At 62.5% G+C, this 178,551-nt stretch carries 159 protein-coding genes and 4 tRNA genes (1 of these 163 cut by a window edge); 66 read left to right on the top strand and 97 right to left on the bottom strand.

The window, feature by feature from the left end; all coding sequences use genetic code 11:
• Positions 1-298 precede the first annotated feature (298 nt).
• Positions 299-1,519: an HNH endonuclease gene (locus AC3WQS_RS06030; protein ID WP_492712985.1), complete on the top strand. Its 1,221-nt coding sequence runs from the start codon at positions 299-301 to the stop codon at positions 1,517-1,519.
• Between the two features lie 15 nt (positions 1,520-1,534).
• Here AC3WQS_RS06030 and AC3WQS_RS06025 read toward each other — a convergent pair whose 3' ends face one another.
• The 8 genes from AC3WQS_RS06025 to AC3WQS_RS05990 all read right to left on the bottom strand — a co-directional run bounded on the left by AC3WQS_RS06025 (position 1,535) and on the right by AC3WQS_RS05990 (position 10,722).
• The gene (locus AC3WQS_RS06025) at positions 1,535-3,136 is read right to left on the bottom strand and encodes a substrate-binding and VWA domain-containing protein (RefSeq protein WP_029536790.1); all 1,602 of its coding nucleotides are present in this window, start codon (positions 3,134-3,136) and stop codon (positions 1,535-1,537) included.
• A gap of 213 nt (positions 3,137-3,349) precedes the next feature.
• The gene (locus AC3WQS_RS06020; RefSeq protein WP_492712986.1) at positions 3,350-4,762 is read right to left on the bottom strand and encodes an acyl-CoA synthetase; all 1,413 of its coding nucleotides are present in this window, start codon (positions 4,760-4,762) and stop codon (positions 3,350-3,352) included.
• Positions 4,763-4,774: 12 nt separating this feature from the next.
• Positions 4,775-5,455 (bottom strand): rhomboid family intramembrane serine protease, encoded by a 681-nt coding sequence (locus AC3WQS_RS06015; protein ID WP_322742164.1) that lies wholly within the window; start codon positions 5,453-5,455, stop codon positions 4,775-4,777.
• A 64-nt stretch (positions 5,456-5,519) separates the two neighbouring features.
• Positions 5,520-6,623: a succinyldiaminopimelate transaminase gene (dapC, locus tag AC3WQS_RS06010; protein ID WP_021332787.1), complete on the bottom strand. Its 1,104-nt coding sequence runs from the start codon at positions 6,621-6,623 to the stop codon at positions 5,520-5,522.
• A 5-nt stretch (positions 6,624-6,628) separates the two neighbouring features.
• Complete coding sequence (gene fdxA / locus AC3WQS_RS06005; RefSeq protein ID WP_003945248.1) at positions 6,629-6,952, bottom strand: ferredoxin; 324 nt, start codon at positions 6,950-6,952, stop codon at positions 6,629-6,631.
• A 146-nt stretch (positions 6,953-7,098) separates the two neighbouring features.
• Positions 7,099-7,857, bottom strand: coding sequence for a hypothetical protein (locus AC3WQS_RS06000; RefSeq protein WP_020908480.1), 759 nt, complete (start codon positions 7,855-7,857; stop codon positions 7,099-7,101).
• Positions 7,857-10,415, bottom strand: coding sequence for a bifunctional FO biosynthesis protein CofGH (locus AC3WQS_RS05995; protein ID WP_003945208.1), 2,559 nt, complete (start codon positions 10,413-10,415; stop codon positions 7,857-7,859). The genes AC3WQS_RS06000 and AC3WQS_RS05995 overlap by 1 nt, the downstream gene beginning before the upstream one ends.
• A 118-nt stretch (positions 10,416-10,533) precedes the next feature.
• Positions 10,534-10,722, bottom strand: a complete 189-nt coding sequence (locus AC3WQS_RS05990) for an Rv3202a family protein (protein ID WP_003945217.1) — start codon at positions 10,720-10,722, stop codon at positions 10,534-10,536.
• Positions 10,723-10,804: 82 nt separating this feature from the next.
• Here AC3WQS_RS05990 and AC3WQS_RS05985 point away from each other — a divergent pair, with 82 nt between their 5' ends.
• Both AC3WQS_RS05985 and AC3WQS_RS05980 read left to right on the top strand, forming a co-directional pair.
• Complete coding sequence (locus AC3WQS_RS05985; protein WP_007726268.1) at positions 10,805-11,308, top strand: PH domain-containing protein; 504 nt, start codon at positions 10,805-10,807, stop codon at positions 11,306-11,308.
• Positions 11,305-12,876: a PH domain-containing protein gene (locus AC3WQS_RS05980; protein ID WP_492712984.1), complete on the top strand. Its 1,572-nt coding sequence runs from the start codon at positions 11,305-11,307 to the stop codon at positions 12,874-12,876. Before AC3WQS_RS05985 ends, AC3WQS_RS05980 begins: the two co-directional genes overlap by 4 nt.
• Here AC3WQS_RS05980 and AC3WQS_RS05975 read toward each other — a convergent pair.
• The 5 genes from AC3WQS_RS05975 to typA form a co-directional block, all read right to left on the bottom strand.
• Positions 12,836-13,681, bottom strand: coding sequence for a uroporphyrinogen-III synthase (locus AC3WQS_RS05975; RefSeq protein WP_003945251.1), 846 nt, complete (start codon positions 13,679-13,681; stop codon positions 12,836-12,838). The two genes, AC3WQS_RS05980 and AC3WQS_RS05975, sit on opposite strands and share 41 nt — an antisense overlap.
• A 51-nt stretch (positions 13,682-13,732) precedes the next feature.
• Positions 13,733-14,149: a hypothetical protein gene (locus tag AC3WQS_RS05970; protein WP_030536224.1), complete on the bottom strand. Its 417-nt coding sequence runs from the start codon at positions 14,147-14,149 to the stop codon at positions 13,733-13,735.
• 358 nt (positions 14,150-14,507) lie between these two features.
• Positions 14,508-15,392 (bottom strand): N-acetyl-1-D-myo-inositol-2-amino-2-deoxy-alpha-D-glucopyranoside deacetylase, encoded by an 885-nt coding sequence (mshB, locus tag AC3WQS_RS05965; protein ID WP_007726273.1) that lies wholly within the window; start codon positions 15,390-15,392, stop codon positions 14,508-14,510.
• Positions 15,389-17,173 carry an ABC transporter family substrate-binding protein gene (locus AC3WQS_RS05960; RefSeq protein WP_030536226.1) on the bottom strand — a complete coding sequence of 595 codons (1,785 nt, stop codon included), beginning with the start codon at positions 17,171-17,173 and terminating at the stop codon, positions 15,389-15,391. Before AC3WQS_RS05960 ends, mshB begins: the two co-directional genes overlap by 4 nt.
• 151 nt (positions 17,174-17,324) lie before the next feature.
• Positions 17,325-19,232, bottom strand: coding sequence for a translational GTPase TypA (gene typA, locus AC3WQS_RS05955; RefSeq protein ID WP_007726276.1), 1,908 nt, complete (start codon positions 19,230-19,232; stop codon positions 17,325-17,327).
• A 324-nt stretch (positions 19,233-19,556) separates the two neighbouring features.
• Between typA and AC3WQS_RS05950 the strand changes: the two genes are divergently transcribed.
• Positions 19,557-19,733 (top strand): hypothetical protein, encoded by a 177-nt coding sequence (locus AC3WQS_RS05950; protein ID WP_003945207.1) that lies wholly within the window; start codon positions 19,557-19,559, stop codon positions 19,731-19,733.
• Here the strand turns inward: AC3WQS_RS05950 and AC3WQS_RS05945 are convergent.
• Positions 19,711-20,136 carry a (deoxy)nucleoside triphosphate pyrophosphohydrolase gene (locus AC3WQS_RS05945; protein WP_007726279.1) on the bottom strand — a complete coding sequence of 142 codons (426 nt, stop codon included), beginning with the start codon at positions 20,134-20,136 and terminating at the stop codon, positions 19,711-19,713. The genes AC3WQS_RS05950 and AC3WQS_RS05945 overlap by 23 nt on opposite strands.
• Positions 20,137-20,152: 16 nt before the next feature.
• Here AC3WQS_RS05945 and AC3WQS_RS05940 point away from each other — a divergent pair, with 16 nt between their 5' ends.
• The 3 genes from AC3WQS_RS05940 to AC3WQS_RS05930 all read left to right on the top strand — a co-directional run bounded on the left by AC3WQS_RS05940 (position 20,153) and on the right by AC3WQS_RS05930 (position 21,947).
• On the top strand, positions 20,153-20,455 hold the full coding sequence (locus AC3WQS_RS05940; protein WP_003945236.1) for a 4a-hydroxytetrahydrobiopterin dehydratase: 303 nt from the start codon (positions 20,153-20,155) through the stop codon (positions 20,453-20,455).
• A gap of 271 nt (positions 20,456-20,726) precedes the next feature.
• Entirely contained in the window at positions 20,727-21,470 is a 744-nt protein-coding gene (locus tag AC3WQS_RS05935) for an Rv1157c family protein (protein WP_003945233.1), read from the top strand.
• 78 nt (positions 21,471-21,548) lie between these two features.
• Positions 21,549-21,947, top strand: a complete 399-nt coding sequence (locus AC3WQS_RS05930) for a hypothetical protein (RefSeq protein ID WP_042448789.1) — start codon at positions 21,549-21,551, stop codon at positions 21,945-21,947.
• Here AC3WQS_RS05930 and AC3WQS_RS05925 read toward each other — a convergent pair.
• On the bottom strand, positions 21,938-22,396 hold the full coding sequence (locus tag AC3WQS_RS05925) for a MarR family winged helix-turn-helix transcriptional regulator (protein WP_003945257.1): 459 nt from the start codon (positions 22,394-22,396) through the stop codon (positions 21,938-21,940). The genes AC3WQS_RS05930 and AC3WQS_RS05925 overlap by 10 nt on opposite strands.
• An 86-nt stretch (positions 22,397-22,482) precedes the next feature.
• Between AC3WQS_RS05925 and AC3WQS_RS05920 the strand changes: the two genes are divergently transcribed.
• Complete coding sequence (locus AC3WQS_RS05920) at positions 22,483-23,928, top strand: MFS transporter (protein ID WP_492712983.1); 1,446 nt, start codon at positions 22,483-22,485, stop codon at positions 23,926-23,928.
• Between the two features lie 235 nt (positions 23,929-24,163).
• Complete coding sequence (locus AC3WQS_RS05915; protein WP_007726289.1) at positions 24,164-24,664, top strand: nuclear transport factor 2 family protein; 501 nt, start codon at positions 24,164-24,166, stop codon at positions 24,662-24,664.
• On the opposite strand, the gene AC3WQS_RS05910 is transcribed toward AC3WQS_RS05915, so the two are convergent.
• Positions 24,651-25,433: a DUF1906 domain-containing protein gene (locus AC3WQS_RS05910; protein WP_069146332.1), complete on the bottom strand. Its 783-nt coding sequence runs from the start codon at positions 25,431-25,433 to the stop codon at positions 24,651-24,653. The genes AC3WQS_RS05915 and AC3WQS_RS05910 overlap by 14 nt on opposite strands.
• An 888-nt stretch (positions 25,434-26,321) precedes the next feature.
• Here AC3WQS_RS05910 and AC3WQS_RS05905 point away from each other — a divergent pair.
• A complete protein-coding gene (locus AC3WQS_RS05905; protein WP_031331074.1) occupies positions 26,322-26,552 on the top strand; it encodes a PLD nuclease N-terminal domain-containing protein in 231 nt (76 codons plus the stop codon).
• On the opposite strand, the gene AC3WQS_RS05900 is transcribed toward AC3WQS_RS05905, so the two are convergent.
• The 8 genes from AC3WQS_RS05900 to AC3WQS_RS05865 all read right to left on the bottom strand — a co-directional run bounded on the left by AC3WQS_RS05900 (position 26,540) and on the right by AC3WQS_RS05865 (position 33,886).
• Positions 26,540-27,481, bottom strand: coding sequence for an antibiotic biosynthesis monooxygenase (locus tag AC3WQS_RS05900; protein WP_428689244.1), 942 nt, complete (start codon positions 27,479-27,481; stop codon positions 26,540-26,542). The two genes, AC3WQS_RS05905 and AC3WQS_RS05900, sit on opposite strands and share 13 nt — an antisense overlap.
• Before the next feature lies 1 nt (position 27,482).
• The gene (locus tag AC3WQS_RS05895) at positions 27,483-28,883 is read right to left on the bottom strand and encodes an amidohydrolase family protein (RefSeq protein WP_020908493.1); all 1,401 of its coding nucleotides are present in this window, start codon (positions 28,881-28,883) and stop codon (positions 27,483-27,485) included.
• A 69-nt stretch (positions 28,884-28,952) separates the two neighbouring features.
• Positions 28,953-29,651, bottom strand: coding sequence for a CPBP family intramembrane glutamic endopeptidase (locus AC3WQS_RS05890; RefSeq protein ID WP_051720844.1), 699 nt, complete (start codon positions 29,649-29,651; stop codon positions 28,953-28,955).
• Positions 29,652-29,819: 168 nt separating this feature from the next.
• Positions 29,820-30,782 (bottom strand): ABC transporter substrate-binding protein, encoded by a 963-nt coding sequence (locus tag AC3WQS_RS05885; protein ID WP_223257893.1) that lies wholly within the window; start codon positions 30,780-30,782, stop codon positions 29,820-29,822.
• Between the two features lie 110 nt (positions 30,783-30,892).
• The gene (locus tag AC3WQS_RS05880; RefSeq protein WP_492712982.1) at positions 30,893-31,372 is read right to left on the bottom strand and encodes a VOC family protein; all 480 of its coding nucleotides are present in this window, start codon (positions 31,370-31,372) and stop codon (positions 30,893-30,895) included.
• Positions 31,373-31,457: 85 nt separating this feature from the next.
• Positions 31,458-32,390 carry an alpha/beta hydrolase gene (locus tag AC3WQS_RS05875; RefSeq protein WP_492712981.1) on the bottom strand — a complete coding sequence of 311 codons (933 nt, stop codon included), beginning with the start codon at positions 32,388-32,390 and terminating at the stop codon, positions 31,458-31,460.
• Positions 32,391-32,440: 50 nt separating this feature from the next.
• Positions 32,441-33,445 (bottom strand): alpha/beta hydrolase, encoded by a 1,005-nt coding sequence (locus AC3WQS_RS05870; RefSeq protein ID WP_492712980.1) that lies wholly within the window; start codon positions 33,443-33,445, stop codon positions 32,441-32,443.
• A gap of 315 nt (positions 33,446-33,760) precedes the next feature.
• A complete protein-coding gene (locus AC3WQS_RS05865; RefSeq protein WP_019744544.1) occupies positions 33,761-33,886 on the bottom strand; it encodes a hypothetical protein in 126 nt (41 codons plus the stop codon).
• Between the two features lie 271 nt (positions 33,887-34,157).
• Between AC3WQS_RS05865 and AC3WQS_RS05860 the strand changes: the two genes are divergently transcribed.
• Both AC3WQS_RS05860 and AC3WQS_RS05855 read left to right on the top strand, forming a co-directional pair.
• Positions 34,158-35,279 carry a winged helix DNA-binding domain-containing protein gene (locus tag AC3WQS_RS05860; protein WP_116058067.1) on the top strand — a complete coding sequence of 374 codons (1,122 nt, stop codon included), beginning with the start codon at positions 34,158-34,160 and terminating at the stop codon, positions 35,277-35,279.
• Positions 35,280-35,393: 114 nt separating this feature from the next.
• Positions 35,394-37,091, top strand: a complete 1,698-nt coding sequence (locus tag AC3WQS_RS05855) for a fumarate hydratase (protein ID WP_492712979.1) — start codon at positions 35,394-35,396, stop codon at positions 37,089-37,091.
• Positions 37,092-37,151: 60 nt separating this feature from the next.
• Here the strand turns inward: AC3WQS_RS05855 and AC3WQS_RS05850 are convergent, their stop codons facing one another.
• From AC3WQS_RS05850 to AC3WQS_RS05820, 7 genes are all read right to left on the bottom strand, one after another.
• Complete coding sequence (locus tag AC3WQS_RS05850; protein WP_003945214.1) at positions 37,152-37,502, bottom strand: hypothetical protein; 351 nt, start codon at positions 37,500-37,502, stop codon at positions 37,152-37,154.
• 52 nt (positions 37,503-37,554) lie between these two features.
• On the bottom strand, positions 37,555-38,118 hold the full coding sequence (locus AC3WQS_RS05845; RefSeq protein WP_003945221.1) for a mismatch-specific DNA-glycosylase: 564 nt from the start codon (positions 38,116-38,118) through the stop codon (positions 37,555-37,557).
• 20 nt (positions 38,119-38,138) lie between these two features.
• Positions 38,139-39,467 (bottom strand): WS/DGAT domain-containing protein, encoded by a 1,329-nt coding sequence (locus tag AC3WQS_RS05840; RefSeq protein WP_054188757.1) that lies wholly within the window; start codon positions 39,465-39,467, stop codon positions 38,139-38,141.
• A 32-nt stretch (positions 39,468-39,499) separates the two neighbouring features.
• The gene (locus AC3WQS_RS05835; protein WP_030536240.1) at positions 39,500-39,976 is read right to left on the bottom strand and encodes an SRPBCC family protein; all 477 of its coding nucleotides are present in this window, start codon (positions 39,974-39,976) and stop codon (positions 39,500-39,502) included.
• A 75-nt stretch (positions 39,977-40,051) separates the two neighbouring features.
• Positions 40,052-40,417, bottom strand: a complete 366-nt coding sequence (locus AC3WQS_RS05830; RefSeq protein ID WP_007726323.1) for a VOC family protein — start codon at positions 40,415-40,417, stop codon at positions 40,052-40,054.
• Positions 40,414-40,800 carry a phage holin family protein gene (locus tag AC3WQS_RS05825; RefSeq protein ID WP_003945275.1) on the bottom strand — a complete coding sequence of 129 codons (387 nt, stop codon included), beginning with the start codon at positions 40,798-40,800 and terminating at the stop codon, positions 40,414-40,416. Before AC3WQS_RS05825 ends, AC3WQS_RS05830 begins: the two co-directional genes overlap by 4 nt.
• Before the next feature lie 40 nt (positions 40,801-40,840).
• Positions 40,841-41,806, bottom strand: a complete 966-nt coding sequence (locus AC3WQS_RS05820; RefSeq protein ID WP_492712978.1) for an L-lactate dehydrogenase — start codon at positions 41,804-41,806, stop codon at positions 40,841-40,843.
• 107 nt (positions 41,807-41,913) lie between these two features.
• Between AC3WQS_RS05820 and AC3WQS_RS05815 the strand changes: the two genes are divergently transcribed.
• A complete protein-coding gene (locus AC3WQS_RS05815; protein WP_054188948.1) occupies positions 41,914-42,756 on the top strand; it encodes a PE-PPE domain-containing protein in 843 nt (280 codons plus the stop codon).
• A gap of 62 nt (positions 42,757-42,818) precedes the next feature.
• The gene (locus tag AC3WQS_RS05810; protein WP_179090764.1) at positions 42,819-43,916 is read left to right on the top strand and encodes a glycerophosphodiester phosphodiesterase family protein; all 1,098 of its coding nucleotides are present in this window, start codon (positions 42,819-42,821) and stop codon (positions 43,914-43,916) included.
• 296 nt (positions 43,917-44,212) lie between these two features.
• On the opposite strand, the gene AC3WQS_RS05805 is transcribed toward AC3WQS_RS05810, so the two are convergent.
• Positions 44,213-44,288, bottom strand: a tRNA-His gene (locus AC3WQS_RS05805).
• A 188-nt stretch (positions 44,289-44,476) separates the two neighbouring features.
• On the opposite strand from AC3WQS_RS05805, the gene AC3WQS_RS05800 reads away from it, so the two are divergent.
• On the top strand, positions 44,477-45,544 hold the full coding sequence (locus AC3WQS_RS05800) for a pseudouridine synthase (RefSeq protein WP_492712977.1): 1,068 nt from the start codon (positions 44,477-44,479) through the stop codon (positions 45,542-45,544).
• A gap of 584 nt (positions 45,545-46,128) precedes the next feature.
• On the top strand, positions 46,129-48,030 hold the full coding sequence (locus AC3WQS_RS05795) for a hypothetical protein (RefSeq protein WP_492712976.1): 1,902 nt from the start codon (positions 46,129-46,131) through the stop codon (positions 48,028-48,030).
• A gap of 716 nt (positions 48,031-48,746) precedes the next feature.
• Here AC3WQS_RS05795 and ychF read toward each other — a convergent pair.
• Entirely contained in the window at positions 48,747-49,826 is a 1,080-nt protein-coding gene (ychF, locus tag AC3WQS_RS05790; RefSeq protein ID WP_019744568.1) for a redox-regulated ATPase YchF, read from the bottom strand.
• Between the two features lie 70 nt (positions 49,827-49,896).
• A complete protein-coding gene (locus AC3WQS_RS05785; RefSeq protein ID WP_020970247.1) occupies positions 49,897-50,415 on the bottom strand; it encodes a CD225/dispanin family protein in 519 nt (172 codons plus the stop codon).
• 92 nt (positions 50,416-50,507) lie between these two features.
• Between AC3WQS_RS05785 and AC3WQS_RS05780 the strand changes: the two genes are divergently transcribed.
• The 3 genes from AC3WQS_RS05780 to AC3WQS_RS05770 all read left to right on the top strand — a co-directional run bounded on the left by AC3WQS_RS05780 (position 50,508) and on the right by AC3WQS_RS05770 (position 54,682).
• On the top strand, positions 50,508-52,085 hold the full coding sequence (locus AC3WQS_RS05780; protein WP_472795394.1) for an FMN-binding glutamate synthase family protein: 1,578 nt from the start codon (positions 50,508-50,510) through the stop codon (positions 52,083-52,085).
• 111 nt (positions 52,086-52,196) lie between these two features.
• Positions 52,197-54,479 (top strand): carbon starvation CstA family protein, encoded by a 2,283-nt coding sequence (locus AC3WQS_RS05775; protein ID WP_019744571.1) that lies wholly within the window; start codon positions 52,197-52,199, stop codon positions 54,477-54,479.
• A 2-nt stretch (positions 54,480-54,481) separates the two neighbouring features.
• Entirely contained in the window at positions 54,482-54,682 is a 201-nt protein-coding gene (locus tag AC3WQS_RS05770) for a YbdD/YjiX family protein (protein WP_019744572.1), read from the top strand.
• A 6-nt stretch (positions 54,683-54,688) separates the two neighbouring features.
• Here the strand turns inward: AC3WQS_RS05770 and AC3WQS_RS05765 are convergent, their stop codons facing one another.
• Positions 54,689-55,093, bottom strand: coding sequence for a hypothetical protein (locus AC3WQS_RS05765; protein WP_019744573.1), 405 nt, complete (start codon positions 55,091-55,093; stop codon positions 54,689-54,691).
• 152 nt (positions 55,094-55,245) lie between these two features.
• Here AC3WQS_RS05765 and AC3WQS_RS05760 point away from each other — a divergent pair, with 152 nt between their 5' ends.
• Positions 55,246-56,439 (top strand): AI-2E family transporter, encoded by a 1,194-nt coding sequence (locus AC3WQS_RS05760; protein WP_003945249.1) that lies wholly within the window; start codon positions 55,246-55,248, stop codon positions 56,437-56,439.
• On the opposite strand, the gene AC3WQS_RS05755 is transcribed toward AC3WQS_RS05760, so the two are convergent.
• On the bottom strand, positions 56,440-59,418 hold the full coding sequence (locus AC3WQS_RS05755) for an AAA family ATPase (protein WP_195790666.1): 2,979 nt from the start codon (positions 59,416-59,418) through the stop codon (positions 56,440-56,442).
• Positions 59,415-60,590, bottom strand: coding sequence for an exonuclease SbcCD subunit D (locus AC3WQS_RS05750; protein ID WP_020908513.1), 1,176 nt, complete (start codon positions 60,588-60,590; stop codon positions 59,415-59,417). The genes AC3WQS_RS05755 and AC3WQS_RS05750 overlap by 4 nt, the downstream gene beginning before the upstream one ends.
• Positions 60,591-60,807: 217 nt before the next feature.
• On the opposite strand from AC3WQS_RS05750, the gene AC3WQS_RS05745 reads away from it, so the two are divergent.
• A complete protein-coding gene (locus AC3WQS_RS05745; protein ID WP_020970252.1) occupies positions 60,808-61,764 on the top strand; it encodes a DUF6542 domain-containing protein in 957 nt (318 codons plus the stop codon).
• A gap of 67 nt (positions 61,765-61,831) precedes the next feature.
• Here AC3WQS_RS05745 and AC3WQS_RS05740 read toward each other — a convergent pair whose 3' ends face one another.
• The gene (locus AC3WQS_RS05740) at positions 61,832-62,845 is read right to left on the bottom strand and encodes a 4-hydroxy-3-methylbut-2-enyl diphosphate reductase (protein WP_003945273.1); all 1,014 of its coding nucleotides are present in this window, start codon (positions 62,843-62,845) and stop codon (positions 61,832-61,834) included.
• A 153-nt stretch (positions 62,846-62,998) separates the two neighbouring features.
• Between AC3WQS_RS05740 and AC3WQS_RS05735 the strand changes: the two genes are divergently transcribed.
• Genes AC3WQS_RS05735 through AC3WQS_RS05725 form a run of 3 tightly spaced genes read left to right on the top strand, consistent with a single transcriptional unit; the run spans position 62,999 to position 65,075 of the window.
• Positions 62,999-63,598, top strand: a complete 600-nt coding sequence (locus AC3WQS_RS05735; protein ID WP_030244398.1) for a lipid droplet-associated protein — start codon at positions 62,999-63,001, stop codon at positions 63,596-63,598.
• The gene (xseA, locus tag AC3WQS_RS05730; protein WP_003945258.1) at positions 63,595-64,860 is read left to right on the top strand and encodes an exodeoxyribonuclease VII large subunit; all 1,266 of its coding nucleotides are present in this window, start codon (positions 63,595-63,597) and stop codon (positions 64,858-64,860) included. The genes AC3WQS_RS05735 and xseA overlap by 4 nt, the downstream gene beginning before the upstream one ends.
• Positions 64,857-65,075, top strand: coding sequence for an exodeoxyribonuclease VII small subunit (locus tag AC3WQS_RS05725; RefSeq protein WP_003945276.1), 219 nt, complete (start codon positions 64,857-64,859; stop codon positions 65,073-65,075). Before xseA ends, AC3WQS_RS05725 begins: the two co-directional genes overlap by 4 nt.
• A 21-nt stretch (positions 65,076-65,096) precedes the next feature.
• Here AC3WQS_RS05725 and AC3WQS_RS05720 read toward each other — a convergent pair whose 3' ends face one another.
• A complete protein-coding gene (locus tag AC3WQS_RS05720) occupies positions 65,097-65,666 on the bottom strand; it encodes a DUF4245 domain-containing protein (RefSeq protein WP_029255848.1) in 570 nt (189 codons plus the stop codon).
• 180 nt (positions 65,667-65,846) lie between these two features.
• Here AC3WQS_RS05720 and glpX point away from each other — a divergent pair, with 180 nt between their 5' ends.
• Entirely contained in the window at positions 65,847-66,881 is a 1,035-nt protein-coding gene (gene glpX / locus AC3WQS_RS05715; protein ID WP_019744581.1) for a class II fructose-bisphosphatase, read from the top strand.
• 101 nt (positions 66,882-66,982) lie between these two features.
• The gene (locus tag AC3WQS_RS05710) at positions 66,983-68,386 is read left to right on the top strand and encodes a class II fumarate hydratase (protein WP_492712975.1); all 1,404 of its coding nucleotides are present in this window, start codon (positions 66,983-66,985) and stop codon (positions 68,384-68,386) included.
• A 49-nt stretch (positions 68,387-68,435) separates the two neighbouring features.
• On the opposite strand, the gene AC3WQS_RS05705 is transcribed toward AC3WQS_RS05710, so the two are convergent.
• Together AC3WQS_RS05705 and AC3WQS_RS05700 are read right to left on the bottom strand one after the other, a co-directional pair.
• The gene (locus AC3WQS_RS05705) at positions 68,436-69,155 is read right to left on the bottom strand and encodes an NADPH-dependent F420 reductase (protein WP_019744583.1); all 720 of its coding nucleotides are present in this window, start codon (positions 69,153-69,155) and stop codon (positions 68,436-68,438) included.
• Between the two features lie 59 nt (positions 69,156-69,214).
• Positions 69,215-69,670 carry a nitroreductase family deazaflavin-dependent oxidoreductase gene (locus AC3WQS_RS05700; RefSeq protein WP_020908518.1) on the bottom strand — a complete coding sequence of 152 codons (456 nt, stop codon included), beginning with the start codon at positions 69,668-69,670 and terminating at the stop codon, positions 69,215-69,217.
• A 340-nt stretch (positions 69,671-70,010) separates the two neighbouring features.
• On the opposite strand from AC3WQS_RS05700, the gene AC3WQS_RS05695 reads away from it, so the two are divergent.
• The 5 genes from AC3WQS_RS05695 to AC3WQS_RS05675 all read left to right on the top strand — a co-directional run bounded on the left by AC3WQS_RS05695 (position 70,011) and on the right by AC3WQS_RS05675 (position 74,835).
• Positions 70,011-70,577 (top strand): TetR/AcrR family transcriptional regulator, encoded by a 567-nt coding sequence (locus AC3WQS_RS05695; RefSeq protein ID WP_003945239.1) that lies wholly within the window; start codon positions 70,011-70,013, stop codon positions 70,575-70,577.
• Positions 70,578-70,674: 97 nt separating this feature from the next.
• Positions 70,675-72,246: an MFS transporter gene (locus AC3WQS_RS05690; RefSeq protein ID WP_020970254.1), complete on the top strand. Its 1,572-nt coding sequence runs from the start codon at positions 70,675-70,677 to the stop codon at positions 72,244-72,246.
• A 97-nt stretch (positions 72,247-72,343) separates the two neighbouring features.
• Positions 72,344-73,957 carry a serine hydrolase domain-containing protein gene (locus AC3WQS_RS05685; RefSeq protein ID WP_492712974.1) on the top strand — a complete coding sequence of 538 codons (1,614 nt, stop codon included), beginning with the start codon at positions 72,344-72,346 and terminating at the stop codon, positions 73,955-73,957.
• A gap of 17 nt (positions 73,958-73,974) precedes the next feature.
• Positions 73,975-74,400, top strand: coding sequence for a limonene-1,2-epoxide hydrolase family protein (locus tag AC3WQS_RS05680; RefSeq protein ID WP_019744587.1), 426 nt, complete (start codon positions 73,975-73,977; stop codon positions 74,398-74,400).
• A 30-nt stretch (positions 74,401-74,430) separates the two neighbouring features.
• A complete protein-coding gene (locus tag AC3WQS_RS05675; protein WP_019744588.1) occupies positions 74,431-74,835 on the top strand; it encodes a carboxymuconolactone decarboxylase family protein in 405 nt (134 codons plus the stop codon).
• Positions 74,836-74,895: 60 nt separating this feature from the next.
• On the opposite strand, the gene phoH2 is transcribed toward AC3WQS_RS05675, so the two are convergent.
• The 5 genes from phoH2 to AC3WQS_RS05650 all read right to left on the bottom strand — a co-directional run bounded on the left by phoH2 (position 74,896) and on the right by AC3WQS_RS05650 (position 81,449).
• Positions 74,896-76,263, bottom strand: coding sequence for an RNA 5'-3' helicase PhoH2 (phoH2, locus tag AC3WQS_RS05670; RefSeq protein ID WP_003945274.1), 1,368 nt, complete (start codon positions 76,261-76,263; stop codon positions 74,896-74,898).
• Between the two features lie 275 nt (positions 76,264-76,538).
• Complete coding sequence (locus AC3WQS_RS05665) at positions 76,539-77,255, bottom strand: helix-turn-helix transcriptional regulator (RefSeq protein WP_007726367.1); 717 nt, start codon at positions 77,253-77,255, stop codon at positions 76,539-76,541.
• 26 nt (positions 77,256-77,281) lie between these two features.
• Positions 77,282-78,715, bottom strand: a complete 1,434-nt coding sequence (locus tag AC3WQS_RS05660) for an amidase (RefSeq protein WP_019744590.1) — start codon at positions 78,713-78,715, stop codon at positions 77,282-77,284.
• Between the two features lie 153 nt (positions 78,716-78,868).
• The gene (gene glyA, locus AC3WQS_RS05655; protein WP_003945195.1) at positions 78,869-80,176 is read right to left on the bottom strand and encodes a serine hydroxymethyltransferase; all 1,308 of its coding nucleotides are present in this window, start codon (positions 80,174-80,176) and stop codon (positions 78,869-78,871) included.
• A gap of 76 nt (positions 80,177-80,252) precedes the next feature.
• Positions 80,253-81,449: a hypothetical protein gene (locus AC3WQS_RS05650; RefSeq protein WP_020970259.1), complete on the bottom strand. Its 1,197-nt coding sequence runs from the start codon at positions 81,447-81,449 to the stop codon at positions 80,253-80,255.
• Between the two features lie 172 nt (positions 81,450-81,621).
• Here AC3WQS_RS05650 and coaA point away from each other — a divergent pair, with 172 nt between their 5' ends.
• Entirely contained in the window at positions 81,622-82,554 is a 933-nt protein-coding gene (coaA, locus tag AC3WQS_RS05645) for a type I pantothenate kinase (RefSeq protein ID WP_003945270.1), read from the top strand.
• 6 nt (positions 82,555-82,560) lie between these two features.
• On the opposite strand, the gene AC3WQS_RS05640 is transcribed toward coaA, so the two are convergent.
• A complete protein-coding gene (locus tag AC3WQS_RS05640) occupies positions 82,561-83,328 on the bottom strand; it encodes an isoprenyl transferase (RefSeq protein WP_003945211.1) in 768 nt (255 codons plus the stop codon).
• A 172-nt stretch (positions 83,329-83,500) separates the two neighbouring features.
• Here AC3WQS_RS05640 and trhA point away from each other — a divergent pair, with 172 nt between their 5' ends.
• Positions 83,501-84,169: a PAQR family membrane homeostasis protein TrhA gene (gene trhA / locus AC3WQS_RS05635; protein ID WP_020970260.1), complete on the top strand. Its 669-nt coding sequence runs from the start codon at positions 83,501-83,503 to the stop codon at positions 84,167-84,169.
• Here trhA and AC3WQS_RS05630 read toward each other — a convergent pair.
• From AC3WQS_RS05630 to mca, 3 genes are read right to left on the bottom strand one after another with little or no spacing between them, the layout of a single operon-like run.
• Positions 84,136-86,163 carry a thioredoxin domain-containing protein gene (locus AC3WQS_RS05630; RefSeq protein ID WP_153211882.1) on the bottom strand — a complete coding sequence of 676 codons (2,028 nt, stop codon included), beginning with the start codon at positions 86,161-86,163 and terminating at the stop codon, positions 84,136-84,138. The genes trhA and AC3WQS_RS05630 overlap by 34 nt on opposite strands.
• Positions 86,164-86,182: 19 nt before the next feature.
• Complete coding sequence (locus AC3WQS_RS05625) at positions 86,183-86,497, bottom strand: hypothetical protein (protein ID WP_007726381.1); 315 nt, start codon at positions 86,495-86,497, stop codon at positions 86,183-86,185.
• The gene (gene mca / locus AC3WQS_RS05620) at positions 86,494-87,372 is read right to left on the bottom strand and encodes a mycothiol conjugate amidase Mca (RefSeq protein ID WP_020908526.1); all 879 of its coding nucleotides are present in this window, start codon (positions 87,370-87,372) and stop codon (positions 86,494-86,496) included. Before mca ends, AC3WQS_RS05625 begins: the two co-directional genes overlap by 4 nt.
• 279 nt (positions 87,373-87,651) lie before the next feature.
• On the opposite strand from mca, the gene AC3WQS_RS05615 reads away from it, so the two are divergent.
• Together AC3WQS_RS05615 and greA are read left to right on the top strand one after the other, a co-directional pair.
• Positions 87,652-88,077: a DUF4307 domain-containing protein gene (locus AC3WQS_RS05615; RefSeq protein WP_021345049.1), complete on the top strand. Its 426-nt coding sequence runs from the start codon at positions 87,652-87,654 to the stop codon at positions 88,075-88,077.
• 227 nt (positions 88,078-88,304) lie between these two features.
• Complete coding sequence (greA, locus tag AC3WQS_RS05610; RefSeq protein WP_007726385.1) at positions 88,305-88,799, top strand: transcription elongation factor GreA; 495 nt, start codon at positions 88,305-88,307, stop codon at positions 88,797-88,799.
• A gap of 86 nt (positions 88,800-88,885) precedes the next feature.
• Here the strand turns inward: greA and AC3WQS_RS05605 are convergent, their stop codons facing one another.
• A complete protein-coding gene (locus AC3WQS_RS05605; RefSeq protein WP_051636488.1) occupies positions 88,886-89,986 on the bottom strand; it encodes a C40 family peptidase in 1,101 nt (366 codons plus the stop codon).
• A gap of 205 nt (positions 89,987-90,191) precedes the next feature.
• Here AC3WQS_RS05605 and AC3WQS_RS05600 point away from each other — a divergent pair, with 205 nt between their 5' ends.
• The gene (locus tag AC3WQS_RS05600) at positions 90,192-90,437 is read left to right on the top strand and encodes a hypothetical protein (protein WP_153211881.1); all 246 of its coding nucleotides are present in this window, start codon (positions 90,192-90,194) and stop codon (positions 90,435-90,437) included.
• A complete protein-coding gene (locus tag AC3WQS_RS05595; RefSeq protein WP_060939517.1) occupies positions 90,434-91,228 on the top strand; it encodes an FAD:protein FMN transferase in 795 nt (264 codons plus the stop codon). The genes AC3WQS_RS05600 and AC3WQS_RS05595 overlap by 4 nt, the downstream gene beginning before the upstream one ends.
• A 6-nt stretch (positions 91,229-91,234) precedes the next feature.
• Here the strand turns inward: AC3WQS_RS05595 and ilvA are convergent, their stop codons facing one another.
• The 3 genes from ilvA to AC3WQS_RS05580 form a co-directional block, all read right to left on the bottom strand.
• Positions 91,235-92,398, bottom strand: coding sequence for a threonine ammonia-lyase (ilvA, locus tag AC3WQS_RS05590; protein WP_223257899.1), 1,164 nt, complete (start codon positions 92,396-92,398; stop codon positions 91,235-91,237).
• A 135-nt stretch (positions 92,399-92,533) separates the two neighbouring features.
• Positions 92,534-93,706: a cystathionine gamma-synthase gene (locus AC3WQS_RS05585; protein ID WP_007728802.1), complete on the bottom strand. Its 1,173-nt coding sequence runs from the start codon at positions 93,704-93,706 to the stop codon at positions 92,534-92,536.
• A gap of 44 nt (positions 93,707-93,750) precedes the next feature.
• Positions 93,751-95,136 carry a cystathionine beta-synthase gene (locus tag AC3WQS_RS05580; protein WP_003943292.1) on the bottom strand — a complete coding sequence of 462 codons (1,386 nt, stop codon included), beginning with the start codon at positions 95,134-95,136 and terminating at the stop codon, positions 93,751-93,753.
• 71 nt (positions 95,137-95,207) lie between these two features.
• Here AC3WQS_RS05580 and AC3WQS_RS05575 point away from each other — a divergent pair, with 71 nt between their 5' ends.
• Together AC3WQS_RS05575 and AC3WQS_RS05570 are read left to right on the top strand one after the other, a co-directional pair.
• Complete coding sequence (locus AC3WQS_RS05575; RefSeq protein WP_047888880.1) at positions 95,208-96,179, top strand: SGNH/GDSL hydrolase family protein; 972 nt, start codon at positions 95,208-95,210, stop codon at positions 96,177-96,179.
• Positions 96,180-96,300: 121 nt separating this feature from the next.
• Entirely contained in the window at positions 96,301-97,518 is a 1,218-nt protein-coding gene (locus tag AC3WQS_RS05570) for an acetyl-CoA C-acetyltransferase (RefSeq protein ID WP_019744600.1), read from the top strand.
• A 65-nt stretch (positions 97,519-97,583) separates the two neighbouring features.
• Here AC3WQS_RS05570 and AC3WQS_RS05565 read toward each other — a convergent pair whose 3' ends face one another.
• The 8 genes from AC3WQS_RS05565 to AC3WQS_RS05530 all read right to left on the bottom strand — a co-directional run bounded on the left by AC3WQS_RS05565 (position 97,584) and on the right by AC3WQS_RS05530 (position 107,944).
• Entirely contained in the window at positions 97,584-98,336 is a 753-nt protein-coding gene (locus AC3WQS_RS05565; RefSeq protein WP_492712973.1) for an enoyl-CoA hydratase/isomerase family protein, read from the bottom strand.
• 120 nt (positions 98,337-98,456) lie between these two features.
• Positions 98,457-99,308 carry a Bax inhibitor-1/YccA family protein gene (locus AC3WQS_RS05560; protein WP_007728810.1) on the bottom strand — a complete coding sequence of 284 codons (852 nt, stop codon included), beginning with the start codon at positions 99,306-99,308 and terminating at the stop codon, positions 98,457-98,459.
• A 177-nt stretch (positions 99,309-99,485) separates the two neighbouring features.
• On the bottom strand, positions 99,486-100,622 hold the full coding sequence (locus AC3WQS_RS05555; RefSeq protein WP_492712972.1) for a class I SAM-dependent methyltransferase: 1,137 nt from the start codon (positions 100,620-100,622) through the stop codon (positions 99,486-99,488).
• Positions 100,623-100,695: 73 nt separating this feature from the next.
• Complete coding sequence (locus AC3WQS_RS05550) at positions 100,696-101,382, bottom strand: nitroreductase (protein WP_020908534.1); 687 nt, start codon at positions 101,380-101,382, stop codon at positions 100,696-100,698.
• Between the two features lie 68 nt (positions 101,383-101,450).
• On the bottom strand, positions 101,451-102,356 hold the full coding sequence (locus AC3WQS_RS05545) for a TIGR03619 family F420-dependent LLM class oxidoreductase (RefSeq protein WP_046378941.1): 906 nt from the start codon (positions 102,354-102,356) through the stop codon (positions 101,451-101,453).
• A 3-nt stretch (positions 102,357-102,359) separates the two neighbouring features.
• The gene (locus tag AC3WQS_RS05540; protein WP_133727846.1) at positions 102,360-103,211 is read right to left on the bottom strand and encodes an SDR family NAD(P)-dependent oxidoreductase; all 852 of its coding nucleotides are present in this window, start codon (positions 103,209-103,211) and stop codon (positions 102,360-102,362) included.
• A gap of 46 nt (positions 103,212-103,257) precedes the next feature.
• Positions 103,258-105,648: a putative bifunctional diguanylate cyclase/phosphodiesterase gene (locus AC3WQS_RS05535; RefSeq protein ID WP_492712971.1), complete on the bottom strand. Its 2,391-nt coding sequence runs from the start codon at positions 105,646-105,648 to the stop codon at positions 103,258-103,260.
• Positions 105,641-107,944, bottom strand: coding sequence for a putative bifunctional diguanylate cyclase/phosphodiesterase (locus AC3WQS_RS05530; RefSeq protein ID WP_232816893.1), 2,304 nt, complete (start codon positions 107,942-107,944; stop codon positions 105,641-105,643). The genes AC3WQS_RS05535 and AC3WQS_RS05530 overlap by 8 nt, the downstream gene beginning before the upstream one ends.
• A gap of 297 nt (positions 107,945-108,241) precedes the next feature.
• On the opposite strand from AC3WQS_RS05530, the gene AC3WQS_RS05525 reads away from it, so the two are divergent.
• The 4 genes from AC3WQS_RS05525 to AC3WQS_RS05510 all read left to right on the top strand — a co-directional run bounded on the left by AC3WQS_RS05525 (position 108,242) and on the right by AC3WQS_RS05510 (position 112,087).
• Positions 108,242-108,919, top strand: coding sequence for a TerD family protein (locus AC3WQS_RS05525; protein WP_007728823.1), 678 nt, complete (start codon positions 108,242-108,244; stop codon positions 108,917-108,919).
• A 290-nt stretch (positions 108,920-109,209) separates the two neighbouring features.
• Positions 109,210-109,404: a hypothetical protein gene (locus AC3WQS_RS05520; RefSeq protein WP_029255862.1), complete on the top strand. Its 195-nt coding sequence runs from the start codon at positions 109,210-109,212 to the stop codon at positions 109,402-109,404.
• 547 nt (positions 109,405-109,951) lie between these two features.
• Positions 109,952-110,638 (top strand): DUF8020 domain-containing protein, encoded by a 687-nt coding sequence (locus AC3WQS_RS05515; protein WP_492712970.1) that lies wholly within the window; start codon positions 109,952-109,954, stop codon positions 110,636-110,638.
• A gap of 507 nt (positions 110,639-111,145) precedes the next feature.
• A complete protein-coding gene (locus tag AC3WQS_RS05510) occupies positions 111,146-112,087 on the top strand; it encodes a hypothetical protein (protein ID WP_492712969.1) in 942 nt (313 codons plus the stop codon).
• Positions 112,088-112,142: 55 nt separating this feature from the next.
• Here AC3WQS_RS05510 and AC3WQS_RS05505 read toward each other — a convergent pair.
• From AC3WQS_RS05505 to AC3WQS_RS05475, 7 genes are all read right to left on the bottom strand, one after another.
• Positions 112,143-112,215 (bottom strand) — tRNA-Phe (locus tag AC3WQS_RS05505).
• 147 nt (positions 112,216-112,362) lie between these two features.
• Positions 112,363-112,439, bottom strand: a tRNA-Leu gene (locus tag AC3WQS_RS05500).
• A gap of 34 nt (positions 112,440-112,473) precedes the next feature.
• Positions 112,474-113,439 (bottom strand): Ppx/GppA phosphatase family protein, encoded by a 966-nt coding sequence (locus AC3WQS_RS05495; protein ID WP_492712968.1) that lies wholly within the window; start codon positions 113,437-113,439, stop codon positions 112,474-112,476.
• Complete coding sequence (locus AC3WQS_RS05490) at positions 113,436-113,981, bottom strand: DUF501 domain-containing protein (protein WP_020908542.1); 546 nt, start codon at positions 113,979-113,981, stop codon at positions 113,436-113,438. The genes AC3WQS_RS05495 and AC3WQS_RS05490 overlap by 4 nt, the downstream gene beginning before the upstream one ends.
• The gene (locus tag AC3WQS_RS05485) at positions 113,978-114,709 is read right to left on the bottom strand and encodes an FtsB family cell division protein (protein WP_029536829.1); all 732 of its coding nucleotides are present in this window, start codon (positions 114,707-114,709) and stop codon (positions 113,978-113,980) included. Before AC3WQS_RS05485 ends, AC3WQS_RS05490 begins: the two co-directional genes overlap by 4 nt.
• A gap of 20 nt (positions 114,710-114,729) precedes the next feature.
• On the bottom strand, positions 114,730-116,016 hold the full coding sequence (eno, locus tag AC3WQS_RS05480; RefSeq protein ID WP_019744628.1) for a phosphopyruvate hydratase: 1,287 nt from the start codon (positions 116,014-116,016) through the stop codon (positions 114,730-114,732).
• 214 nt (positions 116,017-116,230) lie between these two features.
• Positions 116,231-117,043, bottom strand: a complete 813-nt coding sequence (locus tag AC3WQS_RS05475) for a lytic transglycosylase domain-containing protein (RefSeq protein WP_029255866.1) — start codon at positions 117,041-117,043, stop codon at positions 116,231-116,233.
• A gap of 140 nt (positions 117,044-117,183) precedes the next feature.
• Here AC3WQS_RS05475 and efeU point away from each other — a divergent pair, with 140 nt between their 5' ends.
• From efeU to efeB, 3 genes are read left to right on the top strand one after another with little or no spacing between them, the layout of a single operon-like run.
• Entirely contained in the window at positions 117,184-118,086 is a 903-nt protein-coding gene (gene efeU, locus AC3WQS_RS05470; RefSeq protein WP_021345071.1) for an iron uptake transporter permease EfeU, read from the top strand.
• A gap of 14 nt (positions 118,087-118,100) precedes the next feature.
• Positions 118,101-119,231 (top strand): iron uptake system protein EfeO, encoded by a 1,131-nt coding sequence (gene efeO, locus AC3WQS_RS05465; RefSeq protein ID WP_492711554.1) that lies wholly within the window; start codon positions 118,101-118,103, stop codon positions 119,229-119,231.
• Positions 119,232-120,512, top strand: coding sequence for an iron uptake transporter deferrochelatase/peroxidase subunit (efeB, locus tag AC3WQS_RS05460; RefSeq protein WP_029255867.1), 1,281 nt, complete (start codon positions 119,232-119,234; stop codon positions 120,510-120,512).
• A 15-nt stretch (positions 120,513-120,527) separates the two neighbouring features.
• Here efeB and AC3WQS_RS05455 read toward each other — a convergent pair whose 3' ends face one another.
• Complete coding sequence (locus tag AC3WQS_RS05455) at positions 120,528-121,805, bottom strand: DUF7159 family protein (RefSeq protein WP_492711557.1); 1,278 nt, start codon at positions 121,803-121,805, stop codon at positions 120,528-120,530.
• Positions 121,806-122,135: 330 nt separating this feature from the next.
• On the opposite strand from AC3WQS_RS05455, the gene AC3WQS_RS05450 reads away from it, so the two are divergent.
• Together AC3WQS_RS05450 and AC3WQS_RS05445 are read left to right on the top strand one after the other, a co-directional pair.
• A complete protein-coding gene (locus AC3WQS_RS05450) occupies positions 122,136-123,779 on the top strand; it encodes a serine aminopeptidase domain-containing protein (protein WP_269577098.1) in 1,644 nt (547 codons plus the stop codon).
• Positions 123,776-125,008, top strand: a complete 1,233-nt coding sequence (locus tag AC3WQS_RS05445) for a lipase family protein (protein ID WP_269577097.1) — start codon at positions 123,776-123,778, stop codon at positions 125,006-125,008. The genes AC3WQS_RS05450 and AC3WQS_RS05445 overlap by 4 nt, the downstream gene beginning before the upstream one ends.
• Here the strand turns inward: AC3WQS_RS05445 and AC3WQS_RS05440 are convergent, their stop codons facing one another.
• The 7 genes from AC3WQS_RS05440 to AC3WQS_RS05410 all read right to left on the bottom strand — a co-directional run bounded on the left by AC3WQS_RS05440 (position 125,009) and on the right by AC3WQS_RS05410 (position 134,829).
• On the bottom strand, positions 125,009-126,394 hold the full coding sequence (locus tag AC3WQS_RS05440; protein ID WP_492711559.1) for a glycoside hydrolase family 71 protein: 1,386 nt from the start codon (positions 126,392-126,394) through the stop codon (positions 125,009-125,011).
• A gap of 338 nt (positions 126,395-126,732) precedes the next feature.
• A complete protein-coding gene (locus AC3WQS_RS05435; protein WP_492711560.1) occupies positions 126,733-128,430 on the bottom strand; it encodes a tyrosine-protein kinase domain-containing protein in 1,698 nt (565 codons plus the stop codon).
• Positions 128,427-129,842, bottom strand: coding sequence for a hypothetical protein (locus AC3WQS_RS05430; protein ID WP_492711562.1), 1,416 nt, complete (start codon positions 129,840-129,842; stop codon positions 128,427-128,429). Before AC3WQS_RS05430 ends, AC3WQS_RS05435 begins: the two co-directional genes overlap by 4 nt.
• A complete protein-coding gene (locus tag AC3WQS_RS05425; RefSeq protein ID WP_024488192.1) occupies positions 129,839-130,642 on the bottom strand; it encodes an SGNH/GDSL hydrolase family protein in 804 nt (267 codons plus the stop codon). The genes AC3WQS_RS05430 and AC3WQS_RS05425 overlap by 4 nt, the downstream gene beginning before the upstream one ends.
• Positions 130,639-132,075, bottom strand: coding sequence for an oligosaccharide repeat unit polymerase (locus AC3WQS_RS05420; protein ID WP_492711563.1), 1,437 nt, complete (start codon positions 132,073-132,075; stop codon positions 130,639-130,641). The genes AC3WQS_RS05425 and AC3WQS_RS05420 overlap by 4 nt, the downstream gene beginning before the upstream one ends.
• The gene (locus AC3WQS_RS05415) at positions 132,072-133,376 is read right to left on the bottom strand and encodes an MATE family efflux transporter (RefSeq protein WP_133727853.1); all 1,305 of its coding nucleotides are present in this window, start codon (positions 133,374-133,376) and stop codon (positions 132,072-132,074) included. The genes AC3WQS_RS05420 and AC3WQS_RS05415 overlap by 4 nt, the downstream gene beginning before the upstream one ends.
• Positions 133,377-133,569: 193 nt before the next feature.
• Positions 133,570-134,829 (bottom strand): hypothetical protein, encoded by a 1,260-nt coding sequence (locus tag AC3WQS_RS05410; RefSeq protein WP_139182780.1) that lies wholly within the window; start codon positions 134,827-134,829, stop codon positions 133,570-133,572.
• Between the two features lie 382 nt (positions 134,830-135,211).
• Between AC3WQS_RS05410 and AC3WQS_RS05405 the strand changes: the two genes are divergently transcribed.
• The 6 genes from AC3WQS_RS05405 to AC3WQS_RS05380 are packed head-to-tail and all read left to right on the top strand — an operon-like array spanning position 135,212 to position 140,853.
• Entirely contained in the window at positions 135,212-136,603 is a 1,392-nt protein-coding gene (locus AC3WQS_RS05405; protein ID WP_258955497.1) for a glycosyltransferase family 4 protein, read from the top strand.
• A complete protein-coding gene (gene gmd, locus AC3WQS_RS05400; protein WP_060939758.1) occupies positions 136,600-137,637 on the top strand; it encodes a GDP-mannose 4,6-dehydratase in 1,038 nt (345 codons plus the stop codon). The genes AC3WQS_RS05405 and gmd overlap by 4 nt, the downstream gene beginning before the upstream one ends.
• The gene (locus AC3WQS_RS05395) at positions 137,634-138,614 is read left to right on the top strand and encodes a GDP-L-fucose synthase family protein (RefSeq protein ID WP_092763279.1); all 981 of its coding nucleotides are present in this window, start codon (positions 137,634-137,636) and stop codon (positions 138,612-138,614) included. The genes gmd and AC3WQS_RS05395 overlap by 4 nt, the downstream gene beginning before the upstream one ends.
• Positions 138,611-139,147, top strand: a complete 537-nt coding sequence (locus AC3WQS_RS05390) for a DapH/DapD/GlmU-related protein (RefSeq protein ID WP_492711566.1) — start codon at positions 138,611-138,613, stop codon at positions 139,145-139,147. The genes AC3WQS_RS05395 and AC3WQS_RS05390 overlap by 4 nt, the downstream gene beginning before the upstream one ends.
• Complete coding sequence (locus AC3WQS_RS05385; RefSeq protein ID WP_092763185.1) at positions 139,144-140,265, top strand: glycosyltransferase; 1,122 nt, start codon at positions 139,144-139,146, stop codon at positions 140,263-140,265. The genes AC3WQS_RS05390 and AC3WQS_RS05385 overlap by 4 nt, the downstream gene beginning before the upstream one ends.
• A gap of 33 nt (positions 140,266-140,298) precedes the next feature.
• Complete coding sequence (locus AC3WQS_RS05380) at positions 140,299-140,853, top strand: YdcF family protein (protein ID WP_029255883.1); 555 nt, start codon at positions 140,299-140,301, stop codon at positions 140,851-140,853.
• Between the two features lie 14 nt (positions 140,854-140,867).
• Here the strand turns inward: AC3WQS_RS05380 and AC3WQS_RS05375 are convergent, their stop codons facing one another.
• The 11 genes from AC3WQS_RS05375 to AC3WQS_RS05325 form a co-directional block, all read right to left on the bottom strand.
• Complete coding sequence (locus AC3WQS_RS05375; RefSeq protein WP_092763183.1) at positions 140,868-142,349, bottom strand: sugar transferase; 1,482 nt, start codon at positions 142,347-142,349, stop codon at positions 140,868-140,870.
• Positions 142,350-142,669: 320 nt separating this feature from the next.
• Entirely contained in the window at positions 142,670-143,506 is an 837-nt protein-coding gene (locus tag AC3WQS_RS05370) for a nucleoside triphosphate pyrophosphohydrolase (protein WP_020970287.1), read from the bottom strand.
• Positions 143,507-143,513: 7 nt separating this feature from the next.
• Positions 143,514-147,140 carry a transcription-repair coupling factor gene (gene mfd, locus AC3WQS_RS05365; RefSeq protein ID WP_031331022.1) on the bottom strand — a complete coding sequence of 1,209 codons (3,627 nt, stop codon included), beginning with the start codon at positions 147,138-147,140 and terminating at the stop codon, positions 143,514-143,516.
• 128 nt (positions 147,141-147,268) lie between these two features.
• Positions 147,269-149,872, bottom strand: a complete 2,604-nt coding sequence (locus tag AC3WQS_RS05360; RefSeq protein WP_492711569.1) for a glycosyl hydrolase 2 galactose-binding domain-containing protein — start codon at positions 149,870-149,872, stop codon at positions 147,269-147,271.
• A 2-nt stretch (positions 149,873-149,874) separates the two neighbouring features.
• Positions 149,875-150,861: a DUF1839 family protein gene (locus AC3WQS_RS05355; protein ID WP_019744648.1), complete on the bottom strand. Its 987-nt coding sequence runs from the start codon at positions 150,859-150,861 to the stop codon at positions 149,875-149,877.
• Positions 150,861-151,817 (bottom strand): amino acid--[acyl-carrier-protein] ligase, encoded by a 957-nt coding sequence (locus AC3WQS_RS05350; RefSeq protein WP_047888906.1) that lies wholly within the window; start codon positions 151,815-151,817, stop codon positions 150,861-150,863. The genes AC3WQS_RS05355 and AC3WQS_RS05350 overlap by 1 nt, the downstream gene beginning before the upstream one ends.
• Positions 151,814-153,004: an acyl-CoA dehydrogenase family protein gene (locus AC3WQS_RS05345; RefSeq protein ID WP_042952515.1), complete on the bottom strand. Its 1,191-nt coding sequence runs from the start codon at positions 153,002-153,004 to the stop codon at positions 151,814-151,816. The genes AC3WQS_RS05350 and AC3WQS_RS05345 overlap by 4 nt, the downstream gene beginning before the upstream one ends.
• Complete coding sequence (locus AC3WQS_RS05340) at positions 153,001-153,243, bottom strand: acyl carrier protein (RefSeq protein WP_003946296.1); 243 nt, start codon at positions 153,241-153,243, stop codon at positions 153,001-153,003. Before AC3WQS_RS05340 ends, AC3WQS_RS05345 begins: the two co-directional genes overlap by 4 nt.
• Complete coding sequence (locus AC3WQS_RS05335) at positions 153,236-153,682, bottom strand: holo-ACP synthase (protein ID WP_020970291.1); 447 nt, start codon at positions 153,680-153,682, stop codon at positions 153,236-153,238. Before AC3WQS_RS05335 ends, AC3WQS_RS05340 begins: the two co-directional genes overlap by 8 nt.
• Positions 153,683-153,967: 285 nt before the next feature.
• Entirely contained in the window at positions 153,968-154,609 is a 642-nt protein-coding gene (locus AC3WQS_RS05330; RefSeq protein ID WP_003946317.1) for a ScbR family autoregulator-binding transcription factor, read from the bottom strand.
• Positions 154,610-154,798: 189 nt separating this feature from the next.
• On the bottom strand, positions 154,799-155,452 hold the full coding sequence (locus AC3WQS_RS05325) for a TetR/AcrR family transcriptional regulator (protein ID WP_019744652.1): 654 nt from the start codon (positions 155,450-155,452) through the stop codon (positions 154,799-154,801).
• A 154-nt stretch (positions 155,453-155,606) separates the two neighbouring features.
• On the opposite strand from AC3WQS_RS05325, the gene AC3WQS_RS05320 reads away from it, so the two are divergent.
• The 6 genes from AC3WQS_RS05320 (at position 155,607) to AC3WQS_RS05295 (ending at position 161,714) form a co-directional block, all read left to right on the top strand.
• Positions 155,607-155,677: transfer RNA gene (locus tag AC3WQS_RS05320), tRNA-Gln, on the top strand.
• Positions 155,678-155,767: 90 nt separating this feature from the next.
• A complete protein-coding gene (glmU, locus tag AC3WQS_RS05315) occupies positions 155,768-157,219 on the top strand; it encodes a bifunctional UDP-N-acetylglucosamine diphosphorylase/glucosamine-1-phosphate N-acetyltransferase GlmU (RefSeq protein ID WP_019744653.1) in 1,452 nt (483 codons plus the stop codon).
• 72 nt (positions 157,220-157,291) lie between these two features.
• Positions 157,292-158,272 carry a ribose-phosphate diphosphokinase gene (locus AC3WQS_RS05310; protein WP_020970292.1) on the top strand — a complete coding sequence of 327 codons (981 nt, stop codon included), beginning with the start codon at positions 157,292-157,294 and terminating at the stop codon, positions 158,270-158,272.
• A 239-nt stretch (positions 158,273-158,511) separates the two neighbouring features.
• A complete protein-coding gene (locus AC3WQS_RS05305; RefSeq protein WP_024487329.1) occupies positions 158,512-159,168 on the top strand; it encodes a hypothetical protein in 657 nt (218 codons plus the stop codon).
• A gap of 78 nt (positions 159,169-159,246) precedes the next feature.
• Positions 159,247-160,827: an SLC13 family permease gene (locus AC3WQS_RS05300; protein WP_492711572.1), complete on the top strand. Its 1,581-nt coding sequence runs from the start codon at positions 159,247-159,249 to the stop codon at positions 160,825-160,827.
• Positions 160,827-161,714, top strand: a complete 888-nt coding sequence (locus AC3WQS_RS05295; protein ID WP_492711574.1) for a cyclase family protein — start codon at positions 160,827-160,829, stop codon at positions 161,712-161,714. The genes AC3WQS_RS05300 and AC3WQS_RS05295 overlap by 1 nt, the downstream gene beginning before the upstream one ends.
• 3 nt (positions 161,715-161,717) lie before the next feature.
• Here AC3WQS_RS05295 and AC3WQS_RS05290 read toward each other — a convergent pair whose 3' ends face one another.
• From AC3WQS_RS05290 to AC3WQS_RS05265, 6 genes are all read right to left on the bottom strand, one after another.
• Entirely contained in the window at positions 161,718-162,923 is a 1,206-nt protein-coding gene (locus tag AC3WQS_RS05290) for a PQQ-dependent sugar dehydrogenase (RefSeq protein ID WP_020908570.1), read from the bottom strand.
• Between the two features lie 132 nt (positions 162,924-163,055).
• Positions 163,056-164,027, bottom strand: coding sequence for an L-histidine N(alpha)-methyltransferase (gene egtD / locus AC3WQS_RS05285; RefSeq protein ID WP_134999512.1), 972 nt, complete (start codon positions 164,025-164,027; stop codon positions 163,056-163,058).
• On the bottom strand, positions 164,024-164,770 hold the full coding sequence (egtC, locus tag AC3WQS_RS05280) for an ergothioneine biosynthesis protein EgtC (RefSeq protein ID WP_029255893.1): 747 nt from the start codon (positions 164,768-164,770) through the stop codon (positions 164,024-164,026). Before egtC ends, egtD begins: the two co-directional genes overlap by 4 nt.
• Position 164,771: 1 nt before the next feature.
• Positions 164,772-166,079 carry an ergothioneine biosynthesis protein EgtB gene (gene egtB, locus AC3WQS_RS05275; protein ID WP_029255894.1) on the bottom strand — a complete coding sequence of 436 codons (1,308 nt, stop codon included), beginning with the start codon at positions 166,077-166,079 and terminating at the stop codon, positions 164,772-164,774.
• A complete protein-coding gene (gene egtA, locus AC3WQS_RS05270) occupies positions 166,076-167,299 on the bottom strand; it encodes an ergothioneine biosynthesis glutamate--cysteine ligase EgtA (RefSeq protein ID WP_019744662.1) in 1,224 nt (407 codons plus the stop codon). The genes egtB and egtA overlap by 4 nt, the downstream gene beginning before the upstream one ends.
• 78 nt (positions 167,300-167,377) lie before the next feature.
• A complete protein-coding gene (locus tag AC3WQS_RS05265) occupies positions 167,378-168,652 on the bottom strand; it encodes an APC family permease (protein ID WP_060939773.1) in 1,275 nt (424 codons plus the stop codon).
• Between the two features lie 14 nt (positions 168,653-168,666).
• Between AC3WQS_RS05265 and AC3WQS_RS05260 the strand changes: the two genes are divergently transcribed.
• Positions 168,667-169,848, top strand: a complete 1,182-nt coding sequence (locus AC3WQS_RS05260; protein WP_060939774.1) for an aminotransferase class V-fold PLP-dependent enzyme — start codon at positions 168,667-168,669, stop codon at positions 169,846-169,848.
• Between the two features lie 82 nt (positions 169,849-169,930).
• Positions 169,931-171,391, top strand: a complete 1,461-nt coding sequence (locus AC3WQS_RS05255) for an FAD-dependent oxidoreductase (protein ID WP_492711579.1) — start codon at positions 169,931-169,933, stop codon at positions 171,389-171,391.
• On the opposite strand, the gene AC3WQS_RS05250 is transcribed toward AC3WQS_RS05255, so the two are convergent.
• Positions 171,388-172,593 (bottom strand): GAF domain-containing protein, encoded by a 1,206-nt coding sequence (locus tag AC3WQS_RS05250; RefSeq protein ID WP_019744666.1) that lies wholly within the window; start codon positions 172,591-172,593, stop codon positions 171,388-171,390. The two genes, AC3WQS_RS05255 and AC3WQS_RS05250, sit on opposite strands and share 4 nt — an antisense overlap.
• A gap of 290 nt (positions 172,594-172,883) precedes the next feature.
• On the opposite strand from AC3WQS_RS05250, the gene AC3WQS_RS05245 reads away from it, so the two are divergent.
• Both AC3WQS_RS05245 and pth read left to right on the top strand, forming a co-directional pair.
• On the top strand, positions 172,884-173,492 hold the full coding sequence (locus AC3WQS_RS05245; RefSeq protein WP_020908579.1) for a 50S ribosomal protein L25/general stress protein Ctc: 609 nt from the start codon (positions 172,884-172,886) through the stop codon (positions 173,490-173,492).
• A 105-nt stretch (positions 173,493-173,597) separates the two neighbouring features.
• Positions 173,598-174,170 (top strand): aminoacyl-tRNA hydrolase, encoded by a 573-nt coding sequence (gene pth / locus AC3WQS_RS05240; protein ID WP_003946229.1) that lies wholly within the window; start codon positions 173,598-173,600, stop codon positions 174,168-174,170.
• A gap of 3 nt (positions 174,171-174,173) precedes the next feature.
• Here the strand turns inward: pth and AC3WQS_RS05235 are convergent, their stop codons facing one another.
• Entirely contained in the window at positions 174,174-175,808 is a 1,635-nt protein-coding gene (locus AC3WQS_RS05235; RefSeq protein ID WP_029255898.1) for a fatty acyl-AMP ligase, read from the bottom strand.
• Between the two features lie 354 nt (positions 175,809-176,162).
• Here AC3WQS_RS05235 and AC3WQS_RS05230 point away from each other — a divergent pair, with 354 nt between their 5' ends.
• Both AC3WQS_RS05230 and pnuC read left to right on the top strand, forming a co-directional pair.
• Positions 176,163-177,767, top strand: coding sequence for a peptide chain release factor 3 (locus AC3WQS_RS05230; RefSeq protein WP_135000451.1), 1,605 nt, complete (start codon positions 176,163-176,165; stop codon positions 177,765-177,767).
• Positions 177,767-178,417, top strand: a complete 651-nt coding sequence (gene pnuC, locus AC3WQS_RS05225; RefSeq protein ID WP_019744670.1) for a nicotinamide riboside transporter PnuC — start codon at positions 177,767-177,769, stop codon at positions 178,415-178,417. Before AC3WQS_RS05230 ends, pnuC begins: the two co-directional genes overlap by 1 nt.
• A gap of 92 nt (positions 178,418-178,509) precedes the next feature.
• Here the strand turns inward: pnuC and AC3WQS_RS05220 are convergent, their stop codons facing one another.
• A protein-coding gene (locus AC3WQS_RS05220; RefSeq protein ID WP_306490524.1) for a hypothetical protein crosses the window boundary here: on the bottom strand, positions 178,510-178,551 show its 3' portion. Its footprint extends 150 nt past the window's final position; the window shows 42 of its 192 coding nt (coding positions 151-192); its start codon lies off the right edge, out of view; it ends in the stop codon at positions 178,510-178,512.

Genomic DNA, 178,551 nt, shown 5'->3' with positions numbered 1-178,551 from the left:
CACGATGCCCGGCTTGACCGTGAACGACAAATCGTCCACCGCTTTCGTCGGTCCGTAAACCTTGGTCAATCCCCTCAACTCGATCATGAGGACCAGTCAACCATGAAAACCGAACTGTCGGAACTTTCGGACGCCAACAGAGAAAGCCGTTGCGTGCGTTCACCGTCGGCGCTAGTATCGAATGTATGTTCGACACTACTGGGGGGTAAAAGTGACGACGAAAGTATCTGAACAGGCGATATCCAAACAGACGATATCCGAAGAGACGATCGGACAATTCCGAGCGTCACTCGTCAGCATGGATCGTTCCATCGACAACGCAGCTCGCGTGGATCTACTACGCGCACTGGAAGAGCTGAAGGCCAGTTGCGCTGGGGCCCAGGCATTGCTGGCTGCCGATCTCGACACGGTAACCCGCAAGGACCGCGGCGAACGGGGAGTTCCGCGCTCGTACCAGGGCCGTGGAATCAACGCACAGATTGCCCTCGCACGGCGAGAGTCGGCATGGTTCGGAACTCAGCATCTCAACCTGGCCCGCGCACTGAACGACGAGATGCCGCACACACTTCGACTACTCGTCCGTGGCTCCATCAGTGAGCATCAAGCGACAATTCTCATGCGTGAAACTGCGTGTCTCACAGTCCAGGATCGCGCTGCATTGGATCGCGAGTTCTGCTGCGACGCTGCGATCTTGGACGGATGTGGCACCCACCAACTGACAGAAAGAATCCGCGCACGCACTGCGGAAATAGACGCCGACAGTGTTGCCAGACGAGCACGCAAAGCCGTACGAGACAGACGTGTGACGTCTCGGCCTGCGCCCGACACGATGTGCTGGCTCAATGTCCTACTTCCCGCTGCCGCGGGTACCGTCGTATATGCCACGCTCGGCCGCGATGCAGATTCCGTACTTGCCGGCGGGGACGAGCGCACGCGAGCTCAGATCATGGCTGATCTCCTGGTGGAGCGGGTCACCGGAATCGGCCGCGCCACACCGACACCCGTCACGGTGAATCTGATTGTCTCCGACCAGTCACTACTCGGCGACGGTTCCGACCCTGCCCACGTCCACGGGTACGGACCTGTTCCAGCAGCCATCGCACGTGAATGGATCACCTTGTCCGGCGAGGACTCCGAAACCATGACAACGGTTCGAAAGCTCTACGCACGCCCCGATACGGGCGCACTGACCGCAATGGAATCCACCGCGAGAACCTTCCCGAAGGGGTTGGCACGATTGATCGAACTTCGTGATCGAAGCTGCCGCACTCCGTGGTGCGACGCGCCGGTTCGTCACCGCGACCACATCCGCGATCACTCCAGGGGTGGCCTCACCAGCGCAGCCAACGGTGCCGGGTTGTGCGCGGCATGCAACTACGCGAAACAGGGCTCGGGCTGGTCTGCCGAACCTGTACCAGGTACCCGGCACACCTTCACCACGACGACGCCTACCGGGCACCGATATTCGTCTGAGGCTCCGCCACTTCCGACCCCCTGGGCCGGTCCCGACGCGGCCTGAGTTCCTCGGTGTCGCTCACGATCCTCGGTGAGCCAGTGCGTTCACAAACACCTCGGAAATCTCCGAGGGGTCACGAGCGATGTACGTCGAACCGCCCGTCACGCGGGAGATATCGGCGAGCGCCGCCGCATCGGCGTCATCGGTGATGCCGATGGTGACGATGATGACCGGACGCGCCGGATCCTGCTCGCGTGCAAGAACATCGAGCAGCTGTTCACGGCTGATGCTGTCGGGATCTTCGTTGGCACCGTCGGTCAAGATGATGACGCTGTTGACCGCTCGCGGATCGTACGATTCCTGCACCTTACGGAAGGCGGCCAGCGTCGTGTCGTACAAACCGGTGGCGCCACGCTTGAGTTCGGTGAGCCGGTTCGCCTGATCAGCCATCAACTTTCGCTGAGTCACGCCGTCGACGATGGTGTCGTAGCGCCTGATCGGCACCAATTCCTGAAAGTCCTGGGTTCCGTTCATACCTTGGGAGAACGCCCAGAGACCGGCAGCGACACTGTCCGGGAAGACCTGATTGCCGGCGAGAGCGGCAGCAGTGGTCAACTGCATGCGCGTCTTGCCGCCTGCTGCCGGGTAGTCCATCGACGCAGACACGTCGATCGCAACGAGTGTCCGGATCGGCTTGGCCATCAGAGCCCAAGCGCCCAGCGTTTGATCGGCCACCGACTGTTCGGAGACCGTCAAGGCCGTCACGTCACCAACTCCACCTTCGACAGCTCCACCCCCGGAAGTACGGAAACCGCTGCGTGTCAGCACTTCCTGAGCAGATTCACTGTGCAACAGGTCGGCTATGGCGTCACTCTTCTTCGCTGCCGCGTAGTGCCGATCCGGCGCCGAGGCACTGACAACCAGGGGGTAATCCATGATCATGGTTCCAGTCGCCGGTACTGTCGCGGAAATCTTCGACTCGGCTTTCGTGAACTCGACGACCTGTTGCTCGGTCGAAACACCGACCTTCCCGGAGCTGACCAATTCGGTGAGCATCTTCTGCCCTACCGGCTGATCTTCGGTACGAACGCTCTCTGCTTGGGCATGGGGTACCAGGGCCGCTCGAACCGATTCGGAGGTGGCCCCTGTCTCCGCGAGGGCTCCGAGAATGGGCGCCGACGCAACCCCGGTGAACAACGGATTGCCCAGCGCGAGATCGGGAACCTGAAGCGCCGTGAGCCAACTGGCAAACTGCTCGCCACCGCCGGAGGCGAGGACGACAGGCGAGGTGGCGATCGAACCGCCGGCGGCAGCAACCGGTCCCTTGGCCGTCAGTGCAGCTTTGCCGACCCACGCTGTCGAATCCGGTATCCACATGTCCGGTGCGTCCACGCCCTTGCCCAGGGTTCCCGCTACGTCGCCTGGCAACGCAGAGGTGACCGTGATCCGCGAACAGCCTGTCTGCTCCGGCGACGATTCTGCGAGGATCTCCGTGACTGCAGGCGCGATCGCAGGATCTGCTGCCAGCGAGTACTCGTCGACGCTCTCGCAGGAATCGGACTGTGTTGCCTTGAAGACCACCACCCCGGTAGCGACTACCGCGACGGCAACCAACCCACCCACTGCGTAGAACCCGATCGATCGCCCGCTGTCAGGACTCGAATGCCGTCCGCCCGCCATGAAATCTGCCCTTCCGAGGCCACTCGCACTAGGACATACCGACGGCATGCGTGCGACTGAAGCTATCCCTACCGGGCGGTAGTGTAGCCAAGAACACAGAAATTCCAACTAGCGCTGAATCGTCGGAGAACCGACGAGCCCATATTCCGGGACAGTCCGACCGAAGTCACGAACCTTCAAGCGTCACAGCGACTTTTCAGCAAACCGCTCTTCTCAGAAGAGCTCGCGCTTCTGGACCTTGCCCATCGCGTTACGCGGCAGAGTCTCGGCGAAGCGAACCTCACGGGGACGCTTGTGCGCCGACAACTCAGCCCCGACCAACTCGACCAATTCAGCTTCGGTGACCTCGGGGCTCCCGGGCTTACGGACTACGACGGCGATGATCCGCTGACCCAGATCGGCGTCGGGGACACCGATCACCGCAACTTCGGACACCGAAGGGTGCCCGAGGATGGCGGTCTCGATCTCGCCGGCGCCGACTCTGAATCCACCGGTTTTGATCAAGTCGATGGATTCGCGGCCGACGATTCGGTGGAACCCACCCTCGTCGATGACGGCGACATCACCGGTCTTGAAGTAGCCGTCCTCCGTCCAGGACTCGGCGGTTGCGTCTGGACGGTTCAAGTAGCCGTCGAAAAGCATCGGCCCACGTACCTGTAGACCGCCGATACTCTCGCCGTCGTGTGGCACGTCGTTGCCCTTCTCGTCACGAAGACGAGTCTCGACTCCGCGCAGCGGCACGCCGACCCACCCTGGGCGTTGCTCGCCGTCGAAACGTGTGCTCAGAGTCAGCATCGTCTCACTCATGCCGTATCGCTCGATGGGCGTCAATCCTGTTCGGTCCCGTAGCTTTTCGAAGACAGGCACAGGAAGCGGCGCACTACCGGAAACCAGAAGTCGGGCACCGGACAACGCGCGGGCAGCTTCTTCGTCCTCGGCGATACGCGACCAGACGGTGGGAACACCGAAGTAGAGGGAGCCTTTCGCCCGGGCGTAATTTTCCGGCGTCGGCTTGACGGTGTGGATCACCCGGCTGCCGATCCGGAGGGGGCCGAGGATTCCGAGGATCAGTCCGTGCACGTGGAAGAGCGGAAGCCCGTGCACGAGCGTGTCTCGCCACGTCCAGTCCCAGGCCTCGGCAAGCGCGTCGATCCCGGCTGCGATGGCCGAGCGACTGAGCAGAACGCCCTTCGGTGGGCCAGTGGTTCCGGACGTGTACAGGACGAATGCTGTGGACTGCGGTGCCGGTTCCGGATAGCTGTGCCACGAGCGAGCGTGCAACCGGACGGGAACTACCGGCAGAGTGTCGCAGTGGTCGTCCGTTTCACCGAGCCACGCTTGAGCACCCGAGTCACGCAGAATGTGCTCCCGCTCAGCCTTCCCCGAGTCCGGCGGGACCGGCACAACGGTGACACCGGCAATCAATGCCCCGACGACGGCGAGGATCGTTTTTGCTGTGGGAGTTGCCAATACGGCAACCCGATCGGCCTGCGCCACTCGTTCCGCGACCGAGGTCGCGGCACCGAGAATGGCACTCCGCGAGAGAACCGTGTCACCGATCGCCACGGCGTCGTCGAGGTCGTCACCGCGGGCGACAGCAAGGGGGTTCAGTGATCTCAGCAGCACCACGACAGCATCTCACAGGGCCGATGGTCGCAAACTTTCTCCCGCCCGACGCGCGTCTATCGAGTGCGGAGGGAACAGCGTCACCAGCGCCGCCCCCAAAAGCGCCCCGGAAAGAACGGCGAATCCGTGCGCATCGTCGACCGTCACCAGGGTTGCGCCGCCGACGACAATCACGGCCGTCAGAACAATCTCAGGCATTCGCGGGCGCACCAGAACACCGATTCCGGCGGCCGCCGCTGCCAGAGCAAGTGTGGCACCGGAGTTACCTGCGCCGGTCGACGGAAAGACTGCGGTGGTGAGCAAACCGAACAACAGTTGACCGAGCAGGAAGAGAGCCCAGCCGCGTGCGGCGCCCCAGAGCCGAAACGCAGGCGGTGCAACCACGGCCAGCGTCACGAGATTGGTGACGGTTCCTGCGACCCCTCCGTCCTGGACGAGCACGGAGGTCAGAATGCGCCACCATTGACCGTCGCGAATCAACGCGGGATCACGACGAAACATCTCGAGTAGTCCTGGTATCAGCGACTGCAGGATGGACGGCACCGCAACCATCAGCCAGAGGAGAGCTGCCGAGCGTGGGAATTCTCCGAAAACTCGACGACTTTTCAACCACACGAGCATCAGTGCAACCGAGGCGACAACGACAGCAAAAATCAGTACCGCGTCCAAGCCGCCGGTCCCTGAGGTGGTCACAGCGCGACCTTACATCGGACCGATACCGACATCAGGGAACCTGACACCTGGGAAAGCACGCAGTTCAGGCGGAGAGGCGCTTTGCTGCCGCGGCGATTCGTTCGTCTGTTGCAGTGAGCGCGATCCGCACGTGCTTGCTACCGCTCGGTCCGTAGAACTCACCGGGGGCAACGAGGATCCCACGATCGGCGAACCAACTGACCGTCGCTCGACATTCCTCGCCGCGCGTCGCCCAGAGGTACAGACCCGCCTCGGAGTTGTCGACGGTGAATCCGGCGCCTCGAACAGCTTCGATCAACACACTGCGACGCTCGCGGTACCGCTCGCGCTGGATGTTCTCGTGTTGGTCGTCGCCCAAAGCTGCGGTCATCGCCGCCTGGATCGGCAGCGGCAGGATCATGCCCGCGTGCTTTCGCACCTCGAGCAGTTCCGACACCAGAGCCGGATCACCGGTGACGAACCCGGCGCGATAGCTCGCGAGATTGGACGTCTTCGAAAGCGAGTGGACCGCAAGCAAACCGGTCAGATCGCCGTCGTTGACCCGGGGATCGAGAATGGAGAGCGCATCCGCTTCCCACGTCAATCCGAGGTAGCACTCGTCGGAGACGACGATCGCGCCCCGCTCGCGCGCCCAGGCCACGACCTTCTGCAAGTGCTCGAGGCCGAGCACTTTGCCGGTGGGGTTCGACGGCGAGTTCACGAAGATCATCGCCGCCGACTCGGGACCGAGCTTGTTCAAGCCGTCGGCGCGCAGGACGCGAGCGCCTGCCAGCTTCGCCGCGACCTCGTACGTCGGGTATGCCAACTCCGGAATGACCACCAGATCGTCGGCTCCGAGACCTAGCAATGTCGGCAGCCACGCGATCATTTCCTTCGTGCCGATCGCCGGCAGGACCGCTGCCGGATCGACGTCGGGAATGTTGTAACGGCGATCGAGTGACTCCGCTACGGCCTCGCGAAGTGCGAGCGTGCCGTGCGTCGTCGGATATCCGGGTATCTCGGCAACAGAGGACAAAGCCTCCTGGATCACCGGATCAACGGGATCAACCGGCGTTCCCACGGACAGGTTCACGATGCCGTCGGGATGAGAGTGCGCCTTCGCCGTGACGTCGGCGAGCGAATCCCACGGAAAATCAGGAAGCCCAGCGGCCACCGGAGTACGAGACAAGATCTCTATTCCTCACCCATGGGAGGCAGCGCCTTGATGAACGGCGTGTCGTAGTCGACCTTGCCGAGCTTGGCCGCTCCACCCGGCGAACCGAGATCGTCGAAGAAATCGACGTTGGTGCTGATGTACGCGTTCCACTGGTCCGGGACGTCGTCTTCGTAGAAGATGGCTTCGACGGGACAGACAGGCTCACACGCGCCGCAGTCGACACACTCGTCGGGGTGGATGTAAAGCATGCGTCCACCCTCGTAGATGCAGTCGACAGGGCATTCTTCGATGCACGCCTTGTCCATCACATCTACACACGGTTCAGCAATCGTGTAGGTCACTGCCGATCTCCCTGCCTTCCTGTCGTGCATCGCCGCCGCAACACGCAGTTGCAAGGGGCCGAAAATCCGATACGACTCTCACGTACCGCGGGAACAGCCTATTATCCCCCTGCCAACCGACTCTGAGCAGGCGGGGGTAACACATTTCAGCCTACTGCGGTGATGTTCCTCGACCGAATCGCGATCCACTTCTCCCCCGCAGCAGCAGCGCGGACCAAAGCGCCGCGCTCACCGAGATAATCCGCCACGACGCCGACCACCGGAATCTTGCCGAAAATCTCGTACGGTTTTGTCCGCGACGGCCGCTTGTGCAGCTCGTCCGTGATGGCACGAAAAGTCTTGGACGTGCGCCACAAGGTGCCGATGAGCGCGAACGGGCGCCAGGTCTCGTCGGCACCGCTGACCGACTTTTCGGCGAAATCCTCACCGGCGAGCAGATCTCGGGACTTGGTCTCACGCCGGCACAGCACCGACGCCAGGAGGTCCACCTGCTGATCCCGCTCCGTCACTCCGTGTTCACGGGCAACCGCAACGAGCACAACGGCCTGATTCGCGAATGCCAAAAGGTCCTGGATCGGCAGCCGATTGAGGAGGACGCCGAAGATGCCGGGGAACGCGACGGCAACGGTGTTGAGTGCACCCAACCGGGTCGTCCACCACTTCGAGCGCTGCTCGTCGGTCATCACCGACCACGCCGCCGTCCCGGGGAACTTGACGACGTCGAGGACCCAGGCCGCCGCGTCCAACACCATCGCTGCGGCATTTCGCTCGGGATCGGTCGGCTCGAAGGTCCGACGCTTGATACCGAGCGGATCGCTGTAGGCGAGATCGAGAACCGGGTTGATCCCCCATACCGCTCGATCGAGAACCTCGACGACCTTGCGGTCCCCCAGAACATCGGCCATCAGGCAATCGCTCCTTCGCGTCGTGCATGTGTGGTGGTTCGTTCGCGCGCCGGGCGTCCGATTCCCTCGGCGATGGCGCGCAGTTCCGCGACGGTCTTCTCGGACCCGTGTTCGGAGCCTGCCATCCGCGAGATCGTCTCCTCCATCAGCGTCCCACCGAGGTCGTTGGCTCCGCCGTTGAGCATCATCTGCGTTCCGGTGATCCCGAGCTTGACCCAGCTGGTCTGGATGTTGGGGATGCGACCGTGCAGCATGATGCGTGCCAGTGCGTGCGCAGCGCGGTTGTCCCGGTTGGTCGGCCCTGGCCGTGAAGCGCCCGCCAGGTACAGCGGCGCGCTCTGGTGAACGAACGGCAGCAGCACGAACTCCGTGAATCCACCTGTACGGTCCTGAATTCCGCGAAGAACATTCAGGTGCCCGACCCAGTGGTGCGGCTGATCGACATGCCCGTACATCATCGTCGAACTCGATCGCAGCCCCACCTCGTGGGCCGTGGTGACCACTTCGATCCACTCTGCCGTCGGCAGTTTGCCCTTGGTGAGGATCCAACGCACCTCGTCGTCGAGGATCTCCGCTGCCGTACCGGGAATGGTGTCCAGGCCCGCCTCACGCAGCGCAGTCAGCCAATCCCTGATGCTTTCACCGCTGCGCGATGCACCGTTGACGATCTCCATCGGCGAGAACGCGTGGACGTGCATCGACGGCACGCGCTTCTTGACGGCCCGGACCAGGTCGGCGTAACCGGTGACGGGAAGTTCCGGATCGATACCGCCCTGCATGCACACCTCGGTCGCGCCGGCGACGTGCGCTTCCCACGCACGGTCGGCGACCTGCTCTGCCGACAGCGTGAAGGCGTCGGCGTCGCCCTTGCGCTGCGCGAATGCACAGAACCGGCAGCCCGTGTAGCAAATGTTGGTGAAGTTGATGTTCCGGTTCACCACGTAGGTGACGTCCTCGCCGACGGCATCCTTGCGTAGCGCATCCGCCAGTGCCACAACAGCTTCCAGGCCCGGGCCCTCCGCCGTGGCAAGGGCAAGGTACTCGTCGTCGGAGCATCCGGCCGGGTCGCGTTCGGCACTGCGGAGCGCAGCCAGCAGATCGGTGTCGACGCGAATCGGAGCACTGAGTTCGAGGACCTGTTCGCGCACGGTCTCCCAGTCGCCGAACGCACTGCCCAGGTCACTGCGGGTCTCGGTGTTGCGCCCGTCCGTGTCGATCTCGGTATTGAGATCGACGCGTCCGCTCGATTCCCACGACTCGTCCGGTTCCTGCCACGGCCGGCCCACCGGCTTGGTGTCGGGCAAGGCGAGACCGGTCTTGGGATCCGCCAGCGCCTGCACGTGACCCGCAATACGCGGATCGATCCACGGAGCCCCGGCCAGGACATATGCCGGCTGAGCCGCAGTGCGTTCGGTCAGCGTGAAGCCGCCCTCGGCGCTGATCTCGGCCAAGGTCTCGAGATTCGGCCAGGGACGCTCGGGGTTGACGTGATCGGGGGTCAACGGTGACACCCCGCCCCAGTCGTCCACGCCTGCGCCGAGCAGCGCGAGGCACTCGCTGTTCGAGACGAGATTCGGCGGACTCTGAATCCGCATCGTCGGCCCGAGCAGCAGGCGTGCGACGGCGATGGCCGCGAGAAACTCGTCGAGTCCAGCATCAGGCGTATTGCGCATCGCGGTATCGGGCTTGGCCAGGAAATTCTGAATGATCACTTCCTGGATGTGGCCGAACGCCTTCTGCGACTTGCGTATCGCCATGATCGACTCGGCACGTTCGAGGAAGTTCTCCCCGATGCCCACAAGAATTCCCGTGGTGAAGGGGATGTTCAGTCGGCCTGCGTCGGTCAGGGTGCGTAGCCGAACCGCCGGGTCCTTGTCCGGGCTGCCGTAGTGGCACTCACCCTTGTCGGTGAACAGCCGGGTAGCGGTCGTCTCGAGCATCATGCCCATCGACGGCGCAACGGGCTTGAGCCGCGAGAGTTCCTGCCAGCTCATCACACCGGGATTGAGGTGTGGGAGCAGGCCTGTCTCCTCGAGTACCCGGATCGACATCGCTCGCACGTAGTCGAGGGTGGAGTCGTAGCCGCGTTCGTCCAGCCATTGCTTGGCTTCCGGCCAGCGAGCCTCGGGGCGATCCCCCAGCGTGAACAACGCTTCCTTGCAGCCCAATTCGGCGCCTGCCCGGGCAATGTCCAAAACCTCGTCCGGTTCCAGGAACATGCCGTGCCCAGCGGCACGCAGCTTCCCCGGCACCGTGACGAATGTGCAGTAGTGGCACTTGTCCTGGCACAGACGGGTCAGCGGAATGAAAACTTTCCGCGAATACGTCACGGTGTTCGGCCGACCCGCTGCCAGCAGACCGGCATCGCGAACCTTGGCCGCCGAAGAACACAGATCGGTCAGATCGGTTCCCCGTGCCTGCAGCAGCGTTGCCGCCTCGTCGACGTTCAGGGTCGCTCCGTCGCGTGCACGACGGAGAACTCGCCGCATCGCCGACGCTGACGGGCCGGGCGACGGACTGGACGAGGCGGACGCGGAAATACCTGGCATCGGAAGCATGGTGGGTTTGCCGGAGTCATCACCAGTTCGGTTCACCTAGCGATCATGCGCCATGTGGGACGACTAGTGCCACCCGGTGCCAGAAGTAGGCGGCCTCACCGCCCCGACACCGCCTCGATCACGACGGCCGGTAGTCGTCGTCGACCGCAACCTCGACTCGTTGATCCACCACGTCAGCCACTGGCGCGTCGAGCGGAATGTCGGTCAGATCGGGTTCTTCAGGGGCGTTCGGATCTACGGGTGTCGATTGTTCGAGCGCATCTGATTCCGGAGCCTCCGGGTCGAATGTCGCATCTTGTTCGGTCATCACGTGCTCCCTTCGCGGTCGCCACACTCCACGATAGGGCCGATGTCGACAGATCGCCCCTCACTCGACCAAAGTAGTGCCCATGACTGCGCCGCAACCGCTGACCATGGCCGACCCCTTATGGCGACCCAGCACCAAAGCCCCGAGGCTGTGGGCAATCACTGCCTCACTGTTCTGGGTACCCGTCATCGTCGCCGAAATCGTCTGTGCCGTCTTGATACCCGGAATCCCGTCCTGGGTGGTCGGCACCGTATTCGCAGTCACCGTGCTCTTCGCTGCCACCTACATTCTGATGGTCCCGGCGTGGCGGTATCGCGTCCACCGATGGGAGATCAGTGACACCGCGGTGTACACCCGCACCGGCTGGTTCACCCAGGAGCGACGCATCGCACCGATCTCGCGCGTGCAGACCGTGGACACCGAGCGCGGACCGATCGACCGCATGTTGGGTCTGGCAACCGTCACGGTCACGACAGCGTCGTCGGCCGGGGCCGTGAAGATCTCCGCACTCGACCAGGAAGTCGCCGACCGCACGGTGGCTCAACTGACGGAGATCGCGGGTACCAACGTGGGAGACGCGACGTGAACGAGAAACAGTTGGGCGACCCGACCGCGATCGAGATCCCGGTAGAGGCGGAAACGGCAGCTGCCGAGGCCGCGGAAGAGGAACAGCCCTGGCTCCGCCTCGACCGACGCATGCTTCTGGTCCACCCCGTCAACGAAGTCGTCAAACTGCTCCCGGTCCTACTCGTCTCAGTAGTTCTCGGCAGCCAATCCGGAAACCACTGGTGGGGACTCGGCGTCGTCACTCTGCTCGTCATCTTCGGTTTGTTGCGGTATTTCACCACCACGTACCGAATCGGACCCGTCCACGTTCAACTGCGCACCGGGGTCTTCCAGAAAAAGCTGCTCTCCGTCCCGCGTAGCCGCATCCGATCCGTCGACGTCGAGGCCGGGGTCATGCACCGGTTGCTCGGACTGTCGATCGTGCGCATCGGTACCGGCCAGCGCGCCGGGAGCGGCCACGATTCGAACAAGTTCGAGCTCAACGCCCTGTCGACCGCCCTGGTTCCGGACCTACGCGCCGCACTGTTGGCCGGCGCCCAGCAAGCACGGCGACTGGAAACCCCGGGCACGCCGGTCGAAAGCATCACCGAACCGGTCGACACCGAAATCGGTCACTGGGAACCGAGTTGGGTTCGCTACGCCCCCTTTTCGTTCACCGGAATCGCCATCATCGCAGCGATCATCGGCATCTCGTTCCAATACGGCATCGGCACTGCCGTCGCGAAATCCTCGGCAGTGAGCGACAGCTTCGACTCACTCGAGAGCCTCGGCATCGCACTGATGGTCGTCATCGCACTCGTCGTGCTGCTGGTGCTGTCGAGTGCACTCGCCTGCGTCCAGTACCTGATCGCGTTCGGCAACATGAAACTCACCGACAACGGCCGCATCCTGCATGTCAGTCACGGCCTGTTGAAGACTCGGCAAACCACACTCGACCGCGCCCGCCTCCGTGGCACGACGCTCAAGGAACCGCTCCTGCTGCGATTGGCCCGCGGCGCGCGTCTCGACGCCATCATGACCGGGGTCAGCGCCGAGAAGAAGGAATCTTCGCTACTACTCCCACAGGGACCACGCAGGGAAGCCGAGCGAGTGATGGCCACCGTGATCGGTGACTCACGCCAGGCGTCCGCCCCGCTGATCCCGCACGGCCCGGCCGCGCGGCGTCGCCGGTACACCCGAGCACTGTTCCTCGCCGCGGTGGCGTTCCTGGTCTGTGTGGCGTGCGCGGCTTCTGGACTCGATGTACCGATCTACGCGTGGTTCGGGGTCGCCGTACTCGCCATCGGTGGCACTGTCCTCGCCTTCGACCGATACAACGGCCTCGGCCACGCAGTACTACCCGGATGGTTGATCACCCGAAACGGCTCGCTCGATCGCCAGCGTCACAGTCTCGAATCCGAAGGTGTCATCGGATGGACGGTGCGCGAGACGTTCTTCCAACGACGCGCGGGAGTGGCAACCGTCGTCGCCGCGACGCCCGCCGGCACCGGAAGCTACGAGGTGATCGATCTCCCCGCCGAGAACGCGTGGGCATTGATCGAAGCCGTCACTCCGGGCGGTGGCGACGTGTGGGCAGGTCGTCGATGATGAGCCGCGCCAGCGAACCGAGACGCGATCGCTCCGGCTGGATGGTCGGAACACCGAGGAGTTCCAGCGGGGCGGCCGTCACCGGTCCGACGCAGTAGGTCGGTACCGGTCCGCGCATCGCTGCGACGAACCGCTCCAGCTCGCCCATTTCTTTTGCCGTGCTGAGCATCGAGGAGACCGCGGGGGCACTGGTGAAGGTCAGCGCGTCGATCGCACCGGAACGAACTGCAGCGACCAACGCGCGGACCGGCGACTGATCCGGCGGCCGGATCCACCGATAGACCGATACCGGAGTGACAACCGCGCCGATGTCGGCGAGGGAGGCGCTCAGGTCCGTCAACGGCTCCCATTCGGTGATGGTGCCGTGCAACTGGACTGCGATGCGCAAGCCTGCCACTCCCTCGCTTCCGAGATGTGCCAGAACTTCCTCGGACGACTCACCCGAAGGCGACCATTCCTCGCGCAGTCCGGCGCCTCGGATGGCACCCGTCGCCTTGGGGCCGCGGGCGATGATGCGCGTGTGGGCGAGAGCCCCGAGGAACTCCTCGGTCAAACCCCACGAGGCGACGGCGTCGAGCCAACCCCTGAAGCCGATCCCGGTACTGATCACGACCAATTCCGGAGGATCGGCAATCAAAGCGGACGTCTGAGTCCTCAGGTCTCGATCGTCCACCAACGGCAGCACATGGATCACCGGTGTCCGCACGATCTCCGCGCCTCGACGTTCGAGGAGCGTCGCAAATTCTTCGACACGCCGTTCTGCGGTCAAGGCGATAGTCGCACCCGCCAAATCATGTTCAGCCACAGGCTGAGTGTCCCTTATGCACGGGTCAGTTTCCTACGCGCGCGCCGAGAACTATTGCGAGCTGAGGGTGGCGAGTCTGTTGATCGCCACCTTGAAGAGGAAAACGGCGGCCGGAGCGATCGCACCGACCAGCAGCAGGAAGGTCAGAGGGGACGAAAGCACGAGCACGTCGCCGCCGGGGCCGCCCACCATGCACACCAAGAACCCGACGATCCAACCGGCGAGCGGCAATGCGGCCCTACCCGGCGTCGTAACCGTGCGGGCGGCGATCACCAATACGAGGTTCGCGGTCGCGGCTACGAGAATGCTGATGGGAAATGCCGTCGTACCGAGATGAGTCGGCAAGAACAGGACGGACAACACCGCGCACAGAAATCCGTCGAAAATCAGGACGCCGAGGATGACAGGGTCGAGCCACGACAGCGACGTTCCTGTCGAGGCGTCCGTGTTGTTCTCGACGGTCGTCATGGTTTTGATAGTGGTCTATCGGTCGTCATCGCGCGAGCGCGGGGTCCCTCCCGACAAGCACCCCGGCTCGCGCCCGAAAAGCACGAAGCTGATCAGGGAACCGGCGGGAACCCGAGCAGAGTCAGCAAATGACTCTGCTGATCTGCGAATGCGTATAGCGACCCGTAATACAAGTCGTGGTAATAACCAGCCATCGGACGCAACGAATCGACGAAGGCGACGATCTGGTTCTGCAGGTCCCAGTTGTACATTTCTTCAGCCCCCAGGCTTTGCTGTTACCGAAAGGACCACCCATCCGGTGACACGCATCACACACCACTACGGCGTCGATCGCAATGCCTGTGAGCCGACGCCCAGGTCAGCTGTGCAGCCCGCCGAACAGATCGCGCTCGCGGCCGTCCTCACCCACCGGACCGAGCGCGCCGGCGGCCAATACGAAATGCTCGACCGTCAGGATCGGTTGGACCACGTTGTTCGACAATGCGAACTCGGCTCGGCTCGGGGCTACCGTCACCTGAGTGGCGTGGGCGCTCAATGCCCTCGCCTTCGCATCGATGACGCCTCGAACGTCGATTGCCGTCGTCACGTCTGTGTCCTCGACGCTCGGCAATTCCCCGGGCTCGGGCAGACGCCAGTTCTCCGGGAACTCGGAAATCGCCGCGATGCCGCGTTCGAGTCCGCTGCGCTCGGTCACGGTCCAGTAGAACTTCGGAGTCGACCACGGCTCGCCGGTCTCGGGATACGCGGTCGTTCCTGCAGCTTCGACGGCCGCTGTCGTGATCGCGTGCGCCTGGATGTGGTCCGGGTGCCCGTAGCCGCCGTTGGGGTCGTACGTGATCACGACGTGCGGCCGAATCTCACGAATGACGGCGACCACCGCGCCGACTGCTTCGTCGAGTCGAGCATTGACAAAAGCACGGGGATTGGCGGCCGAAGGTGTGCCGATCATTCCGGAGTCGCGATACCGACCGGCACCGGCGAGGAAGCGAGGAGCGGCACTGCCCAAAGCCGACAAAGCAGCGCTCAGTTCCGCGATCCGGTAGCCACCGAGTTGATCGGCCTCGGAAGCCACGAGCCCGGCCCACGCATCACCGATCACTTCGCCTTCCTCCCCCAACGTGCAGGTGAGGACTGTGACCTCGACGCCTTCGGACGCGTATCGCGCGATGGTGCCACCGGTGGTGATCGTTTCGTCGTCCGGATGTGCGTGTACCAACAGAAGTCGCTTCGCCGACGCGGTCACTTTTCCACCCTCACCCAGTCCGTAGCGTTTCCGAATATCCCCACCTGCACCGGCCCGTCGAGGACCACGCCCTCGACTCCGGTCCCGACCGCGACCAGCGCTCGGCTCTGCACGATCGGCAAAACCGCCGCAAGATCCCACAGCTTGGGTTCCGCATCGGCGATCAACGACCCGAGATCCCCGATGCCACTGAGCGCTTCGTCGATCCGACCTTGCAACGCCGGATCACACAGCCCGGACAGGTTGCTCGGAGCCTCGACGCTTGTCGTTCGGATGGGCTCCGGTGTCTGCGACGGCGTCGGTGCGGGCACTGCCGAACTTGTTGCCGGAGTGGAAGGTGCGCTCGGGCAACTGAACCGCGAGGCCAGCGAAGTGGCCGTGTCGGCGCCTGCCCGGCTCCAACCGACGATCATGTCGACGCGTCCTGTCGTCAGGTCCTCGCCGTAGAGTTCCTCCGGCGCCACCGATTCGACGGTCGCCAGGATTCCCACGTCACGCAATTCGTCGGCAGCGGTGTTTGCCACGGCGATCGCGATGTCGTCGTTTTCGGGAGCGCCGATCAGCAGTGTCAACTGGGCGCCGTCACGGACGATCGATCCGACCGTTCCAGTGCCCGTGACGATTCCGGTGGGCGGTGCCGTCAGGTAGCCGGCTGCGGTCAGCTCGCCCAGTGCTTGCTCCCTGGTCGGTTTCGGCGGCGCGGTGGGCGCATATCCCGGATCCGACGGAGCGAGAATCTGAGCTTTCACCGGGGCCGACGCCGATTCACTCCCTGCCGCCACCACGGCGAGCAGGTCCGGATCGAGCAGTCCCAGAACACCTTTACGCACCCGAACATCCGCGAAGTTCTTGCTTCGCCCGTTCACGTTGATGTCGAGAGTGCGCGGAACGTAGGAGAATGCCGTCCTGACACCCGGGATTGCAGACAGCTGAATATCCGTGGCACTACCCGAATGAACCTGCGCCACTTGGGCATCGTCGGTACGCAGCGCATCCGCCAACTGCGCAGCCGTTCCTCCGCGTCGCAGAACTATCTGATCCGGGTCTGAAGGCTTGCCCCAGAATCGGTCGTTGCGTTCGAGCACGATTTCGTCCCGGCCGCGGTCGACCGAGCGCACGTGAAAGTGGGCTCCCGACACCGGAATCCCCTCACTCAGGCCGGTGCTGAAACCGCCGGGAGTGTCCTTGATCAGGTGGGACGGAAGAATATCGGTGAACAACTCTCGCCATGCCGGATACGGCGCACGCATCACGACGTTGACCGTTTTGCCGCCGCCGGACGAGTTCACGTCGTCGATCATCTGATAGCCCGCGGGATTGACCACACCGGGAACCGAGATCATCTGCTGCCACAGGTAGCGAAAGTCTTCTGCCGCAATGGGAGCGCCGTCCGACCATTGGGCTTCGTTGCGCAGTTGGTAGCGAATCGTGAACGGGGCCTCCGACGTCACTTCAGCGGAAACGAGGAAAGAATCGTCGATCGCCCACTCCGTCGCGCCAGGTTGTGTGGGCGAATTGATCGGGCGAAACGCACTGGGCAGTACGAGGTTGCCGACTGCGGAGTTGACCGGCGACTGATCCGCGAGCAGGTGCGGGTTGAATCCGCCTCCCACCTCGTCGATTGCCACAGTGACCTGCTTCATCGCCGGAACGACCGGAGTCGGTGTGGGCTTGACGGTTTCGGTGCTCTCGACCGGAGGCGGCGGATCGGCTGTACATGCAGTCAGTGACAACGCCGTCACTGCCACTGCCAACGCCAGGTAGCGACGTCCTGAGGCCACAGACAATTCCTTCCGTACGGGGCCGCGTCGCCCCTTTGCACTCGATTCCCTGGCAGATCTTTCGCCTGGAAACCATGAAGGCGAATGTACCTTTCCGCCGAAAACTCGGCTGAAAGGCACATCCGCCTGTCAGGTTGTAACCGACGAAAGACTACAGAGCAGCCTTGTCGCGTGCCTTGCTACGTGAACGCTCGCGAGCGCGCTCGGTTGCGTTGAGGTGCACCTTGCGGACGCGGACGTCCTCCGGGGTGACCTCGACGCACTCGTCGCTGGAGCAGAACTCCATCGCTGCTTCGAGTTCGAGCTTGATCGGCTTTGCGAGGGTCTCCATCACGTCTGCGGACGACTGACGCATGTTGGTCAGCTTCTTCTCGCGAGTGACGTTGATGTCGAGGTCTTCCTGACGCGGGTTGATACCGACGACGTGTCCCTCGTAGGTGTCTGCGCCGGGCTCGACGAAGAAGGTTCCACGGTCGGCCAACTGGATCATGGCGAACGGCGTCACCGTGCCGGAGCGGTCCGAGACGAGCGAGCCGGTGTGGCGCGCACGGATCTCGCCGGCCCACGGACCGTATCCGTCGAACACGGCGTTGGCGATACCGGTTCCGCGGGTTTCCGTGAGGAAGTCCGTGCGGAAGCCGATGAGGCCACGCGAAGGAACGATGAACTCCATGCGAACCCAGCCTGCGCCGTGGTTCGACATCTGGACCATCTTGCCCTTGCGGTTGGCCAGGAGCTGCGTGATGGCGCCGAGGTACTCCTCGGGGCTGTCGATGGTCAGCTCTTCGAAAGGCTCGTGAACCTTGCCGTCGACGAGCTGCGTGACAACCTGCGGCTTACCGACGGTGAGTTCGAAGCCCTCACGACGCATCTGCTCGACGAGGATGGCGAGCGCGAGCTCTCCACGACCCTGGACCTCCCACGCATCGGGGCGACCGATGTCGAGGACCTTGAGCGAGACGTTACCGACGAGCTCCTGGTCCAGGCGGGACTTGACCATGCGTGCAGTCAGCTTGTGACCCTTGACGCGACCGACGAGCGGTGACGTGTTGGTGCCGATCGTGACCGAGATTGCCGGCTGGTCGACGGTGATGCGGGGCAGTGCGACCGGGTTCTCCAGATCGGCGAGGGTGTCGCCGATCATGATGTCCGGGAATCCTGCGACGGCGCAGATGTCACCGGCGACGGCGACCTCACCGGGAACGCGCTCGACACCGATGGTCGTGAGGAGTTCGGTGATCTTGGTCTTCGTGACGACGGGCTCGCCGTCGACCTCGCGGCACCAGGACACGGTCTGGCCCTTGCGCAGCTCGCCGTTGTGGATGCGAACGAGTGCGAGGCGACCGAGGAATGCGGATGCGTCGAGGTTGGTGACGTGAGCCTGCAGCGGTGCGTCGACCGAGCCCTTCGGCGCGGGGACGTACTCCATCAGCACCTGGAAGAGTGCGGTGAGGTCCTCGGCGTCGGGAGCCTTGCCGTTCTCGGGCTGCACGGTCGATGCCTTGCCTTCGCGACCGGACGCGTAGAGGACGGGAAGTTCGAGTGCGAGCTCAGCGGCTTCGGCGGCCTCGTCGGACAGGTCCGATGCGAGGTCGAGGAGCAGGTCCTGAGCCTCGGTGACAACCTCTTCGATGCGGGCGTCGGGGCGGTCCGTCTTGTTGACGACCAGGATGACGGGCAGCGAAGCGGCGAGTGCCTTGCGCAGCACGAAACGCGTCTGCGGCAGGGGTCCCTCGGAAGCATCGACGAGCAGGACGACGCCGTCGACCATGGACAGGCCGCGCTCGACCTCGCCACCGAAGTCGGCGTGGCCGGGGGTGTCGATGACGTTGATGACGGTGATGGAACCGTCTTCGTTGACCTTATGTACTGCGGTGTTCTTCGCGAGAATGGTGATGCCCTTCTCGCGTTCGAGGTCGCCGGAGTCCATAACGCGATCGACCAGCTCGGCGCGCTCCTCGAACGCGCCGGACTGACGAAGCATGGCGTCGACGAGGGTGGTCTTGCCGTGGTCGACGTGTGCGACGATGGCAACGTTACGGAAGCTGGTGATGGTCACGCGATGGCTCTCCTGGCTGAGTTGATTCGGCCACGCGAAAGTCAAGTCGCACGGCTCTTCTGGTGGCCGCTGCACGAGTGTGTGATCCGAATCAGGGCACGAATCGCCTGAGAAGGCACCGCGGCCTAGTAAATACTACTCGCTCCGGGCTGATACTCCTGCATTGTGCGGCCTCTATCACCGCCCCCACCAGCGAATAGTGATCTGCACCACGCCGATGCGCGTAGGATTACGACCTGGAGAAACAGGTCATTTAAGGGTACGCTAACCTCGTTCCAAGAGCGGGCTCTCCGCCGTAGTGAAACAGGAAAGCCGCAGCGTCACATGGGAAAAGTCAAGGCAAGCAAGGTCTCGCAGCTCAAGCCGAAGAAGAAGTGCTGCCGCAAGAAGACGCGGTGCATCAAGTGTCCCGTCGTCATCATGCGGATGAAGAAGCTCGAGAACGAGGGCGCATCCAAGAAGGAACTGAAAGCGGGTCTCAAGAAGGCTCGTGCGGCGTAAGCGCGCTCAATTCCGCGAGTAACTCGGGGATCCAGGCTCGATCGTTGTCCACCAGATCCATCGACAACAGTTCTTCGGCGTCGACCCATGTCAATTGAGCATGGTCGAGCGCGACCGGTTCTCCCGACACCAACTCCGCCCGGTAGGCCCGCAGGACCAACCCAGGCGACAGTGGCACGTCGACGCCGATTCTGGCGCCGCATCTCACCTCGACCGCCAGTTCCTCGAGCAGCTCCCGCGCCAACGCGTTCTGTGGCGATTCGAATTCTTCGACCTTCCCGCCCGGCAGCTCCCAACGACCGGCCAAAGCCGGCGGACTCGTCCGCTGCGCGAGGAGCAGCCTTCCCTCGCGGAAGATCGCACCGGCGACAACTTCCCGATCCCTTGCAGGTGCATCACTCATCGCACCATGATGGAGTATGGCCACTTTGTTGTCCGACTCCGCGATCCAAAACGCTCTCGACGAACTGCCCGCCTGGCAACTGTCGCCCGGGTCGATCACTCGCACGGTCGACTCCGCGACATTCCCGGACGCCATCGCGCTTCTTCAACGCATCGCGGCAGTCGCCGAGGCCGCGGATCATCATCCCGACATCGACGTTCGCTGGCGAAAGGTCACGTACACGCTTTCGACACACTCGGCGGGCGGTCTCACGGAACTGGACTTCGACCTTGCCCGTCGAATTGACGTACTCGTCGACGATTCGGTCCGTTTCGACTGATCTTCGAGTGAACAAACCTCGCAATCTGACGTAACAGTTGCATCAACTTTCACATAGATCACTTCAGTCACAGGTATGGTCGCCGTAAATCACGATCGAGGCCGGTCATGCCATAGACTCCCTCCGGTGCGTAGCTGCTCAGCAACTGAACAGCTGTACAACCCGGGGGCTCTGTACATAGAGTGACCCCTCGAGCCGTCAAACGCGGAGCTCGCCTAGGCGCCCGCGCGGTATGACTAAGGATGGGGAAACAGTGCTTCGAACCCGAGGTATGCGAAAGGCGTTCACCGCCGTCGCTATTGCCGCAGTAGCAGGACTGGCATTGCCGGCACAGGCAATGGCCGATCCGGCAGCACCGCCCGCACCCGAAAGTGTGCCGATCGAGTTCCTCGCATCGTTTGCGCCCGCCATCATCGGCGCCGCCGCAGGTCCGGCCGATGTTGCAGGCGGACCGCAGCAAGCGTTGCTCGACCAGGCTCGCGCGATCCTGAACTCCCCAGGCATTCCGCCCGAGATCAAGGCCACCCTCGAGAAGGTCATCACCTTCCTCGACGGCAGCGGCGGCGGCGGACCGGCGATCCCGGACGAGAACGCCCCCGTCATCGCGCAGTTCCTCTACCCGACGCTTGGCAAGGGCTGCATCTCGGCCACCGCCGATTCGGTCGGAACCGCACTTGCCGTTCCCGGCCCGGCTCACCTGCCTCCTCCCGGTCCCGCTGCCGGTCAGGCCGGATTCGTCTTCACCGCTCTCGGTACGGCTCCCGCCGTCGACGACCAGCCGGTGCCGATGACCGTCACCTGGGTCAACATCGACAACCAGCGCAGCGCCACCCAGAACTTGACCAACGCCGCACGCATCAACCCGGACGGCCCAGCCACTCTGTCGGCTATCGCCGATACCGGCCCCGGACGCGTTCTCTCGGTGATCAGCGGTTCGCTGACCACCCAGCCGGAAGGCGCAGATCGCATCACCTGCAGCTTCCTTCCGACCGTGGGCATGTTCGCGGTAGCTTGATCGAAGTCTTGTGAAAGGGACCCACCGAATTTCGGTGGGTCCCTTTTGCATCTCCGATCACCGTGATAGACCCGATAGATGGGACATCTACGAGTGGACATCACGCACGGTCGTCCAGAGAAGAAATCCGGCCCAGACCAGTCGATACGGTCACACAAGTCGACGCGATCGATACTGTCCATCCGATCCGAGGGGTCCATTCTCTCGATCGGATCGGCGTACTCGATCCTGTCGATCGGTAGCGTCGGCTCTTTTCTTTCGATCGGAAGCATCGGGTCTACGGCGTCGGTCCTGAGTTCGGGCTCGTTCGCCAGTCTCGGGTCCGCGCTGTCCGGTCTCTCACGTTGGTCACTGCTCTCCTGGCGTGGAAATCATGCAGCCCCCGAAGAACACCCGAAACTTGTTGTCATTGCGCCGGAATCGGATTCGAGCGATCCGGACCGCTCACTACGATCCGTCTCGCACTCTCAGACCTGATTCGGTCGCGGCCATTCGCGGCCTTCCAGCGCTTCGACCGAGGTATTGAATTGCCGCAGTAGGTCACCGAGCGCGAGACGCTGCTCCGGCGTCCACTCGCGGAGGACCTTTTCGACACCGGCTGTCGAATGTTCGCGATCAGCACGAAGTTTCGACAGCCCCTGCGCCGTCGGCCGGACCTTTCGCGCGAGCCCTCCGTCCGGATCCTCCACTCGCTCCACCAAGCCCTGACGCCTCAGCGCGCCGATCTGCCGGTTGATGGTGGAGATGTCGAGCGAGAAAGCGCAGGAGAGTTCCTTGAGGCTCATGGGATGTTGCAATTCCAGTCGACCGAGCAGTAGATACGCCGACCGGTCCAGATGAAGTTCGGCCCGTTGTGCGAGCGCGTGGTAACGCGAGAGCAGAGTCAACTCGTACTCGATATTCACCAGATCAGGGTCCCGGTCCATCCTCATATTGTGCAGACTACACACGATGTGTAGCGTGCACACTGGGGCGAACGCACCGAAACCGAACACGCCATGGCGGGAGCCGAATGTCCGTTCACGCAGATTCGTCGAGCGTCGACGAGAAATCCCCGGACAAGAAAACCACGGCCACGAACTACGCCCCTTCTGGTCCCGTACTCACTGTCCTCGGGCTGTGCGGAATCGTCGTCGCCTTGATGCAGACGCTGGTAGTCCCCATCATTCCGCAGTTGCCTCACCTGCTGAACTCCACTCCCGCCGACACCTCGTGGGCGGTCACCGCAACGCTCCTCGCCGCCGCGGTGATCACGCCGATCAGCGGGCGCCTCGGCGACATGTTCGGCAAGAAACGAATGCTGCTCGTCAGTCTCGGGATGGTCGTTTTGGGCTCGGCCATCTGTGCGATCGCACCTTCACTGATCGTGCTCGTTGTCGGCCGCGCTCTTCAAGGAGCATCGGTCGGGGCAATTCCATTGGGCATAGCCATCATTCGTGATGTTCTTCCACCGAAGAAAGTGGCCGGAGCCATGGCGGTCATGAGCGCCACCCTCGGCGTCGGCGGTGCGATCGGACTGCCGATCGCTGCGGTGATCGCTCAGAATGCCAACTGGCACTTCCTCTTCGTCACTTCGGCAGCGTTCGGGCTGATCTGCATCGCACTGGTTGCGTTCGTGATTCCCGAATCGACGGTACGACGCCCGGGACGCTTCGACTTCGTCGGAGCGTTCGGCCTCACCGTTGGTCTGATAACTCTGTTACTCCCCATCACCAAAGGCGGAACCTGGGGATGGGGCGACCCGAAAACCCTGGGCCTCCTGGCAGTTTCCGCTCTCAGTTTCCTCGTCTGGGGATGGTGGGAACTTCGACGCAGCGCACCGCTGGTAGACCTCCGCGTATCGGCCCGGCCTCAGGTTTTCTTCACCAACTTCGCCTCGATCGCCGTCGGTTTTGCCATGTACGGCAATTCCTTGACGCTCCCCCAACTCCTCATGGCACCGACGTCCACCGGCTACGGACTCGGACTGTCCATGGTCGCAGCGGGACTCGCACTGGCCCCCGGTGGACTCGTCATGATGGCGCTCTCACCCGTCTCCGCTCGCATTTCGGCGTGGCGTGGCCCACGAATCACGCTGATGCTCGGCGCCCTCGTCATCGGATTGGGTTATGCCTTTGCATATTTCACGGTGTCGAGCGTCTGGCAGGTCGCCGTGGCCGGAATGTTCATCGGCGCGGGCGTCGGGCTCTCTTACTCGGCCATGCCCGCCCTGATCATGGGAGCAGTCCCCATCACGGAATCTGCAGCCGCGAACGGACTGAACTCTTTGATGCGATCGATCGGCACGTCGACGTCTGCCGCGATCGTGAGCGTCGTTCTGGCCGGAATGACCATCACCGTCGGCACCGCAGTGATCCCCTCGTTCGAGGCGTTTCGTGCCACGTTCCTGATTTCCATCGCCGCCGCCGCTGTGACGATGGTGTTCGCCGGGTTGATTCCCAAACAGAAAGTCACGTAAGGGAATCAACCCGGCAGAGGACTCACTTCTCCGAAGAGCCTTCGATGCTGCCAGTCTGCAACTTCGACAAAAGTGTGTAGATGAAATTGATGATGATCTCCACGTGGTGCCCTCTCACATAATGGGTCCCCGACCCGTCAACGACGGTACCGCAGAACTCTTCTGCATCGAATCACCGACAATCAATTCTGCAACGTGTTCTAATCTGAAGCGACGACAAACCGAGGAGCCCTTCATGACCTGGACGCGTACCGAACTCGAAGACGCCTTCGCGGGGTACCAGAACACCGTTGTCGAGTGCACTCGTTCCGGCGATTGGAACGCCTTCGCGGACATGTTCACCGAGGACGTCGTCTACGTGGAACACGCTTTCGGAACCCTCAATGGCCGAGAAGCTGTACGCAAGTGGGTCACTCGCACGATGACAGAGTTCCCGGGGCACCGCATGACCGAATTCCCGGCCAACTGGTTCGTCGTCGACGAGCAGCGCGGATGGATCGTGTGCGAGATCGACAACCCGATGGAGGATCCGGGCGACGGATCCAAGCACGGAGCCGCCAACATCACGATCCTGCATTACGCCGGCAACGGATTGTGGTCTCGCGAAGAAGACGCCTACAACCCGATGAACTTCCTGTCGATGGCAAAAGCATGGTGCCTCGCCGCCGAAGCGGCGGGCACCCTCCCCGATGACGCCAAGGCCTGGCTCGCCAAATTCGGCGCTATGGTGCGATAGATCCTGTCGGTAACGAGGAACCAACCGGTTGGGCCGGCCCGACCGAGCCGGCCAACGACCACTGCCCGTAGTCGCGAGTGAGGATCGAGTTCAGATCCACGCCGACGCCGTCGACCTTGCGCTTGTCGATCTCGAACTGGTGCAGGTTTGCCCTCGGGTGCACATATCCTGCGGGTGAACCCCAATTGTGCTGCCAGAACCAGGTTCCGACGCCGGCGCTGATCATTGCGTCGATCACGCGCGTGTTTCCGTAGATACCGAGTGCTCCGTTGCCGACGACCGAGGCCCACCCCTCGAGGTACGGCGAGATCAGTGTAGTGATTTCGGTACTGGTCGGGTTGTCGTCGATCGACGCGTAAATCGGCCGACCGGACGGCCCACCAGCCGCAGCGTGTAGTTCGAGGCCACGGGAAGCATGACGCTTGCCTGCCTCGCGAGCCCCGCGCCAGTCCGCCGTTCCGCCCTTGCCGAATTGATAGCAGGAAACGACTTGGAGTCCGGCCGCCGTCAACGCGTCAGTTTCCCGCGCCAGTACGGGCTTGCCGACCATCCAATCGGCTCCCGGGCGCCTATCCGAGACATATCGAATGGCGCCTGCATACCCGGCGGCCTTGATTGCCTGAGCGGACGGCACACCGGCGGCGTAATCGAGCAGGGTCCCCAGCGAACCGGCATTGGCCACCGACGTCGTACCGCTCAATGCAGCGAGTCCGGCAGCTGCCGATCCAGCCGCTGCGTACTTGAAGAGGTTTCTTCGCGAGACGTGCACAAAGCTCCGATCATCGGCGTGTCCCGCTGGAAGTGGCGGGCAGGCAAGCTATCTTCTTTCGCTCGCATTCCACCACAGTCACATCAACCCCGCCATGCACTTGGCCAACAATGCTCACATTGTCACCAAATTGGACGCTAGACAGATAGTCAGACAGACAACAGTGGCCCCCGAAGACATCGTCTTCGGGGGCCACTGAGTCGGCCTAGCGGCCGGAAGCTATCAGCTGAGCGAGGTGAAGAAGCTCAGAGCGCTGAAGAGATCAGACGCGTTGCTGAAGAAGTCGTTGAGGAAGGTGAAGGCATCCGAGAATTCTGCGCTGCTCATGCGATGTGCTCCTGTCGAAGATACGGTCCAGAGGATTGCCGCCACGTGAGTGGCTGCTGGCGATAAGAGTAGAGGTCTTCCGTTACTTCCGCGACACCAAATGTGTCCGGGACGTTACATTTCGACCCCTTCGGGACACGGACATACACACAGGTGACGCCCACCGGCAGTGATCAAACTGTCACCTACGGACGATTTATTGACGTATTCCGAACATCGTTCCCGATAACAGCTATCTCGCAGCATCAAACCTGTAGGCGGACCACAAGATTGGCAAGCCTTACTTAACAGAGGGGGCGTTGCTCCCGCTAGAGCGCGTACCAGCAGATTGGCCAAATCCCTCGCGGCAATGTGGCCACGCGAGCTTAGTCCGGGCGCAAACATTCAGCCACAGTTCGAGTTAGCGAGATCTTTACGCCGAAAACGACCATCCCGACTGACCGCGGGACCGTACCTAGCGGTCATCATGGTGACGCTATTCACACCGATTTGCGGAACTCCAGGCTCCGATAGCAGCCCTATCTCGCCACCAATCGGACGTTCGAGGGCACAGTGGAGTTCATGAACCTCACAAAAAAGAAATCCTGGAGTGAGCTGTCACCCGCGCAGCGCCGCGTCGTCTCCCTGCTCGCAACGATTCAGTCCCTGTTGGCGATCGCAGCGTGGACCGACCTGGCGCGACGCCCTGCCGATACGGTCAACGGCAGCAAGAAGAAGTGGGCGGCGATCATCTTCGTCAACTTCTTCGGACCGCTCACCTACTTCCGCCGAGGCCGGATTCAGTCGAAGTAGTCCCAGAACTGCAGCCACTTCACGGAGGCGAAGAGCGTCAGAGTCACGACGTACACCGCAATTACCGCTGCGCCACCGCGCCAGTTGGTGCGGGGAACGGCGCCGTCGACCGGGTCGAGCCAGTGGCGGAACCACCTGGTGACCGTCGGCATCAGGAACCACGTCATGGCGCCGACGCTGACTATCTGGCTCAACCACATCGACAGCCATGGAGGCGCTCCGATCCCGTCGAGCAGCGGACCGAGAAATCGCGACAGCGTCATCACTGTCGGATAGAGAACGAGCAGGATGATCATCGCCGTTTTCCAATTCGGCGTCGCACGGGTCTGCCCGTTCTCCGTGCGCAGAATCGTGCCGAACGGTGTCGACCGCGTGGTCTCGGTGAAGTCCTCGGCCAACTCGGCTCGCAATTTCGGCAGTGCCGCGGCCCTTTCGGGCGACGCCATCCACTCCGCCAATTGCTGCTCAGTCCGGAACCGAAGGACGGACTTCCACTGGGTGGAGTCGGTGACCGACCGCAACAACATCACCGACTCGTAGCCGGAGAATCGCGAACTGAGATCGATGAGATGGCGTTGCGTTCGCAGAAACTCGTTCTCCTTACCCACGACGACGACGTGGTCGTACACGCCGATACCGGGCGGCGGCAGAACTCCGTCGACGAGGACCAGATCACTCGTCTGTGCCAGAATTCCCGTTGCCGCAGCAGCTCTTTCGAGATCGCGGCGATCACTCGACTCCAGCCAACGGTGAAGATCGTCGGCACTGTCGAATGTGACAGACATGCCGTGCGACACCGGTTCCGGTTGATCACTGATGCCACAGCTCAGGTAGCCGTCGAATCGACCGGCGGTCTCGGCCGCACGCTCGACCCACGCCCGGAATCCCGAACTCGTTCGGTGATACCCGGTGATGGCGGTTGCGGACACGTCAGCCCGACACCCGGCGCCCTTGCACGTATACGTGCGCAATCGCGGGCTCGCGCATCGCCATCAGGAGGCCGAAGAGCGTCTGGTCGCGGGCGAGTATCGGATCATCCGAACGCGTTCCGTGGTTGACGAGCCCGGCGAGCGGCGGCCACCCGGAGGGATCGATCACCAGGAAGTCGGCCTCTTTGCCCTCGTCGAAGTTGCCGATCCGGTTCTCCATGTCCAGCGCGCGAGCACCGGCGAGTGTTCCGGTGAACAGCAGTTCGGCGGGGTGCATCGACACTCCGTCGTCGCCGGCTTCGGAGATATGAACCTTGAAGGCGTCGCCGAGGACTCGGGTGAGCAGGCACTCGTCGCCGCCGCCGAAGTCCGATCCGATCGCGATGTTGACCCCTGACGCAACGGTTCGTTTCCACGGCATGGTGCCTGAGCCGAGAAACTGCTGGGACGTCGGGCAATGTGCGATCGAGGTTCCGGTCTCGGCCATGCGTGCGAGTTCGGAGTCCTGGCAGTGCACCGAGTGCGCGAGTATCGCGCGCGGACCCAGAAAGCTCTTTCCGCCGACCTGTGAGCCGGGGAGGAACTTGCCGTCGTACGTGTCGAGATAGGTCTCGACCTCGTACTCGGCGAGTGTGGTTGCCACCTCGCCGGTTCCCGGCCGATTGTTCTCGTTGAGGTGACTGTGGAAGTAGACGCCTCGGTCACGGACCGAGTCGTACAACTCCCCCAAGTCTTTCAGCGTCCGTGTTGTCACCGCGAGGGAGAAGCGAGGAACCACTGCAACGTGAATGAGTGCGGTGTTCACGTCGCCGGTGTCGGCCGCGTGCCACTTGTCGATCTCCTCGCGGGTGAGTCTGATCGCGTCCTCTTCCGAGGTGATCAGCGCGGCAGCGGACGCCGGGCCGGTGGTCTGAATCCCGCGGCCGCTGACCACTCGAAGGCCGCGATTCAGAGTTTCACTGAACAATGCGTCCTGTGCGTGCGGGAAGGCCGATCCGAACACCATCGCGGCCGTCGTTCCCGTGGCGATTCGGCGAGCGCAGAAGGCCTCGGCAGCGTGCTGGGCGAACTCCGGATCAGCGAATCTCGATTCGGAGGGAAAGACGCACAGGTCGAGCCACTCGAGGAGTTGGCCGCCGCCGTACGCATCGCCGGCGTAGGTCTGCGGGAAATGAATGTGGGCATCGACGAATCCGGGCAGCAGGAAACCCGGTCGATGATCGTGAATTTCGCCGCCCGCGAGGTCTCCGGGGAGCGATTCGAATTCTCCGCAGTAGACGATCGTTCCGGCATCGTCGATCGCCAAGACGCCGTCGGGGATCGAGACGAGCGACTGCGCCGCATCCTCAACCGTCGGACGACCGGAAATGTGGAAGACATGGCCTCGATGAAGGTGCGTCACTTACTGAGCAAAGCACAAAACTACCCGGCGCCGCGCGGCGAATGCTGTCCTTTTTGTCAGATATTGGGATCAAGCAAGAGTTGCATGCCAAACAAGAGCCGCAGCCAGCGCACCTGCACCGTTCAACGACCAATGCAGAGCAATCGGCGCAATGAGACTGCCGCTGCGATGACGAAGCCAGGTGAATACGAGACCGGCCGCAGCGGTGGCGAGAACGGCTCCGAGGATGCCGGCGACCTGGCCGACCACTCCGGTACCGAGAAAGCCGGACAGCCCCTCGTTACCACTGGTCAAACCCATCGACGACGCGATGTGCCACAGTCCGAACATCAGAGAACCGGCAGCGGCGACGCCGCGGAATCCACTGACCCGGTTCAACGTGCCGTGCAGGACCCCACGGAAAGCCAACTCTTCGGGAATGACGGTCTGCAGCGGGATCACGATCATCGACGCGACGATCGCGCCGGAAATAGTGGCGTAGCGATCCGCCATGAAGAAAGGACGTGTGAGCGGAAGCAGAGCGCCGACGGCGACAACCGTCAGTACCAGGCCGACGGCGGCAAGCGCGTACTTCGAACCTCGCCGCAGGTCACGAGGGGACAGCCCCAATTCCGCCCACCCCATTCCCCGGCGCTTGGTGAGCGCCAACAGGACGAGAGCAGAGATGGGTACCGTCGCGATGCTTGCCCAGGCGGTGGTGAAATGCGCGATCAGATTGGTTCCCACCAGCACCACGATCACAACAGCGATATCCACGTATGCATGCATCCGCGGAAAACGAGGAGCGGTCGCTTCGATCTCCACTGGAGCGATCTCCACTGGGCCGCCGCTCGTTAGCTGAAAGTTCACTTTTTCCAGTGTACTGACGCACGAGAACTGCCCGCCACTGTTTGCGAACACGCTCACAGTGACGGGCAGGTCCCGAAACACCTCTGATCAGGCGCCGAGCGTGCTCGCAAACTTCGGAACGGCGTTGTCGATTGCGTAGGTCAACCCCGGTACCGAGCCACTCGAGAACGCATTGACGAGTGCCGGGTCATCGAGGATCAACAGATGTCCCTCCTGGGCCGACGGGATTGCGCGCAGCAGCGGATCGTTCGCAAACGCACTGCTGTCGAGGAAGATCGGAAACAGAACCGTGAGATCCGCGTCGAACAAGTTCAGGTTCTCGTTGGCGACCGGGATGTAGAAGTTTCCGGTGGCTTTTTCGGTGATCGCCGTCGGGATCGTGAAGCCGAGGCGCGTCATGAAGTCTGCGCGTGCGTCGCCTGGTACGTACGCGCCGTAACCATCGGAACTGTAGGCGCCGACGGCCGCTGTCTTACCCGCAAAGCTCGGATTGGCGGCAATTGCAGCGTCGAACTTGGCGTCCAGGCCGGACAGTAGCGCCTTTCCTTCTGCTTCCTTGCCGAGAGCCTTCGCGACGAGTTCGGTCTGCTGCTCGACCGTCGTCCCGTACGCAGTGGCCAGACCCGGGGGCGGCCCGACCGTCGGCGCGATGGCGCTGAGCTTGTCGTAGGTGGCCTGCGTGTTGTCGCTTCTCGTCCACAAAATCAGGTCCGGGTCGAGAGCAATGACGTCCTCGATGCTCAGGTCCATCGTTCCGAGGATCTTCGGGTCCGTGGTGAACTCGTCCGCAATCCAGGGTCCGACACCCTTGCCACCGAACGCCATCCAGTCCGCGACACCGACCGGCTGTGTTCCGAGGGCAAGTGCTGTCTCGGCGTCCGACCAACCGAGCGCGACGACGCGCTGCGGGTTGGCCGGGACCTCGACGTCGCCGAACATGGTCGAGACGGTTGCTCCCGCCTCCGCGGGTGCGTCAGCGCTGTCGCTGCTGCAGCCGGCAAGCCCGGCGACGGCGAGCGAGGCCGCCAAGGCGGTGACTGCAATCTTCATTCGAGAGACTTTGATTCGCATGGTTACCAGCACTCCTCCAACGCTCCAGCGAGAATTAGGGAAGGCTAGCATCAGCTAACGAAGACTGTCGCCCATCGGCCAGATCGTATTCAGGATGCGTCTGCGGCCCGTTCGAGCTCCGCGATGTCGATCTTCTTCATCTTCATCATCGCGTCCGTGGCGCGTTGTGCCTTGGCCCGATCCGGATCCTTCATCAGTTCGAGAAGACGATTCGGGACTACCTGCCAGGACAATCCGAACTTGTCCTTGGCCCATCCGCACGGGCCGTCTTCCCCACCTTCGGTCAGCCTGGACCAGTAGTGATCGACCTCAGCCTGATCGACGCACGGAATCTCGAATGACACTGCTTCCGAGAACGTGAACATCGGTCCGCCGTTCAATCCGGTGAATCGCTGACCGCCGAGCTCGAAGCTGACGGTCATCACCGATCCCGCCGGCATTCCGGAAGGCGATCCCTCGACGTATCTTTCGATTCCCAGGATCTGCCCGGAACCGAACACCGAGATGTAGAAGTTTGCTGCTTCTTCTGCTTGGTTGTCGAACCACAAACAGGGAGTGATGGAAGGCATGTTCTGTCCTTGTCGATGAGGTTACGAATCAGGTGTACAGGGTTATAGACCCGGCCCGAAGCGGAAACTCATCGCAAGGAATTACTCAAGCCGACAACGCAGAGTCGAGCATCGGCCAGGAGCGAACGAGTTCGTCGCGCCAGTACGGCCAACCGTGCGTCCCCACCGGTTGAGCGCTGCGGGTGACATCGACTCCGCGATCGCGCAACACCTGCGTGATCTGGTCGGTGCACAGGTTCGATCCCAGTTCCATGACCCCGCCAACGACCAGTACCCGGCCCAGGGCAGGAGTATCGAGAGTTTCGTGCGGGCCTGGTAGTCCCGATCCCGAGGCGAGATACACCTTGGTGCCGCGCAGCTTGTCGGCATTGGCGAAAATGTCGTGCTCTTGCCAAGCCTCACTGCCGGCCGGACCCCACATCTGCTCCGAACGGGCATTTCCGTTGATGACCACAAGATCGGTCAACGCCTTGCCGAATCCTCCGACGGTTGTGTAGCAGCCGCTGTAGCCCGCGACCGCGTCGTACAACCCGGCCGAGCGTTGGGCCAGGATCAGCGCGGCCTCTGCACCCATCGAGATCCCGCCGATTGCGTTGTGCCCGTTGGTTGCGAACCTCGTGTCGATCAGTGAGGGAAGCTCTTTCGTCAGGAACGTCTCCCATTTCAGACGACCGAATTTCGGGTGGTCTTCCTGCCAATCGGTGTACATGGTGCCGGTTCCACCGATGGGGAGTACGACGTTCACATTCTTGTCGGCAAAGAACGGGACGATATCGCCGTTAGCCGGGGCCAACCAGTTGTTCTCCTCGATCTGCCCGGAATTGCCGTCCAGGAGATACAGCGTCCCGCGCGGTTCCGAGCGGTCGGCAGGAAGCAGCACTTTCACCTGCATGGTGCGCCCCATGGCGGGACTCGCGACGTCGAGAATCACCAAGCGCGAAGACAGTTCGGTGGCGCTCGTTATCCGGGGAGTCTCGTCGGCGAGCGCGGCCGAAGGCGGCGCCAGTACTGAAATCAAGGCGAGCGCGCCTACGAGAACGACGCTTCGAAGACTTGCTCGTTGGGGCCTCACACGCCGAGCGACGCGGCGATCATCGGCCACGAGTCGTGTAAGTCGTCTTCCCAGTATCCCCATGAATGCGTTCCTGCCGGCTTGAAGTTGTAGCGAATCTTGTTCATACCCAATGCGTTCGTCCTGTCCGCAAGCTGGGTGGTGCAGTAGTTAGTTGCCGCCTCGATTCCGCCACCGAGAACAAGCTGCAACGCCAAATCTGTGACGTCGTTGCCGATCCGCGGATCGGCAAGTGTGTCGTACGGACCCGGAATTCCGGTTGCGGTTGTGATGTACATCGGGATTCGAGGTAGCTTGTCCGCGTTGACAACCGGATCGTGAGCCGGCCAACCCGGACCATCGTACGGACCCCACATGTTTTCCGCGTCACCCCCACCGACGGCGACCACGAGTTTCACGAAGTCCTGCCCGATGCCCGGACTCGTCATCGCGCACCCGCTGAAGGACCCGACACTCTTGTACAGCGCGGGCGCCGCCATAGCCAGATCCAGTACCGACGTGCCTGCCATCGACAGGCCTGCCAGTGCGTTCTCGCCGGTCGTCCCGAACGTCGAATCAATGACTGGCGGTAGTTCTTCCGTCAGGAACGTGGTCCACATGTTGACCCCGTTGTTGTTGCCGGATTTCGCGAGGCCGGGGTCCGGCCGCTCCCAATCGGTGTAATAGCTGAATGCTCCACCGAGAGGCGTGACCACGTTGACGTGCTTGTCCGCGAAGAACTTCGGTGCGTCGGTCCGCACCGACCACGTCGCGTCGTCTTTTCCTCCGTCTACTCCGTTGAGTAGGTAGAGCGTCGGAGCAGGCGTCGAAGTATCAGCCGGCCGCAAGACCTGCAACGGAATGTCGCGCCCCATCGACTGTGAGTACACCGAGATGTCGACCAGCCTGCTGTCCGCCGACTGAGCGTGACCCGGTGCGGTGAGGAGCTGGAGCCCACACACTGCCGTGGCCAACGCCACGAAGACACGGAAAACCGTTCGTAACGCACGAGTCTCGATCATCCGGGTCACTCTCTTCCGCAGCGGAACCTTTCGAACGGTACCGCCTGAAACAGGCAAACCCGACGTGATCGGAAATACTCGATCCGGTCGACACGGAAAGGCTCACGCACCGAGTGCGTGAGCCTTTCTCGTCAGACGACGCTTACTTGGGCGTAACCGTGCCGCCGCTGAGCGTGGTCAGTGCGTCGACGAGACGCTGACCGAGGTTGTTGACGCTTCCGATGGCTTCACCGAGAGATCCCATGAGTTTCCTCCTGCAGTTTGTCGAAATTGAAGTAACTACACCCGGAGCGGGCGTGGCAATGTCGCGCTGAATTAGGGGGTGGGGTCCTTGGAGATGGTCTCTACCGATCCCATGAAGGTCTTGAGCAGACCGTCAGCACTGAACAGTGATCCCAGGCCCTGAACAACAGCGCCGAGAATTCCTTCCATTGAACCCATGTGAATCTCCTTGAGAGGTCAGAGGTCAGCTGCCAAAAGCACCCGACAGTGCTGTGACAGCTGCGTCACATCTGTAATGTATCCGTGACGTGGGTAACAGTAATCATACGAACGACCAGTTGGCAAAGGATTCCGACAATGGGGTCATTATTTCGACTAATAAGGTCTGCTACTGAAAAAATTCCGGCCAATCGGTCGAATTTGACCAATTCTGTCGCCGCATTGATCAACCGCCCCAAATCCTGCGGTTACCCACCAGTAAACTGAAATCATGTCTAGCGCAACCTCACTCACGCAGGTAGCTAATTTCCGGTGGCACCGCCATCAACTCGACCGAGCGGTTGCCGGTGACGCCAATCACAGCGATTGCAGCATTCTCGATCTCGGGATTCAGAACACCGGACCTGACGGAGCCGCCTGGGCCCTGCGGATCCGCGGCGTCCGCGTCGACGCCACTGAGCTCGCTCTTGCCTGGACGTTGCGCGGAGCCCCCCACTATTACCGTCGGGGCGACCTGCCTGCCGTCGCCGCCGCCACGTCGCCGTTCAGCGAAGCCGATGCAGCCAAGCGCATTTACGACGCCAATCGGCCCCTGAAGGCCGCCGGCATCCCGACGCTGACTGCCCTGCAAACAGTTGCTGCTGCGATGCGGGACATCGTCTCGAAACCAACCGTCAAGGGCGAGATGTCCGCGCAATTGACCACGCGGGTCACCGAGCCCTATCTGAGATTCTGCCGCCCGTGCAATGCCACTCATCTGTACGAGATGCCGTTCCGGCTCGCGGCACTCCAGGCAGGCCTCGAGCTACAGCCGAACACATCTCCCCCAGTGCTCGAACGCATTCCGGGTTGGCGCCGACGCCCATTCAGCGCCACGGGCGCAGACGCAGATTCCCGCTTCGACGTGATCCGGGGTTATCTGCGGTTCTACGGCCCCGCGACTCCTGCTCACGTCGCGTCGTTTCTCGATGCTCCGGTCAGGGACGTCAAAGCCCACTGGCCAGTCGATGCCGAGGAGATCGAGGTGAACGGCGAGAAGCGGTGGATTCTCGAACAGGACCGCGAAGACTTGTTCGGCTCCCCCACCGATTCGAGAACGCGCTTGCTCGGGCCTTTCGATCCGTATGTACAGCTCAAGGATCGGGAGACCCTGGTTCCCGATCCGACCGCCCAGAAGACGGTGTGGCCGACCCTCGGGCGACCGGGCACGGTGGTGGTCGGTGGCACGATCACCGGATTGTGGCGACCACGAGCAGCCGGAAAGAAGCTGAAGGTCGCGATCACCCCGTGGGGACCGTGGTCACGATCGGCCCGCGCAGCAGTGGCCCAGCAGGCCGAAATACTTGCCGAATTTCGCGGCGTCGAGCTCTCCGAACTGGTCGAAGTATCTTGATCGAGCCAGTGGCATCCGGATAATTCCAGCTCACACCCGCCCCGATTCGGAGAAGGAAACCCCCAACGATAACCTGAATGCGACCTTCGCACGCACCCTTGTTCAGGAGAGATGATGGCCGACTTCCTCTATGAGGACCTGTTGCCGATCGGTGATGACACCACCGAGTACCGATTGCTCACCACCGAAGGGGTGTCAGCAGTCGAGGGACCGGACGGCCGCACCTTCCTGCAGGTCGAGCCGGAAGCGATGCGCTTGCTGACCGAAACGGCGCTGCACGACATCTCTCATTACCTGCGCACGGATCACCTGACGCAGCTCGCGAGCATCCTCGACGATCCCGAAGCGTCGAACAACGACAAGTTCGTCGCGCTCGATCTGCTCAAGAACGCCAATATCGCCGCTGCCGGCGTTCTGCCGATGTGCCAGGACACCGGAACCGCCATCGTCATGGGCAAGCGTGGACAGCATGTGCTCACCCCCGGCGACGACGAGAAGTCCATTGCCCGCGGTGTCTACGACGCCTACACGCGTCTGAACCTGCGCTACTCGCAGAACGCCCCCATCACGATGTGGGACGAGAAGAACACCGGCAACAACTTGCCCGCGCAGATCGAGCTGTACGCCGATACTGCTGCCGGACATGAGAACTCGTACAAGTTCCTCTTCATGGCCAAGGGCGGCGGAAGCGCCAACAAGTCCTACCTGTACCAGGAAACCAAAGCGATCCTCAATCCCGACTCGATGATGCAGTTCCTCGAGGCGAAGATCCGCTCACTCGGCACCGCAGCCTGCCCGCCCTACCACCTTGCAATCGTCGTCGGCGGTACTTCGGCCGAGTTCGCGATGAAGACGGCGAAGTACGCGTCGGCGCACTATCTCGACGAATTGCCCACCGAAGGCGCCATCACGGGTCGCGGCTTCCGCGATCACGAGCTCGAGAAGAAGGTTTTCGAGCTGACGCAGAAGATCGGTATCGGAGCACAGTTCGGCGGCAAGTACTTCTGCCACGACGTCCGCGTCGTCCGACTCCCCCGCCACGGCGCTTCGTTGCCCGTCGCCATTGCGGTGTCCTGCTCGGCAGATCGACAGGCGAAGGCCAAGATCACCCCGGAGGGCGTGTTCCTGGAACAGCTCGAATTCAACCCGGGCCGTTTCCTGCCCGAGGTCACGGACGCTCAGCTCGACGAAGAGACGGATGGCATTTCGGGTACCGGCAAGGGCGCTGCGGTCAAGATCGATCTGACCAAGCCGATGGCCGAGATCCTCGCCGAGCTCTCCAAGCACCCGGTGAAGACTCGTCTCTCCTTGACCGGTCCGCTCGTCGTGGCACGCGACATCGCGCACGCCAAGATCAAGGAACGCCTCGACGCAGGCGAAGAGATGCCGCAGTACCTCAAGGATCACCCGGTGTACTACGCCGGCCCCGCCAAGACGCCCGACGGTATGGCGTCCGGTTCGTTCGGCCCGACCACGGCCGGCCGTATGGACTCGTACGTCGAGCAGTTCCAGGCCGCCGGTGGCTCGATGATCATGCTGGCCAAGGGAAACCGCTCCAAGCAGGTCACCGACGCCTGCAACTCGCACGGCGGTTTCTACCTCGGGTCGATCGGTGGACCGGCCGCTCGCCTGGCGCTCGACTGCATCAAGAAGGTCGACATCCTCGAGTACGCCGAACTGGGAATGGAAGCCGTCTGGAAGATCGACGTCGAGGACTTCCCCGCGTTCATCGTCGTCGACGACAAGGGCAACGACTTCTTTGCGCACACCGGTGAAGTGACCCTGACGATCGGCAAGCGTCCGGGTCTGTAGACACGTCAACAGCAAAGAGCCCCGGCGAGTTTCGATCGCCGGGGCTCTTTTGTGTCTTTGTCAGGTCCAGAGCGCGGCCACGAATACGGTCACGATCGACAAACCGCCGACGACGTGTACCAGATTCGGATTGGGCTGGCCCTTCTTCTGCTTCGCCCGGGTGATCTCGGCAAGCGCCACGATGACCAGCGAAAGCACCAGCTTCACAGCGATCTTCGCGTGAATGTAGTTCTTGTCCAGGGCGCCTTCGCCCAACCCGACGATGATCAGGCCGGACACGAACTGCATCCTGGCACCCCACACCATGACCTCGGTGATCGAAGGAGCCTTGAGGACGGTGAAGTAGCTACCGACCAGGGCAGCCATGCCGAGTAGGTGAATCACTACAAAGACGTTGTATAGAACAGACATACAAGCACTTTAACTTGTACCTTGTTCTGGCCGAACGGAACTGCGACTTCTCTCAGAGAATTCCGGCTTCGGATGCGGCGGAACGATATTTCGCTGCCAAGGTGTCCACCGTCTCGTGTGCGTTGAGACCACTGGGATTGGGCACGATCCACAGTTTTGCCCCCTCGAAATCACGGTCCTGACGCCCGGCCTTCGCCTTCTTGTCACCGAAAGCTGTTCGATAGGCGGTGATCCCGGCGAAGGCAACGACTACTGGATTGGTTGCGCGCACGATGTTTCGGACCCGAACTCCGCCAGTTGCGAGTTCCTCCGACGTCAATTCATCGGCGCGCGCAGTTGCCCGCACCGCCAAATTGGTGATGCCCACTCCCCGATCGATCAGATGCTGTGTGTCAGCGTCCGACATACCCGCGGAAGGATCGATCGCATGCTCGATTATGCCTGCCCGCAGCAGTGCCGGATAGAACCGATTACCCGGTCTGGCGAAATGCGCGCCGGTCGCCGCCGTCCACAGTCCCGGATTGATACCGACGAACAACAGCCGGCAATCCGGCCCGATCAGATCCTCGATCTCGGCGTCTCGGAACGATTCCAGTTCGGCGCGCGTGAATCCCATGCAGCCAGTACATCAGGCCGTCACGACAGCGCTTCGCGCACCTCGTCGATCGCGTCGTGCATCATCTGCTCGTACACATCGATGTCCGGAATCGAGGCCGGACTGCTGGTGATGCTGATCGTCACAGTGTCCCCGATCCCGTGTACGCCGTGGGTCAACGACATGACCGGCGACAAACTCGGGAAGCCCGCTGTGAACCGAACGACGCCGCCTCCGAGCACCAGATCCGCGTCACCGCGCGCGACACTCGACACCACGGTGTTTCCAGTGACCTCGTCGGGTACTGCCGTGAAATCGTATTGCTGCACGCCCCAACGGACCAGCGGGCCGGGAACCGCGTTCAGCGCGAGATCCGACGCTGCGCTGGATGGATGGGACGCACGTGCGCGACGCTCGTCCATCGACTCCCTGATCAATTGGGCTCGCTCACGAAGATCATCGACTTCCGGGAACAGCCCGACACCTGCATTGCGGAAGTGATTGCGCGCCGTGGGTGTACCTGCCTTGGCGATGGTCACCTCAGCTCCCAATTCGGGCGGTACCGAGCCGTCTCGCTCGGTGAGGTAGTTCGCCATCGCTACCGAGATGGCTGTCATCGCTCCGACTGTGACGGATACGCCGTCGCCACGGAAATCTGCGCTGTCCCGCACGACCATGCGCACCAGTCGGTGCGGTCCGGGAGGGATGTTCGAGCGCACCTTGGGACGGCTCGCCGCCTGCGGCGCAACAACTCCCGATTCGGTGTCCGCCTGCAGCTGTAACTGCGCGCGGTGCCCCGCCCGGCCGTCGCGGAACAGCGAAACAAGTTGGCCCGGAAGGCGCAGGGCGGCGCGGCCCAGAATCTCGGCTGATCCGCTACGCCGCACGTCCGTCTTCTGCTTCGCGGGCGGTTGCGGCGAGAACAGCTGGCGAGCAATCGCCGACGCGCGTTTGCCGTCCGCCAGAGAATGAGCGACCTGCAGAACTGCGATCAGCGCCGGGCCACTGCAGCGCGGCACGCCGGTGACGCCGTGAAACAGGTGCAGCGTCCACGGGGACTCGCGCGGGTCGACGTGGTTCTCGAGTAGTTTCTCGATTCCGTGAATGCACGAGAGCCACGAGTTTTCGGGCAGCTCATGCACTCTCACCAAGGAGGCGTCGACCGGCATGGGCTCCCACACCGGATAGTCGAGGTGCCACGGTGATTCACGAATCCGAACATTGAGATCCGGAACGAGCGACGCTCTTTCCACCACCGAGCGTCGTAGCTCGTCCATGTGCTGGCTCTGCCCGTCGAAACAGTAGAGCAGCAACTGATCGTTCGGGATCTTCTCCGAAATCCAGAAGGTTTGGGCATCGGTGGGCGTCATCCGTAACACCGGGAGACGGTACCACCGGCTTGTCAGCTCTTTTCTGCAGCAGCTTTCAGCTGGGACAGGCCCTTCTCGAAATCCTTTCCGACAAGCTTGTCCATGCTGAAGATGAAACCGAAGATCTTGAAGAACAGATTCTTCTTTCCGGTCATCTTCCACGTCACCTGAACTTCACCGGAATTCGGCGAGATGAGAAACGTGGTGACGTTCTGCGCCTTGAACGGCTTGAGGAAGGCCAGGTCCAAAACTACTCGTTCATTCGGGACGGATTCGGTGATCACCATCGAACCGGAGCCCGCCTTCTTGTTTCCCGCCCAGGCGTACGAAGCCCCGACGCCCGCGTCAGGCCCCGCGTACGTACGCTGCATCGCCGGGTCGAGACCTTCCCACGGCGACCACTGAGTCCACTGATGGAAATCGTTGATCAACGCGAAGACGACCGGTGCTTCTGCCTTGACGATCTTCGTACGTTCTACCAGGAATTCGTTGGAATTCTGCGAAGCCATCGTCGATCTCCAATTCTCGGGCGTGACAAGTGTTCGGAATTATCCACGGTCGACGAGATCGGAGCGAGTCGACACTCAGTCCCGCAGGCACAGGCAGAAATAGTGACCGACCGGGTCGCGGTACACGCGGAAAGTCTGATGCTCCGGAATGTCGGTCACCCGCTGCGCTCCAAGGTTCGTCACCCAAGCCTCGGCGGGGTCGAGAGAATCCACGAACAGATCCAGATGGATCCCGACACCGGAGGTCGGCCAGTCCACCGGAACAAAATCCGGAGCGAGCTGAAACGCGAGCCGCTCCCCGCCGGGCCCTTCGATCACGTGCCAATCATCCTCGTCGCGAACACTTTTCCACTCGAGGACCTGGACGTAGAAGTTGGCCAATGCAGCCGGATCCGGGCAGTCCAGGACTGCGTAGTCCATACCGATGTTCGGGCGCGTCACTGTGCCTTCTTCTCCTGAACTTTCTTACGCACGAACAACAACGGAAGAACCAACGTCGCAACGGCGGTTACCAGCCACACGACGACGGTTCCCAGAATCCACGTCGAGACACCGGAGATCGACAGATTGGAGAAGAGCGACGCCACCAACAGCGCGACAAATGTCGACACCAATCCGATTCCGCCGAGAAATGCCGGTGCATGGCGCTTTGCCACCGTGGCGATGAACGGCGCCAGGACCGACTGCGCAATCGCAAAGATCACGACCGCAACGATGAATCCGGATGTGGGCGCCGAGAAGCCCGAAAGAATCAACGACGCAACTAGAAGCCCGACAGCGGCAGAACCCAGGAAGATCGCGGCGCGAATCAGGAAGCTGATCATTTGTTGATCCTATATGTCGGATATCGAGGAGAACAGATATTCACAATCCCAGAGATTCCTGCACCTCTCGCAATGTCCGGGCAGAAGATCGGAGCCCCGAAGCCTCTCTTTCCGATAGCGGTACTTCGAGGACTCGGCCGGCACCAGCACGACCAACCATCGTGGGAAGGGACAGGCAAACGTGCTCGAGTCCGTGGACGCCGCTCTGCAAAGTCGACACCGGCAGAACCCGTTGTTTGTCCCGCAACACGACTTCCGCGATGAATGCGCTCGACAATCCGATGGCGAGGTTGGTCGCACCCTTACCCTCGATGATCTCGTAAGCACTCTCGACTACAGACTTCGCTACTTTCGCGCGTAGGTCGGGGCCGAGGACGCCAGCCGACGGTCCCACGAACGAGGTTGCCGGCACTCCGCCGATGGTTGCGCTCGACCAGAGTGGAATCTCGGAATCCCCGTGCTCGCCCACGATGAAGGCATGAACGTTCTCCACCGCGACTCCGAGTTCGGTAGCCAGCAGGAATCGCAATCGGGCCGTGTCCAGCACGGTCCCAGATCCGAAAATTCGGCCGCGGTACGACGGTCCCGCGGCCTGGATCGCTGCGTAGGTCGCCACGTCGACCGGGTTGGTGACGAAGAGAAGGACCGCGTCCGGTGACACCGCAAACAGTTGTTCGGTCAGTGTCTGCGCGATCTTGACGTTCACCGCGGCAAGTTCGAGCCGCGACTGACCGGGATGCTGTTTGGCGCCCGCGGTGACGACGACCAAGTCGGATCCCGCGGTGACCGAGATGTCATCGCCTCCGTCGACAGTGCACGGCGGTGTGAACTGGGTGCCGTGGTTGAGATCGAGAACTTCGGCCCGGACCTTTGCGCTGTTGGTGTCGTAGAGGGCGAGCGCGTCGGCCGATCCGCGTATCAGGCACGCATACGCAATTGCGGTGCCGACGCTTCCCGCACCGACAACGGACAATTTTCGTCTGGATGAACGATTCGGCGTCGTCATGGGTAAATGGTGCTCGCTCGATAACGATTTCGCAGTACAACGGATTGCCAGTCTCTTCTCAGGGTTTGGATGCAGACCTCTCAGAATCGACGTGGATGATCGCTGACATGGCTGAGGTAACCGTTCTTGCAGTTGGCGGCACCGGCGAATCCCACGTCGGCGACCACGGCGCCCGTGTGCGCGGACTCCTCAGTGCCGTCACCGACGAACTCGACAGTCGATTCGATTCTCGCTGGGTCGCTTATCCCGCATCGTACGGTCCGGTCGCCGACGGCGGCCTGAGCTTTCGGCACAGCACCGCGATGGGTGTGAAAGCCCTCACCGCCGAAATCGCACAGACAGACGGCCCGGTCATGCTGATCGGATACTCACAGGGATGCACCGTGATCCGCTCGGCACTTCCGACGCTGAACAGCGCCAACGTCATCGGAGTCGGACTGATCTCCGATCCTCAACAACCGGCGGGCGTGATCGTAGGTTGTGAGGGACACGGAGTTGCCGGCGACGGACCCGAGATCCAGCCGTGGATTCCGGTCAAGTGGATCGGGCACCCGCAGGACATGATCTGTAATGCCAGCGACGACAGCTACATTCGCGATATCGCAGACTTGACGCGCTGGATGTCCTTCTCGCAGGCACGCGTGTGGGCAGGAAAGGTTTGGGAACTACTTCGTAGCAATGCTTTCCAGAATGCGCAGAAGACTCGTTTCAGTCCCAAACAGTGGCGTACCGATCTACGACGTATTCGCACCGCGTTCCTCGAAGTACTTGGTTACCTGCCGACGAAGTTGAACCTGAACCGATTTCAGCTCAAGAACCCTCGCGGCGGTAGACACATCAGCTACGCGATCGAACCTCTCGACGAGAGCGGACTGACCGGGTGTGAGCTTCTGGCGTCGTGGATGAAGGTCCACGCGAGCGGCGTCGGGCAGCGCATTCACGCGGCCTGACCTTTACCGTTAGTTTACCTAACGAACCCCGGCGAGCCATTCGACGCCTCTACGTTCCTTTCATGCAACTGAGCAGAATATTGTCGTGCGCCGCCGTGACCGTCGCACTCCCCCTCACCGCCCTGGCGGCCCCGGCCGCCGCATCGCCAACCGGCAGTCTCGACTGGTCCGGTTCGTTCGGTAGTTCAGCGCCCCAGCCGGTTTCGACGTTCGACGTCCAAGCCCACCGCGGCGGGCTCGGCCTGTACACGGAAAGCAGCCTGGCCGCGTTCGCGAATGCCCTCGAAATGGGCGTCAGCACACTGGAACTCGATACCCAGATCACCGAGGACGGGATCGCTGTCGTCACGCACGATCGTAAGATCTCGAACAAGAAATGCCTCGACACCGAGCCCGCAACTGCGGGTGACCCGGAGTTCCCGTACGTCGGCAAATTCGTCAACACGCTGAGCCTGCAGCAGATCAAGACCATGGACTGCGGCACTCTCCCCCTTGCCGGATACCCTGAGCAGCAGAATGTTCCGGGAGCGAAAATGCAGACGCTCGAAGAAGTGCTTGCCCTGGTGAAGTCGTACAACGCACCCGGAATCAAGCTCAACATCGAGACCAAGGTGGAAGCGGGAGCGCCTCACGAGACCGCCCCGCGTGAGCAGTTCGTCTCTGTAGTCCTCGATACGATCCGGGCAGCCGGATTGTTGGACAGCGTCACCATTCAGAGCTTCGACTGGGGCTCGCTCATGCTCACCCGTCAACTCGCGCCGAGTGTCCCCGTCGTTGCGCTCACAAACGGCGACTTTCTCCAGGTAGGCAAGGACGGAGCGTCACCGTGGCTCGGCGGTCTGGACATCGATGATTTCGGTGGCGACGGCATCGCGGCGGTAGCAACCTTTGGTGCCTCCGCCTACTCCCCCGTCCAAGGAACTCCGCAGGGCGGAAAGGTCGGGGATCCCGGTTTCACCCTCTATCCGACAGCCGACATGATCGCGAGCGCACATGCGCGTGGCATGAAGGTCATCCCGTGGACCGTCGATGATCCCGCCACCATGCACGCCCTGATCGACCTCGGTGTCGACGGGATCATCACCGACTACCCCGATCGTCTCCGAGCCGTTCTGGCCGAGCGAGGCATGCCACTACCTGCACCTGCGGTCAAGAAGTAGCCTCCACCGCGCACCGAAGCAGGTACCTGAACAGGTACTACGGCCGATGTCCCCGGGGTCCCGTCGGCCGCATCCTGGACAGGTACTTGCTCGGGTGATCGGAGGTGAATTCTGATGATGTCTTTGAAGGATCAGTTGGACAACTGCGAATACCTACTTGCCGACGCGGAAATGGCCGGCGACTGGAATGCTGTCCGGCGATTCAGGGAATACCGGCTCAGGCTCGTTCGACAACTGTGCAGGCAAAGGGCCGCCGGCCTCTGCGCCTAGAGGCCCGACCTCAACCGTATCTGAGCTGGTCCCTCTGGGCGGTTACGATCCGCCGTCGCCCGAGTCACAGTCGGGTGCTCTCACCAATTGAGCTACAGAAGGTATGGCCCGCAGTGCTTTTCGACTGCGATCTTTCTCTGCCGAACCATACGGGCCCGCATCTCGTCCGCGCTACTGATTTTCGAGTAGACGATCTACACCGACCACCGCTGTGAGTTCGGTTTCCGCGTCCCCGCGGGGACGTCCCCGTCGAGGCCACACCGAATCACCGCTGACCAGTAGTCGATGGGATGATGACCCGCGTGTCCATGTCCCCACCGCTGCCCGTCAAGAACGGGGTTGGCCCGACGCGCCTACGCATCCCGCTCTCTGGGCCGTGGGCGACGATCGCCGAGTACGTCGTAGCCAAGTTCGACCATCTGGACGCCGAGAACCTGTATCGGCGGTTCGACGACGGCGAGTTCGTAGATACCGACGGCCACTCGATCTGCCGGAGCACAGAACTCAGCGCGCACCGGTTCGTCTGGTACTACCGTGAGTTGCCGGCGGAGGACCCGGTGCCGTTCCACGAGGAGATCCTGCACACCGACGACGATCTCGTCGTCATCGACAAGCCACATTTTCTCCCGACCACTCCGAGCGGGCGATACCTGCGTGAGTCGGCGCTCATCCGCCTGCGGGTTCGTCTCGACAACCCAGATCTGACCCCGATCCATCGACTCGACCGCGGCACCGCAGGGGTGGTGATGTTCTCGGCCCGCCCCGCGACGCGCGGCGCGTACCAGTCACTGTTCGAGAAGCGGCAGGTCACGAAGGTCTACGAGGCGGTGTCGGCGCGACCCACCCGGCGGGGCCAGGATTCACCAGCGCTCGACGTCCCTCTCGTTTACCGCAACCACATCGAAGCTCGACGCGGCGAGTTGCGAGTCGTCGTCGACGACAGCCGTGAACCCAACTCCGAGACCATGATCGAGGCGCGAGGGATGGGCGTGAGCGCCTCCGGACGTACAGTGCTGCATACGGTTCTGCGTCCGCGGTCCGGACGGATGCACCAGTTGCGGGTGCATTTGGCAGCTCTCGGCGCCGGGATCCTGGGCGACCGGCGATACCCCGACCTACTTCCCGACGCGCCGGACGATCATTCTCTCCCACTCCAATTGCTCGCGAGGGAACTCGAATTCACCGACCCGTTGTCGGGGAGAGCGCGGCGGTTCGTCACCCGTCGGACGCTCAGCGAGAGTCTGACGGCTAAAGCGTCCGTCTGCCGCCTGTGCCCTCAGGCACCTGGAGACCGTCACTGGCCTGGCACCAGGCGAAGTCACGGTGGTGGACCGGCGGCGACCACACCGTCCTCGTGAAAGACGCTGGGAGATCCCGCGACGGCCGGACTGCTCGAGATTCTCTCGGAGCATGCGGGGGCGATCATCGCCCCGATTAATCAAACGGCGTGGTTGTTCCTGGTGTGAACGTGCACCTCAGCCTCTCCCGACGCCGACGGCAAACCCCGCAGAGCCGCAGAACCCGCGGAACCGCGGAACCGCGGATGACTTGTTCCGGACTCTGCGGGTACTGCTGCGGACGGACGATGAATAGGCCGCTGACCAGTGTCCTTAAATATTGAATCGGAACGCCAGTACGTTCCGGCACACATAGGCATCTGCCGGCGACGAATCACGTGGACGCGGCTCATGAGGCACTCCAGGGGTGATCAGTTCGACGTCGGCGCACACGGAGAAATCTTTGTTGTTGCGGGAAGTGCACCGTTGTTGCGGGAAGTGCACGCAACCCGAGCGGTCTGGTCGGGCCAGCCTTCGCAGGCCCTGTTCTGTCGCACCAACCCGTCATAATGACGTTGTTCGGGCTGCGCGAGGTGAAGTGAGGTCAGCAGGTGAGCGAAGTGGACGCAACCGCGCGTCGGGTTCGGTTCTATGGCGTACATGACATGGCAGCAGCTTGGCACGTCCCGCGCGTCGCAGAGCTTGCTGAGGGGTTCGACCCTAAGAGTGTCCCCACGAGCACTGAGGACATGCTTGAGCTCCACAACGTTCAGCAGTATCTCGAACATGGTTTCTTGCCGAACGCCTACTCCGAGGAACAGCGCAACCAAGCTAAGGCACTGATTCCTCAGATCCACAGTGCGGTGGCGCGGTACTTTTCGTCGGTCGACAACACGAACTTCGCAGCCACAGTGGCTGGTGTCGGCCACGACTATCACGGGGATCTTCTGCACTTGCTCGGCCGGAACAAGGCCTTCGAACGTTGCGACAGCGCGACGGTCCTTCCCGCGCTCTCCGCGGCAGGTGTGCACCTAGGGGAATTGCTCGCGAGCAAGAAGCTTGTGCAGGCCTATGACGCCGAGATACGGGATGAGTTGCGTGCTTCCTCTCGTGGTGCTGAGCATTTGGTTCGAAAGTACCTGCAGGACGATGTGAAAGGAGAGATACATCTTCCACCGAGCTTCACTCAAGTCGACGCTCGCGAACTGCTGGAGGGCTACGTCGACAGCGAGGACGCTAACCCCAACTACGTTGGGCTGATTGCGACTGCCAAGGAGTGTTCTCTGTCCGGAATCGACGCCAAGCTCAAGCTGCGTGCGAAGCGACGCTCCGACGAGATAAGCGCGAACTTCTTCAACGAGAACCAGGGCTTCAAGACTGGATGTGAGGTGGGCATCTCCGAAACCCAAGATGATCCAGTTGTGTTCGAATTGGACACCTCGGAGGAGTTGGTCTGCCGGTACATATACAGCGGTCGGTGGCTGGAAGAAAGCAGCGACAACCCCGGTATCCTCAACAACTTTCTGCACCTCTTCGAGTTCGCTGACCTTCAAGCGCTGCTGCTCCTTCCGTCCTACCCGGCGTATTTAGGCGTCATGGAACGGTTCATGGGGGCCACAGGAAAGAACGAGTACAAGATCGGCGCAGCCTTTCGAGCCATCGACATGAGCACCCTGCTCCAGACGCGCCTCTACCACTGCTTCCTAGAGTCGAAGGACATCGACCTGGAGCAGGTCATCTCTTGGTTCTTCGAGGAGTACCTCGTTAAGGAATTCGGCGCCTCAAACTTCTCGTTCACCCCGTCAGACAGGGGGTCGTCATACCTCCAGAAGGTGAGGCACCTTTTCGCCGAGATGGAAAGCGTCGCAAATCAATTCACCCTGTTCGCCAGAGACGGCGAACTCGACCGCGATCTGCTCGCCATGGGATCTGAGCAGGTCAAATACAAGGAGATACCAAGCCTCCTCGACGGTAAGTACGTCTGCTCATCCGAAAGTGAGGAAATTGCTGGCATCCTCCACCACCTGTTCTCCGACCAATCGAGGCTCCACTACATCAATGAGTCCCTGAACGCGGACAACGCAGCAACGCTTCTTCTGGAGAACCAGATTGCGTACGACGACTTCGAGGACTACCAGAAGCCAACCGTCGACCACCTGATCAAACTGGGAGTTCTTGAAGATACTGGAGCGCGAGTTCAGCTCGCGAACTCGGAGCAGTACCTCATCCTCAAAGCACTGTTCGCCACTCAAGCAGCTAGCTACTATCACCTCTCAGATGCCGGGCGGGCGACGGCAGACGACATGGTGACGAAGGGCTGGACAACGCGCTCCTCCTCGTTGCTGACAGATGCGGAAGGGAAGTACTTCAACTACTTCCTCAACGGGGTGGACTTCAGCAACGGACCTCAGCTGCGAAACAAGTACCTTCACGGGGCACAAGCCGGTATGGATGGCGACGATGCCCACTTCAGGACTTACATCACCGCGCTACGACTGACCGTGGCACTGGTCATCAAGATAAACGACGACTTCTGTCTCGCAGCGCCCGAGGATGACGATGGCTAAGAATCACTGCTCTCACGTCCTGGCTCTGCGTACATTCGCATGGCTTCGCAATGTCGCAGCAGGCAACGAGGTGGGAGCTAGCAGCAAAGCCGAACCGCATGATCTCCCAGACCTTGTGCCCTGCGTTCCAACTATCTGGACCCCTGGAACGAACTAGATACCCCGCGAAAGTCAGTCCCCAGCGCGTCAACGATTCTAGCCACGTCCGCTGCGGGCGCTGCGCGATGGAAGTGAATGCTCCCGGCAGCGCTTTCGCGACTCGGAGCCTGCGAGTGCGAAGAGCCCAAGCGCCCGCTCGGAGCTCAGAAGTACGCTGGCTGACAGACCCCGTCAGCCCGAGCCTGTGTAGATGGCGCGAAAGGACTGACTACGCGGAGCTTTCGCCTCTTTCGCTCCCCACGAATTCGACTGTGAGAGCTGCGAACTCACGCGCGGAGGAGTCGATGCCTCGGAAGTAGTCGACATTCTCACGGGCGCCGCTTCGTTGACGCTCGCGAAGAGAAAGTTTAGGAACAGAAACCTGCTCCGTGTGTGAGGAACAGAGCGGCCTCGTATCGCTGCCACAGGGGCCACGCCACCAAAGCAGCACCTCAGACCAATGAAGCACTAGATCGCCTTCGCCTGAAAGCTCGGGTGAGACGCCGGAGGGCAATTGTGCAGCCGCGAGGACAGTTCTCCCTGCGGCTGCACAATTGCCCTGCAGCAGTACCGCGGATTTAGACGTTGAAGCGGAACTCCACCACATCGCCGTCGGCCATGACGTATTCCTTGCCCTCCATGCGGACCTTGCCGGCAGCCTTGGCTGCGGCCATGGAACCCGCCTCGACGAGGTCGTCGAAGGACACGATTTCAGCCTTGATGAAGCCACGCTCGAAGTCGGTGTGAATGACGCCGGCAGCCTGGGGCGCGGTGTCACCCTTGTGGATCGTCCAGGCGCGAGCTTCCTTCGGACCAGCCGTCAGGTAGGTCTGCAGTCCGAGGGTGTGGAAGCCGGTGCGCGCGAGAGCGTGCAGGCCCGGCTCGGTCTGACCGATCGAGTCGAGCATTTCCTGGCGGTCTTCCTCGTCGAGCTCGAGGAGTTCCTGCTCGACCTTCGCGTCGAGGAACACAGCGTCGGCCGGTGCGACGGATGCGCGCAATTCCGCAACCTTCGCTGCGTCGGTGAGCACAGACTCGTCGGCGTTGAAGACGTACAGGAAGGGCTTGGTGGTGAGCAGGCTCAGTTCACGCAGCAGCGAGAAGTCGAGCTTGTCCTTGACGCTGAACAGCGTCGTGCCCTCGTTGAGGAAGGCCTGGGCCTTGAGTGCCTCGTCGTGGGCCGGCTTGAGCTCCTTGTTCTTGCGAGCTTCCTTGTCCAGACGCGGGAGAGCCTTCTCCAAGGTCTGCATGTCCGCGATCACGAGCTCGGTCTCGATGACCTCGATATCGGAGGCCGGGTCGACCTTGCCGTCGACGTGGATGACGTCGTCGTCGGCGAAGACGCGAACTACCTGGCAGATGGCGTCCGCTTCACGGATGTTGGCCAGGAACTTGTTGCCAAGGCCTGCGCCCTCGGACGCGCCCTTCACGATTCCCGCGATGTCGACGAACGACACGGTCGCGGGGAGGATGCGCTCGGAGCCGAAGATCTCGGCGAGCTTCTGCAGCCGCGGATCGGGCAGCTCGACCAGGCCGACGTTGGGTTCGATGGTCGCGAACGGGTAGTTCGCTGCCAACACGTCGTTGTTGGTCAGTGCATTGAAAAGGGTGGACTTGCCGACGTTGGGCAGTCCGACGATTCCGAGGGTAAGGCTCACGGTCTGTGGATTCTACGGCCTCGCAGCGACGTGACGGGTACTCGCCCCACCGTCACGTCGCGGCAGGTGATCAGTTGTAGGTATACGAATCGACGGACGACACGATCGCAACCAGGAAGATGACGTAGAACGCGATGAACAGCACCCAGCAGATGACGGCTATGAGGAGCGAGATCTGCCCGAGCTTCTTCACGCGCTCGGACGCGTACTGCGCGCCCTGGTGATCGCCCATCGCCCACTTCGGGTAGATGTCGTGGAGATGGTTGAACGCGGCGAACGCGATAGGCCAGAAGAAGATGATCGACGCGACGGCCCATCCCGCGTTGGACTTCGGCGGACCGTACTGAGGCGCCGCGTACGTGGGTGCGGCGCTGTACTGCTGGGTCGCGCTGTACTGCTGACCGGTCGGATACTGCTGTCCGGCTGAGTACTGCGGGTCGGTCGGGTACTGCTGGCCCGTCGGATACTCCTGGCCGGCTGAATATTGCTGACCGGCTGAATACTGCTGGCCCGCCGGATACTGCTGTTCCTTCGGATACTGCTGCTCTTTCGGATCCTGCGGGTCGGTCGGATATTGCGGTTCGGTCATCATTCCCCCAAAGAGTCGGATTCGGTTCTCTATCGCAGAACCTAGTGGAGACTTACCGCTGCCGTGTCACAGTGGGCGCCTACGCTCTCGAGGTGACTCGGATGCTGATCGTGCTCTTGATATGGATGGTGGGTCTCGGCACCGCCGCGCTCGCAATTGTCGCCTCGCCCGGATGGTGGGTGATCGCTGTCGTCACTCTCGCGCTGGCGGCGATGGGCACCTACGACCTCACTCAGAAGTCCCACAGCATCCTCCGCAACTATCCGGTCCTGGGGCACGCGCGATTCCTCCTCGAGAAGATTCGACCGGAGATCCAGCAGTACTTCGTCGAATCATCCACCGATGGAATGCCATTCGATCGCGAAACGCGGGATCTGGTTTACGAGCGGGCAAAGGGAACACTGGCGGAAGAGCCCTTCGGGACCGAGCGCGACGTCAATGCGATCGGCTACGAGTTCATGACGCATTCGATTCGCGCACGGACCGCCCCCGACACCGTTCCGCGAGTTCGCCTCGGCGGACGCGATTGCACGAAGCCGTACGACATCGCTCTCTTGAACGTCTCCGCGATGAGCTTCGGGTCGTTGTCCGCCAACGCAATCGAGGCCCTCAACGCCGGCGCCGCCAAAGGCGGCTTCGCCCACGACACCGGCGAAGGCGCGATCAGTCCGTATCACCGCAAACACGGCGGCGATCTGATCTGGGAAATTGCCTCGGGATATTTCGGATGCCGAACCGAGGACGGCCGATTCGATCCTGACCGTTTTGCCGAGCGTGCCGGCCTCGATCAGGTGAAGGCCATTTCGATCAAGCTCTCGCAAGGTGCGAAACCCGGGTTGGGTGGCGTGCTTCCCGGAGTCAAGGTCTCCCCCGAGATCGCTGAAACCCGCGGGGTACCCGTCGGCCAGACCGTGATTTCGCCACCCGCGCACACCGCGTTCAGCACCCCGGTCGAACTGGTCGATTTCATCGCGACCCTGCGCAAACTGTCGGGCGGCAAGCCGGTCGGGATGAAACTGTGCGTCGGCTCGCGTCGTGAATTCCTCGGAATCTGCAAGGCGATGATCGAACGCGGCATCACGCCCGACTTCATCATCGTGGACGGTTCCGAAGGCGGCACCGGCGCTGGTCCGGTGGAATTCGAGGACCACATGGGAATGCCGTTGACCGAAGGCCTGATGCTCGTGCACAACGCCTTGGTGGGAACCGGTCTGCGCGCTCTCGTGAAAGTCGGCGCTTCCGGAAAGGTGGCGAGCGGTTCCGACATCGTCAAACGCATCATCCAAGGCGCAGACTTCACGATGGCTGCCCGCGCAATGATGTTCGCAGTGGGCTGTATTCAGGCCCAGATGTGCCACACAAACCGCTGCCCGGTCGGCGTTGCCACTCAGGATCCGGCGCGCACCCGCGCACTCGACATCCCCGACAAGAGCGAGCGCGTCTACCGCTTCCAGAAGGCAACTGTCGCCAGCGCACAACAGATGATCGCGTCGATGGGCATCGATTCGTTCGACCAACTGCAACCGGGAATGCTCAACCGCCGCGTCGACGGTCTCACCACGCGTACCTATGCCGACCTGTTCGACTGGCTGATGCCGGGCGAACTGCTCGACTCCCCGCCGCAGAGCTGGCTCACCGATTGGATCGACGCCGACGCTCACCGATTCTGACGCCGGTCGACTCCCGCGCCACAGATCGCGCGGATTCACCCGTCTGGTCCTACAGTGACAGATGGCCCGCTGTGACGGCGGCCACACTGCACTAGTGGACGGAGTTCGACGATGAGCTTGACGACTGCGCCGGAACCAAATGTCGAGTACCTGAAAACCGATCCTGACCTGCCACCTGTCGGCGTCATCGACAAAACACCCATTTCCACCACTGCGCGCGTCGTCTTCCTCGTTCTCGGACTGGTCGGCGCGGGCTCCTGGTACATGATTGCGATCGTCCGCGGTGAACACATCAGCGCCGTGTGGTTCGTGTTGGCCGCAATCTGTACCTATCTGATCGCCTACCGCTTCTATGCGCGGTTGATCGAACGCAAGATCGTCAAGCCCCGCGACGACGTCGCAACTCCCGCCGAGATCATGGAGAACGGCGCCGACTACATGCCGACCGACCGTCGGGTGCTGTTCGGTCACCACTTCGCGGCAATCGCCGGTGCCGGTCCCCTGGTCGGACCCGTCCTGGCGGCGCAGATGGGATATCTTCCGGGAACGATCTGGATCATCGTCGGCGTGGTGTTCGCCGGGGCGGTGCAGGACTTCATGGTCCTGTGGATCTCGTCGAAGCGCCGCGGGCGCAGCCTCGGTCAGATGGCCCGCGAAGAACTCGGCCTCGTCGGCGGCGTCGCCGCATTGATCGGCGTGTTCGTCATCATGATCATCCTCATCGCGGTGCTCGGACTTGTGGTCGTCAATGCGCTCGCCGAGTCCCCGTGGGGTGTGTTCTCGATCGCGATGACCATCCCCATCGCCCTGTTCATGGGCGTGTACCTGCGGTATCTGCGGCCGGGCAAGGTTTCCGAAGTCTCCCTGATCGGCGTCGTCCTGCTTCTCCTGGCCATCGTCTCCGGTGGTTGGGTAGCCGATACCGGTTGGGGCGCAGACTGGTTCACACTCTCGAAGGTCACCATTGCGTGGCTGATGATCGCGTACGGATTCGCCGCTTCGGTGCTGCCCGTCTGGCTGCTCCTGGCACCGCGCGACTACTTGTCGACGTTCATGAAGGTCGGCACCATCGCGCTGCTGGCCATCGGAATTCTGGTCGCACGACCCGCGCTGAACATGCCTGCAGTGACGCCGTTCGCCTCCAACGGCGAAGGCCCGGCCTTTGCCGGTTCACTGTTCCCGTTTCTGTTCATCACCATTGCTTGTGGCGCACTCTCGGGCTTCCACGCGCTGATCGCGTCCGGCACGACGCCGAAGCTGCTCGAGAAGGAAAGCCAGACCAAGATGATCGGGTACGGCGGCATGCTGACCGAATCGTTTGTCGCGATCATGGCTCTGGTCACCGCCTGCATCCTCGATCAGCACCTGTACTTCGCACTCAACGCTCCCGCGGCGCTGACCGGTGGAACACCGGAAACCGCAGCCGAATACGTCAACAATCTGCCCCTCGGTACCGCCCCCATCACACCGGACGTGCTGACTCAGGCAGCCGAGGCCGTCGGGGAAGAATCGATCATCTCGAGAACCGGCGGCGCCCCGACCCTCGCGTTCGGCATGTCCGAAGTGCTCAGCGACGTCTTCGGCGGTGACTCGCTGAAATCGTTCTGGTACCACTTCGCGATCATGTTCGAGGCTCTCTTCATCCTCACCACGATCGATGCCGGCACTCGCGTCGCTCGATTCATGCTCTCGGACTCGCTCGGCAACTTCGGCGGTCCGGCAAAGAAGTTCAAGGACCCGTCGTGGCGCATCGGCGCGTGGCTGTGCTCGCTGATCGTGGTCGCTGCGTGGGGCGCGATCCTGCTCATGGGTGTCACCGATCCACTCGGCGGAATCAACACGCTCTTCCCGCTCTTCGGCATCGCCAACCAACTTCTGGCCGCGATCGCACTGACGGTGGTCATGACGATCGTCATGAAGAAGGGCCTGTTCAAATGGGCCTGGATCCCCGGCGTGCCATTGGTGTGGGACCTGGTCGTGACCATGACCGCGTCGTACCAGAAGATCTTCTCCGACAACCCCGCCATCGGTTACTGGGCTCAGCACAACGTGTTCAAGGATGCGAAGGCCGCAGGTGAGACGGCGCACGGTTCTGCGAAGACTCCGGAGGCCATCGATGCCGTCATTCGCAACACCTTCATTCAGGGCACGCTCTCGATCATCTTCGCGTCACTGGTGATTGTCGTGGTCATCGCCGGGATCATCGTATGTGCCAAGGCAATCCGAGCGGGCGGGCTGCCGACCACCGAGTCCCCGGAGGAACCGTCGAAGATCTTCGGTCCCGCAAGCTTCATTCCGACGCCCGCGGAGAAGGAAATCCAGAAGGAATGGGACGAGCTCATCAAAGCCGGGAAAGTCCGGGCACCCGGCGCCGCGCACGGAGGTGGGCACTGACCATGACCATGACGGCAAAACTCACCACAGCGTTCCGCGGAACGCTGTGGTGGGTTCGCTCGGTGATGGGTGATCTCGACTATCAGCGCTACGTCGAGCACACCCGACGCCACCACGCCGACTCACCGGTGATCAGCGAACGAGAGTTCTGGCGCCGCCGGCATGCAGCAGCCGACGCCAACCCGGGCGCCCGCTGCTGCTGAATCCGGTCAGGGGCAGGTGGCCTTCGCGAGTTCGTAAATGTGGCCGGCCTGCTCGTCGGTGGGTTTGTTGCCGTTGTTCTCGGCCAGGTCGGTGATCTTGGACTTGACCTCCGCCTCGTCCGTGCCGTTGGCGACCTCGGTGCACGTGGTCGTCAAGATCTCCTCGATGTCTGCGTCGTCGCGGTTCTCCGCCAATGGTGCGTAAGCCCCACGGAAGGTGGCGACGAACAACGCCGTCTTGCCCTGGTCGATGGCGTTGCCCGCTGACTGCTTCGCCGTCTCGAGCGCCTGTTGCCCGCTCGTGACTGCCTCGCTGATCTTGTTCTGCGCGTTGTCCTGATCCTCGGTGCTACACGCGGTGAGCCCGAGAACGACGATTGCTGCTGCCCCGACTGCTGCTGCGATTCTCATGACGGAAATGTTAGTCCGCCTGGCATGCTTCAAAACACAGTATTGAAGCGCAACACACGAGTTATCGCATGCAGTCGTTACGATCAGCTCAGCTAGATCACCGGATTCTCACATCGGCGAGGAGATCCCTGCGCCGACGGAAAGGACGATCAGTGAGCGAGCAAGACAAGGGGACGTCCGCAGGGGTGCGAAAGCGCGACCGCGGCGAGATCATCGGGCAAGGGGGTATGTGGCTCGCAAAGTGGTCGTTGGTGTTGGCGTCGATTTCGCTGGGCGCCTGGATTTTCGGTTGGCTGATCGAAAAGCTCTGGGTCATCATCCTGCCGGTGGCTCTGGCTATCGTCGTTGCGACAGTCATGTGGCCGCCGACCCGCGGAATGATCAAGCGCGGTATGCCACCGGCCGCGGCAGCCGGCATCACCCTGGTCCTCTCGATCGGAATCTTGGCCGGTGTGATCGCAGGCATCGTTCCGTCAGTGGTCAGCCAGGCCCCCGAGCTCGCGAACAAGACCACCGAGGGCATCAATCAGGTTCAGGACTGGCTCCAGGGTCCGCCACTGAATCTGAAGGACGACCAGATCGACAACGCAGTCCATGCCGTCATCACGAAGGTGCAGGAAAGTGGAACCGCCATCGCTTCAGGCGTTTTCAGCGGTGTGAGCACGGCGAGCTCGTTGTTAGTCACGCTCGGTTTGGTCCTGATTCTCGCCTTCTTCTTCATCAAGGACGGACCGAGGTTCATCCCCTGGCTGCACGCTGTCGGCGGCGGCCGCGCCGGTCGGCATCTCGAAGAGGTCCTCACCCGCATGTGGGACACGCTCGGCGGATTCATCAGGACTCAAGCACTGGTGAGCCTGATCGACGCGGTCTTCATCGGCGCCGGACTGCTGATACTCGGGGTCCCGCTGGCACCGGTGCTGGCAATTCTGACGTTCATCGGTGGATTCATCCCGATCGTCGGTGCGTTTGTCGCCGGCGCCCTGGCCGTGTTGGTTGCGCTGGTGGCAAACGGCCTCACCACCGCCATCATCGTGCTGATCATCATCCTGGCCGTTCAGCAGATCGAAGGAAACGTCCTTCAGCCTGTGCTGCAGAGCAAGTCGATGAAACTCCACGCCGTCATCGTGCTGCTTGCCGTGGCCGCCGGTAGCTCGCTGTACGGCATCGTCGGCGCCTTCCTCGCAGTGCCCGTCGCCGCGGTGGCAGCAGTTGTCATCCGCTACATCGGAGAGCAGATCGACGAACGCGCAAGCGACAACGAGCCGATGCCCGCCGGCGATGCCTCGGACATCCTCGAAGATCAGGACGACGACGCCGAGTCAGAGGTAGAGAACAAAAAGGCCTGATCAGCCCGCGATCACCTTCACCGAGGAGCCTGCACGTCCGCGAATGACGTGCAGGCGACTCGGGATTCGCTGCCTCATCTCGTCCACGTGACTGACGATGCCCACCACTCGTCCTCCGTCGCGAAGCTCGTCCAACACAGCCATCACCGAGTCGAGGGTGTCGGCGTCGAGGGTGCCGAATCCTTCGTCGATGAACATCGTGTCGAGAACGATTCCGCCGGACTCCGCCGCAACCACATCGGCGAGTCCGAGCGCCAAAGACAATGACGCCAAGAACGATTCACCGCCCGAGAGCGTCTTCGCCGAGCGAACGACGCCAGTGAAGTCGTCCCGGATGTCGAGTCCCAGACCGCCGCGGCGACCCCGAGATCCTGCCTCGTCACTGTGCACGAACTCGTACCGTCCCCCGGACATCCGCTGCAGACGAACCGATGCCGACACGGCGATCTCTTCCAACCGCGAAGCGAGCACATACGCTCGCAGCGACATCTTGCGACTGTTCTGACCTTTGCCGGCGATCACGTCTGCGAGGGCAGCGAGTTCGTCGTGCAGTTCACGCTCAGGTGCAACCGCCTCGTAGGCCTTCTCGAGTTGTGCGCTGAACCGTTCGAGATCCGACACACGGTTCTCGGCCAGGGAAGCGGCCGCAACAGCGGAGTTCACTACCTCGGCGCACTGAAGCGCGAGGCCGCGAGGGCCGTCCACGTCGACGGTCTCGACTTCACCCACCGCAACAACCTCGGGGTCGTCGAGGACAGTCCGGGCGGCAACCTCGAGGTCACGCGCCTTGGCGAGTTCCGTTTCGATCGCCGCGATTCGGGCAGGCGATCTCACCCCTCCGATCGCAGCCTCGACCGAATCGAATCCGGCAGCGGCCGCAGCAGCGGACAGTTTGGCCGACAGTTCCGCCGATCGGGCCTGCGCACGAACGGCGTCGTCGCGCATTTCGGACGCCGCCGTGGCAGCGGATGCAAGGCCTTCGAACCGCGAGCGCCGAGCAGCGATGGTCGAATCTTCTCCCACCGCAGCAACGATCGCCGCTCGAATCTGCTCGACCGTCGCTGACAGAGTCGTCCTACGCTCGGCAAGTGCCGCCAATTCGGCTGTCAGAGAAGCAGATTCCTGTTGTAGTTCGGTGTCACGCCCATTGAGTTGCGCAAGTTTTTGTGCCAGCACTCCAACCTGACCGGCAGAGTGTGTCGCCTCGTCGACGGCGTTCCGTGCCTCGGCGCGGAGCCTGTCGAGTTCTTCGGAATCGCCGTCTCCGCCGCGCGCGATCACCCGGTCGATGTCACGTTCGACGGTTACCTGGCGATCGGCCACCTTGCTGAGGGCTTTCTCGGCCGCACGCTCGGCCGCTGACGCGGCTTCCAGATCGGGCTCGGTGACCGTGACGACATCCGACTGAGCCAGCGCAGGGTGTTCACGCGAACCACACACCTGGCATGGGTCACCAGGCGCGAGTGAACTCGCCAACTCCGCCGCCATGCCCTCGATACGCTTTTGCACGAGGTCGAGCCAGCGCCCGCGAGCACTCTGATGGGCGTCGCGCGCATCCAACACCTGCACACGAATCTTCTCGGCTTGTGCACGCAGAGAAACGATTTCATGGGCCGCTGTCGCGGCATCCGACGCTTTTACGAGTGCAGCCTCGAGGCCAGGCAGAGCCGCGTGAGCGCGTTGCGCATCCTCCAGTCGTTGGCCGGCCGAGCGCACCAGTTCTGGCAGTTGTGTGCGTTCAACCGCGATGGCATCGATGCGCTCGGACAGGGAGTCTCGCCGAACTCCGAGTTTCTCGATCTCGGCTTCTGCCGCATCGGCTCGTCGAGCGTCCTCCGCCATTGCGTCCAGGCGAACGATCTCGTCACGCCAGGTCCGGATCCGAGCTACGACGCGTTGACGCTCATCGTCGGTGGGTGGCCACACCTCCGGCACGAAAATCTCCGGACCGTCGAGTGCGGAGTAGGTCGACATCGCTGTGGTCATCGATTCGAGTGCGGCAGCGAGGTGCAAGCCGGCAGCGTCCACATCGCCGGCGACAGCGGCCACCGGCAGTGCGCGCTTGGCGGTCTCGAGTTCAGCGCCGATCACAGCTCTTTGGGCGGCGCCCGTATTGAATGCTGCGAGCTCAGCGGTCGCACGATTACGGCGAGCTACCAGATCTGCGGTTCGCTGCGCCGCCGACAGAACCCGATTAGCCTCGGCTGCTGCATCTTTCGCGGTCACCAGCTCCGCGAGACTTGCATCGCGGGTGTCCTGAGCCTCGGCGAGGAGTTTGCGCGACCATTCCAGTGGGTGTGCCTCGGCGCCTACCTCGAGTCCCGCAGCTGTCTCGACCTTCGCGAGCAGCAGCCGCACGGATTGCTCCCTGGCCGCGAGCGCGGTCGCACTTGCCTTTCGCTTGGCGTCGAACCATGCCTCGACGGAGACAAACCGCTTGGTGTCGAACAGACGCTCGAGCAGTTTGCCTCGCTCGTCGCTCTCGGCACGCAAGAATTTGGCGAACTCACCCTGCGGCAAGAGCACCACCTGGAAGAACTGATCAGCGCTCATGCCCATGAGGCGGTTGATCTCGTCACCGATGTCAGGGATGCGCGAAAGGTTTTCGCCGCGGCCGTCCAACCACGTCAGTGTGGCCTTTGCGTTCTCCGTGATCGAACCGGTGCCACGCTTCTTCGGGCGCGAATACTCTGGACTACGAACAAGTTTGATTCTGCGACCACTGATGGTCGCTTCGAGTTCCACGCGCGGCACCGAACCGGCAGGCGCATGATCGGACAGCAATCGCTTGCCCTCGTTGCGTGCACCCGGAACCCGCCCGTACAGGGCAAAGGAAACCGCGTCGAGGATCGTGGTCTTGCCTGCACCGGTGTCGCCGTGCAGAAGGAACAGCCCGTCAGCACCCAATCGGTCGAAGTCGACCTCGACGGTGTCGGCAAAGGGCCCGAAAGAGCTGACTTCGAGTTTGTGAAGCCTCACGCGGTTTCACTCAGTTCTACCGTGGACTCCTCGGCGCGCGCGGCAGCGCTGAGCGCTTCGGCCATCAACGTCACCTCTCGCTCGGATGGGTCACTACGCACGGCCGAGACAAAGCCACGGGCGATCTCCATGTCGGTTCGACCCCGTACCGCGTCGCGATACTTGAGATCCGATTGTCCTTCCGGCCTTTGCCATTCGAGATGAACGGCAAAGGGGAAACGTGCCTGGAGCTGCCTCATGGCATCGACGGGACGAACCGGATCAGTGAGCAAAGCGGAGACGTAGCACTGCTCGGAATCGGCGTACTTCGACTCGGTGAGAAGTTCTTCGAGAGTTCCCGTCACCTGGCTCAGCCCTCGAATCACCGGAAGATCGAGGCGCTGCACCGACGACAGACCGGCTGCGTCGAGTTCGATCAAAAGCGCAGCCTTGCGGTGGCTGCGCTCACCGAACGAATACGGCAACGGTGAACCTGAGTAGCGAACGCTCTCCGAGAGCATCTGGGGCGAATGCAGATGCCCCAGCGCAACGTAGTCGACACCGGCAAACTCGCCCACTGCGACAGTCTCCACTCCGCCGACCGAAATGGAGCGTTCCGATTCAGACGCCTCACCGCCCACGACAAAGGCATGCGCGAGCAGTACCGACCGAGTCGACGGATCGGTAGCTGTTCGTTCGGCGAGGTCTCGCCGAACACGCGACATCGCCGCACCGAGGATGTCGGAATGAGTACGAGCCCGGGGCACGTCCAACTCGACGCGCGTGATCTCCGGCTCGAGATACGGAATCCCGTAAAACGCGACAGGTCCGAACTGATCACTGAGCATCACCGGAGTACCGATCTGGCCGACTCGGGTGATCAAGTGCAATCCGCCGGCAGCTGCAAAGGACGCCCCGGCACCGAGCCGCACCGCGGAATCGTGGTTGCCGGACGTGGCGACGATGACCGCTCCGGCCGCCCGGATTGCCTCGAAGCCTCGATTGCACACCGTGACCGCGTCGGAACTGGGAATTGAGCGGTCGTAGATGTCACCGGGCACGACCACGACGTCAACACCGTGTTCGCGGACGGAATCCGCGATGGAACCGAGCACACTAGCCTGATCGGCCAACAGATCGACGCCGTGAAACGTGCGACCTATGTGCCAATCGGAGGTGTGCAGAATCTTCATGAATCCGACGGTAGAGCAGCCCACCGACACTGCCGATCTCCCACGCTGACGGCTTCGACGGTGTGCCCCAACCCACGAACGTCCGGTGACCCTGCACACAATCCGTCCGGTTCGTTTGGCGAAGAACCCGAAACCATCGCGCCATCGCGCCGATAAATGCGCCAGCCACGACCCGCACAAACACGGCCGACAACGCAAGAACCGCTAATGTCGTTATGTGTCTGCAACCCAACGTGCTCGCTCCGGGGTACCGCTGGACAAGCGATCGCTCATCGTGACCGTCCCCGGCCTGCCCTGGTGGGGAGTGATCCTGCTTGCTGCCGGTGTCACCGCCGTCGGCGTACTGATCGATGCAACCGGAGGCGGCGGCGAGCTCACCGCGGTGTTCTCGACGTTCTACTTCCTGGGCTGTCTCTTCGCTGTGGTTGCCGCTTCGAACAAGGCTCTTTTCACCGCGATGGCCCAACCTCCGTTGCTGCTCTTCGCTGCGGTGCCGATCGGGCACACGCTCATCGGCAAGGACAACAGCACCGCACTGCGCGACATCGCGATCAACATCGCGTACCCGTTGGTCAACCGCTTTCCGATCATGTTGGCCGCAACCGTCGTCGTGCTGATAATCGGCGGTTTCCGGTACTTCCTGCTCAATCAGCGTCCCACCGGGCCTGCGCGCTCGACCCGCTCCCGCCGCTCGGCGACCGCCACTCGAGACTCCTCTGCGGCTGCCACGCGAGAACAATCCGCACCCGAGACCGGGCGTCGCCGCAGAGTCTCGGACGCGCCCGTCCCCGGGCCCCCGCGTCGCCGCGCCCCCGAGGTGGACGAACAGCCCGCTTACCGAAGCGCTCCCCGGCGCGAACCGATCGAAGACGATCGCCCGCTGCCGCCCCGGAGAAGCCCACTGCCACCCAGAGTCGATCGCACGCACCAACCGCCTACGCGTCGCCCTCAGCCGGACAGCAGACCGACAGCAGACGACGACTACCCGTCGTACGGTCGCCGCCGGGCGCCCGAGCCCAGTCCGTCGCCCAGGCGTGAGGAGCGGATGGAGCCCTTCTTCGCTTCGGGTGACGACGTATCGCCGCCGCTGCCCCCTCGCCGCCGCCCACCCGGAGTCGATCTTCCCGCGTATCCGCCGCCGCGAGTTCGGTACCGCGATCGCGAAGAGCCCTGACAGACGAGCCCAGTAGCAAAAAATGCGGGGCACCTTCCAGATGGAAGGTGCCCCGCATTTTCTTGTTCTAGGACGTGCGCGCTGCTCGCAATTCACGGGGAAGAGCGAACACCAAGGTCTCGTTGGCTGTGGTGACGGGCTGAACGTCGTTGTATCCGTGCTCGGCAAGAAGTTCGATCACGCCGCGCACGAGCACCTCGGGCACTGATGCGCCCGATGTGATGCCAACGGTCTGGACACCCTCGAGCCACGCGAGATCGACCTCACGGGCGTAGTCGACCAGGTACGAAGCGGCAGCGCCCGCCCCGAGTGCGACCTCGACGAGGCGAACCGAGTTGGACGAGTTCCGTGAACCCACCACGATCACGAGATCGCACTCGGGAGCCATCGCCTTGACCGCGACCTGACGGTTCTGCGTGGCGTAGCAGATGTCGTCGGACGGCGGGTCCTGCAGATTGGGGAAACGCTCACGCAGGCGCGCGACGGTCTGCATCGTCTCGTCGACGCTCAGTGTGGTCTGGGAAAGCCAGATGACCTTCGACTCGTCACGAACCGTGACCGCGTCGACCGAATCCGGGCCGTCGACGATCGTGACGTGATCGGGAGCCTCACCTGCGGTGCCCTCGACCTCCTCGTGGCCTTCGTGGCCGATGAGGAGAATGTCGTAATCGTCGCGAGCGAATCGCTTTGCTTCCTGGTGCACCTTCGTGACCAGGGGGCACGTAGCGTCGATCGTGCGCAGGTTCCGCTCGGCAGCCGAGTCGTGGACGGCCGGAGACACACCGTGCGCTGAGAACACGAGGAGTGATCCTTCCGGAACCTCGTCGGTTTCGTCGACGAAGATCACGCCTTGATCTTCGAGCGTCTCGACGACGTGGCGATTGTGGACGATCTCCTTACGCACGTAGATGGGTGCGCCGTGCTTCTCGAGCGCCTTCTCGACGGTCTCGACCGCGCGGTCGACGCCGGCGCAGTAGCCGCGAGGCTCGGCGAGGAGCACGCGCTTGGCGCTGCCCTTGCGGGTGGACGGCGAATCAGCCGAGTGCGCGATACCGAGATTGAGAGGAACAGCCGAAGACATGTGACCAGCCTACTGGCACCTCGAACGTGAGACACTCCGGCAAACGTGAACACCTCGGTTTCGGGCTCCGATCGAAGGTTCCGAAGTAAACGAGTACGGCCGTCACAGGCAAGTCGGCTACCGATTGTCGGAGCTTTGCGGCAAGCTGTGGGAATGATCCGACCACCGTTCGTGGCGCGCGTTGCCGCGGGACTCGCCGTCACCGCGATGGAAGAGGCAAAGAAGTTGCCCACCACCGCTGTCGCCCTGCCGATGACCGCCGTGAGCCAGATGCTGCAGACAAGCATGCGCGTGCAGCAGTCGATCACCTCGTTGGCGATCAAGGGCGATCAGGCATTTGCACTGATCAACTGGTCTTCCGAGGACGAACAGCCCGAGTGGGCGGTCTTCGACGAGGACGCCGACGCTCCCGCGGACTCGGCGTCGACCACCGGCGCGACCACCGCTGACACCCCGACCAACGCCGGGCGCTTCGCGCTCTACTCGCTCGAGCCGACTGCCCCCATCGAGGAGCCCGCACCCGGCGCCGAGTCCGAATCCGCGGCAGCTACGACGGACGGACCTGCCGAAGAGCCCGAGATCGTCACCGAACTCGACTACCCCAACCTCACACTCGCACAGCTCCGTGCGCGTATCCGGACGCTCAGCATCGACGAGCTGACCGCCGTCCTGGACTACGAGAATGCGACGCTCGCCCGCGCACCGTTCCAGACCATGCTCACCAACCGCATCACCACAGCCAAGGCAAAGTGACTTCCGCAACGCCCCCCGCTTCATCGCAGCGATCGTCCGGCGCCAGCAGCGCTGAGCAGCCGTGGCCGGTCCGCACGGTTTCCGCCAAGGTCGCCGGCTGGATCGATCGACTCGGCAGCATCTGGGTCGAAGGTCAGATCACACAGATCAATGCACGCCCCGGTACCCGGACGGCCTTTCTCGTTCTGCGTGATCCGTCGGCAGACATGTCGCTGTCGATCACATGCTCACCACAGTTGTTGCACAACTCTCCGGTGCCGTTGACCGAGGGCTCGCGTGTGGTGATGTTCGGCAAGCTCTCGTTCTACACCGGACGCGGAACGGTGTCGTTGCGTGTCACCGAGATTCGCGCCGTGGGTATCGGTGAGCTGCTGGCCCGCATCGAGAGACTGCGCGCCTTGCTCGCCGCGGAGGGCTTGTTCGATCCGAGACTCAAACGGCCTCTTCCGTTTCTGCCCGGCACGATCGGCCTGATCACGGGCCGAGCCAGCGCGGCCGAAAAGGACGTCGTCTCGGTCGCCCACCGTCGCTGGCCCGCAGTGGCTATCGCGGTTCGTAACACCGCGGTGCAGGGCCCCACTGCTGTTCCCCAGATCATCGAAGCGCTGAAGGAACTCGACGCCAACCCGGTAGTCGACGTCATCATCCTCGCTCGCGGCGGCGGTAGCGTCGAGGATCTCCTGCCGTTCTCCGACGAGGCGCTGTGCCGCGCCATCGTGGCCTGCACGACGCCGATCGTCAGTGCCATCGGCCACGAGCCGGACAGCCCGCTCAGTGACCACGTCGCCGACCTGCGCGCAGCCACACCCACCGACGCGGCCAAGCGCGTCGTACCCGATGCGGTTGCGGAAGCTGCTCTGGTTGCCGATCTTCGTGACCGCAGCGCTGCGGCACTGCGCAGCTGGGTCAAGCGTGAGTCTCATCTGATCGAACAGTTGCGCACTCGACCGGTCATGGCATCACCGCTGCTCGCGGTGGACCGTCGCGCCGAAGAGGTCGAAAGGCTCCAGGCCGCCGGGCGACGCGATGTAACTCGGTTGATCGACTCCGAGTCCCGAACGATCGAGCATCTGCGCGCCCGGCTCACCACTCTCGGCCCCGCCGCGACGCTGGCCCGCGGGTACGCAGTCGTGCAACGTGTTGTCGCCGACGGCGATCCGGAGGTTCTGCGCTCGGTCGAGGACGCGCCACCCGGAACCCAGATTCGAGTTCGACTTGCAGACGGCGCCGTTCGCGCCGCAGTGATGGGAAGAGAAAAATGAGCAACGCCACCGACACCGACATCAACGAACTCGGCTACGAAGCAGCCCGCGACGAATTGGTGAGCGTCGTGAAGATTCTCGAACAGGGCGGCCTGGACCTCGACGCGTCACTCTCACTGTGGGAGCGAGGCGAAGCGTTGGCCAAGCGCTGTGAAGAGCATTTGGCCGGCGCCAGGGCTCGCGTCGAAAAGGCTCTGGCCGAAGCGGACGAGTAACGTCCGCTCCGACCGGAAATCCTATGGCGTGATCGGCTGCGCTGCGCCGACCTTCTCGGCAAGAATCCGGAACTCGTCCGGCGTCGCCGCGCCCGTGAGCAACAGGCGAACATCCCCGACGTCCGTGACCCAGATCGACTCGACACCCTCGCCGCCGAAGACGTTCCACGTGTCGGCGCCGACGGTCTCGACTCCGGTCGCGAATCGCTGTCCACCGGCAACGTGTGACACCAACGGGAATTCCTCGGCGTTGCTCTGTGTCAGCTGAATGTAGCGACCGCTGGTCGTGATGAATCCCACAGTGCTCGAATCTCCGCCACCGTCGCCGGAGATGATTTTGCGACTGCCGGAGTTCGGGGTCCACCCGTCCGGAACACCGGGATTACGGATGGGAAATCCAAGTTCCTTCGCGTCGTAGTTCAGAGCTGCGTCCACGTCGACGCTCGGGATAGGCCCCTGCGTCGGGCCGCCAGGACTGAATGTGCACTGGCTGGCGATGCCCGCAATGATGATGCAGAACAGCACCAACGGTACGAGAGACCAGACCATGTCTTTGTTGTCTTCGAGAATGCGGGGTTTCTTCGATGCCACACCCCCAGTATCCAGGTACTGCGCAGTAGATACGATTCCCGGTCCCCTTCGAGCGAGACAAAACGTCGCAGCAGCGACCCGACAGCGCACGTAGCCGCTCCCATCTGGGACAATGACGCCTGAAGAAACCACTGCGTCGACACACCCCGTCGACCGCGACCGCGCCAGGAGGCACCGCACATGACGGCCAGCAGCACTCATCGTGAGACCCCGGACCGTAACCTCGCACTCGAATTGGTCCGAGTCACCGAAGCCGGTGCTATGGCTGCCGGCCGCTGGGTAGGCCGCGGCGACAAGGAAGGCGGCGACGGAGCAGCCGTCGACGCTATGCGTCAGCTCGTCTCCTCCGTCTCGATGCGCGGCATCGTCGTCATCGGTGAGGGCGAGAAGGACGAAGCGCCGATGCTGTTCAACGGCGAAGAGGTCGGAAACGGCGACGGCCCCGACTGTGACTTCGCCGTCGACCCGGTCGACGGCACCACCTTGATGTCCAAGGGCATGCCCAACGCGATCTCCGTTCTGGCTGTTGCCGAGCGCGGCGCGATGTTCGATCCGTCGGCCGTGTTCTACATGGAGAAGATCGCTGTCGGACCGGATGCTGCAGATGTCATCGACATCAGCGCACCGATCGCCGAGAACATCAAGCGCGTCGCCAAGGTCAAGAAGGCGTCGGTCTCCGACATCACGATCTGCATCCTGGACCGCCCGCGTCACAACCAGCTGATCCAGGACGTGCGCGACACCGGCGCTCGTATCCGTCTGATCTCCGACGGTGACGTTGCCGGCGCCATCGCCGCAGCGCGTCCCGAGTCCGGCACCGACATGCTCGTCGGCATCGGCGGAACGCCTGAGGGCATCATCGCCGCAGCAGCCATGCGCTGCATGGGTGGATCGCTGCAGGGCAAGCTCGCACCCACCGACGACGAAGAGCGCCAGAAGGCCATCGACGCCGGTCATGATCTCGATCGGATCCTGACCACCGAAGATCTCGTCTCCGGCGAGAACGTCTTCTTCTGCGCCACGGGCGTCACCGATGGTGACCTGCTGCGCGGTGTCCGCTACTACGGCGGCGGCGCCAGCACGCAGTCCATCGTGATGCGTAGCAAGTCCGGCACCGTTCGCATGATCGACGCGTACCACCGTCTCGAGAAGCTGCGTGAGTACAGCTCCGTCGACTTCGACGGCGAAGAGGGCGCGGTTCCCCCGACGTTCTGATCGGCTCCGCCCCGTGAGCGGTTAGGGAGTCCCTGCACTCCTTAACCGCTCACGGGGGACGTAGTCCCCTACCCGCCCTCCAAAAGTGGCAATGTGGAGCCATGACGGAGAGCAACGATCAACAGTTCCGAATCGAACACGACACCATGGGCGAAGTTCGGGTGCCCATCGACGCGCTGTGGCGGGCACAGACCCAGCGTGCAGTCGAGAACTTCCCGATCAGCGGGCGCCCACTCGAGCGCACCCAGATCCGCGCAATGGGCTTGCTGAAAGCAGCGTGTGCGCAGGTCAACAAGGACCTCGGACTGCTCGACGCGGACAAGGCCGACGCAATCATCGCCGCCGCGAACGAGATCGCCGAAGGCAAGCACGACGATCAGTTCCCCATCGACGTCTTCCAGACCGGCTCGGGAACCAGCTCGAACATGAACGCCAACGAGGTCATCGCGTCCATCGCGAAGGCCGCCGGCGTGGACGTACACCCCAATGATCACGTCAACATGTCGCAGTCCTCCAACGACACCTTCCCCACCGCCACGCACGTCGCAGCTACCGAAGCAGCGGTCACCGATCTTGTTCCGGCACTGGAACATCTGCATGCTGCGCTTGCCACGAAGGGGTCCGAGTGGAAGACCGTCGTCAAATCCGGACGCACCCACCTGATGGACGCTGTGCCGGTCACGCTCGGTCAGGAGTTCGGCGGTTACGCACGTCAGATCGAGGCCGGCATCGAGCGCGTCAACGCAACACTCCCCCGCCTCGGCGAGTTGCCGATCGGCGGAACAGCAGTCGGCACCGGTCTCAATGCTCCGGATGGATTCGGCCCCAAAGTTGTTGCCGAGCTGGTCAAGTCGACAGGCGTCGACGCGCTGACTCCGGCGAAGAACAGCTTCGAAGCGCAAGCCGCGCGCGACGGACTGGTCGAAGCATCGGGCGCGCTGCGGACCATCGCCGTCTCACTGACAAAGATTGCCAACGACATTCGGTGGATGGGATCGGGTCCGCTGACCGGACTCGGCGAGATCGCACTCCCCGATCTGCAGCCGGGTAGCTCGATCATGCCCGGCAAGGTGAACCCGGTCCTGCCCGAGGCAACCACTCAGGTTGCGGCTCAGGTGATCGGAAACGACGCCGCCATCGCGTGGGGTGGCGCTGCCGGAGCTTTCGAACTCAACGTGTACATCCCGGTCATGGCACGCAACCTGCTGGAGTCGTTCACCTTGCTGGCCAACGTCTCTCGACTGTTCGCCGACAAGTGCGTCAGCGGACTGGTCGCGCACGAGGAGCACCTCAAGACACTCGCCGAATCTTCGCCGTCGATCGTAACGCCCCTCAACTCGGCGATCGGTTACGAGGAAGCCGCGGCCGTCGCGAAGCAGGCGCTCAAAGAGAAGAAGACGATCCGTCAGGTCGTCATCGAGCGCGGACTCGTCCCGGACAAGCTGAGCGAGGAAGAACTCGACAAGCGTCTCGACGTTCTGGCGATGGCGAAGGTCAAGGACTGAACAAACAACAGAGTGGCGGTTTCCACTTCGGAAACCGCCACTCTTTTCCCTACACCGTAGTGGTTGCGCGCCACTCGTCGGTGCGATCGGGGCTCGCCTCGGCCAATGCCTTCAACGTCGCTTCTCGATCGAAGTCCTTGCCGTACACCGGAGTTCCCGGCTGCTGACGCCAGGAATCGTCGATCGTTCCCGCATCGACAGGATCGAAGCCCAACTGATTGATCAGATCGAACACGACCTGCTTGTTCGCGTCGTCGTCGCCGGCGATGGGTAGCGCAATGCGCCCCTCTGCACCTTCGGGAAGCCCCTTCTCGAGGAGATGCTTCCACCAGATTCCGTTGAACGCCTTGAATACCGGTACACCCAGGCGCTCCTGCACCCATCCGCTTTCGGTCTGTCCGTCCTCGATGGCCGAGATCAGACCGTCACGCTGTTGCGGGTAGTAGTTGTTGGTCTCGATGACCGGGGCACCGGCGACCGCACCGCTGAGGATCCCCGCCGGTAGATCGACCACGTTCTTCTGCGGAATGCTCACGATGACCAACTCGGCGCCCTCGGCGGCCTCGGTGCTGCGGACTGCCTTCGCGCCCGTCTCCGCTTCCAGTTCTGCAAGGGTGTCCGGTGTCCGCGAATTCGAGACGCGCACGTCGTGACCGAGCGCAGCGAGCCTACGTGTGAGCGTGCCACCGATCTGACCGGCTCCGATGATTCCGATGCGCATGACCCTGCTCCTTCGTCGTGTGCAGTGGCGATCGCGCCACCGCTGCATTCGTCAACGACGAGAACGCACCGGGTCATTCCGTACCGACTACTTCAACTCCCGTTGATTCAATCGGTTGACGGATCGAGTTCGAGCCTGATGCGAACACTGACCGGATCGGTCTGCAATCCGCGAAAGGCAGAGGCCGTCAGCGCCGATCTGAACTTCCCCGACGTGAATGTCTTCACCCGCGCCGGGACGTCGTCGTCCGGCATGATCTGGGCCTGTCCGTCCACCCACTCGCCGCGGCGACGGATCCGAACCTTCGGCGTCGCAGAGATATTGGCGCCCCAACCCCTGTCGATGCCGTGCTGCGCGATGACCCACGCCTCGTCGCCGTCGTAGGTGATCGCAACGGGCACTCGGCGGGTCAGACCGGTTCGGCGTCCAACCGTCTCGATCTCGGTCATCAACGACGGCATCAAACCGATCCGATTCAATCCGGTGACCAGCGGATTGGCGAAATACTTCCCGACTGCGACTTCGATTCTTCGTTTTCGTGCAACTGACGTCGGTACCGGCATGCCGTTTCCTCTCCTCCGGAGCTGGCGCTCGAAGCAACAGCTCTATACCGAACGATATAACCACTGATCCGGGAGTTTTGCCACCATGAATATCGATCAATACCCACTACCTGCACACAACACTTGACTGTGTCTGTCGGTTACATCTAGTCTCAGATTCGTTCCTATACCGATCGACATACTGGGAGGCAGTGATGAACACACCTCGAGACACCTCGTTGCCATGACCGGCCCGCAGACGCGTTGTCCGATCGCCGCAGCGCGTCGCAAGTGGGGAGTACCAAGAGAATCAGCGGCACCAGATGAATCGAACAGCTCTGCGATTGCATACGATGGCGGGATGGCCGACTCCGATTCCCGCACTCTGATGCTGGTCGGCGCCATCAACGCCTTCCGTGAACACGGGATCGCGACGACCTCGCTCACCGAGATCGTCGAACGCTCGGGAGCTCCCCGCGGGTCGGTGTACCACTACTTCCCCGAAGGCAAAGGACAGCTGGCCGGCGAAGCAGTTGCCTACTTCGGCCGAGGCGTCAGCGCCGCCATCAGTTCGATGATCGCTCAGTCTTCCCCACCGGAGATCATCGACGCGGTTGTCACAATATTTCGAAACAGCTTGGTAGAGAGCGATTTCACCTCCTCCTGTCCGGTCGCAGCCGCTGCAGTGGAGGGCGCGTCGACGCCGGCGGCATTAACTGCTGCGGGCGAATCCTTCACCTCGTGGGAATCGCTTCTCACATCGTTCTTCTGGCAGCAGGGACAGCCGTCCGAGACTGCAGCACAGTGGGCAACCGTCGTGATCGCGTCGATCGAAGGCGCGACTCTGATGGCAAAAGCTCAGCACACCACCGCGCCTCTCGATCGGATCGGCGCGCACCTCAAGGCTCTGGTCTCGGCCCCGAGCTGACCAACCCCTCTACTTCCAACCGCTGCTGCCGTCCGCGCAGGAGCAGAGATGGCGTACCAACATGTCTCACACACTTGCACCGGCGCCCTCGGCGCCCATGATGACCAAGTCCCGTCGATTCACTGCGCTGATCTTCATCTGCCTCGCCGAACTCCTTGTCGTGCTGGACAACACAGTGGTCAACGTCGCACTGCCGACGATGAGCGTCGACCTGTTCGCCAGCGTCAGTGACCTGCAATGGATCGTCGACGCGTACACGTTGACCTTCGCCGGGTTCCTACTCACTTTCGGCCACCTGGGTGACCGCTTCGGACGCCGCCGAGTGATGATCATCGGTCTGATCGGCGTCGGCGCGATGTCGCTCGTCGGCGCTTTGGCTTCCAACCTCGAACAGGTGATCATGGCGCGCGCTGCCATGGGTGTCTTTGCCGCAGCGGTCTTTCCTGCCACCCTGGCCATGATCACGAACATCTTCACCGACGCCAGAGAACGAGCCATCGCCATCGCTGCCTGGACCGCAATGGCCGGCTTCGCGATTGCCATCGGCCCGACGGCAGGCGGTTGGCTTCTCGAGCACTTCTCCTGGCACTCGGTGTTCTGGATGAACGTTCCGGCTGCGTTGCTGGTCATCGTCGGTGTGCTGCTGGTTGTTCCGGAATCGAAGGCGCTTCACGTCGGCCGATTCGATTTCGTCGGAACAATCTTGTCGCTCCTCGGCATCGTCATTCTGGTGTGGACCATCATCGACGCACCACATCGCGGATGGGTGTCGCCATTCAGCATCACGGGATACCTCTCCGCAACAGTGTTGTTGGCGGCATTCGTCGCATGGGAACTGCGCACCGATGCGCCGATCCTGAACATGAATCTCTTCCGAATCCGGCGGTTTTCATTCCCCGCCTTGGCTATTGCGGTCAGCTACTTCAGCATGTTCGGGTTCTTGTTCCTGATCACGCAGTACTTCCAGGGCGTTCGCGAATACTCGCCACTCGAATTCGGCATCCACTCTTTGCCTTTCGCCGCCGCTGTTGCGGTGGGCGCCCCAGTTGCCACCTTGGCGGCACAGAAACTCGGCACGACCGCAGTGATGGTGTTCGGCCTCCTCGTCCTCAGCGGCGGCATGTTCCTGGCCGGCCAGACGACCGTCGAGACGCCCTACCTCGGACCCGTCGTGATCTCGATGGTTCTCATGGGCTTGGGCCTCGCAATTGTCCAGGGACCGGCTACCGACTCCATCATGTCCTCGGTGCCCCTCGACGAAGCCGGCGCAGGCTCGGCAGTCAACGACACGACGCGTGAACTCGGTGGGACCCTGGGCGTCGCCGTCATCGGCTCGATCGTCGCCTCGTATTACACGTCCAAGGTGGCTCCGATCGTCGACGCCATTCCCGACGCCGTGATGTCGGCACAGGAGAAGGGCTTCGCTCGTGAGTCGGTGCTCAGCGTCATCGAGATCCGCTCGCGCGACATCAGTCCGCTCTTCGAGCAGCAGAAGGACAGTCTGATCTACACGATGAAGACCGCGTGCCTGGAAGGCTTCGCCATCGCGTCGTACTTCACGGTCGGCGCAGCACTGATCACCGCGCTGCTGGTCGCGTTGTTGCTCCCCTGGAAGCCGGTCACAGAAGGCTCCATTCTCGGCAGTCTGGCGACCAAGACCCCGAAGTAGCTACAAGGTTTCCCGATTTGTCCGTATCTCAGCCCGCCGTTCCCCGATACTGGATTGACCGAGTGGTACCGACGACAGCCCTGCTAGGGAGAATCTCGTGTCCATCACCAGTAGAAACAGCTCGCGACTGTCGGCTGCGGCGGTTCCGGTAGTACTGACGGTCGCCCTGCTCGCCGGATGCTCGTCCGATTCAGACACCACCTCAGCGCCCGGGCCGGTCGTCAGCGACGCCAGCCCCGGTCTCGACGCCGGGGTGCCGATCCCGGACGGGCAAATCGACGACGCGGTCGGGAAGCTCGACGGCCTCGCGAACGATCTCATGGCAAGTTCGGGCGTCCCCGGCATGGCTGTGGCCGTGGTGCACGGCGGTAAGACTGTGTATGCAAAGGGATTCGGGGTTCGCGAGTTGGGTAAGAGCGCCACCGTCGATGCCGACACCGTGTTCCAACTGGCATCGGTGTCGAAATCGGTAGGAGCCACGGTGGTCGCCCACGAAGTCGGAATCGGGACCGTCGACTGGGACACTCCGGTGATCTCGAAACTGCCGGGGTTTGCGCTTGGCGATCCGTGGGTGACCGACCACCTCACGATCTCCGATCTCTACACGCATCGGTCGGGATTACCGGACCACGCCGGCGACGGGCTGGAGGACCTGGGCTACAACCGGGCCCAGGTGCTCGAGAAGCTTCGCCAACTACCGCTCAATCCATTCCGAATCACATACGAGTACACGAACTTCGGCGTCACAGCCGGCGCTGAGGCCGTTGCAGCTGCGGCGGGCACCGATTGGGAAACGCTGTCGCAGAACACGATCTACGGCCCGCTCGGTATGACATCGACGTCTTCGCGGTTCGCCGATTACCAGGCCCGAGAAAATCGAACAGTGGGCCACATCCTCGAAGACGGAAAGTACAAGGTAGGGCCGGTTCGGGACGCCGACGCCCAATCCCCCGCCGGTGGAGTCAGCTCCTCCGCGAACGACTTGGCCAAGTGGTTGGACATGGTGCTGTCCGGCGGTCAGTATCAGGGGCAGCAGGTCGTTCAGACGGATGCGCTCGTGCCCGCAGTGAACCCGGAGATCGTCTCGCGCCACGCGCAGGAAATCGGGGAACGCTCCGGCTTCTACGGCTACGGGTTCAACGTTTCCGACAGCGCCGCAGGCCGTGTCACCGCCAGCCACTCCGGCGCCTTCCTGGTCGGAGCCGGGACAAATTTCGTGACGATTCCCTCCGCTGACGTCGGCATCGTCGTTCTGACCAACGGCACGCCCACCGGCGTCGCGGAGACCTTGACCGCCGAGTTCGCCGATCTGGTGCAGTTCGGGAAGATCACCCGCGAGTGGCGCCCGCTGTACGAAGCAGCGTTTGCCTCACAAGCCGATCCCGAGGGCGAACTTGCCGGGAAGACACCGCCGGCCACTCCCGCTCCTGCCCCACCGACAAACCAATTGACCGGCGACTACGGCAACCCGTACTGGGGTCCCGCACTCGTGACGCAGCAGAACGGTGCGCTGACCTTGACGATGGGTCCCGCGGCGGTGACGTATCCGCTGACCCACTGGGACGGAAACACCTTCACGTTCCCGCTCAGCGGCGAGAACGCACCGGCCGGGACGGTCTCGAAGGCCACCTTCGACGGAAACTCGCTAACCTTGGAGTACTTCGATCACGATCATCTCGGTACCTTCATCCGGGCAACACCGGCCGAATAATCAGCCAAGGACACCCCATGAGTAGTTCGACAGCCACGGTGAACGCAATGTTCGCGGCCCTCACCGATTTCGACGTGGACGCAGCAGCGGAATTGATGACAGACGACATCGTCTGGCAGAACGTCTCGCTCCCCACACTGCGAGGCAAGAAGACCGTCGTGCGAGCGCTTCGTCTGGTCACCAAGCCTTCACTGAAATTCGAGGCGGAGATGCACCACATCGTCGGCGACGAGTCCACGGTGCTCACCGAACGCACCGACATCCTGACCGTCGGGCCGCTGCGCATCGAATTCTGGGTGTGCGGAACTTTCGAACTGCGCGACGGCAAGGTCTCCGTCTGGCGCGACTACTTCAGTCTGCGAGACGTCGCGTGGGGTGTGGTGACCGCGGTCGGCCGTGCAGTCGTCGGGAGCGGGACACGAAGTAGGCTTGCTCCGGCCTGAAATCACCTGCCGAAAGCGAGCGAACCTGCCATGCCCGAGAACACCACGCCTGACTCCTTCGACGCCGGCTTGGCTGTGCGCACCGAAGTCATGGGGGCCGATTTTGTCGACGCCGCCTTCGAGCGCACCCGCGGCACCGACAGCGAAGAACTGCAGAACTTCGTGACGGCCAACGTCTGGGGTTCGGTATGGACGCGTCCCGGACTGGATCGCCGCAGCCGCAGTCTGATCAATCTGGGGATGCTGATCGCGCTGCGCGCGGAGAACGAACTCAAAGGCCACGTACGCGGAGCACTACGAAACGGCTTGACGCGCACCGAGATCGTCGAAACCGTGATCCACGCGAGCGCGTACTGCGGTGCTCCGGCCGGACTGGCGGCAATGCGTGTGGTGCAGGAAGTTCTCGACAACGAACTCGGACCGCTGCAAAACTGAACTACTGAAAACCCAAGAACCTCCCCGTGCAGACCGAAGTCCGCACGGGGAGATCGCTTCTCAGGAAGTAGGGCCGAACTCCTCGAGCATGTCGGTCACCAACTCGGCGATCGGCGACCGCTCACTGCGCGTGAGTGTGATGTGCGCAAAAAGCGGGTGCCCCTTGAGCTTCTCGATGACGGCCGCAACTCCGTCGTGCCTGCCCACTCGCAGGTTGTCACGCTGCGCGACGTCGTGCGTGAGAACCACCCGCGAGCCGGTTCCCAGACGAGAAAGCACTGTCAGCAGAACATTTCGTTCGAGTGACTGCGCTTCGTCGACGATCACGAACGAATCGTGCAGCGACCGACCGCGAATGTGCGTCAGCGGCAACACTTCCAGCATTCCGCGGGCGAGAACCTCTTCGAGAACCTCTGGCGAAGCCAACCCGTCGAGAGTGTCGAAAACGGCCTGAGCCCACGGGCCCATCTTCTCGCTCTCACTACCGGGAAGGTAGCCGAGTTCTTGTCCGCCAACGGCATACAGCGGACGGAAGACGACGACCTTGCGCTGGGTGCGGCGCTCGAGAACGGCTTCCAAACCTGCTGTCAGAGCCAAAGCCGACTTACCGGTGCCTGCCTTGCCGCCGAGAGAGATGATGCCGATGCTCTCGTCCATGAGGAGATCGAGCGCAATGCGCTGCTCGGCGGAGCGGCCGTGCAGCCCGAAAGCCTCACGCTCACCGCGCACCAACTGGATGCGCTTGTCGGGAGTCACCCGACCGAGGGCGCTCGACGAACCACCGAGCAGACGAAGACCCGTGTGACACGGCAGATCTCGTGCTTCGTCAAGGTCCAGGAAACCCTCGTTGAACAGCTCGTCGATGTCCGTCGAGGCGACGTCCAGCTCGGTCATGCCCGTCCATCCGGATGGCACGACGTCGTGAGCGTGGTACTCGTCGGCAGGCAGTCCCACCGCGCCTGCCTTCACACGAAGCGGAATGTCCTTACTGACGAGGACTACGTCCTTGCCCTCCGCCGCAAGGTTCAGCGCGCACGCCAGAATCCTCGAATCGTTACTGTCCGTGCGGAATCCGACGGGCAGGACCGCAGGGTCGGTGTGATTGAGTTCGACCTGCAGTGTCCCGTTCTCGGTGCCGATCGGTACCGGACGGTCGAGGCGGCTGTATTCGATCCGGAGATCGTCGAGCATGCGGAGCGATTCTCGGGCGAACCATCCCAGTTCGTGGTGGTGTCGCTTGCCTTCGAGTTCGCTGATCACGACCAGTGGCAGTACCACATGGTGTTCGGCGAATCGAGTGACAGCCCATGGATCGGACAGTAGTACCGAGGTATCCAAGACGTACGTGCGAAGTGCATCTCCCGAATGATTCCCGGCTGATAGATCAGCCCGGGCCGAGTGGGCAGAGACGGAGCGTGATGCAGTCACGTTGGGCTCCTAGGTCTGCGCGGCACCCGCGCAAACTCAGCTCGCTGGGCCGGACGGCTCTGGTGTCAGGTGACGCTGTGTCAGCTGAAACAAGGGCCGGGCGCCGGCCCTCTCGTACTGAGTGTTTCAGTCACGATCAGAACCTCCCGCACAAGTAACTTCTGGTTACTAGTTACTGCCGACGGTACTGCGGATCGGACACTCGCGCCACGGAACGAGCCGCACATCTGGTGAACGCCAGGTAACAAAATGCCACTCGTGTGATTCATCGTCACTCAGGACTCGATCAGACCCCACTTCGCGGCGCGCACCGCTGCCTGAACCCGCGAATTGGTTCCGGTCTTGACGAAGATGTTCTCGAGGTGGGTGGCGACGGTGCGACGGCTGACGAACAACTCCTCGGCGATCTCGACATTGCCCGCGCCCCTGGCCACCAATTGCAGTACTTGGATCTCCCGTGGGCTCAGATGGACACGATCGAGCGCCACCTGGTCCCCCACGACGCGCGAGCAGGCCGCGCTGGACGCCGCCACCACCTCGCGCACGCGATCGACGACGCCGGAATCCGCGAAGCTCATGTGCAGCAATCCGGTCACCTCACGGCCGGAGAACCCCAATGCGACCGACGCGCCCTCGGCGTACCCGGACGGCCGCAGCACATCGGTAACCATCTCGACCTGCTCGAATCGTGGCACGTCCTGCCAGAACACTGGTACGCCCGAAGCCTCGCGAATGATGCCGAAGAGATTGCGATCGGCGACGAAGTCGTCGAGCAGGAACTCGAGCACCCTGGCGTCGTATCCGGAACTCGCCAGAGCCCGATGCCGTCCGCTCGACGGGTCCCGGTACGTGACCGCCGCAGCCGAGTACGCGAGTCCACGTGCGCGGAGTTCTTCGGCGCACAGGCCGAGAATGCCGTATGCCCCGGCCGCCGGCGATCGCGGCGCGAACATGTCAGGTCCAGCGCCGCGATCAGGCAGTACAGACGTCATCACACCAATCTAGCCAATCGTGTGAGCTAGGCCACCACCAGTGAATCGGCCGGCTTCCTGTCCGCCCACGGACGCACCGCTTCGAAGTTCGCGGCAGTCCGCAGAACCAGTGCGTCCTGGCGGTGGCGTGCGGCGATCTGCAGCCCCACCGGTCGACCGTCGGCGGTGAATCCGGCGGGCACGGTGATCGCGGGGTTGTTGAGCATGTTGTACGGGTAGGTGAAGAGCCAATCGAGCAACTGCTCACGCAGCGACGCGCCTTCGAGCCACGACGGCGCGAACTGACTGAGCGGGAACGTGGCCGAAGCCAAGGTCGGCGAGACCAACACGTCGTAGTCGTTCATGAACGTGGTCCACGTGTCCCACATGACGCCGCGGAATGCGTCGGCCCGCCCGACGTCGACACCGGTGAGCCGCTCGGCCTCGTGCATGATCTCGATCAGGTTGTCGTCGACCTCGCCGCGCTGGTTCTCCCAGTCGAGCAAGTCGTATTCGGAAGCGAAACCGGGAACCCAGATGCCGTTCCACATCGACTCCGACGGATTTCCCCACTGCGGGGTCGCCTCGGTGATCTGGGCACCCAATTCCTCGAATGCCGCCAGCGCGTCGAGGCACACTGCCAGCACCTCCGGATCAACATGGCCGAGGCCGAGATTCGTCGACCACGCGACGCGAAGCCCCTTCACGTCACCCTTCGCCGCTTCGACGTACGAGGTCTCCGCACGCTCGATCGAGAGCGGATCCGCATTGTCCGGCCCGGCCATGATGTCGAGCATGAGCGCGTTGTCGGCGACGGTCCTGGTGATCGGACCGTGGTACGCCCAGTTGTAGAACCGCCCGGCCAGAATGGTCTGCGGAATGACGCCGGTGGTCGGTTTGAGCCCGACGACCCCGCAGAGCGCCGACGGGATACGCACCGATCCGGCGCCGTCACTGCCCTCGGCAAGTGGCCCGAGGCCTGCAGCCACGGCAGCCGACGCACCTCCGCTGGACCCGCCCGCGCTGTTGCCGAGCTTCCACGGGTTGTGCGTCGGCCCGTACAGGTGGTTGTCCGTGCCACCGTAGTAACCGCTTTCGGGAGTGTTCGTCTTTCCCAGGAACAGCCCGCCGGCGCCGCGCAGCCTGTCCACGACGACGGCATTTCCCGTCGCGATGTTGTCGGCCATCGGCTTCATCCCGAACGTGGTCGGCAGCCCGTCGACTGCCGTCAGATCTTTGATCGTGAACGGAACGCCGTGCAGCGGGCCGAGTTTCTCGCCCGATTCCTGTTGCCGTGAGAGTTCGGCCGCGTCGCGCGTGACCTGCTCGCGATCGAACTGCACTATCGCGTTGATCGACGGATTGACTGCGTCGACGCGCTGGATCATCGCTTCGGCAATCTCGTTGGGCGAGAGACTGTTCGACGCGACCGACGCCGCCATCTCGGTAGCGGAGAGCCAATGCAGATTCTGTTCGGTCATGGGGTTTCCTTCGCCGGAGGGGTGATGCTCTCAGGCTAGGAAGCGCCGAACTCGGCCACCATCGGTCATGTGACCGATGCCACAATCCGCGACTGGCAAAAAAACCAGCGGCCCGGCCCCTCGAAAGGGACCGGGCCGTCGGTGAAGGAATACCTAGACGTTCTTGCTGAGCAGGCCCCAGTTCTCGAGACCGTCGTACAGCGGAAGGTCGAGGGCGAGCTTGGCGACGCGCGCACGCAGCGCCGGCAGATCCGCGTTGCCGGCCAGAGCGGTACCGATGATGTCGGCGACCTCGGTGAACTCGGCATCGCCGAATCCGCGGGTGGCCAACGCTGCTGTACCGATACGCAGACCGGAGGTGGTCATCGGCGGGCGGGGATCGAACGGAACAGCGTTGCGGTTGACCGTGATGCCGATTTCGTGCAGAAGGTCCTCACCCTGCTGGCCGTCGAGCTGCGAGTTACGCAGGTCCACGAGAACGAGGTGGACGTCTGTGCCGCCGGTCAGGACGCTGATGCCCTGGTCTGCGACGTCCTTGTTGCCCAGACGCTCGGCAAGGATGCGCGCGCCGGAAAGGGTGCGTGCCTGACGATCCTTGAACTCTTCACCGGCAGCGATCTTGAAGGTGACGGCCTTGGCCGCGATGGCGTGCATGAGCGGTCCACCCTGCTGACCCGGGAAGACAGCGGAGTTGAGTTTCTTGGCCCACTCCTTCTTCGCCAGGATCAGGCCGGAACGCGGTCCACCGAGTGTCTTGTGGACGGTCGAGGAGACGACGTCCGCGTACGGGACGGGCGAGGGGTGCAGGCCTGCGGCAACCAGTCCGGCGAAGTGAGCCATGTCCACCCACAGGTACGCCCCGACCTCGTCGGCGATCGCACGGAACGCCGCGAAGTCCTGCTGACGCGGGTATGCGGACCAACCGGCAACGATGACCTTCGGCTTCTCGGCGAGGGCGATCGAGCGCACCTCGTCCATGTCGATGCGGTGATCTTCCTTGCTGACGCCGTAGGACGCGACGTCGTACAACTTGCCGGAGAAGTTCAGCTTCATGCCGTGCGTGAGGTGACCACCGTGTGCAAGGTCGAGGCCGAGCAGCTTCTCACCCGGGTTCATCAGTGCCATCAGAACAGCAGCGTTGGCCTGTGCGCCCGAGTGCGGCTGAACGTTCGCGAACTCTGCACCGAAGAGTTCCTTCGCACGGTTGCGCGCCAGATCCTCGATGACGTCGACGTGCTCGCAACCGCCGTAGTAACGACGTCCCGGGTAGCCCTCGGCGTACTTGTTGGTCAGGACGCTGCCCTGAGCCTGCAGAACCGAGCGGGGAACGAAGTTCTCCGACGCGATCATCTCGAGCGTGTCGCGCTGACGAGCCAATTCACCAGCCATCGCCTCGGCGACTTCGGGGTCGAGTTCGGCGAGTGATGCAGAGTTGACGTCGGAGCCGGGCACAGCGGTCATCGAGGAATCTCCAAGCTGGATGCGGAAACGAATGCGTCCAGTCTACGAAGTTCGCTCCCGCCGTCTCCACCCGGCACTAGGCAGCACGCAGAGAGCTGGGGACCAGCGGCTCGTCGAGCAGCCTGCGGAAGCGTTCGGTGCGCTCTGCGCCCACCGGCACCTCGTCCAGCCAGCCCCCGAGCAGCCGGTATCCCTCGACATACGTGCTGGTGTACGCCCGCCACAGCGGTGAAGACAGGAACTTGAGCGATTGGCGAGCGCGTTCCGGCGTCGACAGCGACCACCGTTCGAGGAACAGTGCCACGTCGTCGAGGCTGCGCCCCTCGTCGTGCAACATCAGAGCGGCATCCTGACGAACACTCAGCAGTTGCCCCGACGCGGCGGAGAGCCGTTGCGCCTTTTCCCCGTCGAAAGACAAGCCGAGATCGGCGTAGATGTCCTGCGCCCACAAGCCCCACTCCGGACCGACGATCGCTTCCAGCGCCAGATCTGCGAGGCCTTCGGCCATGATGCACTGCGGCGTGTTGACCAGGAACAGTGTCTGCTCGAGCTGACCCGAACCGACCAGACCGGCTTCCTTACGGCAATGCTCGGTGTGATGGCCGGGGTAGGACTCGTGCGCGATCAGCCGCGGCAGGTTGGCCATGAACTGCGGCAGATCCGAATTGATCGCAACCTTGGAGCGGTAGTCACCAAGGTAGTAGTTGAAGCCGGACCACGGCTTGTCCCCCACCACTTCGTATTCGACGGTTTCCGACGCCGGAAGCCCGAACGTGCCGCGGACCAGATCGCGCAGCGCACTCGACATTGCCTCGACGCACTCGTTCAGTCTCGCCGCGGGGATCTCGTCGGCCTTGCGATGCGCCTGCACTCGCTGCGCCAGCGGTCCCGGACCGGGCAGAACTTCACCCATCAACCGGTGCGCGTCGCTGTAGGCGTCCTCGTTTCCCTTTTCGATTCGTACGTCGAAGTACGCCTCCACCTCGTCCACGAAGCCGATGTCCTCACCCGCGAACTTGCGCCCGGAGCATTCCAGGGCGCGAAGGTGAACGTCGATGAAGTGAGCGCGCTCGGCATTCAGACCACTTCCGGCCAGCTCGCCCCGCAATTCACGTGCCGTGCGGGCAAGTTCACGCGGATCGGGCTTCGGGGCGCTCTCGATCTGCTTACGCAGCGCCGGGTCACCGGTGAACGCGTCGACGAACCCGTCTTCGAGACGGTCGAAACCCAGTCCGAGCAGCAGATATTGGCGAACAAGTGTGTCTGGATCCATAACGACCGAGCCTAGCCGCTCGCTCCGGAATGCCACCCGGCGAAAGTCCCGGACGTGGCACCGAGCACAATCCGACTATGCACTCGGATCGTGCGCACACGCGCCTGGCTTGCTCGCATAGCTGTTTCGTCCGCCGGGCCCCGGGTTCACTACATGCCGGTGAGCTGGGCTGATGGCGCGCACCAACGAATCGAGTCCCTACGTCGAGTTCGACCGCAAGCAGTGGCGGACACTGCGTAAGTCGACGCCGCTGGTGTTGACCGAGGACGAGTTGTACGGCTTGCGTGGTCTCGGCGAGCAGATCGATCTCGAAGAAGTTGCCGAGGTTTATCTCCCCCTCGCACGTCTGATCCACCTGCAGGTGGCGGCACGCCAACGGCTGTTCGCGGCCACCGCGACGTTCCTCGGTGAGAAGCATCCCGACCGTCAGGTGCCCTTCGTCATCGGTGTCGCCGGTTCGGTCGCGGTCGGAAAATCCACGACTGCTCGTGTGCTGCAAGCTCTCCTGGCCCGCTGGGATCACCATCCGCGCGTCGACCTCGTCACCACGGACGGATTCCTCTATCCGACCAGGGAACTCCAGCGTCGGGGCATCATGCACCGCAAGGGTTTTCCCGAAAGTTACGATCGCCGCAAGCTGTTGCGCTTCGTCACCGAAGTCAAGTCCGGGGCGGAAGAGGTAGCGGCGCCGGTCTATTCGCATACGTCGTACGACATCATCCCGGGCCAGTACCACCTGATCCGCCAGCCTGACATCCTCATCATCGAGGGCCTCAACGTCCTGCAGACCGGCCCGCGTCTGATGGTCTCCGATCTGTTCGACTTCTCGATCTACGTCGACGCCCGTATCGAGGACATCGAAGCCTGGTACATCCAGCGGTTCCTCGCGCTACGCAACACGTCGTTCGCCGATCCGAACGCTCACTTTCACCACTACTCCGGCCTCTCCGACCGTGACGCGACCATCGCGGCGAAGGAGATCTGGAACTCGATCAATCACCCGAACCTGGTGGAGAACATTCTCCCCACCCGCCCCCGCGCAACCCTGGTACTGCGCAAGGACGCCGATCACACGATCAACCGGCTGCGCCTGCGCAAGCTCTGAGACGGCTCAGGCGCCGAACCGGCGGTGGCGCGCCGCGTAGTCACGCAAGGCTCGAAGAAAGTCGACTCGACGGAACTCGGGCCAGTACGCCTCGGTGAACCAGATCTCCGAATAAGCGCTCTGCCACAACAGGAATCCGGAGAGCCGCTGCTCGCCGGAGGTGCGGATCACCAGATCCGGATCGGGCTGTCCCGACGTGTACAGATGCCCGTCGATGCCGTCGACCGTGACGGCCTGGATCAGTTCGTCGCCGCTCAGGCCCGCACCGATCTTGTCGCGCAGGAGCGATTGGACGGCGTCGGCGATCTCCTGACGCCCGCCGTATCCGATCGCGACGTTGACATGTGTCCCGGTTCGGCCGCTCGTCCCCGCCGCCGCTTCCCGCAAGCGCCTGGACTGCTCGGGAGGCAGAAGATCGAGAGCACCGACGATCTGCACACTCCAGTTCTTGCCGGGCCCGGAGATCTCTTCGACGACGTCGGTGATGATCTCGAGGAGGGTGTCGAGCTCTTCCGGCTCGCGGCGCAGGTTCTCGGTCGAGAGCAGGTAGATGGTTGCCATCTCGATTCCGGCGGCGTCGCACCACTCGAGCAATTCGGCAATTTTGAGCGCGCCCATGCGGTGCCCGTGACTGACATCGGTGAAGCCGTTCTCGCGAGCCCATCGCCGATTTCCGTCACACATCACGGCTACGTGCCGTGGGTGCGCGAGACCGTCGAGATGACTGAGGAGCCGTCGCTCGTAGATGCTGTACAGCAGTCCGCGCAGATTCACCGTGACATCACCATGGTGTCAAAGACTACGCCCGGCAGTGACAGCCACATGCGAGCGCCGTCACGCTTTTTGTACGCGTCGAAAACCCGCAGGTAGGTTATGCTACTGGTGCGTAACCTACGGTACCGTAGGTTACGTAGTTCGCAACAGCACGGAACGAGAGGGGTTGCACATGACGGCATTCGGGCTCGACGAGCTTCCGGTCAAACCACGCATGCGCGGTTGGATCCATCTGTGGGCACTCGGTGTCTCCGTCGTCGCGGGCATCGTTCTCGTCTCCGTAGCCGGCGCTCAGGTGGGCGCCAAGGCGGCTTGGGCAACCGCGATCTACAGCATCACGATCTGCGGCCTCTTCGGCATCAGCGCGACGTATCACCGCATCCAGTGGCAGACCGTCAAGGGCCGTACGTGGATGAAGCGTGCTGACCATTCGATGATCTTTCTCTTCATCGCCGGCAGCTACACACCGTTCGCCATGCTCGGCCTTCCCACCCACACCGGCAAGATCATTCTTGCGATCGTGTGGGCAGGTGCACTGGCCGGCGTTGCCCTCAAGATGCTCTGGCCCACCGCGCCGAAATGGGTGGGGGTACCGCTCTACCTTCTCCTCGGCTGGGCAATCGTTCCCGTCGTCGGTGAACTGACCCACCAGGTCGGTGTGGCGCCGATGGTGCTGCTGCTCGTCGGCGGAATCTTCTACAGCGTCGGCGCAATTCTGTACGCGACAAAATGGCCCAACCCGTGGCCGACGACGTTCGGGCATCACGAGTTCTTCCACGCTGCCACCGTCATTGCAGCGATCTGCCACTACATCGCGGTATGGCTCGTCGTGTTCAACTGATTCGCCAGTTCCACCACCGTCGTCACCGGCCGATCACACACGAATCCCCGACAGATGTACGCGGCTTCACCGTCGTCGACAAGGGGGCGATCTGCAAACAGCGGTGAAGAATCCGGCGCTCCGCCGACAACCACTGCACCACCCGGGGCAAGCCGGCGGGCATCGGCCAACAGCGAACCTTCCCCGACGACGGCAACCTGTATCGGACCACGCAACGACGCTTCCGCCACTGTGAGCCAGTGTCCCGCCGACCGAGGCGCACGCTCGAGCGGCAGCGTGGCCCTCGCCAGCGCGTCCGCCGCGGCCTGGGCGTAACGAGAGGATCGATCGGCATCGGTCAACGCCGCCGCGGTCAACAGAGCCTCCGCGACGCTCGACGCACCGGACGGCGTCGCGCCGTCCAACGGGTCTCGGGGCCGTGTGACGAGGGACTCCGCGAAATCGGCCGTGTCGAACCAGCTTCCCGGCTCGGCCGGATCGGCGAAGTGGTCGAGCGTGACGTCGAGCAACTGCTGCGCCGCATCGAGCCACCGCGCGAATCCCGTTGCCTGGTAGAGAGCCAGGAGGCCGGTGGCCAACATTGCGTAATCCTCGAGCACTGCCGTCGGGGTGCCGACAGCCCCGCCGAGGGAAGCGCGACGCAAATGACCGTCCACCAGGTGAAGGTCGAGAAGAGCGCCAGCGCACTCGGCCGCCGCCGCGATCCAGTCGGATCGATCCAGGGCAAGTCCCGCTTCCGTCAAAGCCGTGACGGTCAACCCGTTCCAGGCCGTCACCACTTTGTCGTCGCGGCCAGGCTGTGGACGCTGAGCCCGGGCGGCGCGTAGAGCGTCGGAGACCGTCTGCCAGCGCGACCAGTCGTCGGGGTCACGGAGCAATTGCAATACCGACGCACCCTCTTCGAAGGTTCCGGTATCGGTGACCCGGAACAAGTCCGCCGCCCACTGCCCGTCCTCCGCACCGAGTACCTCGACCAGCTGCGTCGGCGTCCATACGTACGTGAGGCCTTCGACGCCGTCGGTGTCGGCATCGAGAGCCGAAGCGAAGCAACCGTTCTCGGTCAGCAAATCGGAGAGCAAAAACCCTGCGGTCTCACTGGCGACGCGGGTGGCCAGGTCCGATCCGGTTCGCCGCGCCAAGTGCGCGTAGAACCGCAGGAGCAACGCATTGTCGTAGAGCATCTTCTCGAAGTGCGGAACCACCCACTCGGCATCGACCGAGTAGCGCGAGAACCCCCCGCCCAACTGGTCGTAGATACCGCCGCGTGCCATTGCTTCGGCGGTGCGCTCGATGCCGCCGAGGATCTCGCCCGCACCCGTTCGCTCGAACTGTCGGAGCAGCCCCTCCAGTAGTGCCGACGGTGGAAACTTCGGTGCCCCACCGAATCCCCCGCGCGGGATGTCCTCGTCACCGAGGATCGTTCGACCCGCCGCGTTCAGCAGCTCGGCGTCGATAGGCGCTCCGCCGTACGGAATTCCGCCAGACGCGCGCTGAAGTTCCGTGACGATCGACTGCGCCGCGTTGTCGACCTCGTCGCGCCGATTCGTGAAGGTGTCGGCTATCGCTTCGAGAAGCTGTGTGAACGACGGCATTCCGCCGCGAGGCGTCGGCGGGTAGTACGTGCCGCAGTAGAACGGTGAACCGTCGGGAGTCAGAAAACAGGTCATGGGCCAGCCGCCCTGACCGGTCATCGCGACCGTCGCATTCATGTAGACGGCGTCGATGTCGGGACGTTCTTCGCGGTCCACCTTCACACAGACGAAGTTCGCGTTCATGACGGCCGCGATCTCGTCGTTCTCGAACGACTCGTGCGCCATGACGTGGCACCAGTGGCACGCCGAGTATCCGATCGAGAGGAGGATCGGCACGTTGCGCTCGCGCGCCCACTCCATCGCCTCTTCGCCCCACTGTTGCCAGTGGACCGGATTGTCGGCGTGCTGACGCAGGTAGGGGCTCGAGGACCCACCCAGGTTGTTCCGCAGCCGTGGGTCCATCGTCGCTACCTCGTTCGTCTCAGGATTCTTGCTTCGGCTTCTTCTCGGTAGAGACGTTCGGTTCCGCCGGGCTCGGAGCTGTGATCGCTCCCCGGTCGGTGCCTTCGTCTGCCTGCTGATCGAGTTCGGGATGATCCGGTTCGAACGTTTCCGGCAGCTTCTTGAGCTGGCGATTCATCGACCGAACCAAGAGGATCACACCGATGAGCAGCGCAAGAATCACCAGCAGGCCGACCGGAGACGACTTTCCGAACTCCGGGCCGGATGGGTTACTCGGGGTCTGAGCAAGAAATTGTGTGGTGCCGAGAACTACCTCGGCGGACAGAGCATTCACTTCTGAGCGTCCTCTTCGAGACCTGCAAACAGGTCGGTTTCCGGAATGGACGTGGTGACCCGCGTCTTGGCGAGCTCGAATTCCTCGGTGGGCCAGATCTTCTGCTGAATATCGAGCGGCACAGCGAAGAACGAACCGTTGGGATCGATCTGCGTCGCGTGCGCGCGCAGAGCGTCGTCACGCTGGGGAAAGTAGTCGCCGCACGTGACCTGAGTGGTCACCCGGACCATCATGTCGCCGCGCTCGGTCTTCCACTTCTTGAGCCAGTCCGCCATCGGGAACGGCTCACCGCGACGCTCGTACTCCTCCTGGAAGAGTTCGAGGCGCTTACGGATGAATCCGTGCGAGTAGTAGACCTTCTTGATTTCCCACGGCTGACCGTCCTCGGGGAAGTACTCGGGATCGGCAGCGGCCTCGTAGGCAGCCATCGACACCTCGTGGCACCGGATGTGGTCCGGGTGCGGGTATCCGCCGTTCTCGTCGTACGTCGTGACGACGTGGGGACGGAACTCGCGAATCACCTTGACCAGAGCGCGCGTCGACTCTTCGAGCGGAACGAGGGCGAAGCACCCTTCGGGCAGCGGAGGAAGAGGATCACCCTCGGGGAGCCCGGAATCGACGAAACCGAGCCAGCGCTGCTTCACGCCCAGGATGCGAGCGGCCTCGGCCATCTCCTCCTGGCGAACTTCGCTGATTCGATCGCGGACACCGGGAACGTCCATGGCCGGGTTGAGAATGTCGCCACGCTCACCCCCGGTGAGCGTCAGGACCATCACTTCGTGGCCTTCGGCTGCATAACGGGCGGTGGTGGCCGCACCCTTGCTCGACTCGTCGTCGGGATGGGCATGGACGGCCATGAGCCGGAATCCGCTCACGTGTTCGTTCACCTCAACTTCACCTGTAGCCGTTGCCGGCAGTTCACTTGTAGCCGTCACCGGCAGTCTTCGAGTCACACGCTGTGCACCGCTCGGATTACTCCGGGTGGTTGCCGTCAAACGTACCGACTGCCGACAAACCTACCGACGGCGCGACGGGACACGTCCTCTATAGTTCCACCCGAGAGTTCCTGGCGCAGCCGTGACCCCTTCGGTAATTCGGCGGGACACAGTCAGTTGCTGCACGACACGTGAACTCGAGTCTTCGAGAGCAGAGTGATGAGCAAACCGCTTCCCCAAGATCGGTACCCGAGCACAACTCGCACGAGCAGTCCCCGCAAGTGGATGGTGTGGGCTCTGACCGCACTCGTCATCGTCGTAGGCGGCGGAATCGCGTACTACGCGTACGGAAAATTTGCGGTCAAGGAAATCGAGACCGAGACCATCTCGTTCGACATCGCCAACGACTCCACGGTGAAGATTCGCTTCACCGTCACACGCGACGACTCGTCACGTGACGCGATGTGCATCGTGCGCGCTCGCTCGAAGGACGGATCCGAAACCGGACGACGTGAGGTCTACGTCCCGTCCTCCGAGCATCAGACCCTCGAGTTCAACACCGAGGTCAAGACGTCCCAGCCGCCAGGCATGGCCGACGTCTACGGCTGTAGCTTCGACGTTCCGGAGTACCTGACCAAGAGCTGACCTCGGAACGCATCCACCCTGCCGGACGTTTGGCGCCGGACAGGGCGGGTAGTCATGCGTGATAGAATTGCCCGATACACGGTTCCGGGTGGAACCGTGTATTGCTGCATTGACGCAAGGTTTGACGGCAAGGTTGCATCCCTGGTGGTGCTTCCGAGTCGTTGTTCGCTGCTGTTGCAGCGATCGTCGAGGGAGCCCCCGGCTCCGACTACTAGGGAGTGATCGAGATGACCGAGACCCAGGTGACCTGGCTTACCCAGGAATCACATGACAGGCTCAAGAACGAACTCGACCAGCTCATCGCCAATCGCCCGGTCATCGCCGCCGAGATCAACGAGCGTCGCGAAGAGGGTGACCTGAAAGAGAACGGCGGCTACCACGCTGCCCGCGAAGAGCAGGGTCAGCAGGAAGCCCGCATTCGCCAGCTCCAGGAGCTGCTGAACAGCGCAAAGGTCGGCGAGGCCCCCACTCAGTCCGGTGTTGCACTGCCCGGATCCGTAGTCAAGGTCTACTACGACGGCGACGAGAGTGACACCGAGACGTTCCTCATCGCTACCCGCGAAGAAGGCGCACGTGACGCCAAGCTCGAGGTCTACTCCCCGAACTCACCGCTGGGCGGCGCGCTGCTCGAAGCCAAGGTCGGCGACACGCGTGAGTACAACCTGCCCAACGGCAGCACCATGAAGGTCACGCTGCTGAGCGCGGAGCCTTACCACAGCTGATCGGCTGTACCAGCTCTGAAAAGAAGCGCCACCCGACTCGGTCGGGTGGCGCTTCTTGCTCTGTCGGCGTTGCAGTTCCGGCCCACTCACACCACGCGGCGAGCCTTCATGCCTGCGAAGATCGGGCCGACCTTCACCACGTCACCGAATGTGGGTGCGTGAAGCATCTGTCCGTTCCCGACATAGATCGCCACATGGCCGGGACCGCCTGCCTGCCAGTTGCCGAACAACAGGTCACCGGGCTGCGCCTGATCCAGCGGGACCTCGACGCCGACGCCCCACTGTGTCTCCGAGGTCCGGGGCAGAGTCACTCCGGTGGCCGCGTGGATCGCGTACGACGTCAGACCCGAGCAGTCGAACCCGCCCATCGAGGGCCCGTTGATGTTTCCGCCGCCCCACACGTACGGCAATCCGAGAAACTTCAGACCGGCCTCGACGACGCCGCCAACGGCAGCGGCGAGGTTGTTGTAGTCGAAGGGTGCGAGCATCAGAGCGAACGAGTCCTGCAACGATTTGATCTGTGCGACAAACGGAGCGGCGACCGCCTGCTCCGCGGGAACCTCGCCCGCCTTGTCGGCGGGGACGCCGCCCGCTTCGCGAACTGCGTCCGGCCCGACGTCGTAGGCAGCGAGCGCGAGGTCGACGGTATCGCCCTCGACCTCACCGGACTTCTGCCAGGACTGCGCTTGCTTCACGAGATCGCACAACCGGTATCCGGTTGTCATCACCGGATCGGCAACGCCCAGGATGTCCATCTTTCCGTCGCCGTCACCGTCCTTGCCGTATGCCGTCCACGCTGCGGTGGTGAAGCGGCCAGGCCCGCGCCCACCTTCCGGTGAGATGTCGGTATCGGGTCCGTACTTGAATCCGTTCTCGACCGAGTACAGCGAAGCGATCACCGCGGGCGTGATCTCCGAGCACAGAGCACCGGCCTTCTTGATCCACGGCGCGAACACCGCCACCGCTCCAACGGGCGCCAATGTCGCTCCCGGAAAGTTGGAGGGTACGGAAGGCACGATTCCCTCAGGTGTGTCCTGAGTTCGTGCCGGTCCGTTCCAGGCTGCAAGTGAGACTGCAGCATTCGAAGACTCGTTCTTCTCGACTTGTGCGGGCGCTCCGAGAGTTCCACTCATCACGCCCAGTGCGGTGCCGATCGACACAGCGATCGCCAGGACACCGACTGCCATCCGAACCTCCGATAAACCTCTGAAAATCTACGTACGTGGTCGTACCCGAAACTTGTCGGTGCGAACATCTACCCTTTCGAACATGCATTCGACACGGCTCAGTCTCGCGACTCCTGTAACCAATGTCTCATTTATCTCGGTGGGCGTTACGCAAATGACTACAGACACCAAGGCTTTTCTCAGGTTCGGCGTGCAAGCTGAGTGCATGAGCGACGATCGGCCACGACCCGCCCGGGGACGCACTACGGTGTATCGACCCGTTCGCCTCGCCCTCGCAGCCACGGCTGTGGCGGGAGCGCTCGCAAGCGGCGGACTTTCACTCGTTTCTTCTCCCACTGCCACGGCACTCGCGCCGGACACCTCGGCTTCTCACACCAAGAATCCCGTAGCGAAGCGGCCCGTCGTGGTCGCCGGATTCGGAACCCCGGACGCCGTCTCCAACGGTTCGTGAGCACTCCGCGCTCGGCCTCCGAGTGGCTCACGTGGGGTGTGCAGGCCCGGGTTGTCGTCACCGACCCTGATGTCCTTCCCTCCGCGGCCAGCCTGGTTCGCGGATACCTCACCGCTGCCGACGCTGCCACCAATCGAGATCGTGCCGACTCCGAGATTCGTACCTATGTCAGCGCCGCGAGCAACGTCGACGGCGTCGCCGTGACTCCGATGTTCGCGCACTTCCTCGAAGACGCGTTGGCCGTCGCACGACTGACCGACGGCAAACTCACACCGACGGCCGGGTCGGCAGACCCTCACTCCTGGTGGAAGATCCGCGTCGAGAACAACCGCGTGTACAGCCCGGACGACGTCGTTCTCGATCTGTCCGCGACGGCCCGCGCCAGTTCAGCGGACCACTGCGCGGCATCGACCGCCACGCTTCTCGGGTGCGGAGTACTGGTCGGCCTCGGCGGGGACATCGCGGTTGCCGGCCCGGCGCCGGAAGACGGCTGGCAGATTCAGGTTCAAGACCTGCCCGGCGACCCGACGTGCCAGGTAGCGCTTCCTTCCGACTGCGGGATCGCCACGGCCAGCACCGTCAAACCACTACACCGCGAATCGACGGCGACGCCGATGTGGCGCACGGTGTCGGTGATTGCATCTTCCTGCGCCCAGGCCGCCGCATTCAGTCGGGTTGCGGTCGGCATGGGCGGTTCGGCCATCGACTGGCTACATCAACTCGACGTACCCGCCAGGCTGGTCGACCAGGAGTACCGCGTAACGGTTCTGGGCGGCTGGCCTGACGAGTAAGTCGCGTCAGTTCTGCAGTCGTACGGCGTAGCCGGCACGGTCGAAGGCGGTGAGAAGTTCCGCCTTGTTGTCCGGACCCCGCGTCTCGACGGTGAGGAAGACTTCCACTTCGTCGAGCGCGAGTTCGCCACCGGTACGGGAATGGATGACGTCGACCACGCTGGCGCCGTTCGCTCGAACCACTTCGAGCAACGAGACCAGTGCGCCCGGCCGATCGTCGATGGTGATGTGAACGCCGAGGAACCGTCCGGCCGCTCGCAGACCGTGCGAGATGACATGCGTGAGAAGTAGCGGATCGATGTTGCCGCCGGAAAGCACGGCGCACACCGGCCCTGTCAGTCCCAGCTCCTCCGGAGAGCAGGTCATCAAGGCCGCAACGGCCGCAACGCCGGCCGGTTCGACGATGAGCTTGGCGCGTTCGAGGCACAGCAGGAGCGCTTTGGAAAGCGCTTCCTCGCTGACCGTCACCACGGCATCGACATGGGCGGCAACTTCGGCGAACGGAACCTCGCCAGGGCAGCCAACGGCGATACCGTCTGCCATCGTGGACATCGACGCCAAGGCGGTCGGCTTCCCGGCTGCCAACGACGCCGGCCAGGCAGCCGCCGTCTCGGCCTGCACTCCGACGATGCGGACCTGCGGGCGTACAGCTTTGACTGCTGCGGCCACTCCGGCGATCAACCCACCGCCGCCGGTGGGGACGAGGATAGTGCCGACCTCAGGCAGTTGCTCGAGGATTTCGAGCCCCACAGTCCCCTGCCCCGCCACGACGTCCTCGTGGTCGAACGGGTGGACCAGAACTGCTCCCGTCCGGTCCGCGAATTCGCGAGCGGCCACGAGCGCTTCGTCGACAGTCGAACCGTGCAGGTGGACCTGAGCTCCATATGCCTTGGTGGCCACCAACTTCGGCAGCGGCGCACCCGTCGGCATGAAGACGGTCGACTTGATTCCCAGTTCTGTTGCAGACCAGGCAACCCCCTGCGCATGGTTACCGGCACTGGCCGCCACCACGCCCGCTGCCCGTTCCTCTGCGGAAAGATTGGCAATGCGGTTGTACGCACCGCGCGGCTTGAAAGAGCCGGTGCGCTGCAGGTTTTCACATTTCAAGCTCACGGCGAAGCCGGTGGTTTCGGACAACACTCGCGAGGCCACGACCGGGGTGCGTCGCATGACCGGGGCGAGCAGTTGCTGTGCAGCCTTTATCTGTTCGAGATTCACGCATGCCTCCAGAAAGTGCGCCTCCACACCCTCGTGAGGTGTGAAGGCGCACTGCAGATTCGAAGTCGAATTACTGTAGAGCGAAGATCAGGACAGCGCTTGCTCGATGTCGCCGACCAGATCGGAGGCGTCTTCGATGCCGACCGACAGGCGAACCAGATCGTCGGGAACCTCGAGAGCGGAACCGGCCGTCGAGGCGTGGGTCATCGCGCCGGGGAACTCGATGAGAGATTCGACGCCGCCGAGAGATTCTGCCAGCGTGAAGATCTCGGTGCGCGAGCACAGGTCGAGAGCTGCCGCCTTGCCGCCCTTGAGGCGGACGGAGATCATGCCGCCGAAGCGTCGCATCTGCTTGGCCGCGACCTTGTGTGACGGATGCGAAGCCAGGCCCGGGTAGATGACGCTGGCAACCGCGGGGTGGCCGTCGAGCAATTCGACGACCTTCTCCGCGTTGTCACTGTGACGCTCCATGCGCAGCGCCAGTGTCTTGATTCCGCGCAACGTCAGGAACGCGTCGAACGGGCCGGGAACGCCACCGGATCCGTTCTGCAGGAACGCAAACGCGGTATCCAGTTCTTCGTCGTTGCAGACGAGAGCGCCACCGACCACGTCGGAGTGTCCGCCGATGTACTTGGTCGTGGAGTGCAGCGCGATGTCGGCACCGAGCTGCAGCGGCTGCTGCAGGTACGGCGACGCGAAGGTGTTGTCCACCACGATCTTTGCGTTGCCCTCGTGGGCGACCTCGGCAAGGAGCTCGATGTCACCGATATTGAGCAGCGGGTTCGTGGGCGTCTCGACCCAGACCAGCTTGGTGTTGGACTTCATCGCCGCGCGCACCGCATCGACGTCGGACACCGGAGCCGGGGTGTACTCGATCCCCCACTGCGTGAACACCTTGTCGATGAGACGGAAGGTTCCGCCGTACGCGTCGTCGGGGATGACCAGGTGATCGCCCGGTCGAAGTACCGAACGGAGCAGGCAGTCGGTGGCCGCCATTCCCGAACTGAACGCTCGGCCGTAGGTTCCGGATTCGAGCGCGGCAAGGTTCGCCTCGAGCGGGCGACGGGTGGGGTTGCCCGTTCGCGCGTACTCGAAGCCACTGCGCATTCCACCGACACCGTCTTGGGCGAAGGTGGAACTTGCGTAGATCGGCACGTTGACCGCACCGGTCAGCGGATCGGGTTCGTAACCCGCATGCACCGCTTTCGTGGAGAAACCCTGCCAGCTGATGTTGTCGGCCTTGCTGCGTTGCTCACTCATGGTCCCCAGCCTAATGGCGCCGGCACCGGCGCAGGAATCCGTACTCAGGAATCCGAACTCAGGAAACCCAGGAGATCGTGGCGCGTGATGACACCGACCGGCTTGCCGTCGTCGACGACCATGAGTGCGTCGGTGTCACCGAGCGCCTTCGTGGCAGCCGAGACCGGCTCGCCGGAACCGATGAGCGGGAACGGCTTGCTCATGTGCTTCTCGACGGAATCCGCAAGGTGCGCACGGCCTTCGAATACCGCGCTCAGCAGATCTCGCTCGGACACGCTTCCGGCGACCTCGCCTGCCATGACCGGCGGTTCTGCACCGACGACGGGCATCTGGGACACGCCGTACTCGCGCAGGATCTCGATCGCGTCGCGCAGAGTCTCCGACGGGTGAGTGTGAACGAGGTCCGGCAGCTCGCCCGACTTGCCGCGCAGGACGTCGCCGACGGTGGGGACGTTGGTCTTGCCGTCGAGTGGGGTGCGCAGGAATCCGTACGACGCCATCCACTGATCGTTGAAGATCTTGGACAGGTAGCCGCGGCCACCGTCCGGGAGGAGGACGACGATCAGAGCGTCGGGGCCTTCGCGCTTGGCTACTTCGAGGGCAGCGACGACTGCCATACCGCAGGAACCGCCGACCAGCAGTCCCTCTTCGCGGGCGAGGCGACGCGTCATCTCGAAGGAATCGGCATCCGAGACGGCGATGATCTCGTCCGGGATGGACGGGTCGTATGCCGACGGCCAGAAGTCTTCGCCGACGCCTTCGACCAGGTACGGGCGACCGGTGCCGCCGGAGTAGACGGAGCCTTCGGGGTCTGCGCCGATGACCTTGACCTTGCCGCCCGAAACTTCCTTGAGGTAGCGGCCGGTGCCGGTGATGGTGCCGCCGGTGCCGACGCCCGCGACGAAGTGCGTGATCTTGCCGTCGGTGTCGGCCCAGATCTCGGGACCGGTGGTCTCGTAGTGGCTCTCCGGTCCGCCCGGGTTGGAGTACTGGTTGGGCTTCCAGGCGCCGGGGATCTCACGGGTGAGGCGGTCGGAGACGCTGTAGTAGCTGTTCGGGTTGTCCGGTGCGACGGCCGTGGGGCACACGACCACCTCGGCGCCGTAGGCACGCAGGACGTTGCGCTTGTCTTCGCTGACCTTGTCTGGGCAGACGAAAACGCACTTGTATCCACGCTTTTGCGCCACGAGTGCCAAGCCGATTCCGGTGTTGCCCGAAGTCGGCTCGACGATGGTGCCGCCAGGCTTCAGTTCACCCGAAGCCTCGGCTGCGTCGATCATCTTGACGGCGATGCGGTCCTTGGAGCTACCGCCAGGGTTGAGGTATTCGACCTTGGCTGCCACCGTGCCGAAGTTTTCGCCCGTGACGGACGTGAGCTTGACGAGTGGGGTGTTGCCGATGAGGTCGACGACGTGTTCCGCGATGCGCATTCGTCCATGTTCCCAGATGAAAGAAAACGGTGCGCGCGGACGTCGGGCGAAGGTGGTGCAATCCGGCTAGATTGGCAAGTGTGAGTCGAACCGGACTGAAAGCGTCGGTGGCCACGGTGGTGGCCGGATCGAGTGCAGGCACGCTCTCCTGGTTGGGCTACAACTATCTGATGTCGCAGGCGGGGGCGGCCCGCGGGGTGATCGGTCGCAATATCGCCAAGCCACCCGAGGCGGACGGGGTGTACGCACCCGGCGCCGACAGCCCGGAACTCTGGTGGCGGGCCGTGCCCTTCGATCTCCACTTGATGATCTTCGGCGATTCGTCGGCGGCCGGCGTCGGCGCGCTGACGGCGTCGGAAGTTCCGGGTGTGCAGGTCGCGAAGCTGCTTGCGAGTGAAACCGGGAAGCGAATCCGTTTGAGCACCAAGGCCATCGGCGGCGCCACCTCACGCGGGTTGAGTGGGCAGGTCGACGCCATGTTCGTCGCCGGCCCTCCCCCGGATGCTGCCGTGATCCTGATCGGCGCCAACGACGTCACGGCGAAGAACGCAATTCATGCTTCGGCAAAACGCCTCGGCGACGCGGTACGACGGCTACGCGAGAGTGGCGCCGTCGTTGTTGTCGGCACCTGCCCGGATCTGGGGGTGGTCACGGCTATCCCACAACCACTGCGCTCCGTGGTGCGTGAATGGGGTCATCGTCTCGCGCTCGCCCAGGCGTCCGCGACCAGAAACGCCGGGGGTCATCCCGTTCCACTAGCCGACCTGCTGGCCAAGGAATTCCTGGCCTCGCCCGACACGATGTTCTCGGCTGATCGTTTCCACCCGTCGGCGGCCGGCTACGAACTCGCGGCGAAGCAGATCGTCCCGGTTCTCGCGTCGGCTCTGGGTGAGTGGCAGGGTGGCCCGCTACCCGAACTCCCCCATGTCTCGGAGGCGGCGCAAGCTCGCACCGTCGCGGCCCGACTGACGGCAGCGGCAACCCAGTGGAAAGCCTTCGCGAGACGCACCAAACCCGCAGTTCAGCGCCCCGACGTCAACTGAGTGAGACTGCGTGACCACCATCTGGGAGCGGCAACGTAAATTGTAAGTCGAAGCTGCATTCAACTTGCCCTGCTCGACGGCGTTTCAAGCCGCCCACGAGCAGTACACAAAAGGAGTTTTCATGCCCGAGGCAGTAATCGTCTCAGCAGTACGGTCGCCCATCGGCCGCGCAATGAAGGGTTCGCTCAAGGACATCCGCCCGGATGACCTCGCAACTCAGATGGTTGCCGCCGCGTTGGCAAAGATCCCCGAGCTCGACCCCACCGAGATCGACGACCTCATGCTCGGTTGCGGCCAGCCCGCCGGCCAGTCGGGCTTCAACATCGCCCGCGTCGTCGCCGTTCAGCTCGGCTACGACTTCCTCCCCGGTGTGACGGTCAACCGTTACTGTTCCTCCTCGCTGCAGACCACCCGTATGGCATTGCACGCCATCCGCGCAGGCGAGGGCGACGTCTTCATCTCCGCCGGCGTCGAGTCCGTCTCCAGTTTCATCACGGGCAACGCCGACGGCCTACCCAACACCAAGAACCCGCTCTTCGACGCAGCGCAGGCTCGTAGCGCCAAGCTAGCCGAGGGTGGAGTCGCCTGGACCGATCCTCGCGAAGAAGGCCTGATCCCCGACGTGTACCTGGGCATGGGCCAGACCGCCGAGAACGTCGCTTCGGCCACCGGCATCACCCGCGAAGACCAGGACCGCTGGGCAGTGCGCAGCCAGAATCGCGCCGAGGAAGCCATCGCTCGCGGCTTCTTCGAGCGTGAGATCACGCCCGTCACGCTCGCCGACGGCACCGTCGTCTCCAAGGACGACGGCCCCCGCGCCGGCACCACCTACGAGGGCATCAGCGGCCTCAAGCCCGTCTTCCGCCCCGACGGCACCGTCACCGCCGGCAACGCCTGCCCGCTCAACGACGGCGCAGCCGCACTGGTGATCATGTCCGACACCAAGGCGAAGGCACTCGGCCTGACCCCGCTCGCTCGCATCGTCTCCACCGGCGTCTCGGGCCTGTCCCCCGAGATCATGGGCCTCGGCCCGATCCAGGCCGTCAAGAACGCCCTGAAGATCGCCGGCAAGTCGATCTCCGACATCGACCTGTTCGAGATCAACGAGGCATTCGCCGTGCAGGTCCTCGGATCCGCTCGCGAACTGGGCATCGAAGAGGACAAGCTCAACATCTCCGGTGGCGCGATCGCCCTGGGTCACCCCTTCGGTATGACCGGTGCCCGCATCACCAACACCCTGATCAACAACCTGCAGGAGCAGGACAAGACCTTCGGCGTCGAGACCATGTGTGTCGGCGGCGGACAGGGCATGGCAATGGTGATCGAGCGCCTCAGCTGATCCCCTGAGCACGTCGAAAGCGGCCGCCCGGCTTCTGCCGGGCGGCCGTTTCGTGTGGTCGTGTTTCAGGTAGTCGTGAATTTCCGAGCAAAACTCCCCAACTCGCGAATCAACGCTCGGGCAGCGTCGTCCTCACGCTGCACAGCGGCGCGGGCGTCGTCGGCCCAACCGTGGCGGAGCAGTCGCTTGGCGGCAAGGACTGCCGGTCCGATGTTGGCGGCAATCTGCTCGGCACTCTCGCGGGCACGTGCCTGTACCTGGTCGGCCGGTAGGGCAGCGGTCGCCAGTCCGTAGGCGGCAGCTTCGATGCCGCTGAGCCACCGGGCCGACAGGATCAGCTCGGCGGCGCGCTGTGTTCCGATCACCTTGGGCAGCAACCAACTACTGGCAGCTTCGGGAGCTGTACCCAGCGACGTGAACGGTGCCCGCAGACGTGCGTCCTCGGCAACGTAGACGACGTCGCAGTAAAGCAGCATGGTCAGGCCGATACCGACGGCAGCGCCGTGTACCGCGGCGATCAAGGGCTTCGGGAACTCCACCAGCGCAACGATCAGCGGCGCGAATGCATTGCCGAAGTCTGAATTGTCGGTGCCTGGTTCGGCGAGTGCGCGTAGGTCGACGCCACTGGAAAATGCCTTGCCTGCGCCCTCGACGATCACCACGGCCACGGCTTCGTCCGACGCCGCGTCGTCAAGCGCCTTGGTCAACGCTCGAAAGCCGGCCGCATCGAAAGCGTTCAGGCGGCTCGGATTGTTGAAGGTCAGCGTTCGCACTGCTCCGGCATCCGCCACCAGCACGGGTTCCGTGTTTGTCGACATTCGCTCCCCTTCGCCCTAAACCAAGCAGTTGCTAGGTATCCAAGCACCGTAACCGCCCACAGACGACAAAAGAAGGGCCCCGACTGGGGCCCTTCTTCGTGTTAGGGAACGACTCGAGAACTAGTCGTTGTTGAAGTAGCTCAGCAGACGCAGGATCTCGACGTACAGCCAGACCAGGGTGACGGTGAGGCCGAATGCGACGCCCCAGGCTGCCTTCTCCGGGGCCTGTGCGCGGATCAGCTGATCAGCGGCGTCGAAGTCGAGCAGGAAGCTGAAGGCTGCGATGCCGATGCAAACGAGGCTGAAGATGATGGCGAGCGTTCCGCCGTCACGCAGTCCCAGCCCGCCGTCGACGAAGAAGCTCGCGACGAGGTTGCCGAGCGCCAGAACGACAACGCCGATCAACGCGCCGATGATCATTCGCGTCAGACGCGGTGTCACCCGAATCGCGCCGGTCTTGTAAACCACGAGCATGCCGAAGAACACGCCGAATGTTCCGAGGACCGCCTGAGCGATCAGTGCCGATCCGCCGACGCCACCGAATTGAATATCGGTGAACATGAACGACAGCGCACCGAGGAACAGACCCTCGGCGACGGCGTACGCCAACACGATTGCCGGGTTGTCCATCTTGCGACCGAACGTCGCGACCAGAACCAGAACGAGGCCGACGAGACCGCCGCCGATGACCAGCGGGGCTGCAAGGTCGGCGTTGTTGTTGACGAGGAAGTACGACACCAGCGCCGAGATCGTCAGCACACCGAGCGTGATGCCCGTCTTGGTGACGACGTCGTCGATCGTCATGGCCCGCGAGGTGGGACCGGTCTGGTACGGCTCGGCCGGAGCGTACTGCGGCTGACCGAACTGCTGGGTTGCCTGCGAGGCGCCCGCCGTCGCAGATCCGAACGAGGCGTATCCGTTGCCCTCTTGCTTGGGCAGATTGCGGAACACCGGGTTGCTGGTGGTGCGCACCGTGATCATCCCTTCATCGTGGTGGCCTACGACGGGTGCGTCGCGGGTTCGCCGTACGGATCCGAGTTTCCGACACGGTCCGTGTACCTAACTAAAAGTAAAGCACTCGTAATTTACAACGTCGAAGCGTCGGTTGTAGTTCCCGGCGCATTTCCGGAAGATCAACACTCTTCGATACTAGGACGGTTTGACCGACTTCATCACGATGAACTTCGCGTTCTTCGCCATCGCCTCGCTCGGACCCACCGCGGCTTTCAGCGGTTCGCGATACCCCAGATGCGCGTTGTGAACAGTCCACAACTCGCCACCCGGACGCAGGACGCGACCGGCGGCTTCGAACATCTTGAGTGCTCCGCCGGTGTGCACCGCCGCGCCGACGTGGAACGGCGGGTTCAACAGAACCAGATCGGCACTCGCACTGGGCAACGAACTCACGGCGTCGTCGCGCAGGCCGCTCACCCGATCGCCGACGCCGTTTGCAGTTGCGGTCGCCAGAGCCGAAGCGACGGCTGCCGAGGACTGATCCGTTGCGATCACGTGGACATCCGGGAACTTACGCGCGATCGCCGCCGCGAGAATGCCGCTGCCACAACCCAGATCGATCACGTCGCTCAGCGGATCGACCGCAATCTTTCCGAGGTTCTCCAGGAGCAAGCGGGTGCCGATGTCCAGGCTCGCGCCGGCAAACACGGCGCCGTGAGCAACGACGTCGAGGTCGAACTCGTCGAGGCGTTCGATCATCGGGAACGTGACGACGACGTCAGCCTTCGGTTCCGACGCTTTGAGTACGCGGGACTTCTGACGCCCACGCGAGGCGCTGACGTCGGAAAACGATTCGCCGAGAACCTTGTTCATCGCCGGGGTGATGTGCTTGTCACGCCCACCGGCGAAGACACGAACCGCCGGGTCGGCGTGCAGCGCGATCAGCTGAGCGATCTCGGCAAGTTCAGCGAGGCTACGCGGCAATTGCATGAGCACGACGCGGGCGCCGCTGAGCAACTCCTCGTCCAGTCCGTGGGAGGTGAAGGCGTCACTGAAACCGAGTTCGCGCGCATTGTTGGCGAGGGCCAACTCTCCGGTGAGTGGATCCTGGTGAACCCGCACGCCGGCGATTCCGTGAACGAGCGCAACACCGGCGGTCAGCGCACCGTAGTGATCGCCGATCACGACGACGGTGCCCGCCGGTGCCGCGGCAAGAGCGTCGGCGGCCTCGTCGAGGATCAGACGATCAGCCGCGTCGACGGCAAAGAGATTGGGTGCCTCGACATCGGGAAATCGGCGCAGACGATCGAACAGTTCGGGTGTGTCGGACATGCCACCAGTCTTTCAGGTGGAACTACGCAACACTCAATCCCCCGACCAGCAGGTGATCAGTTCGACATCCCCATCAGTTCGACATCCACTGCACGACGTTGTCGACGGTTTCGCGTTCGGTGCGGAATCCGTTCACCGGGTGGTCGGTATCGGGATATCCGAACGAGATCGCGCACACGACCTTGCGAGTGTCGTCGATGCCGAAGTGCTCGTGAATGAACTTGGAGCTACCCGCGAGCGCCGCCTGCGGAATGGTGGCCACCCCCAGGCTCTGGGCCGCGAGCAGGAAGCTGTTCACGTACAACCCACAGTCGACGGCGCCGTAGGTGCCCAATGCCTCGTCGGTGGTGATGATCGCGACGTGGGGAGCGCCGAAGAGCTCGAAGTTCTTCATCGTCTGTGCCGCGGAACCGGCGCGGTCACCGTGCTCGATTCCGACGCTCGAATAAAGCGCCATCGCACAGTCGAACCGACGCGACTTGTAGATGCCCTGGTACTCGCGGGGGAACTCGAAGTCCGACTCCTGGGCGTTGGCCATCACGTACTCACCGAGGCCGGCGCGGAATCGTTCGGTGCCCTCTCCTTCGGTGATCGCAACCTGCCACGGTTGCGTGTTGCACCACGAGGGCGTCTTCTGCGCCAGCCGAAGGATCTCCTCGATCACCTCACGTGGCACCTGACGGTCCTCGTAGGCGCGGCAGCTGATCCGGGCATCGAGCAACCCTTCCAGGCTCGTATCCACGACGATGCTCTCGGTCATGTGTTCTCTCCTCGATCAGGCTGCACTACAACACTTCGCACGATAGAACTATCGCTTCAACGCAATAGTCATCGGGTCACCTTTGCGAAGGCCGACACCAGCTCGCCGAACTCCGACATCGCCGTGTCCGGATCCGGATCAACAGCTGCCAGCGCGACCAGCACATCGGTAGCACCGGATTCGAGCAGCTGTTCGGCACCGATCATCGTCGCCGGGAGATCGATCGAACCGTCAGCCCCGCGAACAACGGTCAGTCGCCCACGGACCTGCAATTCCGCTGGATCGCGTCCGAGATCCGCCATGGCCTTCCCGATGACATCGATCCCTTCACGTAGGTCGTCGTCCGCGGCGCCCATGATCGGAATCCACCCGTCACCCCAGGTTGCGACGCGTCGTACGACGGCTTTGGAGAGCGAACCGGATACCCAGATCGGGATTCCAGCGGCTGGACGGGGCGCGCAATACACGTCGTCGAACTTCAGACGAGGAGTGTCGATGCTCGCCGGCGCCGAACTCCACAGGGCCCGGCACACAGCGAGAGCGTCGTCGAGCAACGGTCCTCGTTTACCGAAGTCCATACCGACCGCGTCGTATTCGCGTTGCTGCCAACCGGTTCCGACGCCAAGGTCGAGGCGGCCACCGGACAGCAGATCGAGTGTCGCGGCAGTCTTGGCAAGTACCGCTCCCCCGCGAAGCGCCGCGATGACGATTCCGGTCCCCAAGCGAATTGTCTTCGTCTGTCCGGCAACAAAAGCCAGGACGGTCAGCGGTTCGAGCCAGTTGGCGTCAGGCTCGGTGGGGAACGCCGACCACGTGTATGCCGAGTTGTCCGAGCCCATCACCACATGATCGGTGACGAGGACCCGGTCGAAGCCGGCAGCTTCCGCGCTCTGACAGACCTGCACGAGTTTCCCGTAGGAGTTCTCCGCGAGAGTCGTGCCGAAATTGGGAACGTTCAGACTGAAAGTTGTCATGTGTCAAGCCTTTCGGGGCCGGTTGGTCCAGCCGCCTTCTTCGGTGGGGAACCAGCCTCCGGCAGCGTGCGAGCCGCCGTCGACGTGGATGACGGTTCCGGTGATGTATCTCGCCAGGTCTGAAGCCAGGAACAGCGCGGGGCCGGCGATGTCGACCGGCTGGCCCGGTCCACCCAACGGCGCCCATGCCGGCCACTTGTCCCAGTCGTCGGCAGGGACGATCCTGCGATACGGCACCTGTACCGACTCGATCAGATCCGGGGCAATGGCGTTGACGCGCACTCCGGTTCGACCGATCTCCACACCAAGACTTCTGGTGAACTGCGTCAGCGCGGCCTTGTATGCCGAGTACATGGTGTGGCCCGGGATCGCTCGATGCGCCTCCACCGTCGTCAGGTTCACGATCGATCCACCGGCTCCGCGATCGATCATGCCGGGAAGCAGGGCATGGGTCAGGCGCACGACGTGATCGAAATTGATGTTGCCCGCCTCGGACCAGAATCCTGGATCCGTACCGGCGAACGCTGTCGGCGGGTTCAGGAAATGACCCACATTGTTCACCAGAACGTCCGGCGCGAACTCGGTCAACGCGACGGGGACCTCCTGCGCACGCACGTCGTACTCGAGATGGTTGATCGAACCACCTGCAGCTGAGTCGAATTCGACCTCGCCCAGCGGTGCCATGTCCACAACCAGAACTGACGCGCCATGCGAGGCAAATGCTCGAACGATCGCTGCGCCGATTCCCTGGGAACCGCCTGTGACCACTGCCTTCTTACCCACCAACATCGGCCCTGGGAAGTACGCCGATCCGACCACCACGAAGACACCCTTCTGCAGTTCGATGTGAATCACTTCGGCGTACCGTCACACATCGATCGCCAAAACGGGCGCAAAGTTCTCACTCAGTGGTAGCCGCGACACCCAGCCTGCTCGGACCGCCTGGTCGCTCATTCAAATAGTCCGGAATCTCGGCTGCCCGTATCGGCATTCCCTCCAAGTACCCCTGGATCACGTCACATCCGCACTCCGTCACTATCGCGCGCTGCCTCTCCGTCTCCACGCCCTCGGCAACGGTGTCCAGCCCGAGAGATTTGGCAATCGCGATGACGGCTCGCAGGACAGCGAACCTCGAATTCGAGGGATCCGCGTCCAGCGGTGCGACGAACGCCCGATCGATCTTCAACCGATCGAGCGGCAGCCGGGCCAAGCTGGCAACCGAGGAGAACCCTGTACCGAAGTCGTCCATCGCAATCGCGATTCCGAGCGCCGAGAGCTGTACCAACACATCTCGGTCGGCGTCGTCGATGACCAGCGATTCGGTCACTTCGATCTCGAGTCGGCTGGGGTGGAGGTTCACCTCGTTCAGTGTCTGGCGTACCGATTCGACGTATCGACTCGAACGCAGTTGCACCTGAGAAACATTGACGGCAACCCGAATGTCCTCCGGCCACGTTGTCGCTGCCGTGCAGGCAGCCCGCAAAACACCTGCACCGATCGGCACGATCAAGCCAGTTTCCTCGGCGACCGAAATGAAGTCTCCCGGCGAGACGAGACCTGACGTCGGATGGTTCCACCGCAGCAGAGCCTCGAACCCGACAACAACTCCCGTCGCGGCTGAAACCTGCGGTTGATAGACCAACTCGAACTCTTCGTCGATCAACGCACGACGAAGATCCAACAGTGCTCTGGCCCTACCCGTCGCACGATCCCGCAAAGTCGCATCGAAGGCGCGAATCTGGTTCCGACCGCTCTCCTTTGCGTGGTAAAGCGCGAGGTCCGCAACAATCACCAGGTCTTCGAGGCTGTCGGCGTCATCGGGCATCGAGCCGTACCCCAGACTGGCACGAATGCGAATCTGGTTGCCGACCAGTGAAAATGGTCGTTCGAATGAGTCGAGAATCGTTTGGAATCGTTCCTCAACCTCATCTGCACTCGCGATGTCGTCGAAGGCGGAGTCGTCGAAGGCGATGGCAAACTCGTCACCCCCCAGTCGCCCACAGATCTCGTTCGATCGCAGAACGCTGTGCAGCCTGCTCGCAACATCGCGAAGCACGTCGTCTCCGACGTGGTGTCCCAACCGGTCGTTGATCGACTTGAAGTTGTCCAGGTCCAGAATCGCCAACCACACTCTGCGTCCGTCCCGAAGCCTCGACGAGAGCTGAGAGTTGAAGCTGTACCGATTCCTGAGTCCGGTCAGCGAATCGACTTCCGCCAGTCGCAAGATATTTTGACGCTGGTGATAGGAGTGCGTGATATCGGATCCGACACCGCGCCACCCGTAGTCTGCCCCGTCGCCGCTGCCCGGGTGACCTGACATCGACCACCAGCGAGTATCGCCCCTTACGACAACTTGCATGGTGAGGTCCCGAAACGCCGTCCCGGCTTGAAAATTCGCGGTGAGAAGATCAAGGGACTTCCTGCCCGCATCTGTTCGAGATGCGCCGATCCCGATCAGGATCTCGTGCATGGTGCGGCCCCGAATCTGCGCTGCCGGTAAACCGACCTGCTCGGCAAATCGGTACGACACGGTACTGGCGATACCGCGCGAATCGGTTTCCCAGAGCCAATCCTGTGCTCCGTCTTCGAGATCGTTGAGCAACAATTCGACGAGATCTCGTTCGTCCTCGGCTACGAGTTCGGCGCGTAGCCGTCTCTCGAAGAGGTTGGCCAACAGCAAAGTTCCGCTGTAGAGCGAACCTACGAAGATGACCAGCACCCCGATCAGCACGAAACGCGATGTGCCCGGTTCCGTCCAGAACGCCCCGGCCAGCCCGACTCCCACCAGGCTGATCCAGACGACAGTGATTCCGCGAAACATCATGGTGGGAAACACGCCGACCGCGATCCCACCGATCAAGGTCGAGCTCAGTACCAATTCGTCACCAGGATCGAGCATCGGAAAGAGAACGAGAGCCAAGCATGCCAGGAGCACTCCCCAGACAATGATTTCGACTGTGAGCACCACCAATTCGGTGGTCTGGGACTCTGAGACTCCCATACGCGAGCGCCGGAGCCAATAGACACTGAACCCAGCGCTCGACAACAGCATGACACTCGACCAGGCGAAGCTGAACCATCCGGCATCCACCGGCAGGAGCACCACGATCGCTGACAACGCAACCGCTGCAGTCAGAAACGACCACGGAAGTACGCGCGCGGTGAACCGCAGGCGTCGATCGAGTAAGCGACGGCGATCGTAATCCGAGAGGTGTTGTTCCGTGCCGCTGCGACCGAGCTTGCGCACAGACGTCTCGACACGACGCCTACGGAGTGCCGCCGGGTCATCCACGTCGGCCTGCTACCGCCGCTGCGACCGCGTCGACCGACATGACCCCGCCGGCGATGTATCCCTGAACAGTCCTCACCCCTGCAGCGGCCACGGACTTCAAGTCCTCCTCACCGTCGACTCCCGAGACGACGACCTCCATTCCCAGCGCGTCGACCAGATCCACGACAGCTTCGAGAATCGGCCGTCCACCAGGCGCCGCACCCGAAATGGAGCGTTCTATCCGGACTCGGGTGAACGGAAGGCCGGACAGTGATGCGAGCGAGGAGAATCCGGCACCGAACTCGTCCACGGTCAGCGCGATTCCCATGTCCGCGATCGCGTGCAATGCAGACTTGGACTCGTCGGTGATCGCCGAGGATTCGTTGAGTTGGAGCTCGAGCTGATGTGCGCTGGCGTCCGATCGTCGAAGCGAATCCCCTATCGAGTCGACAAAGGAATCCGATTCGAGCTGACGCGTCGATACCGCGACGGCTACCCGCAGGTGATCAGGAAGACGCGACGCCGCCTCGCACGCCAGCTCGAAGACGGTCGTTCCTAGTGAATAAGCCAAACCGGTGTCGTCTGCGACGCTCATGAATTCGGCGGACGTCACAGCTCCGAGGCGGGCGTTGTGCCAGACCACGCGGACCTCCACGGCCACGATCTCGCGGGAGAGCACGTCGATCCTGGGCAGCAGCTCGAGTTCGAGGTCCTTCTCCGCGACGGTGTTTCCCAGATCTTCAAGCAGGCGGGCCCGCCGATCGGCCACGGACTTCATCGAGTCTCGATATTCACGCACGGCCCCGCGCCCGGATTCCTTTGCAGCGAACAACGCGAGGTCCGCAGCGCCCATCATTTCGTCGGCGGAGGACGGCAGTTCGGCGGGGAGGTAGTACCCGATGCTGCATCCGATCTCCAACCGCGTGCCGGCCACTGTGATCGGCTCATGCAGAGTTTCGATGTAGCGGCCGAGCAGAGTACGAACTTGCGAACTGTCACCTACATCGGTGAAAAGAATCGCGAACTCGTCTCCACCCAGACGTGCGAACAACTGTGACATTCCGCCGGCTTCGGACAGGCGATCCGCGACCTCTCGCAGAACCGCGTCGCCAACGGTGTGACCCAGTGTGTCGTTGACCGATTTGAAGTTGTCGAGGTCGAGCATGGCCAACGCGAGACCACTTTCGCTTGTGTACGGATCGCGCAGCAGTCGCTCCAACTCGGTCCAGAAGCTGTGCCGATTCGGCATGCCGGTGAGTGCGTCCACCCGACCCATCCGCACGATCTCGTCACTCTGCAGTTTCACTTCCGTGACGTCGGAACCGACTCCCCGCCAGACGAACTCGTCGGGCGCGCGGCCGGGGCGCGGGCGTCCGGAGATCTGCCACCACCGGATTTCACCGTGCACTCGGACCGGAACGAGCACGTCGACGAATGCGGTCTTCGTGTGGCGGGCTTTCTGCAACTCCATGAGCGCATCGATTCCGCCGGGGATCCGTAGGGTGCCCAACTCCATGAACAGGTCCTGCCACGCCGTTCCCTGCAACTCGGTGGAGTCCAGCCCCGCTTCGACCGCGAGCCGCGTCGGGATTCGGTTGAACTTGCCTTTCTGGTCCGTCTCCCACACGAAGTCCCCCGCGTTGCCTTCGAAATCCTCGAGAAGCATCTGCACAACCGATCGTTCCGACGCGGCGCTCAATTCAGCTCGGTAGCGAGATTCCAGGTTGCCCGAGACCACTATCGTGCCGCCGATCAGAGCTGCGCCGTAGGCGATCATTCCAATGAGAATTCGTTCGAACTCGGGCCCCGGTTGAAGCCAGAATGCCACCCCGAGGATGACCATATTGGACAGGATCCAGGTGACCCCCACCATCCGCAACATCGCGGTGGCCACGGCTCCGGCTCCGGTGATGGATGTGGTGACCGCTATCAGGATCAGGTCGCCGGAATCGTCCAGGATCGGGTACAGGACCAGGGCGAGCGAGGAATACAGGATCCCGACTACAGCAAATTCGACGATGAGAAACGCGTAGGACATCCGGTACGTGGGTGCGATCAGGTTGAAATGAATGGCGAGACCGACGCACATCCCCACCAACCCGATCACTCCGGACAGGAATGGCCACAGACGCGGCAACGGTCCGCTGTCCGGCGGAATCACATACAACGTCAGCCCGAGTGTGACGACGAGGTGGACAGCAGCGGCCCACGGCAGCACGCCGAAGGTGACGGCCATCTGCTCACGAGTGACGTCATCGCGCTGCGCGGGCGTCAATCTTTCTCTCTGGTGGGGTTGCAGAAGAGACAGGACCGACATCACTTACCTCCCGCTCCCACGACGCAATTCGAATCGGACGTCCGACTCAGCAATTCTCTCGTAATTAGGCACTGCGGTGTCAACCAGTACGTCCGACCTATTTCGGAGTCAGGTCTGCCCACAGACACAGTAATCAGCAAACTACTGGTCTGCCGGTAGTTGGTGCGGCAAGTTTGATGCCGATGGGTTGAAATCAGACATGAGGGACAATGGCCGGAGATCGCCGATCACGTCGGTGGAGATTCCTCGACGGGTAACACGATCGGACTCATTCGAGTTCAGACAAGGACTATCACGATGGCAATCGACTACACCCGACGTTCCGGCGAGTCCACTCCGTCGCAAGCACCGGTCAGCCTGAGCAAGATCACGCTCACCAAATCGGCACCGACGGTCAACCTCGCGAAGGCGGGTGAACGACAAGGCAATATGCGTGTGAACCTCAACTGGTCGCAGGGAGCACCACCGAAGAAGACCGGTTTCCTCGCCAAACTCGCCGGCGCAGGTTCTGGCGCGGTCGACCTGGACCTCGGATGCCTGTACGAACTTGCCGACGGGTCCAAGGGAGTAGTTCAGGCCTTGGGCAACAGTTTCGGTTCACTGACTTCTCCGCCCTACATCTCCCTCGACGGCGACGACCGAAGTGGTGCGAACACCGGCGGCGAGAACATGCACGTCAATCTCGGTGACCCAAGCGCTTTCCGGCGAATCCTGATCTTCGCGATGATTTACGACGGCGCCCCCAACTGGGCGGCCGTGGACGGCGTCGTCACCCTGTATCCCACCAACGGCCCCGAGGTGGAAGTGCGGCTCGATTCGGCCAGCAACCAGGAGCGGTTGTGCGCAATCGCTCTCATCCAGAGTTCAGGTCAGGGCGTGACGGTGACCCGCGAAGTTCAGTACATCAACGGCAGTCAGTCAGATCTCGATCGGGCCTACAACTGGGGAATGAAATGGGCGGCTGGACGAAAGTAGGTGTCGCGGGCGGGGTGTCCCCCATCCGAATGACAATGTCTGAATCGTCCACAATGTCGCAAATTACTGGATAGTGTCGAGAAGTGGGGTCGGACATGAGGGGTCACGCTCGACACCGATAGTGGGTCGGTGACGCTATGTGCTTGGCGACACCGACGTTCGACCGGAAAGGCCCTCGATTTCCCCCGAGATCGAGGGTCTTTTCGTATCTTGCGTCACTGTTCGGACCCCTTTTATTAGTTGATCGTTAAACTAAGCGTTCGTCCAACATGTACCGATGGAGAACGTGAATGTCCACGAATTCAGATCGACGCCCGCGCCTGCCCGTGAGAATCGCCTATCTCACCGCGGGAGTTCTCTTTGTCGCCGCCATGCTCCTGCTGGCAAGCGTCGTCAATCCTGACCGGGACCGCGATTTCTCCATGAACCACGTCCCCGCGGGGACGTCGGTGACTTCCGTCGTCGCCACCACTGACCTCGGCTAACGAAGGTACTGGTACGTAAGTGGCGCGCGTCACGAACTGTGGGTACCTTCAACGCCAATGGTTCGCCGTAGGTCGGTATTGAGAGGGACGGCCAACCACTGCCCTGCTTGGTTGCCCCACCCAAGCAGGCAGGGCACCCCTTCAACTCCATCGACTTTTCTGCGGATCCACGCCGACGCACTCTGGCGTCCGGACAGTTTCACCGCAGCGCCTGCAGTAATGGGTCCGATGCCCGCCATTCTCGGTCGAGGCACACCCGCACACCTCCCAGCCGACGAGGCACGTATTGGCCGTCAGCGGGTGTCCGTTCGGGCAGCGGTCCGGGGATCGCTCGGTTAGCCGCATCTCCACATTTTCGCACACACGTTCGACACCTTGGTACTGCACACTGCAAATTCGATTGCACCGGCCGCTCCGGTCAGCCCGAGCGCAACTATCCCTTCTGTCACTTCGGTCTGCTTTAATACGAAGGCTTTGTCGGGGGTTTACCAATGTCCGAAGTTGTCGAGTTTCTGCGAGCACACGCAGGCGAACACGGGGTTGAACTATGGGTTTCTTCAAGAAGGCGGCTGTGACTGCTCTAACGGTCGCTGCAGTCGGAGCATCAACAGGGATCGCATCAGCTGATCCGTCGACCGACGTGAATTACGAAGCGAAGATCGTCGACAAGTCGATCGTCACCACTATCGACGCCGGGCTGTTCAAGGTATCCGGCGACGGCCACTCCGTCGTCTTGCAGGACGGCAAGGGAGCCGACCTTGTTTCCCTGCCTCTCGCATACAACCTCGGGGATCTGCAGTTCCCCTTCGATCGCACGATCAGTGAAGACGGTAAGACCCTCACGCTGACACCGATCACCGATTCGGCGAAGGCAACACCTCGACCCGAGAGTGCGCCTGCGGCAAAGGAATGGACGCCGGTAGCTTCGCCCGAGGAGAATGATCGGGCGATTGCGCACTTCCAGAGTCAGCTCGGTCTCGGCACTCAGGTCGGCAGCCTGCTCGGCACCATCGTCGGCGCCGGAATCGGTTGCGCGGTCGGTGCTCCGCTGGGCTTGACCATCGTCGGACTCCCCGTCGCTGCGGCACTGTGCCTGGGTGGTCTCGCAACAGGAGCAGGAATCGGCGGTGTGGCCGGAACGATCCTCGGTGGCGGCGGCGCGGCTGTCGTAGCCGGCATCGATCTCGTCAACACACTGAATGCGCCTGCAGGAACGACCGTCTGGGCCCAGTAGCCACTTGGTGGTCAGTCGTTGCTCCACGGAAAACCCCGCCCGCCCGAAGAGGACGAGCGGGGTTTTCCGATTCAATGTGCAGGCGGATCTACGTGGTGCCCCCAGTCGGACTCGAACCGACACTTGACGGATTTTAAGGACTTACGGTCCGCTAGTTCGGGTGCGACGCGACCTCCGCCAATCCGTTCAAATTCAGACCGTTACACCACTTCAGAACCGGTTTCTATCCGATCGAATACGATCCGAGTACCAATCAAATACGACCGAGATACGCCGCACGTCACGGCCTTTTCACGGCCCTAAACCGCGACTAGACGACCCCGCCCCTCTCGAGTACGCTCGATTCGTACGTCGGATTCCCGCTAGTTAGCGACCCGACAAACACGATGCTGCAATTCCGTCGAATGTGGTCTCATTGTTTGGTCGTAGATCAGGTTGAGAACGCTCGCATCGTCCTCCAAACTATGGGTAGTCGATGTGTCGTACGGTGCTGGTAACTTCCCTACCGTGGAGGATGATGAAGTTACTGAGACAGTCACCAGCTTGTTCGGCATAGAGGTACAGCGAAGGAAGGACCATATCGAGTCACTTCCTGGCACACGACTTCGCAATGATCTCGATGCCTTGAATCGATGTTCCTACACTATCGGCACCAATGGACAAGAATTGATGGACCATATGTCCACGTTCATCGAATCGCAGATCAATGTACGCTCCCTGTCGGACCAATACGTTATGGAATTAGTCAGGCTGCTACATAACTACCTCATGGCCGTCACCACACTAATCGACGCCCAGCGAGTGGTGATGCGACATCGCTGGCCCGTCGAAGGGAAAGACGATAAGCGGTCGGAGTTTGAGAAAACTGCGTACTCAGAGCACCTACAGAAGACGTTCGATCCGGGCGAAGCTGCGTTCATGGTGAAGCTTCGGAACTACACCACCCATTACTCAATACCACTGCCTGGCATTAGTACAAATGTGAGCTGGCAAGGCGCAGGTCCGTTGTTACACGTCAATCAGTTGCAGCTGGACAGAGATTCGCTACTTCTCTTTGATGGATGGTCTGCGCCAGCACGTCGATTCCTGCAAGCCCAAGAAGAAAAGTTTGACTTCACGCCGATAATTGAACGTTATTCTAGTGCCGTCCGAAAATTCTATCAGTGGTTCTGGGATGAAATTAACTCTCGCAGCGCTGAGCAGATTGACGAAGTCCTCTCAAAGGCAAGAGAGATGTTCCTTTGGTACGCCGAACACGACTTGCACCCAGATTGGCTCACCTCCGGCGGCGAGCCGCCCGCAGACTGGAACGGCAGGAAGTTCCGAGCTTCAAAACGCCTGGAACGATACGAGCATGGCACAAAGGGCTACCGACCGATAGTAGTCAGCTCATGCGGTTCAGCAGCGATGCATGACGACGCAGATGCGTGGCCACTATTTCCCCGGTAGGTCACGAAATAACGAAGGGACGCGGGGCAAATATCGCCGCACCGCGTCCCTCCAACAGACCTGGCGGGATTTGAACCCGCGACCACTCGAGTTTCAATCGAATGCTCTACCACCTGAGCTACAGGCCCATGCACGGCGAACCGTGTAGGAAATCAGGTTAACATCCACCGATCGCTTGCGGCAGTCTTTGTAACGCACGTCACGGCCTTTTTACGGCCCTCAGGAGATTCCAAGGCGCAGTAGAGTCGCGGTACAACTCATCTACCTGGTCTTTTTGGTGCCCCCAGTCGGACTCGAACCGACACTTGACGGATTTTAAGTCCGTTGCCTCTGCCAATTGGGCTATGGGGGCCTTGACGCACCCGACTGGTCGGGTGCGTCGGGAATCAGACTATCGGGTGGGTCTGAGCTATCGACATCGCGATGCCGTCGAGGATGTCGTGTTCGCTGACAACCAGTTCGGTGATCCCGGCTCTGGCTTCGAATGTCTGAGCCAGCACCGTGGTGATGATCGCTCCGCCGCCGATGACGTCCACCCGCCCCGGATGCATCGGTCCGAAGGCGGCGCGATCAACCCGAGGCATGGCGGTAAGTCGCTCGCACACCTCGAAAAGTTGCTTGAACGGAATCCTCGACAGGTGCACCTTCTCGGCGTCGTACTCCGGAAGTTCCTGAGCAATCGCGGCCAGCGTCGTCATGGTTCCAGCGACACCCACCCAGGTGTGCGCCTTCTCGACGGGGACGGCCTCGAACGCCTCGGCAAGTTTTGCAGTCGCAAAAGTCGTCGCCTCGGAAACCTGCTCTGCCGTAGGCGGATCCGACGGTAGGCACCGCTCAGTGACGCGCACACAGCCGATGTCGGTGGAGTACGCAGCCTGGACGCCCGACGCGTCGCCGAGGACAACTTCGGTGGACCCGCCGCCGAGATCGACTACCACAAAGGGGCCCTCGGAGGGATCAAGTTCTCCCACAGCACCACCGAACGAGAGTCGCGCCTCTTCGTCGCCGGTGATCACCTCCGCTCCGGATCCGGGAATCACCGCACCGAGCACGTCCCGCGTCATCGTGAAGAAGTCTTCCCGATTCGCAGCGTCGCGAGTAGCCGACGTCGCGACCATTCGAACGGCGGTTGCTCCGGCATCGGCGATCATCGACGCGTACTCGACCAGCGCGACCCGGGTGCGTTCGATGGCCTCGGGCGCGAATGTCCCTGTCGCATCAACACCCTGACCCAGTCGCACGACGCGCATCTCGCGCCGGACATCCACCAGACGGCCGTCGTCGCCGACGTCGGCGATCAGCAGTCGAATGGAGTTGGTACCGCAATCGACTGCGGCAACACGGCGAGTCACCGGTCGGCGGTGTCGGCGTCGTCGATGCCAGGCCAGTCCGCGGGAATTGCAGTTCCGCGGAGCTTTCCGTGGCCGGCCAAGGCAACGGACTCGTCACCGAGCGGATTGACGCCGGGACCCTTGGCAAGCGAATGCGCCATCAGCACGTGCAAGCACTTGACGCGATCCGGCATCCCGCCACCGGCAAAGTCGGTTCCGAGAGATTCGATCGCGTCCCGCTCGGCAAGGTACGACTCGTATGCCCGCCGGTAGGCCGCGGCAAGTTCCGGATCCTGGGTCAGGCGTTCGGTCATTTCACGCATGACGCCGGCGGATTCCTGACGGCTCGCTTCGGCCGTCAGTCGCGGGTCGGTGAGGTAGTACAACGTCGGGAACGGTGTTCCGTCCGGAAGTTTGGGGGCAGTCTTGACGACGCCGGGCTGACCGTCCGGGCTGCGGTACGCGATCTCGATCACTCCGCGTGGCTCACGGCCCAATTGAGCGGCAACGGCGTCGAGATCCGCTTGTGAAACCTGTGGGGAATTTTCGGACGTGTTGCTCACCCGGTGGGTACTCCTTGTTCTTCTGGCTCTATCGGCGCCAACGGCATCGGGGCCGGTGTCGTCGTCTCGGGAACCACTGGCGGTTCCGAAATCGTTTGCCACAGATCGCGATACCACGGACCTGTCAGCGGTGTTTCCTTTTCCTGCTTCTTCTCGGGTTCCTTGTAGTCGCCGGGAAGCTGAACCTGAAACGGGGTCTCGCCCGGTTTGACGTACCGAAGGCGTTCTCGTGCAAGAGCTTCGATGTACGCAGGGTCGTCGAAGCGCGCGTTCTGGCCCTGCAGCTTTCGCAGTTCTTCCTCGAGCACCTGACGTTCGGCCGCCACCTGCGCGGCATCCGAACGCTGGCTGATGTACGTGCGCAGCGGCACTGCCAGTGTCAGCGCCAGCATGAGCACAACCATCGCGAGCACAACGGCCCGACTGGTGGACAAGCCGAAAATGGTGTTGTCCGACTTCGGAAGCCGAGACCAGAACTTGTTGGTTCCGCTCTTTCCCCGGGCCGACTTCGACCCACGCGCCGACGCTTTCTCGGCGGAGACACCCGGTTGCGCGGGGTCTGTCACAGCGGAATCAACTACTGCCGGATCGACCGAAGGTGCCGGTTCCGACGCGCGTGGGCGTCGAGCGCTGTCACGACGCGCGCGCGACGGTGTGTCCCCACGACGGGAACCACGACCCCCCGGACTTCCGCCGGGGGATCGTGGCTTACCGCGCTGTGCAGACACTACTGAATCTTAGATTTCCGTCAGGCCTCGAAAGCGAAGCGCGGGAACGCAACCTCGCCGGCGTAACGTGCTGCGTCGCCGAGGTTCTCCTCGATACGCAGCAGCTGGTTGTACTTGGCAACGCGCTCGCTGCGGGCCGGAGCACCGGTCTTGATCTGACCGCTGCCGACGGCAACCGCGAGGTCGGCGATGGTGGTGTCCTCGGTCTCGCCGGAACGGTGGCTCATCATCGTCTTGTAGCCGTTGCGGTGAGCGAGATCGACGGCGTCGAGAGTCTCGGTCAGAGTGCCGATCTGGTTGACCTTCACCAGGAGTGCGTTTGCCGCACCCTTGACGATGCCTTCTTCGAGGCGCTCGGGGTTGGTGACGAAGAGGTCGTCGCCGACGAGCTGGACCTTGTTGCCGATCTGATCGGTGAGTGCGACCCAGCCGTCCCAGTCGTCTTCGTCGAGCGGATCCTCGATGGAAACGAGCGGGTAGGCGTCGATGAGCTCGGCGTAGAACGCCGCCATCTCGGCCGCGGTGCGGTTCTTGCCCTCGAACTTGTAGCCGGTGCCGTCGGTGTAGAACTCGGTGGCGGCGACGTCGAGAGCGAGCGCGACGTCGGTACCCAGCTTGAGGCCGGTCTTGTTCACGGCGATCGTGATGAGGTCGAGTGCTTCCTTGGTGCCCGCGACGTCGGGAGCGAATCCGCCTTCGTCACCGAGACCGGTGGAGAGGCCCTTCTCCTTGAGGACCGACTTCAGGGAGTGGTAGACCTCGGCACCCCAGCGCAGCGATTCCTTGAAGCTCGGTGCGCCGATGGGAGCAACCATGAACTCCTGGACGTCGACACCGGTGTCTGCGTGCGCGCCACCGTTGAGGATGTTCATCATCGGGACAGGGAGAACGTGAGCGTTGGGGCCACCGACGTAGCGGAACAGCTCGAGGCCCGAGGACTCGGCAGCGGCGCGAGCCACGGCAAGCGAGGCACCGAGCAGAGCGTTTGCGCCGAGACGCGACTTGTCCGGGGTGCCGTCTGCGTCGAGCAGCGCCTGGTCGACCGTGCGCTGCTCGGTTGCGTCGATGCCGATGATGGCCGGAGCGATCTCGCCGAGCACAGCCTCAACGGCCTTCTCGACGCCCTTTCCGCCGTAGCGTGCGCCACCGTCGCGCAGTTCGACGGCTTCGTGCTCACCGGTGGAAGCACCGGACGGCACCGCAGCCCGGGCGAAACTTCCGTCTTCGAGCAGAACCTCGACCTCAACCGTGGGGTTGCCACGTGAATCAAGGATCTCGCGAGCTCCGACCTGCTCAATACTGGCCACTGTGTGGTTCTCCTTCGAATGGGCTTCGCATTGGGGCACGCTCTGCGTGCTTGACACTTGGGCTCCGACCCCTCCGGTCGAAAGAGGACCACGATCGCGGCTGGGCCTCTGCAGTGCCAGCACCTCTGTAGTGCCAGCACACAGCCTAACCGCACGGGCCGAAGGCTTCTTTATCGACGCGCGGTCACGGGCCCGACCTGCGGATCGATCACCGTCAGTCCGGCCGTACCCCGACTGAATACGCCGACGCACGATCACGAACGAGCGCGAGATAGTCGCCCGAGAGGTTGTACGCCATGAGCGCCTGCTGCCACCCGGCAGCGGCAGTGAGGTCTCCCCCGCGTGCACACAGGTAACGAGCGGCGGTGAGGGCAGCGTCGTCGATGTTGTCCGGGTCCACCCGGCCGTCGCCGTTGGCGTCGACTCCCCATTTGAGCCACGTCTCAGGGATGAACTGCATAGGCCCCATCGCACGGTCGTGCACTGGATCGCCGTCCATCGCCCCGCCGTCGGTGTCGGGGATCTCGGCAACTCCCGGGCCACCGTCCAGAGGGATTCCCCGAATGGCCGGGGCGACCTGGCCGAACGCATCGACCGACGAACCGTCGTAGGTCCCGTGGCGGCTCTCGACGCTGCCGATACCGGCCAATGTCGTCCACCCGATTCCGCAGCTGGGAAGCGTCTCGGCCATGACCGCAGCGGCGTACCCGTATGCCTCGAGTGCCGTCGTCCCGATCCCGATGTCGTCCGACAATCCCGCGGCCCAGTCGGCGAGTTGATCAGCACTGCGGCCGGGGGCATTGATGTCGATCGGCGGCGTCGGAGAGCCTGTACCTGGGGGTATGCCCTCCGGAATGGCTACTTTCGGTTCGTTCGATCCACACGCCACGATGCCTGCGCCCAGCAAGGCTGTTCCGGCAGCTACTGCGGCTACGACTCTCGAGAGACGCCGGGGACTTCTGCGGGCTGCGGGAGTTCGGTACACCCTTCCATCATCCACATGCGAGCGAAGTACTCCCGAATCCATTGGTAAAGAACAGCAAAAGTACAGGTCAGGGCGTGGTTCACCACCGATTGTGGAGTATCTTCTTCTGAGTTAAGGCTGGCCTAGCCTCATACGTTCGGCAGAAGCTGTCGCACTCACTCAGTCAGGAGTCGCCCGTGCCCGTGTCGGTACTCGCTGCCGCGAGCACACCATCAGTTGCCACCCAGTTATTCGGTAGTGGCCTGATCGGTCTGCGCGAAGGCCTCGAAGCGGGCATCGTGGTGATGATTCTCGCTGCCTACCTCGTGAAAGCTCAGCGCAGGGATGCACTCAAATGGGTGTGGCTCGGCGTCGCGATCGCCGTCGCAATGGTGGCGATCATCTTTTTCGCGATCCACTACGGAACGTCGACGGTCGACGGCCTGACCGCAGAGATCATCGCGGGCGTTGCCTCCCTGGTCGCCGTCGTCATCGTCACGATCATGGTCCTGTGGATGCGCACGGCTGCGAAGAACATTTCCGGCGATCTGAAAGCGGGGATGGAGAAGGCGTTGATCGCCGGCCCCGTCGCCATCTTGTCGCTGTCGTTCTTCGCGGTCGGTCGTGAAGGCGTCGAGACAGCGTTGCTCATGGTCGGATACGCCGAGAACACCGCAGGCAGCTCCTGGCCGTTGGTCGGACTGCTCCTCGGAATTCTCCTGGCCGCCGTCTTGACCGTCGCCATGTACTTCGGCGCCCTCCGTCTCAACCTGACGACCTTCTTCCGGTACACGGCGATCTTCCTCATCGTCGTAGCCGCCGGAATCCTCTCGTACGGTGTTCGCGCTCTACAGACCGGAAATGTGCTTCCGGGCGGTTCGAATCTCGCGTTCAACCTGACGCCCGGCTACGACCCGTCGACCTGGTACGGCACCGTCCTCGCCGGAATCTTCAACTTCCGCCCGGATCCGACGGTCCTGCAAGCCGTCGCGTGGGTCGTCTACCTCGTAGTCGTCCTCGCACTCTTCCTGCGTCCCCTTCCGTCGAAGCCAACCGAGCCGACGGCCCCGCCTGCGCACGACACACACGTTCCCGAAAAATCCTGAGAGGCATTGCCGACATGCGTAAATCCACCCTCGTACTGGCCACGGCTGCGGTACTTCCCTTCTCCCTCGCCGCGTGCACCGAGAAGACGACGGCGAGCGACGGCGACATCGTCGTCACGGCCACCGACGATTCGTGTGACGTCAGTGCCACCACCGGGACCACTGGCAGTTCGACGTTCCAGGTGACGAACAACGGCTCGAAGGTCACCGAGTTCTACGTCTTCGCCGAGGGTGATCGAGCGATGGGCGAAGTCGAGAACATCGGCCCCGGCCTTACCCGGCAGCTGATCGTCTCTCTCCCCGAGGCTGCGACCTATCAACTCGCGTGCAAGCCGGGCATGGTCGGAACCGGCATCCGCCAGGACTTCGTCGTCACGGGCGATTCGCAGGCGGCCACCGACGAGAGCGGACAACTCGCCGAAGCTGCCGACGGCTACCGGCGGTACATCCGCAGCCAGATCGTCGCGCTGCAGGACACCGCAGCTCAGTTCGTCGCCGCCGTCCAGTCCGGCAACGTCGACCAGGCGAAGGCACTGTTCCCGATCGCACGTACCTACTACGAGCGCATCGAGCCCGAGGCCGAGAGCTTCGGCGAACTCGATCCCAAGCTTGACCTGCGCGAAGCGGATCTGGAGCCCGGTCAGGTCTGGACGGGATTCCACCGCCTCGAGAAGGATTTGTGGGTCACCGGATTTCAGCCGGATACCAACGCAGTCGCCGATCAACTGCTCGAAGACATTCAGTATCTTGCCGATCAGGTGAACGCCGAGGACTACACGATCGACCCAACCAAGATCGCCGGCGACGCCCAAGGACTGCTCGACGAGATCTCGACCTCCAAGATCACCGGAGAGGAAGACATCTTCTCGCACACCGACCTGTGGGATTTCCAGGCCAACGTCGACGGCTCACAAGCGGCGATCGCGGCACTGAACCCGATTCTGCAGGAACGTAATCCCGAGCTCGCCCAGCGCATCGCGGACCGATTCGCCGACCTCGACGCCGCTCTGGCGCAGTTCCGGGTCGGCGACGGATTCGTGTACTACGACACCGTCACCGAAGCGCAGCGTCAAGAACTCTCGCGTAATATCGATGCTCTGTCCGCCGAGGTCAGCCAGGTCCAGGAAGTAGTCGCGGGACAGTAGATGACTGATTCACCAGAAGGCACACCCGCTGCGGAAAACGCAGCACCGCATGCGGTCTCACGGCGCCGACTGTTCGGCGCCGTGGGGGCCGGCGCCGTCCTGGCCGGTGCCGGTGCCGTCATCGGGCGGGTGACCGCCGACGAGAATTCCGGCACCGATCACGCAGACGTGGTGGCATTCCGCGGCGAGCATCAAGCAGGCATCACGACGCCGGCCCAGGATCGCATGCACTTCGTCGCTTTCGATGTGACGACGAAGTCGCGCGACGAACTGATCACGCTGCTGCAGACGTGGACGGCGATGGCCGAACGAATGACGGCAGGTCAGGAAGCAACCGAGGACGGAGCGACCGGCGACGGTCCGTACGCGCCACCGAGCGATACCGGTGAGGCACTCGATCTCGCGCCGTCGCAACTCACCCTGACCATCGGATTCGGACCGTCACTTTTCGACGACCGTTTCGGGCTCGCAGACAAGAAACCTGCTGCCCTGCTCGATCTCCCCCACTTCCGCGCGGACAACCTCGATCCGAATCGCAGCGGGGGCGACATCGCCATCCAAGCGTGCGCCAACGATCCCCAGGTTGCCGTCCATGCGATCCGCAACCTCGCGCGAGTCGCTTTCGGGACCGCGTCGGTCAAGTGGTCACAACTCGGGTTCGGGCGAACGTCCTCGACCTCGACGACGCAGGCGACACCACGAAATCTGTTCGGGTTCAAGGACGGAACAGCCAACATCAAGGCGGAAGATCCAAACGCACTCGCCCAGCACGTCTGGGTTGATCCCACTGACGATCAGGCCTGGATGGCAGGCGGATCATTCCTCGTCGCCAGACGAATCCGCATGCTGATCGAGCAGTGGGATCGCGCAGTACTCAAGGAACAGGAAGCTGTCATCGGCCGCTCCAAACGCAGCGGAGCGCCACTCGGCGCCAAAGACGAGTTCGACGAACTCGATCTCGATTCCAAAATGGGCCACGACTTCGTCATCCCGGAGGATTCACACGTGCGCCTGGCCTCTGCCGAGGAACTCGGTGGGATTCAGATCTTGCGCCGCGGATACAACTTCACCGACGGCTCCGACGGCTTCGGCCACCTCGACGCGGGACTGTTCTTCGTTGCGTACTGCCGGAATCCGGTCGAGCAATTTGTTCCGATGCAGCAAAACCTTTCACGACACGATGCGCTGAACGAATACATCCAACACGTCGGTTCTGCCGTCTTCGCGTGCCCCGGCGGTCTCGCGGACGGCAAGGACTGGAGTTCCCAGCTGTTCACCTGATGCGAGTCTCCGGGTTCAGTATCTCCACGAACGCACCAAATTGACCGGTGCCCGATTCCGCTCGGTCAGTGGATCGATTGCCTTGGTCGTGGTCGGCGGCAACAACTCGGCGGTAGGTACCGGCGCGACAATCTCCGTTGTTTGGGTCAGCGGTGGTTCCGCCTGCGCAGGATCCGAGAACGGGCGCAGCACCGCCCACGCGAGGAAGCTGGTCAGTGCAACCAGCGAGAACCCAACGCCCACAAGGATTTGCATTCTCCCAAGCCCACCAGAAGGCAGCGAATCCGATTCCGTGCCTTCCTCGGTTTCACCGACACTGCGCACAACGGCCTGATCGGAAGACATGTCTACCGCATCCGTTGCGATTTCCGAGTCGGAGACGCCCGAAACCGAGACTTCCGAAACCGCGACTTCCGAAACCGAGACTTCCGAGCTGTGGTGCTCCTGATGTAAGACCTCGGCTATCAATGCTGCACCCTTGGCCGAGGCGAGCTCGGGCTCGGCCGGCCTGATCACCGGTACCGAAAACTCCCGCTCGAGTATCTTCTCCACCAGTGAAATTCGGGCGCCTCCTCCGACGAGAACCAAAGCGTCAGGGACACACCGGGCTCGAGCCGCAACTTCTCGGATCACCATCAGCGTGTCTTCGACTTCCCGCGTGACAACCGAATCAAAACGGATGCACATGGATTCGGGAACGGGCATCACCTGCGCACGACGGGAGCCACTGGCGAGGTATTCCTTGACTTCGCGGGCGTCGAACGCTGCATCAGCGTCGAGGGCTGCATCAGCCGTGGTTGCCGAGAGTAACTCCACGACTACCCCGTCGAGTCTGTCACCAGCGAGCGCCGTCGACCGCGTGGACGCGATAGTTGTCGCGGTTCCGATCTCGATCATCGAGACAGTCACCCCGGTTCGACCGATATCGAGAACTGTCAGTAACCGAAAACCTTCGGCCGCACCCGAAGTCCGTACCAGCGCGACAACGGCCACCGCTTCCGAGACCGTGACAGCACCCTCGATACCTCGGGCACGCAGTTCTGATTCGAGCGCCACGTTCTGCCGCTCGTCAGGAACCGCGATGACCATCCGTGACGTGTCCCCGCGAACCGCAGCAACTAGGTGAATCGCGGCTGTCCTCACCGGAGAGGCGTCGTATGCGTCTACCGTCCGAGTCAGGAATCGACCGCTCGCGGATCCGGTTTCCGGCTGAGAGTCGGCCCGAACAATACGAACCGATGCAGCGCCCAACGACGCACCGAACACTGGATCCATCGCTGTACGCACCCCCATATCCAACTCTTGCACTGCTTATTCGTCGCAAAACATACTTGCGGTATGTTATCCGTAGCGGGAAGTTTACCGGATCCTCGGGAAACCGGAGAACTACGCGAAACTGGCAGGCTGAATCAATGTGTGGAGAGGTCCTTGAACAAGTCGATGGCCAACATGACAAGCGCGATGTCCGCACTACACGTCCCTCATCTCTCCCCGCTGGAGACCACCCCTCGACACTTCCGCCACCGCCAGACACCGACCGGGATTCGCACGATTGACACTTGGATTCCAGGCCCAGGCGATAGGGCTCTGTTCGCCTCGCTTCACCTGCCTTCGGATGGTGCCGTGCGCGGCGCCGTCGTCATATGTCCCCCCCTTGCGAAGGAACACATCAGCGCTTACCGGGGACTACGCCAACTCGCCCAAGAACTTGCCGAGCACGGATTCCTCGCGCTTCGTTTCGACTATGCAGGACAGGGTGATTCATCCGGCCGCCAGGACGACCCGCTCGCAGTTTCGCAATGGCAAGCCAGCGTTGCGGCAGCCGTTGCGTACGCGCGGCGCGCGGGCATCGAGTCCGTTGCCGTCACAGGTTTGCGCGCAGGGGCACTGATCGCGGCAGCCACCGTCGATACGCTTGGCGACCTACGTGCGATGGTCTTGTGGGATCCGGTCATATCCGGTCGGTCCTACGTTCGCGAACTGACTGCGCTGTACCGCGTTTCGGTCGACGACGACCCTCACCACGACGATTGCACATCCATCGTCGGCGGCGTGCTTGATTCCGCTGCGGTGAAAGACCTTTCCGGACTCGACCTCAGCACCTTCGATCCGGGTTCCTCGACGAAGGTCCTCGCCGCGATTCGCCCTGAATTCGCTGCTTCGCCCCGCACTGTTCGGATGCTCGAGCGATCCGGCGCAGAACGCATGTTCGTCGAACGCCAGAATCAGTTCGTATCCCCCAGCAGTTTCGTACTCTCGGTACCAACGCACGACATCAAACAGATTTCGAGTTGGGTGTCACGTCAATTCGGCGAGGACAAGACTGTCGTGGACCCAGAGATCACGTCGGCGGCGCATGTCGCGACGGCTGACGACGGCGAAGAAGTCTGGGAAACCTTGGAAAGACGGTCCACCGGATCACTCTTTGCAATCTCCACCGCCTCCCGCACGACTACGAGTCACGCTGCCACTGCGGTCTTTCACAGCACCGCGAACGAACACCGGATCGGGCCGGCCAGGCTGTGGGTCGAGTCCGCTCGAACTCTCGCAGCGCACGGCATCCGCTCGGTTCGCTTCGACAGGATGGGCACAGGAGACAGCGGAACTGTCCTCACCGACGAGAACACCCCCATCGTGTCTCCGGAAGCGCGCCGCAATGTGTTGGATCTGATTGACACTCTCGACGTACCGCCGTCCCGCCGGATGCACGTCGGAATGTGTTCCGGCGCATGGATGGGTGCCTACGTGGCAAGCCAGCGCGGCGCACGGTCCGTGGTGCTTCTCAACATCGTGAATTGGTCGATCAACAATCGACGACCACCAGTGAAGAAAGCACATGTCGATGCAATGGAGTCTGACGTTGCAAACCGAATTTTCGTCGTGGCCAGAACAATTCGCAATGCCGGACGACGAGCCCAGCGGTACGTGCCTTACCCGGTGTGGCTCGGTCTCGGCTTCCTCGGACTGGTCAACGCCCCTGAGTCGATGCTTCGCACCTTGACCCGCCGAGGGACGAAGACCGCAGTGTCCCTCGCGCCTGAAGACGAAGCGTGGTTCGAGTCGAACAGAGGCAGACAAGGTGTCACGCGTCTTTCGAGCTCGAAGAATCCCCCGCACGTCTTGTTCTCAGGCTCCGGTGATCACAACCTGTTCCATCGCAGTTCTCGAGAACGCGTCGGCCGGTTGATAGTTGCCTCTGCACTCGATGCGTTCGGAGACCGAAGACTCGCCGTGTCGAAGCACGACAAGGAGGGACTCGGAGCATGATGCGCACGTCTACCCGGGACGGAATTCGAACGTCGTCCTACGTATTCGTAGTCGTTGCAGCGACAACCGCGGCGCTTCTGACCGGTTGCGCTTCCGACACAGCGCCCGCCGAACCGGCTCCGACGTCCGCACCTCTTCCCTCGATCAGCGCCGACGCCGTCGCGGCCAGAGGCAAACTCGAAAGCACGTCCGCGTTCGACAACGTCGATCCACTGATAGCCGGCGTGGGCGCGACTGCCCACCAGATCACGTACCGATCAACTTCAGGCACGGACGGAAGCTCAACGATCGTCTCTGGAGTCGTCTTCGTTCCGGAAGGCGATCCACCACCCGGCGGGCGGTCTGTCGTCACCGTCGGTCACGGCACAACGGGAGTGACTGCGGAGTGCGGACCTTCGATGCACCCGGATCTCCTGGGCTACGCGAGTACGATCGTCCCTTTGATGAAACTGGGATTCGTGGCAGTCATGACCGACTACCAAGGGTTGGGTCCGGCAGGCGGCATCAACCCGTACCTCGATCCGAACACCAGCGCGTTCAACCTGATCGACGGAGTTCGCGCGGCGCGAGAAATGGTCCCGGACACGTCCGGGAAATGGGCAGGACTCGGCGTGTCGATCGGTGGGCAAGCTACATGGGCGGCGGCAGAGTTGTCCGGTTTCTACGCGCCCGAATTGAATTTTGTCGGATCGGTAGCACTGGCTCCGGCCGCAGATCTTTCCAAGCTCGCCGACTTGGCCCAGTCGCAGTGGCTGACGCATGAACAGCAGATCATGATGTCGTACGTAGTATCTGGGCTGACCGTCGCTCGACCCGGCACCGATCCAGGCAACTACCTACACGGTGCGCTGTCGAGTAACTCTGAGATGTGGTTGGCGTGTGCGGGCCCGGCGTTGAAAGAACGCGGCGAACAAGCATCACGACTGAATCCCGCCGATACCCTGCCGAGCTCCGACGAGGCCGGAGCAGTCCTGCACGACTGGCTCACATCGATCACCCTTCCGCAGCGTCCAGCCGGAGGACCACTGCTGGTCATCAACGGCGACGCTGATCAGACGATCCGCCCGCAGTGGGTGCAAGAGGCCGTCGACAATGCCTGTGCGTTCGGCGATTCGGTGCAGCACATCGTCAGGGCAGGCCAAACTCACAACAATCTGGATCCGGGGTCCGAGACCGCAGTCTGGCTCCAAGCGCGCTTCAGAGGCGAGCCACCGCCGTCTGACTGCTGACTATCGTCGAAAACTCGAATCGACCAGGTACTCCATGTTCTGAACCGCAGGAGTGGATGCGACGTCGGCATGTGTCTTCGCCGAAGACACTTCCGTCCCGTTCCGAACCACGCTGACCGAGACGGCGCCGACCGCCGATGGAACCGTGCAGATGTCCATCCCTGTATCGGCCCTGCACGTGGTCGTCGTACCGCCGACCGTAACTTTCACTTCGGCACCATCGACCAAGAAGGTCAAAACCTCGATCGTGTCGCGAACCGGGGACGACCCCGCACGCAGAATCATCGGCGATACCGAGGGTAGTGCGGGTTGCGCGGACGACAGCTGGTTCCGATAGGTGACGTACGCGATATCACGTGTAATCGCCGGTGCCGTTCCGGTCTTGAACCAGTCGACAAAATATGCGTTCAGATCGAGCAGCGCACGACCGTGCCCCTCGCTCGGTGCAAACGCCGTACCTTCGCTGTAGTCGTTCCACGAAATTAGTTGCACCCATTCGCTATCCGATTCGCGCGCAATCTGCCAGGTGTTTCGGAGATTCCCAGTGTTCTGCGCTTCGTCGAAAACCGATTGGCTGGGACGCGCATCCTGGAACGAGACCGACTGCATCCATATCTTGCCGAGAGCGTGCGCTCGGTTCACCTGATCCAGTGGCGAGCCGATCCCGGTGTCCGTCACTGGATTGAAGGAAGGGTTACGTCCACCCCACGTCGACATTCCGTAGCTTATCGACGCGAATGAATCCATATTCGTGGTGGAGTTCAGGAAGAGTGGAACGAAGGCCACCTCGATCCCGTAGCGGGCCTTCATGATTTCGAGAAACTGCGACCACCACGCCGGGTCGTGTTTCTCGGCAAGAAACGGCGAAATCACCACCCGGTTGTCCGTCAATCGAAAAACCGACGGGGATGACGCGTACTGCGACAACTCGCCTGCCAGATTCGCGGGGTCCAATGTGCCGAGTTCGCCGTTCATATCCGGCATCAGCATTATTTCGAACGCAGGATCAACCGCAGCCGAAGCGGCGAGAAGTTCGGACGGAACGGACGAAGACCACAACGGGTTCGACGACTTCGTCAGAATGTCAACCGAGAACCCACTGATTCCCGCGCCGATTGCCTGCCGCACTTCATCTTCGAGATCTCGCTGCCTCCACTGTGGGTCAGCTGAAACAGGCCGTGGTTGCGGCCGGTCTCGAAGAAACCCTCCGAATGCGGCGTATGAACCTCGTTCACCGTTCGGATTGAGATACTGAGTGGCGTAATAGTCTTCGCCCGACGGTAGGTTGTCGATCGAAAGGGGATACGGCGGGAAGTAGTGCGCAAAGACCATTTTGCCGGTCGACTGTCCGTTGTCCGGAAGCTCGACGGCGGGATGTGATGACACCGCCGCGTCAACCCTCGCGTTTGGGTCCACTCCACCAGAGAGCCTGAGGCCGGACGCTACGAGAAGCGCTGACGACACCAGCGCAATGCCGATTGCAACTGCACGAAATTTCCTGCCCCGCGAACCTTCGATACTCACCCGTTTCCGTTTTCGAGCATCGGCGTTCACCGAATCAGCCACCCCTTCTCACACACGGCCTTACGCCGCAATGTCCGGTGACGTTGACATCCCGGACCTGGAAATCGAATTCCAATTCAATTCTGCTGCACAGAATCCGAAGCTTGCGTGGGGTGACTCGACATGGAATCGGAATCGCCGCTTTCACCAGGTGATCTTACCTACCGCTCATCGGTCGGCAACTCGTCGCTCGACCGGTTTACCTTCGGCGCGACTTTCGTCCGGAGCATCGAGCGCGGGATCGCCACCGTGGGACTGTCCAGATCACTCCGCGTGTAGCGCTCTTCGGTCTCTGCCGGCTCCCATTCGTCGAAATCGATTCGCACACCGTCGGCAATAGATTCACCGGAATCGGCCGAATCATGCTTGTCCACTTCATTCTTCCCGGTCGAGCCCGTGCCCGGTTCTGTATGGACCGAATGCGCAGCGGCTCCCCGTTCGACGGGGGGCCACGCGCCGACTCGTTCATTCGATGCATCATTAACCGGAGGCTCGCTCGGCGAAGGCTTGTCGACCACGCTCACTCGGCTGCGGCCCTTGACCGAGCCACTACGTCCGGCACCCGTCAGCACAGCACCCAACAAGTTCGCGCCGGCAGCGCGCAGAGTGGCCACTGCCCCTTCCACCTCGTCCACCGACGAAATACTCTGTGTTGAAACAAGAACCACACCGTCGACGACTGAGCCGATCACAGTCGAATCGGTATAGAGCGATAAAGGTGGGCCCACGACGATCGTGTATTCGAAATTCTCGGTGACCTCCAAAAGCACCTCGCGTGCTGAGACCGATGCGATGGCGTCACCGGAATCGGATCGTATCGAGCCGGCGGGCAGCAGGGTCAATGAGCGACCAGGTACCTGAACGAGCGCGTCCACGAGCGGAATTGCGCCGGCAAGAACGTCGGAAAAGCCGGCTGCCGGTTTCATCCCCAAGTATGAATCCAAGCTCGGCGACCTCAAGTCACCGTCCACCAACAGTACTCGACGTCCCGATTCGGACAGGACAACCGCGAGATCGGCTGCGATGCACCCCGCAGGCTCCGAGTACCGAGGCGAGGCGATAAGGACCGAACGGATCGCGTCGGCACTCGGGCCGGCGAACTCGATACCTGTCCTGAGCTTGCGTATCGACTCGGCATAGGCGGTCGCGCCGTCGGCGGGGAATGTCAACGCGTGAGATCCCCGCGAAGCCGATTCCGGAACTGTCGCCAAAATCGGTACACCCGCAACGGCCGAGAGCATGGAAGCGCTTCGAACGGATCGATCGAGCCGCCCGAGGAGCACCCGGACGCCGACGCCGACGACCAGGCCACCGACGAGGCCGAACAGGGACGTCATCACGAGATTCGAACCCCCACTGGCATCTTCAGCGTTCGCCTCGGTGACCACCTGGACAGACGTATTCGGACGTCCACCACCGTTAGGGGTCTCCAACTGCCCGACATATTGTGCAAAATTCTTCGCATACGCATTGGCGATACCAGCCGATCCTTCGGCCGTCGAATCCGTGACAGAGACCTGCAAGAGCACAGTTTTCTCCACTGCTGCCGCCGAGACCTGCGAGGCCAACTCGTGTCCGCTCATTGGAAGACCCAGGTCGTCGATCACCTTGACCGCGAGATCGTCGCTCGAAAACAATTGGGCATAGGTCGCCGCTCGTTGTTGAGAAAACAGATCGCCCTGATATGCACCGGCCGAGTCGGCGCTGATCGGCGAGCCGATGAACAGCACAGTTGTCGACGTGTACGAAGACGGACTCGAAATGGCCATGAAAGCACCGAGGATCAAGCCGAACACCGCGAAGACAGGTATTGCCCACCCCCGCCTCAGGATTCGCGCGGCAGAGCTGAGTGCATTCATGTGTTCGCCTTTCTTGGAGACCGCTGTGTGCGTGTGTCTCCGTCGCGCCGTGGCGTGTGACTTGCCACCGAGTCAGTTGTTTCGGGCCGACCGCCGGGCAACACTGCCCCTCGCTGCCCTCGGCGTGTGGTGGTCAGGAGGACCGAACCTTCGATTTTCGCACCTGCGATTTCCAGATCGTGAATCTTCCTCATCAAGTCCTGCCTGTTCGTCGAATGAGACTGAACGACAAGGATTATCGAACGACACACCTTGGCCAATCGGCTCGAGTCAGCGTACTGCGTCCCGCCGGAGTCGAAGACAACCACAACGTCGAACCTGGCACTCAGATCTCGCAACATGCGTCCGAACGACTCCGACTCGAAGACTCGCTCGGGAGTTTCGGTCGGCGAACCGCTCCGGAGGAGAGTCGGCTGCAGCGGTGTCGAGATCAGAACATCGTCGAGGACGCTGTCCGACATGACGATGTCGGTGACCCCCAACTCGATACGAGCACGCGAGGATCGGAAGTTGCAGTCGACGAGAACCACCGAATACCCCAGAGCGCAAGCAGCATCGGCGATACCGCCAGCTGCGAACCTGCTGATCTCCCCCTCGTCGGCAGCGGTCACGAGCACAGGTGATGCCGGCGTGCCTGACCCGATGAGATCTCGGTTGAACTGCAGTCTCTCGAAAGAACTTCTCGATGCCGACTGAGCACCTTCCTCGGCGGACAGTCCCCTGTCACCGAGGTACGGGATGGACTCGAGCACAGGTAGACCCGTCCAGGCCGCCAATTCGTCGACACCCTGAACTGCTCTCGACCTCGCAGCAGCCAAGATCACACCAGTCACTCCAACCATCGATCCGACGACCAACCCCAGAAGAAGGTTCGGAATCGTCTGCGGGCCAGACGGGCTCGTCGGTGCTGACGCCGTGACGACAGTCAGCGGCTGAACCGTCGGGATCAAAGTCCCACTCGGCGTCTCGAGCCGCCGGATCGTCTCGTTCATCTCATCCGAAGCCGCGTTCGTCAGTTGCAGCGCCCGATCTGCACTGTCGGCGGTCCCAGAGATTTCGAGCAACACGGTGTCGGGCACAACGCGAACCGAAATGCTCTCGACGTCACGAAGACCACTCTCGCCCAGACGACTTGCGACACGGGCCGAGAAGTCGGCACCTTCCGCCAGACGCGTGTACGTACCGGCTCGTTGCTGCGAGAACTCGTCACCTTGGAAAGGGCTCGAATCGGCATTGCCCAGGGTGGTCGGTGTTCCCCACCCTGGCGTGGTGAGAAAGAGTTCGGTCGAGGACTTGAAAGTGGTCGGCGTGAGCATTGTCAACAGAACGCCTACCAGCAGGCCGAGCACTGTCGAGATGCCGACGACAATCCACCTGTCACGAAGGACTTCGAAGAAACGGGACGGGTTCATCGGAGAATCCCACCATTGGGCGCGCCGTCGCGAATCACACCGGAGGCAGTCAGCGATTCCACCAGCTTCTGAGCAATCACTGCATTCCCCACCGCATTCGGATGTACACCGTCCTCGAATTTCAGTGATTCGAGGTCGACGTCGGCGTACCAACCGTCTGCAACGGGATCGATCACGGTCGCGGCAACCGATTCCCCGTAACTTCGCAGCGCTGACACGAATTGCTCGTATCCTTCGTACGGCACTGGTGTGACGTATGTCGGCACGATGATCACCAGACGCGCATCCGGCCATGCATCCCGGACGGCGTCGATGTACGACGTCATGACGGGAAACAAATCCATCGGACTCATGTGCAGATCGTTTCGCCCACCGTCCACGAAAATGATGTCCGCTCGATACCGCTCGATCGACACCGGTAGTCGATTCGCGAATCGTGTTGTAGTTCCCTGATACTCCGGTGCGCCGTCGTTGGCGAAACCGGTGCTTCCCTGTGCATCGACATTGCAGTCCCACCCCATCCGGACGCAGATGATTCTCGGGTACGCCCCGAGCCCGATTCCGTTGATGCCCGCAGTGAAGCTGTCGCCGAACCACATCGATGCCGGCGCTGTGTCCGGCGGCAACTGAGGAACCGTGGTCGCTGAGGTGAGGGCGGACCGGCCGTTTTCGGCAGCCGAATTCTGACGCACGGCCAGCGTCGTCGCACAGACGACCAATACCACCAGTAGAGCAAGACCCACGAGTTCCAGCGGGCGACGGGCAGAGATTCTCGACGAGAATCGGCTCGTCCGAGTCATCGAGTCGCCTCCCGTCGTGAGACGAAGAATGCACAGCCGATGATGACGAGGAAGTACGACATCGCTTGCAGCAGTGACCCTCTGAGAAGAATGATCAGGTAGAAGGGCAGGATGCAGGCAAGAATCGTCGGCGCCCTGGACTGGCGCAGCGACATTTCGATTCTTCTGTCCTGAATCCCTGCGATCAGGCCCAGAGCAACCATTCCGGCTATCAACGCGATCCACCCACCGTTGACGAACAACTCGGACCACAACGGCGCAGAAAGGTTCTTGACCGTGTAGTTGCGGCTCTCCGCGAGCAGGATGCCGGTGTCCGTAGCTTTGCCGGGCCAGATGGTCCGCGGAATCCAGAAAAGAACAACTCCGAGTGCCTGCTTGCCATCGGTAACCCCGTGCGCATTCACAAAGTTGACGGTGTTGTTGACCTGCGCAAATGCATCGTAGTCCGGAGACGTGAGCGATTCGAGAGGCGAGCTTGTCTTGAACTGTGCCGACGTGCTGTACCTGAACGCATCGGCGAGCGGAAAGACCAGGACAAGTGCCGCCACGGCAAGCAGGGCAACCACACGGAATCGAACGCGGGTCGCGAAGAGTCCGAAAAGTGCCGCCACGGCGAGTGCTGCAGTACCGAACAGATACCTCGCACTCGAGATCGGATTGAACGTCAACAACAACACGGCTCCGAGCACGATGGCGCAGAGAAGAAACAGACGATCCGCTCCGGGATTCTGATCACGGTATTTGACCACCGCGATGAATGCGACGAGCAAGGACATCATCGCGACGGCGCCGATGATGCTGGCGACCGTGGATTGCCCCAGCGAAGCACTCGCCTGCTCCACCACGGCACTTCGGCTCGACAGAAGCGTCCCTACACCGAGTTTCTTGATGTAGTACGCGTTGGCGACCAGGGCGCAACCGGCAAGAATCAAAACCCGAACGGGATCCACACGCACGCTCGTGGCGTTTCCCCATCGCGTGTCTCTGATTCGACGCCAGACCGCACCGGAGAACACTAATCCCACCAGGAAGCCGACGATCCCCAGAAGGACGATCGAGACCGCCGTCGAGTTGAGGGACGGATCCACTCGCGGCGTCGTAGGAGGAATCTCTCGCAGGCGGAGCTGAGCAAGTGGTGCAAGACCCATGAAGACATAGGTGAAGACCCAGAACGACATCTCGACGAGCCGACGAAAGCCCTCGCCGACAATCCACGCGTAGCGCAATCCCGAAATCGTGGTGACGGCAAGTACCGCCATCCACACGCGCCCTGGGGGTGTCGGAGTGAACTCGACGACTGCGAAAGGCACGATGATCACCATGATCACCGCGGTCCAGATCGCAATCAGTGGTGGCATCAACGAGTCTCGCCGATTGACGTCGAATTCCGCGAACTCGTGAGGCTTTGTCCGCCCGCTGGAAATTGTTTTCACGTGGTCGTCCCGGCCAGTGCGCCTGTTCGTGTTCGGCGCAGGTCGCCGGGTTCGGAACGATCAACAGTGGACGGCACGATCACAGGGCTTTCGCGGCCAGAGTGCTTCCGTTGGGCAGCAACCACCAGGCAGACTGCGACCAGGATGGATGAGAGCGCCAGTCCGATCGCGACTCCGACCGCGGTTCCAGTGAGGGCTGCAGCCGCACTGCAGATGACAATTGCCGTGAGACTCTGGACGATTCGCAGTTTGAGCAGTCGTCCACTGGCTCCTTGAGTGCGGTAAAGATTGTAAACGCCCGCTATCCAACAGATCGCCGCGTACTCGAGTCCGAGAAACGGCAGGACATGGCGCGCCTCGGCCCAGGACTCTCCGAGAACGACCCGGCCGAGTGCATCTGGAAGGAAGGGAGCGGCAAATCCGATCGTTGCCGCCATCGCGGATGTGAGCCACGCTGCATAGCGCAGTGTGCTCCACACCTGGCGCGCGGTGTGGCCGGCCCGAACGGATTCGGGAATGACGATCAGTGGTAGCGAGCTGATCAGCACGGCGAACGGACCCAGGACGGTCACTGCTCCGCGCAAAGACGCGGCAGCCACCGTTCCGATGAAGGCTGTGGACACCGCGACGATCACGATTGCGGCCAGTTGGTCGATACCGCTCTCGAATCCGAACCGGATTCGATGGGTCCAGAACGACGTCCACCAGCGATACAGACCAGTCAGTCGCGGTAGCGTCTGTACGCGAATCATCAGGTAAACGAGTGCAAGCGCTCCGGCGAGGGACCACAGCCAGATCATCTCAGCGATCGAAAGTGCCTCTGGTCGAAGCCAAGTCACGACAAGCACACCGAACGCCACACTGGCCCACAACGCGTCGCTGAAGAACGCATGTTCCGGTTCTCCCATCGACATCGCGGTGAACCGCAAGGCATCCTGCGCGAGGACAACCGGTGCGGCGACGGCGTATGCAATCCCCACCTGCGGTTCGTGCAGGAAAACAGAGACTCCGAGGGCAACGATCCCGACTACGATTCCGAAGAAGGCCGCACCCGAGATCGCATGTCTGCTCTCCGTGCGAATCCTGTTGCGGCTGTATGCACTCATCAACAGCAGCGGTGTGCCCACTGCGCCTCGAACGAATCCGAGCGCAGCCGTGAGGATGGAGAAAACGAGGATCGCCAGACCGAACTCACTCACGGACGACGGGCCTGCCATCGCGAACAGAATCAACGCGTTGCTGACACTGGACAGCACCTGATCACCCGCGCTGAACAGCACGCGCAGTTTGAGACCCGCCACGTCTCTCACCTCCCCCCCTTGCGCTCCCTGCATTCCGAGACTTCGATGTTCCGCGACCAAGATTTCAAGACCGAGATCGATTTGAAACCATCGGTCGGCTCAGTTCACTCAAAACAGTCTATAGGATTGTTTACTGCGAAGTAGCCGAGGAGTACGAAGTGCCTGCAGACGCACCGTGGGACGCAGGTTTCCGCTATCGCTCGCCGAAGTGAAATCCTGTTTCCATCGTGACGTCGGCACCCGACAGGCCAGCGGCAGCCTTCACCGCCGCCATCAGTGAGGCCTTCGCGACATGTCCACCGGAATGACTGAACGTGCAATCGGAGACGTTCCCAGTCGCCCGAATGTTGATCGACAGCGCGTTCGGGGCGTAGGTCTGCATGCCACCGGAGTACACGAGTCGGCCATCCAGCTTCGCATACGGTCGATCGACTGGGAGACGAAAACACGACATACTGGTGGTCAGAGGCTGTTCCACAATCTCGTCACCTTCGCCGGCCCCACCGCTGGATCCGTGCCTGTAGTCAGCTGCGCGCGCGACCACCTCGCCTACTGATCGACGGATCAGCGCCTCACCCGACCGAATTCGCGACGACAGTTCACGCGCTACGTCCGCAGGGTCATCGACCGACCAATCGGCCCGAAATGGTATGTGACTGAACGCATTCCCATCGGTGAGCCCGAGAACCGGGGAATACGAGCGAAGGTCCGCCACCACGTGATGACTCTCGTGAGCCCCACGTCCCAACGCGGCGAGTAGTGCGCAGTAGAAGTAGACCGACGGCAATTTGCGATCAGTACTGCCCTCGAGCCGAGCGAAATACCACCACGCGCGTGAATCCAATGCATCAATGCCCGACTCGTCCGGGCGAGCAACAGGACGCGGAACCTCGTTCCGCATACCGACAATCTGCCGTATCGCGCCGAAAGATGCTTTGGGACGAGCGACGGACATCCGAAGTCCGCCCTCGACGATCCTGCGCGCAGTCAACGGCCGCCGGTCCTGACGATCGGGCGCACAGTCAGGACTCAACCCACTCAATGCCAGAAAGAGTCGTTCCGACTTCGGCATGAACACGGTCTCGTCACCGAATCGGTGCGAGTAGATCAGTCCGAGCATTCCGGCACTTACGACCAACACGATTGTCGACGGGTCGACGAGGCGACTGTTGTGGAAGAAACTCACGAAGACCTTGTTGAATTCGTCGACATCGACGGTGTCGAACTCGTCGGGGAGATCGCCTGCCACGTCGTCGAGCACCAGATGCTCGGGTTCGATTTCGGATTCATCGACTCGGCGCACCAGCACGACGCGCACACGGATGTCGTCCGCGGGATCGAAAACATTGCTGATCCACACCGAAATCGCGTCGTCGACTACTGACGGTACAACTGTCGCAAACGCCTGCTGAGTATTGCAGCAGTAGATGTTCCCCCACGGATCAGACCTCATCATTTCCCCTCTGCCGCCGAATACACAACAAACCGCAAGACGGTCAAAGTGCGATCGAACATTCACGCAGACCATTGCATGAGCACAGAATTGCACATGGTGCGAGAGCGCAGAATCTGGACCCGCCCGGACGCACACCACCCACCTCGACGCAACTATCACCAGAATCACATCCACCCAGTTATTTTTCGGCTAAATCAGTCGTCCAGACGGTTGCATGTCGGAATCCACCAGGGCGATTCGCCCATTTTGTCGAGTCCATCCAGCTGACCAGGTTGATAAACCGCCCTACTGGCGCTTAAATAGCTTGAATAAAACCGTTTGACTGTTTAACGCGCATTTTCCCAACCGGAGGTTCGTCATCAGTACACAGACCGACCAGATGCACGAGCACCCTGTCGACGATTCGGCGATTCCCGAGTTACCGACAAGTGCCACTGTCGGCTCGCTGAACATCACAATCCTCGGCATCAACTACGCGCCGGAAACCACGGGGATAGCTCCGTACATGACGGACCTTGCCGAATCGCTCGGTGAGCGCGGACACGTGGTGCACGTTGTCACCGGGTACCCGCACTATCCGGCATGGGAAATCGACGCTTCGTATCAGGGACGGTCGATAGACGAGGTCGTGAACGGCGTTCATGTTCACCGACGCCGCCACTTCGTGCCGAACCCACCGAACGCATTGGGACGAATCAAAATGGAGCTGAGTTTCGGCGCACGTGCCGCCAGCTCCGGGTGGAACACACCTGATGTGATCGTGTGTACCAGTCCGGCATTGCTGGCCACTGCGATGGTCCTCGGACGTGCTCGGCTGACGCCCAAACGTCCGGCCATCGGGGTCTGGGTCCACGACTTGTACGGACAAGGCGTCGTGGAGACCGGCGCGATGACAGGCCGCAGTGCCCGCGCAACGTCGAAGCTCGAGGCGGCTGTCGTGAAGTCCGCCGACGGAATCGCCGTCGTCCATGACCGTTTCGTCGACCACGTCGTCAACGAACTTCACGTCCCACGCGAACGAGTCACCGTCGTTCGGAACTGGACACATGTGGCACCGATCGATGTGGACGATCTCACCGCCGCACGCACCAGATTCGGGTGGTCGCCCGACGAAACCATAGTTCTGCACACCGGAAACATGGGCGTGAAGCAAGGTTTGGAGAATGTGGTGGAGGCGGCTCGACTCGCCGACGAGCAGAATCTGCCCATCCGATTCGTTCTGGTCGGCGACGGCAATCAGCGACCGAACCTCGAAGCCGCGGCAGTGGGAGTCAATCGAATCGACTTCGTCCGTCCACTCGACGACCAGGACTTCCGTACTGCCATGGCCGCCGCTGACGTTCTACTGGTCAACGAGGCACCCGGAATCGTCGGGATGGCAGTGCCGAGCAAGTTGACGTCGTACTTCAGCAGCGGTACCCCCATTGTCGCCGCGACCGACGTGGCATCCACGACTGCTGACGAGATCCGTGCTTCCGGTGCCGGCGTCGTCACGCAGAACGGCGATCCCGCAGGCCTGCTCACCGCGGCCCTACAACTCGCGGGCGACGCGGAGACCTCCGCCAGACTTGGCGCCGCCGGGGTCCGGTACTGCGCTACCGCGGTCGGTAAAACCGCGTCCATCGACAAATGCGAACAGTGGATCCGCGACCTGGTGGCCGGCCGGAGTCAGCACGCGAGCCACTCGAAACAACACGTCACACATCTCGACGCACATCTCGACTCGGATCCGAAGACGACGAACACAGACAAGGCAGCTGACGCTCGATGACCAAACGCGCACTCATCACAGGGATCACCGGACAGGACGGTTCCTATCTGGCAGAACTGTTGTTGGCCAAAGGTTATGAAGTACACGGATTGATCAGACGCGCATCAACTTTCAACACGTCACGCATCGATCACCTCTATCAGGACCCTCACGAACAGGGCGCACGGCTGTTCTTGCACTACGGTGACCTGTCCGACGGCGCACGACTCGTCACGCTCTTGTCGAAGATCGCACCAGACGAGGTGTACAACCTCGCTGCGCAGTCGCACGTGCGGGTCAGCTTCGACGAGCCCGAACACACCGGCAACACAACCGGAATCGGGTCTATTCGTTTGCTCGAAGCAGTCCGCATGACGGGATTGCAGTGCCGTTTCTACCAGGCTTCGAGTTCGGAAATGTTCGGAGCCAGTCCGCCTCCACAGAACGAGGACACCCCGTTCTATCCGCGATCGCCGTACGGTGCTGCGAAGGTGTACTCGTACTGGGTCACCAGGAACTATCGCGAAGCGTACGGAATTCACGCGGTGAACGGGATCCTCTTCAATCACGAGTCACCCCGCCGCGGTGAAACATTCGTCACGAGAAAGATCACGCGTGCAGTCGCGCGGATCCAGGCCGGGATCGAAGATTCGCTGTACCTGGGCAATTTGGACGCGGTAAGGGACTGGGGCTACGCACCCGAGTACGTCGAGGGTATGTGGCGGATGCTTCAAGTCGACGAACCAGATGACTACGTGTTGGCCACTGGAGGAAACTTCACGGTCCAGGATTTTGTCGTGGCCTCATTCGAACATGTTGGTCTCGACTGGCAGAAGTACGTCAAGTTCGATCCTCGTTACCTTCGCCCGACAGAGGTGGACGCTCTGGTCGGCGACGCAGGCAAGGCCGAGGACAAACTGGGCTGGAAAGCGACAGTACAGACCCCAGAATTGGCTCGAATCATGATGGACGCCGATATCGCAGCATTGGCACATGCCGGCACACCGTGGATCGACACGCCACATCTCCCTGATTGGAAGATCTCGCTCTCATGATCACGACGAAATCGATTGCACCTCTTGATCGCAGCGCCCCGACATACATCGCCGGACACAAGGGGCTAGTGGGATCCGCGCTGTGGCGCAAGCTCGAGCAGAGTGGCTTCACCGACCTGATCGGCCGCACATCTGCCGAACTCGATCTGCGAAACCGCGCAGACGTGTTCGCCTTCTTCGAAGCCACCACACCGTCGTGCGTTGTCTTGGCTGCCGCGAAGGTCGGGGGAATCGTCGCGAACAACACATATCCGGTCGACTTCATCTCCGACAACCTCCAGATCCAGACCAACGTGCTCGACGCAGCACTGCGGCACGGCGTGCGTCGATTGCTGTTCCTCGGGTCCTCGTGCATCTACCCGCGCCTGGCACCACAGCCGATCACCGAAGATCAATTACTGAACGGCCATCTCGAACCGACCAACGACGCATATGCGATCGCCAAGATTGCGGGAATCATCCAGGTCCAGGCTGTTCGCAGGCAGTTCGGGTTGCCCTGGATCTCGGCGATGCCGACAAGCCTGTACGGACCCGGCGACAACTTCTCGGAGAATGTTTCGCACGTACTTCCTGCGATGATCCGCCGTCTCGACCAAGCCAAGAAGGATGGAGTTGAATCCGTCACGAACTGGGGTTCTGGGAGCCCACGTCGAGAATTCCTCCACGTGGACGACTTGGCCGACGCACTCCTTCACCTACTCGACACCTTCGACGAGTCCGGGCACATCAACGTCGGTACCGGTCACGACGAAACCATCAAAGATCTCGCAAACATCGTGGCTGAAGCAGTCGGATACGAAGGCCGAATGGACTGGGACACAAGCAAGCCCGATGGTGCACCGCGCAAACTACTCGACGTGTCCACACTGATGGCCACCGGTTGGCAACCCCAGATCTCAACCCGCGAGGGCATCGAGTCGACCGTCGCCTGGTATCGCGAGCACGTACAGGACTCGTCTGCAGCGGTCCGACTGTGAGCACAATCCGCACTCTGTCCGGATTCACCGGTGCCGGATACGACAAGGGACGCGGTCCGCTGGTTCAAATCTCCTGGCTCGCGATTTCCGGTGTACTGCTTTCTCATTGGTGGTGCCCCAACGGGATACGCGTTGCAGTTCTCCGGCGGTTCGGTGCAGACATCGCCGACGGGGTCCTGATTCGGCACCGCGTCCGTATCCACTGGCCGTGGAAGCTCACGGTCGGAGCAGACTCGTGGATCGGCGAGGGAACCTGGATACTCAATCTCGAACCCGTCACGATAGGGGCGAACACGGCTATCTCGCAGGATGTCCTCCTGTGTACGGGCAGTCATGATCACCGAAGTCCCACATTCGAGTTCGACAATGCCCCCATCGTCATCGGCGACCAGGCATGGATCGCCGCCCGCGCGACGATACTCCGAGGGGTAACGATCGGGGACAACGCAATCGTCGGCGCGACGGCTTTGGTGACGTCCGATGTTTCCGCCGGAACCACGATGTTGGCGCCACGGGCCGGCGCTGCACGATGAAGATACTGCAGATCGTCACTCTCTTCTCACCGGACGCCGCTTACGGAGGGCCTATCCGGGTCGCCCTCAATCAGTCGAAAGCATTGCAGGACAATGGCCATGACGTAACTATCGTCGCAGGTGAGCGTGGGTACGCGGTGCCCCCGACACGCGAGCAGGGTATCGCTCTGAAATTGTTTCCGGCGCGAACCGTGATCCCCAAGATCGGGTACGCGGGAATCGGCGCGCCGTCGATGCTTGTGTGGCTTCGCAAGCACATCCGAGAATTCGACGTCGTGCACATTCATCTCGCGCGCGACCTGGTGACCCTTCCTGCCGCCAAGTTGGCTCTTGCATACGGCATTCCAGTTTTCGCACAGACTCACGGGATGATCGACGAAACAGACAAGCTGCTGGCAAGACCGTTGGACGCTGCTCTCACGATCCCGGTCCTCAAACGCGCACGGACAGTGTTCTATCTCACCGAACGAGAACATGCAGACCTGCAGTCCGTTGTCGGAGACGGTCGCCTCAACTTGGTGGAACTCAACAACGGGATTCCGGAGGCGGAAGGCCTCGAGTCGCCGCCTGTGGACAGATGCGACCCGCCCGAGGTCCTGTACCTCGCACGATTACAGGCAAGAAAGCGACCCCAGGTCTTCGTCGAAGCCGCAAAAGAGTTGTTGGACAGCGGACACACGGCGCGCTTTTCGATAGTCGGACCGGATGAGGGCGAAGCAGAAGCCGTCAACCGACTGATCGAACGCTCCGGGCACGGCAGTGTCATCCGGTACGAAGGCCCACTTCCGTTCGACAAGTCTGCCGCACGATTTCGTCAAGCCTCGGTATACGTCTTGCCCTCCGTGAACGAGCCGTTCCCAATGTCCGTACTCGAAGCGATGGCCGCTGGACTGCCCGTAGTCGTCACCGACACGTGTGGCCTCGCACCACTGATTCGCGACGGTCGCTGTGGCCTCGTGATCGACAACGCCACCGAGTCACTGACTGCGGCGATCTCGTCGCTCTTGAAGGATCCCGTCGTCGCAGCAGAGATGGGCGCCCGCGCGCGAAATGTTGCTCGCGAACGACTAGGAATGCCTGCTGTTCGTGCGGTGCTCGAAACCCAGTACGGGCTCTGAGCGGCTCCCACATCTGCACTACAGGAAGTAATTGTGAAATCCACTCGCCCCAAGGTCCGTCGACGCATACTCGTTCTCAGCGGGATTGTCGGCGGACTTACTGCAATCACTGCCGCCGGCTGGCCGGTCTACGTCGATCCGGTGATCGACACACCCGAAATGGCCGACGCGATAGTTGTTCTCGGCGGTGATCACGACGGCAGAGAAGAGTACGGGCTGTCCTTGGCCGAGCAGGGCTACGCGCCCCAGATCATCTTTTCGAATCCGTATCGAAGCAATGATCCGAAGATCAACGCGATATGCGAGGGAACCTACGACTTCGAGGTCAGCTGTTTCAAGCCAGATCCGTCGACCACGCGTGGTGAAGGACAGGAGATTCGGCGTCGCGCAGAGGCACAGGGATGGAAGCGCGTCATCGTTGTGACCTTCGTTCCCCATGTCTCTCGCAGTCGCTACATCATCAACCGTTGCTGGGACGGTGACATCGACGTAGTCGCGGACCCCCGACCACTTCCGGTCTGGGTCTGGGCCGCGAACTACGTGTGGCAAACCGCCGGGTATGTTCGCGCCCAGTTCCAGGAATGCTGACTGCCTCTGGCAGGTCAGTACGCTCCGTCACTCCTGAGCACTGCGGATACGGTCTTGGTGATGATCGAGATATTCTGCGCCGCAGACCAATTCTCCACATACGACGAGTCGAGACGAACAGATTCTTCCCAGGAGAGATCACTGCGACCACTTACCTGCCAGAGGCCGGTGATGCCAGGCTTGACCAGCAGGCGCCGGGCAACCTCGTCGTCGTACATCTCGACCTCACGCCGCAACGGCGGCCGCGGACCGACAACGCTCATCTCGCCGCGAATGACGTTGAAGAACTGTGGTAGCTCGTCGATGCTCAATCGACGAAGGATCTTGCCGACGGACGTGATTCGTGGATCCTCCCGCATCTTGAACAACACGCCTCCCGCGCCTTCGTTGTCCCCCATCAGATCGACAACCTGCTGATCGGCGCCTTCCACCATGGTACGAAACTTCAACATAGGGAACGGTTTCCCGTTGAGGCCGATGCGTTCTGCCTTGTAGAACACCGGACCTTTCGACGTGAACTTGACCGCAGCGGCGGCGGCGACCATGACCGGCGCCACGAGGAGGATCATCAGCATCGAGAACACCGCGTCGAAAACAGCGGGCGCAAGCCGGTTGGCGCCCTGGTAGCGCGGTCGCGCAACGTGAATCAACGGGAGTCCTGCCGCCGGGCGAAACATCAAGCGAGCCTTCGACACGTCGGCTACGACCGGTGAAACCACCATGTCGACGCCCTCGGCTTCGAGATCCCACATCAGCTTGCGTATGCCCACCTGCCCGAGGTCTTCGGTTCCGGTGACGATGACGGTGTCTGCGCCGCTTGCGCGCATCGCCTCGACCACCTCGAACTCGTTGCCCAATACCGGGACCGCTGCGCCGTCGACGACGATGTGATCGTCCAGCGCGGTCGCCCGACGCGGAATGCACGCTCCCACAACGTCGTAGCCTGCCGAGGAGTCCCGCACGAAGGCTCGCGTAGTAGCAACGACGGACGCGTGTCCACCGACCAACAGCACCGAGTTGCGGCAATCCCCGCTCGCACGCTTCTTTCGAATGTCGCGTCGCCAGAGGTAGCGCCCGAGAAGCAGCGCAGCGAGCCCGACGGGCAGTGCGATCATGAGATAGCTACGCGCGATTCCTACGCCGAGAATGATCCCGGCCAATGCGCCCACTCCGAAGACTTGGCCGGTAGCGAGCAGCACCTTCTCGTACTCGTCGCTGCCCTCGCCCAGCATCGACTGATGACGGCTGCGTCCGCGTGCGAGCGCGATCATCCACAGCCCTCCCAGCGCTGCAGACGCAATCACCTTGAGTGGTGTCAGCCACTCGATCGGATGCGGCCACATGCTGCCGATCTGTGCGAGCGCGATCACGAACAGAACCGTGATCGAATCGCTCACGGCAATCCGCTTCCGGTATGCCCGACGCCAGTCGGTGCCGACATGAGCGGAATCCCGCAATGCTGCCGACCGGCTCTCCACCTCAGCATGAACGCTCATTTGCCATCAGTCCTTCTAGTCATTCGAACGACTTCAGCGGGTCGAACGGATTCAGCGGATCGCTGATCGGTAGCCACTGCGAGCCTCCAGGTACGGCAACACCCCGCCGGTTGCCGTACCTCGCTGCTCGCAGTGCAGAAACGAACCGTCATCGGACCCCCCTACATAACTGCCGATCAAGGGCCACTTCGTGCGATAAAACGACCCAGTGTTGCTCATTTCGTACGTAAACATACCTTAGGTTTGTTTCAACTGCACTCACCGAGTCCAGGCTATTTTTCGGTTGCCAGATGATTACCGGGCAATTACGTCAAAGTGGGCTAATCCTCCACGTTTTGGAAACGTCTTCCCTCACGAATCCGAATGTCGGCGATCAGCATGTCCAGGGCGTCCAGGAGTGCAGTGTCGGCTCGTCGGCACTGTTCGATCAAAGCTTCCAGATCAGCTTCGTCGGCGCTTTCGACCACACCGGCTTTGGCGGCCCTGCTCAGTACTTTTTCGGCGAGGAGCAACGGCGGCTGCGACCGAGCGATGCCGTCCATTGACGACGCGCGCGCCTTCTCGGCAGCCTTCAAAGCGTCCCACGCCCGCTCCTGCTCAGCGATGTCGACCACTCCGGAACTGACCAGGTGCGGGCTGCGGTGCACAAGTTTCGCGATCAATGCGCCGGCCACGTCGTCCAATTCGAAAACGTCGTGAGATTGAGCGATCCGCGAGTGGAACAACACCTGGAGCAACAGATCGCCGAGTTCCTCACGGAGATCGCTCTCGTCGTCGCTTCGAATCGCGTCTAGTACCTCATAGGTCTCCTCGACGAGGTAAACCGAGAGGCTCTCGTGCGTCTGGGTCGACTCCCAACCGCCGCGATTCCACAACCGGTCCATGATCGACGCCGCTTCCACCAGTCGATCGCCGTGAATGGGTTCGGCGCGAATCATCTTTACCCCAGCGGCAGACAACGCCTCGATCTTCGGCTCGGCGGTGTCCATCATCACAGTCACCGCGGCGCCGGGCGTCGTGGCCGGCAGTGCGCCGCGTACCGAGTCGGGAACGTCCGGGTCGATATCGATCGCGCCGGACAGGAACGGGAGCGCCTCCAGCGGAAAGACATGCGGCCGCAAAGGATCGAGCAGTACGACGACGGGCGATTCGTTCACCGTGTGCTCACGCCTCGACCAGGACGGCACCGGCGGCGCGCCCGTCTATCGCCAGGATGAAGTCCGCGATGTACTGAAGTAGTTCGACGTCCCGCAGGCGATCCGAGCCGACTCCGCCGGTGCGAGGCAGCGGGAGTTGCACGAGCCCGGTCGTTGCCCGGTACTGCGCGCTCGGATAGATCCTCTTGAGCCTGATCTGCTTGGAATCGGGCAGTGACATCGGCGAGATCTTGAGCTGAGTTCCGGTGACGGCGACTTCCTCCAGTTGGTACTCGCGGCAGAGCAGTCGAAGCTTGGCCACCGAGATCAGCCGTCGAACCTCTTCGGGCAGTGGGCCGTAGCGATCGACCAGTTCTTCGACTACGGCAGCGATGCCGTCGGAATCAGTTGCCGCAGCGAGCTTGCGGTACCCCTCCAACCTGAGCCTGTCACTGGTGACGTAGTCGGGCGGGATGTGCGCGTCCACCGGTAGGTCGATCCGGACTTCCTTCGTGCCCTCGTCCATGGTGATCGGTTTGCCGTCGGCTGCAGCCCGGAAGGCTTCGACCGCCTCACCGACCAGCCTGACATACAGATCGAACCCGACCCCTGCGACGTGGCCGGACTGCTCTGCGCCCAGAACGTTTCCGGCTCCACGGATTTCGAGGTCCTTCATCGCGACTGCCATACCAGCGCCGAGGTCCGAATTCTGCGAAATCGTTGCCAGTCGATCGTATGCCGTTTCCGTCAACGGCTTTTCGGCCGGGTACAGGAAGTATGCGTATCCACGTTCACGACTACGACCGACGCGTCCGCGAAGCTGATGTAACTGCGAGAGGCCAAGCGAGTCCGCACGTTCGACGATCAGTGTGTTCGCGTTCGAGATGTCCAGACCGGTTTCGATGATCGTGGTACAGACCAACACGTCGAAGTCGCGTTCCCAGAAGCCCTGCACGGTCTTTTCGAGAGTATCCTCGTTCATCTGACCGTGCGCGACGACGACGCGAGCCTCCGGGACGAGTTCACGGATCTTCTTGGCCGCCTTGTCGATCGAGCTGACACGGTTGTGTACGTAGAAGACCTGACCGTCGCGCAGAAGTTCACGCCGGATGGCCGCGGCAACCTGCTTGTCCGCATACGCGCCGACGTAAGTGAGGATCGGATGACGTTCTTCCGGCGGTGTGAGGATCGTGGACATCTCGCGGATCCCGGCCATGCTCATCTCGAGAGTACGAGGAATCGGGGTAGCCGACATCGTCAAGACGTCGACGTGGGTGCGTAGTGCCTTGATGTGTTCCTTGTGCTCGACTCCGAATCGCTGTTCCTCGTCGACGATCACAAGCCCGAGGTCCTTCCAGCGAATACCGGTCTGCAGCAACCGGTGAGTACCGACGACGATGTCGATCTCGCCTTCGGCCATGCCGGCGATGATTTCCTTCGAGTCCTTGGCGTCGGTGAAACGGGACAGCCCTCGCACCTTCACCGGGAACGACGCCATTCGTTCGGTGAATGTCTGAAGATGTTGCTGTGCAAGCAGAGTCGTCGGGACCAGTACCGCCACCTGCTTGCCGTCCTGGACTGCCTTGAACGCGGCACGAACGGCGATCTCCGTCTTGCCGTACCCGACGTCACCGATCACCACCCGGTCCATCGGAACCGGCTTCTCCATGTCGGCCTTGACCTCACTGATGACGGTCAACTGGTCGATGGTCTCGGTGAAGGCGAACGCGTCTTCGAGTTCCTTCTGCCACGGCGTGTCCGGGCCGAACGCATGCCCCGGGGCCGCCTGACGCGCAGCGTAGAGCTGAACCAACTCACCCGCGATCTCACGAACCGCCTTGCGGGCCTTACGCTTGGTGTTCGCCCAGTCGGATCCACCGAGCTTGCTCAGCGCAGGCAACTCTCCACCGACATACCGGGAGAGTTGATCGAGCGATTCCATCGGGACGAACAGACGATCACCCGGGTGACCACGCTTGCTCGGCGCGTACTCGATGACCAGGTATTCACGACGCGCCCCGCCGATGGTGCGTTCGACCATCTCGACGAACCGGCCGATACCGTGCTGATCGTGCACGACCATGTCCCCGGCAGACAGCGCGAGGGGATCGACCTGATTGCGGCGCTTGGCCGGCAAGCGCTTTCCGTCGCCGACCGCAGCAACGCGGTTGCCCGTCAGATCGGACTCGGTGACGATCACCATCCCCGGCGTCGAGTCGTCGCCGGCGAGTACCAGTCCGTCGTGCAGAGACCCGCGGAGCACCGCGACCTGTCCGCGGGCGGGGGTCGCTCCGCCGTCGAGCATCTTTGCGGGCACTTCGGCTTCACCGAGTCGCTCGACGACTCGGCTTGCTGTGCCGGCGCCTGCCACCACGATCGCCGCGCGACCGCCCGTGCTCACGTGTGCCCGGAGGCTGACGAACAGCTCGGCCAAGAGGTCGTCGGAACCACGTACCTGCGGTGCCGCCTGAACCGGGATTTCAAGTTCTTCACCATTTCCCGACGCCAGCGGGCTGACCGTCCACCACGGACGGCCGGCAGCTTCGGCAGATTCGCGAACATGACGAAGCGACCGGTATGCGGAGGCACCGAGATCGACTCCCCCGCCGTTGAGGATCGACGTGTCGAGCGGTGCAGCGCCGCCGATCGACGCCGCCGTCCACGACGCTTCCAAGAATTCCTGGCCGGTGCGCACCAGATCGGTGGCGCGGGTGCGCACCTTCTCCGGATCGCACAGAAGGATGTGCGCCCCTACCGGAAGGACATCGGAAAGTAGTTGCAGTTCACCGGGTTTGAGAACCGGGAGCAGAGCTTCCATCCCCTCGACGGGGATGCCTGCCGAGATCTTGTCCAGCATCTCGACCAACGAAGCGTCAGCCTGATTCTCAGCAGCGAGTGCCGCAGCTCGATCGCGAACATCAGCTGTCAGAATCAGCTCACGACACGGCGGCGCGATCACGGAATCGACGTCGACGTCCGGTAGCGAACGCTGATCGGCGACAGAGAAGTACCGAAGCTCCGATACCTCGTCACCCCAGAATTCGATACGTACCGGATGATCCGCCGTCGGCGAGAACAGGTCGAGAATGCCGCCGCGGACCGCGAACTCACCACGCTTTCCCACCATGTCGACACGGCTGTACGCCATCTCCACCAGACGAACCAGAACAGAATCGAAATCGATCTCGGTGCCGACGCGCAACGTGATCGGCTCGATCTCGCCAAGACCCGGCGCCATCGGCTGAACGAGAGAGCGCACCGTGGTCACGATCACCCGAAGAGGCGAGCCGTACGAGGCGTCGTCTGGTCTGGCGAGTCGGCGCAGTACCTCCACCCGTCGCCCGACGGTGTCCGCGCTCGGCGACAGTCGCTCGTGCGGCAATGTTTCCCACGACGGGAACTGCGCGACGCCTCCACCGAGCATCTCGGTGAGTTCTGATGTCAGATCGTCGGCTTCGCGACCGGTGGCCGTCACCAGCAGCACCGGAGTGCGCGCGGCAAGTGCAGCGGCGATGAATGGTCGAGCCGGCTTCGGCGCCACGATGTCCAGGGCAGGCGCACCGATCGAGTCGATCACTGGAGTGAACGCGGCGTCTGCGAGGGCGACCTCGGCGAGTCCAGCGAGCGCAGTCTGGGCAGAGGACAAGGAAGTCAACGAACGCGCTCCTGAACAGTGATGACGGGTTGCGGACGCACAGCCCGAGCGCAAGATCTCCACCGAGGCAGAGTTGTGCGCCGGTTCGATTCTATCGGTGTGCGATCTCGCAGCGCAGTCCGATCCGTTCAGTTTCCCGTAACGCTCGGCTTCTTCGTCGTCCGCTTGGCCGGTGAAGATCGGGTGGCCGGTGAAGATCGGGTGGCCGGGGCGCTCGGCGGTGCCACGGCCACGCTGGTGTGAGAGTTGAGCGCCCGAACCCGGCCGATTACCTTCGTCGCCTGGCTGGTTCTCCGTAGACGTACAGTCCTGCGACCGTTCGGCGCGAGGTGGAACCAGGAGTCTTCGGGCTCGAAGCCCTGCAGTTCGAGGGCAACGTATTGGGCGGAAGCATCCGTCGAGACGTCGACTACCCACTCTTCGTCGCCGACGTTGCGCGCCGTGGCGACAAGTCCGACCGACCGCTCGAGGGGCCGTGCCGGACTCCCCAGGAGGTGCACCACTTCGTCCACCATCTCTCCGTCTTCGTCTTCGAGTGTGACGGTGACGGCGTCGTATGTCCGCGCCCCGAACTGAAAGACGTGAGTGAGGTCGGTGAAACGGCCGACAAGGCTGTCCACGGACCAGGTCAGACTCGAGTGCGATTCCACCTTGACCGGTAGCGCGACGTCGACTGGGACGACACCTGACCGACTGTGCGCTCGAAACCTGATCTCGCCGACGACAGGTTCGGCAGTCTCGTTGATCGCGTCGAGCCTCAATCCGTCCATACCGTCGTCCGTGACCAGGAGCGCGATCGGTTTGGCGCTCCTACGGAGCACGAACCACGGAGCCTTGGGGCTGCCGCTCCAATCGAGGACCCCCCATCCCGGTCCGGGCTCCAGGTCTCGCAGTGCGAGTGTCAAGGCGCCGTCGCACCGAGAATCCGGGCGACGCCAGTAGCCGAGCGTCGAGGCGAACGCCTCACATACGGCTGCTCGCCCCAGGTCGAGATAGCGTTCCGGGTCGGACCACCGGACTTCACGAGCGTCTTCGCCGAAAAGCGCGTGGACATAGTGATCCCGAACATCCTCGAAATCCCACGACGATCCGTTGTCCCGCGGCACCGCGGCTTTCCATGCCGGGTGGTGCCCTGCGACGGCGAGCGAACCGAATTCGTTCTCGATCACGGCATTCGACGGTGGAATCGAAAATGCCAATGATTCGGTCGCAAAACGTACTCGCGCGCTGAGCACGTCGGCCAGTGGACGACGATAGGCACCCACCCCGAAGTAGTGAGCGACCCCGCTTCCGACATGCGTTGCCAATTGCTCTCCCCCGCGAGGCGCCGAGGGCGACGACGTCACGTATTCGAGTTCAGGTGCCACCGCTGAGATCAGCTCCGGCAGTCTCGAATGAATGAGCGGGATGTGTTGATCGACCAAGCCCAGCATGGTCGGCTGCTGTTCGGTCTCGCTGCCGCCGCAGAAGACTGCCAAAGCGGGATTTCCACGCACTCTGTGCAAGAACGCGGTGACCTCTGCTGCAACGAGTTCGAAGAATTCGTCGGTGTCGGGCGGATCAAGCGTCGCCAACATCATGTCCTGCCACACGAGAATGCCCAGTCGCGCGCATTCCTCCCAGAAGTGGTCGCTCTCGTAGACCATCGTCCCCGGGATTCGAATCATGTTCAGGCCCGCCTCAGCCAGGCGTTCCAAGACACGAGTGGTGCCGGCGTCGTCTTGAAGCGAGATCGGGTCGGTCGGCACCCACACCGAACCACGGCAGTACACCCGGATGCCGTTGACATTCAAACGGAATCCACCATCGGATCTGTCGGCCTCCACCGTCCGGAAGCCCACTGAACCGAGATGCTCGGAGACTCCGATCGTTTCTATCGTCACCGGATACGTGCGAGGAGCGCCATGAGTGTGCGGCCACCACAACTGCGCGTCCGGCACTTCGACGACGCCGGACACCTCGAGGAATCCGTCCGGTCCGGCAATTACAGCCAATTGTCGCGAGTGTTCGCCGACGCGCACGGTCACGTACTCCAGCGAGGCCGGCAATCCGGTGAGCCGAGCGCTGACGGCAACGTGACCGGTTGTGCCGTCAACACTCGCGTGCTTGACAGCCGAGACTACGGCGGCAACTCCCTTGTCCAACAACCGGATACCCCGCCACGGTCCCACCGGTACCGGAACGCCACTGAATACGGGAGCCATACCGAGCATCGTGGTTCGGATCCACCGAAGACCCTGTTCACGGACCATCGACGAGCGCCAACGTCCTCGAGGACGCCTCGATCTCAGAATCGCGGACAGAGAATGAAAATGAATAGCGACCTGGACGCGTTTACCAGCGCCGACTACGGCCGGAATGCTCACTTCCCCAGGCATGAACATGGATTCAGTGGACGCGACATGGACGCCGCCGATCCAGACATCGGCAAACGCCGTCACACCGTCGAACTGGAGCAGCCACGACCCCTCACCGGTCGTGGCCACGGTAGTCACGAACCACCAGTCCGATGATGCAACAGACGATGATGAAACCGACGACGATGCAACGGACTTCGTGCGTCCGGCGTCCGTTTGCGCCGCCTGTATCGCACCAACGACTGTCCCAGGCACAGACGCTGCGACCCACTCGGTCACGGTTTCGAGGGCATCCGGATCAGATATGGATCCGGGTTCGGTTGCAGCGCATCGCCATATCGCGCCGGCCAGCAGGTCTGCTGACGAACGAGGCACTGTTAGACCAACCTCAAGTGTCGATGCGAGTCGACGCCGACTGTGTCGGCAACGACTTCCATCGCTCTCTTCCACGACACGGCCATCTCGTCGAGTTGCTCACGCGGGTCCACCGCGCGGCCCCTGGAGGCACGCGCCATCTGAAACTGCACGCTCTTGGCCCCGGACGCCACTTTGCGGAAATCTGGCGCAGCTTCGCCTGTCCCGGAGAAACCTGCAGTGTCCAAAAACTCGCTGGCGTCGGCTGCCAGCTCCGCGCTGGCACCACACTGACGAAGTAGCCCGAAGGACCAGAGGTGAAAGGCATCCATACCCGCCCCCTGCACCCATTCGAGGTCGTCGATCACCCGGCGTCCCAGCTCTCGCACGGGATTACCCGCGGCTCGAACCGCTACGTTCCGCCGAGCCACTTCGGCGATGTTTCCGGCGTTGGTCGCGTGAACCGGATTCAACCTGATCTGTTCGACGTAGGGCACGAACGAAGGAAGTGAGGAACGATCGAGATCGAAGACACCGGAGAAATCGTCGCCTCGCAGCAAGTAGTACCCGCTGTTGTGGAAGTATTCGAGCTCGCCGGCAACGCGATCGATCCGATTGGGCACGATCGTGGTCTTGGTGTGCCCCTCGTGATAACTCGTTCCGAGAGTGTCGGGAAGCCAGTATCCGTCGACTTCAACCGTCGACAGCATCCCAACCGCGAGGTTGTCCTCGACATGGATCAGCGGGGCCCGCCAGACGTTCATCTCGGCGACTTCGATTCCGTACAGCGCGTAGATGTCCTCGGCCTTGAGCTTGAGGAACGTCCACTGAGTCCCGTCGAACCGCGATGAGAAGGCACATGCCAGCGCCGGGACGGGGTCCAATCCCAGCGAATGCAACACTTCGATCCACAGATCCGTATAGCAGTTGGTCTGCGCCCACACCCGGTCGTCCTGGTGCAACGAATGGGGTTGGTAGCGATCAGGTGAAATGTCGATGAGCCGGGACATCAGATGCCCATTCGTTCGCGTACGGAGGTTGGCCACGCAGCCACATCAAGACCATGAGTCCGCAACAAGGACAACGCGATTCGCTCCATCCCGAAGCCGACGCACGAGCTGTGCGCCACCTCCCCCTCCGCCGTTCGGATGTCGAAGTTGACACCGAAATGGTCGAGATGGTTGTTCGAGGACACGATCGCCGTGCCCTCGTCGAGATCTCCGTAGAGCCGAACCGTCAGTTCCGTCTTGAGATTCTCTTCACGCTGGTTGGCTGCAAGCATCTTTCCGGCGCGTCCGAAGAAAGGATCGTTGGCAATCACCGGGGTGGCGTCGAGTTCGAGCCGGCCGAGCACCTCGAGCCCCCGCTCGATCCAGTGCTCGCGATGCGCTCGCGCTGCCGCGGCGTCACCGATCGTCACGAACTCGTGCATCCGAAACGCTTGCATGCGAGCCGGATCGATCGCCGGTTCGTGCCGGAAGCAAAAACCGTAGATGTCCAGCAGCACCCCGCCTTCGGGGAGAACTCCGGTGTATCGCGCATAGGCAGGATGGCACGCTGCGGAGACGAGCATGGTCTCGGTCGGCTCGAGGTGGCGATCCCACGATTGTCCGTCGGCGCGATCGGCCAGCAGTCGCGCGTGATCGCGATTGGAACCAGCGAAGGTGTTGATGGCGCCGGTGAGGTTGGGAAACGAAGCGATGTAGTCGGTGCGCTCGAAACTGCTACGCGGGAACACCGGCGGGAACCGCAGCCGAGTCGCGGCGGCGCCTGGCCCCGCTGCAACCACCACTCGGTCGATACCGTCGACGATGTCCTCGAACACGCCGGAACGCCCGTAGAGTCCCGGTACCTCTGTCTCGACTAGTAGTCCTTCGACGAGCAGTTCGCGTTGAAATGCAGCCCGAGCCCGATCCAGATCGGTCTCGCCTGTCACAGTCTCGGTTGTCACATTCTCCGTCGTCATAGCGTTCCCCGGTATCCGATAGCCATGTGCGCTGAACCTGCCATGATTCGATCGTTGTTCACCATCACCGCTGCGCCGTGCGCGTCACGAAGGTGCCGACCGAGTGAAAATTCGGTGTCCTCGCGATATCCCGAGATGCCACAGATCAGCATTGTCTGCCCCACGATTTCCACCACCGCGGTGGAGGCTGTGACTTTCAGGTTGTTCATCGCGAGCGAAAAGCCCACCGCTCCCGTCGCCTCGAAATCGGCGGCGCCTTCCGCAGCGTGAACTGCGCGGTCGTACCTGCGTGCAGAGGCGTCGACAAGATCGGCGAATTGTTGTGCCGAAGCAGCAACTTCGGCGAGCCGCAGCGCTCCGGGGGAAGTGACTCCGGGCTGCTTGCGGGCGGCGGCACGCACGTACTTGCGTGCCTTCTCGACTGCAGCGTCGGCAATTCCCAACCACACCGAACTCCAGACGACGTGCGAGACCGGAAGCATCGTATGGGTGGAGATATCGGAATACGGTACGTCGGCGACCATCTCGGGCGTCGAGGTGGCCCGAAGGATGTAACCAAGACTGCAAGTTCCCCTGAGTCCCAGCGTGTTCCACTCGGTGGTGCGTTCGAGCGTCAGGTCTGGGGTACGACACACAACGAGAACCTGATCGTTCGGCTGACTCTCCGGGGTTCGCCGAGCCGTCACGACTATCGCGTCGGAGTGTTCGCCGTACGAAATGACAGGCGCGTTCTTGATCAACAGCAGATGACCGCCCAAGTCTTCGACCGCGCAGTAACTCCGGCTGACGTCACCACCGATTCCCAGCTCAGTGGTTGCCGATGCCAACAGCAGTTGCTTGTCGACCGTTTCTTCGACAAACCCGCGTAGCGCTTCGGTGTTGCCGTGCTTGACCAACGAGTAGATCTGCGTCTGATGCATCGCGAAGATCATTCCGCTTGCTGCACAGCGTGTTCCGATCACACGGGCGATCTGCGACACTTCCTGCAGCGAGAGTCCTTCGCCGCCTAGTTCCCTCGGCACAGCTACCGACAGCAGCCGTTCGCTTCGCATGGCGTCGACAGTTTCACGCGGAAACCTTGCCTCGGCATCGACTTCGTCGGCCCACACCGCTGCAACTTCGTCGGCCAACCGTGTGGCCCGCTCGAGGGCTGTCCCGGTGGCGCACTGCGATTGCGGAGCGTTCATGCAGCACCCAACTCCGTCAACGCACCCTCGATCGCCTTGACGCTTGCGAAGGTACTCTTCCGCAACAACTCGTCAGGAAACTCGATGTCGAACGAATCCTCCAGCGCCAACATGACATTCACGCTCGCGTGCGACGTCAAACCCAACTCGTAAAGATCGGCCTCTCCATCGATCGTGCTCACGTCGACTGCCAGCCGACCGTGCTCGACGAGCACTTTCCGAATTGCCTGATCAATCATCAGCGATGTCGTCCTTCTTTTCGATGCGAGCGCCCGAGCGTGTTGCGATCACCATTGCGATGGCCACGTCCGCTTCGTGCGAGATAGATACTTGAAAATCGTGCAGATCCTGGGCCCGCGCGAGTTCCGCGGCATTGCCGGACAGCGTCACCCCACAACCACCCCACTCGGCCCGAGTGATTTCGATGGAATTCCACGGGACGGGAACGTCACCCGGCCTGAGCACCTTCACAACAGCCTCTTTGGCGGCGAAGCGTGCAGCCAATCGTTGATCCCGCGCCGGCCCGGCGCACGTCTGCAATTCGTGCGGGGTGAAGGTCCGATCGAGATACCTCCGCCCGAAGAGTTCGATACTTCGAGTGACATCCACGACGTTCACTACGTCACAGCCGATCCGCGGGCCGATATCGAGCATCGGCGTCGGCGCAGTGTCACCCATCTGTTGACTCCCCATCTGGGGTCGTACACGCCGGGCAGCCCCCTATGCTGCCCGGTGCGCCGACGCCGTCACCCTGCCCTGACAAACCTTCATTCTCAGCAATTCTTCAGCTACCGGTAGAACATACCGCAATCCGAAGATGATGGGCAAGATCAGACTTCCAGATTCCCATCAACACTATAAACATACTCTTAGTTTGTTTCGAATGCAGAACAAAGAGAACAATGTCGCTACCAGGACATTTGCAGCAAACTGGCCAAGGAGCAGTGCGGAGAGTCAGTGATTTCAGTGATCGCTGGCAAGGCGGCGGGCCGCGAATTGCCTGAAGTACTCCACTTTCGATTCCGGGACCACGATCGGGAGTATCAGGTTCCACGATGCCTTCATGGAGTCCGAAAGCTCACGAACGGTCCCGGTCGCGGCTGCCATCAGCCGAACTCCGGACGCCACTTCCAACAGGAAACGAGCGATGTCAGCAGAATCCGCGTCCGAACGCAGATCACCTTCGTCTGCCGCACGGCTGGCAAGTTCACGGTAAATATCGAGCCACACGTCCAGAGTCGCCGGCCCGGAGCCCCGATAGTCCCCGATCTCGACCAACAAGCGGAACGTCGCTCTAACCATGGCGTCATGCGCACCGATGTCGACGATGACCGACGAAATACCGATCAGCGACTCGAGTGCGGGAGTGCGACGGTCCAACCAGAGCTCACATTTTGCGTCGAAACGCGCCGAACCCTCGTCGATCACCGCCCGCGCGAGTTCTTCCTTGGACCCGAAATGGAAGTACAGCGCGCCTTTGGTCACCTGCGACTCGGCGATGATCTCGCTCAAGCTGGCATTGGCATAACCCAGGCGCAAGAACACACCCGCTGCTCCGCGCAGCACCGAATCACGGGTGGCTTCTGCCCGTTCTTGCCTCACCATCGATCCGGCCTCCAATCACCACACATCGAACGAATCCTTGGTCTTACCCGTTCACAGCGTCAAAATGGAAGGCACGGTTCGGCATTCAACCCACCCTGCAAACAAATGAGACATTTGCCCATCAAACGATCGTGATACAGCGAACACAGCTTAGACCGCGATCCATCTCTGCGCGGCAGGCGCGCCTGGTTAACCCTCCAATTGTGGGTCGGCTTCCAGATTCGTCAGCCCATTCCAACACAAATTCACAAGGTGAGCGGCGACAACTTCCTTCGACGGAGTCCGTTCGTCGAGCCACCAAGTAGCCGTAGTGGACACCATGCCGACAAGCGCCTGTGCGTACATCGTTGCTAGTCCGGGGTCGAAACCGCGTCTGGAGAAGTCCCCCGCAAGCAGGTAGCCCACCTGACTGATCGCATCGTTGAGCAAGCTCGAATACGTCCCACTGGGCGCGACGACGGACGAATCGCGCACGAGTATCCGAAATCCGTCAGTGTGCTCTTCCACGTAGGTGAGCAAAGCCAACGCAACCCGCTCGACTCGAACTCTCGAGCGATTTTGCGAGAGCGACGACGTGATCATCTCGAGGAGTCGCGACATCTCCCGGTCCACTACTACGGCGTACAGCCCCTCCTTGCCGCCGAAGTGCTCGTACACGACCGGCTTGGACACGTTTGCTCGCTGGGCGATCTCCTCGATCGAGGTCGCTTCGTATCCCCGTTCGGCGAACAATGCCCGCCCGATCTCGATCAGTTGTTGCCGACGTTGGGTACCGGTCATCCGGATCCGTGTCACTCGTTCGGGAACTGGATCCCCGCCACCCGAACCGGACACCGCCGCCATTGTCTTCCTCTCGCCGACACACAAATTACTGCTGTGGACGCTCAGCCTATCGGGACTTCGGGGACCCAATCAGAGGAGCGGTTCGACCTACGGCGGGTCGGCATGCGATTATTCTTGCGCGCGTTCGGCCGCAAGGCTCGGCAATGCGTGGCAATCCGCCGTGGTGTAATGGCAGCACCTCTGATTTTGGTTCAGATAGTTCAGGTTCGAGTCCTGGCGGCGGAGCTGGTGAACAACATGCATTTTCCGAGCGGAAATGCGTGTCTTGATCGACAGCTTGATCGACAGTTTGATCGACAGAGGGAGCTCAAACCAGTGCAGACCGCCGTGATCGTTCTCGCAGCGGGTGCCGGTACACGAATGAAGTCGAAGACTCCCAAGGTCCTCCACACTCTCGCCGGACGCAGCATGCTGGCACATTCGCTTCACGCGGCAACCTCACTGAACCCCACGCACCTGGTGACCGTCGTCGGTCACGATCGTGAGCGTGTCACCGAAGCAGTCAACGCAGTCGCGGGTGAACTGGGCCGACCCGTCACCGTCGCCGTTCAGGACGAGCAGAAGGGCACCGGGCACGCCGTCAGTTGCGGACTCGAGGGTCTGCCGGCGGACTTCGCCGGAACCGTACTCGTGACGGCCGCCGACGTGCCGCTGCTCGACGGCAAGACCATCGCAGACCTCCTCGCTCAGCACACTGCCGCCCCCGCGGCTGCGGTCACGGTGTTGACGTCGACTGCCCTCGACCCCACCGGCTACGGACGGATCCTTCGTACGACGGACGGCGAAGTCAACGCCATCGTCGAAGAGAAGGAAGCCACCGATTCGCAGCGCTCGATCACCGAGGTCAATTCAGGTGTCTACGCCTTCGACTTCGAGACTCTGCGCGATGCGCTGGCGTCTCTCGACTCCAACAACGCACAGCACGAGTTCTATCTCACTGATGTGATCATGATCGCCCGTCGCGCAGGCAAGCGTGTTCGCGCGCAGCACATCGCGGATTCGGTTCTCGTCGCGGGCGCCAACGACCGCGTGCAGCTCTCGACGCTCGCCCGCGAGATGAACCGTCGGATCCTCGAGACGTGGATGCGTGCCGGCGTCACCGTCGTCGATCCGGCGAGCACGTGGATCGATTGCGGCGTGCACATCGCACAGGACGTGACGCTCCTGCCCGGAGTTCAGTTGACCGGCACAACCTCGGTGGGCGAGGACGCCGTGATCGGCCCCGACACCACCTTGGACAACGTGAGCGTCGGGGAGCGCGCGCAAGTCGTCCGCTCCCACGGGACCGACTCCGTGATCGGAGCCGACGCGACCGTCGGTCCTTTCGCCTACCTGCGGCCGGCTACACGCCTCGGTGACCACGGGAAGATCGGCGCATACGTGGAAACGAAGAACGCGGACATCGGCGAGCATTCGAAGATTCCGCATCTTACCTACGTCGGCGACGCCACCATCGGCCATCACAGCAACATCGGGGCTTCGAGCGTCTTCGTCAATTACGACGGCGTGAACAAGAGCCGTACTGTGGTGGGGTCGCATGTGCGAACCGGCTCCGACACGATGTTCGTCGCCCCGCTCACCGTTGGTGACGGCGCATACACCGGGGCCGGAACCGTTCTGCGAAACGACGTACCGCCAGGGGCGCTTGCCGTCTCGGGTGGTTTGCAGCGCAACATCGAGGGCTGGGTTCAGAAGAATCGTCCCGGCACGCCCGCGGCCGATGCTGCAGCAGCAGCTGCACAACCTGACGGCCCTGCAACAACCTGACAGCCCTGCACTACCTGACAGCACAGATCACCACCAGATCGACCGGCAAGTACAAAAGGATGGCATGAACCAGTGACTGCGAATTGGATCGACAACCAGAAGAACCTGATGTTGTTCTCGGGTCGCGCACATCCCGAGTTGGCGGAGCAGGTGGCGAAGGAACTCGACATCAGCGTCACCCCGCAGACCGCGCGCGACTTCGCGAACGGTGAGATCTTCGTTCGATTCGAAGAGTCGGTTCGCGGCTCCGACGCGTTCGTCCTGCAGAGTCATCCGGCACCGCTGAACACGTGGGTGATGGAGCAGCTCATCATGATCGACGCTCTCAAGCGTGGATCGGCCAAGCGCATCACTGCCGTTCTTCCGTTCTACCCGTACGCCCGCCAGGACAAGAAGCACCGCGGACGCGAGCCGATCTCCGCTCGCCTGATCGCTGACCTGCTCAAGACCGCCGGCGCCGATCGCATCATCACGGTCGACCTTCATACCGATCAGATCCAGGGCTTTTTCGACGGCCCCGTCGATCACATGCACGCACACAGCCAGTTGGCCAACCATATTCGCGCGGGCTACAACCTCGAGAACATCACGGTGGTCTCCCCCGACTCGGGCCGCGTTCGTGTCGCCGAGAAATGGGCCGACTCGCTCGGCGGAGCGCCGCTGGCGTTCATTCACAAGACGCGCGATCCCTTGGTACCCAACCAGGTCAAGTCCAACCGCGTCGTCGGTGATGTCGAAGGTCGCACCTGCATCCTGATCGACGACATGATCGACACCGGCGGAACCATCGCCGGCGCGGTCAAGGTACTCAAGGAGGCCGGAGCGGGTGACGTCGTCATCGCTGCAACCCACGGCGTCCTCTCCGACCCTGCTGCCGAGCGCCTGTCGACGTGTGGCGCAAAGGAAGTTGTTGTCACCAATACACTTCCGATCGACGAGTCGAAGAAGTTCCCGACGCTGACGGTGCTGTCCATCGCACCGCTGCTGGCTCGCACCATCAAGGAAGTTTTCGAGAACGGTTCTGTGACTTCGCTGTTCAACGGCAGCGCCTAGTCTCACGCTGCTCTACGGGCGCGTACCTGTGACTTCACGGTCACTGGTACGCGCCCGTCGTCGTCTTCGTGAACACCACAGAAACAGACCACCCGGTCATCATGAAACCACCTGTGGGACACACGAATACCACCGAATACGGCATTCAGCATGATCTTGATCACGCCCACGACCAGAAACCCAGGTCGATGTTGGGGTGGTGTTCACCGCGCCGCAATCTTCGCCTAGTGTGGCTCGTCGTGATCGACGCGCAAACCCTGGAATCCCGGCCCGAATCTCATTCCCTGAATTCATCAGTTCCGACGATCCGGCGGTGGCGCCCAGGATCTTGTGTCTGGTGCGGAGACGACAACTCCGTGGACATGTTCCGCAACGAACCCCGCTGTGGAAAATGTCGTGAAAACGAAGGCATCATCGACGACGCGAAGCGCTTCCTCGGTATGTACGGTCTGCGCCCGCTCGGCGGCACGCTGCAGTCCGACGACGACGAAGAACGCGAGTACCGCGTCAACGCTCGCGAGGCTCGCCGAGTTCTGAACGAGATCCGCATGGACGTCCTTCCCGATGCGGCCGCCGTTCGCAAGGCGATTCGGCCCCGTGCCGCAACGGTTGTCGCCGACACGTCACCCGCACGGGCTTCCCGCCCCGCCAGCACGGGCACAGCGACGCGCGTTGCCGCTCCGGTCAAGACGGACACCGTGGACATCGACACGCTCCAGGCTCGCGTCCTAGGGCTTCTCGATCAGCTCGGTTCGATCGACGAGCAGATCAAGGTCGCCGAACTCGCACAAGGGTTGCCGGCGCGCGCGCGACTGAGCGATCTCAACAAGCAGAAGGCCACGGTTCTTCGCACGCTGGCCGCTCTCGAGAAGGCTCGCATCGCCGCCTCCAACTAATTCCTTCGCGTCCGTCCCACGGCCCCGTCTCCCTTGCGAGACGGGGCCGTTCTGTATGAGCAGGTACCTTTACGAATCGTGAATGACATCACCATCACCTTTGTCGTGCTTGCACTGGTCGTGGCGCTGTTCGTGATCGGCCGAATCCCGGTCGGCATCATCGCGATCGGCACTGCCCTGGCGCTCTACGCCACCGGTGTCATCACGATGGAGCAGGCGCTTGCCGGATTCGGCGATCCCACGGTGGTGTTCATCGCCGCGCTCTTCGTCGTCAGCGAAGCCCTCGACGCCACCGGTGTCACCACGTGGGCGGGCGAGAAATTGCTGGCAAAAGTCGGTGAATCCCGAGTCCGTCTCTTGAGTGCGATCATGTTGCTGGCGGCCGCGTTGACCGCATTGATCAGCGTCAACGGAGCCGTAGCCGCGTTGGTGCCGATGGTGGTCGTCTTGGCAGTGCGTCTCGGTAAGTCGACGTCACAACTGCTTCTGCCGTTGGCATTTGCCGCCCATGCCGGTTCGATGCTCACCTTGACCGGAACACCGGTCAACATCATCGTTTCCGAAGCCGCCGAGGAATCCGGGGCCGGTGCTTTCGGGTTCTTCAGTTTCACCTTGGTCGGTGCGCCGCTCGTATTGGGAACGATCGCGATCGCCGTACTTCTCGGTCCTCACGTCCTCCCCCATCGTGCGGGGACGTCGATGTCGCCTGACCTGAGCCGGCACGCCAAGACCCTCGCGAAGCAGTATCAGTTGATGGGCAAGGATGCGCCGTCCGCAGAGCCCTTGATCACCAAGCACGACGGTGTGGTCGAAGTGATAATCCCGCCGCGCTCGGAAATGATCGGCGACAGGGCTTTTCCCGGCATGGTGACCGACAGTGGCGATCTGGTGATCCTCGCGGTCCAGCGTGCCGGTGAGGACTGCGGCCCGAAGGGCGTCAAGTTGGCGGCAGGTGACACGCTCCTCCTGCAAGGCAGCTGGGACGATCTCGACACGCACACCGCGGTCGATCCGAACGTCCTCGTGGTCGACGCACCTGGTCAGATCCGTAAGCAGGCAGCGCCGTTGGGAACTCGTGCGGTCATCGCCCTCGTCGTCGTCGCGGCGATGGTCGTGATGTTGACCTTCGGATTGGTACCGTCGGCGATAGCCGGACTCCTCGCGGCGTGTGCAATGGTTTTGTTACGAGTGATCAGCGTGGAGCAAGCGCATCGGTCCATCTCGTGGACCACGTTGATTCTCGTCGGCGGAATGATCCCGCTCTCGACCGCGATCCAGCAGACCGGCGCAGCCGAGAAACTCGCTCATGCCTTCGTCGACGTCGTCGGTGGTGCAAGCCCGTATGTCGTCGTCGCCGGACTCTTCGTCGTGACGGCGACGCTGGGTCAGCTGATCAGCAACACCGCGACCGCGCTGATCATCACGCCGATCGCCATCTCGGTCGCCAGCGAACTCGATATCTCGGTGCTGCCCCTTCTGATGACGGTGACTGTCGCTGCCGCAGCCTCCTTCCTGACGCCCGTCGCCACTCCCGCGAACATGATGGTGATGGGACCTGGCGGATACAAGTTCGGCGACTACTGGAAGCTCGGACTCCCGATGTTGTTGTGGTTCCTGGTAGTTGCGACGGTGTTGATCCCAGTGATCTGGAGTTTCTGATGTGCTCACCGAAGGTGTTGTCGGAGGTCTACGAATCGATCGGACGAGAGGGCAGGAAAGTCAGCCGACGATCGATGTTCGCGGCGCTCGGCACTACTGCGCTCGGTGCGACCGTCGTGGCCGGCGCGGTGCAGCCCACTGCGTCGGCAGCGCCATCGGGTCGGACCATCGTCGATCTGACCCATGTACTGACGCCGGATTTCCCGGTGTGGCCGGGCGCGCGCTCGTTCGAGATGAGGAACCTGGCGAAGATCGCCGACGCCGGCGGGTCCATGGGCTCGCTCGGGTCCTCTGGTTTCGGCGGAAACTTCTACCTCAACGAACTCCGCCTCGAGGAACACACCGGTACGCACATCGACGCGCCCGCGCACGCCAGTGCGGACGGAATCACCGTCGAGAAGATTCCGGTCGCCGACCTCGTCGTACCGATTGCGGTCGTCGATATCAGCGCCCGAGCCGCCGTCGACCCTGACGCGTTGCTCACCCGCCAGAACATCCTCGATTGGGAAGCCGCCCACGGGACGATCTCTCCTCGCAGTCTGGTGGCGATGAACTCGGGCTGGGATACCCGGGCCGGTGCCGGCGGAGCCTTCACGAATCGAGATGCACTCGGCGTGCAACACACTCCGGGATTCGCCCCCGAAGCGATCGACTTTCTCGTCCGCGAGCGCAACATAGTGGCCGTGGGTTCGGACACCCTCAGCATCGACGCGGGCCGAAGCACCACCCACGGGGCTCACCGAAGCGCTTTGGGCTCAGGAAAGTACGCAGTCGAAGCCCTTGCAAACCTGTCCGCACTTCCGGCCGTCGGCGCCACGGTGATGGTGGGAGCGCCGACGCATGCGGGTGGTTCGGGTGGTCCGTGCCGGGTCATCGCCTGGTATTGAAGATCAGGGCGTTGGCGTCACCCGCAGCACCTTGTCGCCTGCTCCGTTGTCGGTGGTCACCAGGAGCGAGCCGTCCGGCGTCGGAGTCACCGAGCGCAAGCGCCCGAACTGGTTCACCAATCCGAAGGTCTGCGCGTCGACCGAGCGTCCGTCGGCACTGAGGCGGAGGAAGATCAGTTCCTTGCTCTTGAGACCACCCATTACGAGCGCACCGTCCCAGGCACCCCACGCGGCTCCGCCCGTGAAGGCAGCGCTGGCGGTAGCCAACGTGGAGCTACCCGAACGCCACACCGCCGCAATTGCTCCCGGCACTCGCACCGGATCGGTCATCGGCACGGATTCGTCGTACGTTCCGGGAAGCCGATCCGGGCGGTAGCCGTAATTTCCGCCGGGGGTAAGCAGGTTGACTTCGTCGTCGACGCTTGTGCCCTGTTCAACCGAGTAGACCCGGCCGGTTCCAGGTTGCACGGCCAAGCCTTGGACGTTGCGATGCCCGAGCGTGTAGACGGGGCTGCCTGCATTCGGATTCCCCGCTGCTGGAGATCCGTCGGCGTTGATGTGCAAGACCTTGCCGCCCAGCGAATTCGGATCCTGCGGAACGCTCGGCGTCGCGGTGTCACCCGTCCCGACGAACAGCGTTCCGTCCTGGGCCGCCAGAATTCGGCAACCCCCGTGACGCCCGGACGAGACCGGGATTCCTGGCAATACGGTTCCGGTTCGAGTGAGGGCGGTCCATCCGGCGTCGACGGTCCACGAGATCACTCGAACGTCCGTGACTCCCCCAGCGCTGAATCCCTGGCAGGTGTAGAGGGTGCGCGACTGAGCGAAGTCACGGGCAAGCGCGATGCCCATGAGCCCGGTTTCGGACTGAGCGTAGAGATCCGAAAGGTCAGCAGAGACTGGACCTGTCGTGTTGTCGCCTCGGCGAACGAAGAATCCGCCGGACCGTTGTCCCGTCAGGATCGCGCCGTCCGGGGCTGCCACGACGTCCCAGGGGTGGTCGAGTCCGTCGACGAGTGTGGTGACCGACAGCTGCGGGAGGGTGTTCTCGATGGGGATGTCCGGGTCGTCACCGCCCAGCGATCCGGTGCTTCCGTTGCCGAAACTGCCGGGGTCGAAGGGGAAGGGTTGAGCCACGCTCTGCGTTACCGGCATCACCAGTACTGCAGTCAGGGCCACGGTCAATGCGGCGAGCTTCGGATGACGCACGCGTTCTCCTCGGGTCGGAAACCGTTCTGCGCCTCACTATAAACAGACAAATCGGTCTGCGCTGCCGGAACCGAGCGCACAGAAGTCGTTCCCAGACGCGGAAACCCGCGTTTCGAGTCGATTAGTGAACGCTCACGCCCGCTGCGCGCACAACAACGCGAAGCGCTGATCCTGATCCGTCCACACCTTCCGTACCCCAAAGCCCGCGGACGCGAGCTCCGCGGCAATCCCGTCCTCGGTGAACTTCGCCGAGATCTCGGTGCGCAGCTGCTCGCCCGCTGCGAAGGTGATCTCCAGATCCAGGTCGTCGATATGCACCGAGAGTGCACGAAGTGCTTCCAACCGCATTTCGATCCACTGGTTCTCGGCATCCCAGAGCGCGACGTGACGGAAGTCTTCCAAGGGAAAGTTCGCTCCCAGTTGCTTGTTCAGGACCGCGAGAACGTTGAGGTTGAACTGCGCAGTCACGCCGGCAGCGTCGTCGTAGGCGGGCACGAGAACAGCCGGATCGATCACCAATCCCACACCCAGGATCAGGTTCTCCCCCGGAGCGAGCACCGCTGCGATCCCCGAGAGGAACTCGGCTCGTTCTGCGGGAACGAGATTACCGAGAGTTCCGCCGAGAAAAGCGACCGCGCGCCGTCCACCACCGGGCAGATGATGCAGCGAACCCGTGAAATCGCTGACCACTCCGAGCACGTCGATTCCGGGAAACTCGGCACCGACTTGCTGCGCCGCGCCTTCGAGGGCCGTCACCGAAACATCCTGCGGTACATACGTTCGCAGAGTTCCGCGAGCCGTCATCGCGTCGAGGAGTAACCGCGTCTTCTCCGAGGAACCTGAACCCAGTTCGATCAGGATCTCGGGTTCGGTCAACGCCGCGATCTCGTCGGCGTACTGCGTGAGCAGGCCGCGTTCGGTACGGGTGGGGTAATACTCGGGTAAGGCCGTGATCTCCTCGAACAGTTCACTTCCACGCGCGTCGTAGAACCATTTGGGCGAGAGCCACTTCGGCGTTGCGCTGAGCCCCTCCCTGGCCTCGGCTCGCAGTGCGTCGACCGATTCGGCCGGTGTCAGATAAACCTCGAGCGTAGGGGTTTTCATTTTTCTCCCATCGGGATCGGGGTGATGATCACATGGCCGGGACGCGCGCAGACGATGTGCCGGTCCGGCACCTGCTCCCAGTCCGGGGATCGATCGAACGGTTCGGAAACGATCAGGGCCCGCGACTCGTCGACCCGCGTGTACAACGTGTGGCCCCACGCCGTGGCCCACAGTTCCTGCCCGTCGCCGAACAGGAGGTTCAATCGTGAATCCGGCGCCGCCGCAGCCACATCGTGAACGAGGCTCGTCACGGCGACCTCCGCGGGCTTCGACTTCAACCGATGCCGAAGCACTGTCCACAACAAGGCAGCATCCGTCGGGGCGGGCATCTTCAGCAGTTCGACGGCCGGAACTTCTGCCGCCAAGTCTGCGAGTGATCCAGGCCAACCGGATACCGCTCCGTTGTGACTGAAAGCGTAGGTTCCGTCGACGAACGGTGCGCAGGCACCGATCTCGACGGCCATCCCCTCCGTCGCGGAACGCACGGCGGCGAGGACGGCTCCGGAACCGATGTGGGACAACGTCTCGTCGACTGTCGGGTCCGACCAGATCGGCGAGATACTGCGGTACCGTCCCTGTCTTCCACCGTTCCACCACACCGCACCGAATCCGTCGGCATTGATGGTCCCGCCGCCGCGCATCTCGCGAGGTGCCCACGACTGTCGCATCAGTGAGTTCTCGCCGTCGTGGATGAGTTCACGAACCGAACGTGCCGGCCCGAGATACCCGAGGTGCCGACACATGTCAGGGTCTACCCGAAATCGTTCTGGCGCAACGAAAACCCGAGAAGATCTGGCGCCTGATCGGATGGTCCCAGTTACGGAACGTCCCACGACAGGCAACGCTGTCGGTCCCGAACGATCCCCCTCGCAACACCTTGTAGTCGCCGCCGAAGAATACCTCCGAGTACTCCCGATACGGGAATGCCCGGAAACCCGGATACGGATGGAAACCCGAAGACGTCCACTCCCATACGTCGCCGATCAACTGCTCGACACCCGCTGCTGACGCCCCTGCTGGGTAAGAACCGACGCCGGCGGGGCCGAGATGGCGTTGACCGAGATTGGCGAGATTCTCGTCTGCGGACACGTCCCCCCAGGGGAACCGTCGTGATCTTCCGGATTCCGGATCCCAGCGCGCGGCCTTTTCCCATTCCGCCTCGGTGGGAAGCCGTTTGCCTGCCCAGCCGGCGTAGGCCTCAGCCTCGTAGTAGCTCACATGCACTACCGGCTTGTCCGGCGGAACCGGAGCCTCGACGCCGAAAGTCTCGTGCCACCAACCCGAACTGTCGTGTTCCCAGAACAGGGGTGCACGAAGTTTCGCGTCGACGCGATGCCGCCAACCGTCGCGAGACCACAGTTCCGGTCGGGAATACCCGCCGTCCTCGATGAATTCGACGAACTGCCCGTTCGTGACCGGGAATCTGTCGATCGCGAAGTCGGTGAGATAGACCTGATGCGCAGTGCGCTCGTTGTCGAGTGCCCACGGTTCGTCGTCGGTCCCCATGACGAAGGGGCCGGCCGCGATGGTGACCTCGTCGAGTTCCGGCATGCGGGCCGCTTGCGGAGCGGGAGTCGCAACGAGTGCCGTGGGTCCCGAACGCAATTGGTGGGTCGCGAGCATGGTCTCGGCGTGTTGCTGCTCGTGCTGCGCGATCATCCCGAAGGCAAAACCGTCCACGTCGAGTTCTGTGCGACCGAACGTGCTGGCTTCGAGCACATCCCAGACCTTTCCACGGACCGTACGTACGTATTCGCGCGCCTCGGCCGGGTTGAGCAGGGGAAGTGTGGGTCTCGACGATCTCGAATGCTTGAAAGCGTCGTACAGCTCGTCTATGTCGCTACGCACCGGATCGCGGCCACCGACGTCGCGCACCAACCAGAGTTCCTCTTGATTGCCGATGTGAGCCAGGTCCCACACGAGTGGACTCATCAACGGGGAATGCTGAGCGATCAATTCGGTATCGTCGACGCAGTCGGTGAGCAGAGTCGACCGCTCACGCGCTCGCAGAAGTACGGCTTCGACCGCTTCCTTGGTGATCTCCCCCGTCATGTGTCGCTCTCACCGGGCACGATTGCGCGACAACACCGTTCGGCTGCGGCATCGAGAAGACGAACGAACTGCGGCTCCGGCGCGTACGACGCGGCAAGCGACATCAGAGAGGTTGCAGCCGAGCGCAGTTCGACATCGTCCAATCCGTACTCCGCCGCGTCCCGCCACCTCCCGGCCGTCGATGCTGCAGCATCACTGGCCTCCCGCATCACGGCAGGCCCGGACAGCAACGCGTCGATCGCTGCTACCGGTACTCGCCACAGATCTCCCGGCTGCGCATCGATGTAGCGAACCTCCAGATGGCCGACGGCGCGAACCGGCGGGAACAGCGTGGACAGGTGATAGTCCAAGTCTGCCCAGACGGGTCGGCGTCCGATCTCGGCATCCACAGCGCCGTCTATCCAGTCTCCGAAGGTGGCACCCCGCGGAGCCGTCCAATCGTCACCCTCGTTTCGCACACACATCAGCGGAACATCGAGCGCCCAGCCGGCGTAGTCCTGCACTTGCGGGACTGCGACCGTTCGCCAGGAATCGAGTTCGAGCCACGTCCGCATGCGTTGGGACGCCCAATCTCCCTTCGGAACCCCTTGCAAGCGTGGAGAACACGCAAACGCTGCGATGAGAGCCGGGCCCATGTCCCCGAGGAGCCGCCAACGCTGGGCGATGGACTCCGGGCTGCCGCCGGCATCGACACTGATCTGTACTGCCGCGGTATTGCACATCATCAAGGTGCCGTACGGTCCTATCCCGGCGAAGCGGGATTCCATTGCGCAATAACGCGGCAGCCGGAGAATCCGGGAAGGTGGGCGGGCGACGTCGGCCGCCGCCGAACTGATTTCGATGGAGTACGGCGCGAGGAGTGTTTCGAGAGTACGACGGTCGTCGTCGAGGCAGTCACACAGTTCGCGAGCGGACGTGCGCGGCGCTGAGGAGAGTTCTATTTGTCCGCCAGGTTCTACGGTGACGAGGCTGCCACGAGGAAGCGGTGCCGCCGGTGAATCAGGGTCGATGCTGGTGGGTGCATGTCGCCCGAGTGCCCTTGCCAGAGTCGCGGCTGACGGCCTCTCTCCACCGGGAACGTGGCTGGTCAGCCACTCGAGCTCAGCTCCTACCAAGCGGGGTGGCCCCTGTTTGAAGCACACACCACCGACGTAGGCCTCGGCCGCAGGACGCGAATCCACCTGCGTGGTCTGTGCTGCTGTCAACGCTGCTGTCACCATTCGACTTCCCCTTCGGGCGGTCTTCGCGGTCGCTACCGACGATAGAACGCCAACGTCCGAGATGCACCCTTTGTGGTGTTACGTGTCGTTGAATTTCTTCAGTCGTATCCACCGGTACCCACAACCGGCCAGAACAACACCTACCCCCGAAACAACCGCGATCCACGGAAGTGTGACCACCAGAACGACACAACCAGCCGCGCCGACCGCTTGCAGCCACTTCGGATACATCCGGTCCACCCCGCGCTGGCTGTACGCACTCACGTTCGCGACGAGGTAGTAGAGCAGCACTCCGAACGACGAAAAGCCGATCACCCCACGAAGATCGGTTGTCGACACCAAAACGATCACGACAGCACCGACCACAAGTTCCGCATGGTGAGGTACCTCGAACCGTGGGTGGACGGCTGACAGGGCAACCGGCAGATCACGCTCGCGTGCCATCGCCATCGCCGTACGGCTCACCCCCGCGATCAGAGCCAGCAGCGCCCCCGCCGACGCCGCCGCGGCACCGATCACCACTACGGGAAGCGCCCAGTTCCACCCGGTCGCGCCCACTGCATCGGCCAAGGGCCGTGCCGAGTTCGCCAGCCGATCAGGTCCCAACGTCACCAACAGCACCACTGCTACCAGTGCATAGAGGATGACGGCGACGGTGAGAGCAATCAGGATCGCCCGCGGAATCGTGCGGCGCGGATCGCGCACTTCCTCCCCCAGCGTCGCGATCCTGGCGTAGCCGGCGAAGGCGAAGAACAGCAGCCCGGCCGATTGCAGGATTCCGTACCACGACCCGAACGCGAGATCCGGGAGCTCGCGCACTGCACCAGGACCGACGACGGCAACCAGCAGCGCTACGCACAGCGCTGTCGCCGACACAGCGACGATCACCCTGGCCATGTGCGCCGTCCGCGTCACTCCGCGGTAGTTGACTGCAACCAGCGCCGCCACCACCAATACCGCGACGGGAACACGCCAGGCGGTAGGCGCAACATACGTCGCGAAAGTCAGGGCCATTGCCGCGCAACTCGCGGTCTTCCCGATCACGAACGACCAGCCTGCGGCAAACCCCCACCAGGGTCCGAGCTGCTCACGTCCGTAGACGTAGGTCCCACCTGACGTTGGGTATCTGGCCGCAAGCTGCGCCGACGACGTCGCGTTGCAGAATGCGATGAACGCTGCAATCGCCAGGCCCACAAGCAACCCGGTACCGGCTACTGCGGCAGCGGGCGCGAACACCACGAAGACTCCGGCGCCGATCATCGCGCCGAGGCCGATCACCACGGCATCGACCGTGCCCAGCCTTCGCTCCATCGGGACAGCTTCGTTCACAGGTAGTTTGAACCACACCGACATGAACGGAAGGTGCCATGTTCGATCTCGACACGATCCGCCGCGACACTCCCGGATGCCTCGACAAGGTGTTCCTCGACAGCGCGGGATCCTCGCTCCCGCCCGAGCCGGTGCTGACCACGATGATCGAGCACCTGCGACGTGAAGCCGACGTCGGCGGATACGTCGCAGCTGCTCGTCAGAGCGGCGCCCTGGCTGCTGTTCCGCATTCGCTGGCCCGGGTCATCGGCGCTCAGGCAACCGATATCGCGTTGACGGACAGCGCGACCCGCGCGTGGAACGACTTCTTCGCCTCGGTTTCGCTCGGACCTGGTGATCGAATCCTCATCAGCGGAGTCGAATACGCGAGCAACGCCATCGCTGCCCTGGGGCGGGCGCGTTCGACCGGCGCCCACGTCGAGATCATCCCGAGCGATCAGTGCGGACGCATCGACCTCGACGCACTCGAGAACATGCTCGACGATCGGGTTCGCCTCGTCTCCGTCGTCCACGTCCCCACCAACGGCGGCCTGATCAACCCAGTCCGCGAGGTCGTCGAATTGGCCAGAGCCCATGGCTCTCTCGTTCTGCTCGACGCGTGCCAGTCCTTCGGCCAGTTGCCCATCGACGTCACCGAACTCGGCATCGACGCCCTCAGCGCCACCGGCCGCAAGTGGCTCCGCGGGCCACGCGGAACCGGATTCCTGTACGTCCGCCCCGGACTCGTCGACGCGCTCGAACCTGCTGCGATGGATCTGCACGGAGCGGAATGGACGAGCGAGAACAGCTTCGTCCCTGCACCGGACGCAACACGATTCGAACTCTGGGAGACGAGTGTCGCTGCGCGCCTGGGTCTTGGCGTCGCCGCCGATTATCTGCTCTCGATCGGCACCGACACGGTGTGGGCACAGATCGAATCCAGAGCAGTCGCGCTGCGGCAAGGGCTGGCATCGATTCCCGGAGTCGACGTCCACGATCGAGGGACCCAGCTGAGCGGCATCGTTTCCTTCACCGTCGAAGGTATTTCCGAGCACCTCGTGCGGGATCAGCTTGCAGCACAGAACATCACCGTCACCGTCAGCGGTCGCGGGTCCACGCTCCTCGACATGGATGCACGCGGGCTCGACGCCGTGGTTCGCGCATCGCCGCACTACTTCGTCGACGAAGCGGACCTGGACGCATTCCTTGGCGCGGTCAGGAGATTACAAACCTCCCGTTGACCGGGACCACACCTGATCCGCGGAAGTCGAAACTGCAACTGTGTGGCGATCAGTAGTTTCGTCTTCCGAAAGGACGCTTCGCATGGCCGACCCGACCGTCAGACCGATCTCCGCTGCAGACATCACCACCTGGGACTACGAGGCCGACGTCGTCGTCGCGGGATACGGCATCGCCGGCGTCACCGCTGCGATCGAAGCAGCGCGTGCGGGCGCCGAGGTGCTCGTCCTGGAGCGGACGGGCGGTTGGGGCGGAGCCGCGTCACTGGCTGGTGGATTCATCTACCTGGGCGGTGGAACGCCGTTGCAGAAGGCGTGCGGGTTCGAGGACTCGGTCGAGAACATGAAGACGTTCATGAAGGCAGCGCTCGGCCCCGGAACCGACGACACGAAGATCGACGCGTACTGCGAGGGCAGCGTCGATCACTACAACTGGCTCGTCGACGCCGGCGTCCCGTTCAAGGAATCGTTCTGGGGTCAGCCCGGCTGGGAACCGCCGTACGTCGACGGCCTCATGTACTCAGGCGGCGAAAACGCCGCACCGTTCAACGCGCTCGTCGATCCCGCGCCCCGCGGACACGTCCCGCAGATGAGCGAGAAGAAGACCGGCGAGCAGGGCGGCGGCTACATGCTGATGAAGCCACTCGTCGAGACGGCCGAAAAGCTCGGTGTCCGTGCAGAATACGATCTGCGTGTCCAGACTTTGGTGGTCGACGGCGATCGGGTCGTGGGAGTTGTCGCCAAGCGCTACGGCAAGGACGTCGCGATTCGTGCCCGCAAAGGCGTCGTGCTTGCGATGGGCAGTTTCGCGTACAACAACGAGATGGTGCGCTCGAACGCACCGCGTATCTTCGGCCACCCGGCGGCCTCGATCGAAGCGCACGACGGCCGCGCAATCCAGATCGGTCAGGCTCTGGGCGCCGACACCGCACACATGGACGCCACCGAGGTCGCGTTCTTCTGCGACCCACAGTTGATGGTGCGCGGCATTCTTGTCAACGGCCGTGGTCAGCGATACATCCCCGAAGACACCTACCCGGGCCGCATCGGACAGGCAACACTGTTCCAGCAGGACAACCAGGCATTCCTCGTGATCGACGAAGCTGCGTACGAGGAAGGCATGAATGCCGAATCGTCCAGTGCGCAGTTGCGGGCGCAGCCGACCTGGGTGGCGGAAACCGTCGAGGAACTCGAAGCCGAGATGGGGCTTCCCGCCGGATCGCTGCAATCGACCGTCGACCTCTACAACCGTCACGCGGCTGAAGGGTCCGACCCGGTGCTCGGCAAGAAGTCCGAGTGGGTCAAGCCGATCGTCGGCCCGTTCGCGGCAATCGATCTACGTGGCCGCACAGGCGGATTCACGCTGGGAGGATTGAAGACAACCGTCGATTCCGAGGTTCTGCACGTCTCGGGTGCGCCGATCCCCGGACTGTTCGCAGCGGGGCGCTGCACGTCCGGTGTCTGCGCAGGTGGTTACGCCAGCGGAACCAGTCTCGGCGACGGCAGCTTCTTCGGACGTCGTGCCGGAATCAGCGCAGCGCGCTAGGTCACCACAACCCGCACGCCGTCGGCAAAGCGGTACGGCTGAGTCTGCAGAACCGCGCCGAGGTGTTTCCTCAATCTGGACACCTCGGCGCGCACTGCCACCACATGCTCGCGATCACCGAAGAGCACTTCGCTCAGGCCTGCGGCATCCACGCCAGCCGATCCCACAGCTGCCAGCGCACGCAAGATCTGAGCGTGACGCGGCGAAAGCGCGCGCGTCCAGTTTGCATCACCACGGACCGTCACCTGCGGCGATGCACCGAGTGACAGCTCGAGCTCGATCACCGGCCCGCCGACGCCGGTGCGCAACAGCCAGCCGTCACCGAGCGGCTCAGGCAGACACATCCCAAGACCTGGCACGATGACGGGCTTTCCCGCACTGGGTGCCGCCACCCGGTCAGGTGCGGCAATCCCGCTGGCGCCGGCCACCCAGCCGAACTCGTCGACCACCAATGCCGGACCCGTGCCCGCCGCGAACAATGGCGCCGCCCGCGAGCGCAGGCGATCGAGCTGAGCTGCATGCTCGCGCCACAGCGTCGCCTCCGCGAGGCGAACCGCGGTGCGAACCAGCGCGACAGTGGTGGGATGCACCGAGGCTGCGGACCCGCTGATGTCCACCACACCCAGGATCTCGCCTGTCCGGGGGTCGTGCACAGGCGAGCCGGTACATGACCAATTGTGATGCGTCGGCGCATAGTGCTCGGCCGAGAAGAGTTGCACCGCAGAATCTTCGATCAGCGCGGTACCGATCGCGTTGGTACCCACCGACTGCTCCGACCAGCGCGCGCCTTCGGCGAACCCGAGTGCGTCCGCCGCACGTTTGACGGTCTTCGCCCCTTCGCGCCAGAGCAGGACACCGTCGGCGTCGGCAACGACCACGATGAAGCCCGCGTCCTCGGCGACCTCGGTGAGCGTGGTTCTCAGTTCGGGCAGAACGCTGCGCAGCGCGGTACGCGAACGCCTCGACTCCAACTCGGAGAAATCGGCGACAGCGGACGCGCCGCAATGATCGGGCGCGAGCCCACCCGCGGCCACCCGCGACCACGATCGCGCCACGACGGTCCGCGGCTGCGCCGGTGGTTCCTGCCCCGAGAGAACTGCGTCGTGCACCCGGCTCAGTAGGCGCGCATGCTGCGACAGGTCGGTACCCGGCACGACGGCACCGAGCCGACTGCCTTCGGGAGCGCTCCCCACGGTGGTCACTCCGTCAGGCTACCGCTTTCGATGTGACGCGAACCACGTCCACACGGCCAGGTCCCCACCACCTGCGATTAGCGGCGGGGAGCAAACTCCGGTAACGTATCCAAAGTTGTCTCGGCGAGGGTGAATCGCAGCAGTTCCACACGTTGCAGGTTTACCGTGATCGACGCGGCTACGGCTCAGCTCGAGCGTTTCGCTCCTGGCCGTGTGCGCGCCTGTCCGCCTTGCCGCAGGCAAAACCACACGTCAGTAAACCGAGCACGAACCCCGTGAGTTGTAGGAGCCGTTTCATCATGTCTGAAGAAAACAACCTCGTCGCCGTCGTCCGCACCGAATTCGGCAAGGGCGCAGCTCGCCGCGCACGTCGCGACGGCCAGGTCCCCACGGTTCTGTACGGCCACGGCGAAGATCCCCGCCACCTCAACGTGCCGGCTCGCGACTTCGCTCGCATCCTCCGCGCACAGGGCACCAACGCCATCCTCACCCTCGACATCGAGGGCACGGAGCAAGTTGCACTGACCAAGTCGGTCGTCGTGCACCCCATCCGCAGCTACATCGAGCACGCTGACCTCCTCGTCATCAAGAAGGGCGAGAAGGTCACCATCGACGTTCACGTCGTAGTCGTCGGTGACGCTGCTGCAGGCACCATGGTCGCGCAGGATGCATCGACCATCTCCATCGAGGCAGACGCCCTCCACATCCCCGAGCAGATCGAGGTCTCGGTCGAGGGCCTCGAAATCGGCACCCAGATCCTGGCAAGCCAGCTCGAACTGCCCGCCGGCTCCGTCCTGCAGGCTGACGCCGACACCCTGATCGTCAACGTCGTTGCTGCACCGACCGAGGCTGACCTCGAAGAGGGCGCAGAAGCTCCCGCCGCCGACGAGGCTGCAGAAGAGGCCTGATCCTCTCGGTTCCAACAGAACTCACTGCGCGCGGCGCGTCATTCCGATTCGGAGTGACGCGCCGTTCGTGCGTAGCAGGAAAAACAAGCCAGAAAGTAGCGTCCGTTGAGCACAGATACCGCCCTCGTCATCGGCCTGGGTAATCCCGGCCCGCAGTACGAGAAGACCCGGCACAACGTCGGCTTCATGGTCGCCGGCACCCTTGCCGGGCGCATGGGCGGAAAGTTCAACGTACACAAGAAGAGTGGCGCCGAAATCGTCGAAGGTCGCCTCGCCGGCCGACGTGTGATTCTCGGAAAACCACGCTCGTACATGAATCTCTCGGGTGGCGCGGTCGCCGGTCTCGCGCGATTCTTCTCGGTCGATGCCGCGAACATCATCGTCGTCCACGACGAACTGGATCTCGATTTCGGGACCATCAGACTCAAACTCGGCGGCGGCGAAGGCGGACACAACGGTCTGCGGTCCATTTCGAGTTCGTTGACCACCAAGGACTACCTGCGCACGCGCGTCGGGATCGGTCGCCCGCCGGGCCGAATGGACCCGGCGGACTACGTTCTCAAGCCGTTCTCGTCCACGGAGCGAAAAGAACTCGATCTCGTGTGCGAAGAAGCTGCGGATGCAGTGGAGCTACTGCTCGAACTCGGGCTCGAAGCCGCACAGAACCGCTTGCACTGACAGTCAGTTACCCAGCAGGGCAGCCGAATTGGCGCGGCGGAGCTTTCCCGACGACGTCTTCGGAATACTGCCGGGGCCCAGAACCGCAACGGCGCGAGGTCGGACACCGACGTCGGCAACCACGGCGTGGACCACTTCGCGCTCGATGCGCTTGACCTCTTCCGGATCTTCGAAAGCGTTGGTCTCGACGGCGACCGCAAAGCTCTCACGCTTCTGGCCGGCATCGAGACGGATTGCGACGGCATTTCCCGGGCGCACACCGGCAACGCTTCCGGCCGCCCGTTCGATGTCTGTGGGGTACACGTTCCGGCCGCCCATGATGATGACGTCCTTGACTCGCCCGCACACCACGACCAGTCCTTCTTCGGTGAAGTACCCGACGTCACCGGTGTCGAGCCAACCGTCGGAGTCCTGCGCCGGCTTGTGACCTTCCACCGTGACGTAACCGGGGGTCACTGCCTTGCCGCGAACCTCGATGATTCCGACGCCGCGGGCCGGAAGTACCTGGCCGTCGCGGTCGACGATGCGTCCCTCGAGGTCAGGCACCATCTTTCCGAGTGTGGCGAGGGCACGAGCGTTGGGGCGATTGGACGGCACCGCCCGAGACATCGACTCGAGGAAGTCGGGATCGACGTAGTCGAGGACCTGACCTTGATCGGGATCCGGAATCGACACGGCGAGCGTGGTTTCCGCCATTCCGTACACGGGAGCGAGCGCGGTCGGGTTCAAACCGAAACGCGCACCGGCCTCGGCGAGGGCATCCATCGTGTCGGGATCCACCGGTTCGGCGCCGTTCCACATGTATCGGACGCTGGAGAGGTCGACTGCCCCGTCTTCTGCCTGTGCGAGTCGACGAGCCAAGAGCGAGTACGCGAAGTTCGGTGCGGCGGTGACAGTTCCGCCGTACTTGCCCATGAGTTCCGCCCACAGCACCGGGGTGCGCAGGAAATCCATCGGCGTGATGCTGATGACCTCGGCGCCCACCTGCATCGGAACCGTCAGGAAGCCGACCATGCCCATGTCGTGGAAGAGCGGAAGCCAGCTCACCATCACGTCGTCCTCGATGGAGAACTTGATGCGGTTGATCATCGCGTACGCATTTGTGTAGAAGTTCTCGTGCGTGATCTGCACGGCCTTGGGCGAACCGGTGGAACCTGACGTCAACTGTTGGAGTGCGATATCCGATTCGGCCGTCTCCACGGGATCGATCGACGTTCCGCCACGAAGCTCGTCCACCGTCACGACGGTGATGCCACGCTCTTCGAGGAGCGGCCTGGCCGCGTCGAATGGTGCACCCAGAATGACGGCTTTTGCGGAGATCATGTCGATCACCGTCTCGGTGTCCTGAGCCCAGACGCCCAGATCCGTTCGGGGGGTCGGCTGATGCAGCATCGTCACCGACGCACCGCGCATCCACGTCGCCTGGCAGGCAGGCGCGATGTCGACGGGCTGTCCGGCGAGAATGCCGATCGCGACGCCGCGATCGATGCCGACCTCGGCCAGGCCACCGGCCATGCGCCGAGCTTCCTGGTGGATGTCGCCCCAGGTCTGACGGAAAGCGTTGTCGGGCTCTCCCGTCACCAGGCCGCGGTCGGTGACTGCGGCGGTCGCGTACATCTCTTCGGTGAACTTGCTCAACGCAACTCCTCGGTCAGTGTCACTCTTCGATTCAGTGCAACTCTTTCGCAGGACACAAATGGCTGTGTGTTCGAACACACACATACATTGATAATCAGCGATCGTTCGCCGAGTGTTACGCCGCAGTGGCTACTGCCTCGTGGTCTGCGAGTATCCTTTCTCTGTTGTGCTGCCGCACTCTCCACCTGTCCGCGCCCCGGCACGTCGCCGGCACCGACGCCCACTTCGAGAGGTTCTTCGTTGACTACCCCGTCCGACTCGACCGTCCCTTCCGACTCGACTGTCCAGTCCGACACCGAAGGCCCCGATTCAACCGAGAGCGGGGCGGTCGCGGTCACGACGACGACCAAGGGCTTGTCCGCCGAGGCGGAGCGTCGCCGCACCTTCGCCGTCATCTCGCATCCTGACGCCGGTAAGTCGACACTCACCGAAGCGCTGGCACTGCACGCGAAGAAGATCTCCGAGGCTGGTGCCGTCCACGGCAAGGCCGGCCGCAAGTCGACGGTCTCGGACTGGATGGAGATGGAGAAGGCCCGCGGCATTTCCGTCAGTTCCACCGCACTGCAGTTCAACTACCACTCGTCCGAGACCCCGGACGAGCAGATCAACGTCATCAACCTCGTCGACACCCCCGGTCACTCCGACTTCTCCGAGGACACGTACCGCGTCCTGACCGCCGTCGACGCAGCCGTCATGCTCATCGACGCTGCCAAGGGCCTCGAACCGCAGACGCTCAAGTTGTTCCAGGTGTGCCGTCACCGCGGCATTCCGGTCATCACGGTCATCAACAAGTGGGACCGTCCCGGCCAGACTCCTCTCGAACTGCTCGACGAGATCAGCGAACGCATCGGCCTCACGCCCACTCCCCTGTACTGGCCCGTCGGCATCGCCGGCGACTTCCGAGGACTGTTGCGGCGCGGCGAAGACGGTGAGGCTCGCGAGTACGTCCGCTTCACCCGTACCGCAGGCGGCGCGAAGATCGCCCCCGAAGAGGTCATGGACGCCGACGCGGCGCTCGCCAAGGAAGGCTCCGAGTGGGAGACCGCGGCCGAGGAGAGTGAACTGCTCTCCGCTACCGGCCAGGACCACGATCAGGAGATGTTCCTCGCCGGTCAGACGTCCCCGGTGATCTTCGCGTCCGCGATGCTCAACTTCGGTGTCCGCCAGATCCTCGACACTCTCGTCGAATTGGCGCCGCCGCCGCGGGGCCGCGAAGACCTCAGCGGCAAGCCGCGCGAGGTCACCGATCCGTTCAGTGCGGTCGTCTTCAAGGTGCAGGCCGGTATGGACACCGCGCACCGTGACCGTCTGGCGTTCATGCGCATCGTCTCCGGCGTGTTCGAGCGCGGCATGGTTGTCACACACGCCCAAACCGGCAAGCCCTTCACGACCAAGTACGCGCAGACGGTATTCGGCCGTGAACGTTCCACCGTCGAATCCGCGTTCCCCGGCGACGTCGTCGGCCTCGTCAACGCCACCGCACTCGCACCCGGCCACACGCTGTACACCGAGAAGAAGGTGGAGTTCCCGCCGATCCCGTCGTTCGCGCCGGAACACTTCTCGATCCTGCGCGCCGAAAGCGCCGGCAAGTACAAGCAGTTCCGCCGTGCAGTCGATCAACTCGATTCCGAGGGCGTCGTCCAGATTCTCCGCAACGACATCCGCGGCGACGCCTCCCCCGTCATGGCTGCTGTCGGCCCGATGCAGTTCGAGGTCGTCGCAGCGCGCATGAAGGCCGAGTTCAACGTCGAGGCCAAGATGGAACCACTCGGCTACGCATTGGCCCGCCGTACCGACGCCGCGTCCGAGGTCGAACTGAACCGTCAGCGCGGTGTGGAGGTCTTCACCCGATCCGACGGTGTCCTGCTCGCCCTTGTCAGTGACAAGTGGCGCCTGCAGTACATCCAGAAGGAACTCCCGGATCTGACGCTCGAACCCCTCGTCGCTGCTGCGGACTGATGAGCCTGATCGAGGCGCTGTTCGACGCTGAACTGCACATCGGCAGCGCCACGATTCTCTGGCGAGAGATCATCGGAAACGCGTTCGGAATAGGCTCCGCGATCGCGGGCGCGCGACGCTCGGTATGGGCGTGGCCTGTCGGTATAGCCGGAAATGCCTTGTTGTTCACGGTCTTCATGGGCGCACTTTTCCACACGCCGCAAGAGCTCAATCTCTACGGCCAGGCCGGCCGTCAGTTGTTGTTCATCACCGTCAGCGTCTACGGGTGGACCCAGTGGCGACGTGGGGCACGTGACTCCGGTCGCGCAGTCCTGCCCCACTGGGCGACAACTCGCGAGCGAGTCGCCATGATCGCCGTCATGGCAAGCGGCACAATCGCTTTCGCCTGGATCTTCGACCTTCTCGGCTCGTACGGAGCGTGGGCGGAGGCCTGGATCTTCACCGGCTCGATCCTCGCGACGTACGGGATGGCACGCGGCTGGACCGAGTTCTGGCTCATCTGGATCGGCGTCGACGCTGTCGGCGTTCCACTTCTATTCCGGGCCGGGTACTACCCGTCGGCCATCCTCTATCTGGTCTATGCATTCTTCGTTCTGTGGGGCTTCGCAATGTGGCTGCGCATTCAACGCCGAACTCCACAAGGGGTGTAACAGTAAACAGACTCCTGGTATGTTTGCGTCGATTAAGCAAACCAGCGGTCTGTTTACGGGCATCAGGAGCGAACAATGGAAGACAAGAATTCTCACGGAATAACGGGCGCCAACGGTTCCGGCAACGGATCGAG

Source organism: Rhodococcus sp. FW305-130, from assembly GCF_058788335.1.
This window is presented reverse-complemented; position numbering and strand designations above follow the sequence as displayed.

Coding starts and splice junctions, on each gene's coding strand:
- egtA (WP_019744662.1), bottom strand. CDS start 167,299: ATGGTGACAGCAGCGTTGACAGCAGCACAGACCACGCAGGTGGATTCG.
- AC3WQS_RS05690 (WP_020970254.1), top strand. CDS start 70,675: ATGATGACCAAGTCCCGTCGATTCACTGCGCTGATCTTCATCTGCCTC.
- AC3WQS_RS05860 (WP_116058067.1), top strand. CDS start 34,158: ATGTCTAGCGCAACCTCACTCACGCAGGTAGCTAATTTCCGGTGGCAC.
- AC3WQS_RS05445 (WP_269577097.1), top strand. CDS start 123,776: ATGATGCGCACGTCTACCCGGGACGGAATTCGAACGTCGTCCTACGTA.
- AC3WQS_RS05925 (WP_003945257.1), bottom strand. CDS start 22,396: ATGGACCGGGACCCTGATCTGGTGAATATCGAGTACGAGTTGACTCTG.
- AC3WQS_RS05920 (WP_492712983.1), top strand. CDS start 22,483: ATGTCCGTTCACGCAGATTCGTCGAGCGTCGACGAGAAATCCCCGGAC.
- AC3WQS_RS05545 (WP_046378941.1), bottom strand. CDS start 102,356: ATGACAACTTTCAGTCTGAACGTTCCCAATTTCGGCACGACTCTCGCG.
- AC3WQS_RS05345 (WP_042952515.1), bottom strand. CDS start 153,004: ATGAACGCTCCGCAATCGCAGTGCGCCACCGGGACAGCCCTCGAGCGG.
- AC3WQS_RS05565 (WP_492712973.1), bottom strand. CDS start 98,336: ATGTCGACAAACACGGAACCCGTGCTGGTGGCGGATGCCGGAGCAGTG.
- AC3WQS_RS05815 (WP_054188948.1), top strand. CDS start 41,914: ATGGCTGAGGTAACCGTTCTTGCAGTTGGCGGCACCGGCGAATCCCAC.
- AC3WQS_RS05840 (WP_054188757.1), bottom strand. CDS start 39,467: ATGACGCCCACCGATGCCCAAACCTTCTGGATTTCGGAGAAGATCCCG.
- AC3WQS_RS05295 (WP_492711574.1), top strand. CDS start 160,827: ATGTGCTCACCGAAGGTGTTGTCGGAGGTCTACGAATCGATCGGACGA.
- AC3WQS_RS05580 (WP_003943292.1), bottom strand. CDS start 95,136: ATGCGCATCGCGGAACACGTCGTCGACCTCATCGGCAACACCCCACTC.
- AC3WQS_RS05700 (WP_020908518.1), bottom strand. CDS start 69,670: ATGCCGGTACCGACGTCAGTTGCACGAAAACGAAGAATCGAAGTCGCA.
- AC3WQS_RS05615 (WP_021345049.1), top strand. CDS start 87,652: ATGAGCAAACCGCTTCCCCAAGATCGGTACCCGAGCACAACTCGCACG.
- AC3WQS_RS05800 (WP_492712977.1), top strand. CDS start 44,477: ATGATGACCCGCGTGTCCATGTCCCCACCGCTGCCCGTCAAGAACGGG.
- AC3WQS_RS05520 (WP_029255862.1), top strand. CDS start 109,210: ATGTCCACGAATTCAGATCGACGCCCGCGCCTGCCCGTGAGAATCGCC.
- AC3WQS_RS05255 (WP_492711579.1), top strand. CDS start 169,931: ATGGCCGACCCGACCGTCAGACCGATCTCCGCTGCAGACATCACCACC.
- AC3WQS_RS05665 (WP_007726367.1), bottom strand. CDS start 77,255: ATGACGTCTGTACTGCCTGATCGCGGCGCTGGACCTGACATGTTCGCG.
- AC3WQS_RS05435 (WP_492711560.1), bottom strand. CDS start 128,430: ATGAATGCACTCAGCTCTGCCGCGCGAATCCTGAGGCGGGGGTGGGCA.
- AC3WQS_RS05570 (WP_019744600.1), top strand. CDS start 96,301: ATGCCCGAGGCAGTAATCGTCTCAGCAGTACGGTCGCCCATCGGCCGC.
- AC3WQS_RS05675 (WP_019744588.1), top strand. CDS start 74,431: ATGCCCGAGAACACCACGCCTGACTCCTTCGACGCCGGCTTGGCTGTG.
- greA (WP_007726385.1), top strand. CDS start 88,305: ATGACCGAGACCCAGGTGACCTGGCTTACCCAGGAATCACATGACAGG.
- AC3WQS_RS05945 (WP_007726279.1), bottom strand. CDS start 20,136: ATGAGTGATGCACCTGCAAGGGATCGGGAAGTTGTCGCCGGTGCGATC.
- egtB (WP_029255894.1), bottom strand. CDS start 166,079: ATGACGGGGGAGATCACCAAGGAAGCGGTCGAAGCCGTACTTCTGCGA.
- AC3WQS_RS05680 (WP_019744587.1), top strand. CDS start 73,975: ATGAGTAGTTCGACAGCCACGGTGAACGCAATGTTCGCGGCCCTCACC.
- AC3WQS_RS05855 (WP_492712979.1), top strand. CDS start 35,394: ATGGCCGACTTCCTCTATGAGGACCTGTTGCCGATCGGTGATGACACC.
- AC3WQS_RS05335 (WP_020970291.1), bottom strand. CDS start 153,682: ATGGGTGACACTGCGCCGACGCCGATGCTCGATATCGGCCCGCGGATC.
- AC3WQS_RS05985 (WP_007726268.1), top strand. CDS start 10,805: ATGACTGCGCCGCAACCGCTGACCATGGCCGACCCCTTATGGCGACCC.
- AC3WQS_RS05845 (WP_003945221.1), bottom strand. CDS start 38,118: ATGGGATTCACGCGCGCCGAACTGGAATCGTTCCGAGACGCCGAGATC.
- AC3WQS_RS05710 (WP_492712975.1), top strand. CDS start 66,983: ATGACGGAGAGCAACGATCAACAGTTCCGAATCGAACACGACACCATG.
- AC3WQS_RS05375 (WP_092763183.1), bottom strand. CDS start 142,349: ATGAGCGTTCATGCTGAGGTGGAGAGCCGGTCGGCAGCATTGCGGGAT.
- AC3WQS_RS05765 (WP_019744573.1), bottom strand. CDS start 55,093: ATGAGAATCGCAGCAGCAGTCGGGGCAGCAGCAATCGTCGTTCTCGGG.
- egtD (WP_134999512.1), bottom strand. CDS start 164,027: ATGAAAACCCCTACGCTCGAGGTTTATCTGACACCGGCCGAATCGGTC.
- AC3WQS_RS05865 (WP_019744544.1), bottom strand. CDS start 33,886: ATGGGTTCAATGGAAGGAATTCTCGGCGCTGTTGTTCAGGGCCTGGGA.
- AC3WQS_RS05820 (WP_492712978.1), bottom strand. CDS start 41,806: ATGACGACGCCGAATCGTTCATCCAGACGAAAATTGTCCGTTGTCGGT.
- AC3WQS_RS05600 (WP_153211881.1), top strand. CDS start 90,192: ATGAGCGACGATCGGCCACGACCCGCCCGGGGACGCACTACGGTGTAT.
- AC3WQS_RS05950 (WP_003945207.1), top strand. CDS start 19,557: ATGGGAAAAGTCAAGGCAAGCAAGGTCTCGCAGCTCAAGCCGAAGAAG.
- AC3WQS_RS05725 (WP_003945276.1), top strand. CDS start 64,857: ATGAGCAACGCCACCGACACCGACATCAACGAACTCGGCTACGAAGCA.
- AC3WQS_RS05970 (WP_030536224.1), bottom strand. CDS start 14,149: ATGACGACCGTCGAGAACAACACGGACGCCTCGACAGGAACGTCGCTG.
- AC3WQS_RS05555 (WP_492712972.1), bottom strand. CDS start 100,622: ATGTCCGACACACCCGAACTGTTCGATCGTCTGCGCCGATTTCCCGAT.
- AC3WQS_RS05870 (WP_492712980.1), bottom strand. CDS start 33,445: ATGATCGAGACTCGTGCGTTACGAACGGTTTTCCGTGTCTTCGTGGCG.
- AC3WQS_RS05530 (WP_232816893.1), bottom strand. CDS start 107,944: ATGTCGGTCCTGTCTCTTCTGCAACCCCACCAGAGAGAAAGATTGACG.
- AC3WQS_RS05885 (WP_223257893.1), bottom strand. CDS start 30,782: ATGAAGATTGCAGTCACCGCCTTGGCGGCCTCGCTCGCCGTCGCCGGG.
- AC3WQS_RS05915 (WP_007726289.1), top strand. CDS start 24,164: ATGACCTGGACGCGTACCGAACTCGAAGACGCCTTCGCGGGGTACCAG.
- AC3WQS_RS05930 (WP_042448789.1), top strand. CDS start 21,549: ATGGGACATCTACGAGTGGACATCACGCACGGTCGTCCAGAGAAGAAA.
- efeO (WP_492711554.1), top strand. CDS start 118,101: ATGCGTAAATCCACCCTCGTACTGGCCACGGCTGCGGTACTTCCCTTC.
- AC3WQS_RS05695 (WP_003945239.1), top strand. CDS start 70,011: ATGGCCGACTCCGATTCCCGCACTCTGATGCTGGTCGGCGCCATCAAC.
- AC3WQS_RS05650 (WP_020970259.1), bottom strand. CDS start 81,449: ATGGATCCAGACACACTTGTTCGCCAATATCTGCTGCTCGGACTGGGT.
- AC3WQS_RS05515 (WP_492712970.1), top strand. CDS start 109,952: ATGGGTTTCTTCAAGAAGGCGGCTGTGACTGCTCTAACGGTCGCTGCA.
- AC3WQS_RS05890 (WP_051720844.1), bottom strand. CDS start 29,651: ATGCATGCATACGTGGATATCGCTGTTGTGATCGTGGTGCTGGTGGGA.
- AC3WQS_RS05340 (WP_003946296.1), bottom strand. CDS start 153,243: ATGATTGATCAGGCAATTCGGAAAGTGCTCGTCGAGCACGGTCGGCTG.
- AC3WQS_RS05355 (WP_019744648.1), bottom strand. CDS start 150,861: ATGTCCCGGCTCATCGACATTTCACCTGATCGCTACCAACCCCATTCG.
- AC3WQS_RS05405 (WP_258955497.1), top strand. CDS start 135,212: ATGCACGAGCACCCTGTCGACGATTCGGCGATTCCCGAGTTACCGACA.
- AC3WQS_RS05990 (WP_003945217.1), bottom strand. CDS start 10,722: ATGACCGAACAAGATGCGACATTCGACCCGGAGGCTCCGGAATCAGAT.
- AC3WQS_RS06000 (WP_020908480.1), bottom strand. CDS start 7,857: ATGGCCGATGTTCTGGGGGACCGCAAGGTCGTCGAGGTTCTCGATCGA.
- AC3WQS_RS05265 (WP_060939773.1), bottom strand. CDS start 168,652: ATGTCGGTGTGGTTCAAACTACCTGTGAACGAAGCTGTCCCGATGGAG.
- AC3WQS_RS05770 (WP_019744572.1), top strand. CDS start 54,482: ATGACCATGACGGCAAAACTCACCACAGCGTTCCGCGGAACGCTGTGG.
- AC3WQS_RS05425 (WP_024488192.1), bottom strand. CDS start 130,642: ATGACTCGGACGAGCCGATTCTCGTCGAGAATCTCTGCCCGTCGCCCG.
- AC3WQS_RS05585 (WP_007728802.1), bottom strand. CDS start 93,706: ATGAGTGAGCAACGCAGCAAGGCCGACAACATCAGCTGGCAGGGTTTC.
- AC3WQS_RS05455 (WP_492711557.1), bottom strand. CDS start 121,805: ATGGGGGTGCGTACAGCGATGGATCCAGTGTTCGGTGCGTCGTTGGGC.
- AC3WQS_RS05785 (WP_020970247.1), bottom strand. CDS start 50,415: ATGACCGAACCGCAATATCCGACCGACCCGCAGGATCCGAAAGAGCAG.
- AC3WQS_RS05750 (WP_020908513.1), bottom strand. CDS start 60,590: ATGAAGATTCTGCACACCTCCGATTGGCACATAGGTCGCACGTTTCAC.
- AC3WQS_RS05430 (WP_492711562.1), bottom strand. CDS start 129,842: ATGAACCCGTCCCGTTTCTTCGAAGTCCTTCGTGACAGGTGGATTGTC.
- AC3WQS_RS05775 (WP_019744571.1), top strand. CDS start 52,197: ATGAGCTTGACGACTGCGCCGGAACCAAATGTCGAGTACCTGAAAACC.
- AC3WQS_RS05660 (WP_019744590.1), bottom strand. CDS start 78,715: ATGACCGAACAGAATCTGCATTGGCTCTCCGCTACCGAGATGGCGGCG.
- AC3WQS_RS05810 (WP_179090764.1), top strand. CDS start 42,819: ATGCAACTGAGCAGAATATTGTCGTGCGCCGCCGTGACCGTCGCACTC.
- AC3WQS_RS05735 (WP_030244398.1), top strand. CDS start 62,999: ATGATCCGACCACCGTTCGTGGCGCGCGTTGCCGCGGGACTCGCCGTC.
- AC3WQS_RS05605 (WP_051636488.1), bottom strand. CDS start 89,986: ATGGCAGTCGGTGTCCTGGCGATCGCTGTGTCGATCGGCACCGCACTG.
- AC3WQS_RS05630 (WP_153211882.1), bottom strand. CDS start 86,163: ATGGACCCACGGCTGCGGAACAACCTGGGTGGGTCCTCGAGCCCCTAC.
- AC3WQS_RS05330 (WP_003946317.1), bottom strand. CDS start 154,609: ATGGTGAGGCAAGAACGGGCAGAAGCCACCCGTGATTCGGTGCTGCGC.
- pnuC (WP_019744670.1), top strand. CDS start 177,767: ATGAGCCTGATCGAGGCGCTGTTCGACGCTGAACTGCACATCGGCAGC.
- AC3WQS_RS05350 (WP_047888906.1), bottom strand. CDS start 151,817: ATGACGACGGAGAATGTGACAACCGAGACTGTGACAGGCGAGACCGAT.
- AC3WQS_RS05940 (WP_003945236.1), top strand. CDS start 20,153: ATGGCCACTTTGTTGTCCGACTCCGCGATCCAAAACGCTCTCGACGAA.
- AC3WQS_RS05385 (WP_092763185.1), top strand. CDS start 139,144: ATGAAGATACTGCAGATCGTCACTCTCTTCTCACCGGACGCCGCTTAC.
- ilvA (WP_223257899.1), bottom strand. CDS start 92,398: ATGCGACGCACCCCGGTCGTGGCCTCGCGAGTGTTGTCCGAAACCACC.
- AC3WQS_RS05740 (WP_003945273.1), bottom strand. CDS start 62,845: ATGTCTTCGGCTGTTCCTCTCAATCTCGGTATCGCGCACTCGGCTGAT.
- AC3WQS_RS05260 (WP_060939774.1), top strand. CDS start 168,667: ATGTTCGATCTCGACACGATCCGCCGCGACACTCCCGGATGCCTCGAC.
- AC3WQS_RS05525 (WP_007728823.1), top strand. CDS start 108,242: ATGGCAATCGACTACACCCGACGTTCCGGCGAGTCCACTCCGTCGCAA.
- AC3WQS_RS05995 (WP_003945208.1), bottom strand. CDS start 10,415: ATGCTTCCGATGCCAGGTATTTCCGCGTCCGCCTCGTCCAGTCCGTCG.
- AC3WQS_RS05880 (WP_492712982.1), bottom strand. CDS start 31,372: ATGCCTTCCATCACTCCCTGTTTGTGGTTCGACAACCAAGCAGAAGAA.
- AC3WQS_RS05795 (WP_492712976.1), top strand. CDS start 46,129: ATGGCAGCAGCTTGGCACGTCCCGCGCGTCGCAGAGCTTGCTGAGGGG.
- AC3WQS_RS05550 (WP_020908534.1), bottom strand. CDS start 101,382: ATGACCGAGAGCATCGTCGTGGATACGAGCCTGGAAGGGTTGCTCGAT.
- gmd (WP_060939758.1), top strand. CDS start 136,600: ATGACCAAACGCGCACTCATCACAGGGATCACCGGACAGGACGGTTCC.
- AC3WQS_RS05325 (WP_019744652.1), bottom strand. CDS start 155,452: ATGGCGGCGGTGTCCGGTTCGGGTGGCGGGGATCCAGTTCCCGAACGA.
- AC3WQS_RS05245 (WP_020908579.1), top strand. CDS start 172,884: ATGTCTGAAGAAAACAACCTCGTCGCCGTCGTCCGCACCGAATTCGGC.
- efeB (WP_029255867.1), top strand. CDS start 119,232: ATGACTGATTCACCAGAAGGCACACCCGCTGCGGAAAACGCAGCACCG.
- AC3WQS_RS05850 (WP_003945214.1), bottom strand. CDS start 37,502: ATGTCTGTTCTATACAACGTCTTTGTAGTGATTCACCTACTCGGCATG.
- glyA (WP_003945195.1), bottom strand. CDS start 80,176: ATGACCGCTGTGCCCGGCTCCGACGTCAACTCTGCATCACTCGCCGAA.
- trhA (WP_020970260.1), top strand. CDS start 83,501: ATGACGGCATTCGGGCTCGACGAGCTTCCGGTCAAACCACGCATGCGC.
- AC3WQS_RS05475 (WP_029255866.1), bottom strand. CDS start 117,043: ATGGATTCGGGAGTACTTCGCTCGCATGTGGATGATGGAAGGGTGTAC.
- AC3WQS_RS05835 (WP_030536240.1), bottom strand. CDS start 39,976: ATGGCTTCGCAGAATTCCAACGAATTCCTGGTAGAACGTACGAAGATC.
- coaA (WP_003945270.1), top strand. CDS start 81,622: ATGGCGCGCACCAACGAATCGAGTCCCTACGTCGAGTTCGACCGCAAG.
- AC3WQS_RS05935 (WP_003945233.1), top strand. CDS start 20,727: ATGCGAAAGGCGTTCACCGCCGTCGCTATTGCCGCAGTAGCAGGACTG.
- AC3WQS_RS05825 (WP_003945275.1), bottom strand. CDS start 40,800: ATGATCAGCTTCCTGATTCGCGCCGCGATCTTCCTGGGTTCTGCCGCT.
- AC3WQS_RS05410 (WP_139182780.1), bottom strand. CDS start 134,829: ATGAGGTCTGATCCGTGGGGGAACATCTACTGCTGCAATACTCAGCAG.
- glpX (WP_019744581.1), top strand. CDS start 65,847: ATGACGGCCAGCAGCACTCATCGTGAGACCCCGGACCGTAACCTCGCA.
- AC3WQS_RS06030 (WP_492712985.1), top strand. CDS start 299: ATGGATCGTTCCATCGACAACGCAGCTCGCGTGGATCTACTACGCGCA.
- egtC (WP_029255893.1), bottom strand. CDS start 164,770: ATGTGTCGGCACCTCGGGTATCTCGGGCCGGCACGTTCGGTTCGTGAA.
- AC3WQS_RS05395 (WP_092763279.1), top strand. CDS start 137,634: ATGATCACGACGAAATCGATTGCACCTCTTGATCGCAGCGCCCCGACA.
- AC3WQS_RS05705 (WP_019744583.1), bottom strand. CDS start 69,155: ATGCAGCGGTGGCGCGATCGCCACTGCACACGACGAAGGAGCAGGGTC.
- AC3WQS_RS06025 (WP_029536790.1), bottom strand. CDS start 3,136: ATGGCGGGCGGACGGCATTCGAGTCCTGACAGCGGGCGATCGATCGGG.
- AC3WQS_RS05905 (WP_031331074.1), top strand. CDS start 26,322: ATGAACCTCACAAAAAAGAAATCCTGGAGTGAGCTGTCACCCGCGCAG.